This is a genomic window from Chitinophaga sp. YR627, assembly GCF_900114995.1.
In the GTDB taxonomy this organism is placed as follows: Bacteria; Bacteroidota; Bacteroidia; order Chitinophagales; family Chitinophagaceae; genus Chitinophaga.
This window is the reverse complement of record NZ_FOUX01000001.1, coordinates 57,672-288,357: the sequence shown is the minus strand read 5'-3', so window position 1 is coordinate 288,357 and position 230,686 is coordinate 57,672. Positions and strand designations below refer to the sequence as shown.

Below are 230,686 nucleotides of genomic sequence, written 5' to 3'. Positions count from 1 at the left end.
CAGGAACAGCTCCACAAAGGCAGCGTCGTTTATTTCCAGCGTACCGGCATCATCGGCCCGGTTGACAAGACGGATAAAACGCTTGTCAGCCATATCGACGTTGATCTCTGAAAATAACCAGTGATGCCTGCGCGGAGGCATACCCTCTACCGGCGTTTCAAACTGTAAACTTTCATCGAATATCCGGATCGTAGCAGGAATGGCAACAGCCACCTTGTGATCGTAAAATGTTCCTTTAAACATAAATCAAATTAAATGATGCTGAGGTCCAGCAGATCTGCCATATCTTCTCCCATAGCGTTTCTGTACTCTTCTTCTGTCTGTGACAGCTGAGACAGATCCACGTTACCTTCGATCTCAACGTGAGACATCAGGAAGCTGAGCGTACGGGTCTCTATCCATGCATAACCGATACCTAAGGTAACGATCAGCAGGATCGCATTCACAATCAGCAGACCAGCGAATTCACCACCGGTAGCAGTAGAACGCAGACTGAAGGTTTTATCTTCGTGTTGCAGATAAGTATGGTCCACCATGAAACGGTACATATCTGCCTGCCACCAGAAGGAATAGATACCCAAGGTAAGAACAGACAGGAAATATCCTTTCAGGTTCATGAAGAAATAGTCGCTGCCATTTGCTTCATATTTGAATTCACCACTGCCGAAACGGATATTGCTGACAATGTAAGTACGCAGGTTAATGGTCGCCCATGAACCATAGATACCAAAAGTGATCAGTGTCAGGAACATTTCCTTGATGAACAGCAGAATGAATTCATTGCGCTGACCGCGATAACCAAAACGGATACCTCTCCAGGTCGTTCTTGACCAGTGGTAACGGTTGGAACCATGGATAGCGAAAGGAACAGCTGCGATGATCGCCGCGAAATAAACAATAAAAGCCACTGCAATCATACCAGCTTTCATGAGCAGGAAGAATGTAATGTACAATGCCACGATCACACCCACTGCTTTCAGAAAACCTTTGAACATCTCTTTACCGGTACCATGCCATGCAAAACGGCTACCATCCAGTTCTGTGGAAGAATAGATGTATTGCAGTTTTTTGGCTTTAGCCCATGGATAGTAGAATCCGAATGTTACAGCTGTAAGTAATGCGTTTAAAATGAGAATGCCGAAAAAAGTACCTCCGTCACCATTGTAGGTAAGGGCGGGGCGGTTTACAGTGCCGGTTTGGCCATACTGTTGTTCCATAAGAAAGGGGATTAGTGTATAGGTTTAAAGAATAAAAACAAATATATTATTTTTTCTCATAAGAACATACCCCTGCACCTCTTCCTGAACAAAATGCGTATTTCTACGTATTATCAGTGACTTAAGTACTAAAACGCTAACTTCAGTTCATGAAACCTTCCATGTTATTGCTCCATGGCGCAATTGGCGCGTCCATTCAGCTACAGCCGCTTGCAGAGAGTCTGAAGGCTCATTATGACGTACATCTCCTTGATTTTCCCGGTCATGGCGGTACTCCCCTGCCCGATCAGCCTTTTTCTATCGCCCTTTTTGCCGATGCCACATTACAGTACATCCGCCAGCACCAGCTGGAAGACCTCACTATCTTTGGTTACAGCATGGGCGGTTATGTAGCCCTTTATCTGGCCAGACAGCATCCGGGCCTGATCGGCAGGATCATTACCCTGGGTACGAAATTTCATTGGGATGAGGTCACTGCAGCGAAAGAGACCAAAATGCTGAACCCGGAGACGATCCTCCAGAAGGTACCTGCCTTTGCCGACAACCTGGCCCGTCTGCATGCGCCAAGGGACTGGAAACAGGTATTACTGCAAACCAGTGAGATGATGCTGTCCATGGGCAGGGACAATCCGTTAAAAATCGATGATTATAAAGACATTACGACGCCAACGCTGATCATGCTGGGCGACCGTGACAAGATGGTCTCCATAGAAGAAACCGTCGTGGCCTATAAAGGGATCAACGGCGCACAGATGGCCGTATTACCGGGTACGCCGCATCCGATAGAGCAGGTCAATCTCTCCCTGCTTGCTTATTTCCTGCAACCAGTAGCCACTTATACGCCCGCCTGATCCTGACGGGTCAGGATCAGCTGATCGGTAATACAAAAGTATCTTCCAGGGTCGCATTCACAGGCGTATCAGGCTGCGCACGGTGTGGCACGGAATAATACCGGCCGGTAAGGGTTAAACCTGTGGCACTGCGCTCCAGGGCGACCTTCAGAAAACCGTGTTTATTATCACAATAACTCTCCAGTCTTACCTGCTGAAAAGTGGGATAGTCATTTGTAAAACGCGTATCGTCCAGGGCTGCGATGGCATGTAATTCGTCATACCCGCCACCTCCGGCTACAATAAAGCATACAGATTTACCATCCGGATACGCCCTTTTCATACGCTGATAATTGTGTACGTGTCCGCTAAACACGATATCCGGCCGTACGCCTGTCTCCTCAAAAACAGACTCAAGCAGGGTGATCATCGGAATACTCGATCCATGGTTGATATCTGCCGTATAGGGAGCATGATGTATACAGATGATCAATGCCTTACCGGGACGTTCGCCATCTGCGGCCTTCAGCTCAGCTTTCAGCCACTCCCTCTGTTCATCTGTCACAATACCAAATTTCGGCACATTACTGTGCATACCGATAATGTTGGCCAGCGGGGCTTTCATCGTCCAGTAGACATTGGGCTGTACCATACTTTTCCTGGCAGCACCACCACTGAATGGTACTGTATGCGGTTCCGTATCACAGAATACGGTCATAAACGGCTCCAGACTGTTATACTTCACAGCAGACTCCTCGTTCACATCGCTGTCGTGGTTACCGGCAATCGCAAAGACCGGGGCGGGATATAACTTATAAGGATCGAAGAACTGCCGCTGGTATTGCGACGCTTCTCCATGATTGTACACTACATCTCCCAGGTGATAAAGGAATTGAGGGCGCTCTCCGGGAGCGGCCGTTTCAAATTGCTCTACCATCTCCTTCACGACTTCCCGCTGAAAATCCGGACTGCGCATGCTTCCGGTATCGCCCACCATATGGAAGACCATACTGTCTTCACCGATGGAAGGCAACACGTCCTTTAACGCTAAATGATAGGGATAAGGGCCGCTGGGGGCTGGCAAAGGTCTGAATTTGTAAGAATCATCGGGCTGGTCTTTCTTAAGCACAGGTGTATTATATCTCATGACAATTTTCGCTGTTCCGGGGGTAAAGATAAAACCAAAACTGACTAGTAGGTAGTCCCCAATGTGATCAGGAGATGAACAATTGCGCCAAAAAACGGCTGTAAGTCTTTATTAACAGGGCTTAATCCACTAATCCGGCCTCCTTTAATATTTTCAGAATAGCGATCGCTCCGGGGGCCTGTGCGGACTGTTCTGCATATTCATCTGAAGAAAAGAAACGTATCTCTCCTATCTCGGCAGCCGGTTTCGGTTCGATGTCCCGGTGCACCAGATAACAATCCTGTTCCATGATCACGCCTCTCTTTTCGCCAAAAGCAGGCGCTGTGATATGTGTGTAGTATTCGAGGTCTTCTTCCGTCAGCTGCACATGCAGCTCTTCTTCGATCTCCCGGCAAAGTGCGCCCTTCTCTGTTTCCCCTTCGTCCACTTTACCACCGGGTAAATAAAAACATTGTTTATTCCTGCTGAAGGCCAGTAATAATTTCCTGTCGCGGACTACTAAAAGCCCTACCGTCTTTAATGCCACCATCTGTTTGAATAATTTATGCCTGTTCAGATACCCTGTCCGCCCAGCAACAGTTTCACCTGATGCCTGTAGTTTTTACCAAGCGGCAGCTGTTTACCATTTTTCAGGGTAATGGTATTGCCCTCAAGATAACACACAAATTTTTTATTGAGGATATAAGATTTATGGATACGGATAAACGTATCAGCGGGCAACTGGCTCTCAAAACTCGAAAGTGTACGCGGCGTCAGCACAAAACGGCTGGCATCCCACACTTTGACATAGTTGCCCAGACTTTCAAGATAATACAACTCTTCCGGATTTAGCTGTATCAGTTTCTTATCCGATTTGATATAAAGCGCCGCAGGCTCTGTTGTAATAGCAGGAACAGGTGCCGGTGTATGATGACCGGCCTGTTGTTTAAGGTTATAAAGCGATAAAGCCCTGTTGGCGGCTTTCAGAAAACGATCGAAACGAAAAGGCTTCAGCAGGTAATCACAGACCTCCAGTTCAAAACTTTCCAGCGCATGCTCCTCATAAGCGGAAGTAATGATCACGATCGGCTGCTGTTGTAATGTTCGCAGAAAATCCAGCCCATTCAGCTTAGGCATCCGGATATCCAGGAAGATCAGGTCAACAGACTGCTTACTCAGCAACTCCAGCGCTTCCATCGCTCTGTAGCATTGTCCGGCGGTTTGAAGGAAAGGTACGTCTTCCATATACCGCAGGATCACCTCGTGCGCCAGTGGTTCATCATCTACTATCAGACATCGTAAACTCATGAAAGATCCAGTTGCATTTCTGCTTTAAATGTATGATTTTTTATACCGGTTTGTAACTGATAGCGCCCCGGGTATAGTAATTCCAGCCGCTTTTGCAGATTGCTCAGGCCAATACCACCGGCAGCAGAGACGTCTCCTTCAAATGAATTCTCACAACTGAAATACAAACGTTGTTGTTTACAACGTAGTGTGAGATGCAGGAAGGCTGCATCTTCCGCGGGTTCTATCCCATGTTTGAAAGCATTCTCTATAAATACGATCAATAGCATGGGCGCGATCTGCTGCGCAGGATCTTCAATATCGGACTGAAACTGTAAGTCCAGTGATTTCCTTAAACGGATCTGCTGGAGGTCCATATAGTCCTCCAGATACTTCACTTCCTCCCGGATGCTCACCCGTGGTTCCTGTCCCTTGTAAATGACATAACGCATGAGCTCTGATAGTTGCAGAATACTGTCCGGTGTCTGCTTCGACTGCTGCAGACTTAAAGCATACAGGTTATTCAGCGTATTAAAAAAGAAATGAGGGTTCAGCTGTTGCTTTAACAGATCCAGTTCCGTCCTGGTTTTCTCCTGCTCCAATGCCACGATCCGGTTGTTCTGCCGTGTCCATTGAATGGCCAGCACCACAGGTAGTGTCGCAAAGACGATCATCAGCGCGCCGAATGCATTTTCCAGGACAAAGGGATTCTCTGCAAAGATACCGCCCAGTAAACGGTTGATCGGCATCCAGGCCAGTAACTGCCCCATCAGCGGATATAATATCGCAATAACCGCAAAAGCACTCATCACATAGGCAATGATCCCCCGCTGTTTTAATACACGGGCGACCAGCCACCGGCTGTTCAGGTAGTACAGACAATAGCCGCACATATACATAAAAAGGAACTGCGCGATAAACAACAGAAAAAGACCAAAGTGCGCAATGATCTTCGCCGGTATAAATTCATACCCGATCAGCAACTGGTCTTTCGTATGATACAAGGGGTTATTAAGACTCGATACAGCCATCGCCGAAAGAATAACGGCAATCATCAGCAAACTGATCAACACTGCCTTATCCAGGCTGATACGGCCGATCCAACGCACCTGCCGGACCTGTTGCCGGTACCAGGCATTAAGCACCAGTAACGACTCCAGTGAGATACAATAGATCGCCCCGGTAGCAAGCAGCTGATCCGTTACACCCAATACCTGTGTATAAATACAGATGGCAGTCAGCAGCGGCAGACAAACACCAAAAACACACATCCAGGATAACAGGTATTGTTTCCGGGATAAGCGCTCCAGCAGGTAAGTACGGTACCAGGCAAACAGCAGAACGGGTAACTGTGGCAGGGCCAGCGCCAGCAGGTGACGGACAAAAACCGGCCAGCTCACAGGAGTTACAGCCAGTATACTGACCCATATCAGCATCCCTGTAAACAGCCATACATCGAGCTTAGCTACGATCAGTCCTTCTTTTTCCTTTATTACATCCATATATCTGACTGGTAAAAGAAAGGCAATTCCGGCACCGGCACAAATATTAATGACAAAGGTCTCCATTTTCATGACGTAAGCGTCAAATGACGGATCTAAGCCTTTATCGGACGTTTGTCACTATACACCCTTCCTTCCTCATATATAGTTGAGCGCCCTGTAGCCACGATATAGTTTGCAGCCGGATTCACCTAAATAACAACCCGATGTACAGACTACAGATCAAAGGACTACATAAAAGCTATGGTGCTCAGATCAAAGCGCTTGACAACGTATCTCTTGACATACCCAATGGCATGTTCGGATTACTGGGACCCAACGGCGCCGGCAAATCATCCCTGATGCGCACACTGGCCACTTTACAACTACCCGACAGCGGAGAGGTACTATTTGACGGCAAAGACATACACAAACACGCACCCGAACTACGGAAACAACTCGGCTACCTGCCACAGGACTTTGGCGTGTATCCAAAGATCTCTGCCTATGCCTTATTAGACCATTTTGCCATCCTTAAAGGCATCCTGCACAAAGCCGAAAGAAAAGAACAGGTGCTGGCCCTGTTACAACAAACCAATCTCTATAATGTCAGAAAACAGGCGGTTAGTACCTTCTCCGGTGGTATGCGCCAGCGTTTTGGCATCGCACAGGCACTACTGGGCAATCCGCAGCTGATCATTGTAGACGAACCTACCGCAGGACTGGACCCACAGGAACGGAACCGTTTTCACGACCTCCTGAGCGAGATCGGTGAACAGGTGGTTATTCTGTTGTCAACACATATTGTTGAAGATGTACATGACCTTTGTCCGGAAATGGCTGTATTGGCCCAGGGGAAGGTCATTTTACGCGGAAAACCGGCCGGACTGACACTAGCCCTCAAAGGACAGACATGGCGTAAAACAGTCTCTAAAGAGGCATTACCGGGCTACCTCTCTTCCATGGATGTTATTTCCACCCGGCGTATCGCAGGCCGTATTCATCTGCATGTGCTGGCGCCCGGTTGCCCGGAAGCTGGTTTTGAACCATTTACGCCGGACCTGGAAGACGTCTATTTCTCCGCACTCTTTGGAACCCAGCGTTCTAAAAAGGAGGGCGTATTATGCTAAGCGCTTTACTCCGTTTTGAATTATATTATCATTTCCGGCAGATCACCTTTAAAGTGACGGCTTTATTATTCCTGTTGTCAGGCATGCTCTGCGTCCAGGGCCATTTCGGCGGCAACGCAATACATGCCAACGCGCCTTATGTCATCACCTACCTGACAGGCTTCCTGTCTTTGTTTACCATTTTTGTCTGTACGTTATTCTCAGCCAGCGTGATATTACGGGACCAGACTTACAAAATGGAACAGTTACTCTTTACTACTGCCATTCAGAAACCGGTTTATTTCTTTGTAAGGTTCGCTGGTTTACTGCTGACGGTCTTCCTGACCATCAGTCTGTGTACCATCGGGATTGGATTGGGCGCCTGTTTCGCCGATAGCGACCGGCTGGGACCATTTTATCCTATCTTCTTTTTACAGCCCCTGCTGATCTTAGGTCTGCCCAATGTCCTGTTTGTCAGCACAGTCCTTTTCTGTACCGCTGTGCTAAGCCGGAGCACGAAAGCTATCTATACCGCCGGGGTATTACTTTACATCCTTTATTCAGTAGCCGCTATATTGGGTAACTCTCCCCTGTTTGCCAGTTCTTCCCTGAAAACCGGCACACCTGATATCCTTCCTCTGCTGACCGATCCTTTCGGATTAGCCATCTTTCTGGGAGATACCCGTCAGTGGTCCGACCTGCAACGCAATGAGCAACTCTACCCGCTACGCGGCCTGTTATTACAGAACCGGCTGATCTGGAGTTCATTCTCCCTCCTGCTATTATTCATTACATACAGGGCATACGCTTTCCGCTTGCGTTTCGCAACAGCCAGGAATGTAGCAGACAAACAACAGCACCGTATCACGCCTGTTCCATATAGTGCCCGCAACACGATCGTGAACGGGATCGCTTATTACCGGCAATCTTTCCTGACGCAATGGAAACTGGAAACAGCACAGGTCTTTAAACACATTCCCTTCCTGGTCATGCTCGCCCTCTGGATATTTGTCTATACTATCGAACTAAAAGATTCACTGCTCAACGGCGCTTATGGTGTACAGTTTTATCCGGCCACCAGCATTATCATAGAGACTTTACGATCTGTAAAACCCGCTATGCTGCTGATCATCTTTTATACGGCAGAAATAGTATCCAGAGAACGCAGTGTCAATATTCAGGGCTTGTTATATAGTACGCCTGTCCGGAACAGTATCATGTGGGCCGCCAAATGCGCCAGCCTTGCTATGCTGATCGCGACACTGATCACTGCGAATATCGGCATAGGAATAGCGCTGCAACTCAGCAAAGGCTATTACAACTTTGAATTGACACGTTATATCGCTTTGTTCTATTACAGCGGATTACCACTATTGTTATTTGCCTTACTCGCATTGTTCATTCAAAGCCTTACATCCAATAAATACCTGGGCATGGTACTGAACATGTTCCTGGCAGTACTGATCATTTTCAGTCATCGCTTTGGTATAGAACATTATCTCCTGAGATATGCCACCGTTCCGGACATGGATTATTCCGACATGAACAGTTTCGGACATTATACTTCAGCCTTCAACTGGTATATGCTGTATTGGTTCAGCTTTGCCACATTGCTGTCTATGCTCTCTATCAGCATCTGGCAACGCAGTGGATACATAAAGGGAAGTTTTCGCCTGCGGCGGATATGGCTGCTGCCAATATCACTGTTTCTCCTGACAGGCAGCTACATTTATTATAAGACAAACGTTGAATCAACTTATCGTAATAAAAAAGCGACACTGGACTGGCGACTTAACTATGAGCGACGATACCGTACACTTGTTAATCTGCCACAACCGGTTATTACAAACGTCCATACAACAATAGATCTGTATCCTTCCTCCCACAGTTATCATGTAAAAGGGACCTATACGCTTCACAACGAAACGGACAGCGCTATTTCTCAATTATGGATAGGTGTAGATCCACAGGTAAACACCTGCCAGCTCTCCCTGCCAGATGCGACACAAAAACAATATGATCCGGTCTTTAAACAGTCTTTATATGAGCTGAAACGACCACTGTTACCCGGACAGGAAACACAGTTACACTTCGCCATGACAATGATCCGTTCCGGCTTTACGCCAGTAGATAAAGAACATACTTTGGTCAGCAATGGCAGCTATATCGAGCTGGAAAAGTATGTTCCTTTCCTCGGATACAACGATCGTTTTGAAGTATCTGATTCACTGACAAGAAAGAAAAACGGCATGCCGCCCTATGTTGCGCTCACATCTGCTGATAGCAACTACCACCGTATCAACTATGAGGCAACGATATCCGTTCCTGCCGGTCAGCAGGTAGTAACGATTGGTCAGCTGCAAAGAAACTGGGAGGAAAAAGGCCGTAGTTATTTCCATTACAAAACAGCTACACCTGTCAATTTCATGTTTGCGCTCAGCGCCGGTAGATATGCCGTCAGAAGAGAACAATACAAAGGCATCAACTATGCCATCTATTACCATCCGGCACATACCATGAACATCAACGCTATGTTGCAGGCAATGAAAGATGCCATTGATTATGGCACTACACATTTCAGTGCTTATCCGCATCAAACCTTAACTTTAGCAGAGATCCCGCAATATAAAGGAGCTGCCACTGCTTATCCGGGCGTAATCTTCAGCGCAGAGACGCTTAACTTCAAAAGTAATTTCAGTGACAGCAATACTATCAACTATGCTTATGGCACTACCGTACATGAAGTCGCGCATCAATGGTGGGCAAATATCCTGACACCCGCCGACCAACCCGGACGCGCTTTTCTCACAGAAACACTGGCGCAATACACAGAAGCTATGGTACTGGAGAAACACGGCGGCAGGCCCCTCATGCGTAAATACCTGCGGAATGATAATCACCTGTACTTCGCCATGCGCGATCCGAATGAACCGGAGCTACCATTGGCAGGCACAGTCGGTCAATCCGCCGTTTGCTATCAGAAAGGCAGTTTAGCCATGTATGCATTAAAGGAAACATTGGGAGAAGAAAAAGTCAATCGCTCTTTACAACAGTTGCTACAGGAACACGCCTGGCCGGGTAACAAAGCTATTACACAGGACCTGCTGACTACACTTCGTGCAAATGCCACGCCACAGGAAATCCGGACGATCAATGACTGGCTGACAAAGACCTATATCTACGACCTGGAGATCAATGTTGTGTCCTGTCAGCAACAGTCTAATGGCCAATACAAACTGACACTGTCTGTCAAGGCGATCAGACACGATCTGCAAACAGATAAAGAAATAGCACCTGATGATGATATCGATATCGCTGTGTTTGATAAAAAACAATCCGACTGGCAGATGAATTCCCATCCTGTCTATCTGAAAAAATATCATTTCTCAGCAACGGATACCGTACTGACGATACTGACAGATCAGGCGCCTAAAGCGGTCTCAATCGATCCTTATTGTTACATGCCCGATGCAGAGCAGGAGAATAACATAAAGGAATTATAAGCGCATCTCCATTGTTTGTTAACGTCTTTATCTGATCAGCGTGAAAGCACCCTTCTCCGTAATATCCTCGTTCTCATGTCCGAAGTAACTGTAAGTCACAATATATACATAAGAACCCGCCGGCTGCAACAACTCTCCAAAACGACCGTCCCAGTGACTGGACACACTATTGGAGGTAAAGAGCAACTGTCCCCAGCGATTGAAAATACGGATATTGTAATGTGCAATGCCATGCGATTTGATGACAAAACGGTCATTCACACCATCATCATTAGGCGTAAACGCAGTAGGAATATACAGTGAGTTATTAAAGGTTACATTGATGGTCACCTGATCTGTTTTGACACAGTTCCTGCCTGTTACCGTAATTACGGTATAAGTAGTCGTTTCCCTGGGCGTCGCAACAGGATTCGGACAGTACTGGCAACTCAGTCCGCTGGCCGGCGTCCAGCCATAATCCACCGCATTGATCGCATGCAATTGTACCGACTGACCGATATTAATTGTCGTATCATTATTGGTGATCACTACCGGCGGCTCTGAAATATTCTGCAAAGTGATGGTCGTATCCACCTGACAATTATGCTGATCTGTTACCACAAGGGCATAGGCGCCTGCTGTCAGATCATTCAATGTTTCACTACCAGCAGTATTGTTCCAGGTATAAGTGTAAGGAGGAGTACCACCGGTGACGGTAGCACTGATCTGACCATCGCCCTGACTACAGGACTCATCGACACCGTTTGCCGTTAACTGCATAACAGCGCCCTGGGCTACTGTAACAGGAATATCAACGATACAGGATGCATTGCGTACATGCACAACATAATTGCCCGGAACGACATCATTAAATGTAGCATTGGGCTGATAAACGCCTGCACCCAGCGCATATTCGTAAGGTGGAGGTCCTTCTTTTATCTGTACGCTGATACTACCCCTGCCACTACAATCAGGAGGCGTAACTGTTGCTTCTGCGTCAAGTACTTTAGTTGCATCTTTTTTCACTTCGATGATCCTTGATATGGTACAGCCGCCATTATCCACGACCCTCACTGTGTACATGCCTGGCAAGAGGTTGCCAAATACGTTGTTATTACCATTACTCGCGCCACCGATAAAATATGTATAAGGTGAAGCACCGCCCGTCATACTGATCGCGATACTTCCCTGCGGCGTTGTACAGGTTACGTCTGTTACCGTAGGGACCATATTCAGGACCTGGCTTCTGGTGACCACTACCGCATCCGTCGCTGTACAACCACCATTGCCGACGACAACACTATAAGTACCAGGATCGCTGACGGTGATCGTCTGAGACGTTTCTCCCGTACTCCACAGATAACTACTGAAGCCTGGGCCTGCATCCAGGACACGGGTGGCGCCTTCACAGATCGCGAGATCAGCACCCAGATTCACGGCAGGCGGATTGAGCACAACGACCGTTCTGCAAAACGTGCTTTGTGTCGGTAATGATTCGTTCAGCAGCAGATTGATGGTATAGGTACCTGGCTGTGTGTAAGAGACAGGCGGAGGATTTTGTAAGGTAGAATTGCTGATACTTGAAGTATTACAGCTATTAAAGACAAATCTTGATATTCTGTGTCCGGTAGCATTGGTGACAAATGCATAGAGATCGTTGCCTTCCCGGAAGATCGTGGAGATGGAATGCGGGAAACTAAACCCACCACCGGAATTAAGGGAAGCTGCCGTAAAGCTGCTGGTAATCCCCCCTGTAAAGTCGATCCTGGTCAGATCAGATGCCCCTGCACTTACCACCAGTCCGAAGATCTTACCACAATCACGGATCACAGAGATATCGCGTGGTCCGTCTATAATACCACCCCCATCTCCAAGATTGACACCCGTGGGCGTATTGGCAAGCGAAGTACCAAAGTCCAGCCGGGAGATAGTATTAGAGACTTCGTTCGTCACGAATACGTGCCAGTTACCATTATCCTGGATGGCAAAAATACCGGTAGGGTGATCAAGATTCCCTACATTCCCAAGGTTGGTGGCTGCCGGCGTATTGGCTACCGAGTTACCAAAGTCAAAACGGGTCACACTGTTACTCAGGATATTGACGGTAAAACCATAATAATTACCCCCTTGTTGCGTAATGTAAAGGTCATGCGGGTAATCCATATTACCCAGATTCCCCCAGTTGACAGTCGCTCCCGGTGCATTGGAAAGTGCATTCCCAAAACTGACACGCACGATACGGGGCGCAATTTCACTGGTTCCTCCCACCACGATCACATGCCAGCCATTCGCATCTTTGATCACCTGCACCCCTTCTGTATGATTAGGAATGATTCCCCCCAGACTGCCAAAGTTATCCGCCGTAGGCGTATTGAGATAACTGTTACCATAATTGTACCTTACCAGTTCTCCGATATTATTGGTAATGAATGCATAATAATTACCGGCATCCTCAGCAATGGCCAGGAACGTGGGTGTACGTAAAGCACCACTGATATTGGTCAGATGTGTCACTACAGGCGTACTGAACAGATTACCCGAACAAAAATTCCAGAAGTAGGTAGAACCGCCGGTAGAATTATTCTGTATATTAAATGTCTGGTTGACGCAAACGGTATCCGGAACCGTAAAACTCGCTACCTGGGCGGTTATACGACAACAGATAAGGTTAAGCAATACCAACATAGGCAGAAAAGGGGATCTCATGGTCGATTTTATGGGTCTTAGTACTATTTGAGTGCGTCAGCACTAAGTTAACTAAATTAGCCTTTTAAAGTGACGATATCTATGCAAAAGGACTATATACTGGAAATGATCGAAGAGCTGGGACGCGTATTAAGAGCAGTGATCGGCATGAAAAGAAGTGAGCCGTTAAAGGCCCTGGCAAGCATACAAACAGTTTTTAAAGCGACTAAATTTGAGTCAAAGGATAACTTCGACCGGCTGACTGTTGGCGAACTGGAAGCTTTTATTACAGAAAAGAACATGAACCTCCAGACCCTGGATACGTTGACGGACCTCCTGTTTGAAGAAGCGGATATCAGACTGGACAACGGGGAGTATGAAATAGCAACGCGCCTGGTCAACAAACTGGATTTCCTGGTTACTTATATCTCGAAACAGGAAGCAGCACTCAGGATAATCTCCCTAAAAAGAGCCCCTCAACGGGAAAGAGTGTCTTATCTGCTGAAAAGTCTTAAATAATAAAAAGGCTTCCATTGCTGATGGAAGCCTTTCTGTATCAATTACTTTTGCTTATCTGACAGCGGTACCAGCTGAGCGGAAAGATCCGGTTCTTTCATGTCTTTGTCCAGCGGGAACATCGGGCGGTTGATCCGTTTATACGGCAGGCGTTCCAGGTCCTGGTCCACTCCTCCCGGCGTAAGCGCCAGGATCCAGTCCGCTCTCATCGCATACAATTCCGGTTCCAGGTAACCGATCTTTACCACAACGATATCTGACTGCCGGGGATTGAGCCCCAGTCTGGTAAAATCTTTCTCTTTATGATAAGGCTTACGTTTCTGCGTAACGATGACGTGCACACTGCCTACTTTCACCACCACTTCTACTACCGCATCTTTGTCTCCCTTTTCAATTGACTCCACAGTACCGTTCAGTCGTACAGGAGGTGCATAACGCGCATCTACGGCTGCGCCGGCATAGCCATCTACATGTCCGCCAACACCGGCAGCGATCGCTTTTTCCACCAGCTCCGGACCGGGAATGGAAGCATAGATCAGTGAAGGGCCATTTGCGGACTGAAACTCTTTTCGTGCGAGGATCTCCGTCAGGGTCCAGGTCACGTCTCCTGCACCACCTGCGGTAGGGTTATCGCCCGAATCGCTGATAAAGAAAGGATGTTTGCTGCTGGCGATCGCTTTGTCCAGACTACCTTTCAGGTTATCTGTCGGGGCTACGAAAGCATAGGCATTACGCGCATCCCAGAAGCTTTTGGCCAGCTGCTCTGCCGTAGCAGATACCTTTTGTTTATCATCACCCGTCACCATTACCACCGCATGGTTACGCGGTTCGTCTGCCCAGGCATATCCTACCCAGATAGCGGCATCTACGACACCTGGCTGTGAAGCGGCAGGCGCTACTGCTTTATAGACCGTTTTAGCGGGTTCTATACGGGTACTGGTCTTTTCCCCCGGCAGGAGAACCGGGATCGGGATCCAGGCTTTAAATGCCGGTTTTCCCTTGCCACTCTCTATACGATCCAGCAGGTTACGTACCGCCCGTTCTTTTGTTTCCATGGCATCCTCATGTGGCGCCATCCGGTAACAGGTGATCAGGTCAGTATTTGCCGCCAGGCGCCAGGATACATTACCATGCAGGTCCATGGAAGTGGAAATGATCGTTTTGGTACCAATCGCCTTCCGGATCCTGGTAATAAAGTCACCCTCCGGATCTTCCAGTCCCACTACACTCATCGCGCCATGTATATCAAAGAACAATCCGTCGTAAGGCGCATGTTTTTTCAGAGAGTCCAGTGTCTTATTCACCAGGGACTCATACGCTTCCCTCGTCACCGCTCCACCCGGCAGGGACTTACCGACAATAGCCGGTACCCATACCGCGCGGCTTCTCAGCGGAGAGTCTACGCCAAAAAAAGGATAGGCGTTGAACACCTCCGCCGCATATCGGGCGTGAAAGGCTTCTTCGTTTGTTAAAGCAGGAGAAAAAGTACTGGATTCAATACCCAGGCCCGCAATAGCGATACGGGGCAATTTCTTTTGCTGTCCGTGTACGGTAACAGATACCAGCACACAGCAGAATGACATAAGCAGAAATACACGCTTCATATATAGATTTTAGCTGATAAACATGACCACCTTTAGCGCAGTCAAATTAGCCAAAAACTATTTATAAATCTTACCCTCTTTATTAAATTCCCTCACCAGCCCTTCTTCCACATCCACTGCCGATATCGGCAAGATCTCCCCTCCCGGCTGCATATTCTTCAGAAAACAATACTGTGCCACATTAATGATCGACGCACCGGAAATCTCATGCGTAGCCGCAAGTTTCTCCAGTATGCCCTCCTTCTGCATCATATGATCCGGCAGGATCATCTTCCAGAGTTGCAGACGTTCCGCCTGATTAGGCATCGGGAATTGTATGATAGACTGAAAACGGCGGGAGAAGGCGGGGTCAATATTATTCTTAAAATTGGATGCCAGTATCACCAGTCCGTTATAGTTTTCTATCCGCTGCAACAGATAAGCGATCTCCTGATTGGCATATTTATCGTGCGCATCCCGGATGTTGGTACGCTTTCCGAATAAAGCATCTGCCTCATCAAAGAAAAGGATCCAGTTCTTGTGTTCTGCTCTGTCAAAGAGACTGGAGAGATTCTTCTCTGTCTCCCCGATGAATTTAGACACCACCAGGGACAGGTCAATACGGAATACATCCAGGTCATCCGGTAAACCATCCGGATCTTCCGCAGGATCACGCTTACCAAGCAGACAGGCAGACAGGGTTTTACCAGTGCCCGGAGGACCATAGAACAATGCCCTGTAACCAGGTTTTAACCGTTTATTGGTAGCGCGTAATTTATCTTTCAGCCGCAGCCATTTCTTCAACTCCTGCAACTGCTCCATGGTCTGTGCATTCAGTACAAGGTCAGACCAGTCCAGCGGTGTCGTAATACTTTCCGCCGGAAAATCATTGCCAAAGCGCGGTTTCGCATAAGATCCCGTCAGGAACAGATCAATAAATTCCTGTGACAATACGATCCTGCCACTCATGGCGGGTTCCCCTTCTTCCGGCTTCTCCAGCCACAACACATGACGCTGCGCAAACACATGCGACTCGCTGAAGTAACGCATTTTATCAATACGTGCTGACAGATCAGCACCCGCCAGCAGGAACAAAAAGGTATCGCCTGTCGGGAGTAATCCGCGGAACTGTGTGCCTTTCACACAACCTATCAGTGGGAAATCACCTTTGTCTACCAGGTATTCATTGATGACATGCTCAAAAAATACCGCATTAACATGCGGCGCAAGCGCCATGATCAGCAATAACTGTGATTCCTTATCCAGCTGATTGTCATTGATAAACCTGACGATAGGCGCATCCGGCCAGGAAGCGCCGGGTGCAGCATCAGGAGTGGGTATAACAGGAACAACATTGTTATCCGGACCGAAATACTGGCCCAGCCTTTTCTTCATTTCCTCCTGCAGCCAGGATAAATACGCCTGCAGGACGTTTGCATTCTTTTGGTTATCGATCATAGTATATTAAAACTGCTTATTCATTGCCGGCAGCAGGACTGCGGATTATTGTCTGGGAGCTTCCGGTGCAGGTGCAGGCGCCGGAGCAGGAGCTGGCGGATCAGTCACATCATCTGTTTTCTTCTTGCTGACCGCCTCCATATCTTTCACGTAAGCTTCATGTTGTAACTTCCATGCAGCCTGTAACTGTTCGAACTTTGCCTGACTCACCGGCTTCCTGATCACAATTTCCGGGAAAGGATGCGTCTTCACATACTCCATGAAATCGACACCATGGTTACCTTCATGGAAGCCCAGCGATTTATTTCCTTTATCCTTATCTGACTTGATGTGACCACGGCCATAACCTGAATCACTCTTCGAAGTGGCGTCAGCGCCATAGATGGTCTCAATGATCAGTGTCTTAGAGATAGTGACTTTTGTAACTCTCTTTTTACTGTCTGTCTCATAGGAAACATAGGCCGCAATATTCCCCTTTGTTTCCGCATGGTCAGCAGCAACATTCTCTTCCTTGGTGGCTTTTCTATCGGGTTTAACTTCCACGCTGAAATCACCGATGGGGAATTTAGCAACCTCTGAGACCTCGTCTGCTTTTACGCCTTCCGGTAAAGGAGTAGACGTTTCCTTTTGTACACCCGGTGTACTATGTCCGGCGGCAGGTGCACCTTTCTTATTGTCCATCGCTGGCGCAGCGCCCTGCTGCACCACATGTGTCAGTTCATGCGCCAGCAGGTGTTTGCCACCGGCGGTGGAAGGATCATATTTTCCGCTATTGAAGTAAACGTCATTACCATGTGTAAAGGCCTGTGCGCCCAGTTCCGAACTCAGTTCAGTAGCCTTATCCCCAGTATGTACACGCACATTACCAAAGTCAGCACCGATCGCCTGACTCATCTCTCTTTTAACATCAGGAGAAAGTGGCACACCGTTCCCACGTTGCTCGCTTAAACGCTGCCCCAGTTGTTCGCCACCATCTTCCATACCGCGGGAGTTACTTTCTTTCGCCATCACAGCAGGCTTTCCACCTTTCTTATCGTCTTCTTTCTCTTCTTTGAGCACCTCATCGGCAGCAGGTTTCTTCTCCTGTTCTTCTTTCTTTTGTACTGGTTTCTCCTCTTCTTTTTTCTCCGGTGCAGGCGCTTTCTTCTCCTCTTCTTTGCCTTTCTTCTGCACAGGTTTCTCTTCCTCTTTTTTCCCAGGCGCAGGCATCTTCTTTTCTTCTTCTTTGCCTTTCTTCTGTACAGGCTTTTCCTCCTCTTTTCTGGGGGCGTTCAGCTCCGGTTTCTTCTCTTCTTTTGCGTCTTTTTTCTGTACTTTCTCATCCTTATCTTCCTGCTTCTGCACTTTCTTTTCTTCTTCCTTCGGCTCAGATTTAGCCTGTACGGAGGAGATTTCTTTACGTTGTACGGCATTGCCTTTGGCAGACTGGCGGTTGACCACTTTATCTGCCACAGCATCTGCCTCTCTTTCAAATTTATCTCCCGGCTGTCCTACGGACAGCTTCGGTTGAAAGAAAGCGTCTTCCTTGCTCTGCAATACTTTCTGAGTGGGACTGAAGAAAGGAGCTTCCTTCGTATCTGTATTTTCGGGGTTACGGTGTCTCCGATAGCGACGACTGTTCGTTTTCATATCTATCGATTTAAGTAAACGGGGTATTATTCAACCACCGTTAAAAGGCGTTCTTTTATTTCAGTTGCCAGGGCATGATAATCCTTCGCGCCATTGGCATTATGATCAAATGTGAAAATATCTTTTGATTGTTCCTGCGCTTTTGCCAGGGAGATATTACTGCGAATATTAGCTTCCAGTACCCAACCGGGATAGAGTTCCTGCAACTGTGTCCTGATCTGACGGTGCATGCTCTTATGTTCGTCATACTTCGTCAATATGATACCGAGTATCTCCAGCTTTTTATTCAGCTGCTTTTTAATCAGGTGCACATTTTTTACAAAACGCTGCACTCCTTTAAAAGGCAGAAATTCTGCCTGCAAAGGCATCAGGACATAGTTACTGGCAGTGAGCGCATTGACGGTCAGCATACCTACTGCCGGCGGACAATCAATCACCACCATATCATACGTATCTTCCAGCTGGGTAAGTATCTGGTTCAGCAACTGTTCTCTTCCATACATACTGACCAGTTCCAGCTCAGCGCTGGCCAGTTCCAGATTAGCCGGAATAAGCGGTAATATGCCTGTTTCCACAATGGCCTGGTGTACGTCTGTCAGTTCTCCGGAAGCAGCCTGTTTCAGCAGTTCATATATACTCAGGTCTGAATCATCTGCAATACCCAATGATTGCGTCAGATTAGCCTGCGGATCGAGGTCAATGAGCAGTACGTTCTGTCCCATTCGCTGGAATGCAGCGGCCAGGTTCAGGGCCGTGGTTGTTTTGCCCGAACCACCTTTTTGTATAGCAATGGATAGAACGATCATGGGGTGTAATTAAAGGGGTAATAATGATTAAATCGTCTGCACTTTCAACGTCTTTTCAGATGGATACAACAACGGATCATCCTCACCCGCTTTTCTATCATTGATAAAGCCCTGTATCTTCAGCGCCTGCAGGCGTTCTTTGAATTGATCCGCAGTAAGCGCTTCCTCCGATTCGCGGAATTGTGCAAATGCAGCATCAGCTGTAATACCGTCCTCCGCTGGTTTAATGACACCCAATATATAAGGGTCTGTTTCATTTGCAAATGCGATATTATAAAACCAGACAGGGCCTCCGGCAGCGATTTCAGCCTCAATCATATCCAGCAACATTTTCAGAGAATAGATGGTCATATGTTCATCGTCGCGGGTGTTCAGCGCATACTGCTGTCCAAACACTGTCACCCGCTGATTAGATTCCCCGATAGGTACATGTACTGCCAGCTTCTCTTTCATCAACTGTTCCAGTGGCAATTTCATCAGGGATACTTCATCTCCCTTCAGCATAATATCACTGGTTCCGAATTTCTCTTTTTCAATACCATATGTATCCTCCAATATGTCCGATACCGCGTCAAACAGCGGATCCTGGTCATAGATCATAATTATACTCTCATCGTGGGCGGAACAGGTATATACCTCTTTCATCATTATTGTTATTTATCTCCTTCTGTAGTTTCTATAAAAATGGCATCAACCTGTATAATATTCTCAGGATATGCCGGAATCCTGATCTCGTCTATTTTCAAAGGTGGAGGGAACATTTCTCCTGGTTTCGCCGGTCCGGTAAAATCCATTGGTCTCACTCTCGCAAGTTCTTTGAAATGTTCGAGATTACCGAATCTGAGCTTAACGTCCTTTACAGTGCCGTATCCCTGCTTTTTGGCCTGCGCATAAGACCAGGTAGCCTGGGCCGCTTTTTTGGTATTCCCCTTGTCCGTCTTCAGCGCGTTGATGAAATCTCTCAGGTTGTCGGACCAGGCAAATTTATTGGTGTAGATCCTGTCATTGGAAACCCATTGTGACCTGATTTCCGTGAAGTCATTCTTAAATAACTTCACTGCCAGTTCGAACATCACACTTCCTACGCCTTTTACGCCTGCTTCACCTACCTTACTCAATATAAGGAGATCGAGGAACAACTGTTTATTCTTCACATCAGCCTTATTGAATGCACCTCTGCGTATCGGCGTCTCTCCCACATTCACAGCATCACCTTTACCATAAAAACCTACATAGGTAAAAGTAAGTAACCCATTCGCCGGACCGTTACAGTGAATCCTGAAACCATTTTTCAACCCGGTTTGCGCCGGTAAACCGGACTTAGGGGAAGGGTTACTCTGATGTGCTATATCTACTACATCTTTGAGGAACTTAACCAGGGACTTCTGCTTCTTACTTGAGGTAAATATATTGTCAATGATAGCAGGAACGCCAACAATGCCATTTACCTGATCTAATAGTGCCTTCGCTTGCTCCGCAGTAAACTCCCTGTGTACCATTTTCTTGATCTTCGGATCAAGTTCTTCATGCCCGCTACCCTTCACAGGATTTTCCGCCTTCTGAATATACTGATAATTCCAGTTCTTACCGGCATCTATTGCCTTGACAGACTTAAATACATCCGTATGTTTCTGTTGTGCTTTCTCAGCAACCGTTTTGGCTTCATCATCATTTAATTTACCATCGGCTGCGGTTGTAGTATCGATCTTCTTCAGATCCTGTATCGCAAGATCCAGCTTTTTCTGCTTTTCCTTATCATCACCTTTATCTTTATCATCACCCGGTGTTCGGAGCGCCTTCACTTTCACCGACTGTTTATTCGGTTTGCCCTTTATACTACCCGTCACAATCCACAGATCATTTCCTTGTGGAGCTATAGTAATACCCGGCGTATTGTGCTGTTTCTTAATACCTTCAACAGCCGTGGTAATTTCAGCACGGGTCATCGCCTTATGACTTTCAAGCGCTTTGACTTTCTGCATCGCCGCAGCAAAGTTCTTCATCTGGTCCGGATCAGCTTTATCGGCGCCTTTATCTTTACCAGGTCCTTTACCGCCGCCAGCGCCACCTTTACCTGGTGCGGCACCTGCGCCTGGTTTTCCGCCCGGAGCCCCTGGTTTACCACCTGCCGCCGCAGGAGGAGGAGCTCCTGCTGCTGGTGCAGCGCCTGCACCACCGCCGTCTGTAAATTTACCCTGTTTCTCTTTCCCACCTGCCCCACTCTTCGGTGGTACATGATCATCTACCAGGTCTGTCATGAACTTCGCACCATCAAACTTCGCTTCGCTGAATGTCACCTCTGGTACCTTACCGGAACCCAGTACGTATTCCATGTCAGCCCCTATACCAAACTCACCTGGTAACGGATATTCAAGCGCACCGATCGGCCATGTCCATTTCTTATCTGGTAATGGTGACCACCACGGACTATCCACTTCAACAAACAGATCGCCACTCAGTCCGAGGAACGGCTGCGCCGCAATCTCCATATGTCCTTTGAAGAAGAATTCTCCCGGATCACGATAACCGATGGTCGGACGTGCATCTACATATCCTTTCACACCGGCATCCGCATTTACACCTACACCCACTTTCAGATCATGCCCTAACAGCTCAAGACCCGCGCCGCCTTCTGCACGCAGACGCAGCCCCGCATAAGCAGACATATTCAGTGAACCTGACAGCGTAATGCTCTTGGCAATGTCAGGGTTGTTGGAGTAAGTTCCTTCTACTTCGATATTGTATATTTTCGCAGGACCTACTTTCGCCATAGCTATCAGGGCCATGTTAGCAAAGACAAATACGTTGCCTATCACCGGCAGACCGTATGCCGCCCGGGCCTCCATCTTAAAGAGTTCCTTGCTGTAGTCCCGCTGCTGGAACAGAATGATTTCTTTTGGTGGTGCGATCTTACCCACGACAGTCACACATCCCTTACCATCTACGATCACATTTACGCTACCGGCAAACCACTCGGTCAGATTGAATGTCAGCGTACCAACACCCGCCATACCACGTGGTCCCTTGCCTGGAGCTGCTGCAGGCACCTCTGCTGGTGGTGCGGCTTCTGCTGCCGGTGCGCCACCCAGTTGTGTAACCGCAAAATTGTCTGCTGTTTTCTTATCGGTCATCACAAGCATCAGCGAACCGCTCAGCTTATCCCCGGCATACTGCACCATGCCTTTTACATCCAGCACACCTTCCTGGAACTTCGCGGCCACTTCTCCGGAGAATCCTTTGAAGCTCACACCAAATGCACCCTCACCCGACATCTTATCTTCTGCCATCGTGATATCGAGGTTGCCTTTCGCCATACCATGAATATCCATTTCTGCTACCACATGTGCGGAAGGCTGCATATTCGTAAAGCCAAGGTCCATCGTCGCAGACGCAAAACCGCCCACTTTCACCTTGATGCCATTCAGGGTAAAGGTGAAGTTGCCGTTCTCAAACGTATTAGTTGCTTTAGAGAGTACATTTTCTACATCGATACCTGTCAGCCACCCAATCGCCTTACCATTTTTACGCAACCATTGTGGAATAGCCTCCGGCGCATTGCTTTGTCCGATAGTACCAAAACCACTGATCTCTCCACTGGCCAGTCTGACTGCCAGCACAGGATTCGCAGCACTGAACATTGGCATGTTCAATGGCAGGTAGGCATTCTTCAGACTCTCCATCACACCATCTTTCTCCCGCACTTTCATCACGCCTGCACCCGCTATCTTACCAGCGCTGACATTCACATCCAGCCCTTTTCTGCCTGCCGCACGGATAGACTCCTGTAACGCGGCAGACGGATTGAATTTACCTGCGGCTATATTCACCACCTCTCCGGATGCAGCCGCAGGCGCCGCAGCACCAGGTTTTGCAGGTGCACGCTGTATCGTCATGTTATCAGCAGCCAATACAGGATCCGCTTTTTGCTGTACTTCGGATGCAGCATCTTTAGCTACTGGCGCTTCTTCTTTCAACTCGCCGCTTTCAGGCGTAGCCTTTCGTTGCACAGAGGCACCCTGTTGTACCGTATGCGTCAGTTCGTGTGCCAGCAGATGGCGGCCCGTACTACTGCTTTCATCAAACTTATTCTCATTAAAATAAATATCATTACCGTGCGTGAAGGCCTGCGCCTGCAGATCATTACTCAGTTCCGCTGCTTCCCTGCCGGTATGTACGCGTACGCCGCTGAAGTCAGCGCCAATGGCTGACTCCATGGCTGAACGGGTCTCAGAAGCCAGGGGCGAACCAGCGCCTTTAGTACCCTGCAAACGCTGTTCAAGATGACTGCCGTCACTGGCCTTCGCATCTGCCGCAGGTGCAGGCGCCTGTGTCGTTTCTTTCTTCTGGATATCATCAGGCGGATCGCCCATACTATCAAATATGGGCTTGCGTTGCAGCTTCTTCTCATCCGTCTGTATGTCTTCTTCTTTTTTCTCCTGCTCCTTTTGCTGTATCATCGCAGACTGTGCCGCAGATACCGGCACACTGCCGGAAGGAACAGTGCTGACAGGAGAAGGCGTAGCTGTCTTAGCTTGTACCGGCGCCGGTTGACTCATACGCTGTACGACCTTGTCAGCTACCTGGTCAGCCTGCTTCTCATAATGGTCATCTGGTTTTCCGATGGTAAGTTTCCGTTGAACGAAAAAGGGTTCTTCCGATGCGGCAGTCTCCCCCAAAAACGCGCTGTCAGCTCCCTTCTCTTTGTTGAAAAAGGAGCCTCCCGCAGGCTGTTGCCTCGTTTTTGCAGTTTTGCTTTTATTATCGGTTGCTTTGATCATTTGTCCTTAGTAAGGGAATTAACAAGCCATATTCACATGGCGTAAGGGGTTAAAAACATAGTTCCTGTCAGACCCAGACGGTTTTGATCAGCCACGGCATCCATGACAATCCCACTACACTGAAACCCCAGGGCAAACGGTTCAGCAGCATATCATACGCCTGCTGTGTGACAAATAACTGCCACTCCTCTTCCTTCCATTCGAGCTTCCCTTCGCGCAACAGGAAATTGCCGCGTAAGCCGTCAGGCGAAGTATTACCCAAAGCATTCCAGTGTGTGATCACAGCGCTCAGTAGCTGATTGGCTTCGTCTTTTTCTGCTTCGGATAATGGCACAAAACGTCTCACAGGTTCCGTAGGTGAAATACCACACAGGATCTTCGGCAACACCAGATCCCATTCAGGGATCTCCTCTTCACCATAAGCCATATAACCGATCAGCTGCACCGCTTTATGCTTTGCCGCTTCATCTTTAAACTGCTGTCCTTCTCTGAGTTCCAATGCATCGAAACAATAAGAAAGATAAGGATGCAGTAATATCAGTCCGGCATTATTGATGTAATACACGGTTCCTTCTTCAGGCAGACCTGCCGTAGCAGACTCCTCTCCGTTTTCCGTTTCAGATAAACGTGTTTGTTCACTTTGAACAGTTTCCTCATCAGTAACAGTGCGTGCTGCTGCTGTCGTACTTTCACCTGATTGACGCTGTCCCTGCTGATCCTTTTGATCTTTGACCTTATTATCATCAGGCGTCTCTGATGACTGTACTCCTGATGAAGCTGACTGTTTTGCAGTTGTATCCTGCTCCTGCTTCCGTCGTAATGTGGCCGCAAGCTGCTGTTCCTGTTGAAGACGTTCCTTCTTCTCCTGTTGCGCTTTCACACGTGCATCAGTCGCAGCATTTTTCAGATCAGGCTTTGTATTGAATGTCTCTCTGAGAACTGTCATCTCCGCTGAATATCGTGCGGCCACAGCGCCTACGGCTTCATGTACTGCCACAGGCATACTAACACCCGCAGCCGTGACTTTTTCCAGCGTAAACAAACGCACGGGTAACTGTGATACGCTACCCATCAAACGCACTAACTGTTCCAGTAATGCCGGGTGACTGATCGCTTTTCCGGCAATCACAATATCTCCGATCAACCATTCCATCACCTGCGTTGCATAACGACTATGTTCAGGCAATGCAAGTGAAGGAAGAGATTGCTGCGTAATCTGTGCTTTCATCACAGTAACAAACCGCGGACTAAACACAAACGCCTCCCATTCATCTATCAGCACCAGCTGTTGTCTGTAAGCGCCTGCACTAAAAGCCAGTACCCAGTTGTATACGAAGCTCCGGGAGAACTGCATCACTAACCGGCGTACCGCATATGGATGTGCCGTAAGCAATTCCTGGCATTGTTTTAATGCACTTGTTTCTGTCGCCAGCGCTGTCAGAATACCCGCTTCCCACTCCTCCTGTTCCCATCTGACTGCTGTAGACGGCAAGACGCCATGTTGCATAAAATACAGCCAGCTTTCAAAATAGCCCTGTGTTAGCGGACGACGCTGCAGGTGCTGTATATTTAATTCCGGCGAGGGCGTAGCTGTCACTCCCTGGAAATGTTTCTGCAGATAAGCGATCACCATTCCCGGCAGCTCTTCCTGCAAAGCCTTCAGATTGCAGCTGCCAAGATCTATTTCCAGTTTATCAATCTGTAACAGCGTATCAGGATCAGACCAGCTATCCAGTAACTGACCTAACATAGGTGTTAGCTCTACATTACAACGTACACTCAGTGCCTGCTGTATTGAAAAGGCATCATCCCTGGAAGGCAATTGTACTTCCAGCACCAGTTTTCCTATGGCATGCTGCTGTTCTATCACGCGATCATAGCTTTATATGCAGATACTGTCTTTTCATTCTCAGGTGTCACAATACCTTCACTACTCCATATCTGTGACCATTGCTGTGCACCATCTTTTTGTATAGCGATGCTTTCTCCGGCTGCCTTGATCAACTTTCTGGCAATCGCCGGTACCTTATCCGGAGAAGCAGCAATTAATCTATCCATATAGTAAGCAGTCGCATAGATCAGCAATCTGATCATCTGCGCTTTCTGCGCCACCTTCAGTTTACTGAATCCACTCTGTAAAACACCCTGCAAACGCTCATATGCCGCATGCAGTTCCTCTGGTGCTCCACTCGCCAGCAGGAAGGTTTTGGTATCTGACCAGCGACTGTCCTCCAGCAATGTATCATCCTCCTTAGACATCGCATTGATACCACTACGATAGCCCAGGATACGCTTATTAAACACCGCTTCATTTCCTCCGGCGGATAAACCACGGCTAACCGCCACCGGCGTATTCGAAGAGGCTGTTACAGGTGCAGCAACCGGAGCAGTCTCCGTTCCCGCTACCTTGGGCTGCGGATTAGAAGGCACAAACGTATTGATCTGTAGTATCGCAAATCCCTTCTCACAGTTCTCGATATCCTCAAACGTGTAACGCAGACGATAAATACCTGCCTGAGGTTGTTTTATCGTTAATGTCAGATGCTCTTTATCCTGTTTCCAGGTAATATCATATTCTGACGGATCCAGCTCCTGTTCGTTCCCCTTCTCCTTCTGCTCTAATACCAATCCGAAACTGCCGCCGTAAGGGAAAGCTTCGATCTCCAGCTCAGGAGACTTTGTAATGTCCCAGTCAATAGATGACTGACCTTTGCTGGTCACCTTTACATTGCCCTGCGGACAAATCGTTATCTCCAGCGCATATTTACTATTCATACCCTCACGCGAAGCTGTCAGTACCAGCGTAAACACCACACCGTTTTCTATCAGCAATTCAAATTTCGGCATCTCATTGATATCCGTAGTATGTTCTTCTTTCAGCACATTACCCTGGTAATCCTGCAACTCCCAATGATAGGTATCGGCGCGCAGTGATTCATTCTTCAATGCAACCGCCGTACCTTGTCCTTCCGGCAGCTGCTCCTGTTCTGCTATAGAGAACAATGCCACAGGTGGCGCTTCCTGGAAGATCAGGTTGATGGAAGGTTTATTCGAACAACAGATGTACGGCAGACAAAAATCAGCCATCACCATGTAGTTCTCCAGTTCATCCGCGATATTGACACCAGCTGCATTACTCAAGGCCATTTTCAGCAGACTGGATTTCTTTTCTTCAGACAGAAACGCCGGATCAGTCTTACCACATACCAGGATCAGTGTACCACCCTTAGGTACGCCGCCATTATGCTCTATACCCGGATGTTTCTCTGCGAAAAGATGGAACAGCAGATTACCCGCCAGTTCATCTTTACGACGTACGTATTCTTCGTATATCGCGAACAATGCTGTCAGATGTGAACGACAACAGGTTTTATCTTCATCATAACAGGTACCTTCACGACTGCACAACTCTTCCAGTTTCTTATCAAGATCTACCGGTAAAGGCCCGAATAAGGTCACCAGCGCCTCAAACATACTGCCGATATCATTTCTGTCGAAAGGCCCGCCAAAGATGCTTTCTTCAAAATTATCAGAACAGGTACGTGCACAACGGATATCATACACGATCTTCTCCAGTAACACCGTCAGATCACTAAAAGCAGCAGAACGCTCTTTCACCAGTTTGATCATATCATCCTTCTCTCCCAGGTACAATACCTTCACATCAAAAGGCAGGTGTAACTCGCTGCGTTGTGTAGCTATCGCGTCCAGTGTAGGCTCTATCAGCGCACCGGTATGCCCTTTGATGCGGAAGAACTCATAACCGTCCATATTAGCCAGCAACAGACTCCGGTCTTTCTCATCCGTGATACCTGGTATGGTAAAGGTCCGGCGGTTACGTGTCAGCTCCGCATTCCAGCTCTTTGACAACTCCTGCGGATCATTATAGTAGAAAGGAATGGCACGTCTGGAAAGGACTTCATTGATACCTGCATCAGGTGTCAGTATTATTTCAGACGGCGGGAATCCCTGTGCATTAAACCGGGTATGCGCAGTATCAGCCAGGTATTGTAATCTTCTGATCAACAGTAAGGGCTTCTCCAGCGCATTAATGCTCAGGTCAGCAAAAGGCGGACGATACAATCCCATACGATAATTAGCCGCCTTATCTCCGTGTTTTGCACGGATACTGCCTAATGCGATATACTCTTCAAAACGGTCACGCTTTGGCAGGAATGACAGATAACTGAAAAGATCAGTGGACACCAGCTCCTGGTACCCCGCAATCAGGTCCCTGTAATAGTCATATAACCAGGGGAATGATACACCGCCCTTGTTCTTTACCGCTTCACGCAGTTGTTTAAGATTACTTTCAAGGTTATTGAAAGGATTCGTCGGATTCAGCCCCAGTTTCTCCTTTACCAGGTCATACAGTTGCTTGAGAGAAGTGCCGATCAGCGGCTCAGCAGCCTGACATACACTGTCAAAACCATCGCTGACATTCTTCCAGCTGGTAAAGTTTTCAAATGAAATATAAGGTTTACCATCTCCCGTATTATATCCAAAACGGTTGATCACGGCATCATCGGCGCCATCCGTGGTATTATCGGTAATAAACCATTTATCAAGATCTGACTGGTCGATCAGGTTCTTATCGATCAATACCGCCTGTACTGTTTTCGTCTGAGATGTTTCACTGTTATCCTGTCCGTACAGACAACTATCATTGCTGGTCGTCTTCTCGGTGAGGATCAGCAGAACAATATACGGTGTGGTATTAGGTGTTCTGTTGGGATTACCCGGGTCTGTACCGGTGATACGGTAAGCAAACTCATTATGGTTCTCGTTGTTGGTGCTTAGTACAGCAACAACAGGCGTCTTCTTCAACAGGGTGATCGGTGTCTCTGCACTGAAACCATTGTACACAACCTCCTGCTCCAGGGTAAAGAGTTTACCGTCAGAGGTGGTCGCGGCGCCAGGCGACAGACGAAGGGTGCCTGCCTGCGCATTGATCTCAATATCCAGTCCGTAAAATATACCCGAACCTTCCAGGAACATGCGGGTATCCATGATCTCTCCTTCCGCGAAATCAACGATCCCTTTCAGGCTGCTACTCTTCAACTGCTGCCCCTTTTTGAAAACCGGGTAAGGGGTAGAATTATTAATTATCATTTTCTGAAGAATTTTAATTTAGTTAAACTATGCCAGCATAGCCTCATCCAGTAAGATCAGTGGCTTGTCGTCCCCTCCTTCGTCATCCCACATGTAAGCGGCCGGATATACATTTTTTAGCTCTTTTAATACCAGGTTCAATGCCTGCAGACTATCATCATAATCACAGCTTTCTTCTCTCGACAATGCTGCCAGCCAGTTCTTCCAGGCGCCTTCAAATTCAAGCATCTGTTGCGGACTGACCCAGAGTATGTTCAGCCGGATATGTGACGGTGCCTCTCTGCGCAGGGTGTCTTCAAAGAACTGTCTGAAACGTGCCAGACGGAAACGCTGCGGCCAGGCCGGTAATACAACCGTCGCCCAGAATGAATAAGGATCTGCAAGGAAAGTACGGTCGCAGTAGATCGCATTTTCTTTGTCAGTTTCTTCTTCATCACAACAGAGACACACATCATCGCAGATAGGCAGAATCGCATTCTCCGTACTGCAGACGATCGGGATCACCACCGTGTGCACCTGTTCTGTTGACGCATTCACCAGCAGGGACTGCATGGCCGTCCGTACAGCTGACAGATCGCTCAGTAAAGCAATCAGTGCATCTGTTGCATCAAGCTTCGCGACTGCCAGCCGCTCGTCTTTTTTATAGAAAGAGATCGTCAGTGTAGACGCCTGTTGATCGACATATACTTCGTTTGCTACAGCTGCATTCTGTAAGGCTTTCACATAAGACGCCGCATCTGCAAACACCGATTCATTCACCAGCTGCAATACGATCATAGACTCACGCTGTGTATACCAGTTCAGTTCCAGCTGCCATGCCTCATATGATTGCTGTTGTGTACGCGGACGCATGAGTATATGTTCCAGCAGATGCAGACCTTCTGCGCTGATCGCATTCAACACATACTCCATCGCCGCATCCCTGGCTGAAAGACTCGTATAAGTTAGCGGATGCTCTGCCTGTACACCTTCCGGATTCACCAGCGTAATGCTGAATGGTCCGCAGGCATCTTCATCACCACGCTGATAATTGCGCAGGTCTGTCAACAGTTCACAGGCTGTTGTAAGCCCGTCCCACGCATCTTCAGGCGTATCATATGTCTGAACAGACTCCCATACAGCAGCATATGTATAGCTGGTGGTATCGCCCACCACCTGGTTGATATCATTGATCTCAAAAGTGTATCCTTTGCCAGTTTCCACGATAGGGAATAACATCGCATTGAACATACGGGTAGCGCGGTCGTTCTCTATATCCTCACCACAGATCACATCCGGCGCTACAGCGATGACCTTACCATCCATATCTTTCAGGTACAGTGTATAAGCATTGTCGCAACCCGCCATTGGTTCATAGTAATAAGAAGCAGCTGAGCGGGCCATCTCCAGCAGGAACACATAAAAACGTGCCTCTGCCGCTTGCGCCAGTGTCGCAGAATTATAACGGCTCACTGCCTGCCACATCACCTTTGTATCCTTATCTACCTTGCCATAAAGCTGATAGTAGTACAACTTTGCGTTGACAGCTGGCAATGTTTCTTCCGCAATGGTCCAAAGCTGATTAAGCGCCGGTACCTGACCATAACTCATCCATAGATCTGCAAAATTCAGTTTCTCCGGATGTTTGAAATAGCAATCCAGTATCCTTGGATCTGTATTCAGATTCTCTGGTTTCACAAACCAGCCATACAGATGTTGCTTACAATAAATATCTGCCAGCAGCGCCATCCGGTGTTCCTCCCTTTTCTCCATGCCCTGGTACCAACCGGTATGCTGCGCCACGCGGTAAACACTGTCGTCCACCAGGCGGAATGCATAACGGCAATCTCCCGCATAATCAGTATAAGGGAATAAGTTCCGGTTATCAGGATCGATATTATCCAGGAATACCTGTAAACGATCCCAGGCATCCGCTTCCGTCATTGTCTCCTTATCACCCTCACATTTCCGGGTTACCTGTTGTATATCCAGTAATACCTTACCCAGGTTGATGGAATAATAGCAACCAACAGTTTCATCATCCGAACAATAGTTGCCACGGAAGCGAAGCAGCTGCCGGAACTCCAGCAATGCATTTTCTGCATCAACAGGGTTTGCGTAGGTGTGCACACTTTCCCATTCATAACGATTCGTTTTCGAATGATAGATATGAAAAGAGAATGTACCTTCTTCATTCAGGAACACACCATGCTTACGGACAAACTGTTGTCTTGCCTGTACAGCGGCGATATATGCTTCATAACTGCCCGGTGTAAGCGGTGCTACCGCAAGCACCTGACCTTTGTCATCGTTGAGATACAGTTGCGTAGCCGTAGGCGTCCAGCTGCTGTAATATTCCTGTTTAAGCGTACGCTGTAACAAGCCCCAGCACTCTTTTTCAAAAGCGGCGGCAGCAGCATCCGCAGAACCATATCCGGTAACACTCTGCCATAACAACAGGTCATTGCGACGCAGCTGATAATAAAATGCGCCATGCTCAGACACCACAACAGAGGAACCTCTTTCCAATGCAGTAAATGCAGGCAACCTACGCTGATATCGTTGTAACAATGCCGCTATGGCATCCTCCCGATCTGCATCAGATTCAAACTTTGGCAGATAACGCGCAATCCTGAAATCGCGGTCCCAGAGACGATAGCCCAATGCCTGCTCTGTATCGCCGTTCTTATAAAGATCAGTACGGATATCTCTTTCTACTGAATAACTACCCTCTTCTATTTTACTCAGACGGAAACCTGACCAGGCAATGAGACGGTCTCTTGCAGCTTCTGCCTCTTTCGCACAATCGTACCAGTGCGGATGCACAGCCACACGTTCCTTTCCTTCTCTCAGAAACACACGGAATCCGCTTTCTTCCTGTACAATGTCATAGTTATCTTTTACAGGCGCCAGCTTCTCAATGATATACTCCAGTGTCTTTTTTGCATCTTCCTTTTCCGGCTTCTCATCCAGACCTTCCAATGCCGTTTCCGGATACCAGCAACAACAGGACAACCATTGCCAGCTATACTTCCAGGCGCCTGCCAGTTTCACCTGGCTAACTGTCTGCCCATGTGTCTGCAGGAAACGCAGCGTGCGTTCCACAACCGCATCTCTTTCTGTTGTTGTAGTATATTCAAAAGGATGTATCGCCAGGACATTATTATCCGCATCAACGATCTTAAAACTGTAAGTACAATTGTCCTGTACAGTCAGCAGATAATATTGTCTTTGCTTACCATACTTTACCGTATCATAAAAAGCGGTTCGTACCGCATCATAACTGGTGTAGTAATGTGGCTCCTGCAATAACAGTCCTTCCTTATCACTGATCTTGAAATAATAATGATAAAGTGTAACGGCCGACCAGCCGGTGCTGGTCTGTAAAGCGTTAACCTGTTGCCTTAGGAGCAGCATAGTGGCATCTCGCTCTTCAGCAGATGCAAACCACTGTACCTGTCTGGCAAAAGGAGATTTATCCTTACTGAAAATATTATACCCATATCCATTGGCCGCCTGTTGCTCCGGACAGATATCTTCAGCAGTAGCGTTCAGCAACCAATCCATAAATGCCGTTACTGCCTCTTCCCGTGTCTCCCACACATGTATGCTTTGCAGCAGGGGTGTTGCTGATGTGGCGTCTTCCCAGTAAAGTCCATAGGCATCTATCGCTGCGCCTCTCTCCACCCACAGCGTGTCCTGTGCAGCTTTGAGCAGGATGCGTTCCAGCAGTTTTGCTGCCGCTGCGTGATCAACCACCTCATTGCTTTCTGCTAATGACACGCCATTGTCATCCTGCACCTGCACGATGTAATGGCAGTTATCCAATGTCTTTATCGTAACATTCTTCGGATTGGAAGCATAACGGATAATACCGCGGGTCACCTGTGTCACCGTAGGGCCATCTGGTACCGGACGTACAGTGGTCAACAGCACAGCGGATGAATCCTTCGGTGCATCCAGGTCTCTGAAATAATAGGTAGCCGCCGATACGCTGGTTACCGCACCACTAACAGTAAGCCACAAACCACTAAATAAGTTTACATAGGTCTGTTGCACCTGTTGCGCGGCTTCACCATTTACAAAGGAAGACAGGTGTACCGAAATCACCGTACTCACCGTCATTCCTTCTTCTTCTCCCTCCTCTGTACGCACTACCTGCAAACGAAACACCCCATCACCTGTCTGTACGATCCGGTAATTTTCTGCTTTAGAAGCCAGTTCTACAAACTGTACAAACGCTACGGGTAATTGTGCAATGTCTTTGTAAGGAAGAATACCCTCCCAGGCAGCCTGCCCTTCATGGGTCATTCTCCAGTTGTATAATTCAATTGCCTCACGCTGGTACACCAGGTAATGCTGACGGAAATACTCCTGCAACTCTTTTATCTTCTGCAACGCTGCATCCTCCGTACCATAGGTCTGTGGATGATAAGCGATCTGTACGTCCTGTTGTACGATGATGATCCTGAAATTACCAGCTGCCACATCAGGTTCAACCTCCCATACGATGTCCTCCTGTAATAACGCCAGACAATCATATCCCTGTGACAGGGCTAGTTCCTGGGTATCAAAACCCTGTTTGCTTTTAAATAATGTCTTACCGTAATCATCAGGTAACAGGAAATAATATCCTTCCTGTGTCTGCGGATAAATTTTATACTGGCCATCATCTTCAAAGAAATGTACAAACCAGTCGATCAGCGTATCTCTTTCTTCCGCAGTAGTATATTCAATACTGCATTTCGCAGAGATCCATTCTTTGGCAGCAGCAGGCGACTGAATAGAAAAACCATACACGCCTTCACCAATGCAACCATAAGGTGTATAGTTAGCCTTGTTTTTACCCAGCTCCAGGAACTGACTAAAAATAGCCGCGATCTGTTCTTTATTATGCAGACTATCACTGATAAACAGGGGCGTCTGTTGTTCTGGTAACTTGCAGATAAAACCAGTGCGTTTTTCCGCATGAACAAGATCAAAATTATTCAGGGATGCAGCAGGTGACTGACGGATACCCATCAGACCTGCTACTCGCTTTTCCAGTCCGCAGACAGGAAACCCGCTACCCGCATCTTTATAATTGAACGCCAGTGCACGGTTAGCGCTGGTTTCAGGATAAGCAGATAAAAAAGCCGCCTTGTCTGCAATATTGCGCGCAGGATCATTCTTCCTGCCGCTGATATTGTACATCATCAGCGCATAATCGGTAAAGTCTTCAGAGAACCTTGCCAGCAGATGATTCAGAAAGCGTTCCTTTCTTTCCTGGTATTGCCCGGATGTTTCGTACAATGCGGTCAGCATTTCCGTATCACCGGCATCATTGTATACCAGGTCAAAACTGTATATATCTTCCTGACGGTTATTATTCTTTACATAGCTACCAGATAACGCCGCGAGGAATACAACATCCAGCGCCGCCTGTTCCGCTGCTATTTCCGTATCAAAGAAGATCGTACTTTCCAGTAAGACCTTACCCGCCTTATCCGTCAGCTGAAAGAACCAGTAGGCATTATCTTCCCGCTGCAATATCTTACGTACTACGCTGTTGTTGCTACACTCGCTGATAATGCGGCGTATCATTTCATCACGCAGATACATGGAATCATATTCCTTTCTGCCGCTGTCACTCTCATTAGGCTCATACGCCAGCTGCATACCATTGTAGGTATTACCCGCAGTTGTTTTCGGCAGCTGCTTTTTATAACGCAGCAGGGAAGGCAACTGAGGGATACCATCCAGATCAGCAGGAAAATAGGTACGCGCATCTGCAGATGATTGCAGCGAAAACAGTTTCCGTACAGCAGATAACTGGGAGAAATAATCCGCCAGCATCCTGTCGAAGAACAAAAGGTAGGCCTGTAACTGTAAAGCCTGCGCTTTTCTTGCCGCAGTAGAATCTCCTGGTACATCATTCTTACCGATCATGTATACCTTTGGGAATTCATACTGCACGGAAGTATACTGCGCAAGGTCCAGCTGACGCCCTTTCGGCACGATCGTATCCAATGCGGCAGGCGCCTTTGGAAACTTACTATAGTCAGAAATTGCTTTCTTGTAACGCTGGTTAACAACTTCCGTATTCGCGCCAAACTGCAGCTTATTACGGAAGAAAATAACGTTGGAGGTTTCAGGAGATAAAACAGGACGATGATCTTTCTTCAGGTGCAGACACCACTCCTCGCCTTCCTGTTTAACAGGATTACCTGCCGCATCTGTCAGTGCATAACCATCTTCGTCAAAGCTGGTCATCATCAGACGGGTAATGCCCGCCACACCTGGCACCTGCATAATAATGCGGTAAAGATCGGAAGCATGCAGCTCTGTGATCCGTTCCAGGCTTTCCAGTTCCTGTACGTCGATGAAACCATTCTGTTGTAACGGTGCATCCTTTTCGAAATCGTAAGGACGGCCTTCAAAGATCTCTTCCATACTTCTGCCTTTCTCCAGCAATTGCTGCAGATTGTAATAGACAGGCGCAGGGGAAAGGAAATCCTGGATGCTGCTGTAAATGTTCAGCAATACATCATCCGGATTGTAATTAGCAGCCAGTTCGATATGCAGACACAGATTGATCGGTTCTTTCTCCAGTACAACTACATCCGGAAAATCTTCGCAGAGATTACGGTGTGCATGCAGTCGCTGATCAATAGTTGTCAGCACCGTATCCATCGGAAATACATCATTGCCGCAGGCGTCCTTCTCATAGGCTGCCGCATATACATCATCAGGTTCGATATACACGCGATACAGGCCCTTCAATGGAACAGCAGATTGTTCTTTCGTAAGGCGGGTGTTATCAAGTACACCCGCTTCGCAATCGTACACCAGCGAATATTCCGCTTCTGTTACTGCTTCATTGATCGGTATCAGCCAGGCGTTACGCACCCCTTTGATATCGATCAGCATACGGCGGATATCTGCGATCGTCAGGGGATTGTTCCCGAGTATCTTTGCTGCTGTATAGAAATTATCGTCCGCTCCTTCAGCACCGGCAGGAGCGGCGATGAGGTCTTTAAAATCAAGTTTGGTACGGTAGTCCAGGTCTGTCAGCACATAACACAGTGCCTCAAGGATAGTGATGCCCGGATCATGCAGGTTGTGGTCTGTCCATATCTTGCCTGAAAGCTCCGCAACATGCTGTATACCCAGCTTGCGCAGCGTGGCAAAGTCCAGGTACTCCGGGAACCCGCTGTTTTTATCCGTAGTTATATATTTGAGATCAGGCATTGTAAGAGAGTGCTTGGTAAATTGTATCAGTGATCACATCCTGTTATTTGCCTTCCAGGGCATCCAGACGCTTTTGCAGGGCTGCGATCGTATCCTGCTGTTCCTGTATTGCTTTGGTCAGCACAGCTACCATATTGGCATAAGCCAGCGTCTGTGTGCCATCGCCGTCTGTATTCACCAGTTCCGGGAAAAACTCTTCTACCTGGTGAGGCAGGAAACCGATCTGTGATTCATTCGCAGGACAATTCGCTTTCTGGTTAAAGTTGAAAGTGATAGGGTTCAGTTTCCTTACCTTATCGATCACACTACCCAGTTTCGCCTGATTCGTCACTTTGCGTACATCTGTATCCAGGTACAGACCAAAACTTCTGGCTTTACCTTTTACATTCAGGTCAAAACCCTGTGCGGTCAGACCACCGATGATCGTTTTACCTTCGTTGGAGATGGTTACCAGGTCATCACCCTGATTGATATCAAGCTCGTTGCCATTACCGTATTCACCACCTCTCTTGAAAACAAAACCCTTGGAAGCATCCGTCAGGAAAGCACCCCAGTCATTGTCAGCACCCAGCAACAGGTAGTTTCTCTTTTCGTTATTAGGGCGGTTATTGATGATACTGAAACCCGGGTTGGTATTATCAAGACACAACAGGAATGCGCCGGCGCTGTTCTCTTTGGTGATCTCTACATTGGTGACCGGCGACTCGGTGCCAATACCTACACGGCCATCCTGTTTAATAGACACTAATGTCTCAGCGGCAGGTTTGGCAATATTCTTCAGGTAGTTCTTGCCTTCGTCCAGTCCTTTGCGGAAATAAAAGCCTTCCGCAGCATTCGTAGTGAATGTAGTAGCAATGCCATCCAGGGCGGTATTCAGATAGCTCTGTTGACCGTACTCGCCCTTATGCAACCATACTGCCTGTGGTACGACTGACTGTACCGGATTGAGTATGAGTCTCGCTGCTGGCTGGTTCTGGATATCAACAGCTCCTTCTGGCGCTGTTGTACCAATACCCACTGCCGCCCCGGCATCAGGCGTAGTAATAAACACCGGCTTCACTGCCGCTGGTTCTTTCGGTACATTCTCCTCTCCTTCCACTGGCACCGGAGGTACGGTAGTCGTAAACAGGAAACCGTCTGTATTCGTTGTAAAAACAGCTTTATTATCTGCGATCTTTTCAGACAGGGTTTGTGTTGGCGCTTCGCCACCTGCCTGCTGGATCACAAACTCAGGAGTCTGTGCATTATCAGGACTGAACAGGAAATCGCCTTTCACCTCATCTGCATGAATGTGCACGCGTGCCTTAGGATCTTCTGTTCCCATACCGATCTTACCAAATACCTTTGCGTACATGATAATGGGTACTTTATCCTCATTGCGGACGATCTCCCAATCTTCATCAGAAGCATCGATATCCAGCATTTTCCAGTTTGTACAATCAATCTCAGGATTGTCTACCGAACAATGTCCTTTTGACTTGTCCGCTTTCGTATCTCCTTCTTTTCCTTCACAGCCGCAGGGTTTATCGCCGGCTGGCACACAGGTGTATAATGCATTATTGTAGATCACTACATCTCCTTCGTAGTAGCAGGTCCCAGCTGCCCACTTGCCGAAAAAAGCATCATCCCTTCTCACCAGCGTTGAGTCTATCAGGTTGAAGAAATCCTGCGAGGTGGGTATAGCGCCGGTCTTGAATTGTGCTTTCAGCGCTGCTCTGGTTGTTATAGACATGGGAGTATCTTTTAGTTTTTTATGAATGTTTTATTTGATCCTGAATACCGCTTGCTGACTGTCCGCTGTGCAGGAATCGGTGATAATATTTGTGTATGATTGTTCTCCTCCTATGAGTACGGACCACGGAGTGTCGGCAGTGATCGCTTTTACCGGCGGCCCTTCCACTCCATCCTTCTTATCGAACATGGTAAAGTCTGTTACATAGTCCACATATTCCCGCTGTTCGATAAACTGTAATACGGAAGACATCATCATCGTACCGCCAAACACAATATCCTGTGCGCCCGTATTGATCCATGGTGACAGATAAGCCTGTACTTCGCTGACCAGTTTCTTCAGGTAGAAATTTGCATCTCTGCCCGCTCGCAGGCGGATATTGCCTTTGAAGCTTACCTGTTGATAGACCGGGTTAATGACCTGCACCTTTGCAAACGCCGATGTACGGCTGCTCAGGTATTCGCTCACCCGCTCCAGTATGATGCGGCTTACCTTCGGACTGAATCTTTCATCGGCCGGATACTCGTCGATACGTGGTATTACTGCCAGTGTGACCCAGCCGGGTGACTGTAACTGCGTAATGCTGCCCACCTCGTCCCTGCACATCTTCGAATGCGGAATACATTTGATCTTGAAGATCTCAGGGAATGCATCCAGGACGATACGCTCGTAGTCGAAAACATTGATCGCTCTTCCTTTGTGACGCAGGCGTTCGCTGACGCGTATATAAAACTCATCTGCAGTCTCTTCTTTTCTGCCGCCGAAAGACGGATACGGCTGACTGATCTTCGTCACCATCGCATCAGGAACAACCAGTCCGCTGATAGTCTGTGCCGCCAGTGCCGTTCCTACCCTCGCAGGATCATTCTCCTGGTTGCGGAAGGTCGCTTTCGCCGCCTGTGCAATGACAGCTACGCCTTCACATACTGCCGCTGAATACAGGTGCGTACTGATACGCAGCCAGTGATAACCGGATGGCAATACCGTATGTGTCGTATCCGCATCCCATGGCAACGCGATCGTTACAATACCGGATACCAGCATATCCTGTGTGGTATCACTGATGATCTGCGAATGATCTTCCAGCGCTTTCCACTCATTCCCCGACATGTAATGCCATTTGATATCTGCCTTGCGGATATCCGGATCAGCCGTAAACTCCGCCAGCTGAAACAACAGCGTAACATTGGTACCAGGTACCGCCTGTTGCAGACCGACATACAAAGTACCTTCGTCGTCATACACCGGCATAAAATGAGCAGTAGTACCGGATGACAGCAGTTTATAGTTACCTGGTTCATAAGGGTACTGATGCAGCAGCGTAATATCTGCGCCACTTGCAGCAGCCGAATATTCCAGATTAAATGACTTGATAACAGGTGTATAAGGCGGTGGCGGGAAACCCAGTACATTACCAGATGTACCGTTCACATAACTATCGAGTGAAGCCGCTTTACTATAGGTATTGCCCGCACTGGTAGTAGTGCCATCTGCGGCTGTTTTCAGGTCTGTGTGTTCCTGTTCGGGATCACCGCTGTGCAGATTAGCAGCAAGATTGGATACATTCCATGCTTTGGTATAGGCATCCAGTGACTGTGTCAGCAAACCGCTTGTGTTCGTCTGCAGCACACTCAGTTTAAGGTTACCTATCCTGATCAGCTGATCAGCCAGTATACCCGGATACTCTTCCTGTTTGAAACTCTTATCAAGCCGGAAACGCAGGAATCCGTAAAGGGTCGCATTGTTATACGGCAGTAAAGGCGCCGATTGTTTGATCACGGGGATACTGTTGGCAGCCGGTATTGTGATCTGTCGCAAAGGTTGCAGATGACTGCCGCCATCCTGATCAAACAGCTGTATCCCATTACCACCGGAGATATTCTCCCACTGTCCGTTATTCAGTCGTTGCAGTGAAGCGGTGAAGTAGGTATTCGTGATACCCATGTTGTAAGCGTAATAATGAGTAGCGAAATTGTCAGGCAATCCCTCCCACTCCATATTCAGTTTTACATCCGTCAGTTTCTTTCTGAACACCTCATCGCTACCGATGTAAAAGTTGCCGCCAGCTTTAGGTACACTGGTGAAAGGAATGAATTTATTATTCGGGTCCAGCGGACCTTCATCATTACCAATCAACAGGTTTTTAATATTGGTGACATGTACATTGATCGAAGTATTGACAACAACCAGGTTACTCAGCACGTCATACCAGGGTTCATCCTGTTCTGCCAGGTGAAAATGTAAACCATGGTTGAAGAGTATCCTCAGTAAAGGATCTTTCACCGGGTAGTTTGCCAGTAACACATCCGCGATAGGCGGTACCAATGCAGGTGCATCTGCGGCCAGTGCAAAGCTGATGGTCATTACACCTGCTGCCAGCGATATCACGGATACCGGTGCAGCATACCAACCGTCTGCGGTGGTACAGTCTACCTGCAACAATCTTTTCCGCGCAATATCTTTAGCCAGCTGTAACTGCTGCGAACTGATACCCGTATAGATCCTGAATTCATTGTCTCCCACTTCATCATCCAGCCATTTCTCTGTAAGACCGGCTGTTTTCAGTTTACTACGGATCGCTGCCACCGTACCTTTATCGATCGCTGCCTTTTCAAATGCTGTCAGTATTTCTTCATTCAGCAGATAGAACGGTTTGGCCAGCAGTGCTGCCAGCTGATCTGCTTTGTCCGCTGGCTGTGTCAGTTCGATCGTTACCGTCACATTACGGGTACCCTCTTTCAGGAGCAACACCGGAGAAGACAGCAACAAACCCGTCGTGCCAAATGGGAAATGAGAAACGCCTGCCTGCGGATTATTCTTGCTGACATATTCCGCAGCACCCAGTAAAGGCCAGCTGTTGTAGGCAGGATTACGGAAGCCGTCTCCCAGTCCGTCAGCGCTTGCCGCTACCGGCGCTGTATAGATATTCGCATTTTCATCTTTGAAGAGTGTACGCAACTCGGCAACTTTCGCTTTGTTCAATACCACATCTTCTTCGGTATAAAAAGTAACATCATTACCCAGCGCATCCTTACCAGCCTTTACGCCCGTGTTATCTTCGAGCAGATAATCCGGCAGCTGTCTGGCGAGTTCCGCCACCAGGTGTACATGATCCGGCGTCAGTGGTTTTTTCTTCAGTTGCAGTACTTCTTCGTAAAAGAAGTTCAGATGCTGACGGCCGAGTGTATTCAGCTGTGTCTTCACCTGGGCAAAGAGTTCCATGAAACCATACAGCAAACCAACATGTGGCTGGTGTTGTTGTGAGCTGCTCATCACGGCATCAAAATCCTGCACAGCAAAACCCTGTACCTGCTGAATACCTTTATAGAAGATGACAAACAGCTCATCCAGCTGCGTCAGCATTTTTTCTCTTCTCCGGCGGGGATAATTACCCAGTCTTACCAGGTAAGTATCTTTTGCGATCAGCTTATCCATGGTCAGTGACCAGGAGGGGTTGCTGCGAAGAATAGCGATATTGTTCACCGCTTCATCCGGTAAAGGATGGTCCGCATCCACCATTGTATTCGCAATGGCAATCAGCCGGTACAATGCTTTACTGAAGTCAGACTGAACGAGCGCATTCAGCATGCCACTCAGTCCGGTGCCGGTATCAAGATCTGTATTCCAGCTATCCAGCTGCATCACCATATCCAATATGCGGAAGAACATGGACCAGAACTGATCAGCAGGTTGTTGCTGCGACAGCTCCGTCCTGGCCTTCTGATAGGCGGCGTCAAAACCGGCCGTATCAAACTGCTGGATAGCGGCATATTGGAAAGGAGGATTGTTCCGGAAGAAATCCTGCCAGTCCCCGCGCGATACAAGCGGTGTATCTGCCCGGCGGAACGGCTGATCAGTATCATCATAGTAAAGTACATATCTGGCATAGCGGTACAGGAAACCCAGTAACTGTGCAGTACTGCGTTCATCAATCTGTACCGTGTCGGTTGACAGCGCATCCATTTTACGCTGCAACTGGCTTACACCATCGCGTACCAGGTTATTCGATATGTTATCTGAAGCATTCATTATCTTATTGCTATAGCTGCATTTATTCCTTCTGCACGGCCTTCCTGTACATAGAAGTCATATACATAGTTGTACCGTGAATTGGTGGCTCTGATGGTATAATCAACACTGATACGCAGGTATCCCTGTATCGCATCCCAGGAATCTGACTGGGATACAGTGATCTTGTCTGCCTTTATTCTTGCTTCATAATAGAGAATGGCATTAGTGACCATATCTGTAATGAAACCGATCAGTGTATTGCTCATGGATTCAAACTGGTAGTCTGCCAGATTGCAACCAAACTGGGGTATCATCACGCGTTCACCCAGACTGGTCGACAGGAGAATATGCAGACTTTGCTCAATATCCTCCCTCCCTACAGCCATCACGGCGTAACAATCCCTGTCATCATTGTCTTTGCGGAAGGTGGGGGGAAAAGACCAGCCGCAGCCTAGAAAATCTTTCGCGTCGGGCATATACAAAACTTTTATACGATCTATATTATCCTCCGATCATCACAGTGGGACATCCCAGTACGATAGAACCGCCATGTGCGGTGGAATCGCCCATACGGGCTGCCGGTTTGCCGCCGATCATAACGGTGGCCGATCCTTTGACGATGACGTCCGGCGGACCGGTACACACCAGCATATCTCCTACTGTCGCCGCAGGCATACCGCCTATCAGCACCGTAGGTACGCCGGGACCGCTGACAGGACCACCTACATGGGGAACCGGACCTGTCGACATGGGGCAAACATGCATATCTGTTAATCTTGCTGCCGGGGGCATTGTCTGTTTTTTAGTTGATCTTTACCATTCCGCCCTGCAGTTCCAGCATGGCGGAAGAGGCTACTTTTGCTTTCGCCTGACCATTCAGCTCCAGTGTGGTGTTTGCTTTTCCGGAGATGGTCATGCCTTCTATCTTGACGTCAGTACCGGCTTTCAGTGAGAAAGAGCCCGTAGCTTCCATCTTAATATCTTTTGCGCTTTTAATGGTTATACCTGCTGACTCCATTTTGATCACATTGCCATGCTGATCCTGGATGGTGATCGCTTTGTCCTTTTCACTCAGCTCAATGAAATTACCCGCAGGCGTTTCCATTTTCATCACCTTGTTCTCATCATCATACATGGTCTTCATCTTACTGCGGGTCACCAGGCCTTTGATATGATTGGTATCCTCCGCCTTTACAGGAGCGGGATTCTTACTGCTGTGCAGCATACCCAGTACTACCGCAAAACGGGGATCGTCATTGACAAAACCTACGATCACTTCATCACCTATTTCAGGACGGAAGTAATAACCACGTTCTTTACCGGCATCCAGTGAAGCCATACGGGCCCAGGTGCCTTTATCGTTATTATCAGTCAGCGGCATCTTCACCAGTATGCGGTCTTCTCCGTCAGGATCACTCTCCAATTGCACTACCACAGCGATCTGCAATCCATGTACAGCCGGCAACAAACCTGCCGCAGGCGTCTCTGTCAGCTCCTCCTTGTGATGGAACCATTCAGGAGAAATGCCAAACTGCATTTGTGTGGTCCAGATCCCTTCCGCATATTCATGCCGTACACCGCTTACATATACCAGTCCGTTAAAGCGGTTACCCAGTCCTTTGAGTTCAACCGTATCACCGGGTTTGGTGTCCGGAGATCCCTTGATCTTCACCCGGCCGCGTATCTTCGCCATCCTGCTTTTCAGCATGACTGATTCCGCCCAGGCTTTCAGTTCGGGTTCGCTGATCAGACCACTGTGCCGCAGTTCCAGCTTATCAGGAGAGACGGCTTTCGCCAGTTCTTTTCCGGACAGATTACCAGCTTCTTTAAACGACACGCTGGTGGTGGAGTTCTGTTGCACCGCCTGATCTTTGTAACTCCAGGAACTGGTATTCACTTCCTGCCACTGTGTGCGGGCATCTATTTCGGCTTCAAACTCGTCGATGGTAGCACCATATACCAGTGTTAGCGTAGGAGATCCGGCCAGTTCAGGTTTCTTCATATCGACCTTTCCATCCTTCACCATCAGTACGCAGCTGTTCATTTCAGCGCGGCTGAGGGCAAAATCCCAGTCGGTACAATTGAACTGTACCAGTTCTTTATGCTGTACGGGCGTGCTATCCAGCGCACCTGCCTTATTGCCCAGCACCTTTTTCAGTGCATCGCTGTCGCTTGTGTCCCTGAAATATTTGTGTTTCCTGCCGAGGGTCAGCGATACCGCCTCATCGCGGCAGTCCAGCTGCAGAACGGCATTACCGCTCTCGCCTGCCCGGATACCATGTTTGACAATGATACCTTTGAACACGGTCGTCTGTTTACCATCACGACCTACTTTCAGTTCGATCTTATTACCGGGAATGAAGTCAGCTCCTTCACTCACCGCAAACTTTTCGTCGGCGACGTCACCGTCGAGGTACTGGAGACGTGCATAAGGGATCAGGTTCACTTCCTTGACAATGGAAACCGAGCGCAGTTGATAAGCCGGATTATTCACCCTGTTGCCATTGATCAGCACTTCAAAGCTGGTATAATCATAGACCCCGGGAGTGGGGATGATCCGTTCGTCTGTCGCTATATTTTCCTCATTGGCCATGTTCAGGAAGTTTTTTGTGTTTCTGACTGTTTCACCGGCGGGAAGCCCAGTTCATCATCCGTGCGGATCTTCCGTACGCTGACCAGTTCATTGTAGTAAGCGACCTGCATATACAGGGCAGGATCGCCGTAATTCTTGTAGCAAAGCAACGGCAGCGTGTCTCCATCAGCTACCCGGACGCTCCTGAAAAGGTCAGGTGAGTGTTTATCTTCTTTTGCAACCCGTTTTTTGGGTTCCGTGTATTGGGTGAAGGTAGCACTCACTTTTGCCCTTAAAGGGGCTCCATTGGGCTTAAAAAGCACATAGTTGATATCCAGGGTCGTCAGGATACAGTCGAAGGTGAACAAACCCCACTGAATTTTCAGAATAGCGGGTTTATGTGCCTCCCCCTGCATCTTGTATACGACGCCCAGCAGCTGGTCCACCTGGTCCTTTACTTCCGTACCATTCAGGACGTTACCCTCGATGGTGCCGGTATTGTCCAGGGTGAAGTCGAGTTTCAGCTGTTCCGGTGCGGTGAACTTATATTCAGGAGCGCTGCCCTGATTGCCGCCGGTGGTCTTCTGCTTGGCCTCTACCTTGTAGGACTGCGAATAACTCTCCGGGTTGATCGGGATGGTGAAGTCGCCTCCGGCCGACTGTTTCTGTTTCTGATCCAGAAACGGCCGGATAACGATCTTCTCAACGTTCGCTGTTTCTTTGTTTGCCATCAGCGTTCTCTTTGATCTTTCAGGATTTCAAGCACCTTTTCCACGCAGGTGCGTACGATCGCTTCAGGAGATCCCTCCTGCTGCTCGTTACTGCCACCTGTGTTACCTTTACTACCGGCAGCTTCATCGACAGCTACCTTGATGACCATTTCTCTTATCTCTACTGGCATGGGCCTTGTTTTAATGTTCTGCTATTCCACACTGAAATAGTTATAATTCAGTTCAAATGTTTCAATCACTATCTCGCCTTTGTCTGCATTGAAGTCCGCCACCTTCCAGTTCTTTGGCCAGGCGCGGTGTACTTTCCAGGTCATCAGCGGCTGGTGTTGTTCATTGAGCAGGGTTACAATGAGATCAATGGGCGCGAAGCTGAAGTTTTTGAAAGCGTCAAGACACCATTGTGAGACGATGGAATCCGCCGGTTTGAAGATACCACGGCGCAGCACCAGGTCCGTACACTTATTGCGCAGGGGCAGGACATGCTCAAAGCGGTTCTCTCCTCCCTCCCGCAGGGTGTCTGTCTGCATCTGAAAGTTGAGTCCCGATACAGACTGAAAAAGGATGTCATTGTCCGTTTGCTGGACAGTACCTTTTTTGTCGAACAGGAATTCTACTTTAAAATGGAACCCTACAGGAGGATAATTAGCGGCTGCCATCTTTATTTGTTTTCAATCACCAGGCCTTCATGTACCAGTTCAACACTTTCAACGGCGATCTCATTGGCATCTGCTTTCAGATCGGCTGACTGCACCTTGATAGGCCATGCATTTTTAACCTTCCATACGATGATAGGTTTATGCATTTCATCCAGCAGGCTGATCGTGATGTTTCTGCGGTATTTACCGTTCTGTTCCTGGAAGAACACGGTTTCTTCCCACCAGTCGAAGTATTCGTTATCTGACTGGAATGTGCCGCGTTTCAGCGTGATATTGCTGTATTTTTTCAGACCTGGCTGTTTGGTCTTGTGATATTCCGGACTGGCGCCATGGCGGTATTCGATCGCCTCTGTTTCAACAGTAAGACCGGTTACTTCAGTAAAACCGATGTTTTTACCACCCCATTCTACCTGGAAGTGAAACTTGGGTAATGGATAATTTGCCATTGTTTTTCTTTTGTACTGTTATGATTGAATATGGAAATCTTTGTTATTTCTTAGTTGCCGGTGCGGGAGTTGTCTCGCAGGATTTTGCTGCCAGTGCGGCTGCATATGCTTTGTCCAGTGCATCTTTACGGGCCTGGGCAAATTCACGTTTGCAGGAAACCACTTCTACATCTTTCTGCAGATCCTTCAGTTCATCCAGGGTGGATTCGTACTGATGTTTCGTTTTGGTGTAGAAATCGCAGGCTTCATCGTCCATTGGGAACAACGGCGTCTTCTGCGGATGACAGGAAGCACAATCTTCCAGATCCGGTTTCTTACCGTCAGTCACCAGTTTATAAGAACCATCTACCTGGAACAGCAGCCCTTTTTCTCCTGCCAGCAGGCCCCAGAGCTCTTCTTCCTGACGATAGGTGATCAGCAATGCATTGATCGCATCTTTGATCGCATTCAGTGCATCGTCTTCTGCTGTTTTCAGTGCAGTCAGATTAGCGATGATAGAGTTCGGTCCTTTGGATGGGATCTTGTTGTCGATACGATCGGTCAGTACTTTGATCTGGCCTTTCAGTACCTCAGAACAATCCAGCAGCTGTTTTGCTTCGCAGATGAGGATCTTGATCGCCTCGATACAGAGCTGCGCGTTCTTACCCGTTTTCTTGTTGTACTTGCGCGTTCTACCCAGCGTACCGAGATAGATCATACCCAGCCGGTTGGTCTCCGTAATGGTTGCCAGAATGTCTTTCAGCACATCTGACCAGCGCTTCTTTTTGTCCAGCGCACTTTTTTTGAATGCCTCCTGGGCCCTGGCATTATTGAGTTCCTGATCAGCCTCAATACAGTCTTTTTTGAGGCGGTCAAGATATTGTTGAACGGTATCGTTATTGGATGCCATGATGATGTAAATTGTAAACGGTTTTAAATAATGTGGAATGCGTTAGCTTTCGTTCTGCTGCTCAGCCGGTTGTTCGTCACAGTTGTTGCAGTCAAATGCATGCTCCGCCTGTTCTGAGATATCGTCCAGTTTTTTACAGCCACCGCCGTTACAGTTTTTCTCCTCAACAAACTTCGCCGCATCTGCCACAGCATCTTTCACCACCCATGCGATATTCTTCAGGGTGCTGGCTTTGCTGAGTTCTTTCAATGCGTCGCCCAGCGGCTTGCGGGAATCATCATATTTCTTCTGGGAATTCTTAACGTTGGTTTCCACGTCCGTAATGAGGTTCGTACCGTCTGTCTTTGCAGTAGCGATCAGCGTTGCCAGATTATCTACATTGACAAAGGCATTAATACCGGCTACTTTTACCGCAGCCTGTACAACGTCGTCAGCCTGGTTATTGATCTTCTCTGCATAAGCCACGAATTCCTGCACGCTGTCTTCGATGTTCTTTTTGCCGGGACCTCCCTTGGAAAGATTCTCGCGGATCAGCTTCAGCTCTTCTGAATTACAGGAATCAGCTACAGCGTCTTTCAGTTTACCAGCCAGTGTATTCACCAGACCAGCCTTCTGTTTAGCTGCCTTGATCGCAGCAACGGCCGCATCAAAAGACGTTTTTATGCCTGTATATTTTGCCTGTGCAAGTGCGACAGTGCTGGTCAGTCCTTCGAGGTCCTGACCGGTGTATACGGTCACGCAGTTGCTGAGGAAGTTGTACTCCTTCACAGCACGTGCGAACTTTTCATTGACTTTACGCTCAACGCATACCACCTGACTGGCGGTATTGGTCTTGATGACCTCAGCTTCAAGCGCCGCTGATTTCTGCTGCTGTTCGGTTTTCAGCACTACGCCGTAGTCTTTCATCAGCAGATCGAACTGAGACGGAGAAGGTGGGGCACACTGTACTACCGGTGTCTCTACCGGAGGTTTAAAGTCACTCATATGTGGTGTATTTTCTGGGGTTTATGGTTTGTTGTTACCGGGGTTATCAGGTGATCAGGATTCCTGCATCTTGTGACTGAATCTCAGGATGATGAACTCTGCCGGACGTACTACAGCCAGACCGATCTCGATGATCATCTTTCCTTCAAGGATATCAAATGCAGTCATCGTTTCATTGATACCGATCTTCACATAGAATGCATGCTCAGGTTTAGCGCCTGCCAGTGCACCGGAACGCCACTGATTGATCAGGAAGTTCTCGATCATCGCTTTTACCTTCACCCAGGTATTCGCATCATTCGGTTCAAATACAAAACCTTCAGAAGCTTTTTTGGTAGACTCTTCCACCATATTGAAATAACGGCGAACGGATACGTAACGCCATTCATTGGAGTTGCCATCCAGAGTACGGGCGCCCCATATTTTAATACCTCTGCCGGAGAAGAAGCGGATGGCATTAATAGACTTACCTGCGTTTACATCTACGTTGAGATTACGCTGGATCTGATCGCTGATATCACAGGTTACACCGGATACTGCCAGCAGCCCTTCGTTGGCCGGCGCTTTCCACACACCACGGGAATTGTCAACGCGGGCATATACACCAGCAACAGAAGCAGATGGCGGCAGAATGATAGAATAGTTGGCAATGGCCAGTTTAACATTCGACTTTTCAAGACTGTTCAGTCCTCCGAAATTAGCGGCACTACCACCTACGATCACCACGGTACTTTCATCATATGCATAATCGAAAGTAGAACGGATGTTAGGGAAATACGCAGCTCCATAGCTTGGATAAGGAGAATTGATCGCATCTCTGAATTCCTGTGCAGCAGCCAGGATCTCGCCTTCTGTTTTCAGCGTAAGACCATTGTCAAAGATATCCATGATCACGAAACGGTCTTTCAGATCATAACACTGTGTCAGCGCAGCCTCCAGCAATGTTTTGTAGGTATCCTGCGGCATGTTCTGTCCTTCAGGGAAAATGATCAGCGTAGGCTCATCCTGTTTTCTCAGTTCGGTCAGTGCATCCATAAATATGTCCTGATCGATAATAGGCGTACCGAAATCCTGGTACGGACCTACAGAGATGATCCAGCATGGACCGCCACCATTGGCGTAGAACTGCTGTAACGCATAATACATAATGTGTTTGGACAGCCCCTTGCCGTCAGCAGGATCATAACTCACCGTATAACGGGTACCTGAAGTATCGCTGGTAGTGATGGTAACGATCAGGTTCACTTCCGGCTGAGGACCACCAAAGATGTTCTCATACTCCAGGAGTGAGCTGATACGTACAGGTGTACCATAGATCTCTTTACCATCTACGGTGCCTGTCTGTGTAAAGCCGATAAATGCAGGAATTGCTGTTTCTACTGCGGTGATGGACGGGGGGAACTTGGAGACTTCTTCAATATACACGCCTGGTGTATAATATGTGTTTGCCATAGTTGATCGATTTATAATTTCATTTTAGGAAGTAAAATTTCAGAACATATAAGATCGCCTTGTTTGCTGATCAGTTCTCCATCCGGATTAGGAAGGTTGACAGCCGCGTAGCTCACTTTACGATAGGATTGCATCAGCGGATAAGGCTGTTTGCTGATGATCACCTTTCTGATGCCTGGCGGAGCGGGAGATATTTCATCCCAGTTACTATCTGCCCCCGGCGTATCACCCTTCTGCAGATAATATTTCCAGTAGGTTGCCCTGCTGGCAAAACGTAACTCAAACACAGGCGCAGCAGGCAGGGTCAGCAAACCAGCTGCGTCTATCAGCTGGAACGCGGTATCCGCAGGACGCATCACCAGATCGAGCACACCCCAGGCATCTCTCTGATAAAGCTTCGCATGCAGATAGATCGTGTAACTGCGGTTATAGTTATTACTACCGGCGATCTTCAATGTATAGATACCATCCGGTGTACCGGTGAAGTCAAGCAATGCATCACGTAAACCACCCACCTGCTGAAACGGCAGTGTTTTGATTTCATCTGCGTCCTTCAGCAATGTAAACGTGGCCTGCTCTATTCCCTGCTGATCGAAAGTGTATGGAAATTTCAATGGCAGCAGTATCCGGTCATATTCGTTGATATAATGAAAATCATCTGTGTTGACCCAGCCTGTCGCAGCACTGCTCGTGCGTGCAATGGCCTGAGATACGTTTCCGTTCACCACCGCGGTCTCTCCCATTTCATAGGTCCTTCCGTCAGTGATCGCCTGAACGGCAGCAGAAAGTGAGGGAAAAGATTTACCACTGGTCGTATCGTCATTGGTGAAATAATAAACCGAAGGGAATACGGGATTGATACGCAGATTGCTGCGCGACACCAGTGCGGCGTTCTTTAACCGTATCAGAAACTGTAAGCGCGTTTGCCCATCCAGTGGTACCGCAGTTGTCAATGCACCATTAGTACCCGGTGTTGAAGCGACACCCAGTACGATCCCGGTGGAAGTCTGACGGTACACGATACGTTGTCCTTTTAATATTTTTTCCGTTGCAGGTGTAGGGGTGATGCTTACATCATCCATCAGATTGTACCGGTTGTCCATAAGGAGATCGGCCAATCTGAACTCCTGGTCCTCCTGTGACAGACTGTAATAGTTGCTGCCTTCTTTATCGAGGTAGAAGCTGTGCAACATATTTACGACTGCCAGGCGCCTGTATGTAATCTGAAAAGCCATTCATTATGATTTGGGGAAAGCAATACTGTCTTTGGACTGGATTTGCTCCACAATAGTACCAAGTCCTGTTATCCTGTTCTCTGTGATCTTCACAAGTCTTACTTTGTACAAGACACTCGGCATTTGTTTACCACCCAATGCACCCCATAGATGATTCAATTGTTCAAATGAGAGGGAAAACAGTTCCAGGTGTAACTGCAGGTCATCCAGCGCCTGACCACTATTGATCAGGACTTCGTTGGGTGAGTTCTTCAGTGTAAAACTACTCTTACCCTGAAAGAACTGAATAGCCTGAGAGAGTCGTGACAGCGCATCTTCGTAGTTCTTATAATGTGCCGACACCAACATGTACAGGTTAAGATAAATGGGAGGATTATGATAGGCAATACCCTGCGCATTTCTGTAAAAATGCGAACTGTTTTTGAGGGTTGCTTCCTCTTCTATATTCACCATGCTCAGAATGATTCGTTCTTCTGCGCCCGGGGGTCTGTCAGGTGTTTCCAGCGTAGCTACATTGTCCAGTACTACATGGCTTTCGGGGTCGTTTCCCATAGGGTTAAAGGACTGGATATAACTATCTAACTGGTCTTTTAATAACTTAAAAGCAGTGAAGATCATGGTTATGATTTTAATCAAGACACGGAGATCAGGCCAATGGCTATTGCCAGCGGCTGCATACTCGATATGATGTATTCTTTATGGATACGGTTGATGAGGAAAATGGTGTACCAGTCTTCCTGTACAGCACATGCAGCATTCTGAATTACGGATTTCTTTTGGGGGTGTAATTAATGACCATAATGCACATGTTGCGGTGACTGCAGCGCATCAAGAGTTACAAGTTCTTCTTTTCTGTTATGATTTTTCTTTTCGGGGTAATTAAAAAATTGTCTTCTAATTAATTTACATTTTGGAGTTCTTCAAACGCATAACACACGATTACCATAGAGAATGTAAAACTAGGTATTATTCCCGAAATAACAAACTTTAAAATACGGGGGAGTAGAAATTGCGTACAAGTACGCAGCAGGTTTTTAGGGGCAGATACGCCGCCCTTTTTTGCTGTAAAACCGATTTTTTTAAGCCCTCCTTTTTCATAAAACTCTTCCCTTCTCTTAGTACCGGATTGATATATGGTTTTACCGGTTCGTGCGAAACATTTTTCTCATTTATGCAATCACCGGGAAAGGTCCCTTCATTTTCATCTATCCTCCACCGCCTCGCGATTCAAGATCCTCTGCCCATGTTCGTCTTCACTTTTAATAACAACTAATGCACACCGCCGGATCTCGCAGTCTGCTACCATACATTTATATCAACCAATACAATTTGCCAATGGCATTACAAACATCCATCTTCCCCTTTACCGGCCGGCTCGGTAACATGATCGGCTACCGGCGTAACGGGAAATATTATCTCCGCAGCATGCCCCAAAAGGTGCGGCAGACAAAAGCCACCCGTAGCGCAGCAAAACGCTTCGGTATCGCCAGTAAACGCGGCGCCCTGCTCCGCAGATCCATTTATGGTGAACTGGACATCTCATGTGACAGCACACACGTCACCCGGCTCACCGCTGCGCTGGTCAACGCCAATGTAAACAACCTGACTAATATCCCGGGCTTCCGCTTCAATGCAGCAACGGGCATCAGTCATTTCTTTGCGGTTACACCGGTATTTACTGAAGACGGTTACTTACACATCCCTGCACAGACACTGCCCCAGCTCAAAGGCATCCATGCCTGGGACGTAAAGGTGATCGCTACGCGTATCGACTTCAAAAAGCACCAGGCGATCGCCACTGATATAGATGGAATAACAATCGATCCACGGGAGCCTTTTACCGGCGCCACACTCTCTGTATCTGTTCCGGGTAAAGGAACACTCGTAGTGGTGTTACAGGTACAGGCTTGCAGGGATGAACACCCCTCTCAGCACAAACAACACATGGCGGCCGATATCATTGCCATACAGGAACCGGAGAGCGATATGCTGAAAAGCGCTTCATTGAACAGAATCGCCTTCCCCGCAACTAAACAAAGCATATCACTTCCCATAGAGCCATCCACACCGCTGTATCCCGTTCAAAGAGAGTAAACGCCCCATGCCTGGCGATTGTATAACGGTGATTGTATCCATCCATTAAAACCCTTATTTCAAAAAATATAAGCTTATGACCTGCATAAATGCAGCATACCCCCTATTGCCTGTATATCTCACCTCTTTCCGGAATAACACTTTCCCCATCAAGTCCAGCTCATCACCCCTGATACGCCCTGTATACGGCTACTGCCTGTCTGCACAACGGCCAGTATACGACTAAAAGAAAAGGGCCGGTAGCTATAAGCAACCAGCCCTTTATATAAACTTTACAGGAACGATCAATTACCCTCCAGCGGCACCGTAAACATATTGCTCACTCTACCACCTGGTGTCACAATAATATAATTCAACACCATCGGCTTCTCACTCTTCCCTTTCACCGGCAGCAATATTGCGCCGTTATACAGATTTGCTGTCTGATCAGCCTTATGACCATCAACGGTATAATACACATTGCTGTTCGCTACAAAAGGAATGATCTCCGCTGTTCTTCTGCCAGCTGCATCAGCACCAAAGGTCACCTTTGCCTCCGGAATACGATAGAACACCTTCATCTCTTCCAGCTCCTGCAAACGTAAAGGCAAACGTGCTGTTGAGAAGTCGTCATAATTGCGCTGCCCTTTCGATGACCAGGCCACTTCAGACAATGCCAGCATACGTGGGAACAGCATATACTCCAGTTTATTATTGGTACCAATATATTCTGTCCAGAGGTTCGCCTGTACACCCATTACATGCTGCTGCTGATCCGGCGTCAGGGAATCAGGACGGGGATTATAGCTATATACTCTTTCCAGTGGCAGGAAACCGCCAATAGCTGTTGGCTCGTTCTGTTTATCTTTTGACTGATAATGATCGATATACAGGTGACTGTTTGGCGTCATGATCACATCATGACCCATTCTCGCAGCTGCGATACCACCTTTCTCTCCTCTCCAGCTCATCACTGTCGCATTAGGGGCTAATCCACCTTCCAGGATCTCATCCCATCCCACCAGGCGTCTGCCATTCTTGTTCAGGAATTTCTCGATACGGGAAATAAAATAGCTCTGCAACTCATGCTCATCTTTCAGCTTTTGCTTCGCGATCAGGCTCTGTGCAAATTTTGACTCCTGCCAGTGCTCTTTTGGCACCTCGTCGCCACCTACATGGATGTATTCACCCGGGAAGATCGCCATTACCTCAGTCAGCACGTCTTCCAGGAATTTGAAGGTTTCTTCCTTCGGACAATAGATCGCATAATGCACGCCCCAGTAACCTGGTACATGATACACGGTATCTTTACAGCCAAACTGCGGATAAGCCGCCAGTACTGCCGTACTATGTCCTGGTAATTCGATCTCCGGCAGAATGGTGATCTTCCGGTCAGCCGCATATTTCACCAGCTCACGGGCCTCTTCCTGTGAATAATAACCGCCATGTTTCACGCCGTCGTAAACAAATGGCTTATAATCGCCATACTGTCCCAGAATGCTGGAATCACGCCACGCGGATACCTGGGTCAGTTTCGGATACTTTTTGATCTCCAGTCTCCAGCCCTGGTCATCGGTCAGGTGCCAGTGCAGTCTGTTAAATTTAAAGTACGCCAGCAGGTCAACGATCTTCTTCATTTCATCCAGTGAGAAGAAGTGTCTCGCTACGTCGATCATCACGCCACGGTAACCAAACTCCGGTTTGTCATTAACATTGACTGCCGGTACGCTCAATCCGCCATCCTGTGTTTCGATCAGCTGCAATACCGATTGCAGCCCATAAAAACAACCTGCGCTGCCACCCTTGATAGTGATCCTGTCAGGTGTCACATTCAGACTGTAAGCCTCCTGTGCTGCCGCATCTGCCTGGTCTTCCAGTACGATCGCTTTTCCGCTGGCTTCACGGGTCACGGTCAGCTTGATACCATAACGGTTCCAGAGAAATTCATTGAACAGATCTGCATTCTTTCTGGCCGCATCACTTGCTGCGACCAGTACGGTCTGTTTACCTAATGCAAAATGACCCACCGCTGCCTGTACAGCAACCGGTTTCGGGATGATGGAGTAGTTGCTTTGTGCATGAGCGCCACTCACTCCCAGAGAAAAGACTAAAATAGATGCAATTCTTTTTAACATCTTGTTACTTTAATAGATTACGAATTATTTGCCTGGTGTAGGATTGCAATGCCTGTAACTGTGGAATAGACCTCTTATTGCATAATATTCTCCTATTATGATATTATTTATACTGGTTTTCCGTAACGGGCTTCGTTAGCAGCCAATATAGAAATAATTTAATGGGAATCAAAGTTCAGCTGGCTCTGGCCATTATATTTTTCAATTGCGATTAAATTCCTTAACTTAATACTGGCATATTATAAATAACAGCAAAGTTTCAGAGTACCCCAGCACCCCCAATATATCCTTCCAACCTGGTTAAAACATTAGTGAGAAATGTCAAGAATAGCGCTATTGGCGTATGCCAACGACATGAAAGAAGAACCGCTACGTTATGTCGAACAGGAGATCAAAGAGATCAACACCTACTTCGGAAACATCAAAAAGCACTTAAATCCGGATATTCTTATAAGTGCCACTAAAGATGACTTATTCCGTTACTTCGCTGACCACGGTCCAGATATTGAGATCATGCACTTTTCAGGCCATGGCAACAGCCTCGCCCTCTTCTTCACAAAAGATGGCGCCTTTAGAAAAGAAGGTCTCGCAGAACTCATGGCATTCGCCCCTAATATCAAACTCGTATTCCTCAACGCCTGTGCATCCAGAGAGATCATAGACGTACTGCATACGCCCGATCCGGCCAATCCGCAGAAAGGTGTTCCTATCGTCATCGGTACACAACGTCCTGTATACGATAAAGTAGCGGCCGACTTCTCCATCTACTTCTACACCGCCCTGACCAAGTCATGGCCCATCGGAAAAGCCTTCGACTTTGCAAAGACCTTCGTCCTCTCCGGCGAACACTTCGCACTGTTCCCCAAAGGGCCCAATCGCTATATCGGTACAAAACGTGCCGCCGTCATGGATGATGATCCGGAGGAGGATACTGAACAGCAGGAATTTCCCTGGGGGATCTATTACAAGGAATCGCTGACAGACGACTGGTCGATCACCCAATACCTCAACGAAAAATATGATGACAAGGAGAAATATGCCCCCAATGACGAATTGATCCGGGCACTGGCCGCCAATGCCAGCCGCCTGTATGCCAATCTGGCCAAAGAAAGGGACGCGCTCATCGCCACCCTCTACGACAAGTCAGACCTCTCCGCCAAAGAAGTGCTCATCGAAGTCGAAAACATCAACGATAAATTCAACCGGCGCAATATCCAGCTGAAAGAGATCAATGACCTCTATGCAGCCTATATCCAGGACCCGCAAAGCCTGAGCGATATCGCTGATAAACTGATCAATACCTTCCCCCTGCCACTGGGTAAACTCCTCCAGCGGATGTACTCTTTCAGTAAAGAGAACCTCCTCACAGAAGAAGACTACGCCGAATTTCTCGACCTGCAGATCAACTTCTATGAAATACTGGTCAAACTGGCCGCCGCTACCATCCTCTCCGACCTGCTGGAAGTATACGGCATGAAAGAGAAGATCGGGAAAATACTGGCGTTCAATCCTATCCAGAAGGAGATCATCTTAAACTATTTCCGGCAGACCAAAGAAAACGAACAGGACTTTGACTACACCTCCTTCATCGAGGTCATCAGCCAGGTATTAAAGGAAAACCTGAAAGATGAACCGGATATCGCACCTTTTGTCAAAGAATACCTGCACTTCGAAAGCATCAACACCTATGAGAACAATTTCTTTAATTCTCATATGGTGATCAAAGGCATTAAAGCCAAAATGCCTATGCTCAATACAACCGCCGCCTATATTCATCATTGTAAGGAAATAGAACGGGGACTGATCAATCTTCTGAAAGAACTGTTCTTTATCCTGCAATACAAGATGGTTGTCATCAAAAACGTAGAGGCTATCCGGAAACGGAATGTACTCGCAAAGACCTACTTCCATAAGTACATGTTGCTGGAACAGCGTATCTCCGACAGAATGGAGGTCATGGAACTGCAATCCCTGCCGGAATATGCAGAATCCTATTCCGTGATCCTGGTCAAAGAGATCTACAGGATGTTCGAATACCTGTCCCTCTCCCCCTTCCTGATCGATAAAAATGTGCAGTGCGAGTTTGACGGGGTAGACCTCTATTTCTACAACTACACCGAAGGCAATGGCATCGTCTATAAAAGTCTGACCAGTAACGAAAGACTCATCCACATCCTGCCGGAAACACAGGATATAGAACTCGGCGCCTCCACCATTACCAAAACCACTCTGCGCTTCATCGAGGATATGGCCATCAAAACAGACCGTGAAAAGAACAGGATCACCAACCGCCTGCTGCAATTGCATGCAGAATTCGCGTACTACCGCTCAAAAATAGCGGCTACACCGGTCACCGTACAAAACACCACACCCATAAACAGCCAGTCATGATGAAACTGATGGAAAATCCCTTCAAGCTGCTGGAGTCCTATACCAAGGAAGACAAGGACATATGGGGCGGGCGGTCCGCAGAAATAGAGCACCTGTACAACCTTTCTTTTGCGGCCAATCTCATACTGGTATATGGCGTCTCCGGCGTCGGTAAAACCAGTCTCATTCAATGTGGTCTGGCCAATAAGTTCAGACGCACCGACTGGCACGCCGTCTGGATCACCCGGAAAGAAGAACTCAACCGGAGCCTGACCGAAACACTCTCACGGGAAGCAGGGGACAGTCCTTCCGCGCCGCCCTCTCCCGTACCGGAGATCATCCGCAGGGTCTACCTGAAGCATTTTAAGCCCATATTCCTCGTTTTTGATCAGCTGGAGGAATTATTCATCTTCGGCTCAAACGGCGAAATTCAGGCCTTTATAGGCATCATAAAAGAGATCCTGAGCAGTGACATACAGTGCAAGATCATCCTGGTGGTCCGGGAAGAATACCACGGCCACCTCAAAACATTACAGGATGCCGGTCTGCCGGTCTTCAAAGCCTCCGTCAAAATAGAGCCTATGAGCATCCCGGAGGCGACTGAAGCCGTATCCAAACTCCTGGACAAATACAATATCCAGACGCCCGATGCCGACCACCGGGCCTGCGCCGCCAAAATAGCGACCGACTGCTCAATAGACAGCCGCGTAGACCTGGCCAATCTCCAGGTCTACCTCTTCTGGGCATGGGAAAAAGCGGCTGAGAAAGCCCCACCGGACGCAGATATCGCTTTCACGCATAACATCCTCCGGGAGATCGGTGATGGCAGAAATGTACTGACGCGCTACCTGAACGCCGTCGTTGAACGGGTCTCTAAAGGAAAAACAGGTGGCGTCTGGTTCCTGCTGCAACATTTTGTATCCCGCTCCCAGACCAAACAACCGCTCCGGCTCACCGAATTACAGGATATTGACCAGCAGACGGCCCGCATGTGGCTCAACGAACTGAGTAAAAGTAAACTGGTGAAATGTGGCCGGGAAACAGACAACGAAGTCTATACCCTGACGCACGATAGCCTCGTACCACTGATCGTACAAAAGAAAACAGCCGCTTCCAGGGGCAGGAATATCCACCCCTCCGTACAGGGTAATCCCTTCAAAGGACTGCCTGCCTACGAAGAAAAAGACGCCACTATCTTCTTCGGCCGTAGCATGATCCTCCGGGAACTGCTGACCTTTTTCGAAGACAAACGCCTGCTCGTTATCGTAGGTCCCTCCGGTTCGGGTAAATCTTCCATCATCAAAGCTGGTATCATTCCTGCGCTGAAAACAGAAGGATATATCGTTATCAACGGTGAACCCGGCACACATCCCATGATCTTCGGCCGGGAAATACAGCGGCGGCTTACAGCCCTCGACGGCGGCAGAGCCCTCATATATATCGACCAGTTCGAAGAACTCAGTACCCAGGCCAGTACACAGGAAAGTGAAGAGTTCATCAACCTGCTCAATGATGTCCAGAACAGTCCCGATCCCAGGCTCCAGCAACTGAAAATAGTGCTCAGCGTCCGTGCAGATTATGAATACGAATTTGAAAGAGCTCTTACCGGCTGGCGCGAAGCCAAAAAGACCATTCCCGACCTGATGGAAAGCGCCGTCAGAGAGATTATTACGGAACCGGCCTATCTCGCCGGACTCGAATACAAACCCACCTACCTCGTTGACAATATCGTACGTGATGTGATGCAGTCCAACGGTACGCTGCCCCTGCTCTCCTACGCATTGGAACAGATGTACATCGAGTATGAGAAAAGCGGGGCAAATGACGGTTTCCTCACGGAAGATCATTACAATGCGATCGGCGGCGTTGTCGACGGACTACGCCTCAGAGCCTCCAAACTATATAGTAACTCTGATCCTGAAACCCAGCACACCATCAAAAACGTGATGCTGCGGATGCTGTCCCTCAGTATCAATGAAAAAGCATCCAAACGCATCCTTGCGGAAGACCTGGTGTATGAAAGTCCGGTGGAAAATGAACGGGTGCAGAAAGTGCTCAACGAACTGGTGAACAGCCGCCTGATCGTATCCGGGCCGGATGAAAATGGCCAGATCTACTACGAGCCTGCCCACGATTCTCTGATCCGCTCCTGGAACCTCATCGGTGACTGGATCAAACAATATGGTAAAGACCTGCTTTACCTGCAACAGGACCTCTCCGACGCCGTCAAACAGTTCAGACTCAACCCTAAAAAGCTGTGGCATGACGATCCGAAACTGAATACCCTGCTGAATATTATGCAGTCGCCCGACAACTGGTTGAACCGGCAGGAAACCAATTTCGTAAAGAAAAGCCTCCAGCGCAGAAACGAACTCGAAGACAGAAAGAAAAGAAGGGAACAGGAACTCGTAGAAGAAAAACTCAGTCGTCAGGAAGCTGTCGCCAAACTAAGTTCAGAAAAGGAAAGAAGAGAAAAAGAACTGCTGGAAGAAAAACTCAGCAAACAGGAAGCGATCGCTAAACTGAACAGCGAAAAAGAAGCCGTGCTCCTGGAAAAACTCAAAGGAGAAAAAGCAAAGACGCGGCTGCAAAAGCAAAGAACCATCCTGCTGGCCCTGGGGCTCTTCTCCCTGCTGATAGCAGCCAGTTACGTATACAGTCAATGGAATAAATCAGAGAAATCTGTAAAGCAGATACAGGAACTGAATCACCGTTTACAAAGCTCCGCAGATGATCTCACCAAACTCAATCAGTCACTGAACGTCGCCGCAGAAAGAGCCCGTGAAAGCGCCGAAGAAGCTAATATCGCCAGACAAAAAGCCGATTCCGCCGCAAGTCAGGAAAAGAAAGCACGTACTATTGTCGAACGACAAAAGAAGGAACTCCTGATCAAACAAAATGCACTGATCTCATCACAGGAAGAAGTAAAAAAATATTCTTTATCCTTACAGGCAAAGGCTGACTCATTGCGTACTTATTCCGACTCGCTGAAGACACAGCTGGTCATCATTCAGAACAAAACCAGGGAAGTGGAATATGCCAAACTAACTGCTGCCTATCTCACCAAATCCCGCTCACTCATGCATTCAGATCCTGCTATGGCCTATCAGCTGGCGCTTGAATCATTGAAGTACGATAGTGGCAACCAGAAGATCAAAAACTATATTCATGATACCCTGAACAACCGCAATACATACTACGAATCTTTTATTATTGATAATGTCTCTTCCGCTTTCTTTGCTGACAACGGGAAAACAGTACTCGCCATACAGGGAGATAATAAATTCAGGCTGCTCGATCTGTCTAATCACAAAGATACCGGCATCGTGCTCAATGGCAAGATCCTCTCCGCACAATTCAGTCCGGTAGACAACAGCGCATTGATCACCACCCGCAACAATATCTTCAGCTATAATTCGAACGGCGCGTTAAAGGGCACTTCTGAAAGAATGGAAAGTGTGGTAAAAGCCTTATACACAGCACGGGGCAGGATCATCGTCGTCACACCGTCTGAAGTACAGATCAGGAAGAGTGTCAGTGCCACGACAGCTGTAGTGATCCCATCGGGGAATAATGATGATGATACAGAAGTCAGCTCCAATGATTCTCTGCTATATATCAGAAAGAGTGGTGTAATCGAAGCATATGACCTGACCAACGGCCGGCTGATAAGAACCTTCCAGGAACCCAACAGCTTCCTCGCCAAAGGTGGTAACGGATTTATTGCTGTATCCGGAAAAAGGCTGCTGTTAGCCAGAAGCGCCGGCAATAAGATTGTATCAGAAAGATATTTTGTACCACTGGAGAAAGATTACTCCAGGGTATCCATCGTCAGCATCGCCGATAACCTGCGTACCCTGCTCTTTATGGCGGAACCGGCCGAACAGCAACAGATGCAACAGCAGCAACAGGTACAGCAACAACAGATCAGTAAAAACTTTATCAGACCACAGCTGAGCAATCCGCCAATATTATATGCATTCAGTCTGCCGAAGAGCAGCAGGAAATTACCCGGCAATATTCCTTACGCAAGACGTGTGGTACTCTCTGAAAACGGAAACTATCTCATTACGGGAGAAAGCGGCTCCTTATCCATATATGATAACAACGGGTATCGTACAGAGAATTTTGGTGGTTATGCAAACTATACCTCATGGGCTTTCAATCCGGCCAATACAGACATGATCATGAGCATGAATGGCCTCAAACTCAAACTCTGGGTAAAAGGTACACCGGAGGCACTTTCATCGCAACGTAAGCTGCGAACCTTTAGTTCCGCCGAACTGGAAAAAGCCCTGGAAGATATTGCTATCCGATAATTATATAACAACACAAGCAGCAATAAGTGCTGCTTGTGTTGTACTACATCAATCAGGGAATGCATATGTTTCGGCGATCCACGCAAAACCATCTTCTTTCTTTTGCACATGCCCGATTCCCGGCCATGGCAGGTGATAAGAAAACACCGTCGTACGATCAGCGGCCAGCGATGCCAGCACTTTTCTGCGCGTATCCGCTGCCTGCGTAAAATCAGTATCGCCATCAAAACCCCACTCGGGATGAGGGAACAGCAATACATCAGAATGTATCAGATCAGCAATATGTACGATCTCTTCATCACCTGAAAATACGCGCACGAGCGTATGTCCCGGTGTATGACCCGGTGCCGGCTGCAAACGTATACAACCAAATAAAGTTTCCTTGTAATCGAAGAAATGTAGCCGGTCTCTGAGCGCAGTTAAGGTCTGCTTAGTAGCTACCAGTATCTTTGCCAGCAATGCTTTATCTCCAAATTTACTCTTTGAGAAATCCGGCTTATCCGATAGCCAGAAACGATGCTCTGTTTCCGACATATACACCTGTGCCTGCGGGAAGACCAGTTGACCGTCCCTGCTGAACAGTCCGCCGATATGGTCCGGATGCGCATGCGTGATCACGATCCTTGTTACGTCATTTATAGCTATCCCTGCATCTTTCAGTGACTGCGGCAGCCAGCCACAGTCAGGGCCAAATCCAAAGCCTGCGCCGGTATCGATCAGTATCACTTCTTTTTCTTTCCGGACCAGCAGCATATTCATACCCAGGTCAACCGCTTTCGTAGAACGGAAACTATCCTGTAACAATTTTGTCACTTCTGCCGCAGGTACATCCTGGGCAAAATGGTCCTGCACAGGGCTCATCACAATATGCCCGTCCGTCACTACCGTCATTTCGAGCGCTCCCAGCTGAAAGCGATGATAGGGACGCGCGACCGCCTTGTTCAGGGAACGGGCCAGCAGTTGATGTATGGGTAATGTTGCACCGAGGCCCAGAATGGCCATTCTTTTTATGAGGGTTCTTCTTTCCATCTTCAAATATTTAGGTCAAAAGTATGGGGGTTGTATCTTTGAGTCAAGTAAGTACTTTTAAGTATCCAGGATACTTAAAAGTAACTAACATTGATTTTCAATCGTAAAAAAGTGCTCGCATGGCAAAGAAAAATATTGAGGGTCCTATCTGTGCAGTCGATTTCGCATTCAGAAGAATAGGTGGTAAGTATAAAGGCCGGATCCTCTGGTACCTGCATCAGTATAAAGTATTACGTTACGGCGAACTACGTCGTGCCATAAAGGATATTACCACTAAAATGCTGACACAGACCCTGCGTGAGCTGGAAGAAGACGGGCTGGTACACCGGGAAGTATTTCAGTCAATGCCGCCCCGTGTAGAGTATTCGCTGACGGCGTCCAGTCAGCTGCTGATACCATTTATCGATCATTTACGGGAGTGGGGAGATCAGCAGATGGCAAAAGAAAATATACCCGTCATCAAGAGTAGTTTATCTTGTGTGATCAGGGAGGAAGAAGCTGCCGAAAAATAAAAAGCCCCGGCAATCGCCAGAGCTCTTTATTGTAAAAAACGGATTATATCCGGTTATTTCATTTCAACGCCAACTGAAACCCTTGTTTCATCATAAAACAGGTTCAGGTTTTTAGGTTTTGCACCCGCTGGCAGTTTGAATTTGTTTTCTTCTGAAGTTTTCGTAGACTCCGCATCAACGTTTACAGTATTGTAATTGTCGTGCGTCAGGTTATTTCCATTATCCAGTTGTAGACGGAAGTCGTTTGGATTAAAGAAAATACCATTGCCACCTACTGCATTTTTGTTGGTCACTTCAATTTCGTAGGTAATTTCAGTACCGGTCACTTTCCCATCCGGGTCAGTTAACTCAATACCTTTTGCATTTTTCAAACGAACCAGCACTTCTTTTTTCTTACCCAGGTATACGGAGTCCGGGGCGAAAGTAATTGCGAAAGTTTTAGGTTCGTTTGCCGGGGTGCTGGCAGCTGGAGTGCTTTCAGACTGCTGTTCGGAGCTTGGGGCCTGTTGATCAGCATTCTCTGTTTTGTTCTTTCCTTTACATGCAGCCATAGCTACCATGAGGGCAACAGAAGACACAAGAATGATCCTTTTCATCGTATAATTATTGGTTTAGAATTAAAGATGGATGGTCAAAAGAAAAATATAATGTGTACGAATGTAAGCACTTTTTATATTATCTGCTATCAAATCCGGCAATTTGCGTAGCAGGATAAGGGTTAGCATCCAAAAATGCGTAGAACTACGTATGCTCTCAGGCTAATATTCTACAAACAGCTTATCAGGATAACACCACAGCCAGCGGTCCCCGGGTTCCGCAGAAGCTATCACCGGATGCCCCGTAGCATGATGATGACGTGTCATATGTTTATTCGGTGACTGGTCACAACAAAGCGTCTCTCCACAGGTCTGACAGGTACGCAGATGCACCCAGTCTCCCCCATTTTTGATACATTCCTCGCATACGCCCCCCTCGCCTATTTGCACTTCTTTGATATCTCTGATGTGTTGACAGGTTTCTTGTTCTTGCATAATGACAGGAATTAATGTTATATAATTGCGTTAACAGCTAACAAGATAACATATTCCGGTAGCTTTTGTAACAGAATTTATTGTCATTGAACGGCTTATTCCTGTACAATTCATCTCCGGACATCCACTTATTGTCTCCCTCCCTATATACCAGCTCCACATAGCACGACATCATATAAATCATTGAATTACAATCGACTATAAGCCTTCTTCGCTCAGAATAGCTTTAATTCACTGAGTATTAACCAGATAAGCGCTCTCTCTTCGCTTTACAACGTAGATACGCCGTTATTATTCCGGTACCGGTCCACTCCGGAGCGAAGTAATAACGGCGTAATAGCGGCGTAATGGCGGTATACATCGAAGAAATGTACCCGAATAGGCGACTAGTGGTCTTACTATAATCTAACTATACTTATCTTACGTTACACCTCCCTTCCAAACGGAGGTGTAACGGCGAAGTTGTACTATCTAAACATTATCAACAGGAACTGCCCTCCCAATGACTAACGTTTAATTCCTAACTGGCGTAGCACAAACGTCTCCACCACTACTGCCGGAAGAGCCAATGAAACCGTCCTGGAAAACCGCGCTATATTCATCCCTGCAAATGCACCCTCTCCCGTAAAGAGCGGTCCGCCGCATTGCTCCGGCCGGAGTATCCCATCATGTGCGATCACTGCCTGAAAGCCATCTCTACGCTCGCTTTTGCCTCCCCTGAACAGATCTGTCGCATGGGTTGCAGGCGCCTGCGGACGTTTCGCCAGTACGATCGTATCATTTACTTCCGCTGTCTGATGAAGATTAGCATCTGCGCCATCCGGACCTGCGGTTACCGCATGCAGACGTCGTTGTATGACCACCGTATCACCCGGCCAGTAGGTAAATAATTCCCTGCCATAATCCATCGGTTCATTCACCGCAACACCATTGATACTGATGATCTCATCACCGGGTGTAGCGCCCTTTGCATCAGCAGGAGATCCCGGCATCACATAGGTCAGGACCAGGGGTTTCTTATCAGGCGCGATAGCGGCGCCCAGAAAACCCAGACTGCTCATTTTAGGCAAACTGAATGTATCCTTTCCAAATACGCTGGCAATAGCAAGGGTATCCGGCTGTGGCGATACCAGGAACATGCCTGTTTTAATTTCCGTCTGCCACTTTAGCGGAAACAGAATACCATCTTTTATACGGATCTCAGGGCGTAATAATACCAGGTCGTTCTCTTTATCCCGTGCGATGATCCGGGCCTTCGTCCGTTTATTGTTGTATACGACAACCGGCGCTTCTCCTACCTCGCTGCTCTTACTCACCACAAAAGAAGCCCCCTTTACATCGATCAGCATACCATTGATCACACGCTGCTGATGGCCAGCTACACTCTGTACACGTACACAGCCCTTTTTCTCCGCCTTGTTCGATCCTATCACAAGACGCAGCCTTTCCAGCTGATCATCGGAACTGATCTGATTTGCTGCCGGATCTGTTTTTACACTATCTGTTATCTCCGGATACTTTGTATAATGTACCGGCTGCGTCAAAGCCGTCCAGTATTTTCTGTACAGATCAACAGGTACGTCGTAGTTCTTCTTTTCATCCGGTTCTATCGCACTTCTCATCCCGATGACCCGTCCCAGATAGTCGAACAGCGGTCCGCCGGAATCACCCGGTTCCATCATACAGGTAGACTCAATAAAACCCTTCTCATTCTTTGCCCGGGTAATATGTCCCGCCGTCATCATAGGCAGGGGCTGATTCAGACTCTCCGGATACGCAATACTGAAACAGGGTTCATTTACCTGGAGATCGTAAGACCAGCCCATAGGCGCCACCGGCCAGTCGCCCGGCGTCAGGATCTTCATCATCGCCACATCCGGCAACTCCGGCGTTTCCGGGAAATTAATTTTACCCAGTGCCTGTGCGATCGCCGATCTGCCATCAGTAAAAGTCACCATATAGATATTACCGGGTACGGTTGTATGAGCCACGGTCAGAATATGGCCTTCTTTCGTAACAACGACGCCACTGAACGTAGCGCTCATCTGCTGACGGGCAACAGTATCATACCCCCACATACGCACATAGGCGTGAGGGAGTGCTGTACTGACCTCGCGTAAGGTAAATCCGTGAAAATCATTAGCTTGCTGGCAATAGGTATTTCCCGCTAACAGCAGCAGGAAAAGGATTAATAGTTGGTTTTTTCTCATTTTTCAACCCGGATCTTGGGAACCGGAAAACTAAAGATAATCTACCGTTCGCAGGTTTTTATATCCCGAACAGTGAAAAGCACAGTTCCTTTACAATGAAAAGCTTAGATATATATTTAAAATAATTATCTTGCAACATTATCCGGAATAAGAAGGACAAATCACGCATGAGACCTATACCAAAGTATGTATCCCTGCTGCTGTTACTGCTCGTTGTAACCAGTCAGGTAGCCCAAAGTCAGCAAAATGAGCTCTATAGTTACCAGGACCTCTCCCACCTTTTTTACCAGAAGCAAAAGGACTCTTTGCAAAAAGCATGGACCTGCCCTGCCAATTACAAAGACAAGGAAACGCAAAAGAAATACAAGGAGATCTGGGATGGACGAACCGAGTTTTTCACCGGCGCCATCAAATCTGACAACTATGTATACGACAAAGACATATACGCCTACGTATACAGCATTATCACCGAAATCTGCAAAGGCAACAAAGGCTTCCTGCCCGCACAGCCATTCCTGGTGCTGGACAGAAGTCCGTCAATCAACGCCTATGCAGTAGGTAGTAACGTTATCGCGGTCAACCTGGGCCTGATCCAGTTTGCCAGAACAAAAGAAGAACTGGCACTGACACTCGCACACGAACTGTCGCATAACATCCTCCTGCACGCAGAAAACAGTATGAAGAAACGTGCAGAATGGCTGACTTCCAGTGAATATAAACAGTCAATGGAAGACGTGCTTGACTCTAAATACGAGCGACTGACCCGCCTGAAAAAGGTATTCGAGAACTATTCCTTTGACAGAAGCCGTCACCAACGCTACCACGAAGGAGACGCCGACTCACTCGCCGTGGTCCTGCTCAAAAATGCCAATATAGCCTTCGATCCGAATGTATTCCTTCGCCTGGATACTGCAGATATGCTGTATCACCAGCCACTGAAACAACCGGTAAAAAACTACTTCACGGCATATGGTGTCAGCATAGAGGACGCCTGGCTGAAAAAGCGCTCCAAAGGCCTTTCTACCCGGAACTATAACTTCCAGGAAAACGTCACCATGCAGGACTCCCTGAAAACACACCCTGATTGTGTAGACAGGTACAATAAAACGAAAGTAGCGGCTACTACGCCGGCACAACAGACGCCGATCCCTGCTGCCGTTAAGGAGAAAGCCAATAAAATGCTGATATGGAATATGTATTGTAACATGAACCTGGCGCCCTGCCTGTATCGCGTATTAATGGCGAAAGACAACGGTAATACCGATCCATGGTACGATTTCATGATCCATAATATCATGCTCGAACTGTTCCATGCAGACAACGAACTGCATCGCTTTGCCGCTATCGGGGTAACGCAGAAAGAATATATCTCTAAAGACTTCTACGAACTGCAAACCATGCTGGAACAGATGCCGCGTGAGGAACTGGGCAAAAGCTGTGAGCAACTGCAAAGAGCTGGTTTCTGGAGCAAAATGCAGGACCAGGAACAGGGCTTCAGAACGCTGATGCAGAGTATTGCACTCAACAAAGAGAGCAACGAGGCAAGCAAGACAAAAGCAGCCAAAACCTTTACGGAAAAATATACCAGTAGTCTGTATGGTGAATATGCGGACGACTTAAAAAAAGAAGTCAAGAAGTAAGATTTCATTCCCACTAACGTCTTTATGATAAAAAAACTCTCTTTCCTCCTCATCATTCTCTCCCCCTTCCTTGTAAAGGCGCAAACAAAAGTCTTTAAGGAGGTACATGAAGGGATCTCTACCGAATTTAAGCCCATTCTTCAGAATGGAGACCTGATCGGCTATCTGTCCTTCTCAGAACTGGAAAGGGCCGATAAAGACTCTTTCAACTATAAGATCGAGATCATGGACGAGAACCTGCAGGATCTGGGGATTGTCAACTTCAAAGAAAAGAAACTGGACCTGCAACAGGTATCCTTTGTGAATGATACCCTCTGCATGGCTTATCTGAAAAGCAATGTACTGGGTTATGACTGGGCCAGCAGAAACGAGCGGAATGATTCCCTGTCAAAAGGCTACCTCTCCCTGTTCGCACAGTTTATCAGCCTGGATGGTAAAATTGCACACATTTTTGAGAAAAGACTGAGAACTGATATCCGGCTGGCCTGGACAACCACCCGTGACGGTAAGATCGGCAACGGCGGACTTAGATATCCCCTGCAACTCAAAAACCAGGATCAGAAAGGATTTACTTTTTTCTTCGGCGATAACGCACACAATTATCTGCTTGTCGTAACAACACAGGGAGAATTACTCTGGGAAAAATATATTATTGAGGATGGCGACCATTATAACATGCTGACCTCCGGCAGGGATGTGCTTCTCCTTATCACAGCAGAGGGATACGGATCCTTACGTGACCATACAGTGATCTCCTATAATACAGATACAAAAACCGGCATCCTGAAACTCCCTTTACAGGACCAGTTCCGCAATCCTTTGCTGGCAGTGGAATTCGATAATGATCCTGCCACCGGCCATCCGTATCTGGCTGGCTATATTCCTGATCCGATGGCAGCCGGTGCTTACCTGTACACCAAAAATGTCGTACAGCACATATTCTCAGGTATCTTTGTCATCAATGTTGACGGACATGAAAAAACGGCCGTGAAACGGCAATTTACTTACTGGACCGACAAAGTTGATGAAGAACTGGTTGAGAATGACTTTCTGTTGCATAATAATGCCTTTATGAAAAACGTCATTGCCTTCAGAGATTTCCAGGGTAATACGTATATCGCCGGGACCAATAATTACCGCAGAGCCAAATATGGCGGTGTAGTGATGATCAAACAGGATGCAAAAGGCAAACTGGGGGTAGTAACACCTTTCGTTAATGCAGATCTCGATCCCTTTGATCTCAGAAAACCATCTGATTTTATCGGTATGCCACCGTTATACACAGTGTCTTCATCTGATACCAGGTCTGTTTATCTGATCGTCAATAACCAGGCGAATTCGCTCATTTATAACCTGGAGAAAAATAGTATCGTGCGCGTCATTCCTCATAAAGATGGTAACATTCGTACGAACGTCTTTCCTGCCAAAGAAGGCCATGTGATCGTAGCCGAATACAACAGAAAAGAGAAATACACGAAATTCTCTATCGAAGCGATATAAACACACACAAAAGACATAAAAAAAGCCTTACACTTAATCCGTGTAAGGCTTTTTCTATCTAATTCGTAATTCCTAATTCCTAATTGCCTTCCGTCTTTGCAGATACAGCTTCGCTGACTCACTCGCCGTAATGATCGCACCACCTAGTATCACGATATCTTTAATCACCAGACGGCCTCTTCCGGACAGGAAAGGGAACCCCCAGTCCTTATCTGTCAGATGCGGCACCCAGCTTTCAGGTGTGGTCACCAGGAAAGACAGCGTACCCAGGGTCATAATGAAGATCAGGATACTACCGATCATACTGGCAAACGGCGCTACCTTGTACAGGGCTACCAGTATGGCCATGCTGACCAGCAACACGCCTAAACCCGCAGAAAAACCATAGGTGTTATTGGCAGTGTGCCATTCATGATTGGCCACGATCAGTTCGCCTTCTTTATTCTGATGTGTTTTATATTCTTCCGGATGATTGTAAAAGAAAGACATAAACGGACTGTTGGCTACGAAAGGAACAACACCATCTGCCTCATAAGTGAAGAACTTCAAACCGCCGATCCAGAGGAATACGACAACAATACCCAAACGGACGGCCTTTTTACCAAACTGATCGAGGTTAGCTACGAAATTGACGATTGAATTTTTCATTTTAATATAAGTTAGTTGTTAGTGTGCGTATTGACAATGTAAAGGTAGACAGACCTGCCACGGCAGAACATGGACGATCCAGTCTGTCACTTGGACAAATATGCCAGGCGTCAGGTCAGAGGGTACAATAAGACAACAGGATTACTGGGGAAGGTCCGCTACGATGGAAATACCGGTCTGCTGCCGGAAAGTTTGCGGGGAAACCCTGGTAAACTTCTTGAAAAAGCGGCTGAAATAGAACTCATCGCTGAATTGCAGCGAATACGCGATCTCCTTGATACTACGCCGGGTCAGGTGCAACTGGCGCTTGGCCTCCAGGATCAAACGTTCCTGGATCATGGCAGAAGGCGACTTCTTAAAGTATTTTGTACAACGTTTGGTAAAGTTATTAGAAGACATCGCCAGCAGCTCCGCATAGTCGGCTGGCTTGTGTAAGGTCAGGTAGTGCTGGTCCAGCAAACGTCTGAACTCCTCCATCTGCTCATCCCGTTCTTCAGGATTCAGCATATTAGCGGCTGAGCGCGTCTTTATGCTACTCGACTTGGCGAGGAACAACTGCAGATACCCCCGCATCACGATCTCATCACAACCGCTGACGTCAAACTCCTCTGCCAGTTCATCCAGCAGGTTTTTGAAGATACGCGCCTCCCGGTCGTTCAGTTTCACCGAAGGTTCTATATAGATATTGTTAAACAGTAAGCCATTACAGGCTACCTGTGCCTTGTGATATTCTATACAATAGAAATCACTGTGGAATTGCAACATGGCCAGTTTACAGGGGCCAGGTTGTTCAATATAGATCATTTGCAGGGGCGTAGAGAACAGCAATACCGGCCCTTTAAATGGAAATGCGCCAAAGTCTGCATGAAAGATGCCCTCACCCTCTTCTACAAATACGATCGTATATTCTGCATACTGCACAGGCTTTGCCAGGCAATCTTCTCCGGTATCGAGTCCGAGCAAAGTTTCATTGGAGGAAGAACAGATTCTTTTCATGCACACAGATAATGATCTGACGAATACAAAAATATATCAATAAATATAAAACAGATTGTCCGTCTTATGGTTATGAAAGTGCTTTTTATGGCGAATGGCCATAGCCCAAAATAACAAAGCGGAAAGGTTGCCCTTTCCGCTTTGTCCCTGATGATATATAGTTGCTTACTTTTTCTTTACCAGTTTAAACGCAGTTCTTCTGTTCAGCTTATGCTCTTCCTCACTACAGTTGACGCCATTGCCACACCTGTTCAGCAGCTTCGTTTCCCCATAGCCTTTGGCTGAAATTCTGCTTTTCGCCACCCCTTTGGATATCAGGTAATTCATTACAGACGTCGCACGTTTCTGAGACAATGCCAGGTTAAAGGCGTCATTACCACGGGCATCCGTATGTGCACTCAGTTCCACTGATTTATCCGGATTTTCCATGATCGTCTTCACCAGCCCGTCCAGTACCTGTGCAGCAGCCGGATTGATAGCAGCCTTACCAAAATCAAAATAGATATCCAGTAATCCTGACTGCCCGGAATCATCTGATGGCGTTGCCACCGGCGCAGGATCAGGTGTTTGCACCGCTGGCTCAGGTGTTGCTTCGGCACCAGTTACATCACCGGTTACCTTCCGGAGTGTATCATCCTTGATCGGTTGGTCAGGAATATGTGCAGGTATCTCTTCTTCCGGCAGGGATTCCACCGCATAAATATCATCACTGCCACTACCGCCGTTCCTGTTGGAAGACAGATAGGCAATCCCTTCATCAGTTAAACCAAAAGCAAAATCATCCTGTGGTGAATTCAGCGGATAACGCATGTTCCTGATTGTACCGCTCATCTGGCCAGACTGATACTTATCCAGCTTTACACGATAGATATCAAGACCGCCCATACCAATGCGTCCATCACTGGCGAAATAAAGGATGTCACCTTTTACGATCGCCGGACTACGTTCATTACCTGCCGTATTGATAGATTTCAGGTTCAGCGCAGGTCCCCACTGGCCTGTAGCCGTGCGGTAACACATATACAGGTCTGTACCACCAGCGCCACCCGGCATATTGGAGGCAAAGTATAAAGCCATACCATCCGGTGTAATGAATGGATCACCTACGGAATATGCATTTACGTTATTATGTGAAAATGCTACAGGTGCGGACCATTTACCGGAAGCATCCTGTTTACTGCTGTAGATCTCCACATTCACAGTAGCCGCCTTGCCCTTCGCACGGTCTCCCCTGCCGGGAATACGGGTCAGGGTAAAGAACATTTCTTTCCCGTCTCTCGTAAAACTGGCGGAACCAACATGATATCCGGTACCGGTTTGCAAGGGGAACAGCGAGATACTGTCTCCGTTCGCCGGCTTCCGGAAAAGATGCAGGTAATCATTACCCGTCCAGCCACTGGTCAGCGGATCTGGTTTTACCCTGGTATCAAAACGCAGGAAAAAATGGTGCTTTTTCGGCTGATGTACGCCAGCCGCAGAACGGTCGGACGTAAACACCACACCACCCATATATGGCACCGCACTCCAGTCTGATTTACCGGAGTTCAGGGCCTTGTAATTGTCGATCTTTAAACGGTCAGGCGTCTGCATCCAGCTGATGGCTGAATCGCAGGAAGCGATCCAGGTACGCTGTAACTCAGGTGTAACCGTTGTTCCTGCTGCGGTTGCATACTTCTCATATTGTACACGCGCTTCAGGATACTTTGAATTGTTCTGTAAAGCGCGGGCATAATAGTAGGTATTCTCTGCCTTACTGCCACTCATACCGGTAGCTACTGCATACCAGCGCTCCGCCTCCTGATAGTTGTTATTAAAACGGTAACAGTCCGCAAGACGTTCCGCCGCATGCAGACTCGCCTTTTTATGATAAGCCTGCTCATAAAGCGTTGTCGCTTCTGCGTACTTATAGTTATCGTATGCTTTATCAGCCGCCTTAATGATATACTGCGCCTTTGCAGAACCAGCAGTAAGCAAAAAACACAGACCGATCGCGTAATGTATTGTCTTCATCGTCAGCATGATTAAGCTATCAGAATACCCTTGGGGTAGCCATCCTGATGTTTTGTTTGTTAAAGGTGAATCCTACGGAGATCTCATGTGTGCCGCCGCTGTAGTTCTGTAACGGACCTACAGAAAAGTCGTAGGCATACCCGATACGCAGATTCGGCATAGGGAATACCTCTGCCGCTGCCACCGCCGCATTACGATACATCAGGTTTTTCTGCAGATAGCTTTTATCATATAGCTTCAGGCCCGTCCGGTAGGAACCACCGATCCATACGACCTCTTTCAGAAGCAGGAAGGCATTCAGGTCCAGACTGGTAGGACCACCACGGTCATCTTTCAGGAGAAAGGATGGTTTCAGCTGAATATCCTCATTCAAAGGGATCAGCGTACCAGCGGTCAGATAGTAATGCAGTTTGGTCTGTGGCAGATAAAGGAACTTACCTTTATTATCAAAGGCCTGTACAACGATATTATCAACCGAGAAACCAGCATAGTAACGGTCATCCGAATAGAAGATCCCGGCTCTCGCATCAGGCGTCAGACGGTGGAGTCCCGCCGGCATATCTGTCTCCGGATCATTCGGGTTCAGTTGTGACCCATTAATACCCGTTTGCAGCATCCCCACACTCAGGCCGATCGCCAGACGGGAAGAACCTTCCCTGTTCAGGCGGATGCGGTAAGCATAGCTGACATAAGCAGAAAGGTTATCCTGCGCACCCAGTTTATCACCGGATAACTGCAGTGCCAGTCCGACGTTACCGTCATTGGCCGCCGCATCTACCGCCAGCGAGAAACTCTCCGGCGCACCTTTCAGCCCTGTCCACTGATTACGGTAAAAGGCATGCAGATTGAGCTGCTCCTTATACCCTGCATAGGCAGGATTGATATAAATGCCATTGAACATATACTGGCTATACTGTGCATCCTGCTGTGCATGCACAGTCAATCCCAATGATGTCAGCAGTCCAGCTATCAAAAATATTTTTTTCATAGTTTAGGTCTGTGGTTCACATGATTATTTGAAAGCCCTGATCAGTGTAACGTATCCTTTCATCACTTCCCATTCCGCACTGCCGCTTCGTCTGATGCGCAACAGATAGTAATAGGTTCCTTCATTCAGGCCGTCACCTTTCCAGGTATTCTGATATCCTTTTTGTCTGTACACTTCATTACCCCAGCGGTTGACAATGATCAGCTCATTCTCTGCATACTGGTTCAGTCCGCGTATTTCAAAGAAGTCGTTCTTACCATCACCGTTTGGTGTAAACAGGTTCGGTACATTGATACCGGTTGCTGTGATCGTTACCGCAACGGTCGCCGCATTACTTAGCTGACCGTTTGCATTCTTCACCTGGTAGGTGAAGCTATCATCACCAGTATAACCCGGATCAGGCGTGTACACCACAGTACCATCTTCGTTTATTTTCACCGTACCATGCGCAGGTGATACAACCACCTCAACAGATGTTTTATCCAGTGTTGAGTTACGTGCGTCATCATTTGCCAGTACATCGATCGTAACAGGGATGTTGGCCTTTGTTTCACCTCTGTCATTCAGGGCCACAGGATCTTCAATCACAATCACCGGTGTCACATTGATATTTACTGTCACTGTCGCTGTACCACCTTTACCATCGCTGATTGTGATGTTGAAGTTATCCGGTCCGCTGTAACCCGCTGCCGGCGTATAGGTATAAGTACCATTTGCGCCTACGACAGCCGTACCATGCGCAGGATCTGTTGCCTTTGTAAAGGTCACCACATCGCCATCAGGATCAGTACCACTTACAGTACCGCTTACCGGCGTATTTTCAGGTGTCGTTTTAGAATCACCAAAACCAGTCGGCGGATTATTCACCGGTGTAGTGATCACTGGTTTAACAGTGATATTCACCGTCACAGTGGTACTACCACCTTTACCATCATCGATCTTAACAGTGAAACTATCATCACCGGTATAACCAGCTGCCGGGGTATAAGTATAAGTACCATCTGCACGCACTACGACAGTACCATGTGCAGGATCAGTTGCTTTCGTGAATGTCAGTACATCGCCATCAGCGTCTGAGCCGGTTACCGCGCCATTGACAGGTACATCTTTATTAGTGATCTTATCATCACCTGTACCTGTTGGCGGTGTATTTACCGGAGTTACGACTACCGGTGTAACAGTAATATTTACAGTCACTGTTGTGCTACCACCTTTACCATCATCGATCTTAACAGTAAAACTGTCATTACCGCTATATCCGCTTGCAGGCGTATAGGTATAAGTACCATCCGCACGTACCACGACAGTACCGTGTGCAGGGTTGGTCGCTTTTGTAAACGTCAGTACATCGCCATCTGCATCAGAGCCGGTTACGGCACCGTCTACAGGCACATCCTGATCTGTTGTCTTTGTATCACCTGTACCTGTTGGCGGTGTGTTCACCGGAGGTACGACTACCGGTGTAACGGTAATATTCACTGTTACCGTTGTACTGCCGCCTTTGCCATCATCGATCTTAACAGTGAAACTGTCGTTGCCGCTGTAGCCGGTTGCAGGCGTATAAGTATAAGTACCATCCGCACGTACCACTACACTACCATGTGCAGGATCAGTTGCTTTCGTAAAGGTCAGCGCATCACCATCCACATCGGAGCCTGTTACGATGCCATCCACTGGTACATCCTGATCTGTTGTCTTAGTATCCCCTGTGCCTGTTGGCGGTGTATTCACCGGAGGCACGACTACCGGTGTAACAGTAATATTCACCGTTACCGTAGTACTACCACCCTTACCATCGTCGATCTTAACAGTGAAGCTATCGTTACCGCTATAACCGGTTGCAGGCGTATAAGTATAAGTACCATCTGCACGTACCACTACACTACCATGTGCAGGGTCAGTCGCTTTCGTAAAGGTCAGCGCATCACCATCCACATCGGAGCCGGTTACAGCACCATCCACTGGTACATCCTGATCAGTTGTCTTTGTATCACCTGTACCTGTTGGCGGATTGTTTGGCGGTGTGGTAACGGTAATATTTACAGTTACGGTAGTGCTTCCACCCTTACCGTCATCGATCTTAACAGTAAAGCTATCACCACCCACATAACCTGCGGTCGGTGTATAAGTATATGTACCATCCGCATGCACTACTACAGTACCATGTGCAGGATCGGTTGCTTTTGTAAAGGTCAGTACATCACCATCCACATCGGAACCTGTTACAGCACCATTTACCGGCACGTCTCTGTTCGTTGTCTTCGTATCACCTGTACCTGTCGGCGGATTGTTTGGCGGTGTATTCACTGTGATGTTTACAGTCACAGTTGTACTGCCCCCTTTACCATCACTGACTGTTACGGTAAAGCTATCACTACCTATATAACCTGTAGCCGGTGTATAAGTATAAGTACCATCTGCACGTACCACTACAGCACCATGTGCAGGATCCGTCGCTTTCGTAAAGGTCAGCGCATCACCATCCACATCGGAACCTGTTACAGCCCCATCAACAGGGGTATCTCTGAGGGTTGTCTTTGTATCACCTGTACCTGTCGGTGGATTGTTTGGCGGTGTGGTAACGGTAATATTAGCAGTTACACTAGTACTGCCACCTTTACCATCACTGATTGTTACGGTAAAGCTATCACTACCTATATAACCTGTAGCCGGTGTATAAGTATAAGTACCATCTGCACGTACCACTACAGCACCATGTGCAGGATCCGTCGCTTTCGTAAAGGTCAGCGCATCACCATCCACATCGGAACCTGTTACAGCCCCATCAACAGGGGTATCTCTGAGGGTTGTCTTTGTATCACCTGTACCTGTTGGCGGATTGTTTGGCGGTGTATTCACTGTGATGTTTACAGTCACAGTTGTACTGCCCCCTTTACCATCACTGATTGTTATAGTAAAGCTATCACCACCTACATAACCCGCTGCCGGAGTATAGGTGTAGGTACCATCTGCATGCACTACTACGGAGCCATGTGCAGGATCGGTTGCTTTCGTAAAGGTCAGCGCATCACCATCTACATCGGAACCTGTTACAGCGCCATCTACAGGGGTATCTCTGAGGGTTGTCTTTGTATCACCTGTGCCTGTCGGCGGATTGTTTGGCGGTGTATTCACTGTGATATTTACAGTCACAGTTGTACTGCCACCCTTACCATCACTGATTGTTATAGTAAAGCTGTCACCACCCACATAACCCGCTGCCGGAGTATAGGTGTAGGTACCATCCGCACGCACTACCACGGAGCCATGTGCAGGATCGGTTGCTTTTGTAAAGGTCAGTGCATCACCATCCACATCGGAACCTGTTACAGCGCCATCTACAGGCGTATCTCTGAGGGTTGTCTTTGTATCACCTGTACCTGTCGGCGGATTGTTCGGCGGCGTTGTAACCGTAATATTTACTATTTCAGTTGTGCTACCACCCTTACCGTCACTGATTGTTACGGTAAAACTATCACCACCTACATAACCCGGGGCCGGTGTATAAGTATAAGTACCATCCGCACGTACTACTACAGAACCATGTGCAGGATCGGTCGCTTTTGTAAAGGTAAGCGGATCGCCATTCACATCGGAACCTGTTACAGCACCGTCAACAGGAGTATCTCTGAGGGTTGTCTTTGTATCGCCTGTACCTGTTGGTGGCGTATTCACCCTGGTGATCGTCAGCGGGAATGTCTCCGTATCCTGTAAAACACCTCCACTACCGGTATTGCCTCTATCGGAAATATTCACTGTCACCAGTACCGTAGGGGAAGGATTTACGATCGTCATATATTTAACACTACCTGCGGCAATAAACGCGTTGATGTTCGCAATTGTACCGGTCAGTGTCAGCGCACCTGCAGATACGCCTACCGTCACACCTCCACCTAAAGAAGCCGCAAAGGACCCTTCCGGCACAGAGATGGTGACCGTCACCGTACTGCTACCCGCATCTACATCAGCAAAGGAAATACCATCTATCCTTGCAGGTGTTCCTTCCGTTACATTGATGTTCACAGGAACAGTCGCAACAGGGGCATCATTCACCGGGGCAACATTGATGGTCATGGTGGCCGCTGTAGGAGCATAATCATATTGATCTGCAGCTACCCAGCTGAAGCTGGTAGTTCCATTCCAGTTAAGGTTTGGCACAAATGTGAGATTCACCAGATCTGCTGCCGCAATCTCATCTCCTGCTACAACCGGTACGCCGTTCAATTCCAGGGTACCATTCGCAGGCAGGGTATTCACTTTTATTTTCGTCAGTGTCACACCATCAATATCACTATAGTTATTGCTGAAGTCAGTCGCCGCAAAATGCAGGGTATTGTCTTCATTTACGTTCACACTGCTGTTGCTGACAGCAGGCAGGTTGTTCACCAGTACGCTGACAACATAGATATAATCAGCTCTGTCGGCATCCGCATCATCGCTGGAGATCTGTACCGTAGCGGTATAAGTTCCACCGGCATGTCCTGCCGGATCAAAACTTACACTGAAATTGCTGCTGATACCACCTGCCAGATTCGCAGCCCCTGGTTGTGTAGAAACCGTAAATCCGGCATCTCCACTAATGCTGACAACAGGAGCGCCTGTCAGATGTAAAGTACCTGTACCCACGTTCTGAACAGAGAAGTTATGTACCACTGCAGATGAACTGGCCAGCGTCACACCAAAGTCTGTACCGTCCGTCGTATTCACCGTAGCACTATTGTCAGCGATCACGGTCGCATTGCCAGATACGCTGATCCGTGGATCTACCAGTATCTTAATAGTGGTGGTTGCTACCGGACCATTCTCTGTACCATCATTTAAGGTGGTCAGAATAGTACGGTCTGTCTGATCAGGCGTTAATTGTTTATTATAATACCCGATCAGCTGGATGGCTGTAATATAATCTGCCGGAGAAGCAACACCTGTCAGTATGATCGTACCGGTACTATCTCCTGTAGCAGTAATACCTGCCGGTAATGTACCATTCAGGTGCAATCCTTCATTATTACCATCAGGACGGTTAGACAGGGTAATGGTCGCAGAAGCAACTGTACCGCCATCCGGATCAGTGATCGTCAGATCTGTATCTGTGATCCTGGCACCAACCGCACTACCTGCATTGTAATAATTCAGATAACTGTAATTACCAGCCGCTCCTGAGCTATGATCAGGGTCCGGATTTAATACCGGACAGTTATTTACATTGATAGTGGTACTATATATATTATTATCATAGTAACACTCTGTATAGAAAGGATCCTGCGTACTTAAAGAAGCCAGTGTAAAAGGCGTACCGACCGTTGCGCCGACACCTCCTGTTACAAAAGACCCATTATCGTTCAGGATCATGGAGATACCAATATTCAGATTCGTTCTTCCGCTCAGGTCCAGGTTGAAGGCAAAGTCCTTACACTCACCCATTTTGATCTGATCAGGTACCAGGCCCACATATAACAGTCGTGCATTCGGATCCGTAGTAGGGTCTCCTTCATAGAAAGCCACCGGCATTCCACCGTTGTTATTACCGGAACCCGGATTACAGATCTGCACATGCGCCTGAACAGTGTTACAGTTAGTGCCTTTGGTGAAACTGATATTGGTTGGATTGAAGGCTACGTCCGGACGTGCACCAAAGAAGTCAGCCGACAAAAGGAACTGGTAAGACTGATTGGCCAGGCCCGTTTTATTGGTAACGATCAGCTGACTCTTATCCGCCGTCAGTTTAAAAGAGAAGTCATACGGGAAACCCGCCTTGAAACCTACGGTATTGACATGTGTCTTGGTACTGGTACTGTCCAGCGGCACATCACGGAAAGCGAAGTTGTCTTCACGTCTGCCGGTACCGGTAGAAGAACCTACCTGCTGATAATAATAACCAGTAGCCGTTTCCTTTTCAAGATCTATATATGCATAAGACGCCAGCGGATTCTCATTACTCTCGTTGTTGAAGTTGATCGCGTTGGCTGTCTCGTTGAAATAAATAAAGTTGGTACCGGAAGGAATTCTGAAGGTCCTGGTCACACCTGCTGCCGGATAGGTTGCACTGGCTATACTGCGGATATCGGAATCAATAAATTCCGCACTCATACCCTGTCCTACCCTGCTATAAAACTCAAACACATAGGAGTCGTCAAAGTCGCGGGCGTAATTCGATTCACGTTTGATGATCAGGTTACCACCGCTCACGTAAACTTCCGGATCATATATACCGACAGCTCCGGCGCTGACATTCTTTGACGTATAGTCTCCGGTGATAGTACCGGAAGCAGTCAAAGGACCAGCAAGCGTAACATCCTTATTACTAATTACATAAGTAGACCTTCTGTCATCAGAACCACCGTTCGCCAGTGTCACAAATCCATTCAGGAGCGACTGGTCCAGGTCCAGCAGGAAGTGCAGGTTCGAATAACCTTCTTCTGTACCGTTATTACTGTCCAGATCTGCTACACTGGTATTACTACCCTTACCTGCTATACTGATAATACTTGTTCCCGGAGGGATGGGTATGATCAGATCAGTACTGGCAGCCGTCACACCGTGCTGCATACTGCGGATAAGCGTAGGCAGCGGATTGAGTGAGTTTGTGTTAGGTGACAGATATTCAACATGATAAGAGGAATGGATACCTGTCGCGTTTTCCGCGATCGTCAGTGTAGAGCCGGTGATTGAAAATCTAACGTTGTTGAGGTCTGGGGTCTTGTCGCCAATCTTACTTGCATCAGGGATAACAGCGCCGAGGTTTACTTTTCTCCATCCATATACATTTGTTCCGGAGCCAAGCGTGTTGGTATTCTTGGCATAATTGAGAAATCCGGACGAAGTGAGCGTGGGGATGTCGATGATCGCATTGATCGTAATAAAGTCTTCATCTCCTCTCAGGGTTTCCGCATCTCCCGCCGGATTATTCAAACCGGTTTCCGATGCAACATACACCACGACTGACTTTGTACCTGCAGGAATGGTGAAGGTCGGCGGCGCTCCGCCAGGGGCCCTGTACTTGGTTTCCACACCGAGAATATCGGCTTTCTTTCCTCCCGTCGGACTACAGGGGCTGAATGGCAACTGTCCGTAAACAAGGATGGGTAAGAGCATCAGGCAAATGCCCGAAAGTGCTCCGAAGAATTTTGTCTTCATAGGTATTTTCAATTAACAGCCCTCTCCGGCCGTATATTTCACTGGTTTAAGGAAACACACTTACTTAAATAAGGGACAGAATATTGTCATCATTCCCGAACAATGTTCATAAAAAATGTCGAAAGTGGCTTCCCACTCCGACATTTTTCATAACGGACACAAATATAGATTATTAACTTAATATCTGATAACAGAAAAAGGCAAGTCATTTTCATGACCTGCCTTTTCTGAAAAATTGAAACGTGTTTATCAGATGCTTTCTTCGTAAATATTACCGAACCTGTCGGTCGCCTTCACCGTGATCTTTTTAGCATCAGGAGAAGGTTTTGCGAAGAACATGTGATCATTGAGAGTAGGCTCCACGAACTTGTGCTTTTTAGGCAACTGTGGTCCGAGATAGAGTTCCACCGCCCACGGATCGTAGGCTACGCGGTGCTCCATAGGCCCTTTTAATACGCCGTCCTCATACCATTCAACTTTCCACTTGCTATCCCAGTTCCATACATTGGCAGAGATCTCATCCGGCGATTCCTTTACTTTTCCTTTCGGATAGATACGGAGCTGTGTTTCTTTTGGTAAGCCGGTTGATTTATAATACCATTTGATCTCAGTACCGTCTACCTCATACACACCATATCCGCCCGGCGTACCATCTCCACAGATAGGGCCCGTCCACCAGGCACCACATACGGTACCATGGTTGTGCTCCATGATATCTCCTTCTTCCCAGTTATCATTGAAGTGCGTGTGTCCGCTCATGATATGCACCTTGTATGGCGCGAGCATCTTGTACAACTGCTTTCTGTTAGCCACTGTACCACCGCCCACTTCTTCCGGTTTGCCGTTTCTTCTCTGCTGGCCGGTGAAGGTCGGAATATGCGTGCTCAATACGATGGTGCTGCCTGGTTTTACATGGGCCAGGTCCTGATCCAGCCATTGTAACTGGTTTTCAGTAATATAGCCGATATAATTTTTCGCAGCGCCCAGGAAGAATACGTCGTCCAGTACGATGTAATGCACTTCTCCCCTGTTGTAAGAGTAATAAGTTGGTCCGAACTGTTTCTTGAACGTGTTGGAAGAACCATCATCTGTACGGGCTTCATTGTCCATATCATGGTTACCGATCACATTGAAGAAAGGAATACCGGTTTTACCAACCGCTTCTTTATAATCTGCAAACAGTTCGAATTCATCCCATACCAGGTCTCCACAGCCAATACCATGGATCAGCAGGTCCGTTGGGTAGGATTTCACCAGCGCCTGCAGGTCAGGCACTGACTGACTCATTAACAACTCCACATCTTTCTTCGATTTCATCTGCGGATCGGCCCACACAACAAAAGCATGTTTACGGTCATCTACTTTCAACTTCTCCAGACTGAAGTCATTTTTGACAACAGGATTTCCCTTGCTCAGTGGTCTGAAGAAGTTAGCGATCCCCTTTTCTTCCGGAAATGCATAACCTGATGGTACGCTGATATATACAAATTCAGCGGTACCGTTGCTCTGCAGCACATAATCGCCGTTTTTGTCGGTCAGCACGATATTGATACCGTCAGTTACCTGTACACCGGAGATCCCTTTACCGTTGCTCTGTACCCTTCCTTTTAATGTAACGTTGGAAAGATCGATGTTTCCTCTTCCGAATAATGGCTTTGCGTTCAGCATTACCGAAGGCACTGTGAGCAGTGAACCGGTAATACCAAGATTCTTTAAGAATTTTCTTCTGTTAAGCGTCATAACTGTTTAATCTGTTTATTTGAGAACTGTAGCTCCTTCTCCTTCGATATCTGTTATTGGAGAGCTCTTGGTCAGCAGTCTGTTGTTCTGTGCCCTTGCTCTTACCCATTTACCCAGCGCCGGATTGTACACACCACCCAGCATATTGAAATAGCCCAGGTCAGCTGTGTTGTACACCAGACTCAGGGTATTGGAACCCTGTCTGTAGAATGGCTGCTGCGCCATCGTGAGCGGATTAATGATATCATAGAAATCCGTATTGGCAACACGGTATCCTTTGCTGCCGGAGTACAAACTACCACCGGTAGCGATAAAGATCACATCCACCGGCGTAGAGCTGGCAGTAACGGTAGAATCTTTAAATACCGCTACACCGGATGCGTTACCACTATTAGCAAACAGACCGCCTGTTTTCAGACCGAAGCCATCACCGTCATTCTTGGTATAATCAAATGCCCTGATCCAGTTGGAACTGCTAATATTGGTAGAACCGGAACCATTGATCAGTTTACCGGCGCCGCCTACATAGAAGAAAGTGCCTTTCTTCGCAGTACCCTTGCTCAGACTGAATTTATATGTACGCATGTTACCCGTAGCCCATCCATTGGTAGGATAGCCCGTTGGCGTAGAAGCATTGGCATTATTGGTCATCACTACCGCATAAGGGGTCTGCGCAAAATCAATATCGGTTGTCGCCATCAGCTGTACGTATTCATAGTTACCATCACCGCCGGCTACATCACTCATAAAACCAGTGATCAGTACAGGTGCTACCTGGATCTGAGAACTCAGTTCCTGCACATCTTTTCCGGTACGCACCCTGAACTGCGGGGTCAGCTTTCCTTCCTTCCCTTCGGAGTTGAAGACAATACCGGTATAGTTAGCATTCACAAAAGCCGCGTTATTTGCAAAGGCAGCATTTGCTTCGGTATGCAGGATGATATCGCCAAAACCATCATTCAGTGTCTTATCACCAGATAAAACATCTGTGGGCTGTGGCAACGGATCAAAAGTACCTTTCACAATCACAGACAACATACTCTCATAGTTATCCGGATTGGTCTGCATCTGACCGATCGTCACACGCATGATCGTCAGCGGGTTATCAGAAGAAACCTTCTGGATATCGCTTTTGCTAACGCCCTTGATCTCCAGGATACCATTTACCCTTGACAATGTCTTACCATCTATATGGATGATCACAGAATCACCCGGTACAAAGGAGGCTGCATCAGCGCCTAAAGGAATCGAAATACCACGCATGGCTGACAGGCGACGGGCATCCTGTACCACCAGCAGTCCCTCCGGCAGGTTGCCGCCGGAATGGTCTGATACAACCATCGCTGCCAGACTATGACCACCTTTGAGATTATCATTGTTCAGTACAAGGTCCTGACCTCTGTACAGGTTTCTGACATCCATTATTGCCACATAAGGGCTTATCTCTGCTCCAGGATAATTATCCTTTTCACATCCCCAAAGCGTGATCAGTGAGGACAATAAGAAAGCGTATATAAATATCTTTTTCATGACAGTATTTTGGTATTGAATATCAATTATGGTTTTTGCCACCAAACCTGGGTAGAGATCTGATCTGCCCCCTGTCTGGCAACTGCCAGTTTATAATTTGTCGGATTAGTTGATTGTACATATACAGGATAAGTCATCCTTGCAGGCATCACACCGCCGTTTTTCAGTCCCGCGCCTTTAGGCAGGATCGGGTGACCAGTACGACGGTATTCAAACCACTGCTGCATGTCCATCAGGAACAGCGCATAATATTTCTGCTTGTGGATCCTTTCCATTTTATCTTCGAATGATAACTTATCATCCCACTCGATGTCTGCTGCCGTCAGGAAGTCTTTGATTGGCACAACCCAGTTAGGCAGCCATAAAGTGATACTGTTCTGTGCACCATCATTGTAGTAGGTTTCAGCAGAGCCAGTGATCCATCCCCTGATAGCACATTCTGCCAGGATGAACTTCAGTTCCGCATAATTCATCATCATACCCGTCATTGGCTCTGTCATCAGCGACACCGCAGAGGTGTTAGAATAGAAGTAGCATTTTTTTATCGGGTTCTCGCCTGGCGCATAACCGCTTGGAATACCCTGGTAAGAACCGGAGTAAGGAGCAATACCCCATCTGTTAATGCTGCTGGTGCCATAGGTAGGAATGTCGATACGCGGATCATTCCAGGAACTCAGGTTATCGATGAAATAGCTGGCAATACCAGGCGCCCTGAAGTCCTGTTCTCTTACACCGATGTAAGGAGAAGACAGCGGACCAACACCTGTCCATCTCAGGATCGCAGACTCTGCATTGCTGGCCATGATCGGATAAGTTTCAACAACTTTTTTGATCCTGGCTTTACAGAATTCTGTCATCTCCGCTTTACCGGATACCCTCAGCAACAAACGTAAATACAGTGAGTTACCGAACTTACGCCAGTTCGCTACCGACCCACCGTATACAGGGTCACTGGTAGAACTGATCGCCGTACCGGTGGATAACCATACGTTGGCTGAATCAAGTTTATCGAAGATATCCATATAGATATCTTTCTGTGCGTCGAACGTGGGCTCATAGATAGCACTGTCTCTTGCTTCATTGGACTGGAAATAAGGAACATCTCCGTAAGTATCTGTCAGTATGGAATAGATCCATGACTGACAGATAACAGAAATACCCATGTAGGACCTGTTGTAGGTCAGCGGTTTGCTGGCTACCTTATACATGTCCTTGAAATTGGTCAGTTCAGAATATAGGCCATTGTACAGGTAATCGGCCCAGGTAGCACGGTAATCATATCTGAATACCTTACCCTCTGCATCACTCGGATCTACCGTTACCTGCATCAACTCATTATTAAAGTTGCGGTTACGAAGCATGTTGTAACCAAGTGTACCTACCAGTGCCGGCGCCATCAGCTGCTCAGGTAATGCCGTAGGAGTACCGTTCGGATCAGTATTGATCTCTGTAAAGTCTTTCGTACAGGATGAGAAAAGCAGGCTACCCATCAATACGACAGCGGAGAATTTATATATAACTTTCTTCATTGCTTTTAAGATTAAAGTACGAGTACCAGGTTACAGCCAATTGTACGGGTAGATGGGAACTGCCCCACTTCAAAACCCTGTACGATATCAGTACCGGTGATTGTACCGAATTCAGGATCGAACATCGGCCATGGAGACCAGATGAACAGGTTACGACCATACACACCAAACGTTGCACGCTGGAAACCGATACGTTTAGCCACCTTTGGATTCAGGGTGTAGTCAAGACGTGCTTCTCTGAATTTGATAAAGTCCGTACGGAAAGTGCTACCCTCTGCGTTATCCACGCCAAAGTGAGAACGGTAATATTCATCGATATCTGTAGCGATCACGTCGTTCTTACGGAACTTGCCATCGCCTTCCTGTACAACACCATTACCGATGATACCATTGTAACGGCCAGGCAGTGTGTTGGTAGTTTTACCCTGTTCTGCCAGTTTGTAGTGCATCAAGGAGTGTGCAACGGCGCCATACTGGCCATCGAACTGTATACCCAGGTGGAACTGTTTGAAAGTGAAATCGTTGGTGAAGCCCAGTTTAAACTTAGGAATCGTGTTACCCAGGTATTTTACACCTTCAGTAAGCAGCGCCACACCGGTTGTTTTGTCATAGATGACCTGGCCGTCAGGAGAGCGCTGGTAACCACGACCATACAGGTCACCCATGCTACCGCCTACCTGTGCCACGATCTGGCCACCACCTACGTAACCGGTTTTCAGTACTACTGAACTGTCTACCAGTTTCTCGATCCTGTTACGGTTAGAAGAGAATACGATATTGGTGCTCCATTTGAACCCGCTCTTGGTAGCGATCGGCGTACCATTCAGTGCCAGTTCAATACCTTTATTGCTTACCTCTCCGGCGTTGATCAATACCTGATTGTAACCGGAAGCACGGTCTACGATACGATACAGGTGCTGGTCTTTAGACATACCTCTGTACAATGCAAGGTCAAATCCGATACGATTATTGAAGAACTTACCAGCCGCACCTACTTCATAGGAAATAGTTCTGAGCGGTCGCAGGTTCGGATTAGCCAGTACGGAAGGATTTTCCAGACCACCGCTATACAGGCTACCCGCTGACGGATATGTATAAGCTGTCATATAAGGAGTAGTACCACCACTACCTACACCGGAAGCAGAGAACCTCACTTTCGCATAGTTTACGGCAGCAGGTAATTTGAAATACTCAGAAGGAACAAAACTCAGGTTAGCAGAAGGATAAAAGAACGCAGCATTACCAGTACGTGCAGGTGTGGCCAATGTACTTGCCCAGTCCTGACGGGCGGTAAAGTCTACAAACAGGTACTCTTTATAGGCCAATGCCAGCAAACCATATGCACTGTTGAATTTATAACCGGAAGTGTAAGGCATTGTTACCAGCGGACCAGCAGCATTTGCCATACTGTAAATACCCGGATAGATCAGGGAGTCAGCACGCACCTCATCTTTTCTGTAGTTGTTTCTCAGGGTGCTTCCACCAGCTGTTACTGACAACTCGAGATCTTTGGCGATCTTACCATTGTATCTCACCAGGAAGTCGGTGCTGGACTCCATACCGAAGATGTTCTGTGTACGGAAGCTACCACGCTGGAACTTCGCACCTGCGTCATAAGGACGCTTCTGTTCGCGGTGCTCATTCGCAAAGTCAATAGAGGTTCTTACCTGTACGCTCAGACCTTTGATGATGTTATAAGTTGCCTGTACGTTACCGGTAATACCGTGACGGTTGGTGGAGTTCAGGAACTCATAGGAAACCGCGTATGGGTTTTCCGGGAAAGAGCTGAAAGGATATTTGATCTGTTTTCCTTCCTGGCCATTTACCCAGTAGTTTCTCAGCCCGTCCAGATCAGCATTCGGCTGCCAGAAGATATACCAGTACATCAGTGACTGGTTACCATAACCGGAACCTGGCAGGTTATCGCTGAATTTATTGGTATAGTTTACTTTAGAAGAGATCTGCAGTTTATCATTCACTTTTGAATTCACGGACATGGCCACTGTGTTACGGCCATAGCCTGTATTCGGCACTGTCCATGTGTTGTTTACATTCGTGAAAGAGAAACGTGCAGTTGTTTTATCAGTACCACCATCCAGGCTCACAGAGTTTGTAAAGGTCTGACCTGTCTGGAAGAATTTCTGGATCTGATTAGGATGAGCCACCCATGGCGTTCTCTCTTTACCCTGTGCCTGTGTCACCGGATCATACTGGAAGAATTTCTGTCCTTCGAAACGCGGACCATAAGCAGAGCTGGTACCACTGGTGCTGGCGCCATCAGCAGATGCACCATAAGAATAATAAGCAGCACCATCCAGTCCCTGTCCATACTCATATTGCAGAGAAGGCCAGCGGTTCACCTGTTCGAGCGCAGCGTTTGAGTTAACGGTCACACCCAGTCCTTTTCTCTTCGGACTACCTGACTTGGTGGTAATGATCAATGCACCATTCGCACCACGCTGACCATATAATGCCGCAGCACCAGGTCCTTTCAGTACGGTCACAGACTCAATATCTTCAGGGTTGATGTCGTTCAGACCACTACCATAGTCAGCCGGCATGTTATCACTACCCGTACCATATGGCGTTTCACCGCTGTTCGCAGTACGACGACCGCTACTCTGGTTGATCACCACACCATCTACTACGATCAGCGCTTCGTTATCACCATTCAGGTTGCTTTCGCCACGCAGGATGATCTTGTTGGAACCGGTAGGACCCGCGTTGGAACGAACCAGGTTCAGACCAGCCACTTTACCGGACAATGCATCTGTCCAGTTATTGGATACCGCATCGGTCAGCTGTTCATTTTTTACAACAGTAGCAGCATAACCCAGGGCTTTCTCATCACGTTTAATACCCAGAGCTGTAGTGATCTCCACTTCTTTCAGCGCTTTTGCATCCGGTAACAGCTGTACGTTCAGCGTCTGGGTTTCTTTTACCGGTATAGTACGGATGCTGTAACCCATAAAAGAGAATACCAGGGATGTTCCCGGAGATGGAACAGCGATGGTATAGAATCCATCTTTATTGGTAATGGTACCTCTGGCACCATTTTTCGGACGTACGTTCACCCCGATCAGTATTTCACCTCTCTCATCGGTTACTTTACCACGGATAACGATATCCGGTTGTCTGCGCGTGATAACAAATGTGTTACCATTACGCACAAATTCGTATTCGGTAGTACGCAGTGCAGCTCTCAGTATTTCAGATACAGTAGCGCCTTTCAGATTTACTGTCACTTTCACACCGGTATTTATTTCGTCTTCACTGTGGTTTACGACGAAAGAAGTGCTCTTCTCAATAAACTGAAATACATTTTTCAGTGGCTGCCCTTCGATGGCAATGTCCAGCTTTTGTTCGCCTGTTTGCGCATAAACAGCAGGCATAAATGCAGTAAAGAATAACAGTACCAGCAGCCCCGCATTCCTGATGATCCCTTTCAGTTGCGGACAGCAATTCCCTAGCGGGCCTCCCCGCTTATTTGTACTTTTGTCCATTCATTTAAAATTTAGCTTTTGTACCGAATTTTTTCGATCCCTTAATGGGTGGTTGTTATTGTATTAATATTAGGTTGTCTGTAATAGTATAATCGATGTTACCCATGAGCTTCAACTGCTGCATGATGTTTTGAATACTGTTGTTCCTGAATGTTGCTGTAAATCTGCGTTTCAGCAGTGTTGAATCTTTTACTTCGAAACGTACTGCATATTTATGTTGCAGCACCTGTAATACTTCCTGTAAAGCGGCATCATGGAAATTAAACTCTCCTCTTATCCACGCAGTGGTGGCTGATATCTCGATGTCCTGTTTGGTAATTGTCCCTTTATATTTATCTATTACTGATCCATTGCCGGCGTTGAGTTCAAGCCATGGTCCTGCCTTTAATATGCTCTCAAGTGCTACCCGCCCACTATTGACAGATACGGAGGCGCGTGCTTCTTCCTTATAATCTCTGACAGAGAATGAAGTACCCAGTACGCGTACTCTCATCTGTTGCGTTTTTACGACGAACGGATGCGCTGCATCTTTTGCGATATCGAAATAAGCTTCCCCTTCTTTCAGCACCACCATACGCTCAGCGCCTTCGAAGTTCTCAGGGTACAACAGTTCACTACCGCCATTGATAACGATACGTGTACCGTCTTTCAGCATCAGCGTAGCGTGATTGCCATCCGCCACTTTCATGACCTGATAACGTTTGGCTGTCTGTCCGCTCTTTTTGAAATAAAGACCGGTCTGTTTTCTCAGCAGGAAAGTACTTCCCATTACAAGCACCAGGATAGCGGCATATTTGCTCACATTTCTCCAGCCACCCAGGAATAATACCCTGCCTGGTTTTACTGTCTGTTTCAGACGAGCAAGGGCAACGGCTACTTCTTCATCCGGTAACTGGTGAGTTCCTGGCTGTAAATAAGCATCCACGGGAAATAAAGCCGCCTGCTCCTCTTCTGTGAGGGAGTCAAGCAAGTCCTGTAATTCCTCTTTTTGTGCGGAGGTCAATTTACCAGTTCTGAAATCTTCCAATCTTTTCCGGATATCCTGTAGGTCCATTTAGCTGACTTTGTTTATTGTGTTTATTATAAGAACAGCAAAACAAACAGGTCACCGTCAGCAATCAAGGTTAAGGAATTGTTACCAAAGAAAAAGGAAGCTGGCAAGGCGGGTACGCAGGGTACGGAGCACTCTTCCGATATAGCGCTCTACGGTTTTTTCAGATACGCCTTCCTGCAGGGCGATCTCTTTGTAGGTAAGGCCTTCCTCGCGGTTCAGGAGATAAAAACGGCGGGCGGATTCTTCCTGTGTATTGATAGTATGGTCGATAATCTGTTGCTGCTCTTTTACTTCCATGTAGTTGGCGGCAGCACTTGTTTCAATATATACAGTGGCGTAGGCGTCCTGTTGTTTCTTTTCTTTCAGCACACCTTTCAGATGGTCCAGGAAACAGTTGCGTGCGATGATCAGAATATATCTCAGCATCTCCTCCCCGTCTTCCGGCAGTAAGTCCAGCTTCTGCCAGATCTTCAGGTAAGCCTCCTGCGCCAGGTCGCGGGCCAGGTCCTTATCACTGCTGATTTTTTCCAGGTATGCGACGGTATTAGCGTAGGTCTCTTTGAATAACCTGTCAAAATACATCTCAGGGTCAGATGAAGCACTATGTTTAATATTAATTCGCATCTTATTTAACCTGGTGTTTACGAAACAAAATTACACCGCTATTGTAAAGGTAATGTTAAGTCTGTCTGAACATTATTCAGCAGAGATAGTGTAGAGACCTCCTGATAACATGATATTCACTGACAATAGCGTGATAAGCTGTACGTGTTAATTTTCAGGGCGCAAAATAGAGAGCGAATGTTAAGTTTGGATTAAGTAATTGTTAACTTATATGGATATTTTGCTTGTCAGTTTGTCTCAAACAAACGCTTCATATGCTCAAAATCATAAAAGGTTAATCTTCTTATTCTAAAATAAGTATCCCAGTATTCTCTAAGTGTGTCAATATAATTTCTCCTGGTATTATCTCTTTCTGTCTGAGCGAGATTGAGATCTACTACCGTCATCTTGCCTGTCTGAAACTGGCTGTTGATCATCTCAAAAGATCTCTCCGCAATTGAATCGGTCATCTTTCCGAGGTTAATGTTCCCATTCAGGAGTTCTATGCTACTGACAAGTGTCACTATTTCCTGAACAAGGTTGACGCTGTCAATATTATTATTAAAATTAGTAAGTTTTTCAAGCGCGACCGATGTTTTGTATCTGTTGCGTCGACGCCCCCAATCAACAATGGGCATATTAATACCAACAGACAATGTTTGTTGATTCTTCGGATCAGTATAAATAGGTCGCAAAGAAGTAGCGGCTCTGTTAAGACCAAAGTTTGCTACAAGGTTAATCTGTTGTTTCTCTGCTTTTGCCTGTGCGACATCCCTTTCTGCTTCTAATTTTTTTCGCTCAAACGCAATGTACTCGGGGCGATATTGTCTGGCAAAACCAATCGCAAGTTCAATAGGAATGGCCATATCCGGAATATCTTCCGGCAGTCGTAACGTCAGATCAGTATCTATATGGAACCCCGTATAACCTTCCAATGCCAATTTTGCAATTTTATAATCATATCTGGCCCGATCAAGATCCTGCCGGCTTCTCAGATGGCGTAACTGTAATTGCATCAGTTTGCTTTCTGAAGTGGTTCCCAGGTCTACTCTCCGGCTTTCAATAATATAGTTTATACTATCATTTCTGAGATTACCTGAAGCTATGGCGATGTTAACCTGTGCATCCAACACATCAAAGTACAATTTTACCGTTTGCTGAGCAATATTTTCCATTGTCTGAACATATTCTCTTTTTGATTCTTCATACAACAGTGGTTCTATTCTTTTACGCCATTTCAATGTATTAAATCCGAAGATGGGCTGCGCAAGATGCAGGAAGACAGGCGTTCCGTTATATTCCTTATATTTCTCCTGAAAATCGTAAAATTGACTCAGCTCTGAATTAAGAGACAACTGTCCACCGCTGAAAGGTATCTCCTGGCTCAGACTGAATCCGAGATTAGAATAATTTTGTTGCACCGGTAAAAAAGCGATTTTACCATCGGGTTGTGTAACAGAGGAGTATTGCTTACTATACGATGGAACATTACCATAAAGAGAAATTTGTGGCTTTAAATCGCTCTTTAATGTCAAAAATTGATAATACCTGATTTCTTTCTGAGTAACCGCTACTTTCGATAAAGAAGATCTTGTCTGAGACAAAGCTACCATTTCCTGCAATGAGATGCTACTCTGTTGCTGCGCCACAGTAAATAAAGGGGAAAGCCCCGTAAATAACAATAATATCCAGGCTGATCGTAATGTCATATTTTATTCTTCCATTTAAACAGGTACCAATAAGCCAGAGGTACAAACCATGTCGTAAAAAAGGTGCCGATACTTAAACCACCAATCACTACTAATGCCATGGGTCTCTGTAAATCATTCCCTATCCCTCCAAGGAACAGAACAGGCACCAGAGCAATACTGGTGGTCAGCGAAACCATAAGTAGTGGCTTAAGACATTGATCTCCGGCTTCATGAATAATGCGGGAAAGTAATTGCTCATCCCGTATCATTCCCTCTTGCATATATTGTTTCTCAAGCCTGACTAAAGTTTCTACCTTAAGGATAGGATCATCTACTATCAGGCCCAGTATTACAATAAAGCCTATCGCAGCCATAATATCCAGTGCACTTCCTGTTATCCATAAAAGGAATAAGCCGCCGGTAACACCGAGGGGAATAGTCAGCATAACCACGAGTGGCAGCAACAGGTCTTCATACTGCAAGGCCATGATAAAATATAATAGAAGTAACACAACCAAAAAAACAATCAATAATTGTTTGAGTTGAACGCGATCTTCAAAATACCGTCCGTTAAAATCAACCGAAAATCCGCTTTCCAGAGACACATTCCGTATACTGTCCTGCAATTGTAAAACGTCTGTATGTTGCGTTTCATAAAAGGCTGAATAATATACGCCGGCTTTATCTGCTTCAATATATTTAGGTTGCAGACCATATGTCATACTAACAAACAGGTTCAGTGGGTATGAAGTATTATTAGCGCCGGAAACTGTCCTCTGTAATTTTTGATTCATGCTCTTTTCTTCACTGTTTAGCCTCACACTGTTCTCCCCCTGCGCTCCCTTTAGACTTAAAATATGATATGTTCCAAAAAGTTCCTGCAGCGTACTTTGAATATCAGTTCTCTGCACACCATATAGCAACATCTTCGGTTCGTCAAATTTCAATGTCATATTGGGTACCATCTGCGTATTTTCCGCCAGTCTGAGACCTTTCTCTGACAATTTTTGAAGTAACGGCTCCAGATCTCCAGCTTTCCCATAACGGAATCTGGCTTCGATATAAGGTTTCTTATCTTCGAAAAGTTGTGTAAAAGCATTGGGAGCATCAACGATACTAAAACCAGCATTTTTATAATGAAGCGGAACCCATTCTTTTACCAGCATATTTACCCTTTCGAGCTCTTTTTCACTTTGCGTATTAAAATATAAAATCACCTGCTGTATTTCGTTATTCTCGGGCTGCATGAGAAATTGTTGAATGCCAACTTCAGTCTCTGTAGATGTACAATACGGGCGGATTAGCTGTTCAATTTCATTACTGCGTTTCAGATTTTCACCAGCACTGATTGGTTCATTCCAATCCACTTTAATCAGGCTTTCGGTTCTTTCGATATGTGGAAGACTTTTTATCGGAATATGCATCGCCAACCAGCCCCCCACAAACATCAGCCCGACAGTAATCAGAAAATACACACATTTGAATCGTAATATATTGTGGATCATACGATGATATCCCGCAGCTACCCATTTATAAAACACGGTATCTTCTTTTTGCCCGGATGACGCATGTTTCATTAGTAGTGGATAAAGTACCGGTGTCAACACAAACGCGACCAATAATGATATCCCCATGGAAACAGAAAGAGCAATACTCTGATCTGCTATCAGATCACCCGAAAGGCCATTCATGATCACCAAAGGAACGTATACCGCAACTGTCGTCAGCACCTGGCTGATAACGGGTACCACTACTTCATTGGTTCCCTGTATACTGCTCTCTGTAAGGTTCAACCCTAATATTCGTTTCCTTGTAATATTGTTGATAACCACAATGGAGTTATCAATGAGCATACCTATACCCAATGCCAGACCTGACAGCGAAATAATATTAAAGGAGATGCCCAGAAAATAAAAAAATATAAATGTAATGATAAGTGACAGTGGTATATTAATACTCATCAGCACCGGGGCACCCCAATTTCCGAGGAACATAAACAAAAGCAATACCGTCAATGTGCCACCATAAATAAGATCCTGATATAGGTTGTCGATCCCGGCATTAAGCAGAAAAGTCTGATCCCGTGAAAATGCAAACTCCAGCTGTGGATAATCTTCTTTAAATTTTTCAACCAGGGTTTTAATCGCCGGTACCAATTCATTCATTCTGCTATCCGGCTGTTTTTGTATGGTAATGACTATTCCTTTTTTACCATTGTAAACGTGATACCCTGATGGATCTTCCAATACCTGTGCTACTTTGGCGACGTCCTGAAGTTTGATAACAGTACCTCCTTTTGAGCGCAATGGTAACTGTCGGATCTGGTCTATCGTGTTTAATGAACTAGAGAACTCTACAAGATAACGATACTGCCCATCTCTTAGGCTAAGATTCCCGGCTCTCCTGTCTGCATTTTGAATGGCCATTGGGAGAACAGCCTGATTCAGACCAAGAGCCTTCAGCTCATTCTCTTCAGGAGCAACTACAATAATCGCGTGGGACAATCCACTTAAGTCTACCATGGAAATGCCATCCAATTGTTCCAATCTTCTTTTCAGGATTTTTTCAGCCAGATCAGATGCCGCTAATTGTCCATCAGGAGAACGTGGAGTTACTTGTAGTCTGATAACAGGTATGTCCGCGGTATTAGCCCTTATGATCTGTGGCCTTTCCATATCACGCGGAAATAGATTGGTCATCCTGTCGAGGATTTCGTTAACGTCAATATACATCAGGTCCATACGTGTCCTGTGACGAAAATATAAATACAGGACGCCCTCGTGATTGGAGCAGCGGGATTCAATATTTACCAGATGATCAAGCGATGAAAGACGCTCCCGCAATGGCTGCATTACATCCTGCTCTATATTCGAGGCAGCCTTATCAGGATATCGAATGCGTATTGTTAGCTGAGGAACATCAATTTCAGGCAATAATGACACAGGAATTTGGCCGCTAAACCATAAACCTCCTGCCACCAATACAATAAAAATCATAATTATGCCAACCGGTCTTTGGATAAAATAACGCACCATCTCCTCTCTGTTATTTATTTTGGACCGTCACAGGCGTTTCATTAGCCAGTTGCAGGTTATCAGATATTATTACTTCTTGTGAAACTTTTATCCCATCAAGTATCTCCACCTCTTTACCATTGTCTCTTCCTACTGTAACGTAGTTCCAGCGCGCCACGCCATTTTCAACTGTAAATACGATACTTCTTCCACTCCGTTGTATTACAGCTTCCTTAGCAACAACGATAGATTTATGTAATGGGACATTTAATAATGCAGTACAATTCATACCGGGGAACAGAATACCTCCTGTCTTAATACCCAGCTTAACGAGCGCCAGACCATTTTCATCAATGTAAGGGTTAATCTCCTGTACATAAGCCGCAATATGCTGATCCGATGCGGACACCGGACTTATGATAGCCGTCAAACCTTTATGTAACAATGTGACATCCGATTCAAGTACTCTGATCTCTAATCTCAGATCCGTTGGATCATAAATACGAAACAATTCGGTCCCGGCCTTTACAAACTGTCCCTCCTGGACCTTTATATCAGTAACCAACCCTTTAAATGGCGCGCGGATTGTAGCCTTTGATAACTCATATCCTGCCTCAAAAAGGCTTTCCTCACCTTCTGCCAGGCCACTGGCAATCCGTAGCTTCTTTTTGATATCTGCTGTCTTAACAGGTGTTCTATCTTTTAACAGATTCTCGTATCCTAATAGTTGGCTTTCGTATTCCTTCCCTGCATTGAAAACCTGTAACTCTGCTCTGTTTACTTTATGTCTCGGAAGCAATGTATCCAATTGAATGATAATCTTGCCGCTCTGCACAAATTCCCCCATTGTTGCATACAATGCCAACAATTTCCCGTCCGTCTCAGCAAATATCATTTGTTCTTTCCCTGATCGTACCTTACCATTGGCACTGATCTGATATTCAAAATCTTTCCGCTGAGCTTTGGCAGTAGTTACACTAACATTTTTTTTTATTTCGGGAAGGTTAATATCATCAGTCGGTACAGCTTTCACGGATGTTGACGAATTACAACCTGCTGAAACAAATACCAGGCTGCATATTACTATATATCTAATCATTTTAAGGTTCATTATTGATGACTTCACCAGTAATTTGTAACCTGACGGGAGATTCTTTACTATTGAAGAAAACGGTTATATCCTTATTGAAGTACCCACTGGTGGCTCCTTTGTAAGTGATAGTAACAGATGATGTATCACCTGGCATTACCGGCCGCGTCAGATATGTAGGGGTAGTGCACCCACATGCCGTTTTTACAGTTTTTATAATCAGAGGACAATCTCCGGTATTTTTGAATACGTACGAAACCGTATAAGGATCTGTTTGTCTTATTTTGCCCAGGTTATAGGATGTTCTGTCAAAAGTGATATGCGTCTCCTTTCGGGATATTTCTTTCTTCAGTGACAAATTACTTTTCTGAAAAAACTCCTCTACGAGCTCATAATACCTGAACGCTGTCTCCGGAAGATATTTATCAGGAGCAAATACGTATTTGGGTTGCATATCCTCATCCAGAATAAAATAATATGGAGCCTGTATACTTTCGATAGAATTCTCTTTGAGGCTATCAATAGGTATATTGTAAAGAGGATATATTATTTCAAACTGGCTTTTGACAACCGGTAAACTATTAGCAAAAGGATAAGAAGCCAGCAGCAAAATATTTTCGGCGCCGATGACAGGGGCCATTTTAGCCAGATGTTCCAATTCGGTTTTCACACATGATTCACAGTTCGCGTCAGTAAAGCGCAATACCAGTTTAGCACCTGCACCAGCTTTCACTAATGAATCCAATCTCATTACATTATGCGTAAGATCGAATACTGATACCTGCTGAGGTATTTTCATATAATGATGTGCAGTCCCTGTATTTAAGATGACATTCAAACGTTGTTCCCGTTCCGCGTAACTCTTAGCAGTCTGCCCGGCAACAGATCTGACGCGGACAACAACTATAACGAGCATCACATTTACGATAAGTAAGAAGGCAACAATGGTCCTTACATATAGTTTATTCAGCGGCATTTTTCTTAATGATATATTTGTCGAGGAAATCCACAAAAGCCTTTGTTTCAGCGTCATCATGATGATGCATTCGTTTGGCCTGTTTAAAAAAATTCTTAAGTGATGCTTTAACTGTTTTACCATCTTTTGCCTGAAGCAATGCGTAAGGCACCCAAATCTTTTCATCCGGAGACAGATCACATCCAAGTACAACACCTCCCTTACCTACCAGCAAATAAAATGGGAAACCAGATTCATCCAGACGAAGCGACTTCGTCTGCGGGTCTGCAATATCAAGGAACAGATTACGTCCCTTGTAGTCTTTTTGATGAATAATTTCCCGCCAACGGGCCTTATTCTCATTTTTATCAACACAAATATTAACAAAGATAATAGATGTATCGCTTTCCAATAACTGTACAAGCGTATCATGGTGTGGGATCATATTAATGCATGGGGCACACCATGTAGCCCAGAAGTCAACATACAAAATTTTATCCTGATACGCCTCAACCGTAGTTTTTAAGCCGGCAGTATCCTCAGCAATGATGGGTGCAAATTGCTCTCCGGTACGATTATCATATTGATTAACCATTTTCTTCAACAATATTGCTCTGCACCCCGAAAACAAGAGTAGAAGAATAACTAACACTAGATACTGCGCTCTCATATAATCTTTCTAATCAGTTTAAATAATATTTGACAATTATCGGATTATCTAACTCATCAACATTTTCAGCGAAGGATATGAGTTTTTCGACCTTTTTATCTGTTGCACTTTCATTATGTTCTTTTGCAGCCTGTGACAGCTCTATTAGTGAACCAGTGGGTAATACTGACGCCAAATATTCATCATTCCCATATTGAAAAGGATAGGTTACAATATAATCTAAGTCATTTACGATATTATCAATAATGTGCTCTTTCCCTCTTATTTTATCCTTAAAATAAAAATGAATACTATTCTTTTCATAAAAAGGGAAATATAAGTATTTATTCATGTCAATCATCCCTCCCAAAACAAATCCATGTTTACTCCTATATTTCTTTAGTTGATCAAAGTTTTTTGATTCCTTCAATTCCTGCAAATCCGTATTACCAAGATCAACCTGATATTTTACCTTTATGTCCCGGTCCTTTCTATTGAAACTATATATAAGATTCTCAAAAGGTCTGATAAAAGAAAAATTACTGCCGGCTGATGGTACAATAGGCATATTAGCATCGAGACTAATATGGTCATTAAGAGAATTAGTAAACCAACCCTTTTCGAGGCTCCCCCTTTTGGTTAATATCATCATACGGCTTTCTCCCAATCTGTCGGAAAAGTTATGTCCTTCCCGGGTCAACAGAAAATCTCCTTTTCCAAGGCTCTCTACATTATCAATATAAGGAGGTAAATGAATCGTCTTCTTAAAATGTCCATGCATATCATAGGCAAATAGTAGTTGCTGACGGCTACTCAACAGGTAAATAGTCGAATCTTTCTCATCAATTGTTACGTCTGTCAGATCTGTAAATTCTCCTGGAGCACCCAATTGTTTTTTAAGTTTAAAGAGAAACTTACCTGCCGTATCAAAAACAAATAAAGACTTTGCTATTTCCTTATCCATTAGAATGATCCTATCTTCGGTCATAATCAACTTATCAACAGCGCCAATCAGACAATCAGGACTAGTTTCTAACGGTATATATTCGTTCCTTTTGACCAGCTCAGAAAGATTCATTGGTCCAGGCTCGTTTTCTTTTAGGTTAATCTTAGAAAATGATGAATCCCGCCCTACTTCATCAATAATAGCATAATTATAATCTCCACCCGAACAAGCGGCGATAAACAATAACAGTGACAGCCAGATTATTCTTTTCATTCTTATCTATTTTAGATACTTAAATTGAAATATTTTGCAATATTCCAATTTAAGTATTTTCAGCAATGCTCTTTATTTACCGCAAGAAGTTTCATTAGCAGTGTTACACTCATATCCGCTATGAGTTTTACACTTCTTTTTACTACTAAGTGCAATGTTTAGCTGAGACTGCTTAATTGGAAATTTAATACTCAGGCTTGATGTAATACAAAGCGGAGTTTTCATCTCATAGTTTTGTAAGGTACTACCGCCACCAGATGGCTGATCCGTATTGCCACCAACTTCAACATCGGCTGGCATACTATAAATCCACGGATCATTCGGATCATCAGTAGTCCCGGTTACATCGGTATTACTGTTTCCCCCACTGCTGCTGCTTGTTTGTGCGACTATGGCTAAACCGAGGTTGTTCTTGCCAATACCATAATTGTAAATGGCATACTGGAGGTTGGCAGTCAGTGCAAATACTACTGCCAGGATTCCTGAGAACTTCAGAATGTTTCTTCTGTTCATTCGTGAAATGTTTAAATGGTTAAAAAAACAAAAGACTTCCAGGACAAGCTCTCCTATAGAAAGCTGACTACAAATTTTAATATATAGTAAATGTAATTTAAAACGACTCGTACTGGCTGTCCTCAAACGCCTCCTGCTTTTCTTTTAAAGCTTCATAGTCTGATCTGGATTTAATTACTTTTCTGAGTTCCGCTTTTAGTGTATCGGTATTATGCCAGACCTTTGTCCGCTCATGTGCGTACACAGCGAGGCAAACAATATACATCGCAGCAATACTTACGAAAAGCTGTCGGTATGATACACTTTTCTCATAAATATGATTAAACAGATAGCCCATCATAAAAAACACGCCAATAGAAGCCAGATATACATATCTATCCGCGACTATCGCAAAACGGGAGAGTGGAATAATATGAAGTGCCAACCCAATGTGAATAAGAAAGAACAACAATCCAAAGCTCACCCATTTTTCCTTCAAAAAACGCCACAACGCAACGATGATTACAATTAATAAAAATGGATACATCCAGAATCTGCCGGGTACAGGATCTCCAATCGGATTAGGAAAAGGATATAGATAAGATAGCTTCACAGGTATCACACATTTAATGAAATACTCTATAAATGCATAACAGGCAAACAAAATATTCTGATAAAACGGATAATTAAGATTCTCTGAAAGTACGCCTACTCCATCTGCAGCCTGCGAAAGCATTGTAACGACGCCAAAGAACAACGATAGAACAAAAAAAGGAATCTTTTCCATCCATATACGCCTGTCTTTCAGATCACGTCCTAAAACGTAATCCAGCAAGACAAGACACAATGGCATTGTAACAGCCTGCTCCTTTGCACCAAAAGAAATAATGAAAAACACACCCGTCCAGACCAGAAATTTTGACTTGCCTGTACTTATGAATTTCAGATAAAACAGTAAGGATAGGAGATAGAATAATACATAATTAATGATCTTGGATGCAGATACCCATGCAACCGATTCTACAAGAAAGGGATGAACTGCGACCAATGTCGCTGTAATAAAAGCAATACGCATTGCTGCATCCTGCTGAAAATTTCTGGAAAGTAAAAGCAGCCTTTTAATAAACAAAAACGTTAGCAGAACATTAGCAGTATGCACCAACAATCCAAATAGATGAAACCACCCGGGACTCCGTCCGAAAACAGAATATAACACCAAATAGCTCAATTCATTCACTGGTGCGTACTGTCCATGAAAGTATTGCGTTAGTATCCTCCCAATATTGACAAAATTAACGCCACTACGCGTGTAACGATTCAACACAACCCAATGGTCATCCCATAGAGTCTGAAATTCATGGAAGCAAATATTATAATACACAAGAAGGCACAATATGGGCAATGCGCACCATACATAGGTTCGGATTAATTTCATAGCCGTATAGTATGAACCTGAGTAGTAAAATTTTCTCTTAAAAAACGTAAATAAAAACGGGTAACATGGGTTATCCGGGTAACAGAAACGCACGCACTGAAGTCTGGTTGCTTTAAAATTCCGCAACAAATTAGGATATAATTTACAAATCAAAAAAAAAAATTAATTTCCTTTCTGTTAGTTTTATCGCTCCTATACAAAATGCTCATGTTCATTAGACCCAGTTTCCAAAATCTGTTAACCATCCTGGCTATTATTATTTATGGCGTTACCGCGCTTAACAGCCATGGTTACTATAATGCAGACGAACACTATCAGATCATTGAATTTGCCAATTTGAAATCAGGTATTAATAGTCCGGCAGAGATGGCATGGGAATATGGAAGTATGCTTCGATCCACTATTCAGCCATGGATATGTTATACCATATTTAGCACCATGCATTTATTTGGCATCTCTGATCCATATATACTTGCTGCTATTCTTCGGTTTTTAACAATGATTTTTGCTATTAGCGTAATACGATATACTGTTAATACGCTTGGAAAGGAAATCCCTGATGCGCATCAGATAATATTTTCAATACTCTCCTGGTTTCTATGGTTTCTGCCTTTTATCAATATCCGGTTCTCTGCAGAATGCTGGTCAGGCCTATGTCTTCTTTCCGGCACAGCAGTGCTACATAAGAATACAGGCAACAACCCCAGCTACCTCATTGCAGGTTTCTGGCTCGGACTTGCTTATCTATTTCGTTTCCAGACAGGAATTGCCATTGCAAGTATTATTTGCTATTCTTTTTTCATACGAAAAACTACTATTCAACATATTTTCACATTGATATCAGCTATAGCTTTCGTAGCCATCATTGGTGGTATTCTTGATTCCGTCTATTATGGAAGGTTTGTTATCACCGCCGTAAATTATTTCCAGGTCAATATCATTAAAGGCGTTGCTTCACGTTTTGGTACATCTACTGTATTTCAATATATGCAATTACTAGTACAGGCAAGTGTCTATCCTATCGGCATATTTATTACACTAAGTATCCTCGTGTTTGCTATCCGAAGACCAAAACATCTTATCACCTGGGTAGTACTGCCGTTTATATTCTTACACCTTGCAATTCCACATAAAGAAATCAGATTTCTCTTTCCCATCGTAAACTTTCTGCCTTTCATCATCATATCAGCATGGCAAATACCCGTTTCACGTTCACTCCCTGCCTTGCAACCAGTCCTTATAATAATATGCATTCTCGTCAACATACCCGGAATCGCTGTTAATATGAACAAAGACGCTGACAATGGCAGACAAGACCTCACACGCCGGATAGCAAAGGAATATGGGGATCGCCCACTCAGGCTACTTTATGGAAAAAATGGCAACCCCTATAAACCATGGCCCTTCCTTACAGAGCACTTTTATACAAGGTCTAATGTAGAATGCATATCAATAGAGAGCTATGATTCAAAGAATATTGACATAGTAGTAATAAAGAAAACTGATATCGCAGATCCTGTCTATAGTGCGATCATAAAAAAGAATCATCTGAGACAGACAGTACAAAGTATTCCTGCCTGGATAGAGAAGATTGATCAATTACATAATTGCAATCATCATCCTGGCATATTAGTATTATTTGAACGTGCTAAATATTAACACTTGGCTTTTATTTCTCCTATACGCGTAACACTGTTTTTTCTGATTATTATGATTGCAGCAATCGCTGTTACTCCTTATTTAAAGATTAGCAAAGAGGGTTCGTCTTTCAACACTGCTATTAATATTTCTTTTTCATTGGCGGACAGTAATCCTGAAACAATAGAACAACGTGTTACATCTGTCATTGAAGGGGCATGTGCTAATCTTGGACAACTCAAAAAAATCTCTTCCACATCCCGCTACAACAGTGGCACTGTTCAATTACTTTTTGACAGATCAACTGATCTGGAAATAAAAAAAGTAGAGGTAAACTCTTTGATCCGGCAGATTTATCCTCATTTGCCACCCGGAACATCCTATCCTACTGTCGTTGCGGGAGGTAATCATTCAACAGATGAACGAAGACCACTGCTGATTTATAATGTACTGGCAACTGATATTGCACCGACGACAACAAGACAACTTTCTGATATATTGAATAAGCAACTCAGCGGTATTAAAGGTATAGACAAAATAAACATAAGTGGTAGCTCCGGACAACAGATAAGTATTGTTTTTAATAAAGCCAGGTGTTATGCAAATGAAATTGATCCCGCGGTAATAATATTTAAGCTGCAAACATCTTTCAGCGGATCCTTCCCCGGTATCTCAAAAAACGATGATGGAACACAATACTTTTTGAACATTCCCGATAACAATATCGAATCACTGGCTACCCTCGAACAACTAACTGTCTCTCTCCCGGGAGCCCCACAAGTGAAATTAAAAGATGTTGCTACTGTCTTTTTTGAAGAAATCCCGACATCCGGTTACTTCAGGGTAAATGGGAAAAGTTTTCTTACAGTAAGTGTAATATCAAAGCCAGGTATTAACAGAATTAAACTAAGCGATACAATTATCGAACAGTTAACTACATTCAAACACCCGCAGTATTCGCTATCGCTCGCCTATAATGATAGTGAGTTTCTCAAAAAAGAACTTCAAAAAAATGTTCAGAGAAGTGCTATTGCTGTCAGTATCCTACTAGTTCTTCTTATGCTATCATACAGAACAATAAGTCATATCTGTAACTTATTGATCGGGTTACTAATGAGTCTCGCCTTAACAACAGTTGTTGTATGGACATCTGGCATCGAAATCCATCTTTATACTATTTCGGGACTGGCTATTTCATTTGGCATAATTATCGATAATGCCATTGTAGTTCTTGATAATAGTTATAGACAGCGCAACCGAAAGATCTTTCCGGCATTACTATGTTCAAATCTTATTATCATTTGTGCAATGAGTCTGATTGCCCTTATGGGATATGAGGCGTTGACAGATTTCTCACTTATTATATCTATTTCTCTCGGAGCATCCCTGCTTACATCGTTATTCTTTACACCGGCTTTATTGAGGCTGTTTAAACATGTTGAATATAAACAACCCTTTCCGCGAAAGGGTGTAAAATTATACTTAGCATACGTGAGATCAGTACAATTTATCGCGGTTCGCAGGAAAACTTTCATTTCCTTACTCGTACTACTATTCGGATGTCCCCTTTTTTTACTACCTGAGAGATGGGAAGGGCATCACTGGTATCAGCAATTGTACAATTCCACAATAGGAAGCGATCTCTATACTTATAAAATCCGGCACCACACAGACAAGTATCTTGGTGGCACATTATATCAATTCCATTCTAAAGTTAACATAGAAAATCCGGACATAGAACCTGAACAGACAAGTCTGCATTTATCAGCAAAACTACCTTTTGGCAGTACACCTGAACAAATGAATGCACTCCTTCATGAAATAGAGGTCTATCTTTCTAAAATAAATTCAATTAACGAGTATCTGACCACCGTTTATTCTGGTCAGACAGGGCAGATTGAAATCTTCTTTAAAAATGACTATGAAACTACGTCACTTCCTATACGCTTAAAAGAGATTCTGACTGATTACTCCAGAGAACGAGGTGGGGCAGAATGGACAATTACTGGCATTGGACAAGGATACAGCAATACCAGTGAGAGAGAACAAACAGACTTCACTCTCGTACTTAAAGGTTATAATTATAATGCGCTAAAAGCACAGGTTTCATCACTCATAAAAAAGCTTTCCGGCAATATGAGGATACAACATATTAATAGCAATGCCTTTGCTGATGATCCTGAAGACAGAGAACAAGGCTATGTATTGAACACCGATCCCCGCCTTCTTTCATTGCGCCGAACCAGTCAGCAGGAAATGCTGAACGAATTATTTTTTATCAGTAACACAAAAAACAGCATTGCTGCAATCAATGTTAAAGAAGACCAATACCCTGTAGTATTAAAAGAAAAAGACGCTGAAAATTTTAGCATCTACGACCTGCTACATAAACCATTACAACTAAATAGCAATAAAACAATTCGTCTTCAGGACTTTAGTGAGATTAAGTTTACACCCCTGGAGAACAACATTTACAGAGAAGCAAGACAATATATTCAGTTAGTGAGCTTTGAATATATAGGCCAGTATCAGGATGGGCAAAAATTTCTTGATCGCCAAATAAAAGACCTTCGTAACAGTATGCCCTTAGGTTATACTATTGAGATTTCAGGCGAGGAAAACAGCCAGGATAGCGATCGATATTATATGCTTCTCAGCCTCATCGTTCTTACTGTTTTTATCCTTTGCAGTATTTTATTCGAGAATCTTCGGCAACCTCTTGTAATAATCTGCATTACGCCTGTTGCTTTTATAGGGCCCTTCCTATTGTTCGCCTTTACAAATAAATTTTTCGATTACGGCGGATATGCAACTCTTATTATCCTGGGAAGTCAGATTGCTAATCCGGCTATCTTCATTATCAACGACTTAAATTCCCTTCTACGTACTTCACATCAGGATTACAACCGCTTGTTATTCAAAGCTGTATTTAAGCGCATACGCATCATTTTACTCACAACTGCGGCCGTATGCTGTGGCTTCGTACCTATAATGCTCGAAGATAAACAGGAAAGCTTCTGGTCCGCACTATCAGCAGGATGTGTCAGTGGATTATTTTTTGTATTGGTGGCAGTTATAATACTACTGCCCGTCCTTCTATACAAACCTGCTAAAATAGTAAAGCATACTAACATATAATACATACATTCCGGCACAAAAAAAGCCGGTGTAATCCTGAAGATTACACCGGCTTCTATAATACTTTGTATAATGATTATTTGCTTCTGGCTTCCGACACCTACTGCTTCTGCGCATTCTTAATACTATCCTTCCTCGCCTTCTCCTCTCTCTTTGCCTTCTTCTTAAAAAAGCCTCTCAGCAGGAAGTTATGCTGCATTGCTTCCAGGTCCTGGTCGAGCTTCGCGGTGCTTACATTCAGGTTCTTCAGGGTCTGTTTCAGGTCTTCACCTGACTGCTGATCATTCAGCAATACACCAACCGGAGATTTTGCATCATTCAGGTTGTCTTTCAGCCCCTGTGTAGTGCTCTTCAGGTTTTCCACTACTACGTTCGCATTGCCTGCCACAGCATTCATCTGGGCAACCGCTGCACGGAGGTTATTGAATACAGTAGTATCAGTTACCAGGTCGTTGGTCAGGGTACCTTCCTTACGCAGACTGGATGCATAGTCCGCCAGACCTTTGGTCAAACGTTCCGTATTGGCAGCTGCTTTTTCAAACGTAGCAACTGTTTGTGAAAGATTATTATAAAGCGACTCGTCGCTCATCAGTTTACCGATAGAGCCTTCTCCGTTAACGATACGTTTGCTGAGTGTGCTCAGGTCACCGGTGATCAGCAGGAGCTTCTTGTTATTCTCCTGCAGTGTGGTCATGATCTCGTCAGGGCTGATGTTAACCGCTACTTTCAGCTGGTCGCCATCCTGAATAGCAGGAACGCCCTCAGTACCACCGGATAAAGCGATGATCTTGTTACCTACCAGACCATCAGAACCTACTTTCGCCACTACGTCCTTATGTATGAACTGTGCTGATTTCTCTTCAATGTTCAGATCAACCCTGATCTTATTATGCTCTATAAAAGTGATCTTCTTTACGGTACCTACCTTTACGCCTGAATACCAGATGTTGTTACCGGTCTGTACCCCTCCGATATCACTGAAGGTCGCGCTGACATGTACCGCGCTAACAAAAGCCTTTTTTTGTCCGCCAAGTGTAAGTACGCCTGCTATAACAATAAGCAAACCTAGGGTGATAAAAATGCCTACTATTACCGCGCGTCTGTTGCTTGTTTCTTTCATATCTTACTGTATAAAATTATAGTCATAAAATTCATTGATGAGTTCATCCTTGGTGCTGAATACCTCATCAAAAGTGCCTTGTTTCACAAACTTTCCTTCTTTCATTACCACGATCTTGTCTCCTACATCTTTGGCGCAGGTAAGGTCATGCGTAATAATGATAGAACTGGTATGAAAACGGCGTTGTACTTCGTTGATCAGATTATTGATTTCTGTGCAGGTAATAGGGTCAAGACCTGCTGTGGGTTCATCATACAACATAATATCCGGACGCAGGATCAGGGTACGGGCAATGCCGATACGCTTACGCTGGCCACCGGAGAGTTCCGCAGGCATCTGGTCGATGGTCTTTAAAAGACCTACCGCTTCCAGGGTAACATTCACACTCTTTCTCACCTGCTCGTTGCTGATACCCGGGGTATTCCGCTTCAGGGGAAATGCCAGGTTCTCACCAACGGTCATACTATCATACAGCGCGCCATTCTGAAAACAGAACCCTACTTTCAGACGGAGCTCCCGCAGATCGACGGTACTCAGTGTATCAACTTCTTTGCCCAGTACATTGACACTACCGGAGTCCGGTTTCAGCAACCCTGCAATGATCTTGATCAATACAGACTTACCCGTACCGGAACGACCCAGCACCACCACGTTTTCACCCTTGTGCACATTTATGTCAATACCGCGTAACACATGATTGGTACCAAATGACTTGTAAAGGTCATGGATATCGATCACCTTCTCGCTCATATTTATTTCCGGCGTAAATGACTTCATATTATCGGATAGAATTGGCAATTTGAACAATAAAGATCTCTTCAATAAAGATCAGGAACATGGAGATCACCACCGAAATGTTCGCTGCTTTACCTACACCCTGGGTACCCTGGGTCGCATGGTATCCCTGATAACAGCTTACCACCCCGATCGTAAAGCCGAAAACGACCGCCTTCACCCCAGTTGTGATAAAATCAAGGAAATATATATTCTTGAATGCCTCCTGGAAGAAACTGGTAAAAGAGGTCTGCTCGTTCAGGTGAATATCCAGGAAAGACCCCAGTAAACCTACCAGTCCGGTATAACCAACAAGGATAGGAATAGATATGGTCGTCGCCATGACCCTGGTCGTAACCAGGAACTTGAACGGGTTGATCGCAGATACCTCCATGGCGTCTATCTGTTCAGTTACACGCATGGATGCCAGCTCCGCACCGATACTGGAACCTACCTTACCGGCACAGATCAGGGCCGTCACCAATGGCGCCAACGCCCTGATAACAGCAATAGCGATCAGAGAAGGTAACCAGGAGGTAGCACCAAATTCGGACAGGGAAGGTCTGGATTGCTTGGTAAATACGAGACCGGTAATGAAGCCGGTCATGGTGATCAGCGCCAGGGACTTATAGCCAACCTGATAACACTGACGGATAACCTCGCGTATTTCAACAGGTCGCTTGAAGGCTTCCTTAAAGATTCTGCCGATGAATAAAACGATGTTAAAAATGTCTTTAAAAAAACCGTCAATACCTTTCGATATGACTGGTTTCTCCGGCTGTTCGATATTTGAGTCCATTCTCTGTGTTTAAGAATTTGCGAAGATAAGTCGCCTGATATTCATTACTAAATACAATTTTAGTTCTCGTTTGTTAAATCGGCGCCTATTACATTGCAAATCAAAAGTAAAATTCCAAGATACGGACTTATCCGCAATGGGATTGCATATATTAGTATTTAATAATAAAAAATTAAATGCAGGTGTATTTGAAAGATAAATAATGTGCGGGAACATGTAGTCAAAGTTGCACAAAACGGTTTCGATTGTGCAACTTTGACTACGACCATAAAAGTATCAGCGGGAGCGCAACTGGCCCATATCCCCTCAGCTGACCGCATCTATTCCCCAGCTTTTCATAATATCATTACTGAAAATACCCGCCGTCGCAGGGTCGATTATTTTAGACCTGGCCAGCAGAAACTTATCAAGACTGTCTCCGTACATACGACGGAGCCTATCCGGCGTGATAGAGGACATTTTCCCCCAATGGAAACTAAACGGAATGTTCAGCTGGTCCAGCTTATCCCACACGGCATCATAAAAGCGCTGCGTCTCCCTGGACAGCACCGCGTCCAGTTCCATCACACATGTTACGGGGGCAAATCGCGTAAATGCCATGGTTGCACGGGAGGACTTCACAAACCGGAATGCGAACAGACCAACGAAAGGTCCTGCCGCCTCATTTACGGCCATCAGGGCCTGTACTACCTGTGGTACTGCCGTCAGGGGAAGGCCTATCGCCGCACTGGCAATCTTCCCCCTGAGGATCGTATTACTGAAGACCTCTCCCAGCCTGCCAAACTGCTTTTCATGTATATTCAGACTTTCACTCAGTACTTTGGTCACCATCAGCGGTACTGCTCCCGGCACTATTCCGGCCAGTTTACCCACAAAACAGGGGGCATCATCACCGGGACCTATACCGGCCCCGTTAGGCTTTGGAGGCGTATAGTCATTGCGATAAGGGCGCTTATACATCGTGGTGGCATATACTCCCTTCTTCATCTCATAGGGATTGATCATCATCTGCATGTGAAAAGGACGCTCCCCGGGAAAAGGCAGCTTTGGATTGGAGAAGTCCAGCGCTGTCAGCTGACGGATCAAAGCATCATCATATGGCACCCGGCGTTGATATGACTCCAGCAGAAAGTCATCCACAGTCTCAATCATAACGCCATGCACAAAGCCCATCGCCCCTATACTGACCAGTGCCGCATCAAATACATCATCATCTCTGAGGAGATCAGCACCTAGTCTGTCCGCGAAACTGTCCGCCATCACCGGATAAGAAGACCGCTCCAGCCAGAGCTGTGTATCCGGACCGGTGATCAGATGAAGCCCTACCACATTTTCCTGTAAAGCACCGAAATCTAGTCCGGCGCCATGGGTCCCCGTCGCTATTGCTCCTGCAATCGTCTGTCCGTTACTGGCTCCGCTGGAGGACAGAGAGAAGCCCCGTTCATTCAGGAACTTGTTCAGTTCCCATATCCGGTTGCCGCACTGCGCCATACAGAGGTACTTATGATTTCCCTTATACAACGGGGAAACACTCCCCTGGGATACCGGGAAACGTATATTCAGTAGTTTGGTATTCAGAATAATACCCTTTGAGGCTGCGATCGGGGTAAATGACCAGCTGCCACCCAGTGCCCGGAGCGGCGTATTACTTTGAATCGCCTCCCGGATAATCTGCTGAATACCTTTGGTTGTATCGTTATAGATCTCCAACGCCGTCCCCGTTGTCTCATTGGCGAGATCATACAGATCCTGCACCGGCAGGGAAAAGGTGCGATGCTCATTACTCCAGGTAAAGGAGCCGTTTTTGACAATTTTCATACGGGATGAAGTTGTAGGTGGAAGAATTACAATGAGTCAACCGGTGGCGGACAGGGAGTCGCGCATTGCCACTCTATGGTCAGCGGACAATAAATACCCAGGGTACAGACAGTCAGCAGGGCATTGCCAAAATTATTCTTCACCCTTACTTCCGCTACACCGTTGACACCCAGCGAGTCGCATACCGGGGTCCGGATAATCTGTGGTTTGTTGAGCAATCCCCAGAAGAGACTACAGGTTTTTATCCTGTTACGGGGAGATGCGCCGGTGGAAGGTAATGCATGGGTAGCTACGCGATAGGAGTAACAACCTCCGGCAAATAGTAATACGACAGACAGGATGCCTGTTCTGAGCATGTTGTGGATTTGGGGGCAACACATATGCGTTTCTTTCTACTAAAATAACCATAAACCACCGAAAAATGCGGGACGGGTCTCCCCCCTCAAAACATGTCTGGCAGATAATCGACCAGCAAAACCATGGTTTATACATTTCTTTCCGGGGTCCATGCGTTGATCAACGCGCCGATGTCCTTTATTTTTGCTGTATGAAACACAAAGTGGATAAAAAGGATTTAAAAAAACGCCTGTCCTTTGTAATGATGGCTCAATTTGATGGATTAAACGAGAAGGGAAAGGAAAAGCTACAGGATTACCTGGACAAACAACTGGATAAGGTAGCTGATTTCTACAAAGAAGTCCTCAAAAAACAGCAGCAAAAAGACAGGAAAAAGGCAGCGGCAACCATTATAGCACATAATGAAGCCCTGCTGCAACCAGCGGCTGTTCCGGAGTCTCCGGCAGCAGCATCATAATAAATAGCACGTCCCTCCATCTACATAAAAGAGGAAAGGCTGTTCGCCAATGGCGAACAGCCTTTCCTCTTTTATGTACTATATATTTTAAGCGTTCTTTCTGGCAGCAATCATCATATGCGGACTCATAGCCAGCATTTCCGGATGATTTTCAGTAGCCTTCAGCAGGGCAAATTGCTGTTGCTTTTTCTCAGGATCTGACCTGTTTTCAAAATACTTGCTGTCCAGCCAGATCACCCCTTCTACCGCAAAAGTATCAATATGCCCGAACTCAGCCTCTTTTACCTCTGCGGCCAGCTGGGAAGGTCTGTGGTAATAAGCTTCCGGAAGAATACCCGGCCAGCTGCCTGGTGCATTGTGTACACCTGTAGCCAGTTCCTGCTGACACATCTCCAGGAATGCCTTATCATGGATATAACCATTGGTCAGTCCTACCAGCGTCGAAGCCGTATAGTTAATCGCAAAACCAAGCAGCACGCCTCCCGGTTTCAATACTCTGTACGCTTCGCGGAGCGCGGCGATCCTGTCTTTTTTCTCCTGCAGATGATACAGCGGACCATGCAGGATCACCACATCTGCAGATGCATCAGCCAAGTCCAGTTTCCGTGCCTCACCCAATATAGCTTTGAATGGATTCTTCTTGTATTTGGCAGCTTTTTTTGTAGCCTGCTCGATGTGTTTCGGAACGGGGTCAAAGAGGTAAACTTCATACCCCGCTTTAGCCATCCAGGCAGAATAGACGCCTGGTCCGCCTCCTACATCGGCCACGACTCCATTCTTAGGTAAAAAGCGCTGAATAAGCTCCTTATTGCGTTCAAATTCAAGTGGACCTAATCCTACTTCAAGCCTGATTTCCTCGTACGTTTCTGAATAAAACTGTTCAAGTGTTTCGCTGACTAAATTAGCCGTCTTCATGATTTAATGGTTATATACTGACAAATTTGTTTCTTTTTTTTCAGAAACCGAAGCCTTTTTTTACGATTCACCTGCTGTCACAGCAATCTTTTCCTCCAGCAGCAAATTCCGTCTTTTTACAGCAGCACCTGCTACTGTTGCACTATTTGTACCGTCTGTCGCATATATTTTGTGACAATAACTGCTAATAATATTGTAGGCAGTTTCATCGGAAAGCAGCATCATGTGATTCGCCACATCCAGATCTGTCATCTCAAAATCCGGTATCTGCTGCTCCCACTCGGCCCAGTAATTAATATGATCATAGGCTGGCTGCTCTTTACTAAGCATAAAGAACGGCGCCAGCTCTCCCAGAAAATATCCATTTCCATTCCGGAAGTAGTGACACTTTATTCCCGTAGGATCCGGCAGTGGGAATACCTCATACTGGTCTACTGCATATGCTTCCTGCACCCGTACACTCTGTCTGATGAATTCCTCCAGTCTGGCAAGTGATTGCGTACCTCCCCGTTCTTTAAAATGTGCCATCAGCGTTGAGATCAATTCATCCATATCCGTTATATCACTAACAAGTGACCTGTTTATAAGAATTTCTTTAAAGCGTTCCGGAGAATGGACGATTCCAGAGAACAATGACATGTTCACCGCCTGTAATATCGCATCGCGTTTATCGAAGCGCTCAGCAGATACTTCTGCTCCATACAGTGAATCGAGCATCACAATGGTATTCACCTTTTGCCCCATCTCCTGTAACTGCCGGGCCACCTCGTAAGCAATCACACCGCCCAGGGAATAACCACCCAGGTCATAGGGCCCTGTTGCCTGCACTGATCTTATAATGTGTACATAATAAGCAGCCATAGCGCTCACACCCTTCAGCGGTTGCCGGGAAGTCATATACCCCCGGGCCTGTATACCATAAAAAGGACGCTCAATGGTCTGCGCCAGCGCCTGATAAGGCTCGACCCCACCCGCAGCGGCATGAAACCAGAATACGGGCCGGCCCTCCTTCCTGCCATTCAGCCTGATCAGCTCCGGAAATGGCGACAGGTCAACCTGGTTCGATACAAAACCTCCCAGCCCGTCCAGTACTGCGCGGATATCATTGATCGTACGACAAGCCACCAGTTGCCCCGGGTGTATGCCCGGATGATGATGTAGCTGTAACTGCTGTACAACCTGCATCATCTGCATGGAATCCATGCCATATTCTTCCAGCGGTTTGTCCGCATCCAACTCGGTTTTGTCCACGCCTGATATTGCCGCTATCAGATCAGCCAGCTCTTTTGTCTCTCCATTGATCCCGTTTGTCTGCATAGGTTTCGACCCTATGGGATACGGCGTATCAGTGGTTTCTACCCAGCAACGACGTTTCTCAAAAGGATATCCCGGCAGGACCATTTTCTTCGCCCCGGTATATAAAATGAGATCTGACCAGTTGAGCTGCGCGCCCTTTGCCCAGTATAATGCCAGCAGATCATAGTTCTTCTCCCTTGCCGCTGTTTCCAGTAATACCTGCTGCGAACTACCGGAGAGAATACGCCTGACAGCTGCATCGGCTTCTCCGGGCTCGCCGGTATAAACCTGTATATCAGCGGGTAGTTCCGGAGCATGCTGCAATGCCGTTTTTAATGCCGTTATATCTTTTACAACGGCCACCCAACGGTAAGGCATTGCCTCCCTGCCGGTCTGTAAAGTATGCGCTATATTCGTCAGGGACACATCCGTAAGTGTATCCAGAAAAGCGGATAGTTGTAATTTTTGCGCTTGTAATTGTCTGGCGCTCCTCGCTGAAAGAGGAATGATAAAGGTCCCGCTATCCACCACGTCTTTCACTGCTTCATTCCGGAACTCTTCCAGGATCACATGTACATTTGTTCCACCTGCGCCAAAAGAGCTAACCGTTGCGAGTAGCGGGAAAGGCCTGTTCCATTCCTCCAGGCGATCCTGCAGATAAAACGGAGAATCCTCCCATATGATATCAGGATTCAGCGCTCCTTTTCTGAGTGTAGGCACCAACTGTCTGTGGTGTAGTTGTAAAACAGCTTTACTCAGCTGAGACATACCTGATGCCGCCTCTGCATGTCCTATATTCGACTTAACAGCCCCTATAGCACAAAAACGCTGTTGATCAGAGAACTTCCTGAAAGCCCTGGAAAGTGCGGCAAATTCAATCGCATCTCCCATAGCAGATCCATTCGCCGCAGCCTCCACATAACTGACTTTAGAAGGATCGATACCAGCATTGCGGAAATGCTGTTCTATCAGCTGTGCCTGTGCCGTTAAATTAGGTACTGTAAATCCGTTGGATTGTCCATTATGACTAATCGCCGTAGATCGCACCACCGCCAGTATATGATCATTATCTGCTATCGCTGCGGATAAGGGTTTTAGCAAAACCGCGCCGACGCCATCCGCAGGGAGATATCCATCTCCTGCGCTGAAACTCCGGCTGTCCGGATGACTGCCGATCATACCCGTCAGACTCAGTCCCGTATATTTCTTCGGATGCACTGTCACATTTACTCCTCCGGCGATCGCCATTTTACACTCACCTTTCCGGATACTCTCACAGGCATAATGCAAGGCTACCAAAGAAGAAGAACAGGCTGTATCAACAGCCAGGGAAGGCCCCTGCAGATTAAAATAATAGGATACCCTGTTGGCAATGGCGCTGTGACTCGATAAGGCAGTTACCGCCTCCTGGGCATCTCCACCGCCCAGTAGCTGATAATGATTATACATGGCCCCTGCAAATACACCTACTGCTCCGTTATATTTTCGCTTCAGGGTATCTTTTGTATAACCTGCACTTTCCAGCAACTGCCACACCGTCTCCAGAAAAAGCCGCTCCTGTGGATCCGTCAGCGAAGCCTCTCTTGGAGATATATTAAAGAAAAGCGGATCAAACTGATCGGCGGCTGATATGAATCCACCCCAGTTACAATGTGTCTTTCCCGGGGCAGCCGACCGTTGCTCAAAGTAGCGACTATTGTCCCATCTCTCCGTCGGTACAGTAGTGATGCAGTCTTTTCCTGAGCGCAGATTATCCCAGAATGCAGCGATATTGGCCGACTGCGGATATCTGCCCTCAATAGCTATAATCGCAATGGCTTCTTTATCCCGGTCAGCAGTAGGGTTTACTGCCTTCGCTGAAGTAGATTTTAAAGGCTTCTTTTCCCTGAGATATGCAACAGGTCGTTCTACCGGTTTACTTACCTTTTCTTCATTAGGCTTCTTACCTACACCCAGTATTGTTTGTAACTGTGCGCTATGTTCGGATATAAAGTATCCTGTTAGCTCGGCGATCGTCTGATACTCAAAAAATAAGGTCCTTGGTAGAGGACCAAACTGTTTCTCAAAATGCGATACGAGCTGCATCATCAATATAGACTCAATGCCATATTTGTCAAGCGTCACATCTGACTCAATTTCATGATAAGGGAGTTTGACAAAGTCCGCCAGCTGATGACTAAAATAAGTCAGCGCTGCCGCTTGTATATCAACGCTGTTATCTATAACAGGAATGTTTTTTTGTGAAGTTGTCTGTCGCTTCTCCGTTCGCTTTTCTGGCTGGCGGAAAAATGTTTGCAGTTTTTGCGGATCTCCCTGCATCACCAGGACCTGTGTCTTATGCGAAGCCCAGGCCTTATAAAAAGCCTGCAAACCATTTGTGGTACTCATAGGTGTCATGCCTGTGGTCTGCCATAACAGCTGCCGCGCTTCCCGGCTTATATCCATCCCTCCCTCTTCCCACAAGGGCCAGTTGATAGATAACCATCTTACATTCATCTTTCGTTCAGCAACGTAGGATGAACGATCCAGCGCAAAGGTATCTAAGAAGGCATTTGCTGTTGCATAATCAGCCTGTCCGGCATTACCGGTAACACCAGCTCCGGAAGAAAACAAGATAAAGAAATCCAGCGCTATGTCACGACAGGCATTCTCCAGGTGGACTGTACCAGTCACCTTCGGCAACAATACTTCTCTGAAATCTGTAATATCTTTTTTGGTGATATAGGCATCCTTTGTCAATCCTGCGCTATGTATAACACCATGCAAACCACCATAAAGAGATACGATATCCTGGATATCCGTATTTACCGCCGAAGCGTCTGAAAGGTTCATCTGACGGTATACGACTTTCCCTGTTTCACTGTTCAGCGCTTCCAGCAACGAGCTAATACTATTGTCCTGCGCACGTCTGCCTGCCAGGATAACAATCGCATCCTGGGTACGCGACAGTATTTCACGGGCGAATAACTGTCCTAAACCACCGGTTCCACCGGTGATCAGGTATACTCCTCCATCCTTCCAGGGCGTCGTGTCGCTGCCTGCTGACAATGGCGACCAGTTTTCCTGCCATCCTTTTCCTTCCCTGTATTTTACATATAATGGTCCAGGTCCTGCATGCTGTTTTAAAACTGCAATAAGCCCTGTTCCTGTTTCATCTGTTTCAATTAGTTTTGCATCCAGCAACGGATATTCCAATACCGCTGTCTGCAACATACCCTTTAATCCACCCGCCAGCAACGAATGATGCGCACCCGTCATAACTACCTGCAACAGCGTCCTGCCGGTCACGCGTACTTCCAGTAAACGCTTTATTTCAAGAAACAGCCGCTCAGCATTTGACATAAAATTATCCGGAAGCGTGTCACTACCCGTCTCGATCGTAAGCACTTTACTTTTATCAAACGCCTCCTGTATAATTCCTGCGAATGGCACAGCATCTCCATACAACAGGATGACATGTCTTTCATAATCCGGTGTTACCGGATCATTCGCAGCAGTAAATGGCAGTTCCTTTTTCTCCAGTAATAATAACTGTTCCGATACACCCAGATCAAGTAACCTGAAAGTAAACCCCTTCAACAGGACACACAAATTCCCCTGCTGGTCTTTCAACTGGATATCCAGCTGCTGAATATTGCCGTACCCCGTATATCCTTTACTATAAGTAATAATTGCCTGCATCCGTGCAGAACAGGGACGATATACCTTAACTGCCTCCAGTGCAAAAGGCGCCTTACTCTTCATTACCGCATCGCCAATAGTCAGACCTATACTTCCCTGTAAAGCAGCATCCAGTAAAACAGGATGTAAGGGATAATCACCCATGGAAGATTCCAGGGCTTCCGGCAACAACAGATCAACAACTACCCGTTCCTCATTTCCAGAGATCTGTTGAATAGCCCTGAAGGCAGGCCCATATACCATACCTGCTTTTTCAAACAGCTGATAACACGCATCGCCCGTCAACAGTATTGGTAATTCGGCTGACTGTTCAGCTATATCAGAAGAGGCTGTATCATCACTTTCCGTAAGCGCCGCCCATCCATTACTATAAATCGTTTTCACACCATCCCACTCACTATAGATCTCAAAGAAAACAGTCTCATCTTCCTGGACCTGTAAAGCGGTATATACATTTACTGCTTCATCGCTTACAACCATAGGCTGTTGCCAGCTGACACGCGATAAAGCAATTGCATCCTCTGCCACACCTGTTGACAGAGCAACAGCTGCTCTTGCCATTTCCAGATAGACCGTTCCCGGTACTATCTTTCTTCCGGCAGCCACGTGATCTGTAAGAAAGAATTCCGTCCCTGTGAATACCGATTCAAATACCTGACCTCCGGGCGTAGATGTACTTCGGTGGATCAGTGGATGTAACACTATAGTATCAGCCGCAGGTCCATTAGTACCTGCCTGTTTGAGCAATCTGACTGCCTCAGACCGGGATATCCGGTCTGCTTTCAATTCATTCAATATATACGTAACCAGTTCTTTCATGTCTTGTCAGTTAAGCATTTTTACAATTTCATTAGTGGCATGCTGTACGCTCAGCTCTTCGCTAAGTACAGCATCAAGCAAATCGTAATATTCTTTATCATCTCTTGCAGTAACCTGCGCTGTAGCTTTTTCCTTAACCGGCAATGCTGCCTGCCAGTACCTTTCACCGGCAAACGGATACCCCGGCAATGAGATCCTGCGCGGACGATCTGCGGTATATAGTAACTCCCAGTTGATCTGTAATCCCTTTACCCACCATTCCAGCACCTTTGTATCATTGCGCTGTAATAACCACTGATCAGCTACCTGTGCCAGCGTCTCATCCGAAGAGAAAACAGCGACAATATCCTTATTGGGCTTTACCTGTCCGCGGAAAACAGCTGTATGCTTCTCCTGCAGATAAGCAGCTAACTGCTGCTTCAGTTCTTCGATAGAGGCAACCGTAAATGCAAGCCGTTCTTCCAGCGCTTCTCTGCCGGTTTGTAAAGTATAAGCAATCGCAGCGAGCGTTTCATTGAAACCATCAACAGATACCGCATCCAGCAGACAACTCACCTGCGCCTGTAAACGATCTGCTGTACGGGCAGAAAGAACGATCATAACAGATCCTTGTGTTGTCAACGCTACAGGTTCATGTATATATTCAGTAACAACCAGATGAGCATTAGCTCCACCAGCTCCGAAAGAAGAAATACCTGCTATTCTTGGTGAGGCCCAGTCGGACAATTGCGATTGTACTTTAAATGGCGTATTGGCAAAATTGATATTGGGATTGGTTTGCGCGGCATGCAATGATGGCGCCAGCTGGCCATGTTTCATCTGTAACAGTACTTTCGTCAGACTGGCAATACCTGCTGCACTTTCGCAATGCCCGATGTTCGTCTTGACAGAACCAATCGCACAGAATTGCCTGTCGTCTGTTGTTGCTGAAAATGCCCGTGTCAAGCCATTTACTTCTATAGGATCGCCAAGGACAGTACCGGTGCCATGCGCTTCCACATAAGTGACTGTCCGTGCATCAATACCCGCGCGATCCAGTGCATCTGCCACGACCTGTGCCTGCGCAACAGGATTAGGAACAGTATAACCATTGGTGCGGCCGCCGGCATTAATAGCGGAACCCTGTATCACACCATAAATGTGATCACCATCTGAGATCGCGCTGGACAGCGGTTTCAACACCACAGCACCAACACCTTCCCCATCTACGAACCCATCAGCGCCATCACCAAATGCTTTACACTGATCGCCTGCTGACAACATCCCTGCGGCTGAAAGTCGCATATAGTGTACAGGATCTACGATCAGGTTTACACCACCTGCTATCGCACAATGACAGGAACCGCTGCGTATACTGTCGATAGCGAGATGAATAGCCGTCAGTGAAGACGAACAGGCGGTATCTACCGCCAGGCTAGGCCCCTGAAAGTTCATCACATAAGACACACGGTTAGCGACAGAATGATAGCTTGGTCCGGTGATATAATTGCCGTTCATAATACCGGCGAATACCCCCACCTTCCGGTCAACCGCCAGTTTAGCCGGGGTATAACCTGCATCAGCGATGGCATTGTAGGATGTCTCCAGGAACAACCTTTCCTGCGGATCGATACGTTCTGCCTCTAAAGGAGATATATTAAAGAACAAAGGATCAAAGCGGTCTATATCAGGAATAAAACCACCCCAGCGGGAATAGGTAGTACCCCATTTCCCTTTCTCTTCATCGAAGTGTGTCCGCCAGTTCCAGCGCTCTTCCGGTATCTCTGTAATACAGTTTTTACCTGTCTTCAGATTTTCCCAGAACGCATCCAGCGAAGCTGCCTGCGCATATTTCCCACTGATACCGATAATAGCAATGGGTATAGTGGTATTTCTCTGTTCCGTAAAGCTGTTTACTGATTGAACGGCTGTCACATTTGCTTTTCTGCCAAATGCTACCGGAACAGCTATCTGCGTGTTAGCAGGCTGCGTTACTTCCTGAGGTGTATGCCCGACAGATGGCGCATCACTTCCTAATAAGCTGATCAGCGCCTCTTTCTGTGTATCTATAAAATAGGCACTGAGCGAACGGATATCCTGGTATTCGAAGAACAGCGTACTGGATACTTCTCCAAATACCTCTTTCAATGCATTGTTTAGCTGTACGACAAGTATCGAGTCTATGCCATAAGATTCAAATGAAGCGTCAACGTCTATTTTGTGCGCTGGGATCTTCAGCACGCCACCCACCAGGTCCCTGAAATAAGCCAGGGCTTTCTCTTCCAGACCGGCCCTTTTATCAGCACGTCTGCTGTTTGTTGCTTGTTGTTGTATTGGTGCAGATTTCTTTACAACCGGTTTTGCCTGTACAGTAACTGCTGGCGCAACAGGTGGTTGATGGACAAGCTGCCGTACAATACCATCGCTGGCGGCAATGATGATCTGTTGTCCGAGATGATGAGCCGCTTTTACAGGGAATTGCAGATCGCTGAAACCTTCATCTGTCAACTGTCGTCTCCAGCTGTCTTCCACCAGTACCGGACTACCCGGCAGTCTTACTTCCGGATCTTCATACAACCACCAGCCATCTAATAGTCCAAAACTCAGATGCGTAAATAAGGAACTTGCACGCAACTCATTTAATAACAGCAAGCCGCCTGTCTGCAAAACAGCTTTGGTATTACGCAGGGTATTGCTGATGTTGGAAGTAGCATGCAACACGTTTGTTGCAACCACTACATCATACATACCTGCTTCAATGCCCTGTGGTTGTATCGGCTTGTCTACATCGAATATCTTAGTCCGGATATAAGGATTATCCGGTAGATAAGCTTTCTCCGCATGTAATAAAAATGCTCTTGATATATCTGTATAACAGTATTCAGCAATATGCTCCTGATAAGGTTTGAGTTTTCCAAAGATCATTGCACTGGTGCCTCCGGTACCTGCACCGATCTCCAGTATACGGAGACGCAGATCAGGATCTGTTGTACGGCGTTGTTGCAGGTAGTTCACCAATGCTACCGCCATCAGCTCATTAAAGTAATCGGCCACCAGATTATCCTTGTATACTCCCTGTACCATCTCCATGGATGAACCGGGAAACATCACTTCTGTTGCCGGACGCTTTCCTGTAATGATCTGTTGCAACGCACCTACTGTAGCATCTGCTAATACGACCTGGTTCTTCAGGTTCGGATTTTCCAGCCATAACAAACGTTTGGCAGCCCACTCCTGATGCACCTCAGCCGCTGGCAGCTCCAGTGCTTTTTCAGCGATCGTATATTGTCCACGCTCTGCTGTGAGGAGTCCGGCTCTTACCAATGCTGCAAGGCTTTCCTCCATCCATCTCTTATATCCAATGACGATCCGGCCATTTTCCATTAACACCGTACAGCTTCCCGGACTTGTAAAGCAGCCCAGTTCTCTTAAATGCACAAATAATAGTCTGGCGAGCAGCTGTTCCATTTCCAGTGCCTGAGCGCCTACTTTCTGCCAGATCTGCTCCAGTCTTTCCGGCGAACTATAATCGGCGCTATTGCCTCCTGTCAACGATTGTACATGTTTACACAATGCTGCCAGATCTGTGAAAGACATGAGTAATCCTGCATTGAGATGAATATCCATCTGCTCACTGATACCGGTTGCTATTGCTGCAAATACCTCCGGATCGGCACAGTATTCACCAAACGCGGCCTGCACGTCTATATTTTCAGCGGAAATACCAGTAGTTGCTGCTACTATCTGCTTCAGCGTACCTGTTACATCATTCATGGTACGAGGAGCACTTACCTGTGCAGGAGCAGGATACACCGTCATTCTTTCTGACAGTCTGATCCCTTCCAGCTGCAAAGGTTTACAGGTTTTAATAAATGCCAGTTGTTCAACCGGCGATGCCAGTAATGCTTCTAACGCCTCCATTCCATCTGCGGGTTCAATCGAATCAAATCCCGCCAATGCCATACGCTCCCTGTAGCTGTCATCGGCAACAATACCTACACTGCCCCAATAACCCCAGTTAATGACTTTCACCGGGCAATGCCAGGTCTGGGCAAGCTGTAATGCAAAGGCGTCTTTAAACGTGCAACCGGCTGCATAATTACTCTGTCCCGGTGCTTTGGTAAAGGTGGTCATGGAAGAGAAGAAAAGCACAAAATCAAGCTCCTCAGCAGCAAATACCTGCGCCAGCCGGACACTTACATCCAGCTTTGCAGAAAGTCCTGCACGGAATCTTTCCTCTGTCATATTCCCTAAGCCCTGATCCTGCAAAACAATGGCAGAATGAATAACACCATTTATTTTTCCGAAACGCTGTTTTATCTGTTCATATACGGTATGTAATGACGCATAACTGGTCGCATCAGCCGTATAATAAACAGGCGCTGGTCCCTTTATACTGAGTTTATTAATGCGCTCTTCTAGGTCCTTATCATAAGCACGTCTGCCGATCCAGATCACCTGTGCCTTGTAACGGCTGATCATATAATCGGTCCACACCTCTCCGATGCCACCAGCGCCACCGATCACTACATACACGCCCTCCTGTCTGTAAGAGGTAAGTTCCTGTCGTTGCTGTTCATAAACAATCAGTTCCTGCTGTTTCCACTGTCCTCCACGATAGACGAACGCATTTCCATGAGGATCGGCAGGCATCCGGAAGAGACTCTCCGGCAGTTCATGTTCCTGACCGAGATCCGCCAGTCTTACTTTCCAGTTAGGATACTCCTTTGCCATAACACCAACAAGACCATGTATAGCAGCATGTGCAGCGTTTACCTGTTCTTCCCTGGCGATAGAAAGACTCTGCCTCGTAAGGATCGTCCAGCCTAATTTTTCTGCCCCATAGCCTGCTTTCAGTAATGCTTTGACAAACCGGAACAATGCGTACACGATACCCTCCTGTGCTGTTATCATACCCTCTGCATCAACCGCGTATGTACCTGTTGCAGCAGCTTGCCAGATGATATGATCTATCTTTTCAACAGCCGCCAGTTTCTCTTCAAGCACGGTAACTGATTCCTGCCCCGTAATGATAAGGAAATGGGCATCCGGATAGTAAGCGGCAACTGCATGACGTTCATTTCCATTATGTACAACAACAAGTATCTTCGCATCTGCCGCCGGATATAAGGTATCCTGTTGATGACGAATGGTCTTCCATACTGGTCGCAGCAATAGTTTTCCTACTGGTGTACCGGCATCCTGCTTATTGTCAGCCGCCACTTCTTCCGTCAATGTTCTCGTCGTAAAGCCCCTGAGACTGATTATTATATTTCCTGCATTATCACAGATATCTATATCCAGCTTCTGAATACTGCCTTCTGCACTATAGCCTTCGCTAAAACGGGTCAATGCCCACATCTCCGCTTGACAGACGCCAAAAACGCTTATACTATCCAACGCAAATGGCAAGGCTGGTTTTAATGACTTGTTATCCAGTTCCTCCGGATGCGCAATGTTGCCAAATACAAATCCTATAAATGACTGCAAAGCTGCATCCATCATTCCCGGATGTAGCGCATATGATGCAGAGAAAAGGCTTTCAGGTAATGACAGGCGAGCCAATACCTGTACACCATCTGTATACAGTTGGCTGATACCACGGAAGGAGGCGCCGTAATCAAGTCCTATCCCGCTGAACGTATTGTATACCCTCTCTCCGTCAACCGTATTACCCAGTTCCCTTCTCAATTGAGTAAGATCGTATGCAGGCGGTATTGCCTCCGCCATTATATATGCAGTGCCTGTGCTGTTCAGCATATTTTCACGTCCATTAGCACTTATACTATGGATCTGATAATCGATCTGACCATCTTCATTAGCGGTCAATGATATTTTCATCTGCAATGGCCCATTCTCCTGTATGGCAGGACGCATCCAGGTAATATTTTTCAATATCACACCAGTTCCTTCTGCTGCATATCCGGCGGCTATCTGTTTCAAGGCAGTGTATGCCATCTCTATATGTGCGACGCCTGGCAAGATCTTCTTCCCCTTCACGACATGGTCCGCCAGGAAAAATTCGTTCCCTTTAAAAGTTGAGCTGAACACAAGACCATCCAGCGTAGATGTATTTGTATGTAATAAGCCTCCGATATGGGAGGTACCGGTATTACCTCCGTTTATCTGCTTTTCCGCTACCCAGTAGTGCTCCTGCTCAAATGGATAGACCGGCAGATGTAAACGTTGCGGCACATCGCTGTATAGTTCGCGCCAGGGGAAATCATAACCCTGACAGTACAGTTCTGCTAACGCATATAATGACTCACGATACTCCTGCGCAGGTAATTGATTGCCGGAACACTTACGCAGCAACTCAGTACCATATCCCAGTAGAGCTGCCTGTACTTTAAAATCACGGGATACCTTATTGCTGAAGAGGTGGGGTAACTTCTCCTGGTTCAAAGCCCTGGTCCAGGTCTGTATCGCATCCTGTTGTTGTTGCACGACAATAGCCGTACGATGTGAAAAATGATGACGTCCTTCCTGCAAAGTATAAGCTATCTGAAACAGGCTTTCGCTGGTGTGATGCAGATAGGCGATCATATCTTCCATTTTACGGAGTAATGCCTCTTCCGTTTTAGCCGACAGCAAGAGCAATACCGGCCCTGAAGTAGGCCCGGCAGAAGTATTCTCCCTGGTATAGCTGCTCACCACTACATGCGCATTCGTGCCACTCATACCGAATGAGCTTACGGCACCTGTTCTTGCTTTCCCATTGACTTCCGGCCACGCTGCCGCCTGACGGGGCACATAAAAAGGACTGCCATTCCAGTGAATGAACTCATTCTGTTCTTCAAAATGCAGACTGGCAGGGATCACCTTCTCCTGTACAGCTTTCACTAATGAAATAAGACTTACCAGACCGGAAGCGGCGAAGGTATGTCCGAAGTTGGTCTTTACAGAACTGATCGCGCAATAGCCCTGTTTATCCGTATAACTCCGGAATGCCTGGGCTAAGGCATTCACCTCAATAGGATCTCCCAGTTTAGTACCGGTTCCATGTGCTACCACATAGTCAATGGTTGCCGGATCAATATGATATCGGTTATAAACATCCTGTAGTAATGCCCGTTGGGAATTACCATTTGGAGCTGTAATACCGTTTGTTTTCCCATCATAGTTTACACCACTGCCGTCAATCACCGCATACACCGGATCACCGGCTGCGATCGCAGCAGAGAGCTTCTTCAGTACCACGACAGCAACTGCCTCACCCGGCACCATGCCGTTCGCCCGTTTATCAAAAGTGAAACACTTTCCATCAGGTGATAATATACCGGCCTGGCTCATCTGCACATAAGACATCGGCGTCAGTAACAGGTTCACACCAGCTGCCAAAGCCGTATCGCATTCATTACTCCGTAAACTCTGGCAGGCAAGATGCAAAGCGACCAGTCCTGACGAACAGGCGGTATTGATACTAATATTTGGTCCGTCGAGATTAAGGAAATAAGAGAGTCTTGCCGACATAATAGCGGCATGATTGGAAGTAATACTCCCCTGTCCGCCGGTTAAGATCTGGTATTCACCATCTTCAGCGCCTACGAACATCCCGACCTTACTGCTACTGATCTGAGCCGGACCATATCCGGCATCTTCCAAAGCAGCCCAGGCCTCCTGTAATAGTAAACGCTGACGCGGATCCATATAGGTAGCTTCCAGAGGTGCGATCTCAAAGAACAGCGGATCAAACTGATCTACATCTGGAATAAACCCACCCCATTTAGAATTAGACTTACCAGGCACAATCTGTTCATCATGATATTCGCGCCAATCCCATCTTGTGGTAGGAATTTCTGCAATGGCGCTCTTTCCTTCTGCAACCAACTTCCACATTTCGGCAATATTACCTGCCTGTGGGAAACGGCCACTCATGCCGATGACTGCTATTGGTTCATCTGCATCATTATTTGAAACAGACGTTTGTGCAGGCGTAGCCGACGCAGCAAAAGAACGAGGTTCAGCTACAGATCGTTTACCCGGCACAACTACCGTATGCGCTTCGCTATAAAATGTATTGATCTTTTCTGTGTGTTCATCCAGGTAATATTCCTGCAACTTCTCCAATGTAGCATAACTAAAAAATACAGCTGGTGTCACTTCTACATCATAATAGGCAGTTAAGCGTTTGGATAACTGCATCAGACTCACTGAATCAAAACCAAAATCTGCCAGATTTACATCTGCTGCAACCTTTTCCATGCCCAGTTGCAATAATTCACTCACCTGGCGGCGTAAATCCCACAGCAAACATTCCGCAACAGACCAGCCATGCATCTCTGCACTACGACCAGCACCATTCACTGATACGATCGTCGGTACAGGCAATTCTGTCTCTGCTGACAGCAACGGCATCTGGTGAATACGGGTGCTATCCCCATACATCACTAATCGCGTTACATCGCCCTCCCGCAACAATGACTCAAAAACAGATAATCCCATCGCTGATTCCAGATAACCCTGACCGCTGCTCTTCAGGTATAAGTCCAGTGAACTACTTTCACCAAGACTCATACCTCCTTCACGCCACAATGGCCAGTTGATCACAGTCGTAACGCCTTTAAAACCTGCTGTGCGGCGTAAAGCGCCATAACTCATCTGAAAGCGGTTAGCAATCGCATAATCACAGGAGCCAAAATCACCCAGTACAGCAGAGGAAGAAGAAAAATAACATACAAAGTCAAGCGCTTCCTGACCAAACACTTCGTCCAATACCTGGCTACCCCTGATCTTCGAAGACAATACTGATGTAAAGTCGTCATAATGTTTGTCACCGATAGTCGTATGACTCTGTACACCGGCTATATGCAGTATACCTGATATCTCACCCGTAATTTGTTTTGCAGCAGCTCTTACCTGCTCCATAGCAGCAATATCACTCACATCGGCCTGTACATAGATCACCTTATTATTGTCATGCTGTATCACCGATACTTTCGCTTCTTCTTCGACGGACAAACGGCGACGACCAGTCATCACCACATTGGCCTTCCAGGTGTTGCTTAAATAAGCACTGAACAATAATCCCAGTCCGCCGAAACCGCCTGTAACCACATAAGTACCGCCTTGTTTCAATAATGGCAGTCTACCTGTTTGTATATTACGTTCTTCCAGTTGAGGTACCGTACGGACGCCATTTTCGTAGTGCGCAACGTGATTTCCCGTATACCATAATTCCCCCAGTACTGTTTGCATGTTCAGGGCATCCCCTGCTGCATGTAATACAACATGTATATCCATACCAGGAAATACAAAGCCCAGCGAACGCGCATAACCTATCCAGGAAAATGCATAACATTTCTCAAGTGTGGATGCATAAGCACTTTTCAATAACAGGCGTCCTGCCTTTAATCCTGCTGACAGGAGTCCCTGCAACAGGTAAAGAATATCTTCGTAGGCCACTTCATTGGCGGGGCCTGCGTATAATACACCATCTACAACACCATATGCCGCTTTGATCTTATTGAAGACCGTCTTGTAAGCAGTTGCTTTATCTTTATCAAGCTGGAATATATTATCCCCGCCTTCTACATGATCCTTTGTCACAAACAACAATTTCACAGCCGGCAACAGCGACGCAACAGACGCGGAAATAGTGTTTATACTGGCTGTATCTTCAACAACGCATAATAAGATACCTGCCGCCGGCAGTGCCGGAGTTGACAAAGCTTTTTGTATCCATACTTCTTCAAAGGTCAGCAGTTCATGCTTATCCGTATTAATAGCTGATTTTACAATAGAAGATTTATCAGCTGTCTGACCACTACCCTGCTGATCCAGCTCCGGGAACCAATATCTTTCACGCGCAAATGGATAGACCGGCAGACTAATTCTCCGGGGCATACCATTATTATACAATAAAGACCAGTCAATCTCCAGTCCTCCCGTCCACAACTCAGCCAGTTTCTCCAGCTTACCTTTACTGATCCATGTGGCCAGTGTATCCCGGAAGTCTTCGTCATTAGTGAAAATAACTGGTGAGGATTGACCCTTTTTCACTTGTCCGCGATAAACACCGGCAGGCTCATTCTCTGATGACAGATAAGCTGCAAGTATCTCCCTGAGCGCGGTTGCAGACGAACAGACAAACGCAGCTCTCTGCTCCATTTCTTCCCTACCCGTTTGTAAAGTATAAGCAATGTCAGCCAACTCTGCAGACTGACCTTCGCTATTAATAAACTGTAACAGGTCCCGGACCTTTTCGTCTAATTGTATCTTTGTGCGTGCAGACAATACGATCACCAACTGATCATACACCACCTGCTCTCTTACCTGCGAAATATATTCCTCTACCAGTACATGTGCATTGGATCCACCAGCGCCAAAAGAAGAAATACCCGCTATTCTTGGCAATTCCTGTAGCAGACCATTCTGCTCCTTCACGGGTCGTTTCCACTCCGTCAGTTCACGTTTAACAACAAAAGGAGTTGCTTCAAATCTTATTTTGGGATTAAGCGTCTCTGCATGTAAGGTCGGGGCTATCAGTCCATGTTTCATTTGCAGGATCACTTTTGTGATGCCGGCAATACCCGCAGCAGCTTCACAATGTCCGATATTTGACTTCACAGCTCCTACGGAACAAAACTGATTTGTTGCTGCTGCAAATCCCTGCGTTAAACCGGTGATCTCAATCGGGTCTCCCAATTCAGTACCTGTGCCATGTGCTTCTATATAACTGATCGCTTCGGCTTCAATACCTGCTTTCGCAATCGTTTCGCTGATCAATGCGGCCTGCGCCACAGGATTGGGTACGGTATACCCATTCGTTTTTCCGCCGTGGTTTACACCCGAAGCTTTTATAACTGCATAGATATGATCATTGTCTCTTTCCGCCAGTGACAGCTTTTTCAGCAGTACAACGCCTACGCCCTCACCGGGAACAAAACCATCTCCACCCTCGCCAAAACTCTTACACTTGCCATCTGCCGCAAGCATCTGCTGCGAACAAAACAGTACATAACTGGAAGGATGCAGATACAGGTTCACGCCACCGGCAATGGCCATGTCACACTCGTTCCTATACAGATGCTCGCAGGCTTCGTGTATAGCCGTCAGTGAGGAAGAACACATGGTATCAACCGGCATACTGGGACCACGCAGATTAAGTAAATAAGACGTTCTGTTAGCCAGTGAACTAAAAGACGTGCGGGGGAAATAGGCAGCGCCCTTCCGCCACAATTCAGGCCCGTACAGATCAAACCCGGTACGCGTGATACCCGCGAATACGCCTACCCGGTGTGCGAACTGCTCCGCGATCTGACGCCGGGTATAACCAGCATCTTCCATCACCTCCCAGCACGCCTGTAAAAACAAACGTTCCTGCGGATCAATATTGACCGCTTCCCTTGGGGATATATTAAAAAACTGGGGATCAAAATCGGCATGTCCGTTGATAAATCCGCCCCACTTGCTGTAACTCTTTCCATTTTCCAGGGCAGCTGTTTTATCAGGTACATAAAAGTCGTCCAGTGACCAGCGATCTGACGGTATTTCACTGATGCTGTCTTTTCCGGCTTTAAGGCTCTCCCAGAAAGCGGTCAGGTTATCTCCTCCCGGATAACGTCCACTGATACCAATAATAGCAATGGGCTCTCTTACGGAAGGTTGCGCTGCTTCCTTAACTGCCGCTACTGTTTCCTTTTTCTTTACTCCTTTAAAAACAGGTATCTTTTTAGCCGTCACTGGCTTTGCTTCCTTCTCAGGCACCAAAGGCGTTTCTTCCTGCTTTGCATCCAGTTGTAGCACCTCCTTCAGTTTATCAGGATATGCTTTTATAAAATAAGCTGCCAGTTCATTGACAGTCTGATATTCGAAGAACAGTGTATTACTCAGATCTGCAAATACTTCTCCCAGCGCCTTATTCAGCTGCACCACTATGATTGAATCGATGCCATAGTCTTCTAGTGCAACAGCTGGCTTGATATTACCGGCAGGTATTCGTAATGTCTCTCCAATGATCTGTTGCAGATAAGCGATCGTTTTCCCTTTTAGCCCATCCCCATCTACATCAGGAGCATTGGTATTTAGAGGTACAGTTTTACCTGCTGATGACTTAGGTCCTGAGGAAGATACATCTCCATTGGTGACAGAAGATGGTCTTGGTTGTCTGATGATGCCATTACTCTCAGCTACCACGATCTGTTGACCAAGCGCAATACCATAGGCTGAAGGGAAAAACACCTTGTCATATCCCTCCGCGATAAAGACGTTCTTCCAGGACTCCGGCGACAGTCCGGGACATCCTGCCATACGTACCGGTGCATCTTCATACAGCCACCATCCTTCCAGTAAACCGAAAGTAAGGTGTGTGAACAGTGTATTATGACTCATTTCATTGAGCATCAGCAAGCCCCTGTTCTTCATAGCTGCCTTTGCATTACGCAATGTCCTGCGAATGTTACGGGTAGCATGCAATACGTTGGCAGCGATCACAATATCATATTTACCCTGCTCTATTCCCTGTTGTACTGCCGGTTTCTCCACATCAAAGATGCGGCATTGCAGATATGGAACAGACGGCGCATAAGTGTTCTCTGCATACATCAGGAACGCGCGGGAAAGATCAGTATAACAATAGCTTTCTATATGCTCACGGAACGGCGCAAGTTGCTTAAACAGAATAGCACTGGTGCCACCTGTACCTGCACCTATTTCCAGGATATTGATGCGCACATTTTTGTCCTGTCTGATTCGTTCCTGGCAATAGGCAGTCAACGTTTCCGACAACACTTCATTAAAATAATCCGCGACCTTATTGTGTTTATAAATGCCCTCTACGAGTTTCATAGAGCCTTCGGGGAACAACACATCTGTTGCCGGCACCTTTCCGGAAAGAATATCCGGTAATGCCTTCATAGTCGCATCCAGTAAAGCCACCTGTGCCTTGACGTTCACGTCAGACAGGTCGGTCACCTTCGCCGTCTCCCAGGCAGACCAGGCGTCTTTTAAGGAACTTCCCTTTCCTGTTGGGGTAAATTTGTTGTCCTCTTTTTGTAAATACCCCGCACTCACTAATACCCGTAAGGTTTCATCCAGCCAGCGTTCATAAAAAGCGGGTAGTTGTTGCGGTCTGTGGTATTCACTTCTGACAAGGCCTCCTGTCTTTAGTACATCTGATTTTTTTAACTGCCACCATAACAATTCCGTCAGCAGCTTATCCAGTACAGAAAGATGCGATGCACTTTCTGTTTTCATAGCGCTTACCACCCCATTTGTGTCTGGTATATGTTCTTCCAGCTTATCAATTACGGTAATAACAGTTGCAGGTAAAGCTGTGATAATTTCCGCTTTATTTACACCAAGATTAACATTCATACAATAAGGTTTAACTGCAGAGTGTAGAGAGTTCTCTGCGACAATAGATTAATTCAGTGTGTCTGTGGTTATTGTTGTTTTCATAAAGGCCATCTGATCAACAGGACCACGTAGTAGCATTTCCAGCACCTCCATAGCTTCCCCGGGTTCTATGGTACCAATGCCGGCCTGCGCAAGACGCTTCTTGAAAGCCGCCGGCACAACGCCACCAACACCGATATTACCCCAGTAGCCCCAGTTGATGATCTTCACTGCACAGGGCCATTCCTGGGCAAGTCTCCGGGCAAATGCATCTTTAAAATTACACCCGGTGGCGTAACTGCTTTGTCCGAGCGCCTTCCCAAAGGCGCCAATAGAAGAAAAGAAGAGCACAAAATCAAGTGGTTCATTCACAAAGACCTGCGCAAGGCGGATACTGATATCTACTTTGGCCGACAATCCTTCATAGAACAAAGCTTCGTCCATTTTTGCCAGACTCTGATCCAGCGATCCGACTGCCGAATGTATAATGCCATGTATAACACCATATTCCTGTTTGATCTGCTGATAAGCCGTATCCAAAGCATCTCTGTCGGAAGCATCCGCAGCTATATATTGAGGTCTTACGCCATTCAGAGAAAGACGATCCAGTTTGCTGCTGATGTCCTCATTCAGGGGCCGGCGTCCTATCCAGATGATATTTGCACGGTAGGTGCGTATCATATACTCGGTCCACACTTCTCCAATTCCACCGTTTCCACCGATCACTATATACACACCTCCTTCCCTGTACAGGCCCTTCTCTCCCGCAGGAGGAATGACCGGCAGTAGTTCCTGTCTGAACCACTGTCCATTTCTGCCACACAATGCATTCCCCTGTGAATCATATGGAAGACTGAACAACTCATTAACGGTCCAGTTATCTTCATAACCAAGATCCAGCAATCGCACACGCCATTCAGGATGTTCCTTTGCCATAGAACCAATCAGTCCATGCAGGGAGGCATGTACAGGATCTGCTTTCTCCTCTTTGCTCACATTCTGCCCCTGACGCGTAAGGATCGTCCAGCCGATTGACTGATGCCCATATCCCTGGGACAGCAGGGCCTTGATCATTTTGAAGAAATAGTGTACAACCTTTTGTTCATCTGTTATGATCGCTTCATCCGCTACGGAAGAAAAAGACGATGGTGCTGCAAACCATACGATGTAGTCAGGCGCACCGAACGTACGCAGCTTATCACTCATCTCCTCAATACTATCGGTGAACTGCCTATCAAATAAGACAGCATTAGGATATGTTTCCCGGATAAGCGACAGTTCGTGTTCTCTGCAACCAACCACCAGTAGTCGTGAAGCTGTTTCGGGAGATAATTCATCAAAATCCGGGAACAAGGGATCCCATACAGGCGTCAGCATAGATACATCTTCCGCAAATACATATGCTCCTGCTGAAGTGATGTATCCACTACCTGAAGCCGCTGGAACAGCTACCGTTGTCGCTTCCGGCACCTGCTCCATGATCCTGGAAGAAAAGCCTTTCATCATGATACAGATATTACCTTCCTCATCGCACAGGTCTATATCCAGCTTATGTACCTTACTGCCACTGTCTTCTGCAAAACGGACCCAGGCCCACATTTCTTTTGTGCAGGCGCTTAGAATTTCCATTTCCTGCATACCGAACAACAAGGCAGACTTCATCGGCAGTATTGTTGTATTTCCATGCGCATCAACGGATACGTTGAGGCCAATAGCACCCTGTACAGCCGCATCTACGATACATGGATGGATAGCGAAATCCGGCATCGTTTTCCAGAGATCTTCTTTTAGCGCCAGCCGGATCAACGCCTGTCCTTCACCCGCATATACTTCCTGTATACATTGGAAAGCAGGACCATATGCCAGTCCGACGCTATGATATACCTCATAACAGGTTGCTCCTGATAAGACGCCCTTATTACATACTGCTTGCAATTCTTCCAGATCAAGTACAAGCGCCGGTGCCTCCTCCATCAGTGTAACAGTTCCACTACAATGGGTAGCAGCATCCGTCTCTCCACTGGTGATGGTAAAATCTGTTTCTCCGCTTTCATCCGACGACAGGGACACTGTAATAGCTATTGGTGTATTCACTACAACCGGCTTCGACCAGGTGACATGTTTTATACTGACACCTGCGGTCGTAGCGGTACGGCCGGAAACAGTATTACAAGCTGCTAATGCCATTTCGAGGTACGCAACACCTGGCAACATTGTATTTCGGTTGATCACGTGGTCTGCCAGGAAAAAGGCTTTTTTATCCAGCAATGTAGTAAACTTCAGTCCGGAGAGATCAGAGACATTCTGGTGTAGTAATGGATGTAGAACAGATGGCATACCTGCCATTGTAAGCACCGGGACATGTACTTCTTTTGATGGGAACCAGTATTTATCTTTTGCAAAAGGATATACCGGCAAACTGATACGGCGTGGGTGTACAGCTGTATAACACAGCGCCCAGTTCACCTGTCCGCCTTTCACCCAATACCGTAACAGCTTCTCGTAATTATGCTCACTGATCCATTTATCTGTTAAAGCACCAATCTCGTCATGGCCCAGCAGATCGGAAAATCCTGTTCCCGATGTAGTTTCTTCACTACGATAGATCCTGTCTCCGGAAAGACCGGCGGACAAAAGGTCCTCCAGTTCTGCCAGACTATTCACGATCATACCCAGGCGTTCCTCCATGGCTTCTCTGCCTGTTTGCAGTGTATAGGCAATAGCTGGTAAGTCAGCTTCATTATAGACACCCTGCCGTATACGATCCAGTAAACGAGCTGCCTGTTCTTCCAGACGAGCCGTATTCTTTGCTGATAGTAAGATCACAAAGGGCCCATCAACAGATGGTTCCTGCGTTTGCTGCTGCACATATTCTTCTATCAGTATATGCGCGTTAGACCCGCCTGCCCCAAATGCCGATATACCAGCCCTTAAAGGATATTGCTGTGTATGGCCATCTATTGTTACTTCGGGCCGCTCCCACTTTTCAAGGTGGTGCTGGACACGGAACGGGCTCTCATTAAAAGCAATATGAGGATTCAGGACTTCAGCATGCAGGGATGGCGCCAGTTCGCGGTGTTGCAACTGTAACAACACCTTGCTGAAACCTGCGATACCTGCCGCGCTTTCACAATGACCAATGTTTGATTTAGCCGATCCGATCGCACAGTATTGTACATCATCTCCATATTCGCGAAAGCTCTTTGTCAGCCCTGCAATCTCTATCGGATCGCCTAAAGAAGTACCGGTGCCATGTGCCTCTATATAACTGATGGTTCGTGCATCAATGCCAGCGTTCTGCAACGCATGACTGATCAGGGATGACTGCGCCTGTGGATTAGGTACGGTATACCCATTTGTCTTACCACCATGATTGATAGCGCTTCCGCGTATGACGCCATATATATGATCACCATCCGCTATTGCACGGGAAAGTGGTTTTAACAATACAGCACCCACCCCTTCGCCAGGGACATAACCATCACCTCCAACACCGAAGCTTTCACAACGTCCCTTACTGGATGCAAAACCACCCTGCCCCAACATAAGGTACTTATTAGGGTGGATAGACACGTTCACACCACCGGCGATGGCAACAACACATTCTCCGCGTTGTAAGCTCTGACATGCCAGGTGAAGCGCTGTTAGTGAAGAAGAACACATTGTGTCTACTGTGAGACTAGGTCCATGAAAATTGCAGAAGTAAGATACCCTGTTGGCTACCGATGAAGCGTTTCCTGACAATACTACCGGCCTTCCCTTCATTGTTTCCTGCACACCATAGAGCTGGTATTCCAGGTACATAGAACCGGCAAATACACCTACATTACCGGATGCTGCCAGGCGTTGACGGGTATAACCCGCATCCTCCATGGCATTGTACACACATTGCAGGAATAATCGCTCCTGTGGATCTATAACAGACGCTTCCAAAGGGGAGATATTAAAGAAGAGTGGGTCAAATTCGGTTACTCCCTCTATAAACCCGCCCCATTTGGCATATGTCTTTCCGGGTATACCTTTTATCGGGTCAAAGAACTGCTGATGATCCCAGCGGTCAGCAGGTATTTCAGAGATAGCATCTACGCCATTTCTGAGGTTCTCCCAGAATGCATTGATATCAACCGCTCCGGGGTAACGTCCTGCCAAACCGATAACAGCTATTTCCTCCTCATTCTTTTGAAGCGGAACAGGTGCCACTACCTTATGCTTATATTTTATCTGCGCATCTGCCCCGCCAGCTGCCTGTTTTGGCGTAACAGTTGTACCTGTGAGTTCCAGGAGCTTTTGCTGATGGGACCTTACAAAATAGGTAGCCAGTTCATCTATCGTCTGATATTCAAAAAACAATGTTTTAGGAAGAGAGCCGAAACTTTTCTCCAGCTGCTCAGAAAGCGCCATCACCATAACAGAATCAATGCCATACTTTTCAAGCGGCGCATCTGCTTCTATCCTGTCGGCAGACAATTTAATCACAACGGAAAGCTGCTGCTGTAAAAACCTGATAGTGCTCTCCAGTAATGCATCAGGTGCAGCTATGGATACATGTTCCTGTTTATCTACCTGTGCAGTTCTCTGTACAGGCGCTTGTACATTAGCTTCCGTTTTCACCTCTCTTAGTGACAAACCGCGAATGCTTGTACAGACCCATCCTTCTTTATTACAAATGTCTACATCCAGTTTACGTACCCTTTCGTTATCTCCATCACCTTCGCTAAACCGGATCCAGCTCCACATTTCTTGTTCACATGCGCGATAAGATCGAAGCGTCTCCAACGCAAAGGGGAGTGACAAGGCATCTCCTGCATCAGCACCCACACTGAAACCTATAGCAGCATGAAGCGCAGCATCCATCATACCGGGATGCATCGCATAATCACTTATTCCTTCCGGCTGTTCCAGTACCAGCTTTACCAGCAGAGATTGATCTGTTTTGTATATACGGCTGATACCCTGATAGAAAGGACCATACACGATACCCATATCACGGTAGACGTTATAATATTCCTGTGCGCTCCGGTTAATTGCTGTAAAGTCCTGTTGCAATGAAGCAATATCTATACGAGGTTTTTCCGGCAACGCATTTATCTGTACTGTCCCCTTACTGTGTATCATCTTCTCCGAAGTAAAACTATGGATGCTAAAGTCAATACTATTATCTGACTTCGCATCAAGGGTAACGTACACATCTGCTCCCTTCGCATCAGCCACTAACGGACGGGCCCAGATTACATTATGTATACTGACAGTCCCCTCTTCTGTCGTTATTGATCGCCCGATAGCAGTATGCACCATTTCCATATAGGCTACTCCGGGTAATATCTTTTGTCCATTGATCACGTGGTCAGCCAGAAAGGCTTCTTCTCCGGTAAAATGCGAGATGAATTGCTGTTGTGCAAGCGTGGATATGTTCTGATGTAGTAAGGGGTGTAGTGACTGAACTTTCTTACGTCTGTCAGAAGACTTAAAAGATACACGTGGTACCGGAAAGGTGTCTTTCTCAAATACATATCCCGGCAAATGAACGAGTGAAGGTTGTGTGCCATTATATAAAGTCTTCCAGTCAATCAGTTCCCCATTTAACCAGTCTTTCGCCGTTTGCAACAGAGCATGACCATTTTTCAGTTCGGGACCTTGCTGCGCGTGTTGTTTTTTAACGTTACGCTTTATTCTTCCACTCATATACGCGCTATCCTTACTGCCGCTCAGAAAGGCATCCAGTTGCCCTGACAACTCCTCCCGTGAACCGGCGACACAGGCCATACGATATTCCATGGCCTCCCTACCGGTTTGCAAGGTATAAGCGATATCTGCGATCGAGACTTCCTGCTGTATGGAGATAAAATGCTTTATCTCCGCAACATATGCATCAAGGCTATCCTTGCTTTTAGCAGAGAATACAAACAATTGTTGTCCGGTGTTAACGCCGGATGGCCTTACTGCAGCAATATATTCTTCAATAACTGCATGCGCATTGGTGCCATTAATACCGGTAGTCCCGATGATTCCAAGTCTTGGCTTACCAGCTACCCTATCCCAGGTGCTATTGTCTTTTGCAACAACAAAAGGCGTTTTATTAAAATCTATGTACTCATTACTATGCTTGTAATGATGATTTCCTGGCAATGTCTGATGTTTCATAGCCATCAGCATCGTAACAAGACTCACCACTCCTGATGCAGCAAACGTATGACCGATCAATGGTTTTATACTGTTGAGATGGCAGAATTGCTTATCCTGCGTATAGCTGTTGAAAGCATTATTTAATCCCATAATCTCCACCGGGTCGCCCAGTTTTGAGCCGACACTATGTGAGATGGCGTATTGTATATCACGGGGTTGAATATCGTATTGCTCATATACCTTTCTGATCAATGCCGCCTGACTCACCGGATCTGGTGCAGTGATCCCATTTGTGGTACCATCATAGTTTACACCTGTAGCCCTGATCGTACCGTAGATGGTATCGCCATCAGCAATTGCCTTTGATAGCGGCTTTAATAACACAACGGCAACTGCCTCACCAGGTATCATACCATTAGCGTCCTGATCGAATACCGGACAGGCGCCATCGTGTGATAACATATCTACTTTACCAAGGCCCAGGTAGATCATTGGCGAAGCCAGCAGATTAATACCTCCCGCTAATGCCATTTCACAGTCCCCTGTTCTAAGTGCCTGACAAGCCTGATGAATGGCTACCAATCCGGAAGAACAAGCTGCTGTCAATGCCATACAAGGGCCTTTAAGATCCAGGGTATAAGCGATACGTGCAGCCAGAATAGCATTCTGATTACTACTTATCCTTCCGCTATCATCAGCAGAGAAACCATACTCACTTTCCTCAACGCCTACATACACACCACAACCGGCCCCTCTTATCCTGCTGCCCATATAGCCGCCGTCTTCCAGTGCGTGCCAAGCTTCTTCCAGGAAAAGGCGTTGCTTAGGATCCATCTGCGCTGCTTCAGCCGGGGATATTTCAAAGAATAAGGGATCGAAGGTATCTATCCTGTCAAGGAACGCTCCCCACTTACAACTGACATTGCCTGATGCAGTATCAGCATATTCTCTCCAATCCCAACGTTCCGCCGGTATTTCCGTGATACCACTTTTACCTTCCAGTATATGCTGCCAGAATATTTCTTTATTAGCCGCCTGCGGGAAACGGCCACTCATACCAATTACGGCTATAGGTTCCGGTATTCCCTGTGCGGGAGATACCGCGTGCATCAGTTCATCTTCTTTCAAACGGGGTGGTAATGCCACTGGCTGTGGTAAAGTAGCTTTCAGTCGCTCATTTTCTGTTGAGTAAAAGCGATGTATACTTTCCTGATGTTCCGTCATGTAAAATGACTGTAGCTTATCCAGCGTGGCATATCCGAAGAATACTGCCGGTGTTATCGCTATATTATAATAGGCAGATAAGCGTTTGGATAACTCCATCAGACTCACCGAATCAAAGCCGAAATCTGCCAGATTTACATCCGTCTCCACGTTGTCAATACTAAGCTTCAATAGCTCGCTTACCTGACGGCGTAAATCCCACAGCAGACTTTCCGCAACTGACCCGTCATGCGTCTCTATACTACGCGCGATGTTATTCGCTGATACAATAACTGATGCAGACGATACCGTCTTCCCTGACAGCAAAGGCATTTGACAAATGCGCGCCCGATCACCATACATCACCAGTCGTGTAACATCCCCTTCACTCAGCAGTCCCTCAAAGGAGGACAATCCCAATGCCGATTCCAGGTAACTCTGCCCACTGCTTTTCAGATATAGTTCCAGCGAACTACTTTCTCCATTACTCATTCCTCCTTCACGCCACAACGGCCAGTTGATCACAGTCGTAACGCCGCTAAAACCTGCTGCCCGACGCAAAGCGCCATAGCTCATCTGAAAACGGTTGGCAACGGAATAGTCACATGAACCAAAGTCGCCTAATACGGCCGACGAAGAGGAGAAGTAACAAACAAAATCAAGCGTTTCCAGACCAAATACTTCATCTAACACCTGACTTCCCCGAACCTTTGCGGACAATACCGATTTAAAATCTTCATAGTGCTTGTCACCTATTGCCGTGTGACCTTGTACACCTGCTATATGCAGTATCCCTGATATCTTACCCGTCATCTGTCTGGCGGTCGCCCGTACTTTTTCCATCGAAACCGCATCACTCACATCCGCCTGTACATAGACCACCCGATTGTCGTGCCCCTGCATAGCAGCTACCTGCCTCTCCTCTTCTACAGACAAAAGGCGACGACCGGTCATCACTACATTGGCTTTCCAGTTGTCGCTCAGATAACGACTAAACAACAATCCCAACCCACCAAATCCACCTGTAACCACGTAAGTACCACCTTGTTTTAACAAAGGTGCGGCGGCGTGCGTTGTACGCTCCTCCAGCTGAGGCACTGTACGTACACCATTTTCATAATGAACGACGTGACTTCCTTTATGCCACAACTCGCCCAGGAATGTCTGAATACTTAATACTTCTTCTGCGGCACGCAGTATAACATGTATATCCATTCCCGGAAATACAAATCCCAGCGAACGCGCATAACCTATCCATGAAAGCGCATAACACTTTTCAAGTGCCGAGCTGTAACGTCCTTCCAGTAATAAACGTCCTGTCTTTAATCCGGAAGAAAGTATACCCTGTAACAGGTAAAAAATGTCTTCATAGGCCGCTTCATCACCCGGACCAGTATATAATATACCATCCACTGTGTTATACTGCTCACTGATCTGATCTAATATAGCCTTATAAGCGACTCCCTTATCCTTTCCGGCTACAAATACATTATCTGCCTGTTCTGCCGCACCATCTGTAATGATAAACAGCAATGAGATACCCGGCAGCAGCGATTGCAGAGCCGCCGACAGCGAGACCATTTCTTCGTGATCCTCCACACAACACAACAGCCGCTTCAGGGGTTGCGGCGTACTATCTGATAAAGGACGTCCTATCCAGACTTCTTCAAATGTCAGCAGATCAAATGCAGCTGGTACTTCAGGCGAAGTCGCTGTTACCTGTGGTAAAGTCTGTGTTACATTTAACACCGGCGCTACCGATGGTGAATAAGGGAACCAGTAGTGTTCTTTTGCAAAAGGATACCCTGGTACATTGATCTTACGTGGAAGCCCTGTCGCTGTATACAATTGCTGCCAGTCTACCGGATGTCCTGCGACCCATAATGCGGCTATCTTTTCCAGTTCTCCACTGTTCGCCCAGGTTGATACAGCAGTCCTGACCTTATCTTCAGACATGACAGCCATCAGCTTCGCCGCATCTTTTCTGCTAATGTCCACGAAGTATCCCTCAGCAGGTGTTTGTCCTTCAATAACAGCCGACAGCATTCTTTTTAATGAAGCATAATCCCGGACAAGGAAAACTGCCCTGCTATGCATTGCCTCTCTGCCTGTCTGTAATGTATAAGCTAATGAGACCAGTTGTCCATCATGCACAGCTGACCTGCCCTCACGGATGAATATATTCTCCAGTATAGTTTTATGATACTCCAGCAGATAGTCCACTATTTCTGACACAGAACGCAGACGGACCAATACATCTGCCGCGAGTTGAATACCCCACTGTTGCCATAGCTGATCTGCCAGTGTTGTAAGCTGTACGATATCAGCATTCAACTCAAAAAACTCCTGACCAGGATCCAGGGAAGCTGTTGGGATATGTATCAGTTCAGATACCATCTTCAGCAATTCTTCCCTGATAGTTATTTTTAACTGATCAGCAGCATCATTGGTTGTCTGCTTTGACACAAACGCATACAATGATCTGATATAGGCCATCAGCCGGTCTTCATCCCGTGCTGACAATGGTATCAGGTAGCCCGTCTGTACATTACCCTGTTCATTGGATTGTGCAGCTGGTATATATTCTTCGACGATCAGATGTGCATTACTCCCATTTGCGCCAAATGAGCTTAGCCCCGCACGTCTTGGCACAATCAGGTCTTGCCCTGCTACATGGATCTGTGGACGGTCCCAATCCTTCAGGCCATGCTGTACATAAAACGGCGTATCCTTAAAGGGGATATGCGGATTTAACTGATCGGCATGTAAAGTCGGAAACAGCTTACCATGTCTGAACTGCAATAATAACTTCGTTAATGCAGCAATTCCCGCTGCAGCTTCCAGATGTCCGATATTGGATTTGGAAGAACCAATCGCACAAAATTGTTTCTCCTTTGTCCAGTTTTCAAAAGCCCTTTTCAATCCCTGTATCTCGATTGGATCGCCCAGTGAAGTACCTGTACCATGTGCTTCTAAATAACTGATCGTACGGGGATCTACCTGCGCATCCTGCAAAGCAGCCTTTATCACCTCGGCCTGCGCAACAGGATCCGGTACCGTAGGGCCGGAAGTACGCCCTACATGATTAATAGCGGACCCTTTTATAACACCATAAATGGGATATCCTTCTTTTTCGGCCAGCTCCAGACTGGTCAGCAAAACAGCGCCTACTCCTTCCCCGGGCACATAGCCATCCCCTCCCTCGCCAAAACTATGACACCGTCCGTCAGAAGAAAGAAAAGCGCCTTGTCCCAGGAACTGGTATTTATGAGGATGGGTGACAAGGTTCACACCACCGGCTATAGCATAGTTACATTCTCCTTTTCTGACACTCCCTATAGCAAGATGAATGGAGGTCAATGCTGACGAGCACATTGTATCCACGGCCATACTTGGACCGTGAAAGTTCATGCAATAGGACACCATATTGGGAATAGCGGCTGCACTCACACCGAATGCTGCGGGCTGTCCGACGCGGGACATTTCCGCACCGAACAGTTCATAATGACTCCAAAAGATACCGGCAAATACGCCGACACTCTTTTCACTGCTTCCGGCAAAATGATGTCCGATCTTGTCAGGTTTAAAGCCTGCATCTTCACAGGCCAGCCAGGCCGTTTGTAAAAATAACCGTGCCTGGGGGTCCATAATCTCAGCCTGATGTGGAGATATATTAAAGAACCGGGGATCAAAATCGGCTATCTCTTTGAGAAATCCACCATGCCCGTAAAGTTTCGTGATATCATAACCAAAATCATAACCTTTCCATCGTTCCACCGGCATTTCACTGATGCTGTCTACCCCGTTTAGCAGGTTATAATAGAACTCTTCCAGCGTCTCTGCACCAGGATAACGTCCTGCTACACCAATAATGGCGATATCTTCTTTCGCGGTACCGGCAGTATGCACTTGTTGCGCCGCCGCAACAGCTTTCTCCGTCGTCGGAATAAGGAAGTCTTTGTAATAACGGCGTACTGTTTTTCCATCACCATATAACACAATTCCCTGTCGCTCTTCTCCCTGCAAAAGACGATCAAGCATCGCCAGACCGCTTGCTGATCGTAATGGAACCATGCCTGTCTGCTCCCGCATAAATGCGGCCGATGCAGCGTCGATCTGCATTCCTCCTCCTGCCCATAAAGGCCAGTTAATGGTAAGCGTTTTTCCCGAACCAACACCAGCTGCTACCTGCTCATTTCTCAGCGCACAATAGACATCCATAAAAGCATTCGCTCCGCCATAATCCGATTGCGCCGGGTTACCTGCTACGGCAGATAATGAAGAATAGACCACAAAGAAATCAAGCTGATGTAAACGGCTGGCCTGATCTATATGCTGGATACCATTCGCTTTAGGCGACCATACGCTGTCTATAACTGATATATCTTTGCGGATAATAAACTGATCTTTTACGATGCCCGCAGCATGAATAATACCATGAATATTGCCCACGTCCGTTTTTATCTTTTCAAAAACGGCAAATGTCTGTGCGAGGTCACTGATATCAACTGCTATATACTCAATCCTGCTTCCATTGTTTTGTAACGATAACAAGGCTTGTTTTTTAGATACGTCTAATGAGGAACGACCTAAAAGGATTACATGGGCGTCCACCTGCTTTGTAATATGTTCTGCTGTAAGTAAACCAAGGCCGCCTGCACCGCCGGTGATAACATATACGCCCCCTTTTCTGAATACAGGTTGTTGTACAGCCGGCGAAGTTACTTCAGTCCAGCGTTTCACCTCCCGCTGCTGCTCATGGCTATATCTTATCTCTCTGCAACCTTTCTGTACGTGTGTTGCCTCCTGATTGATCAGTGACACCACAGCAGCTGCGTCTATATCCTCCTGTAGAAAACTGATCACCTGTGCATGCACTGCCGGCTGTTCCTGCACGGCTGTTTTTAATAGCGACGCAAATACAGCACTGTACGCATCATTTCCGGTAATAAACTGCAACAGTCCGGGGCCGTTCTGTGCTGTCAGAAATTCTTTTACATGCCCAAACACGCCAACAAACTGCTGTCTTATCCTATCAGCTATCTCCATTTCCCCTAATACGGGCAACTCAATCACCTGATCACTTATATGTGCTTTTATGAATCCGGCAAGGTGATCTGTCACATCATGCAATACCAGCACTCTTTTATTGATAGAAACATTATCCTTCACTTCAACGGCAGGCTCAGGATGCCAGACAGGCATAAACTGCAGACATTCGCTTTCTCCGGTTACTATATCGTTTTTCACTTCAGCCATTACATGTGCTGTTGCTCCTGTCAGAAAAGCGGCCCCATGATGTTCCTGCAGGTATTCCGCCAGCCGCTGAATAGTAGCGTATTCAAAAAGCAAGGTAGGATATAACTGCGCCTGTACCGTTTTTTCAAGCTCACGCACGACCTGCAGGAGATGCGCGGAGTCCAGTCCCAGGTCATAAAACCCTGTATGAATATCGAGTGCCGCTGGTGCTGTATTTAAAAGTCTGCCGATTTGCCCCTGCAACTGCTGAATAATGATTCCCATTCTGTCATTCGCCACCGGTGTATCCGTTGTCACCATCACTTTCTCTGGTTGTTTCTCACTAGGCTGCGGTGCGACCAGTTTCTTTATCAGTCTGGGGTCTCTTATCCTTTTGGCAGACAGATCACCGAATTCAACCAATACCTCTCCCGACTCATCGTATAGCGTAATATCTGCATGCAGAATATCTGCCGGTTCACTACCAGGAAGCGGCAATGGCTTTAATTCAGAATAAGTATACACATTGGCAGGCAGTGGTTTGCGGATACAGAAACGCGCTATCATAAACGGGATATAAGGCGTATTATCCATAATGATCCCATTTCCGGTAAGCTGCGCTGAAAGCCCCGCTAATGTTGAGCCATCCAGGAAAGCCGGATGTGCATAGAAATTACTTCTGAATTGTTCTGCCTCCTCTCCCAGGTGCAATGCCATCAACTCCCTGTTTCCAGCCTGATAAACGGTACCTAATGTTTTCATGAATGCCCGGTGCCGGATATCTGCTCTTCTCACAAGCGCATATACTTCGTCCATATCCCAGCGACGGGTGGCTGTCTGCATAAACCCTGTTACGTCAAAAGGGTGAGCATCTGCCGGGTTTATTTCTTTGAACAGCAGACACTCCATATTGTCATCTGCCTCTTCTCCCAGCAACACATTGTTCTTTATTTTTCTACTCTTGACGCTAACGGTCCAGTGATCGCCTGCCGGTGTAAATGATATCTGCAATTGTTTATCAAATGATGTATCGGTAACAACGGGCTGCTTAAACAATACATGCTGCAACACGATGGATTGCGTGCCAATCGCCAATGCGGATAAACGATAGATCATGTCCAGCAGGACAACACCCGGCAATGTTCTTACATCATGTACGGTATGGTCGCGGACTATATAGTTAGAATGGGTTATCTCCTGTAGAAAGGTCCTGGTTTTGTTCATATCATTCCTCATGTTACACCTCCTTGACTTCAAATAATTTCATAAAATCGTTTACCACAGCGGCTGTTTCTAGGGTCTCAGATACCGGAGCAGATATATGCTGATGAGAATTACTAACAGTAACTTCCGGCCAGTAGCGTTTCCTGTTAAACTGAATGGGATTTAATCGTGGCTGTAAAGTAGCAATATGACTGGCAGGCACGCCCTCATTGCTGATGATCAGATGTGCATTATTACCGCCTAGTCCGAATGAACTGATACCAGCTCTGCGTATCCCATCAGACGTATTCCATGCCTGCAATTCCCGCACAGGATAAAACGGAGAAGCGTCAAAACTGAAACGGGGATTAGGATGATCGCAGTGTAGTGTAGGAGGCAGTTGTGCATGTACGATGGACAACAACACCTTCACAATACTGGCGGCGCCAGCGGCACTTAAGAGATGTCCTATATTGCTCTTTACACTTCCCACCCCGCAATACTGTTTACGATCCGTATATTGGGCAAACAACTGCGTTAATGCTTTCAGTTCGATAGGGTCGCCGATCAGTGTGCCCGTTCCATGTGTTTCAACATAAGAAACAGAGGATGGTAAAACACCTGCGTTTTCCATGGCAGCCGCAATCAGACTACGCTGTGCTTCCGGATTAGGAGTCGTGACGCCCATGGTATTACCGTCGTTATTAATGGCCGAACCATCAATCACCCCATATATCTTATTATTATCACGGATAGCAGCATCAAGCGGCTTCAGGACCAGTACGCCACAGCCTTCTCCTAATCCGATACCGTCGGCATCCGCATCAAAAGTGCGGCAACGTCCTTCTTTTGAAAGTACGCCTGCATCACTCAGTCCAATAAAAACACCTTCATCCAATAGAATATCTACGCCACCAGCAAGCGCCATTTCACTCTCTCCTGAAAGAATGCTTTTTACCGCCAGATGAACAGCCGTCAGGGTACTTGAACAGGCAGTATCGACTACGATATTGGGGCCTTTGAAATTGTATATATGTGCTAAATGTGCAGTAATGAAATTCTGTCCTGTTCCTACTATACGGTCCTTCACCGGACTATTATACTTATACGCGAAATTTCCGGCCCTCGCTCCTGCAAATACACCGATCTGTTTACCCCACAGTGCGTCCTTTTCATAACCTGCATCTGCAATTGCGGCGGTACTCACTTCCAGCCATTGCCTTTGTATAGGATCAATATAAGGTGCAAGCGCCGGGGCAATATTGAATACGGCAGGATCAAATGCTTCAATCTCCGGTAAAAAAGCGCCCCATTTGCTGCGACTCCTGCCCTGCTGCTGACCAAGCGGATCGTAATGTTGCCGCCAGTCCCATCGCGAAATGGGTACTTCCCGGATACTGTCTTTTCCCTCCTGCAGATTCTTCCAATAAGCGCTGATATCTTCCGCATCAGGAAAATGACAGGCCATCCCGACTATCGCCACCCGTTTCTTTGTATAACTGACAGGGACATTCTCTGCCACTGGTTCATTATTCTTTACTACCTGTAAAGACGCCATTTCATTCGGATAGGTGTCCAGCAGATAGGCACCCATGCCGGCTATTGTTGGATACTCCAGGAAAACAGAAGGATCCAGATGGATGGTTTCAAACTGACGGTCTATCTTACTAACCAGCTGTGCTAGAATGATCGAATCAACCCCATATATCTGAAACTCTTTATCCCTCCGCAACCTGCCAACATCCATTCTTAATTCTGCTGCCAGCAATGTCATCAACCATGTTTCTACAACCGTCATGAGATCATCTTTATTCATTGACGGCACAGCTACAGGTGCTGCAGGCAAAGGCTCAGTTACTACCTTCTGTGGATATTCCAGCCATGTTTCGGGTTTGAAACGGCTCGTATCCACCATCGCAGGTAACACCACCGGACCATAAGCACCACTGATCACCTGCTCTAACAATAACAAACCATCCGCATTACTATGGCTGATCAACCCTGTTTGCTGATAGGCAGGACTCTTTACCTCCCCAAAGCCGGTTTCTTTCCAGCTGGGCCATTGTATGCTGACAACCGGAAACGACGCCTGGGCCGCTGCTGCGAAATAGTCCATATAAGCATTCGCCATGGCATAATCTGACTGTCCTGCACCCAGCGTAGGCACAGTCCCCGCCACAGACGAAAACAACACGAAGAATTGTAAAGGGTCTTTACTGAGACTTTGGAATAAGGTCTGTAAACCGGTCACTTTGGGCACAAGTACCTCCCTGATGGAATGCACTGATTTACGGATAAAAGCCGGATTCCCCAGGTCTACCATACCTGCACAATGCAATACACCGCTAATATCACCTAAGGTCGTCCTGATCTCCGTTAACAGCGCATTGACTGCTGTCTCATCATTCAGGACAACTGATCTTACCAACACGGTCACTCCTTCTGCACGTAAAGCCTGTATCGCTTTTAACTTACGCGACAATACGAAATCCGATTGTAACAGTACACTCCATTGTTCCTCAGGTGGCAAAGGCTCTCTACCGGTAAGCACCAGTTTTCTTACACCATACTTTTTTATAAAATACCGTGCGCATTCCAATCCGATCCCACGGGTACCCCCCGTTACCAGAAGTACGCCTCCGGAAGGAAAAGCTGGCATATTCCTGGTTTTATCTGGGGTGCTGGCAGTTAGTACGGCACGATAACGTTTTCCATCCCGGAAACAAATTTCCGGGTAAGTACCCGCAACACTTAGTTCTGACAGTATCTGCGCCGCCTGTAATGCTGCATTTCCGTCGTGCTCTATATCAAGATGTATCGCATTCAGGTAACGGTATTCAGCCTGTAACATCCTGAAAAGCCCCGCACGGAGCGCCCCTGTTTGTCCGGAAGCTTTTCTCCCCATTTTCTCCAGTCCCTGTGTAGCACCGATCATCGTCAGGGGACGGTTTCCCACACTGATCAGCTGTTGTAATAATGGGATGCCTGCAAGTGCCTGTTCAGCGGTATCATCACAACCTGTCAGGTCTATCAGACCGGTGTATGTCTCAGCAGTGCCATCTGCCAACGGCAAGCTATTGACAGGATCGATGATATCGATATTATTGTATTGGCGTTTGATTTCATTTGCCAGAGAAAGCAGCGGTTTTGTTGCCAGCACCAGCACCTTACCATGAAAAGCTCTTTGTTCATTGGTGCCCTGCTCCTGCCAGGTCTTATGGACAATCCGGTATGGATACGCCGTTACCGGCTGTTGTTGCACTGATGCGTTGATCCAGTATACTTCTTTCGCAAACGGATAGGTAGGCAGACTAATCCGGCGGGGTTTTACTTTTTCATAGAACAACTTCCAGTCCACACTCGCACCGTTTGCCCAAAGCCGGGATAAAGTAGCCCCATTGGCATTTACAGGAGTTGTTTGTCCGCCCGCCTGTCCTGTAAAAAAGCTACCATTATGATGGCCATTCAGAAATGAGCCGAGTTTACCAATCGCATCGGCGATACCTGCAGCTGCAAATGCCAGTCTGTATTCCATCGCGTCTCTGCCTACCTGTAACGTATACAGCAGGTCTGTGAAGTTGAGCGTTGGATGCGCTTCCAGGAACTGCCGCATGATACCTGCATATACTTTCAGTTGCTCTTCAGTCTTTGCAGATAATACAAACACGCTCGCCAGCACAGATATACTTTCTGCCGGGCGTGTTTGCAGCACCGGCTGATATTCTTCTACAACAAGGTGCGCATTGGTACCGCTGAAGCCAAAGGAACTAATGCCGGCTCTGCGTTGTTTGCCGTCGCTATTCCATTCCCGTGGTGTATCACATATATAAAAAGGTGATTGTTCAAATTTAAAATGTTCATTCGGCCGCGTCACGTGTAAGGTTGGCGGTAAGGTATGCGCATGCATGGACAGGAGCACCTTCTGCACGCTGGCTACACCCGCTGCTGCGGAGGTATGACCGATATTACTTTTCACCGAACCCAATCCACAGAAATGTTGCCGGAAAGTATTTTCCCTGAATACGGTAGACAATGCTTCCAGTTCGATGGGATCACCCAGCTTTGTTCCTGTGCCATGTAATTCTATATAGCTGATCGTTTCCGGATGTATCTTAAATCCGGCATAAACATCCCGCAGCAATGCAGCCTGACTGTTCATACTAGGCGCCGTAATCCCATTTGTACGACCATCCTGGTTAATGCCCGATCCTATGATCACGCCGAGAATATTGTCATTGTCCGCCTCTGCATCCTTCAAACGCTTCAGAATAACAGCTCCTGCGCCCTCACCTGGTACAAAGCCATTTGCACTATTATCCATCGCCTTACACTGACCATCTTTAGATAACATACCGGCAGAACACATACTGATGTAGGACTCTGGTGTCAGGTAAAGGCTGACGCCGCCGGCCAGCGCCATATCTGTTTCTCCGTTTCTCAATGCCTGACAGGCCAGATGAATCGCTACCAGTGAAGAAGAACAGGCAGTATCAACTGCAATAGCCGGACCTTTCAGATTCAGGAAATAGGCAATTCTGGCGGCAGCAATGGAGTAACTATTACCCGTTGCGCCAGCAATACCGGGTTGCAACTGATGCTGTAAAAAGGCATATTCGTTGCTCATAATCCCCAGGTAAACACCACATTTTTGCTCATTCAGCGCTTCTCCGGGATAACCTGCATCTTCAAATGCCTTATAGGCTTCCTGCAGGAAAATACGATGCTGAGGGTCCATCCATTCCGCCTCTCCCGGCGAAAGAGAGAAGAACAAAGGATCAAACTCAGCGATATCATCCAGCATCCCTAACCATTTACAATATACTTTCCCCTTCTGTAAAGGTCTTGGATCATAGTAAGACTGTACATCCCAACGGGATAAAGGAATCTCGCGCACCGCATTTTTACCGGCAAGCAGATTGTTCCAATATGTTTGCACATCCGGTGCATCAGGATACCTTCCTGACATACCGATAATAGCGATAGGTTCAGGCGTTGCACGTGCATCGTGTCCTGGTTTTACAGACACCGGTGCAACCGCAAGTTGTTTCAGGGCTTCCCTCGCCGCACCGGCACTGATAGCGCCGGTACTGAGGGCTTTTAATATTGCTAAAGAATCCATGGCGGAATTTTTTACTTGCCAAACAAATGGAGTATCCTGTCTTTTACTTCAGGCTGATGAAAGGTCGTTTCATGCATCCGTACTTCTTCCCGGATCACTTCGGGCAATTCTCTGCGGATCTCTTTCACAAGATGATCTTTAAGGGTTATCAATGAATGCCGTGGCTTTTCTGCCAGTTGGGTGGCCATCTGCCTGGCATGGGTTAATACTTCGTTTTTGGGTAACACGGAAAAAGGAATACCCCTTTTCTCCAGATCGGCGCCTTTGTAATTCCAGGCGCCCAGTAACATCTCTTCTGACAATGCCAGACCCAGTTTCCTGGGTAATATATAGGTCGCTCCCATCCCCGGTGTAAACCCATACTTCATAAAATTGGTCGTATATATACATTCTCTGCTGAGCACCACGATATCACAAAAAAGACCAAACACAAAACCACCGCCAATAGCATGGCCGTGCATGGCTGCAACAACAGGTATACGACAGTTCAGGGCAAGACTGTAAAGCTCAGAGTCCGTAAACTGCATCTTGCCTTCAAATATGCTGAGCAAAGCCTCCTGAGACCCTCCTGATGCGAAGTAGTTATCATATCCCTTCAGGATAACCACCTTCCAGGACGCATTTTCATTAATTGTACGGAAAGCAGCTGTCAGCTCATTTGTCAGGCCAACAGTGAATGTATTTTTATTGACCCTGTCCTGCATCGTCAGTTCAACTATACCGGGAGCGATCTCTGTCAGATCAACGATAGCTTGTTCCATATCCTGCTATTTATGTATTGGGTTACTTTCCTGCCAGGGCAGCAGTCCTGTTTCTACAAACCGGGATATCCGGCCCAGATTAGCGGCATCAGCAAACATATCCATGCTTGCCCCGATGGCCGAAGACTGCCACTCCCTGTTCATGGCCAGGAAATCATTCATGTATTGTTTATACTTCGTTACAGCCGCTTTATTGAGCAGACGCAGGCGTCCGAGATGTTGCTGTAATAACAGGTCGCTGTTGTCACCGCTGATATCTGCCAGTCCGGCTTTACACGCCTCATCCGCGGTAATGGGTTTCGTCATCAGTGTGAGATAGTGCGCCTGCTGAAAACCAATCTTCCTGACCAGGAACGGTAATACACAAGCGGGGAACAGACCAAACAACAATTCCGACAAACTAAAACGGGCCGTCGTATCCGCGATCACAATATCAGCTGCCGCAACAAAACCAACGCCACCTGCGTTTGCCTTTCCCTTTACATGTGCCACAACAACAAAAGGGCCTTCTGCGATTGTCCGCCATATATCATATAACACGGCGGCATGACCATTCACGGCCTGTCCTTCCTTCATCAATGAATGGATGCCTTTGAAATCTGCACCGGTACAAAAATTCAGGGCGTCTCCCTGTAACACGACGATTGTAGCAGCCGTATAACAGCGTTGCAGCACATCGTTCAACTCTTCTATCAACTGGTCATTGATACTGTTACCCGCATCCGGACGATTGAACTGTATGAATGCAATATTTCCTTCCTGTTTGAATAAGATGGTTTGATAACTCATGATACCCATTCATAGCGTCTGTGAAACTCTTTTATCTCATTTAATTGTAATCGTGCAAATCCCTTCGGTACAGGAGGCTGCAACGAACGGTCGGGTTTTACGTTACGTGTGCCAAACTTCAGCGCCTGTCCACCGGCAATCAGCGTCTCATATTCTTCCATTGACAAACGATACCGGTTATCCAGCTGACTACCAATCTGCTGATTACGCAGGTATTGTTGTCCTTCAGCTGTCACTACACCACTAAAGAATTCTGAGCAGCATCCCGAACCGTAAGAAAAACATCCGATCCTTCTCGGCGATTCAAAATTTCCACTATCAATGATCCCCGCCAGTGAAAGGAATACAGTAGCTCCCATGATATTTCCAACACGTTGACAATACCGGAGCCCGGGAGATACACGCTGCTGAAAATCATTTTCGATCACATCTGGTTTTGCCCTTACCATCTTCCGCATCATCGTACGATGTGCACCTTTCACCATTCCTCCAAAAGGCGTGTGAAAAGCCAGATATTGAAATGAGTGATCATAGGATACATTTTTCACCCGTCTAGTATACTCCCTGAATGACTGCTCACAGCAATCCAGGTAAGACATTAATGACAAGTCAGCATCTCCCGCTTCACTATCCGGCAGTGGACGACAGGTATCCATTACTTCATAACCATAATACCCACTTGCACCCTGATCCAGTCTGAAAGTGTAAGGCGTATCACTGATCAGCATAGCGACAGCACCTGCGCCTGCACTCGGCTCCGCAAAGGACCAGTCCTGATCATGTGCGTTACCACCGTCTGTAACGATAAACCTGGAAATATCTGTGGCGATCACCAGTGCTTTCGCACCCGGCGAGGTATGTGAGAGTATAAAATTGATCGCCATCTGTAAACCGGAAGTGCCGGAATAACAGGCCTGCTTTATTTCCAGCATACGGCAATTCCTGCTAAGCCCCAGATAATGATGTATATATGTGCTGATCGATTTTCCGAAATCAATACCTGACTCCGTACAGGTGATCAGCAGTTCTATACGATCCTTCTCTGCCTGTGAGAGTCGGTCTACCAATGGCTTTGCTGCATTAACACCAAAAGTGACAGGATCTTCATAGGGCAAAGCAACTGCCTTTTCCTTCATCAGGAGATTTTCAAAACGCTTGTTGTCAAGTCCTCTGTAATTTGATAACTGGGCAATATCCAGGCACGAGGTGCCGCCAAAAGCATTCATAGCTTCAATTCCGACTTGCTTCATTCTTCGGGGTGTTATGAGTGATATATTGAAATATTATTGTTTGGATAGTACGGCCAGTAAAAGATTAGCGGCTTCTGCATCCATCTCTCCTTTTTCTACCTGTCGCACCACATCATCCAGCGAAAATTCCTGCTGCAAAGACTGTACGGGCTCATATGTACTGATATTCGTCATTTCTGATGACAGGAACTTCGCGAATTCATTAATAGTAGCATGGTCATATATCTTCGTTACAATAACGGCTGTACCATAGCGGGCATTTATCTGATGTATCCATTCTACGCCTATAATGGAATCAAGTCCCATGTCAACAAAATTCCTGTCCGGACTGATCTCTCCAGGCAGCAGACTCAATGCCCCTGCCAGGCTCCTGGTCAGTTCTTCCTTCAGGATATTTACGGAAGGCGCTGTGATGATCGCAGATCCGGATGAAGGTTGTGCGGGAGTTTGTAAAGCAGGCTTTACTACAGGGATAGCTGCTGCCGGAATTTCCTGTTGTGCACTCGTCGTACTGCCTGACTTTTGCTGTTCTGCCCTGATAAATGCTGCCAACTTTCTTAACTCCGGATAGTCGTATAATCTTGCAGCGCCCAGTTCTATACCAAAGGCAGTATTAATTGACTTTATCCATTCTACCCCCATGATCGAATCCAGTCCCAGGTCGATAAAATTCTTATCCGCCAGTATCTCACTTTCTTCAAGCCCCAGTGCCAGAGCAAGTGATTTCCTCAATGTTTCTTCTATTGTAACTAAGCTATTTTCCGCTACCACTGATATAATCGATGTCTCAGGCACACGTTCTTCTGGTAAAGGAACAGGCTCAGACGTCAATTCAATAGACTGTGTCACTGATGTTGGACCGGTTGGTATTATCTCATCAACAACAGACAAAGGCGTCAGGTCAATCCTGTGGTCGTTCTCTTCTTTGCTTACAACCGGGGCTTTTACTGTTGCCGGTTGATCCTGATTTACAAGATTTTTATGTCCTTGCTGCGTAAGTGAAAGCGTTAATTGATCAACATGTTCCGGTTTTACGATCCAGTATTTTTCTTTTGCGAAAGGATATACCGGTAAACTGATACGCTGCGGATGAGCCCCTTGATATAATAACTCCCAGTTCACCGTTCCACCTTTCACCCAGTAACGAAGCAGTTTATCATAATTCCTGTCCCTTAACCACTTATCAGTTAAAGCATTCACCTCTTCATCTCCCAGTAATCCAGACAGCACCGCTGCCTGCGTCGCCCCTTCACTACGATAGATAGCTGCGGCTCCGGCTGACAATAATGATTCCAGTTCGGCGAGACTATGCACAATCAAGCCCAGACGCTCATCCATTGCCTCTCTGCCAACTTGCAATGTATAGGCGATAGACGCCAGATCGGCGTCTGTATAAACACCCTGACGTACACTGGCCAGTAACCGGGAAACTAACTCGTTCAGACGAGCTTCGTCCTTGGTTGATAATACGATCACAAATGGCCCATCAATGTAAGATGGACCTTCATTCACAGCCACATACTCCTCTATCAGTATATGTGCATTGGAGCCACCAGCACCAAAAGCCGATAGGCCCGCACGTAAAGGATATTGTCGTGTTACCCCATCTATTGTCACTACTGGTCGTTCCCATTTCCCGGACCTGACCTGGACTTGAAATGGACTTGAAGCGAAATCTATATTAGGATTTAATTGTGCTGTATGTAAAGAAGGCGCCAGTTCACGGTGCTTTAGCTGTAACAATATTTTACTGATACCTGCAATACCCGCCGCACTTTCACAATGTCCGATATTTGATTTTGCAGACCCGATAGCGCAGTATTGTACGTCATTACCATACTCACGGAAACTCTTCGTCAATCCGGCTATTTCAATAGGATCCCCTAAAGAAGTACCTGTGCCATGTGCTTCTATATAGCTGATCGTCCGCGCATCGATGCCTGCATTACGCAATGCGGTGCTGATCAGGGTCGCCTGCGCCTGTGGATTAGGTACGGTATAACCATTTGTCTTACCACCATGATTAATAGCACTGCCACGGATAACACCGTAAATATGGTCACCGTCTGCTACGGCACGGGACAATGGCTTCAGCAACACAGCACCCACACCTTCACCAGGCACATAACCATCACCACCTTCTCCAAAGCTCTCACATCGTCCTTTACTTGAAGCAAAACCACCTTGTCCGAGCATCAGGTATTTATTCGGGTGAATAGATACATTCACGCCACCTGCGATAGCTACTGCACATTCTCCACGTTGTAAACTGTGACAGGCCAGGTGAAGTGCCGTCAATGAAGACGAACACATCGTATCTACAGCCAGACTGGGCCCATGGAAATTACAGAAGTAAGATACCCTGTTGGCGATGGAAGATGCACTGCCTGACATCGCAACAGGACGCCCTGCCATCGTTTCCTGTAGTCCATACAATTGATATTCCAGGTACATCACACCGGCAAACACCCCTACATTTCCGGCGGCAGCTAGTGACTGCCTTGTATAACCCGCATCCTCCATGGTGTTATATACACATTGTAGAAATAAGCGCTCCTGTGGATCAATCATCACCGCCTCACGTGGTGAGATATTAAAGAAGCGCGGGTCAAATTCATCCACGCCATCAATAAATCCGCCCCATTTTGTATATGTCTTTCCGGCCTTCCCTTTTGCCGGATCAAAGAACAACTGATGCGCCCATCTTTCTGATGGCACTTCTGTAACAGTATCCTTACCGGCACGAAGATTCTCCCAGAATGCATTGATATCGGCAGCACCAGGATAACGGCCGGCAAGGCCAATAATGGCTACATCCTCCAGCTGTTGTTGTGGAGACGCTTTTGCCTGTTGTTGCTGTATTACCGGCATCTTCGCTTGTATAGCAGAAGGAAGGACGGATTCCCTGTGCTCACTACGCGTACCGCCACCACCAGTTAATTCAGCGATCTTTTCGGGGAAAGCTTCCTGGAAATATCCTGCCAGTTGTGCGATAGTCTGATATTCAAAGAAGAGGGTTTTAGGGAGAAGACCAAATGTTTGCTCCAGCGCATTGGTCAGCGTCACTACCATTACGGAGTCAATACCATACTTCTCCAGCTGCGCATTCGTTTCTATCTGTGCAGCCGGTATCTTCAGTACGGCGGACAAGCGTTGCTTCAGTAAAGCAACTGCTTTTTCATGCGAGGTTCCGGCAACAGTACTTTTCTTTTCATCCGGTACTGTTTTTTTCACAGTATGACTGATAGCCTCGACCAATCGCTGACCATTACCCGCAACTACCATGACCTGCGGCAAACCACTGTTCAATGCCTTATAAAATGCGCTGATCCCCTGCTGACGATCAAGCGCCAGCATACCAGTCGTTTCTTTTATGATATTTTCCGAAATGTGGTCAGGGCGCATACCACCCTCTTCCCACAGGGACCAGTTAATGGAAACACTTCGTCCGTGGCGCTGACCGGATGCTACCAGTTGCTGACGACTGGCGATATATGCATCCATGAAGGCATTCGCAGCCGCATAGTCTACCTGACCAGTGTTGCCCAATACACCTGCCATGGAAGAACTTACTACAAAGAAATCAAGAGCAAGATCTTTTGTGACCTTATCCAGCCCTACCAGGCCATTTACTTTCGGTGCTAATACACGCTCAAACGAAGTGTCTTCCTTGCGAATAATGAAATCATCGGCTGTAATCCCGGCACAATGGATAACACCATGTAATGCCCCATTCTCACGAAGGATATCGGCTACCACCTGTTGTACTGCTGCTTCATTGCTGACGTCCATCTGTTGATAAACGGCTTTTACGCCCGACTCTTCCAGTGCATGCAACAACTCCTGCTGCCTTACATCCTGCGCACTTCTGCCTGTAAGAATGATCCGCGCGCCAGCAACCTTTCGTGCGATCTCATTTGCAAAGATGCGACCCAGTCCGCCTGCGCCACCGGTAATCAGGTAGGTACCATTTTGTCGCCAGGGCATACGGTCATCTAAAGAAGTACTATCAATCCGGGTAAAGCCAGCTACATAACGCTGTCCGTTCTCATACTTTATCAATTGTTCTTCCAGATCAGCGCCATTCTGTAGAACTAACTGTTCAGGTTCTGTTCCCTCCTCCACGACGATCAGCTGACAAAGCAATGCTGGCTTTTCCTGATGCGCCGTTTTCAACATAGCGGAAAAACCCGCCATCAGTAGCGCCGCATCCTGCTGAGAGATGACTACCTGCAATAATTGCTGATGATGTTTTTTCATACCCAGCATATCGCGAAGAATATGCAACAGGGCCAGACTTGCCTGCGTAAATCGGGCCTCCGGTGTTCCTGACAGATCTTCTATCACTTTTACCTTAGCGGCAGCAGACCATCTGTCTGCCAGATGACGGCCATATACCACTAACTGACGGTCGGCAACGACGGTACCGCTGTCAGATAAGACTGCCTGACGCCATTGCGGCAGAAAGTAAACCGTTTCATTCACTACAGCAGGCGTCAATGCCAGCATACGTATGTGCAGGTTACGCACCAGTACACAGAGTTGTTCCTGCTCATTATATAATTCGATGGAGAAACTACGCACCTTTGCATTACCTGCCCCTGACGTCTCCGTCACAACGGCTTTCATATTTGGCTCACAGCTCCGCAATACGGTTACTTCCTCAAATAAGAACGGCAGTGCGGAATACTGAGCATCATCAGGAGACAGTGCCAATGTGCTCTGTAAAGCAGCATCCATAACTACCGGATGCAACTGATATTCTCCCGGTTTATAAAGTAATGAAGATGGTAATTGAATAGTGGCAAGTGAAATACCTCTGCCCGTAAGTACATGCTGTACCGCCTGGAACAAAGGCCCGTATACACTTTCCTTACCCGCGAAAAGCGCATACAATTGTTCTCCCGATACCACACCAACATTACATGATGCTGCCACCGCAGAAAGATTACGGGAAGGGAACTGCAAATTGGTTTGTACTGACAGTCGTCCGCTGCAATGCAGGATAGTCTGCCCATCGGCACTGATACTACTGATCTCAAAGGTGCTGTCTCCCGCACCGTCTTCTGCCAAACGGGTATGTACGGTCAGTGTACGATCTTCCGCGATGAGCGGTTGCGACAACACCACATCTTTCAGTTGAAGTACGGCACCTGCCGGCAATGGCGGCAATACATGCATAATCGCAGCCCTGGCCATTTCAAGATAAGCTACACCCGGCAGGATCGTTTTCTGTTGTATAACATGCCCGGTAAAGAAGTATTCACTACCACGAAATACAGTAATGAATTGTTGTGATCCGGCTACCGGGGCATAACGATGCAGCAATGGATGCAGTTGTGTCTCTATAACACGGGGACGCACGGATTCTTCCACCCAATATATTTCCTTTTCGAAAGGATATACCGGCAACGGCACCCTGCCATATTCGCCTCCCGTAAACAATGCCTCATACTCCAGGTTATAACCCTGTATAAATAACTCTCCGACAGAAAACAGTCTTTCTAAATAATCGGTTGGATTATCCGTCTGACCAAGCTGTCGTAAGCACTCATTACCATACTTTCTAAGTGCTGCCTGTTCCCTGAATTCACCCTCCGTCAGCACAGCAGTATATAATTGCGGCGCTTTACCCTTTTCCAGGTACTTTTTCAACATATTGACCAACTCACGCGTAGTACGCGCCACACAGGCAATGCGATGTAATAAATGCTTTCTGCCAAGCAATAATGTGTAACTGATATTACCGGCATCTGCATCCGGATCCTGGCTCAAATGCGCTAACAATTGACTTACCTGCGCCTTCAGTTGTTTATCCGTTCTGGCAGATAGTACAAAGAGATAACCCGGTAATGCGGCATGTGTCCTGACTACCGCCGGTGCCTCTTCCAGTATAAGATGTGCATTGGTACCGCTAAAGCCAAAGGAACTGATGGCGGCCATTCTTTTATGATGAACTGGCTGCGGCCAGTCACGCAGCGTTGTATTTACATAAAATGGACTATCCGTAAACGCAATATTCGTATTACCATCATGGAAGTGTAATGATGGCGGTATTTGTTTATAGCGAAGAGAAAGTAATAGTTTGACAAGACCACTTACGCCTGCGGCAGCTGCGGCATGTCCCATATTTGATTTAATAGAGCCTATTGCACAGAACTGTTTTTCATCCGTGAAACGTGCAAACGCTCTGGTCAACGCGTCATATTCTATCGGGTCGCCCAGGCGTGTGCCTGTGCCATGCGCCTCTACAAGTTGTATCTCAGCGGGATTGATATCAAAACTACTGTAGACCTTTGCTTCCAGCTGTTCCTGTGATAAGGCGCTTGGTGCTGTCAACCCATTTGTAGTACCATCCTGGTTAATGGCAGAACCTTTGATCACACCATAAATGTGATCTCCCGCGGCTAATGCATCCGATAGCCTTTTTAATACAACCACACCTGCGCCTTCTCCGGGTACAAAACCGTCTGCCTGCTGATCAAACGTATGACAGTATCCTGTTGGTGATAACATTTCCGCTTTATTCGCAGAGAGATAAAACCATGGTGTTGATTGTATAAAAACGCCACCAGCAAGCGCCATTGAGGTTTCATTGCTCCATAAACCCTGACAGGCAAGATGGATAGACACCAGCGAACTTGAGCAGGCCGTATCCACTGCAATAGCCGGTCCTTTCAGATTCAGATAGTAAGCGATACGCGCCGGGATCACCGAACCAGCATTCCCCCACATCGCCTGTGCCGGTTGTTCACGCTCATCAAACAGATGATGGTAATCACCGACATGACAACCTACATATACACCACAGGATGCCCCATCAACTATCTTACCTGCATATCCGGCATCCTCCAGCGCTCGCCAGGCTTCTTCCAGGAAAATACGCTGCTGTGGATCCATATAAGTAGCCTCAGCTCCTGATATATTGAAAAAGAGCGGATCAAACGACGCAATATCTTTCAGGAAGCCACCACGCTTACAATAAGCCTTTTCGGGATCATTGGCATAATAACTTTCCAGGTCCCAGCGATTCACTTCCTCGGTGAGATCATGTCCTTCTTTCAGATGTTCCCATAACTCGTGTATATTGTCTGATTGCGGAAATCTTCCGCTGACACCAATGACGGCGATATCTTCTTTTGCAAATCCAGTCTGTACAGGTACCGTAGTCTGTCTACCGGATACCGCCACATGGTCTAGTCCTGCCCGATATTGATAAGCCGCGGGAATACCCACTACTACCTTACCGATGTTTTCCCGCTGATCAAGAAATGCATAAGCAGCGGATAAAGACTCCAGTGAAAACTGCTTACAGATAGTTGGCCGCAATACGCCTTTCTCTACCATTGCCAGCATCTCTTTACGATATGACGTGATCAACGTATGGTCGAGCATACCCAGCTTCCTGACGTCTACACTATAGAATGCCTGATTATTACTGAAGATGGAAAGATCGATATTTCTGGCAGATTTCAACGCCATCATCGCCAGCTCTACATATCTTCCTCCCGGAGCCAGGCATTGCATACCTTTCTGCATGGCGTCTCCGCTTAGGGTATTCACCACAACATGTACGCCCTGACCACCTGTCATACGCATCAGTTCCTGCTGAAAGTCATTCTCCCGGTAATTAATAACATGTTGTACACCCAGCTGACGCAGATAGTCCAGCTTATGCTGTGAACCCGCCGTTGCGTAAATCTCCGCGCCGTAATGTAATGCCAGCTGCACTAACATCAGTCCTGTACCACCTGTAGCGGTCTGTATCAGAATGCGCTCCCCTTTCTTCAATCCTGCTTTATGCAGTGTATCGATCGCCGTCATAGCTACTGCCGGCAAAGCAGCAGCTTCCTCAAATGACAGCGATGCCGGTTTCAGGAAAACATCCTTCTGCTGACAGGTAATGAGCGTTGCCTGTCCGCCCATTGTCTCTGCTATCGTAGCAATCACCTCATCTCCTTTCCGGAATGCTTTTACATTACTGCCTACATTTACGATCACGCCGCTGGCTTCCACACCAGGGGTAAAAGGATATGGCGGCATACCAGGATAAAGCCCACGCAGACATAACAGATCTGCAAAATTTAATGAGAAACTGCGTACGCTGATCTGTACTTCATCTGGCGCAGGTGCAGATACGTCTGCCGCCACAATCTGTAATTCTTCTATCCCTCCCGGTCTTTCCAGCAATACCCGGTGATAGGTTCCCATAGCTGCTGCTGGTATTTCAGCTAATGGTGTTACTCTCAACGAAAGCTCCGGGACATTGGTATATACGGGCGGGGCAATGATAGTCTGCTCCGGTACTTCAGCGGGGATCGCTGCAGCTGGCACATCGGTAATTACCGCTGCAGATAATGCCCTTACAAGTGCAGGTTTGAACTTATCGATAATATGGCGTAACAGCTGATTGACGTTATTGTAGTCAAACAACACGGTCGTTTGCAGCGTCACACCACATTCCTTATTGATCAGGTTAATGAGCTTTACTGCGATAATGGAATCAATGCCATATTCTGAGAAACTTCTTTCATCCAGTATCCTGTCTTCTTTGATCATCAGCACCGTTGCGATACTTTCGTGGAGAACCATGCGTATATGCTCTTCTATCATCTGATCTGTAACACCCGTGGCTACCGCTGTCACCTGCTGTAAAGGCTTAGGTGCTGGCTGCGGCGCCTCGTTTCGCATAGCAAGAGGCGGCGCCACCGTTGGCGTAACTACTACTGATGTTCGCTGTTGTTCCGGTTGTCTTACAACCCCATCACTTTCTGCCACGATAATTTGAAAATCAAGATCGGCTGCTGCTGCTACAGGAAATACTACCGGATCCAGTCCCGTCTCTTCCATCACACGTTTCCAGGATGCAGGTGATAGTCCCGGACATCCCGGCATACGTAGTGCAGGATCTTCATACAGCCACCATCCGTCCAGTAAACCAAATGTCAGGTGCGGGAATAACGGATTTACACACATTTCATTCAGCAGTAACAAACCGTTCTTTTTCATGCCTGCCTTAATATTCCGCAGCGTTTGCCGGATATTATGCGTAGCATGCAGGGCATTTGCTGAAATAACGATATCAAACGCACCTGCCGGTATCCCTTGTTCCTCAATGGGCTTTTCAACATCAAAAAGCTGATAGGTAAGATAAGGGAATGAAGGGCCATAAGTTTGCTCTGCAAACTGTAAGAATGCCTTTGACACATCCGTATAACAATACTCGGCAATATGCGCCTTATAAGGAGCTAACTGATGAAGCACTGTATAACTCGTGCCTCCTGTACCTGCGCCAGCTTCCAGAATGCGGACTTTCATAGCAGGGTCCTGCTCCTTCCTGAGTCGCAGGTATTCAAGCAGCGTAGCGCTCAGTACTTCATTAAAATATTCAGATACCAGATTGTGTTTATAGATGCCTTCTACCCTTTCCATGGAAGATCCCGGGAAAAGAACACTGGTAGCTGCTATCTCACCCGTCAATATCTCTGGTAATACTTTTAGTGTTTCCTCCAGCAGTTTTACACGGGCCTGTAAAGACGGATTATTAAGCCATGCTGTTTTTTGCTGATGCCATTCGGACCATACTACATCGGGAGCAGATGAAAATGTCTGTTGCACAGTGTAACCCGTTTTTTCTGCAAGCAGATATCCTTTTCTTACCAGTGCCTCCAGACTCTCCTCGAGCCATCTGCGGAAGCCGGGACGTATTGTAGTCCCTGACAGCAGACTATCAACCGTTACCACTTGCTCACGCCACAGTCCCATACTTCCCAGTATACTCCAGAGCACCTTCGCCAGCATAGCATCCATTTCCTGCATATGCGGTAATACCGTCCTTCGTATACGATCTGCTTTCTCTTCATAAGCAGCAGCAATTGCCGATGTACCTGGACGAAGACCTGCCACCTGTGTAGCCGCCTGTCTGAAAGTGATATTTTCGGCAAACATAGACGGCACCAACTGCAAACCGTAACGCTCATTCAGGTGATTAAGTACACCTGCAAGCGCCAATTCATCAAAACCATACTCTGTTAAGGGTGCATCAGGATCTACTCCATCCGCAACAGCGCCAAAAAGTAATGCGGCTCTGTCTGACAATTCGCTCAGTACAGCATTATATAATGTATCGCTTTCGGCATTGGTCTGTTGTGCAGCATTACCCAAAGCACCTATTAATGAAGGGATCGTATTATTATAAATCGCTACTTTTTCAGATGGCAGCATAGCTATCAGCGGTACAGCCTGGGTTGTCTTTGCAAAAGCGATCTGTCCGAAGGATCCGGTCATTAATGTGTCCAATGCCCTCATACCTTCTTCCGGACTGATAGAAAGAATACCCGCTGCCGTCATCCGGTCCTGGTACTCTTTGGAAGCAACAATCCCCAGTGTACCCCAATATCCCCAGTTCATCACCTTTACACTCACCGGCCATTCTGTTGCCAGCTGATGCGCAAACGCATCTTTGAATGTACAACCTGCCGCATAATTACTTTGTCCTGCTGCTTTGATAAAGGACATAATACCAGAGAAGAACAATACAAAATCAGGATGTACATGTCTGAATACTTTCGCTATGTTCACGCAGACATCCACCTTTGGCGACAATCCCGCCATGAACTGTGTCTCCTCCATACTCGCTAAACCTCTATCCTGCAAAACGATGGCTGAATGTACAATGCCATGTATGCGTCCAAAGCGCTGTTCTGTTTCACGACAGGCAGCTGCAAGAGATGTTTCATTGGTGGCATCAGCCTGTATATATACAGGGGCCTTACCTGCAGCCTTCAGTACTGATATTGCCGCCTGTATAGCCGTATCTTCCGGACGTCTTCCTATCCAGACGATCTGCGCCTGATATGCGCTTACCAGATGCTCGCTCCAGGCTTTACCTATACCGCTCGCGCCTCCAATTACGACATATACGCCACCCTGCCGATATACGGGGGCGTCATTCCTGGTTGGAGGAATAGACAGTAATCGTTGCTGATACCAGGCACCCTGACGAAATGCGTAAGCATCGCCTGCTTTATCCGCAGGTAAAGAGAATAGATCCCCTACAGGCAGATGGTACTGGTCATCCACGTCAACAATCCTGACGGCCCAGTTTCCATATTCTTTTGCCATAGATCCGGCCAGCCCGTGTATTCCTGCGGCTGCTGCCTGTATATGATCATGTTTATTAATTGCCTGCGCCTTTACTGTGATAATCGTCCATTGCAGTTCTCTTATGCCATATCCTACAGCTAATAAAGCCTTTATAAGCCGGAATAATGCCAGGACAGTAGTTTGTTGCGTGCTGATAATGCCACTGTCTGTAATCGTCTCAAAATGCGTATATGGGGCTATCCATACCAGATGATCAACAGGACCAAAACCATTTAACCTTTCCACAATGGCATTTACCGTTTCTTCAGGTCTGATAGCCAATATGCTGCTTTGTGGGAAGTGTGCGCGTACCTGGGCGACGGCTGCATCCGTACCACCTGCTATTGCAACAGTAGCTGCTTTAGACAGGTGACTGTTCACAGGCGTCCAGTGCAGCAGCTCATTCCATACAGGCGTTAACAATGATGTATATGATGTTTGGTCAGCCACTGTCGCCGGACTATTCACGGCTACACCTGAATGACGTTGTGGTATTTTGGCCGAAAAACCGCGTAATCTCACCAGCGTACGGCCCGTTGCATCGCAGACGTCTACGTCCAGTTTTACAATTTGTTCACCAGGCCTGCTCTCTGCACTATTACGGGCAATTACCCACAGGACCGGTGTCGTTATTTTTTCAACGACCTCAGCTTCCTGTAATATAAACGGCAGGGCCAAACTATCCGGTGCAATACGGGAAGGTTCCCTCAGATCTGTATTCAATGCCATGGCTGCCTGTAAAGCAGCATCCAGCAGGGCCGGATGAAAGGTATAAGCATCACTGGTAGTGGCGATAACTTCCGGCACAACCAATCTGGCCAGCACCTTGTCACGTCCTACAAATACTTCTTCTATGCATTTGTGGGCAGGTCCGTAAGCAAGACCCATTGCGGTGAATGCAAGGTAACACTGCTCACCCGATAACTGATAGAGATGACAAGCGGCTTTTATGGCTTCTATAGACTGTGCAGGCAACACTGGTTTAGCAACAGGAACCGCCTGACCCTGACTATGCACAAACTCCGTATTCCCATTCTTACTGAATATCTCAAAAGATACCTGTGTATCCTGTAACTGCTGCAGCCGTACCTGTAAAGATTCCGGATGACCATTCACAGCAAAAGGTTGTAACCAGGTAATATTTTGCAGGCGTACATCAGGCAGTGGCCCTCCATGATCCGTGAGCGCCTGCGCTACTGCTTCTCTGGCCATTTCCAGGTAGGCGACACCAGGCAGGATATGTTTTCCGTTGACAACATGATCTGATAGGAAAAATTCCTTTCCTGTAAAAGTGGATTCATAACGTGTGAATGACAGACTGGATATATTACGGTGCAGCATAGGATGCAAGACACCGTTTAATGATGTTGTTCCAGATTGTGGTGCTGTATCGGGTAACCAATACTGCTCTTTAACAAACGGATAAGATGGTAGTGATATACGATGACCATTCTCCAGCAGACTCCCGTATTTCAACTGATAGCCCTGTGTGAATAATTCCGCGACAACTACCAGTTTCTCCCGGAATTCCTGTTTTGCGGGTGAACTACGACAAAAAGCAATGCACTCATTACCATATTGCTTTAGCGCAGTCTGGCTACCTTCCTCTCCATCAGCTACTATGCCTGTGTATATACCGGCAACTTTTCCTTTTTCCAGCCACTGTTCAAGTAAGCGCTTCAGCTCAGCACTATCTGTTACAACACAAGCCAGTCTATGCGTCAGGTGTCTCCTTCCGTTCAGCAGCGTATAACTGATAGCCGCTGTTTGATACTGGTGTGTTCCGATAGCAATAGCCAGCATATCCGCCTGCTGACGGAGTTGCTCCGCCGATCTGGCTGACAATACCACCAGATATGCTGGCTGTTGTATGCTGCTCACAGTTGCATCAGGCGCCTCTGCTATGACCAGATGCGCATTCGTGCCGCTAAAACCAAAGGAACTTACAGCCGCCATGCGTTTTTTGCCGGCATTTATATCCCATGGTCTTAGTACTGTATTTACATAAAACGGACTGTCATTAAAATTGATACGCGGATTACCCTGCTTGTAATACAGAGAAGCCGGTATCTTTTTATGCTTCAGCGAGAGTAATACCTTTATTAGCCCAGCCACGCCTGCCGCTGCAGAAGTGTGTCCTATATTGGTTTTAATAGAGCCTATGCTGCAATATCCGCTAAGATTAGTTTGTTTTCTGAAAGCCCTTGTTATTGCTTCGAACTCAATCGGATCTCCTAAACGGGTACCCGTTCCATGTGCCTCGATCATCTGCACGGAAGCAGCGTCTATACCAAAAGAAGTATATACATCTGAAACCAGTCGTTCCTGGGATATTGCACTTGGCGCAGTAATACCATTGGTCGTACCATCCTGGTTAATACCCGATCCTGCTATTACACCGTAAATATGGTCTCCGGCCGCCAATGCCTCACTTAAGCGTTTCAGTATAACAACACCCACACCTTCACCAGGCACAAAACCATCTGCCGCTTCATCGAAAGTGTGACAATGCCCCGTAGGGGATAACATTTCCGCCCGGTTGGCAAACACATAGAACTTAGGCGTACTCTGTACAAATATGCCCCCGGCTATCGCCATCTGTGTTTCTCCGGTCCATAGCCCCTGACAGGCCAGATGTATTGACATCAGCGAACTGGAACAAGCCGTATCTACCGAGATTGCCGGTCCTTTCAGGTTCAGAAAATAAGCAATACGTGCAGGGACTACTGAACTGGCATTGCCCCACATGGCCTGTGCCGGTTCATGTCCGCTAAACAGATCCTGGTAATCTCCGGCATGACAACCCACATAGATACCGCAGGTCTTACCCTCCATATCCGCTCCCGCATAACCGGCATCTTCCAGCGCCTTCCAGGTCTCCTCAAGGAAAATACGATGCTGGGGATCCATATATGTCGCTTCCAATCCGGAAATGCCAAAGAAATCCGGATCAAAGCGTGTTATATCATCAAGAAAACCGCCCTTGTCACAATAGCGTCCATCCGGGAAAAAGGAAGACAGATCCCAACGTTTCACTGATCCCACCAGGTCGTTACCTGCTGCCAGGTGCTCCCACAATTCATCTACATTATCAGCACCTGGGAACCGGCCGCTGATACCAATGACCGCGATCGCTTCTTTCTCAGCAATCCCCTCTTTTCCTGTCTGTTCCGTAGCTGCTGCAATCGCTACAGCTGTTTTTTCAGCGACCGTAACCGGAACCTCCGTCATCTGACCAGTATGTACCAATGAAGGATAGGTCTCTAATAAATAGCTGGTCAGCTGATTCACAGAACTGTGATCAAATAAAGTGGTCGTACTTAAACTGATCGCCAGCTCCTGATTCAGTAATTCTATAAAATGTACCCCTGTAATAGAATCCAGGCCATAATCAGCAAAGGGTGCATTTGCATTGATCTGTTTCCTGTCTATTTTCAGGGAAATAGTCAGCTTGTCTATAATAGCAGCTTTAACTTTGTCTTCTCTTTGCTGATCATTAGCTACGGATGAGGAAACTACTTCCACTGGTTTTGCCTGTGGAGCTGCCTGGGCGGTTTCCCTTGTAATTTCCGTAACCGGTTGTTCTGTTGCCATCGCCTGTCTTACCACGCCATTGCTTTGTGCCACCACGATCTGCTGCCCCAGCGTATGTGTTCCTTCAGCCGGGAATATAACATGATCAAACCCTTCGTTTTCCAGTACCTCCTGCCATTGATGCGGGAACAGACCCGGACATCCCGGTATACGTAATTCCTCATCTTCACTGAGCCACCAGCCTTCCAGTAAACTAAAGGCCAGATGATTGACCATATTGTTACTGCTCAGTTCATTCAATAATACCAGGCCGTTCTTCTTTAATAGCGCCTTGGTATTTCTTAAGGTCTCACGGATATTTTTTGTTGCGTGTAATACGTTCGTTGCAACTACCAGATCATAGGTTTCCACCGGTACATCCTGCATAGCGGGCGGTTTACCCGCATCAAATATGCGGTAGGTCAGGAACGGATTCTCTGCTCCAAATTCCCTGTCAGCATGCATAAGAAATGCCCTTGAAAGATCTGTATAACAATATTCCGCAACATGCTGATGGTAACCTGCCAGTTTTTTAAATACCATTGCACTGGTACCTCCCGTACCCGCACCGATTTCGATGATACGGATACGCACTGCCGGATCATCCTTTATACGTGTATTGAGATAATCCACTACAGTATCAGCGAGTACTTCATTGAAGTAGTCCGCCACGAGATTATATTTATAGATCCCTTCCACCAGTTTCATAGAGGAATTAGGGAACATGATCTGCGTAGATTGTTTCCTGCCGGTCAGCACTTCAGGCAAAGCCTTTAATGACACTTCCAGCAATACAACTTTGGCTTTAATATGGGGATTACTAAGCCACGCTTCTTTCCTGCTGTCCCATTCTCCCCAGACAGCATCCATGTCAACTGGTGAATAGTCTGTCACATACCAGACGTTATCCGTCAGGCGTACAAAATCATGACGTGACAACACCAGTAAGCTCTCTTCCAGCCAACGGTAATAGATGGGTAATACTCCTGAAACCACACGCTGTTCTGACACATCCTCAATAGCGCCGTGAAAGAATCCAAGCGATTGTAACTGCCCGAACAGCAGATGACACAACAACTTACCCATAGCATTCATAGGGTCCTCTACCTCGCTGTACATACGATCCACCAACGCCTGATCCCAGCGAGCCGATTGTTGCAGACGATCAATTACAGGAGCACTCCTCGTTGTATAGGCTGTCACACTGGTCTGAGGCAGCAGCTGTGGCATACTGAAGTTTGTATTTACTTTGGTCAGACCTATCTGGCTGATATTTGCAGCCATCAGACTGTCCAGAGACTTCATACCATCTTCTGCCGTAATCGATCCTATGCCCGCTTTACTCAATCTTGCCCTGAAAGAAGCTGGCACCTGCCCACCGGCGCCAATATCGCCCCAATATCCCCAGTTCATCACCTTGACAGTTATACCGGTACTCTTAGCTAATTGAAGCGCAAATGCATCTTTAAATGTACAGGCGGAAGCATATACGCTATGCCCCGCTTCACGGGTAAATGCCGCCATAGAAGAGAAGAAAAGTATAAAGTCCGGCCTGTCATTTTCCACTGCCTGTGCAATACGAACAGCTATATCTGCCTTGACTTTCACGCCACGGCGAAACTCTTCTTCCTTAAGATCGGCAATACTTTTATCCGCCACTTCCAGGGCGGAATGTACGATACCGTGAACGGCACCAAATTGCCTTTGGGCATCCTGCAATGCATCCTTCAGTGCGTTGCTGTCACTGGCATCCGCACTGATATAATAAGGTCTTTTTTTCTTAAATTTTTCCAGCCTGGTCTGAATATCTTCATCCGCCTTTCTTCTTCCAATCCATACCAGCTGCGCATCATACCGATCCGCCAGATAATGACTCCATACTTCTCCTACGCCACCGGAACCTCCTATAACCACATAAACGCCTTTTTGCCTGTATATTACATCACTGCTATCTGTAGCTGTATACGGCACGAACTTTCTGTTAAACCAGCGTGTATTGCGATAAGCAAATGTCTCTCCCTCAGGCGATGGCGGAACGTTAAATACAGCCGCCTGTTCCCAGTCAGTATTTTCTTCCAGGTCCAGCAGTCGCACCTTCCAGGACGGATATTCCTTTGCAATCACACTGGCGATACCATGCACGCCTGCATTAGCCGGATGATTTGTTTCACGCAGATTTACTTCCAGTGCCTGCTCTGTTATGATGGTCAGTCCGATACCTGTCGTTGCATAGTTTAACTGCAACAAAGCTTTTGTCAGCCTGAATAAGGAAAGCACGCCCTCGTACTGCGCATCTATCAGCCGCTCATCACTCAAACCACCTGAAAAAGAAACCGGTGCGACCCAGCAGATATGACTGATCTTATCAATGGCCTTCAATTGCACAAGCAGCTGTTCAACATTATCTGTAGCAGAAAGCTCAGGTCGTTGTAAGAAAGGATAAATTTTCCGCATCCATTCAAACCGGCTGGCATCACCGCCAATAAGTAAAACAGATGTATCTGCGGCAGGCCACAGAACATCCTGTGTAGCAGCAACGATATCCCATACAGGCGCCAGCATGAGCGTTGATTCCTGCATACCGGTTTGCTGCCCTTCATCCGGAGTCTGCTGCACGACGGTGCCTTTACTCCTGAACTGACGGATCTGTTCAAGCCCCTCCTGTTTACTAAGACGGTTGTGTTTTATCTCTTCGAGTATATGTTCGATATAATCTTTCATAGTGCGTGCTGATTTGAATTAATTGGCGTTTCTTATGGTTGCTGCGGCTGCGGCGATGCTGATATTGTCATTCAGCATATCGTCCAGCAACTGCGCCAGCAGATCGTTTTCTTTATTTTCCAACCAGTAGCGTTCCCGGGCAAATGGATACCCGGGTAAACTGATTCTTTCCGGATGTCCTGTATTGTATAGACCATTCCAGTCTATCGTTAATCCCTTTACCCACCATTGACACAACTGCACATAATCTTTCTCCTGCATCCAGCGGCGAAGCATGATGTCAGCATCATGGTTACGTTTCCATTCCTCTGCTTCAGTCCTTCCCACACTGGCCTGTCCCGTAAAGCATCCATCTGTATCTCCTGCCAGAAATAAGGTTAAATGCGTTTTCAACTCATCAATGGAAGTAACGATCATGGCAAGTCTTTCTTCCATGGCTTCCCTGCCGGTCTGTAAAGTGAATGCAACAGCCGCGGGGTCTGCAGGTGCATCATCTCCGGAGAGTGACAGCAGTAGATTCATTGCCAGTTCCTGCAGGCGATCGGCCGTACGGCCGGAGAGCACAATAATGACAGGGCCATTTTCAGGTATAACAGCAGTCGTAAAAGGTGTATACGATTCGATGATCAAATGCGCATTACTACCACCCGCACCAAAAGAAGAGATACCTGCGATACGTCTACCTGTCCATGGTGCGAGGGTTTGTTGTAAGCGGAAGGGTGTGGTATTAAAGTCTATATTGGGATTAGTCGCAGTGGCATGCAGAGACGGTGCCAACAAACCATGCTTCATCTGAAGCAGTATTTTACTCAATCCCGCTATACCTGCGGCGCTTTCACAATGCCCTATATTCGACTTAACAGAACCGATAGCACAATATTGCCTGTCACTGGTATCCTGATCAAACGCACGGCTTAAACCGTTGATTTCAATAGGATCACCCAATGCAGTACCAGTACCATGTGCTTCTATATAACTAACTGATCTGGCAGAGATACCAGCGTCTTTTAGTGCAGCACTGACCACCTGGGCCTGTGCTACAGGGTTGGGCACAGTAAAGCCATTTGTCTTACCACCAGCATTGATAGCAGTTCCCGTGATGACGCCATAAATATGATCGCCATCCTCAATTGCCTGCTGCAAAGGCTTCAACACGATAGCGCCAACACCTTCCCCATCTACAAATCCATCTGCATTTGCGCCAAAAGAACGACAGGCGTCTGATGAGGATACCATCGTCATCTCTGACAAACCAATAAAATGTTGCGGATGTGTCACCAGGTTCACACCTCCTGCGATCGCGCATTCACAGGCGCCGCTACGAATACTCTGAACGGCCAGGTGGATCGCTGTGAGAGAAGCGGAACAAGCCGTATCAATCGCCAGACTCGGACCATTAAAATTAAACAGATACGATACCCTGTTAGCAATAGACCAATAAGCGGCTTCGGTCGCATATAAGCCATGCATCACACCTGCAAATACGCCTACACTACGGTTGCTGTTCAGGTTTGCCGGCGTATACGCAGCATCTTCTATCGCGGCATATACCTGTTCCAGGAAAAGCCTTTCCTGCGGGTCCATCTTCTCCGCTTCTACCGGAGAGATATGAAAGAACAGGGGATCGAACTTGTCAATATCCTTTATAAATCCGCCCCAACGGGTATACATTGATTCTTTTTTCCCGCGCTTAGGATCGAAATAGGTTCTCCAGTCCCAGCGTTCTGCCGGTATCTCCGTTATACAGTTACGCCCTTCTCTGAGATTATGCCAGAATTCATTGATATTATCAGCCCCGGCATACTTGCCGGACAAACCGATAATTGCCACCGCCCTATCTTTTGATGAAGACTGCGTAGTGCGCATAAAACGGCTGCTTCCCGGAGATAAAGGTTTGTTGTTTGCCGGTGCCGGTTTTGCGGCATCTGTTTCGTTTGATGTCTCCAGTAAGGCGGACAACCGATCTCCATATGTCTGAACAAAATACCGGGTAAGAGAACGTAAGTCCTGGTATTCGAAAAACAACGTCTTTGATACGGGACCGAAGTATTTTTCCAGTTTACCTGTCAATACAGTGATCAACACTGAATCAATACCATATTTATCAAGCGAGGCATCTGCATCTATCAGTTCTTTCGGTTGATGTAATGCATCTGCTACGATCGATGCAAAGAATTCAACAGCCTTATCTTCCAGCTGAAGATCCAACATTGCCTGTCCTGTCGTTTTTCCGGTATGCTGATCTTTATTTTTTCTTTCACGGTGGATCATCTCCAGCAAACGTCTGCGCTCACCACTCAATACCATTACCTGATCACAGGATAATTCCATCGCGCGATAAAAAGCATGCAGACCAGCAGCAGATGACATAGCCAGCATACCCGTAGCTGCGTATAGTTGTTGCTGTATGGTTTGCTCCATCTTCATACCACCGGCGTCCCATAGTGGCCAGTTGACAGACAACGTTCTTCCTGCGCGCTGGCCCCGTCTACAAAGCCCATTACGGAATGCAGCATATTGATCCATAAATGCATTGGCAACAGCATAATCTGCCTGCCCTGCACTACCAAGACTTCCGGCCACAGACGAAAAGAATACCATGAAATCAAGCGGCAGATCCTTCGTAGCCTCATCTAACGCGCGTATGCCAGCTACCTTAGGTGCCAGAACGGCCGGTACATCCTTCAGATCTTTGCTGAAAATATAGTTATCCCTGATCAGGCCAGCACTATGAATGATGCCATTCAATGTACCATGGTTCGTCCTGATTTCTCTTATCAGAGAAATCACCTGTTGTTGATCAGTAATATCGGTCTGTCTGTAAATAATATTGAGCCTTGGTTTTTTAAATGCGGCAAACGCATTTTCGGCTATTGCTGAACGACCGCTAACATAAACGACGGCCTGTTGCAGCTTCGAAGTAATTTCCGTCAGAAAAACAGTCCCAATGCTACCTGCTCCTCCGGTAATGAGATATACGCCATGTTCCCTCCATACTGACTGTGTAACTGTTGTTGTCTGTTCCTCCCATGTTTGTACTTTGCGAACACCCTGCTGATACCTCACGCTTACATGATCGTCCCCACTATTTTCAGCGTGTAGCATTGCGGCTATCCCCTGCGGATCGTCTGTAATAATTAACTGCCCGCTGATGGAAGGCTGTTCTGCCTGTATTGTCTTCAGTAATGCAGCCAGACTACCATACAGATGACCGTTGTGATCATCCGGAAGAATGATCTGTAGCAATGTGTTTCCAGCCTCTTTTTGCTGCAAAAGTTGTTGTATCCGTTTTAGCAACAGCACCGTATAATCAGTTAGTCTCTCTGCTGTATCGGCGGATGGAGAAACCAGTATGTTTACTTCACTTTCTGGCAATGCCGCTTTTACAGTGTCTTCATAGTTGCCTGTCTCCTGAGATAACCAAATGATCCTTCTGTCTGGAAGAGCGTTCTTCACGCCACTCTTCTCTTCCCACACAGGCGTGAATAGCAAGGTTTCATTGTCTGTAGCTGGTAAACCTTCGGGCCTTACCAGTTGTAAACCGCGAACCGAGATACCAACATGTCCGCTTTCATCGCAGACGTCAATATCAATGGTACCTGCATCATTATACCTTGCCCAGGCAAAGGACAGCTCATCAGATAGCCTATTCAATGTAACTGTACTTATAGCAAAAGGGATCGCCGCAGGTGCTCCTTCAGGCAGGAAATGCTGAAAATCAAGGGCGGTCACCGTCTGCAACGCGGCATCAAGCATGACAGGAGACACGCCATATACATTTTCCGATGCAGGACCGGATGACAGCGCAGCCAGACTAGCCAGTACCTGACCCTTGCCAGTGTATGCTGCCGCTATTCTGCTGAATGCTGGTCCATATACGATACCGGCATTGCGGAAGGCATCATAATAGGTATCGGGAGAAATAGTGGTATGGTTACAATTCTGCCTTACTTCAGCAAGGTCAATTACAGCATCCGCTATTGTAGCAAAATGCGCTCTCCCCTGACAATACACTACGACATTGTCATATACTTCACTGTATACCTCGAAACTGAAATCATCATGTGCTGCTTCAATGCGGGTAATAACATCCATCCCATCCGTAGCGTATAAAGGCCTCAACCAGCAAATATCTTCTATTACAACAGCACCTGTCTGGTGTGCGGACCGCTGTAATCCCTCGCGGATCAATTCTATAAAAGCGGCAGCCGGTAAAGTTTTATGCTGATGAATAACATGTTCACTGAAGTAATATTCTCTGCCCGTAAAAGATGAACGGAAACGCTGTCCGTAGAAATCTGATATATTTTCATGCAACAAAGGATGCAGCTGAGTAGTCATCAATTGCTGCGTTTCCCCCGTTCTTAACCAGTGCTGATCTCTCCTGAAAGGATATAAGGGTAATGCGGTTCTTACAGGCGTTTGCCCTTCATACAACGCCTTCCATGCTACATATCCTCCGTTTATCCAGTAAGCGGCTATTTTTTCCGGTTTACCTTTCCTGAACCATTGCTGCAACAACGCCAATACATCCTCATCATCCGCCGATAACATCGCACTGACGCTTTGTTGTCCTTCCAGAAACAACGAGGAAGGCTCCCCTTGCAGAAATGTTTGCAGCCCTTTTATCAGGCTATCCATATCAGATACGATGAAAACAATCCTGCTTTCCATAGCCGCCCTGCCTGTTTGCAGGGTGTATGCGACTGACGCTAAATCGGCTTCATCACTATGTGTGAGCTGTTCCAGTAAACTGGCAGCCTGTAACTGCACCTGTTTTTTATGTCGGGCAGACAATGGAATAAGCTGCAGACCATTGCTACCTGCTGTTGTGCCCCGCTTTGCAGCCGTATACTCTTCCAGGATAACATGTGCATTTACACCACCAAATCCAAAGGAACTAACGCCTGCCCTCAACGGCAATTCATTGCCTTTCTCATCTTTTTGGCGCTGCCATTGTTGCGTGGCATCAGCAATATAAAACGGACTGCCAGCTATATCAAGAAACGGATTAAGCCGCTTAAAATGAAGAATACCCGGCAACTGCTGATGCTGCATAGATAATATTAGCTTAATCAAGCCGGCAATACCGGCGGCAGACTCACAATGGCCTATGTTCGTCTTCACAGTACCCAATCCGCAGAAAGCTTCTCCCTTTGCATGATCTTCTTCAAAAGCTTCCCTTAAAGCCTGTACTTCTATTGGATCACCCAATGCGGTACCAGTACCATGTGTTTCAATATAACTGATGCTTGCAGCAGGAATAGCTGCATCAGCCAAGGCCGCACTGATCACCTGTTTTTGTGCAACCAGGTTAGGCGCCCTCAGTGAGTTAGATTTACCATCATGATTAACTGCCGTACCACGTATCACACCATAGATAGTGTCTCCATCCAATTCGGCCTGATATAATGGTTTCAGCAACACAGCTCCCAGTCCCTCTGCGCGAACAAATCCATCTGCCTTTTCATCAAATGTTTTACATCTTCCATCAGGTGACAACATCCCGGCCTGATGACTGGCTCTGGATATCCTGGGTGTCAGCAGTATGTTGATGCCACCCGCAATGGCCAGATTACAATTGCCTTTACGGATAGCGTTCACTGCATGGTGTACAGCTACCAGCGAACTGGAACAAGCTGTATTAACGACCTCACTTGGACCATGAAAGTCAAACCATCTGGACACCCTGTTGGCAATCATCGTTGGATGAAGACCTGAATCCAGGAATGCGCCATAAGTAGACATTACATCCGTTTTCGTAGCCGCCAGTTCCGCGTAATCATTACTGTGTACGCCAAGATAAATGCCCACTGGTGCACCCGCAAGTGCATATGGATCATATCCTCCATGCTCCAGTACATGCCAGCTCAGTTCAAGCGCTTTTCGCTGCTGCGGGTCCATACTCTCTGCTTCGAGTGGTGATATATGGAAAAATGTATGGTCAAAACCTGCTACATCCTCCAGGTATCCGCCAAACTGTGGAAAATCAGCTGCTGTCCAGTTATTTGCAGAGGCCAGTCGCTGCCCTGCGCCCTCCGGACGAATAGCGTCTCTTCCTTCCAGTAACAGCTGCCATAAGTCCGCCGGACAATTCACTCCTCCTGGCAGTTGACAATGCATACCGATGATCGCAATATCTTTCTGATTGTATTGGTGTTTTGCTGTCTGTTCCGGTTCAGCGGCTGTATGAGTAGTAACAGCTACGTTTCCCATTCCCTGCGGATAAAGATAGTTGGCCAGTTGCGCAACATTCCTATACTTAAAAAGCATTGGCGGAGCAAAGGGCCTGTTAAATGCCGTCGCTATCCGCTGTGCGATGTTCACATACTGTAAGGAGTTCAGGCCCAGTTCACCCCATATCTTTAATCCTGAAAGCCTGTTGGCATCCGCACCTGGTATATCCTGAAATACCTGTTGCTGCAGTATCTCCATTACCAGCCGGAGATCTACCGGCGCATGTGATACTTCCTTTTCTACCGCAACACTATGTCCGGTAGCAAATTCAAATAATGGGGACAGCTGTCCTTTTTTAAATGCATCCCGGCAGGCACGGCGTTGTACTTTCCCACTGGCCGTACGCGGAATACTACCGGGAGCTGCCAATATGATCCGGCTGACATCCAGTGTATGTACTTCTGCTACAGCTGCCAGTATCTCCAGACTAACAGACTCATAATATGCAGCTGGTTTGTCTGCCGCCACTTCCTGTACAACCACTACACGATCTCTTCCATCCTGCTCATCTGCAAATACAGCGAGCGGTAAGGTCAGTTGTGATAAATATTTTTTCACAGTCCACTCTATATCAACAGGGTGATAATTCTTCCCGTTGACAATAATAACTTCCTTCAACCTGCCGGTGATATAGAGATGATTGTCTTCAATAAAACCCAGATCTCCTGTCCTGAGAAAACGGATATCTTCTCCTCCTTTTATCACAGCGCCGAAAGTAGCAGCAGTCTCCTCTGAAAGCTGAAAGTATCCGCTGGCTGTTCCCTGTGTACGTAACCATATTTCACCTGCGACACCTGCTGCACACGGTTCACTGGTAACAGGATCAACACATAATATGATCGCCCCTTCAGGTATAGGACCACAACTTATAATATCCTTGTGTTTTTCTCCGGCACTGCTGTACACGATCCTGCCTTCCTCCAGTGCCGCAATATCCAGCGAAAGTGTACGAATGCCTTCTCCCGGTACGATCGTTGAGGCAGACCCTGTCTCGGATAAACCATAATGCGGGCAGAACACATGTTGCCGGAGACCTGCTGCACTGAATTTATTGAAGAATGCATCATATGTTGCTTTCCTGACAGGTTCACCACCACACACAATGGCCTCCAGGGAAGAAAGTTCAACATCAGCGAGCGCGTTATCTCCGACCATATTGCAAGCCAGATCAAAAGCAAAATTCGGCGCCGCCGTATGTGTACCCTGAAACAAGGTAATATTGTAGAACCAGTCTTCAGGAGAAGTTGCAAATCCACCCGGTGCAGATAACACACTGGAAGCACTGCTGATCAGGGGAGCCAGTATACCAAAATTCAGTCCCAGGTTATGAAACTGTGGCATCCAGGAAACGATACAACTATGGTCTGTGATCTTCCATTGTTGCCTGCCTGCATCTGCCTGGGCAAATAACTGTGCATGCGTCGTCATAACGCCCTTTGGAGCTGAAGTGGAACCAGAAGTATAGAACAACAACGCCAGATCATCTGTGCCTATCTCTCTGGCCGGCAACGGCTCATTACCTGGTGTGATCAACTCCTGTACATCCAGCAGCGTGATACTGTCCAGTTCTATACTCTCTGCCAGTCGTTCATGAAAACTTCCGGTTGTGATAATCGTACCGGCTGCGGCATGTTCCAACAGGGAAAGCGTCCGCTGTACCAGGTCCGGCTGACGGGGATCTGCTGCAGGCGCCGGAATGGCAACCACATTGGCATAAAAGCAGGCCAGCAGACTGTATATAAAATCAATGCCCTGCGGCAGTATCAGTAACACACGTTCCTGCGCGACCAGGGATTGCTGCAAAACAGCACCTGCTGCTGCGACACCTGCAGACAACTCTCTGCCGGTTATCGCCGCCACCGTCTTCCGCCCTTCCCGGAAAACAAATAATACCTTATTGGGATGCCTTTCTGCCGTCTGCAATAATGCGTCGATCAGCGGAGCATAAACAGTTCTCTTCTCCATGTATACAGCTATCTGAAACTTGTTAACGGAAACTTCTCGGTAATGGCCCCTAATACAGACTGTCTGTTGTGAATGAGATAGGTCCTGCTTAGCAGATCACTGCCTGCCGGTTGTCCAAGCAATGCACTTACCTTTTCTTCCCTTTCTATGTAGTAGGTCAGTATCTCTCTGTGTGATTCCAGTCTTTCTTCCTTCCACAGCAATCCTATCGGTAAGTTTGTCTCCAGCAGGCGTTCCCGGATACGCTCAGATAAACGCTCGATCACAAAAATGGATTCCGCATATACATGACTACCGGAAGGCCCCTTCAGTAAAACGATCCTTTTCAGCAAAAGCGCCTCTTTACCGCATTGCAGATAGGTCGGTGCATCTGCGAATACGATTTCCTGATCAATGATATCAACCTTAATGGCTTCTCCTTTATACAATGAGATCAGATCGGTAACCGTGCCATCTGTGGTCAGTAATATTTTCTGAAAAAGACTCAGAGCTTCACCATGCAGCAGTGATCTGTCTGGCTGGATAGCCGGTAATTCGTCCTGTAATGTCCATAGAGAAGCACTTTCAGCAGCTCTGCCGGATTCAGTCTGAGCGATGCCGAGTGCATTGATTCTTTCCTTTACTTCATATCCGGAAAGTTCACCAGCGGAATACAAAACAATGATTTCATTCAGGTCCATACATACAGCATTTTGAGGTTAACTATATTCGACGCCGGTCAATAACGGCTTTCAGCAAGTACTTCCGGAAAATGCCTTTTTCCGATCGTAGCATGTAACAATTCTTTTCGTTGTGTCGTCTTAAATCCTGCCACCGACGTTTCAAATTCACACTTTACTTCTCCCACATTTCTGGCAAACCAGATAATCAACTTGCTTGTTGCCTTCAGTGGTTTCCGCTGATAGGCATATGACTCAAACTTCAGACAGTCAGGAAAATGACCAGCAGGCACTGTCACATCCTCCACGCCTGTCAGCACTGTTGAACCGCTGATATTGCCAAAGTTGAAATTGATACCAAAAAGAGAGAACGTAACTTTTGAAACATAAGCATGCGCCACGCCGGGTTTCACTATTTCCGGAGAAAGACTGATAGGAGGACTGTACGATAACTTACCCACCTTCTTTTTGATCTCGTAGGTATCCAGTCCATCCCTGTTCTTTAACAACACGACGGAACCATCTGACGAGATCACTTTCTCCATAGCAATACCATTCAGACTCACCTCCTCTACTACTTTATGACTGATAGTGGATTTACCATTATTCAGATATTCCCATGAATTACCCACCGTCAGCGGGTTATATTGAGACATTAAGTATCTGTCCATATTATCTGTTTATCACATCAGTATTTAGAATACAATAGGCAATGCTTCCAGTCCTCTCATCACACTGTTGTTCTTATACTTCAGCGCATCGATATCACCTCCTTCCACTGAAAACGCGGGTATACGTCTAAGCAGCGTATTAATAGCGATCTCACCTTCCAGTTTTCCCAGCGCAGAACCCACACAATAATGCGTACCCTGTCCAAAGGAAAAGTGTTTATTATCCTTACGGGTAATATCAAAAGTATCCGGAGAATCGAATCTTCTGGGGTCTCTGTTGGCAGCCGTAATACAGATATGTACCAGTTCTCCTTTCGGAATGGTAACGCCATTCATCTCTACATCTTCCAATGCATATCTTTCACTGGCCAGGCTCACTGGTGGGTCCAGTCGCAGTACTTCATCTACTGTGGTATTGATCAGACCAGGATCATTGCGGAGTGCCTGCTGTTGTTCAGGATATTGCAGGAGCGCCAGTACGCCATTTCCGATCAGGTTAACGGAAGTTTCATAACCTGCGGCAAACAACAGAAACACCGTTGACATCAGCTCTGTTTCATTCAGTTTATCACTACCTTCTTTTGCCTGCACCAGGTGTGTGATCAGGTCATCTGCCGGATGCTCCTGTTTGCTGGCAAATATCTCACGCAGATAGTTCGTGAAGCCTCCGATAGCCTCCGGCATTAGCTGCATTCTTTCTTCTCGGGTGACATTAATGTCTATGTTCAGGATAATGTTGGACCATCTTCTGAATAACTGCTGGTCTTTCTCTGGTATGCCCAGCAAACCAGAGATAATACTGATAGGCAGTGGCAGGGCATAGTCATTTATAATATCGATGCGGCCAGTTGGTATATGTTTATCCAGCAGCTTGTTGGTGATGTCCTGTATATGCGAGCGCATGCCTTCTACCAGCTTAGGGGTAAAAGCCTTCTGCACCAGTTGTTTCATTCTTGTATGATCAGGAGGGTCCATGTACAGCACGTGATGGCTGAATAACTGACTCATGGCCAGCGGTGATGCAGGGGCCTTATGATCAGGAGGCAATGTCTTTTTAATATCCTTTGTGAAGCGGGGATCTTTAAATACCAGCATGGCATCCTCATAACGGGTGATCAGCCAGAAGGGCTGTCCGCTACTGAAAGCCACACGATGCACAGGCGCCTCGTCTCTCATAGCAGCATAGGTAGCAAACGGATTCTTAATAAAAGCGGAATCTGAAAAATCAATATCAGGAATGCCTTTTCCTGCAAAAGGACATTTTGCCGTCTGAGTGGTCGTTTCCATAAATAGTATTTTTTAAGATGATTAGAGAGATGGTCCCGTATCGGAACAGATTTATCTGAACAGTGAATTATTGCGGAGCGCTTATCACCAGTGCGGTATTCATTCCGCCAAAACCAAAACTAAGCGTCATGGCATGGGTGATCTGATGGGCAACGGCCTGTTGCCTTACCCAGTTGAAGTTGTTGTCTATCGGGTTATCAAGGTTAACACTTGGATGTAACATACCGACCTCCATTTGCAACAGCACTGCTATCAGTTCTACACAGCCTGCTGCAGTAAGCCCATGGCCCAGTACCGACTTGGTCGTATTAATAAAGGCATGTTCCAGTTTACAGTTCCTGATGGCGGCCAGTTCTGTTTCATCGCCAATACGTGAACCGGTAGCATGCGGATTGATATAATCTATCTCTTCCGCGGAAATACCTGCCTGCTGCAATGCACGGCTGATCACACAAGATTCCCCTTCAAAAGAAGGATCAGGGTTTCTATGACCATCCATATACATAGCTCCGCCGTTCAATATAGCATAACTACGGACGCCCCTGGCTTTTGCGGATGCGCTGCTTTCAATGACCACAGCACCACAGCTCTCACCATAAATGAATCCGTCCCGGTCAATATCATATGGCCGGCAGGCTCGTTCGGGCTGACTGGCAAAACGTTCTGATCCCAGTGCGCCAAGGCTTTTCAGACTTTGCAGTTCCCAGTAAGAAAGGTCCATCAATGCCCCAAGGGCAATACAGACGTCTACCTGCCCGGATTCTACTGCCATAACCGCCTGTAATATCGCGGCTTGCCCGCTGGCAGATGCAGCACCCAGCGTGTATGCATGTCCCCGGATATCAAACTGCTCCGTGCACAAACCACAGATGTCAGTATCCATAAAAGAAATGCCATAAGCAGGCGTGATGAACCGCTGCCGGTCACGATACTTTTCATGCACAAGCAGGGCTTCCCTTTGCTGCACATTGGATCCGCCTACGATCAGTCCTATTCTTACAGGAGGTACTTCATCCAATCGCGCATCTTCCCAGGCCTCGGCCAGCGTGATCAATGCCGCTTTTCCGGAAAGCGATGCGCTCCTGAATAATTTAGGAGAAATACGTTCAGGTGGCAATAACATCCCCAGTTCAGCACCTATAAATGCTGATGCATGCTGACGTCCTTCGCGTTGCATAATGCCAAAAGATGTTTGTCCTTTCAGCAATGAAGATGTTACGGATGTTTTTCCCTGGCCGGTCGCAGTAGTGATACCTATTCCTGTAATAACAGGCTGTTTATACCACCCGCTGTTCATAGAATGTATCGACAAGGTCTTCGATATTCTGTGCCCCGGAAAATGTAATCAGTGGAATGTCCAGAGAGAGAGATTCGATAGTCAGCGTGATGATTTCTGCGCGATCAACTGAGTTTGCGCCAAGTTCTTTCAGCTCATCAGTAATGACAAATGCATGGGTTTCCAATTCGGGGATAATCTCTTTTGTATGCTGTACTATCAGCTCAAAGATGGCTTGCTTGTTCATATAACGGTTATTAGTAAACAACGGTGATCCTTTAGTCTTCAATCAGGAAACTGTAGAATGTCTCCTTAATATCATCGGCTTCATCAACTTCTTCGCCATCGCACACTACGTGCATACCTGGCAGCATAGCTACTTCCACAATATCTCTTATCTCAATAACAATGGGCTTGAAGTGCTGTTTACTCACAAACATAAATTTATCATATACCTGGGGTTTTCTGGCCGTATCGGCCTTTAAGACATGGTTTACCAGTATGCCTGTTTCGTTAACGTACTCGCAGTTAATAATTAGCTTATAGTCTCTCATACTTCACGTTTTGAGGGTGAGCGAAATTTGTTTGCTGATATGATGAATGGAAGTCTGTAGCGTATTAAGTTTCTCTCTGTCTTTACCGAAGGGAGACAATACATCAAACAGACGACCGGAAATGGATGACGGAGCAATTTTCGCCGTTAGGTTTTTCAGGGTTCCTGAGGGGCTGCAATCAATGTAATAATAGGGGCCTTTCTTTTCGAGACTTTCTATCGCCTCCTTAAATCTGATCCTGCGACGTATAACCTGCCAGAAATAAGTAATGGAGATATCATACCATTCCCGCGCATATACGGAAGAATAGAACGGTATTACCGGTAATGAAAAGTGCTTATCCCTGTTCCCATCAGGGAATGATGCACTGATCTTTTCCATCTCCGAACTGTGAAATGCATATTTCACCGGAAGTACGCTGTACATGATCTCCCGGGTATGCAAAAAACTGCTGATACCTGACAGAGCAGGCTTTGCTGCGCTTAAAGTAAAATGAGCGTCGTAGTTATATGCAGCGATGACCGCATTCATATAAAGCGCCGGTTCATTTTCAAATATCGCCTGGTCATGCAACAGGGTGATCATACCACCTTCTGTGCAACTACGTTCCACCAGTGCAGCCTGCCGGATAACGATCTCCAGCATATCTTCTGCGGAGATGGCTCCACTGACAGCAGCTGCGACGGTCTCTCCCAGACTGGATCCGAGTACATATGCCGGGGGAGCTGGTAACAGTTCGCTGACTGTACGGGCCAGCGCATACTGCACCATAAAAATGGCAGGATGTGAGTAAAGCAGTCTGTCCAGCGGATAGCTCTTATTCCCATCATAGAGATATCCGATAACAGACTGGCCGGTCAGTCGGGTTGCGACCTCGTCCAGCCCAAGCATGGTATTCCTGAAAGTAGGGTTTGTGTCAAACAATGCCCGCCCCATATTGTAATACTGGCTTCCCTGACCAGCAAACAGCAATACAGGCTGCGGAGCTGACATAGTATTTTGCATGTTCAAATAGCTGAAAATGGTTATGCCGGAATCATAGCCCCGCTTTCCCGGGCGACAAGTGCAGTATTATAAAAACGGGATAAATAAGCGGCTGCACCGGTCATCAGTAACAGGGCGATACTATCCCCATGCCGGTTATTCCAGTGTCTTAAAGGGGTGTCTTTTACCCATTCATTAAATGACCCCAGCGCCGAACTGCTTTGTACCTGATAATCCAGTTTGGCAGCCTGATCGCCGGAAAGTGCCGCCTTCATGCTTTTTTCAAAATATTGTCTGAAAACCAGCGCCATCTTGTGCCGCGGATGCTGCATAGCACTGGCAATAGTAGCTTGACTGAGCGTTTGTTTCAGCTCTTCAAAAACAGCGTCGAGCGTTGCACCGAAATAGCGCGTTTCAAGCTGCGTCCTGTCTTTTGGGTCCAGTTCATCCAGAGAAGTATACATCCGGTAAAACTCATATAACCGGGCCGCCCTGGCCGGGAAAAACAGTCCTTTCTTTAGCACCTGTATACGCGCGCCAAATTCGAACAACTCTTCTCCTGGTACATAGTCGGTGTCCTGTATACCTGTCTCCTGCAACATATCTTTTACCTCTCTGCTGGTACCGGCTTCCACTGTACACTGATTCACCGAACCTGTCAGTACAAATTCAGCGCCTGTCAGAAACGCACCTGCCGCTGCTTCCGGTGTTCCTATGCCTCCGGCCAGTCCGATACGGGGTGCCTCCTGGTAACCGTAACGACGCGCCAGCTGATCTCTTTGTTGCCTGAATACCGTCATCAAAGCATAAGGCATTTTACGTCCTCCCATACCTGTTCCTTCCGCTTCCGCACAGATATCATCTGCCATAGGTACGGTTGCTGCCATAAGGGCCTGTTCTTTTGTGATCTTCCCGGAAGCTACAAGCTGCTCCACTATTTTCTCCGGTGGTGGTTGCAGGAATAGCGCTGCTATATCAGGACGGGCAGCTTTAGCAAGGATATGATGCCGGATAACTGTACGGCCGTTTTCACCTCTTACAAGACCTGATACGCGGTAATATACGATCGCCTCGCTCAGCGTAGTATACCCACCGGCTTCCACAACGCTTACCTGATGTTTCTGCAGCAATGCTACAAGCGCCATCTCTGCGGATGCATCGTCCGGCTGGTGCCAGAGATGAATACCATAAGGCAGGGACGGTAAGCCCTGAAAATAAAGAATAGCGGCTTCTATCTCTGCCAGGCTCTTTCCTTTCGACCCGTAAAAACTTAACAGACCGGCCCGGCCCATTCTTGCCACGAACTCCTTTGAGGAGATGCCATAAAACATAGAACCTGCTGCATAAGCATATTTTACTTTATATAGCTTACGAAAGCCGGCACTCCCCAGGTGTGCTGCTGTAAATAGCGGCTCATCTCCCTCTGAGACTTCGTCTCCAATCAACTGCCTGTAATAGGCAGGCAATTCATCTGTTATTACATCCTCTTTCACTTCAGGTGGCGCCAGTTGTTCCAGCCGTTTTACAGGCGGTTGCACTGGTGTAAAACCGGCCACCTGCGCCGGCATAGGCGCGGCTGCAATAAATCCCTGCATCTTCGTCAGTACATCGCCGGGGCCTACTTCCTGAAATACAGATACACCATTATGCAGCAGAAAAGAAATACTCTCATACCATTTTACCTGACTGGTGATCTGTGTTGTCAGTAATTCTCCGATACGGCCATCCTCATAGGGACGGGCCAGCACATTGGAAATAACCGGTATCTGCAATGGGGAAAAATGTACATGGGCGACAGCTGTGGCAAAGGCCTCCTCTGCTTCCTTCATATATCTGGAGTGAAAAGCGCCACTCACATTCAGTGGATAATAAAGCTTCGCACCATTCGCTTCAAATACCTTCTGTGCACTGATAATATCGTCCTGTAAACCAGAAATAACGATCTGTTCTGCAGAATTGTAATTAGCGATATCGATGCTGCTGTAGCTATTTTCGACAAGTATTTTTCTGACAGTATCCATCTTCAATCCCAGTAAAGCAGCCATACCCCCGTTTTTCACACGTCCCATTATCTCCGCACGTTGTTTTACCAGTTTCAGACCCGTTTCAAAAGAGAATGCACCTGCAGCAAACAACGCCACATATTCCCCCAGACTATGTCCCAATACAAAATCAGGTTTGGGCATTGTTTCCTGTCTGTCGAGGTATGACAAAGCGTTCACCACATATAATGCAGGTTGCGTATACTGCGTCTGATTAAGTAAACGATGTTCGTCCACTACACACAATTCCCTGATATTATAACCAAGTATTTCACTGGCCTCATCTGCCAGCGAAGTATATTTATCAAACAATTTTTCACCCATCCCTCTTTTCTGAGAGCCTTGTCCGGGAAACAAATAAGCAATCATAACAAGTATATTAAATTACAAGCGAAAGATTCTGTCAGGCAAGCTTTTCTATATCACAGTTGCTGATCTCTACTGATACAGCCTGCGCTATTACAGGCAGTTTGATCAACACACGCAGACGGTTTGATCTTTTATATAATTCTCCCTCTAATCCGGAAAACACGCCATTTAGTATTCTGATCTTATCCCCCGTATTATAAACAGACTCTATTTCTACATCCTGTCTAGACGCCTCTATCTGTCTGATCTTATTGATATCGTCCTCGCTCACAGGGATAGCCTTTCCCTCTATCGAAACAAAGCGAACTACACCAGGTATGCTCAGTATAGGCGTTTTGTTTAGTAAGTTTGTTTTAACAAATATGTAATTGGGGAATAAAGGCACCTCTGTTCTTTTGAGACGGTCACTCCACTTACGCACTTCTGTTCTTACCGGGAGATAATGAATAATATCTATTAGTGCCAACTGCCTTCCTATTTTTTTTTCAAACAGCGGGTATGTATATAATACATACCACTTGCTGTCACGCTGCTGCGTAATAGACATTGATGATCTCATAAATGTGTTTGTTACTGAATAGTATAAATGAGGGAAACGAATGAACTGGCATATGTAACAAATTCATTCATAAGGCTGTAGGCCGTATTCTAAAGTCATATACAGTTGCGGGCAAAACATGGCTTCGCCGGACTATGCCACAGGCATGTTATATTAAAAGCAAAAAATTTTGTGAAAACTTACTTAAACGATACTGCTAGTTAACAAAGTCTTTGGGTTATTTAAGGATTAAAAACTTCGTGTCTACGATTATATGGATAGTGTGTTTATGTTTTGATAAAATTAGTAAAAAAAATATAAAAACAAATGTTGAAACGATTTGTTTCTCTGAATATTTTTAAGAACTTGCAATTACTACACACATCGATCTACCCCTTCAGAAATAATTCCAAATCCGTTTAAACCCTTTAAAATAGCCATGGCAAAGACATCCAACGAAACTATACAGTTCAGTTCTTATCAGAAATTAACCATCTTCATACTTGCAGTTGCTCAATTCTCTGTACTGCTTGACTTTATGGTGATCGCTCCATTAGGCGATCTATTAATTAAATCTTTATCCCTAAAACCAGCACAGTTCGGGATTGCAGTATCCGCTTATGCATTTAGTGCGGGAATATCGGGATTATTAATTGCAGGTTTCGCGGACAGATACGACCGTAAAAAATTATTACTTTTTTTTTATGCAGGTTTTATAGTAGGAACATTGTGCTGCGCTATCGCACCCTCTTATATTTATCTAGTCGCCGCACGTATTGTTACAGGCCTGTTCGGTGGTGTGATCAGCTCTATGGCTATGGCTATCATTGCCGACATTTTTCCTTTACAACAACGGGGCAGGGTAATGGGATACCTGCAACTGGGCTTTAGTGCAAGCCAGGTATTAGGTATTCCTGTCAGTTTATTAATAGCGAATCTATGGGGATGGCAGTATCCGTTTGTACTCGTATCTGCAATAGGACTAATAGTATTGATAATGATCGCCGTTAAATTGCAGCCGTTACAGCAACATCTGCAAATACAACAAACGCGTTCTCCGCTTTTACATCTCAGACATGCACTCTCCATCGGCCGCTACCATATTGGTTATATCGCCACCGCATTAATGTCAATAGGTGGTTTCATGATGATGCCCTTCAGCAGTTCTTTTGCTGTAAATAATCTGCATATAACACAAAACCAGCTACCTGTATTATTTATGGCATCAGGTATCACAACACTGGTGGTAATGCCATTAATAGGTAAGCTGAGTGATAAAATGGACAAGTTTAAGCTATTCACATTTGCCTCCATACTTATGATGACAATAGTAGTGATCTATACAAATCTCGGACCTACTCCTTTCTGGATTGTTGTTGCCCTGAATATGCTGATGATGTCCAGTATTATGAGCAGGATGATCCCTAGCAGTGCACTGACCAGCGCTATTCCGGAAGCCCAGGACAGGGGCGCATACATGAGCATCACTGCCTCTCTCCAGCAAATAGCCGGAGGTATAGCAGCAGCAGTTGCAGGTATTATCGTGACGCAAAAAGATAAGCTACAACCCCTGGAACATTATAATATCGTTGGTTATATGATGGTGATAATTACCGTAATTTGTATATACCTCGTCTACAGGATCAATAAAATGATCCTTGAAAAAAACACCAATACCCAAAAAGTAAATAAACCAAGTGTACATCCTGCCTGATAGCACAGTATCAGACAATACTTATGTTACGTTCATCCTCCATTGACAAACGCAGGACAAACGTAACATAAGCATTGTCTGACAAATATCTGAACGGGATCAATACAAAAATAACAATTAGTAGTGCTGCATGATATACACCATCCTGATCTACCATACTGGTTTAGTTGATAACATAAAATTAAAGGTCGGAAAATGAACAGATATCAAAAATTCCACTTAATTTACATCGTGAAAGTATTTGAGTAAACGCATGATAGTAACATATCAAACATACTGTACAAATATTAAGGTTTTTACTTTCGACAACGGCACTGCCGACAGCTACTTCGCCCACACATTATCTACTTCACAAAACTGGTTCACGGAATTTACGCAACGCATTACAGATGAATACAAAAGATGTATCATGTTCTGCTGTATATCTCCGACGGGCGCAGCGCCACCGGATACAATAGAGAAACCATGTATCTTTAGTACCGCACCTCCACCACCTGACACATCACCACCTCCCAGGAAATCTTTTCCCATTACGAACGCTCCTCCCACTCCGTGGAATAATAAAACAACCCTTACCGCTTTCCTCTTTCTTTTTATAGCACTTCTCATCTGTGCGCCGGATTTCAGACACCCTATTCCCTATATCCTGAACGCTCCTCAGTTACCTGCTTTCTTCATCATCTATACAATATATATACTAATACCTCCACTCAATTATACCTGCATTACAAAATGCTGGTATACCAGTAAACACGTTATACATCGTGCATTACCGGTATCATATACCTATGCAGTGGAGAGGATCAAAAAGGCCATCTATATGAAACAAAAACAGCATTCACAATTTAACCCAAACAAGTTATGACACAAGAACAGCAAGCCCTCTGGACGAAGATCCAGGCATTTAATTTCGATGGCGGAAGTCCCGTCAATCACTTTACAAAGAAACTGGCAGCAGAACAAAACTGGACAATCGCATTCACACAGAAAGCCATTGAAGAGTACAAAAAATTCATGCTGCTTTGCTGTACCTCTCCTACCGGTGCAGCACCTTCTCAGATTGTTGATGAGGTATGGCACCTTCATCTGACCCATACGCAGTCTTACTGGACAGACTTCTGTAAGCATACACTGGGGCAGGACGTTCATCACTATCCTTCAATGGGAGGTACACAGGAAGATTACAAACACCTGAACTGGTATAAGACAACCAAAAGATTATACCACCGGAACTTCGGCACAGAAGCCCCGGAAGATATTTGGCCAACTCCAAAGGAATTTGTTCCGGTGCCGGAGGAGCCCATCATCAAATGGACACCTGCGCTGAAACGCTGGTTTATTGCTTTATGCGCACTCCCGTTTATCTTCTCCGGACTGGTATTCCGAAAGCTCATTCCTTTCGAGCTGAAAGGCCCGCAGTTCCTGGCATTCTTCTTTGTATACGCCAGTTGTCTGCTGACCATCCTTTGCATTTACCTGGAAAAAAGTAAACAACAGGCTGTTGATGTACTGAAAAGATACTTCCCTGATGATATATCTCCTTATCAGATCGCGGCCTTCGTATACGGTAGAGCCAGGGCAGTACAAACCGGGATTATTGATCTTGTTAAACGGGGTCTGATCGTTCCCGAAGGAGATCATGCATTCGTTTTAAATAAGCGGGGTTATGCACCCAGGTTAAATGAACTAAACCCTCTGATGCCTGGCTTCGAAGCAGAAAACGATGACGCAGATGTCACCTACAGTGAGATCTCTTCCCGCTGGTATAATGCGGGTGAAGCCAGCCATCCCTTAATGGTCGCACTGGACAAATTCGCCGTACAACACCGGCCTTTCATCAACATCATACACGTTGCATTATATGGTATGGCAGGTGCAAGACTCATACAGGGATTGATGAATGGAAAAGCCATCGGATACCTGATATTGGAAATAGTCGCCGTATTCATCATAAGCAGACTGGTATCCGCCGCTGCACGAAGAGACCTCGCTATGTATCAGGCAGCAAAAGACTGCTTTATTGAAAAGTTTGGAGATAATCCGGATAAAACAGACAACATCGTACCCGGATTTGCGATGAATGGACTATCCGCTGTAAGTGGTTTTGCTGAGATAGGGTTCCTGACCGGCATGTTTGCTGCCTATACCAGCAGCGCTTTCAGGAATGAACGTGCAATGCCTGTGAACCAGGACTTCGGTGGAGCTTCCAGTTGTAGTAGCGGCGGATCAGGTTGCAGTGGTAGTAGTTGCAGCAGTGGAGGAGGCGGCTGCGGAAGTAGTTGCGGAGGTGGATGTGGTGGTTGCGGAGGAGGTGGTGACTAAATAAAGACCTCCCGGCAATCCTATTGCCAGGAAGTCTTTATACCATATTTTTACTTTGATGCTTCTACACTATCTCCTACCATCGGTCCATGCAGGGATAACTCACTACCTTCACGCTTTGATTTAAAAATAGGCCAGAGGAACTGTGAGTACCACTCCTCCTCTTTATAATGCTTAATACCATAGCCGCTGGGATATTGTCTTGTAATGATCCCTGTACCGAAAATAATATCCCATATAAAGAACATATTCCCGAAGTTTCCTTTATAGTACCCTACACCATCATCACTCGTGTCTGCATGATGTGCATGATGCGTTGCAGGCGTTGATATCAGCCGCTCCATCACCCAGCCGATCGGTTTCAGCCATTTCACTGTATAGAATGGCTTATCCCATTTTATGCTGGAGTGGGCGGCTGTTGTGATCAGCGATTTCACACCGGTTACAAACAACACGGGATATCCTAAACCAAGATACACCAGTGTCGTTGTCAGGTATATCTGCGAAAAGAAGATCGTATAAATAATATTCTGACGACTGGCCATCGCCATCCCCATATAGGGCGCCGAGTGATGGGTACGATGGAAACGCCACAACCAGGGCACCTGGTGATGCAGACGGTGATACCAGTATTGTGTCAGGTCATCCGCTACCGCAATAATGGCGAAGCCCCACCAGAAAGGTACCCAGGCAAAGGCGCCTTTCGCTCCCGGCAGGAACTTTGGTAGTAATAACAGTCCGACATAAGCCACAAAGGGTCTTACCACTATCTTCGGTACTACGAAGCAGACGATATCCAGGACACGTTCATTGCGCGTCCAGCGCTGTTCATATAAGCCAAAAGAGAATTCAGCAATACCAACGATCAGCATGATCACCGGTAGGCCCCAGGTGCTCAGATGTGTGAAGATGGATTCAATATACTGTAACATAACATTGTTGTTTTTAAGTGCCGCAAAGGCATGGTTAAATACAATTTCTACCTGCTTACTTTAGCCGTTGCTGCCTGCTGTTTCCAGGGCCGCTGTCCCGAGATCTTAAAGGACAGTAACATCAGTAATACCGGTAATGCAAACAGAAAGATGCTGATCAGTGCATCCCTGGTGATTTTGTTTCGGGTGACTTTATCCAGTTTCATAAAGATCTGTTTAAGCAAAAAACCAGTGTTGTATCAACCATAATACACCACCAATAACAAATAAGGGGATCAGAAAAACAATAATACCTACAATGATCTTCCTGATCAATAGCAGAATGTCCTGTACAATCATAGTATAATCATTTTGCAGCGGCACTGAATGCCTTACGTGAATTAATCAGTCTTGCACGGAATACATCATCCCAGTCGATAAACGGATAGATATTGTACTTCTTCGCATTGGCTTCAAACAGCCGTTTCAGCTCCGCCAGCTTCTCCGGATATTTCTCCGCGAGGTTCACCCGCTCATTAAAGTCTTCATTCAGATTATATAGTTCCCAGACATCTTTATCGAAGTCTTTTGCGGGTACCTGCTTCACACTGCCGGCATAGTCATTCAGTTCTACCATATTCGGATGATGGGCAGCACCTGCTTTCCAGCCATCTTTATAGATCGCACGGGAGCCGAATATATAGTAATACTGTTCTGTATGACGGGAAGGAGCACCGGCATGCTCAAAGGAATACACCAGGGAAGTACCATGCAGACTATCCTGTTTAATGCCTTTGATCTCCTTCGGGAATGGTATCTTCAGGAATTCCAGTGTCGTTGGCAGCAAATCTGATACATAGCCATATTGCGTACGGATACCTTTCTCTTTGATCCCTTTCGGATAGAATACAATCAGCGGATTACGGGTGCCTCCTTCTGAATTAGCATCCTGTTTCCAGTATTTAAACGGCGTATTAGCAGCCTGCGCCCATCCTAAAGGATAGTTGGCATCAGATTCCGGCGTACCGATATCGCTGATATGCGCCTCATTAAATAACCTGGCCGAATCACGGGTCAGGGTTTTGTTTCTTCTCGGTGTATAAGCCTTTGTAACGGTTCCTTCCTGTGTACCTTCCTTGCTGCCACCATTATCACCGAGCACCACGAATATCAGGGTGTTGTCCAGCTGATTGATAGCACGCAGGTAATTTACCACACGGCTCACTTCATAGTCGGTATACGTCAGATAACCAGCATATACCTCCATAAAGCGGGCGTACAATTTCTGCTGATCAGGTTGCAGGGTATTCCATGCCTGTATATCTGCATTTCGTTCCGGCAGTTTTGCATTCGCAGGAATGATACCCTGTTTTTGCTGATTGGCAAATACCTGTTCCCTGAACACATCCCATCCACCGTCAAATTTCCCTTTATAACGATCGCTCCATTCAGGTGTCACCTGGTGCGGTGCATGTGTAGCTCCTGGTGCATAATACAGGAAGAATGGCTTATCCGGGGCTGCTTTCTTCTGACGTGCGATGTAACTGATCGCCTTATCTGTGATCTGCTCGCTCAGATGCCTGCCATCTGGTTTGATATTCACGTTGTCTTCCACCAGGGCAGGTTTATACTGGTCAGTCTCTGATCCGAGGAAACCAAAGAAGTGTTCGAATCCCTTACCGGAAGGCCAGCGGTCGAAAGGGCCTGCGTCAGAGGTATCTTCATCGGGCGTCAGACCATACTTACCCACCGCAAAAGTGTTATAACCGTTCTCTTTAAGGATCTCTGCGATAGTGCCTGAACTGGAGGGAATACGACCGTCGTAACCAGGGAAGCCGGCAGAAGAGAAGTAATGCGCAAACCCGCCCATATGTACGGCATGATGATTCCTCCCGGTCATCAGTGCAGCCCGGGTAGGTGCGCATATCGCAGCTGTATGGAAATTGGTATAACGCAAACCGTTATTCGCCAGACTATCAAACGTCGGCGTACTGATCACACCGCCAAAGGCACTGGTAGCACCGAAACCGACATCATCCAGGAGGATCCAGATCACATTGGGTGAACCCGCAGGCGGTTTTACTGCTGCGGGCCACCATTCTTTTGATTCTGCCAGCGTGCGGCCTACCGTACCCTGATAAGGTTGCTGGGCCTTCAGTGCAAGCCCGCTTACAAGTATCACTGTGCTTAAAGTGAAGAATTTCATGTCGTGTAATTGTTGTTTATATTGTTGTGATTACCACCCTGGATTATTGGTGAGTTGATTGTTGATATCTATTTCGGCCTGCGGGATAGGATAAAGTGTATCCTTCAGTGCAGCCCCCGTCTTCGCAGGTAACTTTTTCAGCGCGTCATACAGGTAACTGCCGCCCCGTCTGGACAGGTCAAACCAGCGATTCCCTTCCTGTATAAACTCCTTTCTTCTCTCCAGGAAGACAGAATCGCGAAAATCAGCCTGATTTAGGCCCTGTGTCAGTCCGCCGACATTAGCCCTTGCCCTTACGGCATTAATGGCCGTATAAGCCTCCGCAACAGGATTACCTGCGATTTCATTCAATACCTCCGCCTTCAGCAAAAGGATATCCGCATACCGGATCACCGGGTAGTTGATACCGCTCTGCGCCTGATTGGTCAGCGGCGTGATAGAGTAGTCTATAAACTTTGCAAAACGGGCCGGACTGAAAGTGACATAATTACCAGTCGCCGCGTTATAGATACGGGTCAGAAAGCTCACATCTCTCCTTGCATCTGTTGCTGCAAATAGCTGGAAGAGACTGGTATCTGCCGGCTGATCACCCGGATAAACAGCCGTATTGAAAGAGGAAAAATTACTACTGCTTAATGATTGCGAACTATTCTTTGCTCCCAGGTTCGTCCCAAACTGTACAGAGAAAATATGCTCCTTTCCATTTTTTGTTGCCTGCTGAAAGACATCTGCATACTTCTCAAACAAGGCGTAGCCATACCCTCCGTTTATCACCTCATTGATCTCTGTCAGGGCCTTACTCCACTCCCGGCGGTTTACATAGACCTTTGCCAGTAACGCATGTGCAGCTCCGCTGGTAGCTCTGCCGATATCGCCTCCTATGTAGGTCTTTGGCAACAGGGTCGCATCTGTCAGGTCCCGGATGATCTGTGCATATACGCTGTCTTTAGGCGCACGTTTTACCTTTTGTGCCTTCACATCGATGCTGGCAGGATCATGTAATATCAGGGGTGCATCCCCCCAGAGACGTACAATATTGAAATAGAACAAGCCTCTCAGGAACTTTGCTTCTCTGACCAGTCGTGCCCTCTGGGTCGTATCAAAATCAATGTTCGGAATATTATCAATAGCTACATTCGCACGGCTGATACCAAAGTAATGCTGCTGCCAGTTCTTTTTCACCCTGTCGTTTGACGCCACATAAGTGGCTGTCCCCAATGCGCGTACATCCGGATTGGTATTCGATGGACTGAACACCTGGTCATCGCTGCCATTACCGGTCAGCAGGTTCAGATTTCTTCCATACATCGGGAAATCCCCGGCAGCATCTGTATTAGTAGTACTGTATATGGCAGATACAGCAGCTATGGCATCCGCTTTCGTTTTATAGAACTGTGAAGAAGTGATCAGGGAAGACGCCGACTCATCCAGCTTATTGCAGGATGCAGCCATAGTACCCGTCACCAGTAATATGATCGCTAGTCTTTTCATTGTGTTGATTTTAAAATAGAACAGGGTTATCAGAAGGTTACGCCCAATCCGACGAGATAGCTTTTTGAAGCAGGATAAGCGCCATAATCGATCCCCTGCTTGGTGTTATCGCTATCATAGAAGTTAACCTCCGGGTCCAGCCCCGTATAGTTGGTCCAGGTCAGGATATTCTGTGCAGTGACATAAATGCGTAACTGGTTGACATGGATCCTTTCCAGTACTGATTTAGGGAGATTGTAGCCCAGCGACAGGTTTTTCAGTTTTACAAATGTTCCGTCTTCTATATAGCGGTCAGTTACCTGGGCGACCGGTGCATTCGTGGCACGGGCCACTTTACCATTCGGGTTACTTTCACTGTACCTGTCGAGTAAGGTCGTTGAGGCATTCAGTGATAGGGTCGGAATTTCCAGTTTCTGTTGCAGGAAATTGAAGATCTTATTGCCATAGCTTCCCTGGAATACAAATGAAAGGTCAAAGGCTTTATAGTTCAGCGTATTGGTCAAACCAAAGGTCAGCTTTGGCTGTGCACTGCCAAGATTATGTTTATCGGCCGTGCTGATCACGCCATCACCATTGGTATCAACATACTTCGTATCTCCTGCCTGTTGCGACACGCCTGATAACACCGGAATACCCTTTACCAGGTCCTCTTTCGTGATCAGACCATTGGTATTATATCCCCAGAAACTACCTACAGGCAGCCCTACTTTTACGATCACCGGAGAAACATAACCCGTTGGGGCCAATGGGAAATAATAATCTGTACCATCACCCAGTCCCAGTACTTTGTTCCTGTTGGCGCCCAGTACGAGGGTTGATTTCCAGCTAAAATCAGCGCTTTTAATATTATCGGAAGTGATACTCAGTTCGATACCCTTATTCTCTACGCTACCCACATTCTGTAATACGCTGGCATAACCGGTATACAACGGGAATGGTACGTTCAGCAGCAGGTCTGTCGTCTTCTTATAATAAGCATCCACAGAGACATTCACTCTCCTGTGCAGGATACCGAAATCCAGTCCGGCGTTATATTGCGTCGTCGTCTCCCATTTCAGATCAGGGTTCTCGATCTGTACAGGTGCGATACCTGTTACCAGCGCACCATTGAAATAATAGTTAGTAGGCGACAATGCTGCCAGCGAACTATAAGGCGGCACTTCCGAGTTACCCGTTCTACCCGCAGATACCCTCACTTTTACGTCGCTGACCGTGGGTTCCCAGCGCTGTGCGAATGTCTCTTTGCTGGCGTTCCACGACAATCCTATCGATGGAAAATACCCCCATCGGTTGTTTCGTCCCAGTCTCGAAGAACCATCCGAACGAAGTGAAACCGTTACATTATACTTATGCTGATAAGAATAGTTCACCCTTGCGAGATAAGAGTTCAGGGCAGATTGATGTCCATCAGAAACTGACAGGACAGGCGTGCTGGCGAAATTGAGGTTATTGAATGAGGTCAGATCGTTTGGAAATTTCTGCGCACTGGCTACTGCCGATTCATCTTTCTGATGTTGCATGGTGTACCCTGCCAGCACGTTCAGAAAGTGTTCTTCATTCCAGGCATGATCGTAGGTCAATGTATTCTCATTGATCCAGGTAGTAGCACTCAGATTACCAACAGAAGCATAACCACCGGCGGCATAGCCACTGGCACTACCTCCTGGTGAACCAGCATAACTAGGTGAATAATAGTTCTGTTTTGTATTGATCAGGTCTGCACCACCTGTAACTTTCAGCGTGAGCTCCCTGAACAGTTTATACTCCAGGGAAGTGTTGGCCAGGATCCTTCTCAGGTAAGTCTTATTGATGGTAGATTGAAAATCCTGTATAGGATTGGTTGGATTCGCTGAGTACGGACTGCTGGTATTATAAGTCCCGTCTTCATTCCAGATCTTTGCTACCGGTGATACCTGTAACAGATTGGCAAAAGCCGTACTCTGGAAATTCAGGCTGTTATAACCGTTACCATACAACTTGTCTTCTATCGACTGACTACCAAAAATATTGGTCGCGATCTTCAGTTTATCGCCGACGGAGCGTTCATAGTTGACACGTCCGGAATAACGTTTAAAACCAGTATTGACAATAATACCACCCTGATCAAAGTAGTTGGCCGAAATGAGGTATCTTGACTTCTCATCACCACCGGAGAAAGACAGTTCATGGTTCTGCAGGGCTTTCTTCCGCAATGCAGCGGATTGCCAGTCGGAGCCTTCTCCTAAAGCTGCCAGCTGGGCTTCTGTATATGTTTTAGGACTGTTTGTACTAACATTGATATCATTGATCAACTCACCCCACTGTGTGGCATTGAGCAGATCCAGTTTCTTTCTTACCTGTTGTGTGCCGACGTAGGTATTATAGCTGACCTCATCATGTCCTCTGCGGCCTCTTTTTGTGGTGATAATGATAACCCCATTAGCACCGCGTGACCCGTAGATCGCGGTAGCGGAAGCATCTTTCAGGACTTCTACGGAAGCGATATCACTGGGGTTGATAGTAGACAATGCGTTGACCCCGGTACCATTGGACGCGCCTGTATTGGCGTAGTCATTATTGTTATAGATAATAAATCCGTCTATGACGTATAATGGCGCATTCCCGAAACTAATAGAGTTTCCTCCCCTGATACGGATCGTTGCCGTACTTCCCGGCTGACCCGAACTTTGTGTAACAGCTACACCCGGTACGCTTCCCTGCAGGAGATTATCAAATGCAGCAGCCGGTTGCGCCAGTAATACTTTAGATACACTGGCCACAGAACCAGTAATATCACTCTTACGTTGCGTACCATATCCTACTACCACCACCTCATTCAACTGACTTTCCGTTTCCTGCAATACGATCTGCAGGGGAGATTTTTCTGCTTTGATCTCCAGTTTTTTATATCCGATGAAAGCTGCTTCAAGGATATAAGGTAGTTTCTGTCCCGTTTTAAAAGAGAAGTTCCCCTTTGCATCCGTCAATACCTGATTGGTAGTGCCTTTGATGCGTACCAATGCGCCAATGATCGGCGTTTGTGTTTTGCTGTCTACGACAGTGCCGGTGAGTGTAGAATTAATTACAGGATCTGAGACGGTTTGTTGTGCGTATAACGTTACAGGTGCCATCCCTGAAAGCCAGGTGATGAGCAAGAGAACTTTTTTCATTAAATTTGTAATTAGTGATTAGACAATAAAGTGCCGCTCCACGATTTTTCGCAGAGTAGTACGCCCAAAGCATTTGTTTAGTCGGGCCTGTACTGTTCCCGCAGTACAGGCCAACTTTTTTATATTATCGCGGGATACCGCGGATCTTTACAAGGATTTCTGCTGACGACATAAGTTTGTGTTTATAGTATGGCATCTCCCTCCACAGGAAATACTATTGTTCAGTGATCAGTCTGATAAGCGGGTAAGATTCAGGCGAAGAATTAAGCCAGGATGTAACTTCAATTAACAGCGACAACAACAACAGCTGTCAGCTTTGTGACTACAAGTGTTGTTTGTTTGATATCTGGTTGATCCCTTTTGTGTCATTGGTAATAAATTACAGGGGAATACGCTGGTTATAGGACCAAAAATAGAAAGTATTTATTAGTCCACCAAATTAATGTACTAATAATTTACAGGGTGCAGGAAGAGAGTACTTGATCAAGTATCGTCGTCTACTATTGCGGTTGTAAGACCCAGTTCTTTATTTTCAATGCCCTGTTTTTTTTGTCCTGAACTCTTTTGGAGAAACTCCCGCATGTTTTCTGAAGAACCGTGCAAAGTAATTCGGATATTCAAAGTTGAGCAGATACGCAATTTCCGAAACAGTATAGGAGGTATATGTCAGGTACTTTTTCGCTTCTTCTAAAATATGGTCCTGTACTAACTGACCCGCAGATTTACCGATCACTTCCCGGCAGATACGATTCAGATGCACAGTGGTAATACCCAGTTCTTCTGCAAATTGCGCAATCGTATACCGCAAACCTTCTTCTCTTATGCGCTGTTGAAATCGTCTGAAATAACCCAGGGAATGATGATCCGATAGCGTACCCGTTGATTGCTGATCCTGCCACAAACGATAGACGGCCAGGAATAACTTCTGCAGACAGATCCGTAACATCGTCTTCTTTTCCGGCAGATCACCAAACAACTCTTTATCCACTTCTTTTATTAAAGCCAGGATATCTTCAGCCGTATAGGGACCGCTGAAATCTGCAAAACAGCGGATCGTTGTCAACATAGGCGCCAATAGTGCTGATTCGGGAAACAATGTATCCAGCATGACGTCAGACAATGTCAATATCCTTCCACCGGCAACTGTCTCATACCTGAATCCATGTAACGCCATAGGTGGGATCAGTAACATACAGGGCGTCTGTAGTTCCCGCTGACTATCCGCCTCAAAAAAAGTCAGCTTCCCTTCCTCAAAGAAAAACAGCTGATAAATGGACGGGTGTATATGTGGCTCGATATTCCAGTCAAACTTCCAGCTCCTGGTACCCAGCAGTTCAGAAAATATATACCCGGCATCCGGTTTGGCATCCCGGTCGCCATATAGCCCTTCGTATTTATTGATCTGTTTCATAACAGCCGGCATTCATGTTCGAAAAATATCCCTTTCTATACAAAGATACCCCATTTTTAAAGGCATTTACTGTAAGCCATGTTCGGTTTGTATCCAAAATATGCTTAAAAGTCTCCTTACCACCCTCCGCAAATACCCAACTTTGCAGCAGTAATCTGACAACATGCAAAACAAGCAACATACCATCATTATCCTTATTCTGGGCCTGCTCATTGCGCTCAGTCCTTTTTCTATCGACATGTACCTACCAGCGTTTCCGGCTATTGCCTCTTCCCTGAAAACGGATATTGCACATGTCGGATATTCGCTTACAAGCTATTATGCCGGACTTTGTGCCGGTCAGCTGATATATGGTATCCTGATCGATCGTTTCGGCCGTAAAAGGCCCTTATATGCCGGTCTGTTGATATACCTGATCGCAACACTTGCCTGCGCCTTTTCTGTAAATATTAATATGCTGGTGTCAGTACGCCTCTTTATGGCACTGGGTGGCTGTGTGGGGATGGTGGCAGCCAGGGCGATCGTAAGGGACCTTTTTCCGCCAAAAGACACCGCCAGGGTACTATCCCTGCTGGTACTGGTAATGGGCATCGCGCCTATCATTGCGCCTGCGATCGGGGGTATTGTCAATACTATTGCCGGCTGGAGATGGGTATTTGGTGTAATGGCGCTGATCGCGCTCGCTTTACTGATAGCCACCTATAAATTGTTACCGGAAACCAAAACACCCGATCCCCGCGTATCCCTCCGCATTAAAGACGTGTTACCGGAATATATCTCCGTATTGAAAAAGCCCACCTTCCTGGTATATACCCTGGCAGGAGGTATCAGTTACGCCGGACTCTATGCCTATATCGCGGGTTCTCCTTTTGTATTTATGACCAGGTTTGGTTTCAGCGATACCGCCTATAGCTGGGCTTTTGCCTTCAACGCCTGTGGATTGATCTCCGGCAGTCAGATCAACCGTGTATTACTCAACAGGTATGACAGCACACACATCTCCTTTTATGCCGCTATCATGCTGTTTATAACAGGACTATTGTTGCTGATCAGCACCACCATGGGTATTGCCGGTGCACCAATGACCCTCTGCTTTACTTTCCTGTTCCTCTTTTGTCTGGGTTTCCTCAATCCGAATACCACAGCACTGGCGCTCCGTCCTTTCACAGCGGCAGCAGGAAGGGCCTCGGCTGTATTAGGATCCATACAGATGATCGCTGGCGTTATCGCCTCCTGGACTGTCAACTTCTTTTTCAACGGCACCGCTAATGTCATGGCGACGGTAATGTTCGGCTGTACGGCCCTGACCCTGTTACTATTAGTGTTTTTCACCAACCGCCTGCAGATAAAACAGGATTTACAACCAGCTTAAACCCGGCAGGAAATACGGCATATTTTCTGTAGTTTAGGATGAGTCTGATCATTCATTTCATCCATGAGAAAAATATTGTATTTCCTTCCGCTTATCTGCTGCTTTGCCTGTTCTCCCCGGTTACAGGGACCTGCCGTTGCGACCCTGACACCTTTGTCCGATACAGCTTTTGTAGTAGTGCTGGAAGAAGCTGACCGGTTCAGCGGCGGACAAAAAGCAGGTACCATTCACTCAGCCGGTAATGACATCGCTCCTGCCTGTACCTACGAGGACATCATCTCCCGTATGCAACAGACAGCAAGAGCCCGTGGTGCAAACCTCATTAAGATCACAGACTATAGAACACCTCGCACCGGCAACAACTGTGAACAGATCACGGCTAATTTATACCGCGTTGATCATCCCAAAGCCTATGAGCGGAAATTTACCTGGCATCCCGAACGTACACTCAGCTGGGAAGACTATAAAGGCAACCCCTCAACGATCCGCGAAGCCAATGTAGGTGCAAGAACTTCCTGCCGTTTCGGAATAAAGATCGACACAGGCAGTACACCTGGCAAAGCCAGGGTGATCGTCACCAGTGAATTTATCTGTTACCAGAGTAGTGTCAGACCAAATCAGCAAACACCAGCCCTGTTGGCACATGAACAACTGCATTTTGATCTGTGTGAAGCATATGCAAGAAGTCTGCGAAAGACACTGGCCGCCACCAACCTCACGCCCGTTAATGTCGCCAGGATCTCCAAAGACGCCTTCCTGCAAACCTATGAGTTATACAGAGAACAACAGGCCTTATATGATGCAGAAACAGAACATGGTTTAAATGCCGAAGCACAGGCACGCTGGAAAAAAAAGATCACAGATGCACTCACCGGATTACAGGCCTATCAGCAATAGCGCGCTATAATCAATGTCTGCACTAAAATATTTCTTATTTATTTTTTGCAACATTGTTACATTTGTATATCTTTATGCCATGCGTGAAACCCAACATACGTTTATGCGAAAACTGACAGCCTTTCTTCTGCTGTCAGTGCTTATGTATGTACAGGGATTAAAGACCTTTCATCGCCATGATGCCCGTGCTGGCAAATACCACGCTGACTTATCTGTTCCCTTCTTTAAAAGCGCTCACGAATGTGCTATCTGTGATTATCATCTTTGTAAAGATGCTGTATTGCCGACAATACCAGTAGTACAACAGACGCCATTTTATTATATCATTACAGACGTATACTACGCTGCTGAGCAGCCGGTTGATCTATCCGCCGTACTATCAGGAAGAGGCCCTCCTGCCCGCTTTATTTAATACCCTACACACTTTTCTGATAGATCCTTTATCACCGTATTCTCCTATATTATGTTGCAAGCTATTGCGCTGACCAAACAATTTGGCCGGCATACAGCGCTGCACGCGCTTGACCTTACCGTACAAAAAGGTGAGATCTTCTGTTTGCTTGGTCCTAATGGCGCAGGTAAAACCACCACTGTCAATTGTTTTCTCGGCTTTGTTGCACCCACCAGTGGCCGTGCCCTGGTCAATGGAATTGATGTCGCACAACAACTGCCACAGGCAAGACAACATATTGCTTACATACCCGAAACCGTTATGCTGTATGCACACCTGACAGGACTCGAAAATCTCATCTTTTTTGATTCCCTCACAGGCCATCATCATACACGGGAACATTATACCACATTATTACTGAAAGCGGGACTACAGGAACATGCGATCCACAGAAGAGTGAAGACCTATTCCAAAGGGATGCGTCAGAAAGTAGGTATTGCGATCGCTGCTGCCAAGAATGCCCAGGTGCTGTTACTCGATGAACCCACTTCGGGCTTAGACCCACATGCCAGTAATGAGTTTTCCGATCTGCTCCGCCGCTTTAGCGAAGAAGGCAGAGCGGTCCTGATGGCGACGCATGATCTGTATCGTGCCCGGGAAGTAGCCACCCGGATAGGCATCATGAAGAACGGACGACTGATTGCCGATATGGAAGCCGATGCTGTAGATCATTACACGCTTGAAAATATCTACATGGAACACATGCGTACCGTCTGATCAAATCATCCATATTTCACAACATGTATCTACTACTCACAACCAAAGAGTGGCTGGGGGGATTGCGTACCTATGCCTTACCGGCAGTATCACTGTCCCTGTTAGTATTGCTGGGTATCGCCTTTGCCGGTACGCACAGCCGCTCAGCACAAATAAGCAGGAACAGATTAGCTGCAAATGCACACTTCCGCCAGCAATGGGAACAACTTAAAACCGGTGATCCGCATGGTGCGGCTCACTTTGGCACTTATATATTTAAACCGGTCATGCTGCTGAGCAATTTCGACAGCGGACTGGAAACCGTCACCGGTACTTCCATGCGTGTTGAAGCACATCTGCAACATACCATGGCCACTCCTGCACTACGCCCAGCCGATACCTATACGCGTTTCGGCAGTCTGACCATCGCCAGTGTATTACAGCTATTCTTTCCCCTGTTTATCATCTTCAGCTGCTACAATAGTTACACACAGGAGAAAACAACCGGCACATTGCGTCTCCTGCTGATCCAGGGAGCTACACAAGGCATCCTCCTGAAGAGTAAAACAAAGTATTATCTGCTGGTGATGAACGGCATGCTGCTGGGGAGCTTACTCATCTACCTGCCGGCACTACTTTTCGCTGGTACAGCCACTATTGATAAAACAACGTACCTCTCAATATTATTCCTGGTCATCGCTTACAGCATCTATTGCAGCATTTTTGTAATGATCGCGGTCGCTATATCTGCCATTGCTAAAAATGCCAGACAATCATTGCTCCTCCTGACCGGCTGCTGGTTAGTCTGGAATATTCTGTTACCAAGACTGGGTGCGGGTATTGCCGGTGAATTACATCCGCTTCCTTCTCAATACCAGCAACAGGAAAAGATAGAGAAGGCGATTAAAATGGGGATAGACGGTCACTCTTCCAGAGAAGAAAGACAACAACAGCTTACCGACGCTGTATTAAAGCGATATCATGTTAACAGTACCGATCAGTTACCAGTTAACCTGAATGCCATTCTGCTCCAGTCCTCGGAAGATTATGCACAAATGGTCTATGATATTTACACGGCAAAAACAGACAGTATCATACAACTACAAAACAGGTACAGCAACTATCTGGCCCTGGCTGATCCCTATCTGGCAATACGCAATCTGTCAATGGCATTGTGCGCTACAGATTACTTCCATCAGCAACAACTGGACAAGGCGGCCAGACAATACCGTAACGACTTTATCCGCCGGCTGAATAATGAACTGGCCTATCGTGGAAGTAAAACAAACGACAGTCACTGGAAGGTAAATACGGCTTTTTACAGCAGCATTCCCGCTTTCCATTATAAGCCTCCTGCTGTAAGCCAGGTATTAAAAAGCCAGTGGATGATGATCTCCTCGCTTGTATTATGGCTGACCATCAGTATCTGTTTATTACAAATCATTGCACGACATGCAGGTATTGAATAACAAAATCAACAGCTGTAAGCAGATCATTTATTTCGAGCTGCATACCTTACTCCGCACAGGTATCCTTCCTGCCCTCCTGCTGATCATACTGGCAGCAGGAACCGCCGCCGTGTTGTTTGGCCATCATATCCGGGTACATCAACTGAATACACTCGATAGTATCCGGACTGATTACAGTATCCAATACGATAAGCTGTATAAGGGACTTTCTGCGGACACTTCCACACCTGAAGGAAAAGCAGCGTATATATCCGCGTCACATCCTGCGGTAATAGACTATCGTTTGCACAAAACAGTCATGCACCCACCAGCTGCCTTTTCAGGGCTTTCTATCGGCATGAGTGATATGACCAGGTATTATGCCCCTGTCACGATAAAAGAAACGTATGTCCCTGTCGAAGAAAAGATCAATAATCCACAGCATCTGCTGACCGGCAACTTTGATATATCATTTCTCATCATCTACCTGCTGCCCCTGGCGCTGATATGTACGAGTTACAATCTCCTGGCACAGGAAAAAGAGCAGGGAACCCTTTCGCTGCTGATCATTCAGAAAGGCGGTATCGCCGGACTCTTATTCTTACGCCTGCTGATCAGATACGCTGTGATCTTATGCTGTGTATTGCTGCTCACATTACTGAGCATCTCATTGACGCGGACGCCTGCCATCGCAGATACCCTGAGCTGGTTACTGATCAGCGCCGCCTATCTGGCGGTATGGACCGGTATAATATGGTTACTCCTTGCATGTAATACAGGGACGGCTGTCAGTCTGATTACCATGCTTTGCGCCTGGATCTTCCTGCTCGTCGTCCTGCCTGCAGTCTTCAGCTTCGGACTCAGTCAGCCGGATAAAGATGAAAACACAGCAATGCTGGCCTCCCGGCAAAGAGAGATTGAATGGGACACCTGGGACCTGCCCCAAAAGCAGGTACTGGATAGTTTCTATGCAGTATATCCCGCTTATCGTAATAGCCAGGCTTATGATACCAGTGCTGCCAGTACCCGGAGAATGATGGCCTATTATGACCTGGTAGCACGTCGTATGCAACGGTTCACCGCACAGCGGGATATCAATCAGACGCAGGAGATACAGCAGATCAACCGGTCTTACCGGTATAACCCGGCTGTGTACACACAGTCGCTGCTGAACAGCGTTGCGCATACCGACATCGCTGATTACGCCTATTTCCAGCAACAAACAGCGCTCTTCCGGCAACACTGGAAATCATTCCTGTATAGCTATCATTTCAATGATAAAAAGTTCGGTCCTGATGATTACCGGTCACTACCCGTCTATCATCCCTCCTATCGTCCCGATAGCCGGAAAGAACAGATCCAGGGTGGTTGCTACCTGTTATTACTTGCTGCCGAACTATTACTGACAGGTACTTTCCTGTTACGACAACGCCATACAAGACACAGTATTTAAATCAATCATTCAAATGATCAGGCTGATGAAAAGATCACTACCCATACCTTTTAGTTTATGCTTCCTGGTATTGAGCGCACAGGCGCAACAAAAGACCGACAGTCTGCGAAAGCAGCACCTGAAGGAAATAGAGATCATGGAAAAGAAAAAGAACATGCGCACGGATAGTATGTCGCCGGCACTCCGGATGGAAGGCCGTATGCTGGAAATACCACAGAATATTACCGGTGTTACCGCCGACCTCATACGCGAACAGGGAGGTCTCGAACTGAAAGATATCATCCGTAATGCCAGCGGCGTTAAAATAGGCTATAACAGCTCCGTATTTGATGCTTCTGCCACTGTCATGATGCGGGGCTTCTATACCGAAACATATGTCAATGGTATGCCACAACGTAGCACGATGGGGGCCCTGACAGACGATGCAGCTTTTATTGAACGGGTTGACTTTGTAAAAGGACCAGCTGGTTTCCTTATCTCATCCGGTGATCCTGGTGGTAGCGTCAACATCACAACCAAAACACCCCGGCAACAGCGTATCCGTCAACTGGAACTTTCCGGTGGCAGCTTCGGCTTCCTGCGCGGATCACTGGACCTGGGTAGTGCCGTAAAAGAAAAAGGATTCTCCTATCGCCTGAATGGCGCCTACCAGCAACAACAGAGTTTCCAGGATTTCCTGAAAACCAGGAAATATGTAGCCTCCCCCGTTATACAGTACAACTTCAGTCGCCGGACATCCCTGCTTGCTGAATACAACTTTATCCATATGTTATCCGACGGAGGTAGCAGTGTGACGAAGATCGGCACCGAATCCGAGGTACTCAAAGACCGTATCGGTAACAACTATGCAGGCGATCCTAACCTGCCACAATCAGGTTCTAAATCACAAAGCGTCAGACTCGCCTTTGAACACCGCTTTAATGATCACCTGCGGCTGACCGTACAATCAAAATACACGGTCAACTCCACGGCGGTATGGTACCTGATATCAGACAACTACTCGCTGATCAACTTTGACAGTACCAACATTACCCGTCGTCTGCCGGTCAACAATAGCATTACCGGTCGTGTGGCAGCCGTACAGGCTTATATCAGCGGCAACTTTAAAACGGGGCAGCAGATCACGCACAACTTCGTCGCCGGACTCGACTACAATTATAGCAAGGATAACTATGTCAATGCCTATGGTCAATATGCCTTTACGTTCGACAGAACGCATCCACAATATGGCCTCTCTACTGACAGTGTAAAAATGCTGGGTAAGCCGGCATTGATCGTCAGGGAGAATAACTGGACATCCGCATTCTTTTATAACACGACCCGTATTCATACCAACTGGCTGTTCAACTACGGTGGGCGTTTCACGATCAATACACCGGTCACTACGAACCCAAGACAGCCGCAAAAGGATGAAACTGCCTTCTCTCCCAGGTTCGGCATTACACGGCTGTTAGGTAATAGTATGGCTGTTTACGCTTTATACGATCAGTCATTCATACCACAATCAGGTGTGGATGCCAGCGGACAACGATTCGATCCGCAACGTGGCAATAGTATAGAAGCAGGCGCTAAAAAGGAATGGTTTCAGCATAAACTCATGACCAGCATCGCCGGTTACAGGATCATCAAGAATAACCTGCTGGTGTCCGACCTGGAACATCCTGGTTTCAGAAGGCAGATCGGCCAGGTAACCAGTACCGGTGCAGAAGTCGATATCACCGGACGTATTTCCAGCCGGCTGTCCGTATCGGCCAACTACTCCTATACACATGCGATCGTCAGCAAAGACAGCAATAAAGAGAATGAGGGGAATAAACTGGCCTTTACGCCGGAACAGGTCATCAACAGCTGGATCCAGTATGCGATTCCATTGACAGCTGTATCCCGTTTAAGCCTGAGTCTGGGACATAACTCTGTTACTAAAACAGCGACCTATACACCCGGATTCGATCTCAAAGGCTATACAAAGTTTGATGGCGGTATCGCATATACACATGGGAAATGGTATCTGCGTGTCGTGGCCGACAACCTGACCAACAAACGTTATTTCTCCAGTGGCGATATGCTGGTAGGCTCAGTCTATGAAGGCGTAAGGAGCTACTACTACATAGAGGGTGCACCGATATCTTTCAAAGCATTCGCAGGTATCAGACTATAACATTATTGCGCAATAGGGGATAAGCCGAAACCCCATAACAGTAGGCATTCATACTTAAATACTATTTTATGAAAGACAATCAGGTAACCCAGATTAAGCTGAGCATCGATGACCTCAAAATCGACAGTTTTGTAACCAGTATCGATAGCGAAATGAACATGCGCCTGGCAGGTGGTCTCGCAGGACAGAGCCATCCAACGCACACAGTAGCAACAGATGACGAAGGACATCTGTGCACAACCATTATCTGTGCATAATTCTGCAGGATATGAAAAAGGGGGCTGTCTCAGGTACTGAGCAGCCTCTTTTTGTTATGCGGGACAGTTAGCATCATCCCATCAGGCACGTTAAACAGTCATTAACTTAAAAAACTTTATTTTTGCGCCTCAACCTTTTTACATGAAATCTTTCCTCTACCTTTTATTCCCTGTACTTTTGCTCACCATCTCTATATTCGGCCAGACACACGATGTGACGCCATGGGTCAAAAAAAAGACTGTTGATGGTAAAGAGATCACTATACTACGTGTGCCTGATACACAGTTCGGTTCACCGCTTGTAGGCCCTGTTTCGGATGTGCAGTATTTGCTGGACAGACTAGCAAATTATTACGACAAGTCTCCCTCCTACGGGGGAATGGATATATACGGGAACATTGAACGCGATTGTCAGAATATTGAAAAAGAAGACTCCAGGTTTCCGGTACAGTATTACAGGGATGAAGTGAAAGCATTCAAGGACCTGAAGGAAGAGATGATTGTAAAAGCACTGGCACAAAAGAAAGCGGATGAAGAGAAAGCATTTTTCGCCAGATTGAAAGCCAATTATGCATGGATCAGCGGTGACAGTCTGAACGTGCGGACCAGGCCAGATGCCAAATCACCCAGCATTGGCAAAATACGCCGGCTTAGTTATATAAAAGCCTATGAAGTTGATAATAATCCCGATTGGGCGGAAATAAATTTTGGTGAACACACTGGTTATGTATTGCGGGAACATGTGGCGGCAGACTGGGATGAAATGCCACTTTCGCATGAGGACAGCACCAGACTGGAGAGTGGCCAACAACATTACTTCACCCCCACTGCTGCCTATACGGCGCAATTAAAAAGGGCAGCTGCCGCAGAAGAACGTGCGATGAGAGTGGCCAACACAGCGCCGGCGAGAAAGTATTATACCGGCCCAAGAGGCGGATGTTATTACCTGGATGGGAAGGGTAATAAGCAATATGTTGATCGTAGCTATTGCAGGTAAATTTGCCGGATCAGGGAATATTTCCCCCTCACCCCCGCGTCTGTTTTTGTGTGATCATGTATTGCCGTAACAATACCTTTATCTGTGACAGCACAGCCTCCTGCAAAGCAGCCATACTAACATCTACCTGCGGACAGATAATGTCTGTTATCACCTGCTGCAACGGTAACTCCCGGCTAAAAGCCGCTAACAATATTGCTGTAAACTGATTAACAGGAAAGGTACTTACCCCCTGTACATGTGCAACATGTACATAATGACACTGTGTGTTATGCTGTTGAACCGTATTAGCCTCATCATGCCAGGCACGTTTCGTAACGCATACAGTCAATTCAGGCACCCTCATAAAAACAGTCTGCAACAACCCCCTATCATACTCCTGTAATAAATACCCATTCCGCTTTTCCAGTAGCTGATTACGCTGCTGATAACATAACCATCCGCCATGCGACCTCCATGTATCCGCCAGACTTTTCTCATACCCGAAACAATCCTGGTCCTCCATCCCCTCTCCTAAAAGCATCTCCAGTTCATTGATGTCTCTGGCTGCCATTGCCCCGGGATATCGTTGCAATGACCTTTCGTAATAACGACTAAACAGCGCCCGCTTTACTGCTCCTTTTTCATACAGGGGACTATGCTTTACATCCATATTGATCAATGGCGCCATGACCGTATGTGCCCTATAAGGCAGCAATACACTGACAAAGAAATAGCCTACTCCCGCCAGTCCTGAAAACAATCCAGGGTCGTATTGTGCATCTTTAATGTAGCTATTGTACGTACCATGTACTTCGTAATAACGGATAGCAGCCAATGCGATCTGCTTTGCTGTTTGTCGTAAAACCGGCCTATTCAATACAGCCGCCGCCTGTAGTAAGAACATCCCCACTCCCCCATAACCACTACAAAGGGTAAAATCTCCCCGTGTCAGGGTGCCAGCGTCCCGTATACAACGCGTCAATGCCCATTCGCATGCTGTAGCAAAGTGGACTTCTCCGCTTGTCTTCCAGGCATACATCCGGCTTAACCCGATACCGGCAGCGCCATGTGCCCATGCATTCACATCACTGATATACCGGCGAAAATCGGTTAGCTGCCAGCCCATAATATCCTCTTCCTCTAAACTGGTACTCGTTAGTCGCAGGTCCAGCCAGTTCTGCAAGCCCGGATCATAGTATTTCATTTCATAAGCCCAGGCCTGCATAGCCAGGTAATGTAAACCTTCATCTTCAAAATAAGTGGCTACCTGCAATAACGCATGTGCAATGCCTGACGCACCATGAGAAAGTCCTGTCAGACAATCATACGACCGCTTCAGATGTCCCCAGCGCAATCCCTGAGAAGCGATCCTTGCATGTGCGATCAGCTTATCCGCCAGTTGCCTGATCAGCGTACGCAATACATCATCCTTTGTGTAAGCATGCAGTTGTGTCAACACTAAGAGGTTACCAGCATGTCCGCTGATAAAATCATCCTGTACTACTTTTTGTAAAATACCTTCCCGGTAATGATACACCAATGCAAGTCCCCTTTCGAGGTATCGCTTATCGCTGGTTGCTTCATACAATTGTATACATAAGTATACCAGACTGGTAGCCCCGGTATATAAGGTAAAAAACTCCTGTTGAAGAATAGCCGGATGCTCAAGCAATACATCTGCGGCACTTGTACATACAGCAAGATACGCCGGATCATATGCTGCTAAACGCAGATAAAATACAATGATCCCCGCCTTTCCATTGAAGAGATCTGCAGCTGCGCCATTTGTGAGATCAACGGCCAGTGTTCCCGGCTGCATAGTGGGTAACAGTCTGTCAGCCAGCTCCAGTAAAGCAGCCGCTATTATCTGCTCATCTTTCAGATCTTCCACCGGCATAGACATTCTCGAGACATTTTAAGGTAAAGAACATGATATAAGCTTCATCCAGATTGGAGATCCCCAGGCGGTTATGCCCCATATGCATAAAACTACCTGTGATATCTCTCATACAACGTTCATCAAATCCCAGCTGTTTGTATGCCTCAAAAACCTGCCGGTTCGATTGCATGAATGTCTGTAATACCGGGTCTGCCTTTCCTTCGCACAATTCCTCCCATAGCACAGCAGTAACAGGTAATAATAACTCCGCATAATGACTAAAACGGGTCTCAAGAAGTGCCATATAATATTGTTCCTGCGCGGCAGCCGGTTTGCTACGATCATACAAACGGGGCAACCACTGATGAATAAACTGTCTGCATATCGCCATCATCTCAAGGCCGGCAACATCCAAAGCACCCGCCATTGCGATATTCATTTTAAGCGCCTCCAATAACGCACTGGAAGCATCCCATTCTCTCCTGCCATCTAAAATAGTCAGCACATAAGAGGAAGAGCAAATAAACTGTTCTTCTGCCCAGGCGATACTGTCCTGATTACCGTAGCGTACTATTTCCGCTTCATATGTAATAAACTGTATCGTTAATCCCTGGATCTCCTTCCCTGCCTGTATTAACTGTGATTGTACAATTGCGGGATCTGCCTCATCCGTCAACAGACGTAATCTGATATGCGGACCGCCTTCTCCGTAACGGATAAAAAAAGCCCTGTAACAGGTATCACTTAAAAAAGGCAGCACCATGTCCAATAACAGCGTCCGTAAATCTCCGCTATAAAAAAGATGTGCCGATAACCAGTTCCGTTGCATGTATTACATATTATACCAGTGTAGTAAATATTCTTTCACAAGTCCACCATCAGCTGCAACATGTGCAGCAGCAGGCAACATTTCTTCCAGGTAACACCACGCTCCTGCTCTGGATAAGACCTTTCTGAAAAGACTGAGCAGCAGCGGATGACTGAAATCCATATATTGAGGTTTATAGTCGTCCCGCTGCAACTGACTCTTTGCCTCATTCTTCACAGGCATGTAGGGGGATTTCAGGAACAGAAAACACTGCTCCGGCAAACCATTTTCTATCCGCCATAGATGCAGCCGCTCAAAATAGTCCGCGGGAGATTCATCATTGCCTCCCAGGGGTATAAAAGCCGTTTTTATCAGCCAGCCTTTTCTCCTTAATACCACCTGTTCGCCAAAAGTGATCCGTGGCTTTACCTGTATATACTCACCAGGTGGATACACCGTAGCATGCTTACGGTCAAGTGCTGTGATCAATGCGCGTAAGGGAACCCGCTGCACGGTATTAAAATGCGCCAGTAGCCTGTAAAAATGCGATCGGTTATAAAATGACTCCAGACTGAGGTCAAAGGCATAAACCGGCTTATTTTGCACCGTATGGAACAGGAACAGCCCTTTTGTATCCCTGTCATACTTCACGACAAGATCCTGTAAGGAAACCCGGGCCTCCGCCGGGTAACTGTTATTACCGCCCGGCATACACACCTCATAAGCCAGTAAAGGCGGATGAATATTCGCATTAAAGGCCGATCCATCATTCAGTTCCAGCAAGAGATGATCTGCATACAGGTTTTCATTCCATGTACGGAAGTCAGTTGTTATGGTCGGGTCCAGCAGATGCAGGAACCGTCCGGCTACTTTGCCCATACCTGGTAATAGCGCATTGACGACTCCTTTCGTATGACTTCCCTCCTGGTAGAACTGTACAAAGGCGCCTGCACTGTTATTGTCAGGACTCATCGCTATCGTGGGAGTAATATGTACTGTATTCCGATCTACGATCACCTGAAGCGTATCCGGTAACCCGATCTCCTTTATTTCTTTCTTTGCCTGCTGCTCCGCTGATTGTTTTTTCTCATACAGATAATAGTCATAATAAAACTGTGTAACTGCTACCTCCTGTACCTCCCCATAGTGCTGTAAAAAGAAGCGCTGCATATGCGCACGTTCCTCCTGTAAAGCATCCAGCGGTGCTAACAGCGTACATAGCAGGCTGATCTCCTGTGTAAAGGCAGTGAAAGTAGCTTCGGATAATATGGCAGTATTGTCAGTAAATGCATCTTCGTAGAAAATATCCTGCGGCAAAAAACGGCGTGCCTGAAAACGGAATAATTCAAATGCCCCCTCCTTCACCTGCATATCATCTGACAAACCAGCCTCCTCCTGTAAGGTCCCAAACAGATCTTCCAACATGGCAGACGCCTCCCGTAAAAACAGCAACCTCTCATCTGCCCCGGCGATCGCGTATACCATTTTGGTTTGCTGTAACCCTGATAACATCATCAGTAACGATGCTACCGCCTGCTTATCCGCATGCGGTGTAAGGAATTGCTGCAACTGTCTATCCCAGTCCGGATCAATACCAGCACATCCTATTCCCGGTTCCAGTAAACCATTACATACCAACTTTAATAAAAATGCCTTGATCGTACTCCTGTCGGTATCTGCTATCTGACTGCAAAGCTGATCGGTCAATTCACCGAGTGTCACGATTGCATCTCTGTCCTGTAACTGTTGATATAACCACAAAGGCAGATTACGGGCTGGTAAACGCTGGAATGCCTCTACATTGAAGTAGTTGACAAGAAACCGTAATTCCTCCTGTATGACGGCGGCCGTCACATTCAACCCTAATGTGATAATTTCATTCAATACCGGATGATGAATCATCAGCACACGGATATAGCTGAACAATCCGTTATGCAGACGGATACTGCTGTGTATGTCCGGTATTGTGGTAATATCCTGCTGCGGACCTATCTTCCCCGGACCTGTATAGGTAAAGGTGCTGAACGGGGAGGTCTTCGCAGCCATCCGGCTAACGTAGCGTATCAGACTATACTCATTCTTTAACTCACGACTTTTGAATTGCCTGCTATCAGCGAGGGCAAAACTATCCAGCTGCTCGTATAGTACAGGACTGGATAATAAAATACCTTTGCGTAGTGCTTCCTGCTGAGCGAAGCCCTGTAGTTCCCGTCTGGCTACCATGTGCTTCTCTTCGAAATCCTCCCGCCATTTCGCAGCTTCCTTCTCCCTGTCCGCAAGCTGTTGCAGATATAATTCCACTGCCTCGGGTACGATTGCAGGTAACTTCACCGGCAGCTTATCATTAAAAATATCCCGCTTTAACTGCAGCAGCTGTCGTCGTTCTTTATCATCTGTTGACTGATTGATAGCGGTGTACAACAGTGCACAAACGGCATCCTTTTGCGTCTGTAATTGTTGTGCAGCGCTTGCTGTTTTCTGAAAATGGGCGGCTATGTCCTGAATTGCTGCCTTATGTAGTACGCTTAGCGGCATACCGGCATAGCGCACAAGGATGTGCGGAAAAATGCTGAGCGCCATAGGAAAGTAGTTTTTAGGTGTAACAAGATCTTTTTACCTGCCGAGTTCCAGCTGGTTTTTAATCAGGCGATAATAGGCGCCTTCCGTCCTGGTGAGCGTTTCATGCGTACCGGCTTCCACGATCATACCTTTATCCATCACCAGTATCTGGTCTGCATGTTTTACGGTACTCAGCCGATGCGCCACAACCACCACAGTTTTGCCTTCAAAGAATTCGTGGAGATTATTGATGATCGCCCGCTCATTACTGGCATCCAGTGAATTCGTCGCTTCATCCAGGAATATATAGGCAGGATCACGATAGATCAGTCTGGCGATCAGCAAGCGTTGTGTCTGTCCTTCACTCAGTCCATACCCATCCTTCCCGATCATCGTATCATAACCAAAAGGCATTGCTGCGAAGAAGTCGTGAATATTAGCCATCATACAGGCTTTTATCATACGGTCCATATCCCTGTCTGCTTCACCTCCATACACATTATTGGCAATGGTATCCCGGAACACATATCCATCCTGCATGACCGCTCCGCACAGGCTTCTCCAGGCTTGCGCTGTAATGTCGCTGAATGACTGATCTCCTGCAAAGATGGCTCCCTGTGTTGGCGAATAAAATTGCAGCAGGAGTTTCAGCAGCGTGGTTTTACCGCTGCCGCTCATACCTACAATAGCCGTCATTTTACCAGCCGGTATGGTAAGGTGCACATTATTCAGTACCAGCGGAGAATGCTTATTACCGTATTGGAAGTATACCCCCGAGAGACAAAGATCACGACCACTCCTATCTTCCGGTACAATGATCGCTGATACAGGATCTTCATCCTGTTCATGATGTACTTCTGCAATGCGTTGCAGACTAAACTTCGTATTCTGCATCGCCCTTATGAACTCTGCCAGTTGGGCCACCGGTGTGTTGAGCTGTCCGCAGATAAAGGTGATCGCCAGCATCTCCCCCAGTGTCAGCTGTCCTTTAATGACCAGTACCGCTGTAAAACAGGTGATGATCACATTACGGGTTTCATTGATAAACAAGGCGATCCCCTGTATAAACTGATCCAGCTTCAGACTTTCCAGTTTCACGGCAAAGGACTGTTGCTGTAGCTGTGTCCATTGGTTTATTTTAAGCTGTTCACTCCCCGTAAGCTTGATCTCCTGAAAAGCGGAAAAGATCTCCAGCAGTGTATCCTGGTTTGCTGACAATACACGGAAACGCTTCTGATCCAGCCGTCCGCGTTTTTCTCCAAAGGCCCCGGTCCAGCCAACACCTGCCACTGCCCCTACCGCAAACAGGATAAAAATGAGCCAGTTATAATAAAGTAAGGTACCTCCCATCACCAGCAGGATCATCACCGATAGTACAAAAGAGACTGCGGAGGTAGTGAGAAAATCTTCCACCCGCTGATTATCCGTAACGCGTTGCATATTATCTCCCGACTGCCGGTTATCAAAAAAGGAAAAAGGTAAACGCATCAGTTTTAACAGGAATGCTTCCAGCATCATGATACTCATCTGTGCGCCCAGTGTTAACAGTAAACGCGCGCGGAAGAAATCAGTCACCTGCTTTCCGAGGAATAGCATCAGCTGTCCGGCACAGATCAGTAAAAGAATGGGAATATCGTGTTTGTTGATCCCCCTGTCTACGATCGCCTCTGTCAGTAAAGGCATCATAAAAGACAAGGCGGCGGCTATCAGCAGACTCACACCGACAGGTATCAGCCTGCGCCGGTGCGTGGCCACGTATGGCCAGAGCGTACGCAGATCGGTGGGAGGTATTTTCACTTCCGCAGACGCATGAAATACAGGTGTGGGTTCCAGGAACAATGCCCTTCCGAATCCGGGTTTATCAGCCAGTTGCCACGCTTCCATAAATTCCGGAATGGTGTAACGGATGCGGCGCCCCAACGCAGGATCCGCCACATATACCTTATGTTCAGTCACCCGGTACAATACGACAAAATGCTGCTTGTCCCAATGCAGGATACAGGGCAATGGTGCTTTTGCGGCCAATACCGTAAAAGGCAGTTCGGCCGATAGCGTATGAAAGCCCAGCTGTTCCCCTGCTGCTATCAGATCGGCAAAAGTGACGCCCTGCCGGGATATCTTACACTGACGACGTAAGTATTGTAAAGGATAGGTCTTCCCATGCCAGGCAGCAATCATCTGCAGACAGGTAGGGCCGCAATCCATGGCGTCGGCCTGCCTGAAGAATGGGAAGGACTTCCTGGGGAATAGGAATTGAAACATTGTTGCAATCTATGTAAAAATAGAATATGAAACAATGTTTCATAAAATATTAGCCGGAATAAATTAAAGTCTTCATTAAAAGGAAAAATGGCAGCCAAATAGCGGACAACTATTCTATCGTATGCATTAAAAAGCTTTTATTTTATAAAATAATAATACCGGATTATCTGACTCCTTAATCGTTCCCCTGACAGCGGCCAGCTTCGAAGAAGGTAAAGATTTACTCAGACTAAAATCAGAAAAACCAAGTATACTGACGAAATGATCTTTATAAGTAGTTAAAGGATATTTAAAACCATCCAGATCAAGTGAATCCTTCACAGAGAAAGTTGAAGATACCGGTCCTCCGATAATATTACCCGTTCTCGCTGACAAAAAATAACCATAAAAATTATCCCTATAAGTACCGATATAATACGTAGAGTCATTATTACCTAACACTTCTCCTTTAAATGAGTAGTACTGGTTTTGGGACAACAGTTTCATGTAGTCAGCTAAATTCTCTTTATGTAACTCTTTAAGCTTTGAATTGATGTCCGGTCCCGGATAATGAATCACCAGCTTAGGAAAAATTGCTATGGGATCAACTCCAATCTGATAAACCGTGTCTGAGAATTCCGGTGTATAAAAAATGTTATCGTTGCTATTATTAAATGACAGGTTAATATTAATATAAAAATTAAGGTCTCCAATCATACCCGGAACAGCATCCTTAGTCGTAAAATTCAACTTTGTTCCACGTGTTCCCAGGTAAAGTGTCGAACCAGCCAAACCAGGAATATGTTCATTGGCACCAAATTGATTAAGATAAACATACTGATCTGTATTCTTCAAATTTGCGAAGTGGTAAAAATAAACATACTCCTTTTCACTATGTAAAAAGTTAGCGTCTTTGTCAAAATAATAGCTTTTTGCCTCACTCTGATCATGAAGAATAATTTCGTTGCGCTCAAAGTCGTATGCAATATCAATAAAGTTGGAAATCATGGCCTTCCTCGAAGCTGTCCCTTTGTTAGCTGATATTCTGCTTATAAAATGTCCGGTTGAATCAAATACAAAAACTGATTTAGACACACTAAAATCAGCAACAATGATTCTGTCACCAGTTATAATTAGTTTTTCCAGCAAACCAATTTTAGATTCAGGAGTAGTTTCCAATCTGACATATTTAATATCAGTCAGGCGGCTATTATGATCGAATGTCAGGCTATCAGAAGGAGGAATTCTAACATCCAGCACCTGTCCCCGCAGAGACGGTTTCAAAGAAGTTATCTTATTTACATCTATCACACTTTCGAAGCCTCTATATCGGTTACGGCTTAGAGATCCGTTACATGCCGCAATAACTAAAACGAGAAATATGATTGATATGAGCTGATATATATGTTTCATGCTGGTATAGAAAATAGTTAATAAAGATCTGCATTCCTATGATACAAGTCAGAAAGTTCAGGCATCGTCTTTTCCGGCATATAAAACCTGTTTATCTGTAATACGGAATCTGTCTTGAATATAATTGGTACATTCACCAATCTTAGTATTCCTGATAAAAGAAGGATCTAAATTGCAGATTCTTATTCCGGACATACATACAAATACCACTGATGGTGCGCAGCCATCATTCAGGTCATTTAATATATAATATATCCCCCACTGATGTTAATTTCCGGCAATTACATAGGTCACATTTCTTTGCACAATGTATTGCGGAAGGCAACTGTGGCAAACAAAATCTAAGGTATACGGGGATGTTCCTAACTTTTAATGTTGGGTTTACAAAAAGTAAACGGGCCTGAGTGTTATGTGGATTAAAGGTTAAATAATTCAAGTCCAAACTACATACATTCGATGAAAAAAACAACTAAATCAAGTATGTTTTTATAACGTCTAGCGATTATAGGTAGTTACCCTTGTTAACCGCTATTTTATGCCCAATAGAAGATTATACAATATATGCCCTGTAAAAATTCGTATCCAATATCCCCTTTAGAAAAAGGCGAAGCAAAAATGCTCCGCCCGAAACCTAACCTACAACTGTTAAAAATCTTACCAGTACTTTGTTCCCAGTACTCTTGCCAGTTCCAGTCTCGCCAGACAAAGCTGGTAAGTGTACTGCAACGTTGACCGCTCTGCGCGCTGTACATTGGTACTGGCATTGGTCAGTTCCAGGTTGGTACCTGTTCCGTTCCTGTATCTGCTCTGCGCCAGTTTCTGTGCTTCCTTCGCCTCCTCTACCTGCTCCTTTGCGTTGACCAACCTGGACTGATTACTTTCTATATCTGTATATGCCTGTCTGATATCATTCTGTACGGTGTTGTTCAGTGTCTGCATACCCAGGTTTGCTTCTTTCAGCTGACTCTGTGCAAGGCTACGTTGTCTCCTGGCTCTCGCACCCTGATAAATAGGTACGCTCAGGGTCACACCTCCTGTATAGTTATACCTGAACTGATTGAGATCCGGCATATACCCATTGGCAAAACCGGTACTCGCATTCAGCGAGAGTGAAGGTAGTCCTGCTTTCTTACTGATATCCAGTCCGGCTTCCGACTGACTGATCCTGTCTTTCAGCAATGTATACTCCGGATTATGCTGTTGTGCAACGTTCAATGCTTCCTGTTTGTTTTCTGCTGCAAGCGTAAAATCAAACTCTTTTCCATTGGCGGTAGCACTACCCGTTGAATACTGTAAAAGGTTATACTGCTTCAGCAGTGAATTCTCCAGATCAATGCGGGCATTGTTTTCCTGGTCAATGGTCGACTGAATGGATAATACATCATATCTCAATGCATCGCCGTGTTTTAGCTTTATCTCCGTATCCTCTTTATTCGCTTTCAGGAAGGCCAGCACACTATCCTGTATCGCGATGGCTTTTTGCAGATAGACGATCTGATAGTAGATCACCGCCACCTGGTAAGCCATCTGCGCCTTATTGTATTCAATGTTGTCCTTTGCATATTGCACGGCACGTTTTGCACTCTCTACATTCGCTTTTACCACACCAAAGTCCCATAAAATGTAGCTCGCATTCACACCGGTGTTATAGTTACTATTCGGCATGATCTTAAACGTCGATAGCTGTCCGTTGATAGGTATCGTCATCTCCGATACAGGATGCGAATAACGGTAACCCGCACTGCCTGTCAGATTGGGCAGTCCATTTGCCTTTGCGAGTGAAACCCTTTCCTCTTCTGTTTTCACGGACTGTTCCAGTTCGCTGAAACGCGGGAAATAAGTAAATGATTTATTGATCAACTCCTTCAGATCACTGCTGACTTCCTGTGCATGACTCTGTAGCCCTGCAAGCGAGAGAAGGGATATAATAATGACTTTTCTCATGATGTAATTTTTTAAATAAGATCAATGCGCCTCCGCAGCAACTCTCGCGCGTGTTTCGGCATCCATCTTTTCTACTTTTAACAGTAACATGAATGGGATCGTGCAGGCGAAAAACACACTTACCAGCAGGAAGCCATCGAGATAAGCAAGCATCTGTGCCTGTCTGGTAACCGCATGATCCAGGTTAGACCAGGCACCATGAGCATGAGCCGCAATAGGATTCACACCTTTACTGATCAGGCCCTGAGCAACACCTGCCACCCTTTCATTCATCAGGGGATTATTCCCCTGCAGATTGGATACCAGGTCAGAACGATGTACGGCAAAACGCTGTGTTGAATACGTATTCATGATCGCAATACCGAATGCACCACCAATTTGCCGGAACATGTTGTTGAGTGATATACCATAGGGCATGTCCTGTGGCTTCAATCCGACGACAGCCTGACTTAACAAAGGAACTGTGAGACACGCCGTGCCTACACCACGAAAGATCTGCGTATATGTAAACCACCATTTATTTGCGTCAATCGTCGCCTGTGCACTGGTATATCCATGGAGAATGAACAAGCCAAAACCTGTCACTACAAAGAACATCGGCGATACCCCTTTACCCAGTGAAGCGCCTATAAACGGCATTACCATGATCGTCACCAGGGCGCCGGGAATCATGGACAGCCCTGACTCTGTAGGTGTATAACCCATTACACGCTGTACCATCAGCGGAAAGAGATATACAGAACCGAACAATCCGAAGCCACATACAAAGGTGAGCACATTACTCCCGATCAGGTTCCTGCTTTTCAGAACCCGCAGGTTGATGATCGGTGTCTTCGTCTTTAATTCCCACCAGATAAATGCCGCGAGCCCGGCTATTGCCGTTGCCGTCATTATACGGATCGTACTGTCTTCAAACCAGTCGTCTGATTGTCCCTTCTCCAGAATGTACTGCAAAGCGCCGATCCCGGCAGATAATGAGAGTACACCGATATAATCAATGGGAATAGATTTGCGGTCGATATTGTATTCATTTTCCTTTTTATCGATGAACTTCCAGGTCAGCAGACAAGCGACAATACCAAATGGAATATTGATATCGAAGATGAGCGGCCATGCGTAGTTATCTACAATATACCCGCCGAGTATAGGTCCGATCGTTGGTCCTATTACGATCCCCATGCCGAACATACCGGAGGCCTTTCCTTTTTCAGAAGGATCGAAGGCATCGAATAAGATGCCCTGTGATACAGATAGCAGGGCACCACCGCCAACACCTTGTACGAATCGCCAGAAGACCAGCATCCACAGAGAGGAAGAAGAACCACACATGTAGGATGCTATCGTGAATATGATGATGGATGTAAGGTAATAGTTCTTTCTGCCGAAGTAGCGGCTGAGGAAACCTGTCATCGGAATAACGATCACGTTCGCGATCGCGTAGGCTGTTACTACCCAGGAAGTATCTTCCAGTGTAGCACCAAGATTACCGCTTATGTTATTGAGCGCAACGTTGACAATGGAGGTGTCTATCAGCTCCATGATCGCCGCTGAGATTGTGGTAATGACTATGATTACCCGCGTAAATTTATTTACCGCCATACACTATGCTGTTTAGGTCTTAATCAACCTGTACATCTACAGTTACACTAAGACCTGCCTTGAGGATACTTTTCAGTTCGTCTGCGCGGTCAATTTCAATTTTAACAGGTACCCGTTGTGTTACCTTTACAAAGTTGCCTGTAGCGTTGTCCGGTGGCAGGAGCGAAAACTTAGCGCCGGTGGCGTCACTGAAGGCGACGATCTTACCGGAGATTTCCTTATCAGGATAACCATCCACTTCTACTTTAACCACCTGTCCTATTTTCATTTTCTCCAGCTGTGTTTCCTTGAAGTTGGCAACGATCCAGTAGCGTTCATTATTCACGACGCTGAACAGTTGCTGTCCTGCCTGTACGAGTTGGCCTTTCTGCAGATTGGTCTTCCCTATCCTGCCGGCTACCGGTGCGATCACCTGTGTATAGGATAATTTCAGTTTAGCGGATTCCAGTGCGGCCTCTTTCAGGGCGACATTGGCCTTTGCTCTTTCGATCTGTGCGTTGGCAGTACCATTCTGCGTCACTACCTGGTTCACGCGTTTTCTGGAAGATTCCAGCTGCGTCAGGGCTACCTTATAGGCAGACTGACTATTATCCAGCTGGTGCTGTGTGATGGAGCCATCGTTAAACAGCGCCTGATCTCTCGCCAGATCGCGGGTTGCTTTTTCCAGATTGACCTGTTCCACACTCACGCCCGCATCCGCCACATTTTTATCAGAGCCGATATTGGTGATCTGTGCTTCTGCAAATATGAGATCAGCTTTGGCTGCGGAGAGGTCCGCTTCTGCCTGTTGTACCGCTATTTTGTACTCTTTATCGTCGATGGTCAGCAGGAGCTGCCCTCCTTTTACAGATTGATAATCCTGCAATGCAAACGTATCGATGTAACCACCGACCCTGCTCAGCACAGGAATCGCGTTGCTCTCAATCTGTGCATTATCAGTGCTTTCATGCGAATAGGCATGCATTATTTTCTTTCCTCCGAAATAGAGGATCGCTATTCCGGCTACGCCCAATACAATAAATTTTACCGGGCTTTTAGATTGCTGCGTTTTTTCCTGTGTCATTCCTGTGCTAGGTTATTTTTGCTGAACAAAAGTAAACATTGTTGACTATATAGTAAACACTATTTACTATTTTTTTATTCTGATTTTTTTTATTAGGGGGTATTCTGGCAAGGGTTTGCCGGTCTTTATACAGGGAAAAGATTACTTTTGTGTATGGCCATGAAAGAAAAAAATAAATTAACCGGCAAAGAAGATAACCTGTTTGCCACACTGTATATATTGAAGCGGGCAATGGATGACTGGGGCAGCCGTAATATTGGAACCTGGGGCTATGAGAATTTCAATACGACCTACATGCCGTTCTTTATGAATATCGGTAGCGAGGGTATTTCCAATAATGAGATCGCAGAAAAAATGCGGGTAACCAAACAGGCTGCCAGCAGGATCGTACGCGAACTGGAGGCTTCTGGTCTTGTGCGGGGCGAAAAGAGTGATAGTGATGGCCGGTCGGTAAAGTTATACCTGACAGAAGAGGGAGAGAAATTCCAGGAGATCGCGACGAATGAAGCGAAAATGCTTAGAAAGGAATATATCAAGGTCATCGGTCGCGAGCGTTATGAAACGGCGGTAGATGTGCTGAAAGAACTGATTGACTATCATGAAAATTTGTTGAAATAGTAATAGCGGTTACCGGCTGGTGACCGCTGCTTTGTCTTTATCTACACTATTCCTGTCATCATCCCCTACTCCTTCAGTATCAACAATCAATACGCGCAAATCCCTGCTTATATTCAACATTAGCAGCTAACACTACCAATCAACGACTTATAACACACGCTTCGTTGATCACGTCCTACTTGTCCCATTACACCGGCATTATTCCATCATTATGCCGTTACCGCTCCGCTCATGAGCGAAGGGATATCGGCTTAATAGCCCTGTAATACGGACTTTTATCGTATAAACAATAAAACACGTGCACACGTTTTGGCGTCCCATGCACACGATTTTGCGTCCTGTGCACATTGTCTGAAATCGTGCTAAATGGATCGGTAACTTTGTTTTTCATCAAAACTATATCACTATGGCACGCGTAAAAGACAACATCTTATTGAAAAATGTATCCGGTACTATCGGCAAACAAATGAATGTTTTCAACCGTTATGGCGAAACATATCTGAGGACCACAAAGAAGAAACAACAGGTGCAGTTTTCGGCGATGCAGATCCAGTCGCAGCATAATTTTACGGATGCGGTGGTCTATTCAAAACAGGTAATAAAAGACCCGGAGATGAATTTGTATTACCTGTCGCTTGCCAGGAAAGGACAGAGCGCGTTTAATGTGGCGATGAAGGATGCGCTGAGCGCACCGGTGATCAGTCTGATTGATGCAGATGCGTATACAGGGGAAAGCGGCCAGGTGATAAGTATACGTGCAGTAGATTTTTTCAGGGTTTATCAGGTGAATGTTGAGATCATCGATGTTGCGGGAAAGGTCATTGAAAAGGGAGCTGCTGTTCAGCAGTGGAAGCCGATGTACTGGGATTATACGACGACGGTGGTTATGGACATGAAGCAGGTGGAGAAGATACAGGTAACAGCAGCGGATATGCCGGGGAATCAAACAAAAGCGATACTTGCATTTACAGATGGTTAAATAAATAAGCCGGAACAGGAATGTTCCGGCTGACCTTAAACCTACAACTGTTGCCGATGATCAGCAACCAAAATATCTTAGTATCGTTTTATCGTGTTAATACGCTGAGCCGAAGTTCTTACAATCCGCTTTAAATCTCAACTCCAATACCCTGAAACGGACAAATTACCTGTTGAAACACCCCTTTCGAAAAAAGCTTAGGGGCGCATGAATACGCCCCCTTTTCTCATATTCTGTTACGAATATGTATGTGTACCTTATAGATGAAGTATGTGTGTATACGATCGTACATATACAAACGCAAATGTCTGTATACGCAAAGCTGACAGTCAACAAAACTGTAGTGAAACAGCCATATTGCCTGTTGAAGTGTGTTATGGAGGAACTAGTAAATCAACGTTGTGTTAACCATTCCAGGAACTGCCCCATCTTCTCACGACTGATGGTAACGGATTCCGGAACCGGCACTGACAAGGAAAGCGTCAGTTTGCGGGAAAGGGCACTGGAAGCATCCAGGACGGCCTTACGATGCACAAGATACTGCCTGTTAGCGCGAAAAAAAAGCGGTTCTGTAAATTTACCCAATTCGTCCATCGTTTTATTGACGACGTATGTCTTTTTATCAAAAGTGGTCAGGTTAACCACGCCATTCTTCAGATAGAAGAAAGCGATGTCACTGATCGCCACCGGCATGATCCTGTCTTTCTCATACACCAATACAGCACCCGTTTCAGTTGTTTTCTTTGTCGCGAATAACTGCTCCAGTGCTTTATAGGGTACTGCATTTTCCGCGATCCGGCCCCTGAAGGCCAGGTACTTATTGATCGCTGCGGATACAGACTCGTTGGTAAAAGGTTTCAGGATATAGTCAAACCCGTTAGCTTTGAAGGCATGTAAAGCATATTCATCATAGGCAGTACAGAAGATCACAGGAACGTCTATATCCACGGCAGAGAAGATCTCAAAGCTCAGACCGTCTCCCAGCTGTATATCAGCAAAGATCAGGTCCGCGCTGCGGTCTATGTTAAAATAGCTGATACTGTCCTTCACCGTTCCCAGCACCTTTAGAATGCTGATCTGGGGAAACAGTTGCTGAATGGTCTGTACCAGGTCTCTCGCGGTTATTTTCTCATCCTCTATGATCACTACCTTCATTACTCAAAACTTTAATGCTGACTGAAAAGTTATGCAAATCCTGTGAGATAATCACCTCGTCCCCTGACAATATCCGATACCTTTCAACCAGATTGATCAGTCCTTTACCACTTTGAGAATCAATATGTTTTCTAACCTGCAGATTATTCTCTGTAATGATCCTCCCCTCCTGATAATACATGGTAATGTGTAAGGGAGATGCCTCTGTTGCTTCATTGTGTTTGATGGCATTCTCAATGAGTGACTGGAGAGAAAACGCAGGTACAAAACCTGTTGACAATACCTTTTCCGGCAGATCGATCGTACAATGCAGCGCATCTTCAAAACGGATCTGCTGCATTTCAAGATAGTCTTTGCAGAGCTTTATTTCATCAGATAAGCGGCTGGCACGGGATTGCGGTTCCGCCAGTGAGGCCCGCAGGAAATTCACCAGGTGTGAAAGATACGCCTCTCCTGCCTGAATATCAGTCTTGTACAGACTTTTCAGCATACTCAGTGCGTTGAAGAGGAAATGGGGATGGATCTGCTGTTTCAACAGCAGATTGGCCGATTCAAGATTAGCGGCTTTCAGACGGGAATTTTCCAGTTCAATATTTTCTTTTTCGAAACGTAGAATCACGAGATTATGTGTAACAATTACAAGACTATTCATCCAGAACCCCTGTAATAAAACACCAGGGAGTCGCTGCAGAAATGTAAAATGACTTTTGGCGATATCAATGTATAACTCCAGTGGTACTGTCAATGGAAACAAAATACCCGTTAGCAGATACCCCGCTATATATCTGGTTATCCGCTCCTGTTTGGGGCTCTGGAAAGGCATATGCCGTCTCAGCATCGCAAAGATCCAGACATTCGCCAAACCTGCTATCATCGAACGAAACCCCGTCATAAACGCGACGCCTGACATTGCTCCGTTACCCAGTCTGAAGACGATGATAAACATGATCGCTGATGCTGCCGAAATAAAAGCCAATACCCAGCAATAGCGTATCATTTCCCTGATGAGCGGACTCATTTTCATCATTTAAAGGTAGGCCAATTTTCCCCTCCGGCTAAACGGGACCAATACGAAACGGACAAATCGGATACCGAGACGGCGAAAAGGCATGTATTTTGATTAGTTACAGGCAAACCCCGACATATGGTACGAATCAATAAAGTTCATGTTGCCCTCCTGGCTGGTGCAGGTCTCCTGATGCTCAGTACAGCTACAGCGGTTACCATTCCCAAAGGAGCCATTGCCGTAAGACCTTTCTACGTCGATAAATTTCTGGGGAAATGGTATGAGATCGCCCGTATGGACTACAAATATGAACATAACCTCAGCAACGTTACCGCGACTTACAGCCTGCGGCAAGATGGGGCGATCAAGGTCGACAACCGTGGCTATGATTACACAAAGAACAAATGGAAGGAAAGTATCGGGAAAGCAAAATTCGTCAGAGAAGGAGACCTTGGCCGCCTGAAAGTATCATTCTTTGGACCTTTCTATGCCGGTTATAATGTGATCGCTATCGACAGGGAATATAAATACGCCCTCATTGCCGGCAATAACCTCCAGTACCTCTGGATACTATCCCGGGAAACAAACATCCCTGGAAATGTAAAGGATAATTATCTGCTGAAGGCACAGGAACTGGGCTATGATATCGACGCCCTGGTATGGTGTGAGCATGACAAGGAAGCTTAAATGTGTTTAAGCATATTGTTCGATAATACCGGCGGACTGCCCCACGTAATGTCCGCCAAATAAAACCGCGTGGACCAGCAATGGATATAGCTGGCACAGTAAGACCCGTTTCCGCCAGTCAGCTTCCAAAGGAAAAGCCTCGTGATATCGCTGGTAAAAAGAGCTGTCAAAACCGCCAAACAACATCGTCATCGCTATATCCATCTCCCGATGACCGTAATAGACCGCAGGATCATAAATTGCCGGATCACCATTCCCCATAAACATATAATTGCCTGCCCACAGATCACCATGCAATAATGCCGGCGATTCTACCGGAAAGATCGCTGTCAGCCGTATCGCCAATGCATCTGCCAGTCTGCGCTCCTTCATCCCGAACTGCTTCATATCAACCAACTGCCTCACCAGTGGCAAAATGCGGTTCTCTGCATAGAAATCTGCCCAGGATGTTTTCCAGGTATTCCGCTGTACGAGCGTGCCGATGTAATTGTCTTCTCTTAAACCAAACTGCTCATGGCTGTTCCTATGTAAAGCGGCTAGTCCTTCCGCCAGCCAGGATACGCTCTGCGGCCCTGCATGCCCTTTAGGTAAGTATTCCATTATTAGATAAGTATACTGCTGATAATTGCCGAATAATAACGGCGCAGGGACTTTCAATGTGCCTGTACTTCTTAACAGTTGTAATCCGTTAAACTCTTTTTCAAACATCGAGGCATAAGTGCTGTGATTGAGTTTGAGAAACCAGGGACCGCGGCTGGTTTCGATGATGGCGGCTTCGTTGATGTCGCCACCGCTGACGGAACTGTAGTTATGGATCTCTACCGGGGAATGCCAGTGATTGGTGAGGATGGTGGAGAGGTAATGGAGGAAGTGTTTGTCCATGGCATAAAAAAATTAAGAATTAAAAATTAACAATTAAGAATTGAAATGCAGCGAAGATCTTCGCGATAATTCTTAATTGTTAATTTTTAATTCTTAATTCTATTTAATATAACTATTTCTTATGAATACTATACAGCCTACCATTATCCGTCACCGCATACAACGCACCATCATCTCCTTCTGTAATATCCCTGAAACGCTGTTCTTCACTCAGCAACAGCATCTCCTCACCTACTACCTTATTATTCTCGATCACCAGTCGTGCAATATGTATACTGCTCAGACCACAGATGAACAGGTTACCCTTCCATTCAGGAATACCTTTACCGGAGTAGAAAGTAATACCACTTGGTGATAATACCGGATCCCAGTAATAAACCGGTTGTTCCAGTCCATCTTTCTGCTGGATACCATCACCAACTTTATCGCCTTTATATTCTATACCGTAGGTAATAGTAGGCCAGCCATAGTTCTTACCTGGTTCGATACGGTTCAGTTCATCACCACCTCTCGGACCAAATTCTGTTTCCCAGAGGTCACCGGTAGCAGGATTGAAAGCCAGTCCCTGTACGTTACGATGACCGTAGCTATAGATCTCAGGACGGGCATCTGCCTGTCCGATAAATGGATTACCGGCAGCAGGTTTACCTTCTTTGGTGATACGCAGTACCTTACCCAGGGCAGAGTTCAGTTGCTGTGCCTGTGGACGGGTCTGCAGATCAGAACGTTCACCGGTGCTGATCACCAGGTTACCCTCCTTATCAAAAACGATCCTTCCGCCATAGTGCAGGGTACCTTTGAAAGCAGGAGTCGCCCTGTAGATAACGGTAGCGCCTTCGATGGTCTTTTCATCGGCAGAGAGCTTACCTTTGGCTACAGCCGTCAGGTTACCATCCGGACGTGGATCTGAGAATACCCAGTATACCATCCTGTTAGTTTTGAAATCAGGGTCTACCCTGATCCCCAGCAGACCACCCTGACCGTCAG

Annotated in this window: 125 protein-coding genes (2 of these 125 only partly in view); 27 read left to right on the top strand and 98 right to left on the bottom strand. The window is 46.5% G+C overall.

Features of this window, described 5'->3' with window-relative positions; translation table 11 throughout:
• Together BMZ72_RS00795 and BMZ72_RS00790 are read right to left on the bottom strand one after the other, a co-directional pair.
• Nucleotides 1-243, bottom strand: partial view of a M48 family metallopeptidase gene (locus BMZ72_RS00795; RefSeq protein WP_089804297.1) — the beginning only. 831 nt of this gene lie to the left of the window's left edge; only the first 243 of its 1,074 coding nucleotides appear in the window; its start codon is at nt 241-243; its stop codon lies beyond the left edge, outside the window.
• A gap of 8 nt (nt 244-251) precedes the next feature.
• Nucleotides 252-1,217, bottom strand: coding sequence for a YjgN family protein (locus tag BMZ72_RS00790; protein WP_089804295.1), 966 nt, complete (start codon nt 1,215-1,217; stop codon nt 252-254).
• A 149-nt stretch (nt 1,218-1,366) separates the two neighbouring features.
• On the opposite strand from BMZ72_RS00790, the gene BMZ72_RS00785 reads away from it, so the two are divergent.
• Nucleotides 1,367-2,068 carry an alpha/beta fold hydrolase gene (locus BMZ72_RS00785; RefSeq protein ID WP_089804293.1) on the top strand — a complete coding sequence of 234 codons (702 nt, stop codon included), beginning with the start codon at nt 1,367-1,369 and terminating at the stop codon, nt 2,066-2,068.
• 16 nt (nt 2,069-2,084) lie between these two features.
• Here the strand turns inward: BMZ72_RS00785 and BMZ72_RS00780 are convergent, their stop codons facing one another.
• The 4 genes from BMZ72_RS00780 to BMZ72_RS00765 form a co-directional block, all read right to left on the bottom strand.
• Nucleotides 2,085-3,194, bottom strand: a complete 1,110-nt coding sequence (locus tag BMZ72_RS00780) for a metallophosphoesterase family protein (protein WP_089804291.1) — start codon at nt 3,192-3,194, stop codon at nt 2,085-2,087.
• Nucleotides 3,195-3,315: 121 nt separating this feature from the next.
• Entirely contained in the window at nt 3,316-3,723 is a 408-nt protein-coding gene (locus BMZ72_RS00775; RefSeq protein WP_089804289.1) for an NUDIX hydrolase, read from the bottom strand.
• A 23-nt stretch (nt 3,724-3,746) separates the two neighbouring features.
• A complete protein-coding gene (locus BMZ72_RS00770) occupies nt 3,747-4,481 on the bottom strand; it encodes a LytR/AlgR family response regulator transcription factor (RefSeq protein ID WP_089804287.1) in 735 nt (244 codons plus the stop codon).
• Complete coding sequence (locus BMZ72_RS00765) at nt 4,478-5,962, bottom strand: sensor histidine kinase (protein ID WP_177222639.1); 1,485 nt, start codon at nt 5,960-5,962, stop codon at nt 4,478-4,480. Before BMZ72_RS00765 ends, BMZ72_RS00770 begins: the two co-directional genes overlap by 4 nt.
• Before the next feature lie 206 nt (nt 5,963-6,168).
• Between BMZ72_RS00765 and BMZ72_RS00760 the strand changes: the two genes are divergently transcribed.
• Nucleotides 6,169-7,071: an ABC transporter ATP-binding protein gene (locus BMZ72_RS00760; protein ID WP_089804283.1), complete on the top strand. Its 903-nt coding sequence runs from the start codon at nt 6,169-6,171 to the stop codon at nt 7,069-7,071.
• Nucleotides 7,065-10,553, top strand: a complete 3,489-nt coding sequence (locus BMZ72_RS00755; RefSeq protein WP_089804281.1) for an ABC transporter permease/M1 family aminopeptidase — start codon at nt 7,065-7,067, stop codon at nt 10,551-10,553. Before BMZ72_RS00760 ends, BMZ72_RS00755 begins: the two co-directional genes overlap by 7 nt.
• A gap of 27 nt (nt 10,554-10,580) precedes the next feature.
• Here the strand turns inward: BMZ72_RS00755 and BMZ72_RS00750 are convergent, their stop codons facing one another.
• Nucleotides 10,581-13,238, bottom strand: coding sequence for a T9SS type B sorting domain-containing protein (locus tag BMZ72_RS00750; protein ID WP_089804280.1), 2,658 nt, complete (start codon nt 13,236-13,238; stop codon nt 10,581-10,583).
• Nucleotides 13,239-13,319: 81 nt separating this feature from the next.
• Here BMZ72_RS00750 and BMZ72_RS00745 point away from each other — a divergent pair, with 81 nt between their 5' ends.
• Complete coding sequence (locus BMZ72_RS00745; RefSeq protein WP_089804278.1) at nt 13,320-13,736, top strand: hypothetical protein; 417 nt, start codon at nt 13,320-13,322, stop codon at nt 13,734-13,736.
• Nucleotides 13,737-13,777: 41 nt separating this feature from the next.
• Here the strand turns inward: BMZ72_RS00745 and BMZ72_RS00740 are convergent, their stop codons facing one another.
• From BMZ72_RS00740 to BMZ72_RS00635, 23 genes are all read right to left on the bottom strand, one after another.
• The gene (locus BMZ72_RS00740; protein ID WP_089804276.1) at nt 13,778-15,337 is read right to left on the bottom strand and encodes a M81 family metallopeptidase; all 1,560 of its coding nucleotides are present in this window, start codon (nt 15,335-15,337) and stop codon (nt 13,778-13,780) included.
• 57 nt (nt 15,338-15,394) lie between these two features.
• Nucleotides 15,395-16,774 (bottom strand): ATP-binding protein, encoded by a 1,380-nt coding sequence (locus BMZ72_RS00735; RefSeq protein WP_089804274.1) that lies wholly within the window; start codon nt 16,772-16,774, stop codon nt 15,395-15,397.
• A gap of 45 nt (nt 16,775-16,819) precedes the next feature.
• Entirely contained in the window at nt 16,820-18,403 is a 1,584-nt protein-coding gene (locus BMZ72_RS00730) for an eCIS core domain-containing protein (protein ID WP_218155187.1), read from the bottom strand.
• 26 nt (nt 18,404-18,429) lie between these two features.
• A complete protein-coding gene (locus BMZ72_RS00725; RefSeq protein ID WP_089804272.1) occupies nt 18,430-19,209 on the bottom strand; it encodes a ParA family protein in 780 nt (259 codons plus the stop codon).
• 27 nt (nt 19,210-19,236) lie between these two features.
• Nucleotides 19,237-19,857 (bottom strand): hypothetical protein, encoded by a 621-nt coding sequence (locus BMZ72_RS00720; protein ID WP_143087558.1) that lies wholly within the window; start codon nt 19,855-19,857, stop codon nt 19,237-19,239.
• A 5-nt stretch (nt 19,858-19,862) separates the two neighbouring features.
• Nucleotides 19,863-23,987 carry an eCIS core domain-containing protein gene (locus tag BMZ72_RS00715; protein ID WP_089804268.1) on the bottom strand — a complete coding sequence of 1,375 codons (4,125 nt, stop codon included), beginning with the start codon at nt 23,985-23,987 and terminating at the stop codon, nt 19,863-19,865.
• Nucleotides 23,988-24,054: 67 nt separating this feature from the next.
• Nucleotides 24,055-25,857 (bottom strand): contractile injection system tape measure protein, encoded by a 1,803-nt coding sequence (locus BMZ72_RS00710; protein WP_089804266.1) that lies wholly within the window; start codon nt 25,855-25,857, stop codon nt 24,055-24,057.
• Entirely contained in the window at nt 25,854-29,099 is a 3,246-nt protein-coding gene (locus BMZ72_RS00705) for a hypothetical protein (RefSeq protein WP_089804264.1), read from the bottom strand. Before BMZ72_RS00705 ends, BMZ72_RS00710 begins: the two co-directional genes overlap by 4 nt.
• A 27-nt stretch (nt 29,100-29,126) precedes the next feature.
• Nucleotides 29,127-36,308: a hypothetical protein gene (locus BMZ72_RS00700; RefSeq protein ID WP_089804262.1), complete on the bottom strand. Its 7,182-nt coding sequence runs from the start codon at nt 36,306-36,308 to the stop codon at nt 29,127-29,129.
• A gap of 43 nt (nt 36,309-36,351) precedes the next feature.
• Nucleotides 36,352-38,040 (bottom strand): tail fiber domain-containing protein, encoded by a 1,689-nt coding sequence (locus BMZ72_RS00695; protein WP_089804260.1) that lies wholly within the window; start codon nt 38,038-38,040, stop codon nt 36,352-36,354.
• Nucleotides 38,041-38,070: 30 nt separating this feature from the next.
• A complete protein-coding gene (locus tag BMZ72_RS00690; RefSeq protein ID WP_089804259.1) occupies nt 38,071-42,069 on the bottom strand; it encodes a baseplate J/gp47 family protein in 3,999 nt (1,332 codons plus the stop codon).
• Nucleotides 42,069-42,527, bottom strand: a complete 459-nt coding sequence (locus BMZ72_RS00685; RefSeq protein ID WP_089804257.1) for a GPW/gp25 family protein — start codon at nt 42,525-42,527, stop codon at nt 42,069-42,071. The genes BMZ72_RS00690 and BMZ72_RS00685 overlap by 1 nt, the downstream gene beginning before the upstream one ends.
• Nucleotides 42,528-42,552: 25 nt before the next feature.
• Nucleotides 42,553-42,843 (bottom strand): PAAR domain-containing protein, encoded by a 291-nt coding sequence (locus BMZ72_RS00680; RefSeq protein ID WP_089804255.1) that lies wholly within the window; start codon nt 42,841-42,843, stop codon nt 42,553-42,555.
• Between the two features lie 10 nt (nt 42,844-42,853).
• The gene (vgrG, locus tag BMZ72_RS00675) at nt 42,854-44,644 is read right to left on the bottom strand and encodes a type VI secretion system tip protein VgrG (protein WP_089804252.1); all 1,791 of its coding nucleotides are present in this window, start codon (nt 44,642-44,644) and stop codon (nt 42,854-42,856) included.
• Nucleotides 44,645-44,646: 2 nt separating this feature from the next.
• Nucleotides 44,647-45,354, bottom strand: a complete 708-nt coding sequence (locus BMZ72_RS00670; RefSeq protein WP_089804250.1) for a CIS tube protein — start codon at nt 45,352-45,354, stop codon at nt 44,647-44,649.
• Nucleotides 45,354-45,524, bottom strand: coding sequence for a DUF5908 family protein (locus tag BMZ72_RS36470; protein ID WP_012792851.1), 171 nt, complete (start codon nt 45,522-45,524; stop codon nt 45,354-45,356). Before BMZ72_RS36470 ends, BMZ72_RS00670 begins: the two co-directional genes overlap by 1 nt.
• A 21-nt stretch (nt 45,525-45,545) precedes the next feature.
• Nucleotides 45,546-46,010, bottom strand: coding sequence for a phage tail protein (locus tag BMZ72_RS00665; protein ID WP_089804248.1), 465 nt, complete (start codon nt 46,008-46,010; stop codon nt 45,546-45,548).
• Between the two features lie 2 nt (nt 46,011-46,012).
• Nucleotides 46,013-46,456: a phage tail protein gene (locus tag BMZ72_RS00660; protein WP_012792853.1), complete on the bottom strand. Its 444-nt coding sequence runs from the start codon at nt 46,454-46,456 to the stop codon at nt 46,013-46,015.
• 43 nt (nt 46,457-46,499) lie between these two features.
• Entirely contained in the window at nt 46,500-47,345 is an 846-nt protein-coding gene (locus BMZ72_RS00655; RefSeq protein WP_089804246.1) for a hypothetical protein, read from the bottom strand.
• A gap of 42 nt (nt 47,346-47,387) precedes the next feature.
• Nucleotides 47,388-48,329, bottom strand: a complete 942-nt coding sequence (locus BMZ72_RS00650; protein WP_089804244.1) for a hypothetical protein — start codon at nt 48,327-48,329, stop codon at nt 47,388-47,390.
• A 54-nt stretch (nt 48,330-48,383) separates the two neighbouring features.
• Nucleotides 48,384-49,781 carry a phage tail sheath family protein gene (locus tag BMZ72_RS00645; RefSeq protein WP_089804242.1) on the bottom strand — a complete coding sequence of 466 codons (1,398 nt, stop codon included), beginning with the start codon at nt 49,779-49,781 and terminating at the stop codon, nt 48,384-48,386.
• 11 nt (nt 49,782-49,792) lie between these two features.
• Nucleotides 49,793-51,016, bottom strand: a complete 1,224-nt coding sequence (locus tag BMZ72_RS00640) for a hypothetical protein (protein ID WP_089804239.1) — start codon at nt 51,014-51,016, stop codon at nt 49,793-49,795.
• A 3-nt stretch (nt 51,017-51,019) separates the two neighbouring features.
• Complete coding sequence (locus BMZ72_RS00635; RefSeq protein WP_012792858.1) at nt 51,020-51,634, bottom strand: Pvc16 family protein; 615 nt, start codon at nt 51,632-51,634, stop codon at nt 51,020-51,022.
• Between the two features lie 717 nt (nt 51,635-52,351).
• Between BMZ72_RS00635 and BMZ72_RS00630 the strand changes: the two genes are divergently transcribed.
• The gene (locus BMZ72_RS00630) at nt 52,352-53,110 is read left to right on the top strand and encodes a hypothetical protein (RefSeq protein WP_089804236.1); all 759 of its coding nucleotides are present in this window, start codon (nt 52,352-52,354) and stop codon (nt 53,108-53,110) included.
• Nucleotides 53,111-53,394: 284 nt separating this feature from the next.
• Here the strand turns inward: BMZ72_RS00630 and BMZ72_RS00625 are convergent, their stop codons facing one another.
• Nucleotides 53,395-55,224, bottom strand: a complete 1,830-nt coding sequence (locus tag BMZ72_RS00625; RefSeq protein WP_089804234.1) for a beta-N-acetylhexosaminidase — start codon at nt 55,222-55,224, stop codon at nt 53,395-53,397.
• A gap of 318 nt (nt 55,225-55,542) precedes the next feature.
• Between BMZ72_RS00625 and BMZ72_RS00620 the strand changes: the two genes are divergently transcribed.
• A complete protein-coding gene (locus BMZ72_RS00620) occupies nt 55,543-57,615 on the top strand; it encodes a CHAT domain-containing protein (RefSeq protein ID WP_089804233.1) in 2,073 nt (690 codons plus the stop codon).
• A complete protein-coding gene (locus tag BMZ72_RS00615) occupies nt 57,612-61,913 on the top strand; it encodes an nSTAND1 domain-containing NTPase (RefSeq protein ID WP_089804230.1) in 4,302 nt (1,433 codons plus the stop codon). The genes BMZ72_RS00620 and BMZ72_RS00615 overlap by 4 nt, the downstream gene beginning before the upstream one ends.
• 48 nt (nt 61,914-61,961) lie before the next feature.
• Here BMZ72_RS00615 and BMZ72_RS00610 read toward each other — a convergent pair whose 3' ends face one another.
• Nucleotides 61,962-62,942 carry an MBL fold metallo-hydrolase gene (locus tag BMZ72_RS00610; protein ID WP_089804228.1) on the bottom strand — a complete coding sequence of 327 codons (981 nt, stop codon included), beginning with the start codon at nt 62,940-62,942 and terminating at the stop codon, nt 61,962-61,964.
• Between the two features lie 119 nt (nt 62,943-63,061).
• On the opposite strand from BMZ72_RS00610, the gene BMZ72_RS00605 reads away from it, so the two are divergent.
• The gene (locus BMZ72_RS00605; RefSeq protein WP_089804226.1) at nt 63,062-63,454 is read left to right on the top strand and encodes a winged helix-turn-helix transcriptional regulator; all 393 of its coding nucleotides are present in this window, start codon (nt 63,062-63,064) and stop codon (nt 63,452-63,454) included.
• 53 nt (nt 63,455-63,507) lie between these two features.
• Here the strand turns inward: BMZ72_RS00605 and BMZ72_RS00600 are convergent, their stop codons facing one another.
• The 3 genes from BMZ72_RS00600 to BMZ72_RS00590 all read right to left on the bottom strand — a co-directional run bounded on the left by BMZ72_RS00600 (nt 63,508) and on the right by BMZ72_RS00590 (nt 66,695).
• The gene (locus BMZ72_RS00600) at nt 63,508-64,050 is read right to left on the bottom strand and encodes a hypothetical protein (protein WP_089804224.1); all 543 of its coding nucleotides are present in this window, start codon (nt 64,048-64,050) and stop codon (nt 63,508-63,510) included.
• 162 nt (nt 64,051-64,212) lie between these two features.
• Nucleotides 64,213-64,485: a UBP-type zinc finger domain-containing protein gene (locus BMZ72_RS00595; protein ID WP_089804222.1), complete on the bottom strand. Its 273-nt coding sequence runs from the start codon at nt 64,483-64,485 to the stop codon at nt 64,213-64,215.
• A gap of 506 nt (nt 64,486-64,991) precedes the next feature.
• Nucleotides 64,992-66,695 carry a S1 family peptidase gene (locus tag BMZ72_RS00590; protein ID WP_089804220.1) on the bottom strand — a complete coding sequence of 568 codons (1,704 nt, stop codon included), beginning with the start codon at nt 66,693-66,695 and terminating at the stop codon, nt 64,992-64,994.
• A gap of 167 nt (nt 66,696-66,862) precedes the next feature.
• On the opposite strand from BMZ72_RS00590, the gene BMZ72_RS00585 reads away from it, so the two are divergent.
• On the top strand, nt 66,863-68,335 hold the full coding sequence (locus BMZ72_RS00585; protein ID WP_089804218.1) for a M48 family metalloprotease: 1,473 nt from the start codon (nt 66,863-66,865) through the stop codon (nt 68,333-68,335).
• 24 nt (nt 68,336-68,359) lie between these two features.
• Nucleotides 68,360-69,835, top strand: a complete 1,476-nt coding sequence (locus BMZ72_RS00580; RefSeq protein ID WP_089804216.1) for a DUF6770 family protein — start codon at nt 68,360-68,362, stop codon at nt 69,833-69,835.
• A gap of 72 nt (nt 69,836-69,907) precedes the next feature.
• On the opposite strand, the gene BMZ72_RS00575 is transcribed toward BMZ72_RS00580, so the two are convergent.
• From BMZ72_RS00575 to BMZ72_RS00485, 19 genes are all read right to left on the bottom strand, one after another.
• Complete coding sequence (locus BMZ72_RS00575) at nt 69,908-70,483, bottom strand: DUF417 family protein (protein ID WP_089804213.1); 576 nt, start codon at nt 70,481-70,483, stop codon at nt 69,908-69,910.
• Between the two features lie 141 nt (nt 70,484-70,624).
• Nucleotides 70,625-71,479: a helix-turn-helix domain-containing protein gene (locus tag BMZ72_RS00570; RefSeq protein ID WP_089804211.1), complete on the bottom strand. Its 855-nt coding sequence runs from the start codon at nt 71,477-71,479 to the stop codon at nt 70,625-70,627.
• A 165-nt stretch (nt 71,480-71,644) separates the two neighbouring features.
• Entirely contained in the window at nt 71,645-73,489 is a 1,845-nt protein-coding gene (locus BMZ72_RS00565; RefSeq protein WP_177222638.1) for an OmpA family protein, read from the bottom strand.
• A 19-nt stretch (nt 73,490-73,508) separates the two neighbouring features.
• Complete coding sequence (locus tag BMZ72_RS00560) at nt 73,509-74,477, bottom strand: PorP/SprF family type IX secretion system membrane protein (RefSeq protein ID WP_089804207.1); 969 nt, start codon at nt 74,475-74,477, stop codon at nt 73,509-73,511.
• Between the two features lie 24 nt (nt 74,478-74,501).
• The gene (locus BMZ72_RS00555) at nt 74,502-81,611 is read right to left on the bottom strand and encodes an Ig-like domain-containing protein (protein WP_089804205.1); all 7,110 of its coding nucleotides are present in this window, start codon (nt 81,609-81,611) and stop codon (nt 74,502-74,504) included.
• Between the two features lie 249 nt (nt 81,612-81,860).
• Nucleotides 81,861-83,351: a calcineurin-like phosphoesterase C-terminal domain-containing protein gene (locus BMZ72_RS00550; protein WP_089804203.1), complete on the bottom strand. Its 1,491-nt coding sequence runs from the start codon at nt 83,349-83,351 to the stop codon at nt 81,861-81,863.
• A 15-nt stretch (nt 83,352-83,366) separates the two neighbouring features.
• Nucleotides 83,367-84,881 carry a DUF5689 domain-containing protein gene (locus tag BMZ72_RS00545; protein WP_177222637.1) on the bottom strand — a complete coding sequence of 505 codons (1,515 nt, stop codon included), beginning with the start codon at nt 84,879-84,881 and terminating at the stop codon, nt 83,367-83,369.
• A 26-nt stretch (nt 84,882-84,907) separates the two neighbouring features.
• Complete coding sequence (locus BMZ72_RS00540) at nt 84,908-86,410, bottom strand: SusD/RagB family nutrient-binding outer membrane lipoprotein (protein WP_089804201.1); 1,503 nt, start codon at nt 86,408-86,410, stop codon at nt 84,908-84,910.
• An 11-nt stretch (nt 86,411-86,421) separates the two neighbouring features.
• Nucleotides 86,422-89,913: a SusC/RagA family TonB-linked outer membrane protein gene (locus tag BMZ72_RS00535; protein WP_089804199.1), complete on the bottom strand. Its 3,492-nt coding sequence runs from the start codon at nt 89,911-89,913 to the stop codon at nt 86,422-86,424.
• Between the two features lie 55 nt (nt 89,914-89,968).
• Nucleotides 89,969-90,967 carry a FecR family protein gene (locus BMZ72_RS00530; RefSeq protein ID WP_089804197.1) on the bottom strand — a complete coding sequence of 333 codons (999 nt, stop codon included), beginning with the start codon at nt 90,965-90,967 and terminating at the stop codon, nt 89,969-89,971.
• Nucleotides 90,968-91,048: 81 nt separating this feature from the next.
• Nucleotides 91,049-91,591: a sigma-70 family RNA polymerase sigma factor gene (locus tag BMZ72_RS00525; protein ID WP_089804196.1), complete on the bottom strand. Its 543-nt coding sequence runs from the start codon at nt 91,589-91,591 to the stop codon at nt 91,049-91,051.
• A gap of 227 nt (nt 91,592-91,818) precedes the next feature.
• The gene (locus BMZ72_RS00520; RefSeq protein WP_177222636.1) at nt 91,819-93,219 is read right to left on the bottom strand and encodes a TolC family protein; all 1,401 of its coding nucleotides are present in this window, start codon (nt 93,217-93,219) and stop codon (nt 91,819-91,821) included.
• 56 nt (nt 93,220-93,275) lie between these two features.
• Complete coding sequence (locus tag BMZ72_RS00515) at nt 93,276-96,296, bottom strand: efflux RND transporter permease subunit (protein WP_089804194.1); 3,021 nt, start codon at nt 96,294-96,296, stop codon at nt 93,276-93,278.
• 10 nt (nt 96,297-96,306) lie between these two features.
• A complete protein-coding gene (locus BMZ72_RS00510) occupies nt 96,307-97,308 on the bottom strand; it encodes an efflux RND transporter periplasmic adaptor subunit (RefSeq protein ID WP_177222635.1) in 1,002 nt (333 codons plus the stop codon).
• 67 nt (nt 97,309-97,375) lie between these two features.
• Nucleotides 97,376-98,341 carry a DUF1573 domain-containing protein gene (locus tag BMZ72_RS00505; RefSeq protein WP_177222634.1) on the bottom strand — a complete coding sequence of 322 codons (966 nt, stop codon included), beginning with the start codon at nt 98,339-98,341 and terminating at the stop codon, nt 97,376-97,378.
• A complete protein-coding gene (locus BMZ72_RS00500) occupies nt 98,328-98,990 on the bottom strand; it encodes a TlpA family protein disulfide reductase (RefSeq protein ID WP_089804188.1) in 663 nt (220 codons plus the stop codon). The genes BMZ72_RS00505 and BMZ72_RS00500 overlap by 14 nt, the downstream gene beginning before the upstream one ends.
• 13 nt (nt 98,991-99,003) lie before the next feature.
• Entirely contained in the window at nt 99,004-100,188 is a 1,185-nt protein-coding gene (locus BMZ72_RS00495; RefSeq protein WP_089804186.1) for a 6-bladed beta-propeller, read from the bottom strand.
• 72 nt (nt 100,189-100,260) lie between these two features.
• The gene (locus tag BMZ72_RS00490; RefSeq protein ID WP_089804184.1) at nt 100,261-100,701 is read right to left on the bottom strand and encodes a hypothetical protein; all 441 of its coding nucleotides are present in this window, start codon (nt 100,699-100,701) and stop codon (nt 100,261-100,263) included.
• A 97-nt stretch (nt 100,702-100,798) separates the two neighbouring features.
• Nucleotides 100,799-102,115, bottom strand: a complete 1,317-nt coding sequence (locus tag BMZ72_RS00485) for a hypothetical protein (RefSeq protein ID WP_089804182.1) — start codon at nt 102,113-102,115, stop codon at nt 100,799-100,801.
• A 207-nt stretch (nt 102,116-102,322) separates the two neighbouring features.
• Between BMZ72_RS00485 and BMZ72_RS00480 the strand changes: the two genes are divergently transcribed.
• On the top strand, nt 102,323-103,774 hold the full coding sequence (locus BMZ72_RS00480) for a glycosyltransferase family protein (protein WP_177222632.1): 1,452 nt from the start codon (nt 102,323-102,325) through the stop codon (nt 103,772-103,774).
• 3 nt (nt 103,775-103,777) lie between these two features.
• The gene (locus tag BMZ72_RS00475; protein WP_143087557.1) at nt 103,778-106,891 is read left to right on the top strand and encodes an efflux RND transporter permease subunit; all 3,114 of its coding nucleotides are present in this window, start codon (nt 103,778-103,780) and stop codon (nt 106,889-106,891) included.
• A gap of 100 nt (nt 106,892-106,991) precedes the next feature.
• Here BMZ72_RS00475 and BMZ72_RS00470 read toward each other — a convergent pair whose 3' ends face one another.
• The 5 genes from BMZ72_RS00470 to BMZ72_RS00450 all read right to left on the bottom strand — a co-directional run bounded on the left by BMZ72_RS00470 (nt 106,992) and on the right by BMZ72_RS00450 (nt 111,758).
• Complete coding sequence (locus BMZ72_RS00470; protein WP_089804177.1) at nt 106,992-108,011, bottom strand: MlaD family protein; 1,020 nt, start codon at nt 108,009-108,011, stop codon at nt 106,992-106,994.
• A 3-nt stretch (nt 108,012-108,014) separates the two neighbouring features.
• A complete protein-coding gene (locus BMZ72_RS00465) occupies nt 108,015-108,788 on the bottom strand; it encodes an ABC transporter ATP-binding protein (RefSeq protein ID WP_255373069.1) in 774 nt (257 codons plus the stop codon).
• Between the two features lies 1 nt (nt 108,789).
• The gene (locus BMZ72_RS00460) at nt 108,790-109,584 is read right to left on the bottom strand and encodes an MlaE family ABC transporter permease (RefSeq protein ID WP_089804175.1); all 795 of its coding nucleotides are present in this window, start codon (nt 109,582-109,584) and stop codon (nt 108,790-108,792) included.
• A gap of 306 nt (nt 109,585-109,890) precedes the next feature.
• The gene (locus BMZ72_RS00455; RefSeq protein WP_089804173.1) at nt 109,891-111,402 is read right to left on the bottom strand and encodes an FAD-binding protein; all 1,512 of its coding nucleotides are present in this window, start codon (nt 111,400-111,402) and stop codon (nt 109,891-109,893) included.
• A gap of 26 nt (nt 111,403-111,428) precedes the next feature.
• A complete protein-coding gene (locus BMZ72_RS00450; RefSeq protein WP_089804171.1) occupies nt 111,429-111,758 on the bottom strand; it encodes a Bor family protein in 330 nt (109 codons plus the stop codon).
• A gap of 191 nt (nt 111,759-111,949) precedes the next feature.
• Here BMZ72_RS00450 and BMZ72_RS00445 point away from each other — a divergent pair, with 191 nt between their 5' ends.
• The gene (locus tag BMZ72_RS00445; RefSeq protein ID WP_089804169.1) at nt 111,950-112,216 is read left to right on the top strand and encodes a hypothetical protein; all 267 of its coding nucleotides are present in this window, start codon (nt 111,950-111,952) and stop codon (nt 112,214-112,216) included.
• A gap of 87 nt (nt 112,217-112,303) precedes the next feature.
• Here BMZ72_RS00445 and BMZ72_RS00440 read toward each other — a convergent pair whose 3' ends face one another.
• From BMZ72_RS00440 to BMZ72_RS00350, 19 genes are all read right to left on the bottom strand, one after another.
• On the bottom strand, nt 112,304-113,131 hold the full coding sequence (locus BMZ72_RS00440) for a class I SAM-dependent methyltransferase (RefSeq protein ID WP_089804167.1): 828 nt from the start codon (nt 113,129-113,131) through the stop codon (nt 112,304-112,306).
• 60 nt (nt 113,132-113,191) lie between these two features.
• Nucleotides 113,192-118,927 (bottom strand): SDR family NAD(P)-dependent oxidoreductase, encoded by a 5,736-nt coding sequence (locus BMZ72_RS00435; RefSeq protein WP_089804165.1) that lies wholly within the window; start codon nt 118,925-118,927, stop codon nt 113,192-113,194.
• 6 nt (nt 118,928-118,933) lie between these two features.
• On the bottom strand, nt 118,934-132,223 hold the full coding sequence (locus BMZ72_RS00430; protein ID WP_089804163.1) for an SDR family NAD(P)-dependent oxidoreductase: 13,290 nt from the start codon (nt 132,221-132,223) through the stop codon (nt 118,934-118,936).
• Nucleotides 132,224-132,271: 48 nt separating this feature from the next.
• Nucleotides 132,272-146,032, bottom strand: a complete 13,761-nt coding sequence (locus BMZ72_RS00425; protein ID WP_177222631.1) for an SDR family NAD(P)-dependent oxidoreductase — start codon at nt 146,030-146,032, stop codon at nt 132,272-132,274.
• Nucleotides 146,033-146,045: 13 nt separating this feature from the next.
• Nucleotides 146,046-151,130: a beta-ketoacyl synthase N-terminal-like domain-containing protein gene (locus BMZ72_RS00420; RefSeq protein WP_089804159.1), complete on the bottom strand. Its 5,085-nt coding sequence runs from the start codon at nt 151,128-151,130 to the stop codon at nt 146,046-146,048.
• Between the two features lie 11 nt (nt 151,131-151,141).
• Nucleotides 151,142-151,891 carry a polyketide synthase gene (locus tag BMZ72_RS00415; protein WP_089804157.1) on the bottom strand — a complete coding sequence of 250 codons (750 nt, stop codon included), beginning with the start codon at nt 151,889-151,891 and terminating at the stop codon, nt 151,142-151,144.
• Nucleotides 151,892-151,897: 6 nt separating this feature from the next.
• Nucleotides 151,898-152,680 (bottom strand): enoyl-CoA hydratase/isomerase, encoded by a 783-nt coding sequence (locus BMZ72_RS00410; protein ID WP_089807136.1) that lies wholly within the window; start codon nt 152,678-152,680, stop codon nt 151,898-151,900.
• Nucleotides 152,677-153,930, bottom strand: coding sequence for a hydroxymethylglutaryl-CoA synthase family protein (locus BMZ72_RS00405; protein ID WP_089804155.1), 1,254 nt, complete (start codon nt 153,928-153,930; stop codon nt 152,677-152,679). Before BMZ72_RS00405 ends, BMZ72_RS00410 begins: the two co-directional genes overlap by 4 nt.
• 33 nt (nt 153,931-153,963) lie before the next feature.
• On the bottom strand, nt 153,964-171,369 hold the full coding sequence (locus BMZ72_RS00400) for an SDR family NAD(P)-dependent oxidoreductase (RefSeq protein WP_089804153.1): 17,406 nt from the start codon (nt 171,367-171,369) through the stop codon (nt 153,964-153,966).
• Between the two features lie 18 nt (nt 171,370-171,387).
• Complete coding sequence (locus BMZ72_RS00395; protein ID WP_089804151.1) at nt 171,388-179,571, bottom strand: SDR family NAD(P)-dependent oxidoreductase; 8,184 nt, start codon at nt 179,569-179,571, stop codon at nt 171,388-171,390.
• 8 nt (nt 179,572-179,579) lie between these two features.
• Nucleotides 179,580-180,251 (bottom strand): chorismate--pyruvate lyase family protein, encoded by a 672-nt coding sequence (locus BMZ72_RS00390; RefSeq protein ID WP_089804149.1) that lies wholly within the window; start codon nt 180,249-180,251, stop codon nt 179,580-179,582.
• A 38-nt stretch (nt 180,252-180,289) separates the two neighbouring features.
• Nucleotides 180,290-180,901: a hypothetical protein gene (locus BMZ72_RS00385; protein ID WP_143087556.1), complete on the bottom strand. Its 612-nt coding sequence runs from the start codon at nt 180,899-180,901 to the stop codon at nt 180,290-180,292.
• Nucleotides 180,902-180,925: 24 nt separating this feature from the next.
• Nucleotides 180,926-182,188 carry a cytochrome P450 family protein gene (locus BMZ72_RS00380; RefSeq protein ID WP_089804145.1) on the bottom strand — a complete coding sequence of 421 codons (1,263 nt, stop codon included), beginning with the start codon at nt 182,186-182,188 and terminating at the stop codon, nt 180,926-180,928.
• A 67-nt stretch (nt 182,189-182,255) separates the two neighbouring features.
• Nucleotides 182,256-183,500, bottom strand: a complete 1,245-nt coding sequence (locus BMZ72_RS00375) for a beta-ketoacyl synthase N-terminal-like domain-containing protein (protein ID WP_317043472.1) — start codon at nt 183,498-183,500, stop codon at nt 182,256-182,258.
• The gene (locus BMZ72_RS00370) at nt 183,466-183,711 is read right to left on the bottom strand and encodes an acyl carrier protein (RefSeq protein ID WP_089804141.1); all 246 of its coding nucleotides are present in this window, start codon (nt 183,709-183,711) and stop codon (nt 183,466-183,468) included. Before BMZ72_RS00370 ends, BMZ72_RS00375 begins: the two co-directional genes overlap by 35 nt.
• Before the next feature lie 31 nt (nt 183,712-183,742).
• Nucleotides 183,743-184,018: a DUF5952 family protein gene (locus BMZ72_RS00365; protein WP_089804139.1), complete on the bottom strand. Its 276-nt coding sequence runs from the start codon at nt 184,016-184,018 to the stop codon at nt 183,743-183,745.
• Nucleotides 184,019-184,021: 3 nt separating this feature from the next.
• Nucleotides 184,022-185,023, bottom strand: coding sequence for an acyltransferase domain-containing protein (locus BMZ72_RS00360; protein WP_089804137.1), 1,002 nt, complete (start codon nt 185,021-185,023; stop codon nt 184,022-184,024).
• 20 nt (nt 185,024-185,043) lie between these two features.
• The gene (gene fabD, locus BMZ72_RS00355) at nt 185,044-187,413 is read right to left on the bottom strand and encodes an ACP S-malonyltransferase (protein ID WP_089804135.1); all 2,370 of its coding nucleotides are present in this window, start codon (nt 187,411-187,413) and stop codon (nt 185,044-185,046) included.
• 34 nt (nt 187,414-187,447) lie between these two features.
• Nucleotides 187,448-187,972: a UpxY family transcription antiterminator gene (locus BMZ72_RS00350; protein WP_089804134.1), complete on the bottom strand. Its 525-nt coding sequence runs from the start codon at nt 187,970-187,972 to the stop codon at nt 187,448-187,450.
• 418 nt (nt 187,973-188,390) lie between these two features.
• Here BMZ72_RS00350 and BMZ72_RS00345 point away from each other — a divergent pair, with 418 nt between their 5' ends.
• Nucleotides 188,391-189,665 carry an MFS transporter gene (locus BMZ72_RS00345; RefSeq protein ID WP_089804131.1) on the top strand — a complete coding sequence of 425 codons (1,275 nt, stop codon included), beginning with the start codon at nt 188,391-188,393 and terminating at the stop codon, nt 189,663-189,665.
• A 324-nt stretch (nt 189,666-189,989) separates the two neighbouring features.
• Here the strand turns inward: BMZ72_RS00345 and BMZ72_RS36230 are convergent, their stop codons facing one another.
• Nucleotides 189,990-190,274, bottom strand: a complete 285-nt coding sequence (locus BMZ72_RS36230; protein WP_143087555.1) for a hypothetical protein — start codon at nt 190,272-190,274, stop codon at nt 189,990-189,992.
• 252 nt (nt 190,275-190,526) lie between these two features.
• Here BMZ72_RS36230 and BMZ72_RS00335 point away from each other — a divergent pair, with 252 nt between their 5' ends.
• Nucleotides 190,527-191,987: a TIGR04222 domain-containing membrane protein gene (locus tag BMZ72_RS00335; RefSeq protein WP_089804127.1), complete on the top strand. Its 1,461-nt coding sequence runs from the start codon at nt 190,527-190,529 to the stop codon at nt 191,985-191,987.
• 50 nt (nt 191,988-192,037) lie between these two features.
• On the opposite strand, the gene BMZ72_RS00330 is transcribed toward BMZ72_RS00335, so the two are convergent.
• From BMZ72_RS00330 to BMZ72_RS00310, 7 genes are all read right to left on the bottom strand, one after another.
• Nucleotides 192,038-192,919 carry a sterol desaturase family protein gene (locus BMZ72_RS00330; protein WP_089804125.1) on the bottom strand — a complete coding sequence of 294 codons (882 nt, stop codon included), beginning with the start codon at nt 192,917-192,919 and terminating at the stop codon, nt 192,038-192,040.
• 47 nt (nt 192,920-192,966) lie between these two features.
• The gene (locus BMZ72_RS36465; RefSeq protein WP_012792910.1) at nt 192,967-193,125 is read right to left on the bottom strand and encodes a hypothetical protein; all 159 of its coding nucleotides are present in this window, start codon (nt 193,123-193,125) and stop codon (nt 192,967-192,969) included.
• 10 nt (nt 193,126-193,135) lie between these two features.
• Nucleotides 193,136-193,258: a hypothetical protein gene (locus tag BMZ72_RS36890; protein WP_255373068.1), complete on the bottom strand. Its 123-nt coding sequence runs from the start codon at nt 193,256-193,258 to the stop codon at nt 193,136-193,138.
• A gap of 7 nt (nt 193,259-193,265) precedes the next feature.
• A complete protein-coding gene (locus tag BMZ72_RS00325) occupies nt 193,266-195,104 on the bottom strand; it encodes a sulfatase-like hydrolase/transferase (protein WP_089804123.1) in 1,839 nt (612 codons plus the stop codon).
• Between the two features lie 30 nt (nt 195,105-195,134).
• Complete coding sequence (locus BMZ72_RS00320; protein ID WP_089804120.1) at nt 195,135-196,595, bottom strand: RagB/SusD family nutrient uptake outer membrane protein; 1,461 nt, start codon at nt 196,593-196,595, stop codon at nt 195,135-195,137.
• 29 nt (nt 196,596-196,624) lie between these two features.
• A complete protein-coding gene (locus tag BMZ72_RS00315) occupies nt 196,625-199,744 on the bottom strand; it encodes a SusC/RagA family TonB-linked outer membrane protein (protein ID WP_089804118.1) in 3,120 nt (1,039 codons plus the stop codon).
• A 532-nt stretch (nt 199,745-200,276) separates the two neighbouring features.
• The gene (locus tag BMZ72_RS00310; RefSeq protein WP_089807134.1) at nt 200,277-201,155 is read right to left on the bottom strand and encodes a helix-turn-helix domain-containing protein; all 879 of its coding nucleotides are present in this window, start codon (nt 201,153-201,155) and stop codon (nt 200,277-200,279) included.
• Between the two features lie 163 nt (nt 201,156-201,318).
• Here BMZ72_RS00310 and BMZ72_RS00305 point away from each other — a divergent pair, with 163 nt between their 5' ends.
• The 9 genes from BMZ72_RS00305 (at nt 201,319) to BMZ72_RS00265 (ending at nt 210,884) form a co-directional block, all read left to right on the top strand.
• Nucleotides 201,319-202,527 (top strand): multidrug effflux MFS transporter, encoded by a 1,209-nt coding sequence (locus BMZ72_RS00305; protein WP_089804116.1) that lies wholly within the window; start codon nt 201,319-201,321, stop codon nt 202,525-202,527.
• Nucleotides 202,528-202,590: 63 nt separating this feature from the next.
• Nucleotides 202,591-203,424, top strand: a complete 834-nt coding sequence (locus BMZ72_RS00300; RefSeq protein WP_143087554.1) for a DUF922 domain-containing protein — start codon at nt 202,591-202,593, stop codon at nt 203,422-203,424.
• 103 nt (nt 203,425-203,527) lie between these two features.
• Entirely contained in the window at nt 203,528-203,836 is a 309-nt protein-coding gene (locus tag BMZ72_RS00295) for a hypothetical protein (protein ID WP_143087553.1), read from the top strand.
• Between the two features lie 51 nt (nt 203,837-203,887).
• Entirely contained in the window at nt 203,888-204,592 is a 705-nt protein-coding gene (locus BMZ72_RS00290) for an ABC transporter ATP-binding protein (protein ID WP_089804111.1), read from the top strand.
• Between the two features lie 23 nt (nt 204,593-204,615).
• Nucleotides 204,616-206,040 carry an ABC transporter permease gene (locus BMZ72_RS00285; protein ID WP_089804109.1) on the top strand — a complete coding sequence of 475 codons (1,425 nt, stop codon included), beginning with the start codon at nt 204,616-204,618 and terminating at the stop codon, nt 206,038-206,040.
• Nucleotides 206,024-207,472, top strand: a complete 1,449-nt coding sequence (locus tag BMZ72_RS00280) for a DUF3526 domain-containing protein (protein ID WP_089804107.1) — start codon at nt 206,024-206,026, stop codon at nt 207,470-207,472. The genes BMZ72_RS00285 and BMZ72_RS00280 overlap by 17 nt, the downstream gene beginning before the upstream one ends.
• Nucleotides 207,473-207,497: 25 nt before the next feature.
• Nucleotides 207,498-209,630: a TonB-dependent siderophore receptor gene (locus tag BMZ72_RS00275; protein ID WP_177222630.1), complete on the top strand. Its 2,133-nt coding sequence runs from the start codon at nt 207,498-207,500 to the stop codon at nt 209,628-209,630.
• Between the two features lie 68 nt (nt 209,631-209,698).
• Entirely contained in the window at nt 209,699-209,887 is a 189-nt protein-coding gene (locus tag BMZ72_RS00270; RefSeq protein ID WP_012792924.1) for a pinensin family lanthipeptide, read from the top strand.
• 142 nt (nt 209,888-210,029) lie between these two features.
• Nucleotides 210,030-210,884 (top strand): SH3 domain-containing protein, encoded by an 855-nt coding sequence (locus BMZ72_RS00265; protein ID WP_089804103.1) that lies wholly within the window; start codon nt 210,030-210,032, stop codon nt 210,882-210,884.
• 28 nt (nt 210,885-210,912) lie between these two features.
• On the opposite strand, the gene BMZ72_RS00260 is transcribed toward BMZ72_RS00265, so the two are convergent.
• The 8 genes from BMZ72_RS00260 to BMZ72_RS00225 form a co-directional block, all read right to left on the bottom strand.
• Nucleotides 210,913-212,769 carry a lanthionine synthetase LanC family protein gene (locus BMZ72_RS00260; RefSeq protein WP_089804102.1) on the bottom strand — a complete coding sequence of 619 codons (1,857 nt, stop codon included), beginning with the start codon at nt 212,767-212,769 and terminating at the stop codon, nt 210,913-210,915.
• Complete coding sequence (locus tag BMZ72_RS00255; protein WP_089804100.1) at nt 212,738-213,574, bottom strand: thiopeptide-type bacteriocin biosynthesis protein; 837 nt, start codon at nt 213,572-213,574, stop codon at nt 212,738-212,740. The genes BMZ72_RS00260 and BMZ72_RS00255 overlap by 32 nt, the downstream gene beginning before the upstream one ends.
• 3 nt (nt 213,575-213,577) lie before the next feature.
• Complete coding sequence (locus BMZ72_RS00250; protein ID WP_089804098.1) at nt 213,578-216,133, bottom strand: lantibiotic dehydratase; 2,556 nt, start codon at nt 216,131-216,133, stop codon at nt 213,578-213,580.
• A 33-nt stretch (nt 216,134-216,166) separates the two neighbouring features.
• A complete protein-coding gene (locus BMZ72_RS00245; protein WP_089804096.1) occupies nt 216,167-218,374 on the bottom strand; it encodes a peptidase domain-containing ABC transporter in 2,208 nt (735 codons plus the stop codon).
• Between the two features lie 126 nt (nt 218,375-218,500).
• Nucleotides 218,501-219,766: a 6-bladed beta-propeller gene (locus BMZ72_RS00240; protein WP_089804094.1), complete on the bottom strand. Its 1,266-nt coding sequence runs from the start codon at nt 219,764-219,766 to the stop codon at nt 218,501-218,503.
• Between the two features lie 654 nt (nt 219,767-220,420).
• Nucleotides 220,421-221,710, bottom strand: a complete 1,290-nt coding sequence (locus tag BMZ72_RS00235) for a TolC family protein (RefSeq protein WP_089804092.1) — start codon at nt 221,708-221,710, stop codon at nt 220,421-220,423.
• Nucleotides 221,711-221,731: 21 nt separating this feature from the next.
• Nucleotides 221,732-223,309, bottom strand: a complete 1,578-nt coding sequence (locus BMZ72_RS00230) for a DHA2 family efflux MFS transporter permease subunit (RefSeq protein ID WP_089804090.1) — start codon at nt 223,307-223,309, stop codon at nt 221,732-221,734.
• A gap of 19 nt (nt 223,310-223,328) precedes the next feature.
• The gene (locus tag BMZ72_RS00225) at nt 223,329-224,372 is read right to left on the bottom strand and encodes an HlyD family secretion protein (RefSeq protein ID WP_089804088.1); all 1,044 of its coding nucleotides are present in this window, start codon (nt 224,370-224,372) and stop codon (nt 223,329-223,331) included.
• Between the two features lie 153 nt (nt 224,373-224,525).
• Between BMZ72_RS00225 and BMZ72_RS00220 the strand changes: the two genes are divergently transcribed.
• Entirely contained in the window at nt 224,526-224,990 is a 465-nt protein-coding gene (locus BMZ72_RS00220) for a MarR family winged helix-turn-helix transcriptional regulator (RefSeq protein WP_089804086.1), read from the top strand.
• Between the two features lie 406 nt (nt 224,991-225,396).
• Nucleotides 225,397-225,969, top strand: a complete 573-nt coding sequence (locus tag BMZ72_RS00215) for a hypothetical protein (protein WP_089804084.1) — start codon at nt 225,397-225,399, stop codon at nt 225,967-225,969.
• A gap of 393 nt (nt 225,970-226,362) precedes the next feature.
• Here BMZ72_RS00215 and BMZ72_RS00210 read toward each other — a convergent pair whose 3' ends face one another.
• Both BMZ72_RS00210 and BMZ72_RS00205 read right to left on the bottom strand, forming a co-directional pair.
• Nucleotides 226,363-227,124 (bottom strand): LytR/AlgR family response regulator transcription factor, encoded by a 762-nt coding sequence (locus BMZ72_RS00210; protein ID WP_089804082.1) that lies wholly within the window; start codon nt 227,122-227,124, stop codon nt 226,363-226,365.
• The gene (locus BMZ72_RS00205) at nt 227,099-228,142 is read right to left on the bottom strand and encodes a sensor histidine kinase (protein ID WP_177222629.1); all 1,044 of its coding nucleotides are present in this window, start codon (nt 228,140-228,142) and stop codon (nt 227,099-227,101) included. Before BMZ72_RS00205 ends, BMZ72_RS00210 begins: the two co-directional genes overlap by 26 nt.
• 126 nt (nt 228,143-228,268) lie before the next feature.
• Here BMZ72_RS00205 and BMZ72_RS00200 point away from each other — a divergent pair, with 126 nt between their 5' ends.
• Nucleotides 228,269-228,817 carry a lipocalin family protein gene (locus BMZ72_RS00200; RefSeq protein ID WP_089804078.1) on the top strand — a complete coding sequence of 183 codons (549 nt, stop codon included), beginning with the start codon at nt 228,269-228,271 and terminating at the stop codon, nt 228,815-228,817.
• Between the two features lie 6 nt (nt 228,818-228,823).
• Here the strand turns inward: BMZ72_RS00200 and BMZ72_RS00195 are convergent, their stop codons facing one another.
• Together BMZ72_RS00195 and BMZ72_RS00190 are read right to left on the bottom strand one after the other, a co-directional pair.
• Nucleotides 228,824-229,699, bottom strand: coding sequence for a fructosamine kinase family protein (locus tag BMZ72_RS00195; protein WP_089804076.1), 876 nt, complete (start codon nt 229,697-229,699; stop codon nt 228,824-228,826).
• A gap of 112 nt (nt 229,700-229,811) precedes the next feature.
• Nucleotides 229,812-230,686: the 3' portion of a PQQ-dependent sugar dehydrogenase gene (locus tag BMZ72_RS00190; RefSeq protein WP_089804074.1), read on the bottom strand. Its footprint extends 367 nt past the window's final position; only the last 875 of its 1,242 coding nucleotides appear in the window; its start codon lies beyond the right edge, outside the window — the gene reads right to left on this strand; its stop codon occupies nt 229,812-229,814.

Bases quoted from the DNA above. Each gene is read 5' to 3' on its own strand.
- BMZ72_RS00790 (WP_089804295.1), bottom strand. From the start codon at position 1,217: ATGGAACAACAGTATGGCCAAACCGGCACTGTAAACCGCCCCGCCCTT.
- BMZ72_RS00785 (WP_089804293.1), top strand. From the start codon at position 1,367: ATGAAACCTTCCATGTTATTGCTCCATGGCGCAATTGGCGCGTCCATT.
- BMZ72_RS00780 (WP_089804291.1), bottom strand. From the start codon at position 3,194: ATGAGATATAATACACCTGTGCTTAAGAAAGACCAGCCCGATGATTCT.
- BMZ72_RS00775 (WP_089804289.1), bottom strand. From the start codon at position 3,723: ATGGTGGCATTAAAGACGGTAGGGCTTTTAGTAGTCCGCGACAGGAAA.
- BMZ72_RS00770 (WP_089804287.1), bottom strand. From the start codon at position 4,481: ATGAGTTTACGATGTCTGATAGTAGATGATGAACCACTGGCGCACGAG.
- BMZ72_RS00765 (WP_177222639.1), bottom strand. From the start codon at position 5,962: ATGGATGTAATAAAGGAAAAAGAAGGACTGATCGTAGCTAAGCTCGAT.
- BMZ72_RS00760 (WP_089804283.1), top strand. From the start codon at position 6,169: ATGTACAGACTACAGATCAAAGGACTACATAAAAGCTATGGTGCTCAG.
- BMZ72_RS00755 (WP_089804281.1), top strand. From the start codon at position 7,065: ATGCTAAGCGCTTTACTCCGTTTTGAATTATATTATCATTTCCGGCAG.
- BMZ72_RS00750 (WP_089804280.1), bottom strand. From the start codon at position 13,238: ATGAGATCCCCTTTTCTGCCTATGTTGGTATTGCTTAACCTTATCTGT.
- BMZ72_RS00745 (WP_089804278.1), top strand. From the start codon at position 13,320: ATGCAAAAGGACTATATACTGGAAATGATCGAAGAGCTGGGACGCGTA.
- BMZ72_RS00740 (WP_089804276.1), bottom strand. From the start codon at position 15,337: ATGAAGCGTGTATTTCTGCTTATGTCATTCTGCTGTGTGCTGGTATCT.
- BMZ72_RS00735 (WP_089804274.1), bottom strand. From the start codon at position 16,774: ATGATCGATAACCAAAAGAATGCAAACGTCCTGCAGGCGTATTTATCC.
- BMZ72_RS00730 (WP_218155187.1), bottom strand. From the start codon at position 18,403: ATGAAAACGAACAGTCGTCGCTATCGGAGACACCGTAACCCCGAAAAT.
- BMZ72_RS00725 (WP_089804272.1), bottom strand. From the start codon at position 19,209: ATGATCGTTCTATCCATTGCTATACAAAAAGGTGGTTCGGGCAAAACA.
- BMZ72_RS00720 (WP_143087558.1), bottom strand. From the start codon at position 19,857: ATGATGAAAGAGGTATATACCTGTTCCGCCCACGATGAGAGTATAATT.
- BMZ72_RS00715 (WP_089804268.1), bottom strand. From the start codon at position 23,987: ATGATCAAAGCAACCGATAATAAAAGCAAAACTGCAAAAACGAGGCAA.
- BMZ72_RS00705 (WP_089804264.1), bottom strand. From the start codon at position 29,099: ATGATAATTAATAATTCTACCCCTTACCCGGTTTTCAAAAAGGGGCAG.
- BMZ72_RS00700 (WP_089804262.1), bottom strand. From the start codon at position 36,308: ATGCCTGATCTCAAATATATAACTACGGATAAAAACAGCGGGTTCCCG.
- BMZ72_RS00695 (WP_089804260.1), bottom strand. From the start codon at position 38,040: ATGTCTATAACAACCAGAGCAGCGCTGAAAGCACAATTCAAGACCGGC.
- BMZ72_RS00690 (WP_089804259.1), bottom strand. From the start codon at position 42,069: ATGAATGCTTCAGATAACATATCGAATAACCTGGTACGCGATGGTGTA.
- BMZ72_RS00685 (WP_089804257.1), bottom strand. From the start codon at position 42,527: ATGCCCGACGCGAAAGATTTTCTAGGCTGCGGCTGGTCTTTTCCCCCC.
- BMZ72_RS00680 (WP_089804255.1), bottom strand. From the start codon at position 42,843: ATGCCCCCGGCAGCAAGATTAACAGATATGCATGTTTGCCCCATGTCG.
- vgrG (WP_089804252.1), bottom strand. From the start codon at position 44,644: ATGGCCAATGAGGAAAATATAGCGACAGACGAACGGATCATCCCCACT.
- BMZ72_RS00670 (WP_089804250.1), bottom strand. From the start codon at position 45,354: ATGGCAAACAAAGAAACAGCGAACGTTGAGAAGATCGTTATCCGGCCG.
- BMZ72_RS36470 (WP_012792851.1), bottom strand. From the start codon at position 45,524: ATGCCAGTAGAGATAAGAGAAATGGTCATCAAGGTAGCTGTCGATGAA.
- BMZ72_RS00665 (WP_089804248.1), bottom strand. From the start codon at position 46,010: ATGGCAGCCGCTAATTATCCTCCTGTAGGGTTCCATTTTAAAGTAGAA.
- BMZ72_RS00660 (WP_012792853.1), bottom strand. From the start codon at position 46,456: ATGGCAAATTATCCATTACCCAAGTTTCACTTCCAGGTAGAATGGGGT.
- BMZ72_RS00655 (WP_089804246.1), bottom strand. From the start codon at position 47,345: ATGGCATCCAATAACGATACCGTTCAACAATATCTTGACCGCCTCAAA.
- BMZ72_RS00650 (WP_089804244.1), bottom strand. From the start codon at position 48,329: ATGAGTGACTTTAAACCTCCGGTAGAGACACCGGTAGTACAGTGTGCC.
- BMZ72_RS00645 (WP_089804242.1), bottom strand. From the start codon at position 49,781: ATGGCAAACACATATTATACACCAGGCGTGTATATTGAAGAAGTCTCC.
- BMZ72_RS00640 (WP_089804239.1), bottom strand. From the start codon at position 51,016: ATGGCTTTTCAGATTACATACAGGCGCCTGGCAGTCGTAAATATGTTG.
- BMZ72_RS00635 (WP_012792858.1), bottom strand. From the start codon at position 51,634: ATGATCTTCACTGCTTTTAAGTTATTAAAAGACCAGTTAGATAGTTAT.
- BMZ72_RS00630 (WP_089804236.1), top strand. From the start codon at position 52,352: ATGGCATTACAAACATCCATCTTCCCCTTTACCGGCCGGCTCGGTAAC.
- BMZ72_RS00625 (WP_089804234.1), bottom strand. From the start codon at position 55,224: ATGTTAAAAAGAATTGCATCTATTTTAGTCTTTTCTCTGGGAGTGAGT.
- BMZ72_RS00620 (WP_089804233.1), top strand. From the start codon at position 55,543: ATGTCAAGAATAGCGCTATTGGCGTATGCCAACGACATGAAAGAAGAA.
- BMZ72_RS00615 (WP_089804230.1), top strand. From the start codon at position 57,612: ATGATGAAACTGATGGAAAATCCCTTCAAGCTGCTGGAGTCCTATACC.
- BMZ72_RS00610 (WP_089804228.1), bottom strand. From the start codon at position 62,942: ATGGAAAGAAGAACCCTCATAAAAAGAATGGCCATTCTGGGCCTCGGT.
- BMZ72_RS00605 (WP_089804226.1), top strand. From the start codon at position 63,062: ATGGCAAAGAAAAATATTGAGGGTCCTATCTGTGCAGTCGATTTCGCA.
- BMZ72_RS00600 (WP_089804224.1), bottom strand. From the start codon at position 64,050: ATGAAAAGGATCATTCTTGTGTCTTCTGTTGCCCTCATGGTAGCTATG.
- BMZ72_RS00595 (WP_089804222.1), bottom strand. From the start codon at position 64,485: ATGCAAGAACAAGAAACCTGTCAACACATCAGAGATATCAAAGAAGTG.
- BMZ72_RS00590 (WP_089804220.1), bottom strand. From the start codon at position 66,695: ATGAGAAAAAACCAACTATTAATCCTTTTCCTGCTGCTGTTAGCGGGA.
- BMZ72_RS00585 (WP_089804218.1), top strand. From the start codon at position 66,863: ATGAGACCTATACCAAAGTATGTATCCCTGCTGCTGTTACTGCTCGTT.
- BMZ72_RS00580 (WP_089804216.1), top strand. From the start codon at position 68,360: ATGATAAAAAAACTCTCTTTCCTCCTCATCATTCTCTCCCCCTTCCTT.
- BMZ72_RS00575 (WP_089804213.1), bottom strand. From the start codon at position 70,483: ATGAAAAATTCAATCGTCAATTTCGTAGCTAACCTCGATCAGTTTGGT.
- BMZ72_RS00570 (WP_089804211.1), bottom strand. From the start codon at position 71,479: ATGAAAAGAATCTGTTCTTCCTCCAATGAAACTTTGCTCGGACTCGAT.
- BMZ72_RS00565 (WP_177222638.1), bottom strand. From the start codon at position 73,489: ATGAAGACAATACATTACGCGATCGGTCTGTGTTTTTTGCTTACTGCT.
- BMZ72_RS00560 (WP_089804207.1), bottom strand. From the start codon at position 74,477: ATGAAAAAAATATTTTTGATAGCTGGACTGCTGACATCATTGGGATTG.
- BMZ72_RS00555 (WP_089804205.1), bottom strand. From the start codon at position 81,611: ATGAAGACAAAATTCTTCGGAGCACTTTCGGGCATTTGCCTGATGCTC.
- BMZ72_RS00550 (WP_089804203.1), bottom strand. From the start codon at position 83,351: ATGACGCTTAACAGAAGAAAATTCTTAAAGAATCTTGGTATTACCGGT.
- BMZ72_RS00545 (WP_177222637.1), bottom strand. From the start codon at position 84,881: ATGAAAAAGATATTTATATACGCTTTCTTATTGTCCTCACTGATCACG.
- BMZ72_RS00540 (WP_089804201.1), bottom strand. From the start codon at position 86,410: ATGAAGAAAGTTATATATAAATTCTCCGCTGTCGTATTGATGGGTAGC.
- BMZ72_RS00535 (WP_089804199.1), bottom strand. From the start codon at position 89,913: ATGGACAAAAGTACAAATAAGCGGGGAGGCCCGCTAGGGAATTGCTGT.
- BMZ72_RS00530 (WP_089804197.1), bottom strand. From the start codon at position 90,967: ATGGACCTACAGGATATCCGGAAAAGATTGGAAGATTTCAGAACTGGT.
- BMZ72_RS00525 (WP_089804196.1), bottom strand. From the start codon at position 91,591: ATGCGAATTAATATTAAACATAGTGCTTCATCTGACCCTGAGATGTAT.
- BMZ72_RS00515 (WP_089804194.1), bottom strand. From the start codon at position 96,296: ATGGTGCGTTATTTTATCCAAAGACCGGTTGGCATAATTATGATTTTT.
- BMZ72_RS00505 (WP_177222634.1), bottom strand. From the start codon at position 98,341: ATGCCGCTGAATAAACTATATGTAAGGACCATTGTTGCCTTCTTACTT.
- BMZ72_RS00500 (WP_089804188.1), bottom strand. From the start codon at position 98,990: ATGAGAGCGCAGTATCTAGTGTTAGTTATTCTTCTACTCTTGTTTTCG.
- BMZ72_RS00495 (WP_089804186.1), bottom strand. From the start codon at position 100,188: ATGAAAAGAATAATCTGGCTGTCACTGTTATTGTTTATCGCCGCTTGT.
- BMZ72_RS00490 (WP_089804184.1), bottom strand. From the start codon at position 100,701: ATGAACAGAAGAAACATTCTGAAGTTCTCAGGAATCCTGGCAGTAGTA.
- BMZ72_RS00485 (WP_089804182.1), bottom strand. From the start codon at position 102,115: ATGAAATTAATCCGAACCTATGTATGGTGCGCATTGCCCATATTGTGC.
- BMZ72_RS00480 (WP_177222632.1), top strand. From the start codon at position 102,323: ATGTTCATTAGACCCAGTTTCCAAAATCTGTTAACCATCCTGGCTATT.
- BMZ72_RS00470 (WP_089804177.1), bottom strand. From the start codon at position 108,011: ATGAAAGAAACAAGCAACAGACGCGCGGTAATAGTAGGCATTTTTATC.
- BMZ72_RS00465 (WP_255373069.1), bottom strand. From the start codon at position 108,788: ATGAAGTCATTTACGCCGGAAATAAATATGAGCGAGAAGGTGATCGAT.
- BMZ72_RS00460 (WP_089804175.1), bottom strand. From the start codon at position 109,584: ATGGACTCAAATATCGAACAGCCGGAGAAACCAGTCATATCGAAAGGT.
- BMZ72_RS00455 (WP_089804173.1), bottom strand. From the start codon at position 111,402: ATGAAAATTGTCAAAAACGGCTCCTTTACCTGGAGTAATGAGCATCGC.
- BMZ72_RS00450 (WP_089804171.1), bottom strand. From the start codon at position 111,758: ATGCTCAGAACAGGCATCCTGTCTGTCGTATTACTATTTGCCGGAGGT.
- BMZ72_RS00445 (WP_089804169.1), top strand. From the start codon at position 111,950: ATGAAACACAAAGTGGATAAAAAGGATTTAAAAAAACGCCTGTCCTTT.
- BMZ72_RS00440 (WP_089804167.1), bottom strand. From the start codon at position 113,131: ATGAAGACGGCTAATTTAGTCAGCGAAACACTTGAACAGTTTTATTCA.
- BMZ72_RS00435 (WP_089804165.1), bottom strand. From the start codon at position 118,927: ATGAAAGAACTGGTTACGTATATATTGAATGAATTGAAAGCAGACCGG.
- BMZ72_RS00430 (WP_089804163.1), bottom strand. From the start codon at position 132,223: ATGAATGTTAATCTTGGTGTAAATAAAGCGGAAATTATCACAGCTTTA.
- BMZ72_RS00425 (WP_177222631.1), bottom strand. From the start codon at position 146,032: ATGAACAAAACCAGGACCTTTCTACAGGAGATAACCCATTCTAACTAT.
- BMZ72_RS00420 (WP_089804159.1), bottom strand. From the start codon at position 151,130: ATGGATTCTTTAGCAATATTAAAAGCCCTCAGTACCGGCGCTATCAGT.
- BMZ72_RS00415 (WP_089804157.1), bottom strand. From the start codon at position 151,891: ATGGAACAAGCTATCGTTGATCTGACAGAGATCGCTCCCGGTATAGTT.
- BMZ72_RS00410 (WP_089807136.1), bottom strand. From the start codon at position 152,680: ATGAGTTATCAAACCATCTTATTCAAACAGGAAGGAAATATTGCATTC.
- BMZ72_RS00405 (WP_089804155.1), bottom strand. From the start codon at position 153,930: ATGAAGCAAGTCGGAATTGAAGCTATGAATGCTTTTGGCGGCACCTCG.
- BMZ72_RS00400 (WP_089804153.1), bottom strand. From the start codon at position 171,369: ATGAAAGATTATATCGAACATATACTCGAAGAGATAAAACACAACCGT.
- BMZ72_RS00395 (WP_089804151.1), bottom strand. From the start codon at position 179,571: ATGGAGAAGAGAACTGTTTATGCTCCGCTGATCGACGCATTATTGCAG.
- BMZ72_RS00390 (WP_089804149.1), bottom strand. From the start codon at position 180,251: ATGGACCTGAATGAAATCATTGTTTTGTATTCCGCTGGTGAACTTTCC.
- BMZ72_RS00385 (WP_143087556.1), bottom strand. From the start codon at position 180,901: ATGGACAGATACTTAATGTCTCAATATAACCCGCTGACGGTGGGTAAT.
- BMZ72_RS00380 (WP_089804145.1), bottom strand. From the start codon at position 182,188: ATGGAAACGACCACTCAGACGGCAAAATGTCCTTTTGCAGGAAAAGGC.
- BMZ72_RS00370 (WP_089804141.1), bottom strand. From the start codon at position 183,711: ATGAACAAGCAAGCCATCTTTGAGCTGATAGTACAGCATACAAAAGAG.
- BMZ72_RS00365 (WP_089804139.1), bottom strand. From the start codon at position 184,018: ATGAGAGACTATAAGCTAATTATTAACTGCGAGTACGTTAACGAAACA.
- BMZ72_RS00360 (WP_089804137.1), bottom strand. From the start codon at position 185,023: ATGCAAAATACTATGTCAGCTCCGCAGCCTGTATTGCTGTTTGCTGGT.
- fabD (WP_089804135.1), bottom strand. From the start codon at position 187,413: ATGATTGCTTATTTGTTTCCCGGACAAGGCTCTCAGAAAAGAGGGATG.
- BMZ72_RS00350 (WP_089804134.1), bottom strand. From the start codon at position 187,972: ATGAGATCATCAATGTCTATTACGCAGCAGCGTGACAGCAAGTGGTAT.
- BMZ72_RS00345 (WP_089804131.1), top strand. From the start codon at position 188,391: ATGGCAAAGACATCCAACGAAACTATACAGTTCAGTTCTTATCAGAAA.
- BMZ72_RS36230 (WP_143087555.1), bottom strand. From the start codon at position 190,274: ATGAGAAGTGCTATAAAAAGAAAGAGGAAAGCGGTAAGGGTTGTTTTA.
- BMZ72_RS00335 (WP_089804127.1), top strand. From the start codon at position 190,527: ATGACACAAGAACAGCAAGCCCTCTGGACGAAGATCCAGGCATTTAAT.
- BMZ72_RS00330 (WP_089804125.1), bottom strand. From the start codon at position 192,919: ATGTTACAGTATATTGAATCCATCTTCACACATCTGAGCACCTGGGGC.
- BMZ72_RS36465 (WP_012792910.1), bottom strand. From the start codon at position 193,125: ATGAAACTGGATAAAGTCACCCGAAACAAAATCACCAGGGATGCACTG.
- BMZ72_RS36890 (WP_255373068.1), bottom strand. From the start codon at position 193,258: ATGATTGTACAGGACATTCTGCTATTGATCAGGAAGATCATTGTAGGT.
- BMZ72_RS00325 (WP_089804123.1), bottom strand. From the start codon at position 195,104: ATGAAATTCTTCACTTTAAGCACAGTGATACTTGTAAGCGGGCTTGCA.
- BMZ72_RS00320 (WP_089804120.1), bottom strand. From the start codon at position 196,595: ATGAAAAGACTAGCGATCATATTACTGGTGACGGGTACTATGGCTGCA.
- BMZ72_RS00315 (WP_089804118.1), bottom strand. From the start codon at position 199,744: ATGAAAAAAGTTCTCTTGCTCATCACCTGGCTTTCAGGGATGGCACCT.
- BMZ72_RS00310 (WP_089807134.1), bottom strand. From the start codon at position 201,155: ATGAAACAGATCAATAAATACGAAGGGCTATATGGCGACCGGGATGCC.
- BMZ72_RS00305 (WP_089804116.1), top strand. From the start codon at position 201,319: ATGCAAAACAAGCAACATACCATCATTATCCTTATTCTGGGCCTGCTC.
- BMZ72_RS00300 (WP_143087554.1), top strand. From the start codon at position 202,591: ATGAGAAAAATATTGTATTTCCTTCCGCTTATCTGCTGCTTTGCCTGT.
- BMZ72_RS00295 (WP_143087553.1), top strand. From the start codon at position 203,528: ATGCGAAAACTGACAGCCTTTCTTCTGCTGTCAGTGCTTATGTATGTA.
- BMZ72_RS00290 (WP_089804111.1), top strand. From the start codon at position 203,888: ATGTTGCAAGCTATTGCGCTGACCAAACAATTTGGCCGGCATACAGCG.
- BMZ72_RS00285 (WP_089804109.1), top strand. From the start codon at position 204,616: ATGTATCTACTACTCACAACCAAAGAGTGGCTGGGGGGATTGCGTACC.
- BMZ72_RS00280 (WP_089804107.1), top strand. From the start codon at position 206,024: ATGCAGGTATTGAATAACAAAATCAACAGCTGTAAGCAGATCATTTAT.
- BMZ72_RS00275 (WP_177222630.1), top strand. From the start codon at position 207,498: ATGAAAAGATCACTACCCATACCTTTTAGTTTATGCTTCCTGGTATTG.
- BMZ72_RS00270 (WP_012792924.1), top strand. From the start codon at position 209,699: ATGAAAGACAATCAGGTAACCCAGATTAAGCTGAGCATCGATGACCTC.
- BMZ72_RS00265 (WP_089804103.1), top strand. From the start codon at position 210,030: ATGAAATCTTTCCTCTACCTTTTATTCCCTGTACTTTTGCTCACCATC.
- BMZ72_RS00260 (WP_089804102.1), bottom strand. From the start codon at position 212,769: ATGTCTATGCCGGTGGAAGATCTGAAAGATGAGCAGATAATAGCGGCT.
- BMZ72_RS00255 (WP_089804100.1), bottom strand. From the start codon at position 213,574: ATGCAACGGAACTGGTTATCGGCACATCTTTTTTATAGCGGAGATTTA.
- BMZ72_RS00250 (WP_089804098.1), bottom strand. From the start codon at position 216,133: ATGGCGCTCAGCATTTTTCCGCACATCCTTGTGCGCTATGCCGGTATG.
- BMZ72_RS00245 (WP_089804096.1), bottom strand. From the start codon at position 218,374: ATGTTTCAATTCCTATTCCCCAGGAAGTCCTTCCCATTCTTCAGGCAG.
- BMZ72_RS00240 (WP_089804094.1), bottom strand. From the start codon at position 219,766: ATGAAACATATATATCAGCTCATATCAATCATATTTCTCGTTTTAGTT.
- BMZ72_RS00235 (WP_089804092.1), bottom strand. From the start codon at position 221,710: ATGAGAAAAGTCATTATTATATCCCTTCTCTCGCTTGCAGGGCTACAG.
- BMZ72_RS00230 (WP_089804090.1), bottom strand. From the start codon at position 223,309: ATGGCGGTAAATAAATTTACGCGGGTAATCATAGTCATTACCACAATC.
- BMZ72_RS00225 (WP_089804088.1), bottom strand. From the start codon at position 224,372: ATGACACAGGAAAAAACGCAGCAATCTAAAAGCCCGGTAAAATTTATT.
- BMZ72_RS00220 (WP_089804086.1), top strand. From the start codon at position 224,526: ATGGCCATGAAAGAAAAAAATAAATTAACCGGCAAAGAAGATAACCTG.
- BMZ72_RS00215 (WP_089804084.1), top strand. From the start codon at position 225,397: ATGGCACGCGTAAAAGACAACATCTTATTGAAAAATGTATCCGGTACT.
- BMZ72_RS00210 (WP_089804082.1), bottom strand. From the start codon at position 227,124: ATGAAGGTAGTGATCATAGAGGATGAGAAAATAACCGCGAGAGACCTG.
- BMZ72_RS00205 (WP_177222629.1), bottom strand. From the start codon at position 228,142: ATGAGTCCGCTCATCAGGGAAATGATACGCTATTGCTGGGTATTGGCT.
- BMZ72_RS00200 (WP_089804078.1), top strand. From the start codon at position 228,269: ATGGTACGAATCAATAAAGTTCATGTTGCCCTCCTGGCTGGTGCAGGT.
- BMZ72_RS00195 (WP_089804076.1), bottom strand. From the start codon at position 229,699: ATGGACAAACACTTCCTCCATTACCTCTCCACCATCCTCACCAATCAC.